General features: G+C 68.9%; 186 protein-coding genes, 4 pseudogenes and 1 riboswitch (2 of these 191 cut by a window edge). Of the genes and pseudogenes, 108 read left to right on the forward strand and 82 right to left on the reverse strand.

All coding sequences use genetic code 11. The features are described 5' to 3' along the window. Positions 1 to 545 carry the 5' end (the start) of a DNA gyrase/topoisomerase IV subunit A gene (locus tag ACZ5U5_RS29115; protein WP_469027337.1) on the reverse strand. It extends 1,909 nt beyond the left edge of the window, so only the first 545 of its 2,454 coding nucleotides appear in the window; the start codon lies at positions 543 to 545; the stop codon falls past the left edge of the window. Positions 546 to 764: 219 nt separating this feature from the next. Here ACZ5U5_RS29115 and ACZ5U5_RS29120 point away from each other — a divergent pair, with 219 nt between their 5' ends. The 4 genes from ACZ5U5_RS29120 to ACZ5U5_RS29135 all read left to right on the forward strand — a co-directional run bounded on the left by ACZ5U5_RS29120 (position 765) and on the right by ACZ5U5_RS29135 (position 5,576). Beyond that, positions 765 to 2,105 carry a M16 family metallopeptidase gene (locus ACZ5U5_RS29120; protein ID WP_469028030.1) on the forward strand — a complete coding sequence of 447 codons (1,341 nt, stop codon included), beginning with the start codon at positions 765 to 767 and terminating at the stop codon, positions 2,103 to 2,105. Next, the gene (locus tag ACZ5U5_RS29125; protein ID WP_469027339.1) at positions 2,102 to 3,487 is read left to right on the forward strand and encodes a M16 family metallopeptidase; all 1,386 of its coding nucleotides are present in this window, start codon (positions 2,102 to 2,104) and stop codon (positions 3,485 to 3,487) included. The genes ACZ5U5_RS29120 and ACZ5U5_RS29125 overlap by 4 nt, the downstream gene beginning before the upstream one ends. 196 nt (positions 3,488 to 3,683) lie before the next feature. Further along, a riboswitch (cyclic di-AMP (ydaO/yuaA leader) is annotated at positions 3,684 to 3,847 on the forward strand. A 12-nt stretch (positions 3,848 to 3,859) separates the two neighbouring features. Beyond that, a complete protein-coding gene (locus ACZ5U5_RS29130) occupies positions 3,860 to 4,663 on the forward strand; it encodes a M23 family metallopeptidase (RefSeq protein ID WP_469027341.1) in 804 nt (267 codons plus the stop codon). A 226-nt stretch (positions 4,664 to 4,889) separates the two neighbouring features. After that, positions 4,890 to 5,576, forward strand: a complete 687-nt coding sequence (locus ACZ5U5_RS29135; RefSeq protein WP_469027344.1) for a GntR family transcriptional regulator — start codon at positions 4,890 to 4,892, stop codon at positions 5,574 to 5,576. A 144-nt stretch (positions 5,577 to 5,720) separates the two neighbouring features. On the opposite strand, the gene ACZ5U5_RS29140 is transcribed toward ACZ5U5_RS29135, so the two are convergent. Further along, the gene (locus tag ACZ5U5_RS29140; RefSeq protein ID WP_160507645.1) at positions 5,721 to 6,002 is read right to left on the reverse strand and encodes an HPr family phosphocarrier protein; all 282 of its coding nucleotides are present in this window, start codon (positions 6,000 to 6,002) and stop codon (positions 5,721 to 5,723) included. A gap of 133 nt (positions 6,003 to 6,135) precedes the next feature. Here ACZ5U5_RS29140 and ACZ5U5_RS29145 point away from each other — a divergent pair, with 133 nt between their 5' ends. Genes ACZ5U5_RS29145 through ACZ5U5_RS29160 form a run of 4 tightly spaced genes read left to right on the forward strand, consistent with a single transcriptional unit; the run spans position 6,136 to position 11,565 of the window. Then, positions 6,136 to 9,021 (forward strand): bifunctional acetate--CoA ligase family protein/GNAT family N-acetyltransferase, encoded by a 2,886-nt coding sequence (locus tag ACZ5U5_RS29145; RefSeq protein ID WP_469027347.1) that lies wholly within the window; start codon positions 6,136 to 6,138, stop codon positions 9,019 to 9,021. 51 nt (positions 9,022 to 9,072) lie between these two features. Then, positions 9,073 to 9,660 (forward strand): DUF5998 family protein, encoded by a 588-nt coding sequence (locus ACZ5U5_RS29150; protein WP_469027350.1) that lies wholly within the window; start codon positions 9,073 to 9,075, stop codon positions 9,658 to 9,660. Next, the gene (locus ACZ5U5_RS29155) at positions 9,660 to 10,853 is read left to right on the forward strand and encodes an alkaline phosphatase family protein (protein WP_469027352.1); all 1,194 of its coding nucleotides are present in this window, start codon (positions 9,660 to 9,662) and stop codon (positions 10,851 to 10,853) included. The genes ACZ5U5_RS29150 and ACZ5U5_RS29155 overlap by 1 nt, the downstream gene beginning before the upstream one ends. Before the next feature lie 52 nt (positions 10,854 to 10,905). Next, positions 10,906 to 11,565: a thymidine kinase gene (locus ACZ5U5_RS29160; protein ID WP_469027354.1), complete on the forward strand. Its 660-nt coding sequence runs from the start codon at positions 10,906 to 10,908 to the stop codon at positions 11,563 to 11,565. Between the two features lies 1 nt (position 11,566). Here the strand turns inward: ACZ5U5_RS29160 and ACZ5U5_RS29165 are convergent, their stop codons facing one another. Then, entirely contained in the window at positions 11,567 to 12,373 is an 807-nt protein-coding gene (locus ACZ5U5_RS29165) for a VOC family protein (RefSeq protein WP_469027357.1), read from the reverse strand. 321 nt (positions 12,374 to 12,694) lie between these two features. Between ACZ5U5_RS29165 and ACZ5U5_RS29170 the strand changes: the two genes are divergently transcribed. After that, on the forward strand, positions 12,695 to 13,549 hold the full coding sequence (locus tag ACZ5U5_RS29170; protein WP_469027359.1) for a sulfurtransferase: 855 nt from the start codon (positions 12,695 to 12,697) through the stop codon (positions 13,547 to 13,549). 75 nt (positions 13,550 to 13,624) lie between these two features. Here the strand turns inward: ACZ5U5_RS29170 and sepH are convergent, their stop codons facing one another. After that, positions 13,625 to 14,722, reverse strand: coding sequence for a septation protein SepH (gene sepH, locus ACZ5U5_RS29175; RefSeq protein WP_469027361.1), 1,098 nt, complete (start codon positions 14,720 to 14,722; stop codon positions 13,625 to 13,627). Between the two features lie 462 nt (positions 14,723 to 15,184). On the opposite strand from sepH, the gene ACZ5U5_RS29180 reads away from it, so the two are divergent. Beyond that, positions 15,185 to 16,435 (forward strand): hypothetical protein, encoded by a 1,251-nt coding sequence (locus ACZ5U5_RS29180; RefSeq protein ID WP_469027364.1) that lies wholly within the window; start codon positions 15,185 to 15,187, stop codon positions 16,433 to 16,435. Between the two features lie 8 nt (positions 16,436 to 16,443). Here ACZ5U5_RS29180 and ACZ5U5_RS29185 read toward each other — a convergent pair whose 3' ends face one another. Both ACZ5U5_RS29185 and ACZ5U5_RS29190 read right to left on the reverse strand, forming a co-directional pair. Further along, positions 16,444 to 17,784 (reverse strand): D-arabinono-1,4-lactone oxidase, encoded by a 1,341-nt coding sequence (locus tag ACZ5U5_RS29185; RefSeq protein ID WP_469027366.1) that lies wholly within the window; start codon positions 17,782 to 17,784, stop codon positions 16,444 to 16,446. Further along, on the reverse strand, positions 17,732 to 18,982 hold the full coding sequence (locus ACZ5U5_RS29190) for an MFS transporter (RefSeq protein WP_469027369.1): 1,251 nt from the start codon (positions 18,980 to 18,982) through the stop codon (positions 17,732 to 17,734). The genes ACZ5U5_RS29185 and ACZ5U5_RS29190 overlap by 53 nt, the downstream gene beginning before the upstream one ends. A gap of 155 nt (positions 18,983 to 19,137) precedes the next feature. Here ACZ5U5_RS29190 and ACZ5U5_RS29195 point away from each other — a divergent pair, with 155 nt between their 5' ends. After that, positions 19,138 to 20,265 carry a ferrochelatase gene (locus tag ACZ5U5_RS29195; protein ID WP_469027372.1) on the forward strand — a complete coding sequence of 376 codons (1,128 nt, stop codon included), beginning with the start codon at positions 19,138 to 19,140 and terminating at the stop codon, positions 20,263 to 20,265. Positions 20,266 to 20,275: 10 nt separating this feature from the next. After that, positions 20,276 to 21,073 (forward strand): inositol monophosphatase family protein, encoded by a 798-nt coding sequence (locus tag ACZ5U5_RS29200; RefSeq protein WP_469027374.1) that lies wholly within the window; start codon positions 20,276 to 20,278, stop codon positions 21,071 to 21,073. 111 nt (positions 21,074 to 21,184) lie between these two features. On the opposite strand, the gene ACZ5U5_RS29205 is transcribed toward ACZ5U5_RS29200, so the two are convergent. After that, on the reverse strand, positions 21,185 to 21,358 hold the full coding sequence (locus ACZ5U5_RS29205) for a hypothetical protein (protein ID WP_351173867.1): 174 nt from the start codon (positions 21,356 to 21,358) through the stop codon (positions 21,185 to 21,187). A 303-nt stretch (positions 21,359 to 21,661) separates the two neighbouring features. Here ACZ5U5_RS29205 and ACZ5U5_RS29210 point away from each other — a divergent pair, with 303 nt between their 5' ends. From ACZ5U5_RS29210 to ACZ5U5_RS29225, 4 genes are all read left to right on the forward strand, one after another. Then, on the forward strand, positions 21,662 to 22,315 hold the full coding sequence (locus ACZ5U5_RS29210; RefSeq protein WP_135331070.1) for a response regulator transcription factor: 654 nt from the start codon (positions 21,662 to 21,664) through the stop codon (positions 22,313 to 22,315). A gap of 6 nt (positions 22,316 to 22,321) precedes the next feature. After that, positions 22,322 to 23,608 (forward strand): sensor histidine kinase, encoded by a 1,287-nt coding sequence (locus ACZ5U5_RS29215; protein WP_469027378.1) that lies wholly within the window; start codon positions 22,322 to 22,324, stop codon positions 23,606 to 23,608. Between the two features lie 393 nt (positions 23,609 to 24,001). Continuing rightward, positions 24,002 to 24,298, forward strand: a complete 297-nt coding sequence (locus ACZ5U5_RS29220; protein WP_055563079.1) for a DUF4193 domain-containing protein — start codon at positions 24,002 to 24,004, stop codon at positions 24,296 to 24,298. Between the two features lie 13 nt (positions 24,299 to 24,311). After that, on the forward strand, positions 24,312 to 25,250 hold the full coding sequence (locus tag ACZ5U5_RS29225) for a hypothetical protein (RefSeq protein ID WP_469027380.1): 939 nt from the start codon (positions 24,312 to 24,314) through the stop codon (positions 25,248 to 25,250). Positions 25,251 to 25,321: 71 nt separating this feature from the next. Here ACZ5U5_RS29225 and ACZ5U5_RS29230 read toward each other — a convergent pair whose 3' ends face one another. Further along, positions 25,322 to 25,771, reverse strand: coding sequence for a DUF3093 domain-containing protein (locus ACZ5U5_RS29230; protein WP_469027383.1), 450 nt, complete (start codon positions 25,769 to 25,771; stop codon positions 25,322 to 25,324). A gap of 58 nt (positions 25,772 to 25,829) precedes the next feature. Here ACZ5U5_RS29230 and ACZ5U5_RS29235 point away from each other — a divergent pair, with 58 nt between their 5' ends. The 12 genes from ACZ5U5_RS29235 (at position 25,830) to ACZ5U5_RS29290 (ending at position 38,959) form a co-directional block, all read left to right on the forward strand. Continuing rightward, on the forward strand, positions 25,830 to 26,414 hold the full coding sequence (locus ACZ5U5_RS29235; RefSeq protein WP_363209930.1) for a PaaI family thioesterase: 585 nt from the start codon (positions 25,830 to 25,832) through the stop codon (positions 26,412 to 26,414). 26 nt (positions 26,415 to 26,440) lie between these two features. Beyond that, positions 26,441 to 26,947 carry a dUTP diphosphatase gene (dut, locus tag ACZ5U5_RS29240; protein WP_469028032.1) on the forward strand — a complete coding sequence of 169 codons (507 nt, stop codon included), beginning with the start codon at positions 26,441 to 26,443 and terminating at the stop codon, positions 26,945 to 26,947. Between the two features lies 1 nt (position 26,948). Next, positions 26,949 to 27,722, forward strand: coding sequence for a DUF3710 domain-containing protein (locus ACZ5U5_RS29245; RefSeq protein WP_469027386.1), 774 nt, complete (start codon positions 26,949 to 26,951; stop codon positions 27,720 to 27,722). A 311-nt stretch (positions 27,723 to 28,033) separates the two neighbouring features. After that, positions 28,034 to 28,123, forward strand: coding sequence for a K(+)-transporting ATPase subunit F (kdpF, locus tag ACZ5U5_RS29250; RefSeq protein ID WP_033264828.1), 90 nt, complete (start codon positions 28,034 to 28,036; stop codon positions 28,121 to 28,123). An 8-nt stretch (positions 28,124 to 28,131) separates the two neighbouring features. Continuing rightward, positions 28,132 to 29,796, forward strand: a complete 1,665-nt coding sequence (gene kdpA / locus ACZ5U5_RS29255) for a potassium-transporting ATPase subunit KdpA (protein WP_469027388.1) — start codon at positions 28,132 to 28,134, stop codon at positions 29,794 to 29,796. Further along, positions 29,793 to 31,982, forward strand: coding sequence for a potassium-transporting ATPase subunit KdpB (gene kdpB / locus ACZ5U5_RS29260; protein ID WP_469027390.1), 2,190 nt, complete (start codon positions 29,793 to 29,795; stop codon positions 31,980 to 31,982). Before kdpA ends, kdpB begins: the two co-directional genes overlap by 4 nt. A gap of 23 nt (positions 31,983 to 32,005) precedes the next feature. Further along, a complete protein-coding gene (locus ACZ5U5_RS29265) occupies positions 32,006 to 32,686 on the forward strand; it encodes a potassium-transporting ATPase subunit C (protein WP_469027393.1) in 681 nt (226 codons plus the stop codon). A gap of 302 nt (positions 32,687 to 32,988) precedes the next feature. Beyond that, on the forward strand, positions 32,989 to 34,215 hold the full coding sequence (locus ACZ5U5_RS29270) for an alginate lyase family protein (protein ID WP_469027395.1): 1,227 nt from the start codon (positions 32,989 to 32,991) through the stop codon (positions 34,213 to 34,215). 243 nt (positions 34,216 to 34,458) lie between these two features. Further along, on the forward strand, positions 34,459 to 37,005 hold the full coding sequence (locus ACZ5U5_RS29275; RefSeq protein ID WP_469027397.1) for an ATP-binding protein: 2,547 nt from the start codon (positions 34,459 to 34,461) through the stop codon (positions 37,003 to 37,005). A 44-nt stretch (positions 37,006 to 37,049) separates the two neighbouring features. Then, positions 37,050 to 37,733, forward strand: a complete 684-nt coding sequence (locus ACZ5U5_RS29280; RefSeq protein WP_469027400.1) for a response regulator — start codon at positions 37,050 to 37,052, stop codon at positions 37,731 to 37,733. An 89-nt stretch (positions 37,734 to 37,822) separates the two neighbouring features. Then, a complete protein-coding gene (locus ACZ5U5_RS29285; protein WP_160507673.1) occupies positions 37,823 to 38,221 on the forward strand; it encodes an OB-fold nucleic acid binding domain-containing protein in 399 nt (132 codons plus the stop codon). A gap of 3 nt (positions 38,222 to 38,224) precedes the next feature. Then, a complete protein-coding gene (locus ACZ5U5_RS29290) occupies positions 38,225 to 38,959 on the forward strand; it encodes a DUF3159 domain-containing protein (RefSeq protein WP_469027403.1) in 735 nt (244 codons plus the stop codon). Between the two features lie 124 nt (positions 38,960 to 39,083). Here the strand turns inward: ACZ5U5_RS29290 and ACZ5U5_RS29295 are convergent, their stop codons facing one another. The 4 genes from ACZ5U5_RS29295 to ACZ5U5_RS29310 form a co-directional block, all read right to left on the reverse strand. Further along, entirely contained in the window at positions 39,084 to 39,761 is a 678-nt protein-coding gene (locus ACZ5U5_RS29295) for a potassium channel family protein (RefSeq protein WP_469027405.1), read from the reverse strand. Then, complete coding sequence (locus tag ACZ5U5_RS29300) at positions 39,761 to 40,429, reverse strand: potassium channel family protein (protein ID WP_367045579.1); 669 nt, start codon at positions 40,427 to 40,429, stop codon at positions 39,761 to 39,763. The genes ACZ5U5_RS29295 and ACZ5U5_RS29300 overlap by 1 nt, the downstream gene beginning before the upstream one ends. A 120-nt stretch (positions 40,430 to 40,549) precedes the next feature. Then, entirely contained in the window at positions 40,550 to 40,789 is a 240-nt protein-coding gene (locus tag ACZ5U5_RS29305; protein WP_397715665.1) for a hypothetical protein, read from the reverse strand. Next, entirely contained in the window at positions 40,789 to 41,118 is a 330-nt protein-coding gene (locus ACZ5U5_RS29310) for an ArsR/SmtB family transcription factor (protein ID WP_469027409.1), read from the reverse strand. The genes ACZ5U5_RS29305 and ACZ5U5_RS29310 overlap by 1 nt, the downstream gene beginning before the upstream one ends. 203 nt (positions 41,119 to 41,321) lie before the next feature. Here ACZ5U5_RS29310 and ACZ5U5_RS29315 point away from each other — a divergent pair, with 203 nt between their 5' ends. The 9 genes from ACZ5U5_RS29315 to ACZ5U5_RS29355 all read left to right on the forward strand — a co-directional run bounded on the left by ACZ5U5_RS29315 (position 41,322) and on the right by ACZ5U5_RS29355 (position 55,409). Beyond that, positions 41,322 to 43,601: an MMPL family transporter gene (locus tag ACZ5U5_RS29315; protein WP_469027411.1), complete on the forward strand. Its 2,280-nt coding sequence runs from the start codon at positions 41,322 to 41,324 to the stop codon at positions 43,599 to 43,601. 61 nt (positions 43,602 to 43,662) lie between these two features. Further along, the gene (locus ACZ5U5_RS29320) at positions 43,663 to 45,711 is read left to right on the forward strand and encodes an APC family permease (RefSeq protein ID WP_469027414.1); all 2,049 of its coding nucleotides are present in this window, start codon (positions 43,663 to 43,665) and stop codon (positions 45,709 to 45,711) included. 107 nt (positions 45,712 to 45,818) lie between these two features. Next, complete coding sequence (locus ACZ5U5_RS29325) at positions 45,819 to 47,186, forward strand: class I SAM-dependent RNA methyltransferase (protein WP_469027416.1); 1,368 nt, start codon at positions 45,819 to 45,821, stop codon at positions 47,184 to 47,186. Between the two features lie 336 nt (positions 47,187 to 47,522). Further along, positions 47,523 to 48,743: a GntR family transcriptional regulator gene (locus ACZ5U5_RS29330; RefSeq protein ID WP_469027418.1), complete on the forward strand. Its 1,221-nt coding sequence runs from the start codon at positions 47,523 to 47,525 to the stop codon at positions 48,741 to 48,743. A gap of 51 nt (positions 48,744 to 48,794) precedes the next feature. Then, positions 48,795 to 50,753 (forward strand): ABC transporter ATP-binding protein, encoded by a 1,959-nt coding sequence (locus tag ACZ5U5_RS29335; protein WP_469027421.1) that lies wholly within the window; start codon positions 48,795 to 48,797, stop codon positions 50,751 to 50,753. A gap of 2 nt (positions 50,754 to 50,755) precedes the next feature. Then, positions 50,756 to 52,513: an ABC transporter ATP-binding protein gene (locus ACZ5U5_RS29340; protein WP_469028035.1), complete on the forward strand. Its 1,758-nt coding sequence runs from the start codon at positions 50,756 to 50,758 to the stop codon at positions 52,511 to 52,513. A gap of 119 nt (positions 52,514 to 52,632) precedes the next feature. Then, positions 52,633 to 53,079: a hypothetical protein gene (locus ACZ5U5_RS29345; protein ID WP_469027424.1), complete on the forward strand. Its 447-nt coding sequence runs from the start codon at positions 52,633 to 52,635 to the stop codon at positions 53,077 to 53,079. 73 nt (positions 53,080 to 53,152) lie between these two features. Then, positions 53,153 to 53,746 (forward strand): SMI1/KNR4 family protein, encoded by a 594-nt coding sequence (locus ACZ5U5_RS29350; protein ID WP_469027426.1) that lies wholly within the window; start codon positions 53,153 to 53,155, stop codon positions 53,744 to 53,746. Positions 53,747 to 55,007: 1,261 nt separating this feature from the next. Further along, positions 55,008 to 55,409, forward strand: coding sequence for a hypothetical protein (locus ACZ5U5_RS29355; RefSeq protein ID WP_469027429.1), 402 nt, complete (start codon positions 55,008 to 55,010; stop codon positions 55,407 to 55,409). A 30-nt stretch (positions 55,410 to 55,439) separates the two neighbouring features. Here ACZ5U5_RS29355 and murJ read toward each other — a convergent pair whose 3' ends face one another. Beyond that, positions 55,440 to 57,125, reverse strand: a complete 1,686-nt coding sequence (gene murJ / locus ACZ5U5_RS29360) for a murein biosynthesis integral membrane protein MurJ (RefSeq protein WP_469027432.1) — start codon at positions 57,123 to 57,125, stop codon at positions 55,440 to 55,442. Between the two features lie 549 nt (positions 57,126 to 57,674). On the opposite strand from murJ, the gene ACZ5U5_RS29365 reads away from it, so the two are divergent. Beyond that, positions 57,675 to 58,808 carry an IS630 family transposase gene (locus ACZ5U5_RS29365; RefSeq protein WP_469027435.1) on the forward strand — a complete coding sequence of 378 codons (1,134 nt, stop codon included), beginning with the start codon at positions 57,675 to 57,677 and terminating at the stop codon, positions 58,806 to 58,808. On the opposite strand, the gene ACZ5U5_RS29370 is transcribed toward ACZ5U5_RS29365, so the two are convergent. The 7 genes from ACZ5U5_RS29370 to ACZ5U5_RS29400 all read right to left on the reverse strand — a co-directional run bounded on the left by ACZ5U5_RS29370 (position 58,773) and on the right by ACZ5U5_RS29400 (position 65,975). Continuing rightward, positions 58,773 to 59,306, reverse strand: coding sequence for a GNAT family N-acetyltransferase (locus tag ACZ5U5_RS29370; RefSeq protein ID WP_469027437.1), 534 nt, complete (start codon positions 59,304 to 59,306; stop codon positions 58,773 to 58,775). The genes ACZ5U5_RS29365 and ACZ5U5_RS29370 overlap by 36 nt on opposite strands. Positions 59,307 to 59,919: 613 nt before the next feature. Next, positions 59,920 to 60,111, reverse strand: coding sequence for a hypothetical protein (locus tag ACZ5U5_RS29375; RefSeq protein WP_469027440.1), 192 nt, complete (start codon positions 60,109 to 60,111; stop codon positions 59,920 to 59,922). A 230-nt stretch (positions 60,112 to 60,341) separates the two neighbouring features. Continuing rightward, positions 60,342 to 61,109, reverse strand: a complete 768-nt coding sequence (locus tag ACZ5U5_RS29380; RefSeq protein ID WP_469027443.1) for a hypothetical protein — start codon at positions 61,107 to 61,109, stop codon at positions 60,342 to 60,344. A 363-nt stretch (positions 61,110 to 61,472) separates the two neighbouring features. Beyond that, positions 61,473 to 61,976 (reverse strand): Haze protective factor 1, encoded by a 504-nt coding sequence (locus ACZ5U5_RS29385; protein WP_469027445.1) that lies wholly within the window; start codon positions 61,974 to 61,976, stop codon positions 61,473 to 61,475. A gap of 109 nt (positions 61,977 to 62,085) precedes the next feature. Then, the gene (locus ACZ5U5_RS29390; RefSeq protein ID WP_469027448.1) at positions 62,086 to 63,438 is read right to left on the reverse strand and encodes a NucA/NucB deoxyribonuclease domain-containing protein; all 1,353 of its coding nucleotides are present in this window, start codon (positions 63,436 to 63,438) and stop codon (positions 62,086 to 62,088) included. 639 nt (positions 63,439 to 64,077) lie between these two features. Then, positions 64,078 to 65,175 (reverse strand): tyrosine-type recombinase/integrase, encoded by a 1,098-nt coding sequence (locus tag ACZ5U5_RS29395; RefSeq protein ID WP_469027450.1) that lies wholly within the window; start codon positions 65,173 to 65,175, stop codon positions 64,078 to 64,080. A 482-nt stretch (positions 65,176 to 65,657) separates the two neighbouring features. Next, positions 65,658 to 65,975: a nucleoside triphosphate pyrophosphohydrolase gene (locus ACZ5U5_RS29400; protein ID WP_469027452.1), complete on the reverse strand. Its 318-nt coding sequence runs from the start codon at positions 65,973 to 65,975 to the stop codon at positions 65,658 to 65,660. A gap of 239 nt (positions 65,976 to 66,214) precedes the next feature. On the opposite strand from ACZ5U5_RS29400, the gene ACZ5U5_RS29405 reads away from it, so the two are divergent. Further along, on the forward strand, positions 66,215 to 67,657 hold the full coding sequence (locus tag ACZ5U5_RS29405) for a DNA phosphorothioation-associated putative methyltransferase (protein ID WP_469027455.1): 1,443 nt from the start codon (positions 66,215 to 66,217) through the stop codon (positions 67,655 to 67,657). Positions 67,658 to 67,716: 59 nt separating this feature from the next. Then, positions 67,717 to 68,568 carry a hypothetical protein gene (locus ACZ5U5_RS29410; protein WP_469027457.1) on the forward strand — a complete coding sequence of 284 codons (852 nt, stop codon included), beginning with the start codon at positions 67,717 to 67,719 and terminating at the stop codon, positions 68,566 to 68,568. A 165-nt stretch (positions 68,569 to 68,733) separates the two neighbouring features. Here ACZ5U5_RS29410 and ACZ5U5_RS29415 read toward each other — a convergent pair whose 3' ends face one another. From ACZ5U5_RS29415 to ACZ5U5_RS29435, 5 genes are all read right to left on the reverse strand, one after another. Continuing rightward, positions 68,734 to 69,531: an adenine nucleotide alpha hydrolase family protein gene (locus ACZ5U5_RS29415; RefSeq protein ID WP_469028037.1), complete on the reverse strand. Its 798-nt coding sequence runs from the start codon at positions 69,529 to 69,531 to the stop codon at positions 68,734 to 68,736. A gap of 221 nt (positions 69,532 to 69,752) precedes the next feature. After that, entirely contained in the window at positions 69,753 to 70,400 is a 648-nt protein-coding gene (locus ACZ5U5_RS29420) for a hypothetical protein (protein ID WP_469027460.1), read from the reverse strand. A gap of 209 nt (positions 70,401 to 70,609) precedes the next feature. Then, positions 70,610 to 71,512: a phospholipase D family protein gene (locus ACZ5U5_RS29425; RefSeq protein WP_469027462.1), complete on the reverse strand. Its 903-nt coding sequence runs from the start codon at positions 71,510 to 71,512 to the stop codon at positions 70,610 to 70,612. Beyond that, on the reverse strand, positions 71,509 to 73,395 hold the full coding sequence (locus ACZ5U5_RS29430) for an ATP-binding protein (RefSeq protein WP_469027464.1): 1,887 nt from the start codon (positions 73,393 to 73,395) through the stop codon (positions 71,509 to 71,511). The genes ACZ5U5_RS29425 and ACZ5U5_RS29430 overlap by 4 nt, the downstream gene beginning before the upstream one ends. Next, positions 73,380 to 75,008, reverse strand: a complete 1,629-nt coding sequence (locus tag ACZ5U5_RS29435) for a DEAD/DEAH box helicase (protein WP_469027467.1) — start codon at positions 75,006 to 75,008, stop codon at positions 73,380 to 73,382. The genes ACZ5U5_RS29430 and ACZ5U5_RS29435 overlap by 16 nt, the downstream gene beginning before the upstream one ends. Before the next feature lie 449 nt (positions 75,009 to 75,457). Between ACZ5U5_RS29435 and ACZ5U5_RS29440 the strand changes: the two genes are divergently transcribed. The 5 genes from ACZ5U5_RS29440 to ACZ5U5_RS29460 all read left to right on the forward strand — a co-directional run bounded on the left by ACZ5U5_RS29440 (position 75,458) and on the right by ACZ5U5_RS29460 (position 85,236). Beyond that, a complete protein-coding gene (locus tag ACZ5U5_RS29440) occupies positions 75,458 to 76,636 on the forward strand; it encodes a cysteine desulfurase family protein (RefSeq protein WP_469027469.1) in 1,179 nt (392 codons plus the stop codon). A gap of 58 nt (positions 76,637 to 76,694) precedes the next feature. Beyond that, positions 76,695 to 77,807: a DUF4007 family protein gene (locus ACZ5U5_RS29445; protein ID WP_469027471.1), complete on the forward strand. Its 1,113-nt coding sequence runs from the start codon at positions 76,695 to 76,697 to the stop codon at positions 77,805 to 77,807. Beyond that, on the forward strand, positions 77,804 to 81,379 hold the full coding sequence (locus ACZ5U5_RS29450) for an ATP-binding protein (protein WP_469027474.1): 3,576 nt from the start codon (positions 77,804 to 77,806) through the stop codon (positions 81,377 to 81,379). Before ACZ5U5_RS29445 ends, ACZ5U5_RS29450 begins: the two co-directional genes overlap by 4 nt. Continuing rightward, positions 81,376 to 82,209, forward strand: coding sequence for a phosphoadenosine phosphosulfate reductase domain-containing protein (locus ACZ5U5_RS29455; RefSeq protein ID WP_469027477.1), 834 nt, complete (start codon positions 81,376 to 81,378; stop codon positions 82,207 to 82,209). The genes ACZ5U5_RS29450 and ACZ5U5_RS29455 overlap by 4 nt, the downstream gene beginning before the upstream one ends. A gap of 612 nt (positions 82,210 to 82,821) precedes the next feature. Continuing rightward, positions 82,822 to 85,236: a DUF262 domain-containing protein gene (locus ACZ5U5_RS29460; RefSeq protein WP_469027479.1), complete on the forward strand. Its 2,415-nt coding sequence runs from the start codon at positions 82,822 to 82,824 to the stop codon at positions 85,234 to 85,236. Between the two features lie 74 nt (positions 85,237 to 85,310). On the opposite strand, the pseudogene ACZ5U5_RS29465 reads toward ACZ5U5_RS29460, so the two are convergent. Continuing rightward, a pseudogene (locus ACZ5U5_RS29465) lies at positions 85,311 to 85,496 on the reverse strand (IS5/IS1182 family transposase); the annotation flags it as partial. Positions 85,497 to 86,471: 975 nt separating this feature from the next. Here ACZ5U5_RS29465 and ACZ5U5_RS29470 point away from each other — a divergent pair. From ACZ5U5_RS29470 to ACZ5U5_RS29495, 6 genes are all read left to right on the forward strand, one after another. After that, positions 86,472 to 86,975, forward strand: a complete 504-nt coding sequence (locus tag ACZ5U5_RS29470) for a tyrosine-type recombinase/integrase (RefSeq protein ID WP_469027482.1) — start codon at positions 86,472 to 86,474, stop codon at positions 86,973 to 86,975. Between the two features lie 229 nt (positions 86,976 to 87,204). Continuing rightward, positions 87,205 to 87,411: a helix-turn-helix domain-containing protein gene (locus ACZ5U5_RS29475; protein ID WP_043434922.1), complete on the forward strand. Its 207-nt coding sequence runs from the start codon at positions 87,205 to 87,207 to the stop codon at positions 87,409 to 87,411. Positions 87,412 to 87,605: 194 nt separating this feature from the next. Then, positions 87,606 to 88,190, forward strand: coding sequence for a tyrosine-type recombinase/integrase (locus ACZ5U5_RS29480; RefSeq protein ID WP_469027486.1), 585 nt, complete (start codon positions 87,606 to 87,608; stop codon positions 88,188 to 88,190). A gap of 113 nt (positions 88,191 to 88,303) precedes the next feature. Further along, positions 88,304 to 88,564 (forward strand): tyrosine-type recombinase/integrase, encoded by a 261-nt coding sequence (locus ACZ5U5_RS29485; RefSeq protein ID WP_469027489.1) that lies wholly within the window; start codon positions 88,304 to 88,306, stop codon positions 88,562 to 88,564. A 146-nt stretch (positions 88,565 to 88,710) separates the two neighbouring features. Further along, a complete protein-coding gene (locus ACZ5U5_RS29490; protein ID WP_469027492.1) occupies positions 88,711 to 89,313 on the forward strand; it encodes a hypothetical protein in 603 nt (200 codons plus the stop codon). Next, the gene (locus ACZ5U5_RS29495; RefSeq protein WP_469027494.1) at positions 89,310 to 90,761 is read left to right on the forward strand and encodes a hypothetical protein; all 1,452 of its coding nucleotides are present in this window, start codon (positions 89,310 to 89,312) and stop codon (positions 90,759 to 90,761) included. The genes ACZ5U5_RS29490 and ACZ5U5_RS29495 overlap by 4 nt, the downstream gene beginning before the upstream one ends. 25 nt (positions 90,762 to 90,786) lie before the next feature. Here ACZ5U5_RS29495 and ACZ5U5_RS29500 read toward each other — a convergent pair. Continuing rightward, positions 90,787 to 92,416: pseudogene (locus ACZ5U5_RS29500) on the reverse strand (ISAzo13 family transposase). Positions 92,417 to 92,809: 393 nt separating this feature from the next. Here ACZ5U5_RS29500 and ACZ5U5_RS29505 point away from each other — a divergent pair. Beyond that, positions 92,810 to 93,946, forward strand: coding sequence for a hypothetical protein (locus tag ACZ5U5_RS29505; protein ID WP_469027497.1), 1,137 nt, complete (start codon positions 92,810 to 92,812; stop codon positions 93,944 to 93,946). Positions 93,947 to 94,614: 668 nt separating this feature from the next. Here the strand turns inward: ACZ5U5_RS29505 and ACZ5U5_RS29510 are convergent. The 5 genes from ACZ5U5_RS29510 to ACZ5U5_RS29530 form a co-directional block, all read right to left on the reverse strand. Continuing rightward, a complete protein-coding gene (locus tag ACZ5U5_RS29510) occupies positions 94,615 to 95,232 on the reverse strand; it encodes an SMI1/KNR4 family protein (protein ID WP_469027499.1) in 618 nt (205 codons plus the stop codon). Between the two features lie 236 nt (positions 95,233 to 95,468). Then, positions 95,469 to 96,752, reverse strand: a complete 1,284-nt coding sequence (locus tag ACZ5U5_RS29515; RefSeq protein WP_469027501.1) for an MFS transporter — start codon at positions 96,750 to 96,752, stop codon at positions 95,469 to 95,471. Next, positions 96,749 to 97,873, reverse strand: coding sequence for a winged helix-turn-helix domain-containing protein (locus ACZ5U5_RS29520; RefSeq protein ID WP_469027504.1), 1,125 nt, complete (start codon positions 97,871 to 97,873; stop codon positions 96,749 to 96,751). Before ACZ5U5_RS29520 ends, ACZ5U5_RS29515 begins: the two co-directional genes overlap by 4 nt. Next, positions 97,866 to 98,495, reverse strand: a complete 630-nt coding sequence (locus ACZ5U5_RS29525; RefSeq protein ID WP_469027507.1) for a hypothetical protein — start codon at positions 98,493 to 98,495, stop codon at positions 97,866 to 97,868. Before ACZ5U5_RS29525 ends, ACZ5U5_RS29520 begins: the two co-directional genes overlap by 8 nt. A gap of 152 nt (positions 98,496 to 98,647) precedes the next feature. Further along, positions 98,648 to 99,727: a YncE family protein gene (locus ACZ5U5_RS29530; protein WP_469027509.1), complete on the reverse strand. Its 1,080-nt coding sequence runs from the start codon at positions 99,725 to 99,727 to the stop codon at positions 98,648 to 98,650. 552 nt (positions 99,728 to 100,279) lie between these two features. Here ACZ5U5_RS29530 and ACZ5U5_RS29535 point away from each other — a divergent pair. Next, positions 100,280 to 101,342 (forward strand): annotated as a pseudogene (locus ACZ5U5_RS29535) (IS630 family transposase). A 6-nt stretch (positions 101,343 to 101,348) separates the two neighbouring features. Here ACZ5U5_RS29535 and ACZ5U5_RS29540 read toward each other — a convergent pair. The 4 genes and pseudogenes from ACZ5U5_RS29540 to ACZ5U5_RS29555 form a co-directional block, all read right to left on the reverse strand. Further along, the gene (locus tag ACZ5U5_RS29540) at positions 101,349 to 101,858 is read right to left on the reverse strand and encodes an SUKH-4 family immunity protein (RefSeq protein ID WP_469027511.1); all 510 of its coding nucleotides are present in this window, start codon (positions 101,856 to 101,858) and stop codon (positions 101,349 to 101,351) included. Between the two features lie 208 nt (positions 101,859 to 102,066). After that, positions 102,067 to 102,645, reverse strand: a pseudogene (locus tag ACZ5U5_RS29545) (IS5 family transposase); the annotation flags it as partial. Between the two features lie 115 nt (positions 102,646 to 102,760). Then, entirely contained in the window at positions 102,761 to 103,315 is a 555-nt protein-coding gene (locus ACZ5U5_RS29550; protein WP_469027514.1) for an SMI1/KNR4 family protein, read from the reverse strand. A 259-nt stretch (positions 103,316 to 103,574) separates the two neighbouring features. Beyond that, entirely contained in the window at positions 103,575 to 106,103 is a 2,529-nt protein-coding gene (locus ACZ5U5_RS29555) for a NucA/NucB deoxyribonuclease domain-containing protein (RefSeq protein ID WP_469027516.1), read from the reverse strand. 657 nt (positions 106,104 to 106,760) lie between these two features. Between ACZ5U5_RS29555 and ACZ5U5_RS29560 the strand changes: the two genes are divergently transcribed. The 3 genes from ACZ5U5_RS29560 (at position 106,761) to ACZ5U5_RS29570 (ending at position 110,865) form a co-directional block, all read left to right on the forward strand. Further along, the gene (locus tag ACZ5U5_RS29560; protein WP_469027518.1) at positions 106,761 to 107,132 is read left to right on the forward strand and encodes a hypothetical protein; all 372 of its coding nucleotides are present in this window, start codon (positions 106,761 to 106,763) and stop codon (positions 107,130 to 107,132) included. Between the two features lie 1,150 nt (positions 107,133 to 108,282). Beyond that, a complete protein-coding gene (locus ACZ5U5_RS29565; RefSeq protein ID WP_469027521.1) occupies positions 108,283 to 109,269 on the forward strand; it encodes a tyrosine-type recombinase/integrase in 987 nt (328 codons plus the stop codon). A 408-nt stretch (positions 109,270 to 109,677) separates the two neighbouring features. Next, positions 109,678 to 110,865 (forward strand): spore photoproduct lyase family protein, encoded by a 1,188-nt coding sequence (locus tag ACZ5U5_RS29570; protein ID WP_469027523.1) that lies wholly within the window; start codon positions 109,678 to 109,680, stop codon positions 110,863 to 110,865. A 272-nt stretch (positions 110,866 to 111,137) separates the two neighbouring features. Here ACZ5U5_RS29570 and ACZ5U5_RS29575 read toward each other — a convergent pair whose 3' ends face one another. Together ACZ5U5_RS29575 and ACZ5U5_RS29580 are read right to left on the reverse strand one after the other, a co-directional pair. Beyond that, positions 111,138 to 113,054 carry a discoidin domain-containing protein gene (locus tag ACZ5U5_RS29575; RefSeq protein WP_469027524.1) on the reverse strand — a complete coding sequence of 639 codons (1,917 nt, stop codon included), beginning with the start codon at positions 113,052 to 113,054 and terminating at the stop codon, positions 111,138 to 111,140. A gap of 50 nt (positions 113,055 to 113,104) precedes the next feature. Then, positions 113,105 to 114,919, reverse strand: a complete 1,815-nt coding sequence (locus ACZ5U5_RS29580; RefSeq protein WP_469027526.1) for a coagulation factor 5/8 type domain-containing protein — start codon at positions 114,917 to 114,919, stop codon at positions 113,105 to 113,107. Between the two features lie 429 nt (positions 114,920 to 115,348). Here ACZ5U5_RS29580 and ACZ5U5_RS29585 point away from each other — a divergent pair, with 429 nt between their 5' ends. After that, complete coding sequence (locus ACZ5U5_RS29585; RefSeq protein ID WP_469027528.1) at positions 115,349 to 116,401, forward strand: LacI family DNA-binding transcriptional regulator; 1,053 nt, start codon at positions 115,349 to 115,351, stop codon at positions 116,399 to 116,401. Between the two features lie 38 nt (positions 116,402 to 116,439). Here ACZ5U5_RS29585 and ACZ5U5_RS29590 read toward each other — a convergent pair whose 3' ends face one another. Then, the gene (locus ACZ5U5_RS29590; protein ID WP_469027530.1) at positions 116,440 to 116,928 is read right to left on the reverse strand and encodes an ATP-binding protein; all 489 of its coding nucleotides are present in this window, start codon (positions 116,926 to 116,928) and stop codon (positions 116,440 to 116,442) included. Positions 116,929 to 116,936: 8 nt separating this feature from the next. Next, entirely contained in the window at positions 116,937 to 117,800 is an 864-nt protein-coding gene (locus tag ACZ5U5_RS29595; protein WP_469027532.1) for an MEDS domain-containing protein, read from the reverse strand. 129 nt (positions 117,801 to 117,929) lie between these two features. On the opposite strand from ACZ5U5_RS29595, the gene ACZ5U5_RS29600 reads away from it, so the two are divergent. Further along, a complete protein-coding gene (locus ACZ5U5_RS29600) occupies positions 117,930 to 118,838 on the forward strand; it encodes an aminoglycoside phosphotransferase family protein (RefSeq protein ID WP_469027535.1) in 909 nt (302 codons plus the stop codon). 19 nt (positions 118,839 to 118,857) lie between these two features. Here ACZ5U5_RS29600 and ACZ5U5_RS29605 read toward each other — a convergent pair whose 3' ends face one another. From ACZ5U5_RS29605 to ACZ5U5_RS29620, 4 genes are all read right to left on the reverse strand, one after another. Beyond that, complete coding sequence (locus tag ACZ5U5_RS29605; RefSeq protein WP_469027537.1) at positions 118,858 to 120,849, reverse strand: ABC transporter permease; 1,992 nt, start codon at positions 120,847 to 120,849, stop codon at positions 118,858 to 118,860. 187 nt (positions 120,850 to 121,036) lie between these two features. Beyond that, complete coding sequence (gene modA, locus ACZ5U5_RS29610; RefSeq protein WP_469027540.1) at positions 121,037 to 121,843, reverse strand: molybdate ABC transporter substrate-binding protein; 807 nt, start codon at positions 121,841 to 121,843, stop codon at positions 121,037 to 121,039. A 77-nt stretch (positions 121,844 to 121,920) separates the two neighbouring features. Further along, positions 121,921 to 122,328, reverse strand: a complete 408-nt coding sequence (locus ACZ5U5_RS29615) for a TOBE domain-containing protein (RefSeq protein WP_469027542.1) — start codon at positions 122,326 to 122,328, stop codon at positions 121,921 to 121,923. Between the two features lie 86 nt (positions 122,329 to 122,414). Then, positions 122,415 to 123,197 (reverse strand): arylamine N-acetyltransferase family protein, encoded by a 783-nt coding sequence (locus ACZ5U5_RS29620; RefSeq protein ID WP_469027545.1) that lies wholly within the window; start codon positions 123,195 to 123,197, stop codon positions 122,415 to 122,417. A 129-nt stretch (positions 123,198 to 123,326) separates the two neighbouring features. On the opposite strand from ACZ5U5_RS29620, the gene ACZ5U5_RS29625 reads away from it, so the two are divergent. The 6 genes from ACZ5U5_RS29625 to ACZ5U5_RS29650 all read left to right on the forward strand — a co-directional run bounded on the left by ACZ5U5_RS29625 (position 123,327) and on the right by ACZ5U5_RS29650 (position 128,708). Then, a complete protein-coding gene (locus ACZ5U5_RS29625) occupies positions 123,327 to 124,478 on the forward strand; it encodes an epoxide hydrolase family protein (protein ID WP_469027547.1) in 1,152 nt (383 codons plus the stop codon). Between the two features lie 111 nt (positions 124,479 to 124,589). Then, positions 124,590 to 125,822, forward strand: coding sequence for an enterochelin esterase (fes, locus tag ACZ5U5_RS29630; RefSeq protein ID WP_469027550.1), 1,233 nt, complete (start codon positions 124,590 to 124,592; stop codon positions 125,820 to 125,822). A gap of 118 nt (positions 125,823 to 125,940) precedes the next feature. After that, the gene (locus ACZ5U5_RS29635; protein ID WP_160507707.1) at positions 125,941 to 126,321 is read left to right on the forward strand and encodes a cell division protein SepF; all 381 of its coding nucleotides are present in this window, start codon (positions 125,941 to 125,943) and stop codon (positions 126,319 to 126,321) included. Between the two features lie 141 nt (positions 126,322 to 126,462). Further along, a complete protein-coding gene (locus ACZ5U5_RS29640) occupies positions 126,463 to 127,638 on the forward strand; it encodes an AAA family ATPase (RefSeq protein WP_469027554.1) in 1,176 nt (391 codons plus the stop codon). Next, positions 127,625 to 127,948 (forward strand): nucleotide pyrophosphohydrolase, encoded by a 324-nt coding sequence (locus ACZ5U5_RS29645; RefSeq protein ID WP_469027556.1) that lies wholly within the window; start codon positions 127,625 to 127,627, stop codon positions 127,946 to 127,948. The genes ACZ5U5_RS29640 and ACZ5U5_RS29645 overlap by 14 nt, the downstream gene beginning before the upstream one ends. Before the next feature lie 277 nt (positions 127,949 to 128,225). Continuing rightward, the gene (locus tag ACZ5U5_RS29650) at positions 128,226 to 128,708 is read left to right on the forward strand and encodes a DUF6099 family protein (protein WP_469027559.1); all 483 of its coding nucleotides are present in this window, start codon (positions 128,226 to 128,228) and stop codon (positions 128,706 to 128,708) included. Positions 128,709 to 128,773: 65 nt separating this feature from the next. Here ACZ5U5_RS29650 and ACZ5U5_RS29655 read toward each other — a convergent pair whose 3' ends face one another. Beyond that, positions 128,774 to 128,998 carry a hypothetical protein gene (locus ACZ5U5_RS29655; protein WP_469027561.1) on the reverse strand — a complete coding sequence of 75 codons (225 nt, stop codon included), beginning with the start codon at positions 128,996 to 128,998 and terminating at the stop codon, positions 128,774 to 128,776. Positions 128,999 to 129,280: 282 nt separating this feature from the next. After that, positions 129,281 to 130,204: an LLM class F420-dependent oxidoreductase gene (locus ACZ5U5_RS29660; RefSeq protein ID WP_469027564.1), complete on the reverse strand. Its 924-nt coding sequence runs from the start codon at positions 130,202 to 130,204 to the stop codon at positions 129,281 to 129,283. 178 nt (positions 130,205 to 130,382) lie between these two features. Between ACZ5U5_RS29660 and ACZ5U5_RS29665 the strand changes: the two genes are divergently transcribed. The 6 genes from ACZ5U5_RS29665 to ACZ5U5_RS29690 all read left to right on the forward strand — a co-directional run bounded on the left by ACZ5U5_RS29665 (position 130,383) and on the right by ACZ5U5_RS29690 (position 139,054). After that, positions 130,383 to 130,835, forward strand: a complete 453-nt coding sequence (locus ACZ5U5_RS29665; RefSeq protein WP_469027566.1) for a cold-shock protein — start codon at positions 130,383 to 130,385, stop codon at positions 130,833 to 130,835. Between the two features lie 122 nt (positions 130,836 to 130,957). Beyond that, positions 130,958 to 132,460: a 3' terminal RNA ribose 2'-O-methyltransferase Hen1 gene (locus tag ACZ5U5_RS29670; protein WP_469027569.1), complete on the forward strand. Its 1,503-nt coding sequence runs from the start codon at positions 130,958 to 130,960 to the stop codon at positions 132,458 to 132,460. After that, the gene (locus ACZ5U5_RS29675) at positions 132,457 to 135,078 is read left to right on the forward strand and encodes a polynucleotide kinase-phosphatase (RefSeq protein ID WP_469027572.1); all 2,622 of its coding nucleotides are present in this window, start codon (positions 132,457 to 132,459) and stop codon (positions 135,076 to 135,078) included. Before ACZ5U5_RS29670 ends, ACZ5U5_RS29675 begins: the two co-directional genes overlap by 4 nt. An 87-nt stretch (positions 135,079 to 135,165) precedes the next feature. Further along, on the forward strand, positions 135,166 to 136,392 hold the full coding sequence (locus ACZ5U5_RS29680) for an arginine deiminase (RefSeq protein WP_453685424.1): 1,227 nt from the start codon (positions 135,166 to 135,168) through the stop codon (positions 136,390 to 136,392). An 87-nt stretch (positions 136,393 to 136,479) separates the two neighbouring features. Continuing rightward, entirely contained in the window at positions 136,480 to 137,478 is a 999-nt protein-coding gene (argF, locus tag ACZ5U5_RS29685; protein WP_469028039.1) for an ornithine carbamoyltransferase, read from the forward strand. Positions 137,479 to 137,608: 130 nt separating this feature from the next. Next, positions 137,609 to 139,054: an amino acid permease gene (locus ACZ5U5_RS29690; protein ID WP_469027575.1), complete on the forward strand. Its 1,446-nt coding sequence runs from the start codon at positions 137,609 to 137,611 to the stop codon at positions 139,052 to 139,054. On the opposite strand, the gene ACZ5U5_RS29695 is transcribed toward ACZ5U5_RS29690, so the two are convergent. Next, the gene (locus ACZ5U5_RS29695; protein WP_469028042.1) at positions 139,035 to 139,466 is read right to left on the reverse strand and encodes an ATP-binding protein; all 432 of its coding nucleotides are present in this window, start codon (positions 139,464 to 139,466) and stop codon (positions 139,035 to 139,037) included. The two genes, ACZ5U5_RS29690 and ACZ5U5_RS29695, sit on opposite strands and share 20 nt — an antisense overlap. 269 nt (positions 139,467 to 139,735) lie before the next feature. Here ACZ5U5_RS29695 and ACZ5U5_RS29700 point away from each other — a divergent pair, with 269 nt between their 5' ends. Further along, positions 139,736 to 140,563, forward strand: coding sequence for an enoyl-CoA hydratase family protein (locus ACZ5U5_RS29700; protein ID WP_469027578.1), 828 nt, complete (start codon positions 139,736 to 139,738; stop codon positions 140,561 to 140,563). 350 nt (positions 140,564 to 140,913) lie between these two features. After that, a complete protein-coding gene (locus tag ACZ5U5_RS29705) occupies positions 140,914 to 143,232 on the forward strand; it encodes a bifunctional salicylyl-CoA 5-hydroxylase/oxidoreductase (RefSeq protein WP_469028044.1) in 2,319 nt (772 codons plus the stop codon). Between the two features lie 4 nt (positions 143,233 to 143,236). Here ACZ5U5_RS29705 and ACZ5U5_RS29710 read toward each other — a convergent pair whose 3' ends face one another. Both ACZ5U5_RS29710 and ACZ5U5_RS29715 read right to left on the reverse strand, forming a co-directional pair. Continuing rightward, positions 143,237 to 144,055, reverse strand: a complete 819-nt coding sequence (locus tag ACZ5U5_RS29710; RefSeq protein ID WP_469027580.1) for a PaaX family transcriptional regulator — start codon at positions 144,053 to 144,055, stop codon at positions 143,237 to 143,239. A gap of 4 nt (positions 144,056 to 144,059) precedes the next feature. After that, positions 144,060 to 145,700, reverse strand: a complete 1,641-nt coding sequence (locus ACZ5U5_RS29715; RefSeq protein WP_469027583.1) for an AMP-binding protein — start codon at positions 145,698 to 145,700, stop codon at positions 144,060 to 144,062. 103 nt (positions 145,701 to 145,803) lie between these two features. Here ACZ5U5_RS29715 and ACZ5U5_RS29720 point away from each other — a divergent pair, with 103 nt between their 5' ends. Genes ACZ5U5_RS29720 through ACZ5U5_RS29730 form a run of 3 tightly spaced genes read left to right on the forward strand, consistent with a single transcriptional unit; the run spans position 145,804 to position 148,312 of the window. Next, entirely contained in the window at positions 145,804 to 147,024 is a 1,221-nt protein-coding gene (locus ACZ5U5_RS29720) for an acyl-CoA dehydrogenase family protein (protein WP_469027585.1), read from the forward strand. After that, on the forward strand, positions 147,021 to 147,419 hold the full coding sequence (locus tag ACZ5U5_RS29725; RefSeq protein ID WP_469027588.1) for a RidA family protein: 399 nt from the start codon (positions 147,021 to 147,023) through the stop codon (positions 147,417 to 147,419). The genes ACZ5U5_RS29720 and ACZ5U5_RS29725 overlap by 4 nt, the downstream gene beginning before the upstream one ends. Positions 147,420 to 147,466: 47 nt before the next feature. Beyond that, complete coding sequence (locus ACZ5U5_RS29730; RefSeq protein ID WP_469027590.1) at positions 147,467 to 148,312, forward strand: alpha/beta fold hydrolase; 846 nt, start codon at positions 147,467 to 147,469, stop codon at positions 148,310 to 148,312. Positions 148,313 to 148,384: 72 nt separating this feature from the next. Here the strand turns inward: ACZ5U5_RS29730 and ACZ5U5_RS29735 are convergent, their stop codons facing one another. The 3 genes from ACZ5U5_RS29735 to ACZ5U5_RS29745 all read right to left on the reverse strand — a co-directional run bounded on the left by ACZ5U5_RS29735 (position 148,385) and on the right by ACZ5U5_RS29745 (position 153,407). Continuing rightward, positions 148,385 to 149,767 (reverse strand): FG-GAP repeat domain-containing protein, encoded by a 1,383-nt coding sequence (locus tag ACZ5U5_RS29735; protein ID WP_469027593.1) that lies wholly within the window; start codon positions 149,765 to 149,767, stop codon positions 148,385 to 148,387. A 93-nt stretch (positions 149,768 to 149,860) separates the two neighbouring features. Then, positions 149,861 to 151,390 (reverse strand): helix-turn-helix domain-containing protein, encoded by a 1,530-nt coding sequence (locus ACZ5U5_RS29740; RefSeq protein WP_469027596.1) that lies wholly within the window; start codon positions 151,388 to 151,390, stop codon positions 149,861 to 149,863. A gap of 142 nt (positions 151,391 to 151,532) precedes the next feature. Next, the gene (locus ACZ5U5_RS29745; RefSeq protein ID WP_469027598.1) at positions 151,533 to 153,407 is read right to left on the reverse strand and encodes an amidohydrolase; all 1,875 of its coding nucleotides are present in this window, start codon (positions 153,405 to 153,407) and stop codon (positions 151,533 to 151,535) included. Between the two features lie 174 nt (positions 153,408 to 153,581). On the opposite strand from ACZ5U5_RS29745, the gene ACZ5U5_RS29750 reads away from it, so the two are divergent. Further along, positions 153,582 to 154,589, forward strand: coding sequence for a LacI family DNA-binding transcriptional regulator (locus tag ACZ5U5_RS29750; protein WP_469027601.1), 1,008 nt, complete (start codon positions 153,582 to 153,584; stop codon positions 154,587 to 154,589). On the opposite strand, the gene ACZ5U5_RS29755 is transcribed toward ACZ5U5_RS29750, so the two are convergent. Next, entirely contained in the window at positions 154,571 to 155,680 is a 1,110-nt protein-coding gene (locus ACZ5U5_RS29755) for an alkene reductase (protein WP_469027603.1), read from the reverse strand. The genes ACZ5U5_RS29750 and ACZ5U5_RS29755 overlap by 19 nt on opposite strands. Positions 155,681 to 155,767: 87 nt before the next feature. On the opposite strand from ACZ5U5_RS29755, the gene ACZ5U5_RS29760 reads away from it, so the two are divergent. From ACZ5U5_RS29760 to ACZ5U5_RS29780, 5 genes are all read left to right on the forward strand, one after another. Beyond that, positions 155,768 to 156,685: a sigma-70 family RNA polymerase sigma factor gene (locus ACZ5U5_RS29760; RefSeq protein WP_469027606.1), complete on the forward strand. Its 918-nt coding sequence runs from the start codon at positions 155,768 to 155,770 to the stop codon at positions 156,683 to 156,685. 157 nt (positions 156,686 to 156,842) lie between these two features. Further along, positions 156,843 to 159,557, forward strand: coding sequence for an aconitate hydratase AcnA (acnA, locus tag ACZ5U5_RS29765; protein WP_469027609.1), 2,715 nt, complete (start codon positions 156,843 to 156,845; stop codon positions 159,555 to 159,557). Positions 159,558 to 159,687: 130 nt separating this feature from the next. Then, complete coding sequence (locus ACZ5U5_RS29770; RefSeq protein ID WP_469027612.1) at positions 159,688 to 162,900, forward strand: NACHT domain-containing protein; 3,213 nt, start codon at positions 159,688 to 159,690, stop codon at positions 162,898 to 162,900. Positions 162,901 to 163,030: 130 nt separating this feature from the next. Next, positions 163,031 to 165,229: an ATP-binding protein gene (locus ACZ5U5_RS29775; protein ID WP_469027615.1), complete on the forward strand. Its 2,199-nt coding sequence runs from the start codon at positions 163,031 to 163,033 to the stop codon at positions 165,227 to 165,229. Continuing rightward, a complete protein-coding gene (locus ACZ5U5_RS29780; RefSeq protein WP_469027618.1) occupies positions 165,226 to 166,797 on the forward strand; it encodes an ABC transporter substrate-binding protein in 1,572 nt (523 codons plus the stop codon). Before ACZ5U5_RS29775 ends, ACZ5U5_RS29780 begins: the two co-directional genes overlap by 4 nt. A gap of 14 nt (positions 166,798 to 166,811) precedes the next feature. Here ACZ5U5_RS29780 and ACZ5U5_RS29785 read toward each other — a convergent pair whose 3' ends face one another. Then, positions 166,812 to 167,201, reverse strand: a complete 390-nt coding sequence (locus tag ACZ5U5_RS29785; protein WP_469027621.1) for a VOC family protein — start codon at positions 167,199 to 167,201, stop codon at positions 166,812 to 166,814. A 141-nt stretch (positions 167,202 to 167,342) separates the two neighbouring features. After that, positions 167,343 to 171,215 carry a GH92 family glycosyl hydrolase gene (locus tag ACZ5U5_RS29790; protein ID WP_469027624.1) on the reverse strand — a complete coding sequence of 1,291 codons (3,873 nt, stop codon included), beginning with the start codon at positions 171,213 to 171,215 and terminating at the stop codon, positions 167,343 to 167,345. Between the two features lie 523 nt (positions 171,216 to 171,738). Here ACZ5U5_RS29790 and ngcE point away from each other — a divergent pair. The 13 genes from ngcE to ACZ5U5_RS29855 all read left to right on the forward strand — a co-directional run bounded on the left by ngcE (position 171,739) and on the right by ACZ5U5_RS29855 (position 188,753). Next, entirely contained in the window at positions 171,739 to 173,172 is a 1,434-nt protein-coding gene (gene ngcE, locus ACZ5U5_RS29795) for an N-acetylglucosamine/diacetylchitobiose ABC transporter substrate-binding protein (RefSeq protein WP_469027627.1), read from the forward strand. A gap of 184 nt (positions 173,173 to 173,356) precedes the next feature. Further along, positions 173,357 to 174,271 carry a carbohydrate ABC transporter permease gene (locus tag ACZ5U5_RS29800; protein ID WP_469028046.1) on the forward strand — a complete coding sequence of 305 codons (915 nt, stop codon included), beginning with the start codon at positions 173,357 to 173,359 and terminating at the stop codon, positions 174,269 to 174,271. A gap of 21 nt (positions 174,272 to 174,292) precedes the next feature. Further along, on the forward strand, positions 174,293 to 175,186 hold the full coding sequence (locus ACZ5U5_RS29805) for a carbohydrate ABC transporter permease (RefSeq protein ID WP_469027630.1): 894 nt from the start codon (positions 174,293 to 174,295) through the stop codon (positions 175,184 to 175,186). Between the two features lie 150 nt (positions 175,187 to 175,336). Next, the gene (locus tag ACZ5U5_RS29810; protein WP_469027633.1) at positions 175,337 to 176,599 is read left to right on the forward strand and encodes an ABC transporter substrate-binding protein; all 1,263 of its coding nucleotides are present in this window, start codon (positions 175,337 to 175,339) and stop codon (positions 176,597 to 176,599) included. Between the two features lie 111 nt (positions 176,600 to 176,710). After that, positions 176,711 to 177,589, forward strand: coding sequence for a carbohydrate ABC transporter permease (locus tag ACZ5U5_RS29815; protein ID WP_451211288.1), 879 nt, complete (start codon positions 176,711 to 176,713; stop codon positions 177,587 to 177,589). Further along, complete coding sequence (locus ACZ5U5_RS29820) at positions 177,589 to 178,473, forward strand: carbohydrate ABC transporter permease (protein WP_363209860.1); 885 nt, start codon at positions 177,589 to 177,591, stop codon at positions 178,471 to 178,473. Before ACZ5U5_RS29815 ends, ACZ5U5_RS29820 begins: the two co-directional genes overlap by 1 nt. A gap of 208 nt (positions 178,474 to 178,681) precedes the next feature. Then, entirely contained in the window at positions 178,682 to 179,881 is a 1,200-nt protein-coding gene (locus ACZ5U5_RS29825; protein ID WP_469027636.1) for an ROK family transcriptional regulator, read from the forward strand. Between the two features lie 120 nt (positions 179,882 to 180,001). Next, entirely contained in the window at positions 180,002 to 181,087 is a 1,086-nt protein-coding gene (locus ACZ5U5_RS29830; protein ID WP_469027639.1) for a substrate-binding domain-containing protein, read from the forward strand. 183 nt (positions 181,088 to 181,270) lie between these two features. Further along, positions 181,271 to 182,059 carry an ATP-binding cassette domain-containing protein gene (locus tag ACZ5U5_RS29835; protein WP_365858470.1) on the forward strand — a complete coding sequence of 263 codons (789 nt, stop codon included), beginning with the start codon at positions 181,271 to 181,273 and terminating at the stop codon, positions 182,057 to 182,059. Continuing rightward, positions 182,056 to 183,339, forward strand: a complete 1,284-nt coding sequence (locus ACZ5U5_RS29840; RefSeq protein WP_469027643.1) for a sugar ABC transporter permease — start codon at positions 182,056 to 182,058, stop codon at positions 183,337 to 183,339. Before ACZ5U5_RS29835 ends, ACZ5U5_RS29840 begins: the two co-directional genes overlap by 4 nt. A 271-nt stretch (positions 183,340 to 183,610) precedes the next feature. Next, positions 183,611 to 185,545, forward strand: a complete 1,935-nt coding sequence (dxs, locus tag ACZ5U5_RS29845) for a 1-deoxy-D-xylulose-5-phosphate synthase (RefSeq protein ID WP_469027646.1) — start codon at positions 183,611 to 183,613, stop codon at positions 185,543 to 185,545. Positions 185,546 to 185,691: 146 nt separating this feature from the next. Continuing rightward, the gene (locus ACZ5U5_RS29850) at positions 185,692 to 187,191 is read left to right on the forward strand and encodes an amino acid permease (RefSeq protein ID WP_469027649.1); all 1,500 of its coding nucleotides are present in this window, start codon (positions 185,692 to 185,694) and stop codon (positions 187,189 to 187,191) included. A gap of 83 nt (positions 187,192 to 187,274) precedes the next feature. After that, entirely contained in the window at positions 187,275 to 188,753 is a 1,479-nt protein-coding gene (locus ACZ5U5_RS29855; RefSeq protein ID WP_469027652.1) for an ArnT family glycosyltransferase, read from the forward strand. Between the two features lie 623 nt (positions 188,754 to 189,376). Here ACZ5U5_RS29855 and ACZ5U5_RS29860 read toward each other — a convergent pair. Continuing rightward, positions 189,377 to 189,748, reverse strand: a complete 372-nt coding sequence (locus ACZ5U5_RS29860) for a PIN domain-containing protein (RefSeq protein WP_469027655.1) — start codon at positions 189,746 to 189,748, stop codon at positions 189,377 to 189,379. Between the two features lie 80 nt (positions 189,749 to 189,828). On the opposite strand from ACZ5U5_RS29860, the gene ACZ5U5_RS29865 reads away from it, so the two are divergent. Next, complete coding sequence (locus tag ACZ5U5_RS29865) at positions 189,829 to 190,950, forward strand: PLL family lectin (RefSeq protein WP_469027658.1); 1,122 nt, start codon at positions 189,829 to 189,831, stop codon at positions 190,948 to 190,950. 67 nt (positions 190,951 to 191,017) lie between these two features. On the opposite strand, the gene ACZ5U5_RS29870 is transcribed toward ACZ5U5_RS29865, so the two are convergent. The 5 genes from ACZ5U5_RS29870 to ACZ5U5_RS29890 form a co-directional block, all read right to left on the reverse strand. Next, positions 191,018 to 193,159: a 3-hydroxyacyl-CoA dehydrogenase NAD-binding domain-containing protein gene (locus ACZ5U5_RS29870; protein ID WP_469027660.1), complete on the reverse strand. Its 2,142-nt coding sequence runs from the start codon at positions 193,157 to 193,159 to the stop codon at positions 191,018 to 191,020. Further along, positions 193,156 to 194,382 (reverse strand): thiolase family protein, encoded by a 1,227-nt coding sequence (locus ACZ5U5_RS29875; protein WP_469027662.1) that lies wholly within the window; start codon positions 194,380 to 194,382, stop codon positions 193,156 to 193,158. The genes ACZ5U5_RS29870 and ACZ5U5_RS29875 overlap by 4 nt, the downstream gene beginning before the upstream one ends. Before the next feature lie 1,251 nt (positions 194,383 to 195,633). Beyond that, positions 195,634 to 196,905, reverse strand: coding sequence for an HRDC domain-containing protein (locus ACZ5U5_RS29880; protein WP_469027665.1), 1,272 nt, complete (start codon positions 196,903 to 196,905; stop codon positions 195,634 to 195,636). 90 nt (positions 196,906 to 196,995) lie between these two features. Beyond that, positions 196,996 to 197,658 carry a response regulator transcription factor gene (locus tag ACZ5U5_RS29885; RefSeq protein ID WP_160507754.1) on the reverse strand — a complete coding sequence of 221 codons (663 nt, stop codon included), beginning with the start codon at positions 197,656 to 197,658 and terminating at the stop codon, positions 196,996 to 196,998. Positions 197,659 to 197,916: 258 nt separating this feature from the next. Beyond that, a complete protein-coding gene (locus ACZ5U5_RS29890) occupies positions 197,917 to 198,585 on the reverse strand; it encodes a DUF3000 domain-containing protein (protein ID WP_469027668.1) in 669 nt (222 codons plus the stop codon). 121 nt (positions 198,586 to 198,706) lie between these two features. Between ACZ5U5_RS29890 and hemE the strand changes: the two genes are divergently transcribed. Further along, positions 198,707 to 199,777: a uroporphyrinogen decarboxylase gene (gene hemE / locus ACZ5U5_RS29895; RefSeq protein ID WP_469027670.1), complete on the forward strand. Its 1,071-nt coding sequence runs from the start codon at positions 198,707 to 198,709 to the stop codon at positions 199,775 to 199,777. Between the two features lie 97 nt (positions 199,778 to 199,874). Here the strand turns inward: hemE and ACZ5U5_RS29900 are convergent, their stop codons facing one another. Both ACZ5U5_RS29900 and ACZ5U5_RS29905 read right to left on the reverse strand, forming a co-directional pair. Beyond that, positions 199,875 to 201,257: an FAD-dependent oxidoreductase gene (locus tag ACZ5U5_RS29900; protein ID WP_469027673.1), complete on the reverse strand. Its 1,383-nt coding sequence runs from the start codon at positions 201,255 to 201,257 to the stop codon at positions 199,875 to 199,877. A gap of 37 nt (positions 201,258 to 201,294) precedes the next feature. Continuing rightward, the gene (locus ACZ5U5_RS29905; protein ID WP_469027675.1) at positions 201,295 to 202,254 is read right to left on the reverse strand and encodes a DUF4349 domain-containing protein; all 960 of its coding nucleotides are present in this window, start codon (positions 202,252 to 202,254) and stop codon (positions 201,295 to 201,297) included. A gap of 140 nt (positions 202,255 to 202,394) precedes the next feature. Between ACZ5U5_RS29905 and hemG the strand changes: the two genes are divergently transcribed. The 3 genes from hemG (at position 202,395) to ACZ5U5_RS29920 (ending at position 205,106) form a co-directional block, all read left to right on the forward strand. Continuing rightward, entirely contained in the window at positions 202,395 to 203,846 is a 1,452-nt protein-coding gene (gene hemG / locus ACZ5U5_RS29910) for a protoporphyrinogen oxidase (RefSeq protein WP_469027678.1), read from the forward strand. Positions 203,847 to 203,850: 4 nt separating this feature from the next. Further along, complete coding sequence (gene hemQ / locus ACZ5U5_RS29915) at positions 203,851 to 204,570, forward strand: hydrogen peroxide-dependent heme synthase (RefSeq protein ID WP_363209842.1); 720 nt, start codon at positions 203,851 to 203,853, stop codon at positions 204,568 to 204,570. A 161-nt stretch (positions 204,571 to 204,731) separates the two neighbouring features. Beyond that, positions 204,732 to 205,106, forward strand: coding sequence for an RNHCP domain-containing protein (locus ACZ5U5_RS29920; protein ID WP_249587133.1), 375 nt, complete (start codon positions 204,732 to 204,734; stop codon positions 205,104 to 205,106). A 7-nt stretch (positions 205,107 to 205,113) separates the two neighbouring features. Here ACZ5U5_RS29920 and ACZ5U5_RS29925 read toward each other — a convergent pair whose 3' ends face one another. The 9 genes from ACZ5U5_RS29925 to ACZ5U5_RS29965 form a co-directional block, all read right to left on the reverse strand. Next, positions 205,114 to 206,733: an alpha/beta hydrolase gene (locus ACZ5U5_RS29925; protein ID WP_469027682.1), complete on the reverse strand. Its 1,620-nt coding sequence runs from the start codon at positions 206,731 to 206,733 to the stop codon at positions 205,114 to 205,116. A 129-nt stretch (positions 206,734 to 206,862) separates the two neighbouring features. After that, entirely contained in the window at positions 206,863 to 207,609 is a 747-nt protein-coding gene (locus ACZ5U5_RS29930; RefSeq protein WP_469027685.1) for a DUF4142 domain-containing protein, read from the reverse strand. 134 nt (positions 207,610 to 207,743) lie between these two features. Beyond that, positions 207,744 to 208,712 (reverse strand): TIGR04222 domain-containing membrane protein, encoded by a 969-nt coding sequence (locus tag ACZ5U5_RS29935; RefSeq protein WP_469027688.1) that lies wholly within the window; start codon positions 208,710 to 208,712, stop codon positions 207,744 to 207,746. 12 nt (positions 208,713 to 208,724) lie between these two features. Further along, on the reverse strand, positions 208,725 to 210,047 hold the full coding sequence (locus tag ACZ5U5_RS29940) for an MbnB/TglH/ChrH family RiPP precursor modification enzyme (protein WP_469027690.1): 1,323 nt from the start codon (positions 210,045 to 210,047) through the stop codon (positions 208,725 to 208,727). Between the two features lie 109 nt (positions 210,048 to 210,156). Beyond that, complete coding sequence (locus tag ACZ5U5_RS29945) at positions 210,157 to 210,921, reverse strand: DUF4142 domain-containing protein (RefSeq protein ID WP_469027693.1); 765 nt, start codon at positions 210,919 to 210,921, stop codon at positions 210,157 to 210,159. 97 nt (positions 210,922 to 211,018) lie between these two features. Further along, entirely contained in the window at positions 211,019 to 211,636 is a 618-nt protein-coding gene (locus ACZ5U5_RS29950; protein WP_469027696.1) for a TIGR03086 family metal-binding protein, read from the reverse strand. Next, entirely contained in the window at positions 211,629 to 212,093 is a 465-nt protein-coding gene (locus ACZ5U5_RS29955; RefSeq protein ID WP_469027698.1) for a hypothetical protein, read from the reverse strand. Before ACZ5U5_RS29955 ends, ACZ5U5_RS29950 begins: the two co-directional genes overlap by 8 nt. Positions 212,094 to 212,191: 98 nt before the next feature. After that, on the reverse strand, positions 212,192 to 212,908 hold the full coding sequence (locus ACZ5U5_RS29960) for a TetR/AcrR family transcriptional regulator (protein WP_469027700.1): 717 nt from the start codon (positions 212,906 to 212,908) through the stop codon (positions 212,192 to 212,194). A 31-nt stretch (positions 212,909 to 212,939) separates the two neighbouring features. Beyond that, the gene (locus ACZ5U5_RS29965) at positions 212,940 to 213,686 is read right to left on the reverse strand and encodes a peptidyl-tRNA hydrolase (RefSeq protein ID WP_469027703.1); all 747 of its coding nucleotides are present in this window, start codon (positions 213,684 to 213,686) and stop codon (positions 212,940 to 212,942) included. A 99-nt stretch (positions 213,687 to 213,785) separates the two neighbouring features. Between ACZ5U5_RS29965 and ACZ5U5_RS29970 the strand changes: the two genes are divergently transcribed. Both ACZ5U5_RS29970 and ACZ5U5_RS29975 read left to right on the forward strand, forming a co-directional pair. After that, positions 213,786 to 214,757, forward strand: coding sequence for an ABC transporter ATP-binding protein (locus ACZ5U5_RS29970; protein WP_469027706.1), 972 nt, complete (start codon positions 213,786 to 213,788; stop codon positions 214,755 to 214,757). Continuing rightward, positions 214,754 to 215,422 (forward strand): ABC transporter, encoded by a 669-nt coding sequence (locus ACZ5U5_RS29975; protein WP_469027709.1) that lies wholly within the window; start codon positions 214,754 to 214,756, stop codon positions 215,420 to 215,422. Before ACZ5U5_RS29970 ends, ACZ5U5_RS29975 begins: the two co-directional genes overlap by 4 nt. Positions 215,423 to 215,453: 31 nt before the next feature. On the opposite strand, the gene ACZ5U5_RS29980 is transcribed toward ACZ5U5_RS29975, so the two are convergent. Then, positions 215,454 to 215,651 (reverse strand): hypothetical protein, encoded by a 198-nt coding sequence (locus tag ACZ5U5_RS29980; protein ID WP_469027711.1) that lies wholly within the window; start codon positions 215,649 to 215,651, stop codon positions 215,454 to 215,456. Positions 215,652 to 215,661: 10 nt separating this feature from the next. Continuing rightward, positions 215,662 to 216,609 (reverse strand): polysaccharide deacetylase family protein, encoded by a 948-nt coding sequence (locus tag ACZ5U5_RS29985; RefSeq protein ID WP_469027713.1) that lies wholly within the window; start codon positions 216,607 to 216,609, stop codon positions 215,662 to 215,664. Between the two features lie 240 nt (positions 216,610 to 216,849). Between ACZ5U5_RS29985 and ACZ5U5_RS29990 the strand changes: the two genes are divergently transcribed. Beyond that, on the forward strand, positions 216,850 to 217,668 hold the full coding sequence (locus ACZ5U5_RS29990) for a VOC family protein (RefSeq protein ID WP_469027716.1): 819 nt from the start codon (positions 216,850 to 216,852) through the stop codon (positions 217,666 to 217,668). Positions 217,669 to 217,842: 174 nt separating this feature from the next. Then, complete coding sequence (gene sph / locus ACZ5U5_RS29995) at positions 217,843 to 218,838, forward strand: sphingomyelin phosphodiesterase (RefSeq protein WP_469027718.1); 996 nt, start codon at positions 217,843 to 217,845, stop codon at positions 218,836 to 218,838. A 53-nt stretch (positions 218,839 to 218,891) separates the two neighbouring features. Here sph and ACZ5U5_RS30000 read toward each other — a convergent pair whose 3' ends face one another. Then, on the reverse strand, positions 218,892 to 220,256 hold the full coding sequence (locus tag ACZ5U5_RS30000) for an alkaline phosphatase PhoX (RefSeq protein WP_469027720.1): 1,365 nt from the start codon (positions 220,254 to 220,256) through the stop codon (positions 218,892 to 218,894). A 94-nt stretch (positions 220,257 to 220,350) separates the two neighbouring features. Further along, a complete protein-coding gene (gene zapE, locus ACZ5U5_RS30005; RefSeq protein WP_469027723.1) occupies positions 220,351 to 221,445 on the reverse strand; it encodes a cell division protein ZapE in 1,095 nt (364 codons plus the stop codon). Between the two features lie 37 nt (positions 221,446 to 221,482). Here zapE and ACZ5U5_RS30010 point away from each other — a divergent pair, with 37 nt between their 5' ends. The 4 genes from ACZ5U5_RS30010 (at position 221,483) to msrB (ending at position 224,826) form a co-directional block, all read left to right on the forward strand. Then, positions 221,483 to 222,247, forward strand: a complete 765-nt coding sequence (locus ACZ5U5_RS30010) for a pyrimidine reductase family protein (RefSeq protein WP_469027725.1) — start codon at positions 221,483 to 221,485, stop codon at positions 222,245 to 222,247. A gap of 145 nt (positions 222,248 to 222,392) precedes the next feature. Further along, positions 222,393 to 222,866, forward strand: a complete 474-nt coding sequence (locus ACZ5U5_RS30015; protein ID WP_469027727.1) for an indole-3-glycerol phosphate synthase — start codon at positions 222,393 to 222,395, stop codon at positions 222,864 to 222,866. 144 nt (positions 222,867 to 223,010) lie between these two features. Then, positions 223,011 to 224,405 (forward strand): UDP-N-acetylmuramate--L-alanine ligase, encoded by a 1,395-nt coding sequence (murC, locus tag ACZ5U5_RS30020; protein WP_469027730.1) that lies wholly within the window; start codon positions 223,011 to 223,013, stop codon positions 224,403 to 224,405. A 13-nt stretch (positions 224,406 to 224,418) separates the two neighbouring features. Further along, a complete protein-coding gene (gene msrB / locus ACZ5U5_RS30025; RefSeq protein WP_469027732.1) occupies positions 224,419 to 224,826 on the forward strand; it encodes a peptide-methionine (R)-S-oxide reductase MsrB in 408 nt (135 codons plus the stop codon). A 76-nt stretch (positions 224,827 to 224,902) separates the two neighbouring features. On the opposite strand, the gene ACZ5U5_RS30030 is transcribed toward msrB, so the two are convergent. From ACZ5U5_RS30030 to ACZ5U5_RS30040, 3 genes are all read right to left on the reverse strand, one after another. Further along, a complete protein-coding gene (locus tag ACZ5U5_RS30030; protein WP_469027734.1) occupies positions 224,903 to 226,231 on the reverse strand; it encodes a M28 family metallopeptidase in 1,329 nt (442 codons plus the stop codon). A gap of 226 nt (positions 226,232 to 226,457) precedes the next feature. Then, positions 226,458 to 226,919: a hypothetical protein gene (locus tag ACZ5U5_RS30035; protein WP_469027736.1), complete on the reverse strand. Its 462-nt coding sequence runs from the start codon at positions 226,917 to 226,919 to the stop codon at positions 226,458 to 226,460. Positions 226,920 to 227,011: 92 nt separating this feature from the next. Beyond that, positions 227,012 to 227,422, reverse strand: a complete 411-nt coding sequence (locus ACZ5U5_RS30040; protein WP_469027739.1) for an organic hydroperoxide resistance protein — start codon at positions 227,420 to 227,422, stop codon at positions 227,012 to 227,014. A gap of 102 nt (positions 227,423 to 227,524) precedes the next feature. Here ACZ5U5_RS30040 and ACZ5U5_RS30045 point away from each other — a divergent pair, with 102 nt between their 5' ends. Next, positions 227,525 to 228,025, forward strand: a complete 501-nt coding sequence (locus ACZ5U5_RS30045) for a MarR family winged helix-turn-helix transcriptional regulator (RefSeq protein ID WP_469027741.1) — start codon at positions 227,525 to 227,527, stop codon at positions 228,023 to 228,025. A gap of 13 nt (positions 228,026 to 228,038) precedes the next feature. Here the strand turns inward: ACZ5U5_RS30045 and ACZ5U5_RS30050 are convergent, their stop codons facing one another. The 3 genes in view from ACZ5U5_RS30050 to ACZ5U5_RS30060 are tightly spaced (at most 16 nt apart) and all read right to left on the reverse strand, a layout consistent with a single transcriptional unit that may run on beyond the window. Beyond that, positions 228,039 to 229,043 carry an ABC transporter substrate-binding protein gene (locus tag ACZ5U5_RS30050; protein ID WP_469027744.1) on the reverse strand — a complete coding sequence of 335 codons (1,005 nt, stop codon included), beginning with the start codon at positions 229,041 to 229,043 and terminating at the stop codon, positions 228,039 to 228,041. A 16-nt stretch (positions 229,044 to 229,059) separates the two neighbouring features. Continuing rightward, positions 229,060 to 229,839, reverse strand: coding sequence for an ABC transporter ATP-binding protein (locus ACZ5U5_RS30055; RefSeq protein WP_469027747.1), 780 nt, complete (start codon positions 229,837 to 229,839; stop codon positions 229,060 to 229,062). Between the two features lies 1 nt (position 229,840). Next, positions 229,841 to 230,686: the 3' portion of a FecCD family ABC transporter permease gene (locus ACZ5U5_RS30060; RefSeq protein ID WP_469027750.1), read on the reverse strand. Its footprint extends 252 nt past the window's final position; the window shows 846 of its 1,098 coding nt (coding positions 253–1,098); its start codon lies off the right edge, out of view; the stop codon is at positions 229,841 to 229,843.

Genomic DNA, 230,686 nt, shown 5'->3' on the forward strand with positions numbered 1-230,686 from the left:
CCGTTCACCAGAAGGTTCGGATACGCCGCCGGGAGGGTCACCGGCTCCTGCTCCTGGCCGTCGTAGTTCGACTCGAAGTCGACCGTGTTCTCGTCGATCGACTCCGTCATCAGGGACGTCGCGTCGGCCATCTTGCACTCGGTGTACCGCATGGCGGCCGGCGGGTCGTCGTTGCCGAGGGAGCCGAAGTTGCCGTGGCCGTCCACCAGCGGCAGGCGCATGGAGAAGGGCTGGGCCATGCGCACCAGGGCGTCGTAGATCGACGCGTCGCCGTGCGGGTGCAGCTTACCCATGACCTCGCCGACGACGCGGGCGCACTTCACGTAGCCGCGTTCGGGGCGCAGGCCCATCTCGCTCATCTGATAGACGATGCGCCGGTGCACCGGCTTCATGCCGTCGCGGGCGTCCGGCAGGGCGCGCGAGTAGATGACCGAATACGCGTACTCGAGGAAGGAGCCCTGCATCTCGTCGACGACGTCGATGTCGAGGATCTTCTCCTCGAACGAGTCATCGGGCGGCGGGGTCTTCGTGCTGCGGCGGGCCATCGCTGCTGCGGCTCCTTCAGGGTGTCTGCCAGGGCATCAAAGGGATCTGACGCCGACCATTGTGGACCGTCCCACTGACAACGCCGACCACGACCCGGACTTCGGGGCCGACTACGCCGAGCGCGGAGCGGGAACTTCACAGGTTGTCGGCACGCTTGCATACAGTGTCAGGACTGGCAGAATTTCCAGCTTTTCGCGATCGAAGGGACGTACATGCCCATGGGTCACACGGCCACAGCCGAGGCCGGCTCCGGCGGCCTGACAGCGACCGAGCACCGGCTGGCCAACGGCCTGCGCGTGGTGCTCTCCGAGGACCACCTGACCCCGGTCGCCGCGGTCTGCCTCTGGTACGACGTCGGTTCACGCCACGAGGTCAAGGGGCGTACGGGCCTCGCGCACCTCTTCGAGCACCTCATGTTCCAGGGTTCGAAGCAGGTGCAGGGCAACGGCCACTTCGAGCTGGTGCAGGGTGCGGGCGGTTCGCTGAACGGCACCACGAGCTTCGAGCGCACGAACTATTTCGAGACCATGCCCACACACCAGCTCGAGCTGGCGCTGTGGCTGGAAGCCGACCGCATGGGCTCCCTGCTCTCCGCGCTCGACGAAGAATCCATGGAGAACCAGCGCGACGTCGTCAAGAACGAGCGCCGCCAGCGTTACGACAACGTTCCGTACGGCACGGCGTTCGAGAAGCTGACCGCCCTCTCGTACCCCGAGGGCCACCCCTACCACCACACCCCGATCGGCTCCATGGCCGACCTGGACGCGGCGACGCTTGAGGACGCGCGGGCGTTCTTCCGTACCTACTACGCGCCCAACAACGCGGTCCTTTCGATCGTCGGCGACATCGACCCGGAGCAGACCCTCGCCTGGGTCGAGAAGTACTTCGGGTCCATCCCCTCGCACGACGGCAAGCAGCCGCCGCGCGACGGCTCGCTGCCCGACACGATCGGCAAGGAGCTGCGCGAGGTCGTCGAGGAAGAGGTCCCGGCCCGCGCCCTGATGGCCGCCTACCGCCTCCCGGAGGACGGCACGCGCGCGTGCGACGCGGCCGACCTGGCGCTGACGGTCCTCGGCAGCGGCGAGTCGTCGCGGCTCTACAACCGCCTCGTGCGCCGCGATCGCACCGCCGTGGCGGCCGGGTTCGGCCTGCTGCGGCTCGCCGGTGCCCCCTCGCTCGGCTGGCTCGACGTGAAGACGTCCGGTGACGTCGAGGTACCCGTCATCGAGGCCGCGGTCGACGAGGAGCTCGCCCGCTTCGCGGAAGAGGGCCCCACCGAGGAGGAGATGGAGCGCGCCCAGGCACAGCTGGAGCGCGAGTGGCTCGACCGGCTCTCCACGGTCTCAGGACGCGCGGACGAACTCTGCCGGTACGCCGTCCTGTTCGGTGACCCGCAGCTCGCCCTCACCGCCGTCGGGCGCGTCCTGGACGTCACCGCGGAAGAGGTCAAGGCGGCCGCGGCGGCCCGCCTGCGCCCCGACAACCGCGCCGTGCTCGTGTACGAGCCCGTAGCGGGCGCCGAAGCCACCGACGAGGACGAAGAGGAGGCGGCGAAGTGACCGAGGCCGCAACGATGCAGTTCCACCCGCAGCCCCAGGCGGGCGACGCACGGCCGTGGGCCTTCCCCGCGCCCGAGCGCGCCACCCTGGACAACGGCCTCACGGTGCTGCGCTGCCACCGCCCCGGCCAGCAGGTCGTCGCGGTGGAGGTCCACCTGGAGGCGCCGCTCGACGCCGAGCCCGCGGGCCTCGACGGCGTGGCCACGATCATGGCGAGGGCCTTCAACGAAGGTACGGACAAGCACTCCGCCGAGGACTTCGCCGCCGAACTCGACCGCTGCGGCGCCACCATGGACGCGCACGCCGACCACCCCGGCGTACGCGTCTCGCTCGAAGTCCCGGTGTCCCGCCTCCCGAAGGCGCTCGGTCTGCTCTCCGACGCCCTGCGCGCTCCCGCCTTCGCGGACAGCGAGATCGAGCGCCTCGTGCGCAACCGCCTGGACGAGATCCCGCACGAGGCCGCCAACCCGGGGCGCCGCGCCGCCAAGGAGCTCTCCCGGCAGCTCTTCCCGGCGACCTCGCGCATGTCGCGCCCCCGTCAGGGCACCGAGGAGACGGTCACGGCCATCGACTCGGCGGCCGTGCGCACCTTCTACGAGAAGCACGTGCGTCCCGCCACGGCGACCGCCGTCGTCGTGGGCGACCTGACCGGCGTCGACCTGGACGCCGTCCTCGCCGACACCGTCGGCGCCTGGACGGGCGGCACCGCCGAGCCGCGCCCGGTGCCCCCGGTGACCGCGGACGACACCGGGCGTGTCGTCATCGTGGACCGCCCCGGAGCCGTCCAGACGCAGCTGCTCATCGGCCGCGTGGGACCGGACCGCCACGACCGCGTCTGGCCCGCGCAGGTGCTCGGCACGTACTGCCTCGGCGGCACCCTCACCTCGCGCCTGGACCGCGTCCTGCGCGAGGAGAAGGGATACACCTACGGCGTACGGTCGTTCGCCCAGGTCCTGCGTTCCACACCGGACGGCACCGGCGCCGCGATGCTCGCCATCAGCGGCTCCGTGGACACCGAGTCCACGGGCCCGGCGCTCGACGACCTGTGGAAGGTCCTGCGCACCCTCGCGGCCGACGGCCTCACGGACGCCGAGCGCGATGTCGCCGTGCAGAACCTGGTGGGCGTCGCCCCGCTCAAGTACGAGATGGCGGCGTCCGTCGCGGCCACCCTGGCCGACCAGGTCGAGCAGCACCTGCCGGACGACTTCCAGGCCCAGCTGTACCGACAGTTGGCCGCGACCGGCACCGTGGAGGCCACTGCCGCCGTCGTGAGCGCCTTCCCGGTGGACCGCCTTGTGACGGTGCTCGTCGGTGACGCCTCGCAGATCGAGGAGCCCGTCAGGGCCCTTGGCATCGGTGAAGTGAGTGTGGCCACGGGCTGAGTGACAGTCAGGACATATCGGGACCCCAGTGGCTGAGATTAATCACTGGGGTTCTCATATGTCCGAATTAGTATGGAGGTTACGTGTCTGACCTGTGGCGTGCGCTACAAAAGCTCTGATCCGTTTGTCGTTTGAAAGACGCCCCGCTTAGCGTCATCCCGGCTGTTCGTCATGCAGTAGTCGCACCCGCGGCACCGGACAGTCATCGCCGAGTCCCCGTACGGCGCGAGCCAGGGGAGCCGGGGACCCACATGTCCCCTTGGGGTGAATCGGGAACCTTGCCGTCAGGTGAGGGACTCGTAGGAGACCTTCCTGCTCCGAACCCGTCAGCTAACCCGGTAGGCGAGAAGGAAGGAAAGGATCAGCCGCTTCATGGCGTTCACCCGTGCCACCGGGAAGCACCGTCGCCCGAGCCGCCTCACGCGTACCACCGCGAACGTGGCGGGCGTCGCCGCCCTCACCACCACCGGTGTCATCGGAGGCCTGGCCGCTCCGGCGCTCGCCGCCGACGACGCGGCGGCTCTTGAGCACACCGGCCTGACCCAGGCCATCTCCGTCGGCGACTCGCTCGCCGAGAGCATCGACGCGCAGGCCGCCGCCCAGCAGCAGGCCGCCGACGCCGCTGCCGCCGCCAAGAAGGCCGAAGAGGCCGCCAAGAAGAAGGCCGAAGAGGCGAAGCGCAAGGCCGAGGCCGAGGCGAAGGCCAAGGCCAAGAAGGAGCGCGAGGCCAAGGAGCGTGCCGCTCGCGAGGCCGAGCGCAAGCGCCTCAACAGCTACGTCTCCCCGATCTCCGGCTCGTACGTCTCCACGGGCTACCAGACCGGCGGCGCCATGTGGTCCTCCGGCAGCCACACCGGCGTCGACTTCCACGCCGCCTCCGGCACCTCGGTCCACGCGGTCGGCTCCGGCACCGTCGTCGAGGCCGGCTGGGGCGGTGCCTACGGCAACAACGTGGTCATCAAGATGAACGACGGCACGTACACCCAGTACGGCCACATGTCGTCCCTCGGTGTCACGGTCGGCCAGGCGGTCACCCCGGGCCAGCAGATAGGCCTCTCCGGCTCCACCGGCAACTCCAGCGGCCCGCACCTGCACTTCGAGGCCCGCACCGGCGCGGACTACGGCACGGACATCGACCCCGTCTCGTACCTCCGCTCGCACGGCGTCAACGTCTGATCCCAGCGGTCTGATCCAGCGGTCGACGGCGGACGCACGCAGCGCCACTGATTCACCGAAAGCCCCGGCTCGTCGAGAGCCGGGGCTTTCGCCGTTCCCGTATCTCCTTTGGCCAAAAGTATCCCTGGATTTCAGCCTGCCGTCGGAAATTCGGCCGCCCTGCAATAGAGTCGCGGAACAGGCGTCGATCGACCGCGTTTCGCGGGGATTAGTGCGGAGGTCAGTCATGCGCATTCCCGCGCACTCGGTATGCACGGCCATCCGGGACGACATCGTCTCCGGTGTCTACGAACGGGGTGGCCGCCTCACCGAGGAACTGCTCGCGCGCCGCTACGGAGTCTCCCGCGTCCCGGTGCGCGAAGCCCTGCGCACCCTTGAGGCGGAGGGCTTCGTCGTCACGCGCCGGCACGCGGGCGCGTGCGTCGCGGAGCCCACCGAGGAGGAGGCCGCCGACCTCCTGGAGATCCGCGCGCTCCTGGAGCCGCTGGGCGCGGCCCGCGCCGCCCAGCGCCGCACGGAGGCGCACCTGAAGGTCTTGCGCGGTCTCGTCAGGCTCGGCCAGGAGCGGTCGAGGCGCGGCCACAGCGAGGATCTGCGCTCCCTGGGCGGCTGGTTCCACGAGACGCTCGCCCAGGCGTCCGGCAGCCCGGGTCTCACGGCGCTGCTCACTCAGCTCCGGCACAAGATCGCCTGGATGTACGTGGTCGAGACGTCCGCCGCGCCCGCCGAGGCGTGGGCCGAGCACGCCGCGATCGTCGACGCGGTCGCCCGCGGGGACGCGGAACGGGCCCGCGCGCTCACCGCTCAGCACACGGAGCGGACGACCTCCGCGCACCGGCCGCGCTTCGTGCGCCGGCTCTCCGGTGTGAGGGGTTCGCAACATTCCGTAAACACAGCGGGTCTGCGGCTTTAACAGAGGCGCCGTATACAAAGAAGTGCAAAGAAGCGCTATTGGGCGGGGCGTTATTTCTTGCTGCCCGAATAGCAGCAAGAAAACACCGAAGGGCCCACCCCTATTTCGGGGGCAGGCCCTTCAGTGTTTGATTTCCAGTCTTTACTAGACGGTCTCGGGGAGTTCCTCGAGGCCGTCCGCGACCAGCTTCGCCAGACGGTCGAGAGCGGCATCCGCACCCTCGGCGTCGGAGGCGAGGGTGATCTCCTCGCCGCCCTGCGCGCCCAGACCGAGCACCGCGAGCATGGAGGCGGCGTTCACGGGGTTGCCGTCAGCCTTGGCGATCGTCACGGGGACGCCGGCGGCGGTGGCCGCGCGGACGAAGATGGAGGCGGGTCGGGCGTGAAGGCCCTCGGCCCAGCCGACGTTGACGCGGCGCTCAGCCATGTGTTGCTGCCCTTCCAGGTGTCTCACACTTGTCTAGACCAGTGTCTCATGCCGTCACGAGTGCTCCGCCGGCCGTTCGACGTCTCCTAGCCTGCCCCGGCCAAGGCGCCCCCGCGACCCGTACCCTGGGCCCATGCAGACCCCGTCGGACCGGCACGCATACCCCTCCCACTGGGAAGCCGATGTCGTCCTGCGTGACGGAGGCACCGCCCGGATCAGGCCGATCACGGCCGAGGACGCGGACCGCCTGGTCAGCTTCTACGAACAGGTCTCGGACGAGTCGAAGTACTACCGCTTCTTCGCGCCCTACCCCCGCCTGTCCGCCAAGGACGTGCACCGCTTCACCCATCACGACCAGGTGGACCGGGTGGGTCTCGCGGCCACCGTCGGCGGCGAGTTCATCGCCACCGTCCGCTTCGACCGCATCGACGAGCGCGGCATGTCCGCGAGCGCGCCCGCCGACGAGGCCGAGGTCGCCTTCCTCGTGCAGGACGCCCACCAGGGCAGGGGAGTGGCCTCCACCCTCCTCGAACACATCGCCGCCGTCGCCAGGGAGCGCGGCATCCGCCGCTTCGTGGCCGAGGTGCTGCCCGCGAACACCAAGATGATCAAGGTGTTCACGGATGCGGGCTACCAGCAGAAGCGCAGCTTCGAGGACGGTGTCGTACGGCTCGAATTCGATCTGGAACCGACCGACCGCTCGCTCGCCGTGCAGCGCGCCCGTGAGCAGCGGGCCGAGGCGCGGTCGGTGCAGCGGCTGCTCACGCCGAAGTCGGTCGCGGTGATCGGCGTCGGGCGCACACCGGGCGGCGTCGGCCGCAGCGTCCTGCGGAACCTGCGCGAGGCGGGCTTCACGGGGCGGCTGTACGCGGTGAACAGCGCGTTCGACTTCGAGGCAGGGGAGGCCGCCGAGGTCGACGGCGTGCCCGCGTACCGCTCCGTGCGGGACATCGACGAGACCGTCGAGCTCGCCGTCGTCACCGTGCCCGCCGAGCGGGTGCCGCAGGCCGTCGACGAGTGCGGCGAGCGGGGGGTCCTCGGCCTCGTCGTGATCTCCGCCGGGTACGCGGAGAGCGGTCCCGAGGGGCGGGAGCGGCAGCGCGAACTGGTGCGCCAGGCGCGGTCGTACGGCACGCGCATCCTCGGCCCGAACGCCTTCGGGGTCATCAGTACCTCGCCGGACGTGCGCCTCAACGCCTCGCTGGCCCCGCGTCCTCCCGAGCGCGGCAGGATCGGACTCTTCACGCAGTCCGGCGCCATCGGCATCGCGCTCCTCTCCGGCCTGCATCGGCGGGGTGCGGGCCTTTCGACCTTCGTGAGCGCGGGCAACCGCGCGGATGTGTCGGGCAACGACGTCCTCCAGTACTGGTACGAGGACCCGGACACCGATGTCGCCCTCATGTACCTCGAATCCATCGGCAACCCGCGCAAGTTCACGCGGCTCGCCCGGCGGGCGGCGACGGCGAAGCCGCTGGTCGTGGTGCAGGGGGCCAAGCACAGCGGGATCGCGCCCACGGGGCACGCGGTGCAGGCCACGCGCCTGCCGTACGCCACGGTGTCGGCACTGCTCCGCCAGGCGGGGGTCATCCGCGTCGACACGGTGACGGAGATGGTGGACGCGGGGCTGCTGCTCGCGGGGCAGCCGTTGCCTTCCGGGCCGCGGGTCGCGATCCTCGGGAACTCCGAGTCGCTCGGGCTGCTCACGTACGACGCGTGTGTCGCCGACGGGCTTCGGCCGTTGCCGCCGGTGGATCTGACCACGGGTGCCACTCCCGCGGACTTCCGCGCGGCGCTCGCCGGCGCCCTGTCGGACGACGCCTGCGACGCTGTGATCGTCACCGCCATTCCCTGGGTGGGGGAGGACGGGGCCACGGGGTCGCCCGAGGGGGAGGAGCTTGCGGCTGCGCTGCGGGCTGCGGCCGCGGGATGCCCGGCCAAGCCGGTGGCTGTGGTGCACGTCGAGCTCGGCGGGCTCGCCGAAGCGTTGGCCGCCGCGACCCGGACTCGCCCTGACGCCCCTGTACCTGCACCCGGCAGCGGGGGCTGTGCCCACCCGTCCCGCCCTGCGGGACGCCTGCCCACAGCGACGACGGCGGCTGGCGACAGCGCGCCCGCAGCGGAGGCGCCCACAGCAACGGCAGCGACGGGGTACCGCATCCCCGCCTACCCCGCCGCTGAGCGCGCCGTCCGTGCCCTCGCCGAAGCCGTGAAGTACGCGCAGTGGCGGCGTGAGGCCAAGGAGCCCGGCAAGGTTCATGAGTACGAGGACATCGACGAGAGCGGCACCGCCCGGCGGATCGACGAGCTGCTCGCCGCGCAGGACGACCCGCGCGGCGCCACCCTCACCCAGGACGAGGCCCGCGAACTGCTCGGGCGGTACGGCATCGACGTACGGGACGCCCGGCCCGCGCCCGACCCGGACGCGGCCGTGGCCGCCGCCCGCGCGCTCGGCTACCCCGTGGCCCTCAAGACCACGGCCCCGCACCTGCGCCACCGCGCCGACCTCGGGGGCGTGCGGCTCGACCTGGCGGACGAGGAACAACTGCGCCGGGCCTACGCCGAATTGACCCGCGCCTTCGGCAAGCCCGCCGAGCTGCGGCCCGTCGTGCAGGCGATGGCGCCCCGCGGTGTCGACACCGTCGTCCGCGCGGTCATCGACCCGGCGGCCGGAGCAGTGCTCTCGTTCGGGCTCGCCGGCGCCCCGTCCGAGCTGCTCGGCGACACCGGGCACCGCCTCGTCCCGGTCACCGAGCGCGACGCGGGTTCCCTGGTCAGATCCATCCGGACCGCCCCGCTCCTCTTCGGCTGGCGCGGATCGGCGCCGGTCGACACCCCGGCACTCGAAGAACTGCTCCAGCGGGTCTCGCGCCTCGTGGACGATCACCCCGAGGTGGTCGCCGTGTCCCTGGAGCCCGTGGTCGTCGCCCAGCGCGGCCTCTCCGTGCTCGGCGCCTCCGTGCGGCTCGCGCCCCCGCCGGCCCGCGGCGACCTCGGCCCGCGGGCCCTGCCCGGGTACTGAGGCGGCCAGTGGGGCACCGTGCGCCCTCCGTCGGGTCGTAGGATGGACGGCATGGCAAAGACCGGTACGACGACCCAGGGGCTGCGCGCGGCGATCGAGCGCAGCGGCTACTACCCGGCCCTCGTGGCCGAGGCGGTGGAGGCCGCGATCGGCGGCGACCCCATCGGGTCGTACCTGGTCCACCAGGAGACCACGTTCGACGCGAACGAAGTGCGCCGGCACGTGACGGTCCTCGTCCTGACGGGCACGCGCTTCATCGTCAGCCACACCGACGAGCAGGCCGCGGACAGCACATCCCCGACGCCGTACGCGACGACCTCCACGGAGTCCGTGAAAATCGGCCGGATCTCGTCCGTGGTCGTCAGCCGCGTCGTCGCCAACCCCGAGAAGTACGTCCCGGGCTCGCTGCCCCGCGAGGTCGTCCTGACCATCGGCTGGGGCGCCGTGTCGCGCATCGACCTGGAGCCCGCCGCCTGCGGCGACCCCAACTGCGAGGCGGACCACGGCTACACCGGCAGCTCCACCGCCGACGACCTCAGCCTCCGCGTCAGCGAGGCGGGCGACGGCCCGGACGCCGTGCGCCAGACCCTGGCCTTCGCCCAGGCGCTGTCCGAGGCGACCGCGGACACCGCCCGCTGATGTCCCTGCCCGCCTGGGACGACGTGCAGCCGCTCGCCCTCGACTCCGCGCCCCTGCCCGAGTACGGCGTGGGCTCGCTCGCCGACCTGCTGCCCACACTCGTCTCCCACCAGGGTGTCGAAGGCTTCGCGCCCGTCATCCCGGAACTCGCCCCGGCCGACCGGAACTGCGTCTTCCTGATCGATGGCCTCGGCTGGGAGCAGCTGCGCGCCCACCCGGACGAGGCGCCCTTCCTGACCTCGCTCATCAGTTCGTCGCGCGGCGGGACGGGCCGCCCGATCACCTCGGGTTTCCCCGCCACCACCGCGACCTCCCTGGCCTCGGTCGGCACGGGTCTGCCGCCCTCGTCGCACGGCCTGCCGGGCTACACCGTGCGCAACCCCGCCACCGGCGAGCTGATGAACCAGCTGCGCTGGAACCCGTGGACGGACCCGCGCAAGTGGCAGCCCTACCCCACCGTCTTCCAGCAGGCCCACGCGGCGGGCGTGCACACCGCCCAGGTGTCGTCCCCGACGTTCCAGAACACCCCGCTCACCAAGATCGCGCTGAGCGGCGGCAGCTTCCGCGGCAAGCTCTCCGGCGAGGACCGCATGGACCTCGCGGCCGAGCAGCTGGGCGCGGGCGACCGCTCGCTGGTCTACACGTACTACGCGGAGGTCGACGGCAAGGGGCACCGCTTCGGCGTCGACTCCGACGCCTGGCGCGGCCAGCTGATGTACGTCGACCGCCTGGTGCAGCGCCTGGCCGAGCAGCTCCCGCCGCGCAGCGCCCTGTACGTCACCGCCGACCACGGCATGCTCGACATCCCCTTCGACGAGCAGTCCCGCATCGACTTCGACGAGGACTGGGAGCTGCGCGCCGGAGTCGCCCTCCTCGGCGGCGAGGGCCGTGCGCGCCATGTGTACGCGGTCCCGGGCGCCGAGAACGACGTCCTGACCGTCTGGCGCGAGGTGCTCGGCGAGCAGTTCTGGGTGGCGAGCCGGGACGAGGCGCTCGCCGCGGGCTGGTTCGGCCCGCCCGGCGCCGTGGACGAGCGGGTGTACGGACGCATCGGCGATGTCATCGCGGCGGCCCACGACGACGTGGCGATCATCGCCTCCGAGAAGGAGCCGAAGGAGTCGGCCCTGGTCGGCATGCACGGCTCCATGACCCCCGTCGAGCAGCTCGTGCCGCTCATCGAAGTACGCTCCTGATCACACCCGGCACCCGCCGACCGCTCGTACGTCCCGAAAGGCTCAACTCCCCATGCCCGAGCTGGTGTTCTTCTCCGGAACGATGGACTGCGGAAAGAGCACCCTGGCTCTGCAGATCGAGCACAACCGGTCGGCCCGGGGCCTGCAGGGGCTCATCTTCACGCGTGACGACCGCGCGGGCGAGGGCAAGCTCTCCTCGCGGCTCGGTCTCGTCACGGACGCAATCGAGGCGGCCGACGACTTCGACTTCTACGCCCATCTCGTCGACCACCTCTCGCAGGGCGGCCGCGCGGACTACGTGATCGCGGACGAGGCGCAGTTCCTCGCCCCGGACCAGATCGACCAGCTGGCGCGCGTCGTCGACGACCTGGGCCTGGACGTCTTCGCCTTCGGCATCACCACGGACTTCCGCTCCAAGCTCTTCCCCGGATCGCAGCGCCTGGTCGAACTCGCCGACCGCGTCGAGGTGTTGCAGGTGGAGGCGCTGTGCTGGTGCGGCGCCCGCGCCACCCACAACGCCCGCACCATAGGCGGTGCGATGGTCGTCGAAGGCGCGCAGGTCGTCGTCGGCGACGTCAACCACGCGGCGGACGAGGTGGGTTACGAGGTGCTGTGCCGCCGTCACCACAGGCGCCGGATGACGGCGGCGACCTCACGCGCGGGCGCCCTGTCGCCGGACGTGCTGCCGGTCGACACGCCCGCCCGCGTCTGAGTCAGCTCTCCGAGCGCACGAGCGTGAAGACCGCTCCCTCCGGGTCGGCGACGGTGGCCTCCTGTCCGTGGGCGCCCGCGTGCGGGGGCCTGATGACGTGGCCGCCGAGTTCCACGACCCGCTCCACCGACTCGTCCACGTCGGCGACCTCGAAGTACGTCATCCAGTGCGCGCCCCGGTCCCGCGGCAGCGCCTGGCCGACGCCGTGCACCGAGGCGACCGGCCGGCCGTCGACCTGGAGCGTGACGAAGTCGAAGTCGGCCGAAACGACCGCCTCTTCGGTGTATCCGAAGACCGCTTGATAGAACTTGACGACACCCGCCGTCTCCTGCGTGACCAGTTCGTTCCAGGCCGGGGCCCCGGGCTCCCCGCCGAGAGCGGCGCCCACATGCTCCGCCGCCTGCCAGATCCCGAACACCGCGCCCGCGGGGTCCACCGCGATGGCCATCCGCCCGGCCGGGCCCGCGTCCAGCGGGCCGACGCCGATCGTGCCGCAGCAGTGCCGCACGGCCTCGGCCGTCGCGTCCACGTCGTCCGACGCCAGGTACGGCGTCCAGGCGATCGGCAGATGGTGGTCGGGCGGCAGCTGACCGATCCCGGCGACCTCGTGGCCGTCGAGCAGCGCCCGTACGTAGGGCCCGAGCTGATCCGGCCCGGGCCGGAACTCCCAGCCGAACAAGGCTCCGTAGAACTCCTGGGTCGTGGCCAGGCCATGCGCCATCAGACTCACCCAGGTGGGTGTGCCGGGCGCGCGGCGGACGGCCCCCGAGCCGTCACGCCGGCCCGTCGACCCCCGTGCCTCCGTCATCGTCACTCTCTCCTCGGCCCTTCAGGTGGCCGCTCGGCTTCCGCATTCGAATGCACGTACCTATGTCGCGCCCTGGCCCGCCCGTGCAGATGCTCGCACCACCTGTGGCGCCCCGCGCCCCGGCCGCGCCGCTTGTCCCGGCTCCGCCCAGAGGATGCCCGGTTTGCCGTTTCTCATCCGTAAACGCGCGGTTGCTCTGTGGTGTCGTTCGGCAGTACACGGTGTGCCCGCTTCCATACGCCGCGTGTTCGGCGGTCGTACGGCGGAGCAGGGTAGCCGGACCTGGCCGATGCGGCCACCCCGTGCGCAAGGATGGGGCCCATGAATGCCATCATCTCCGCATCCGAACTCGAGAGCGACCTGGCGGGCGAGAACCCGCCAGTGCTCCTGGACATCCGCTGGCAGCTCAGCACCGCCAAGGCGGCGGGCGCCCCCGTCTTCGACGGCCGGGCCGAGTACGAGAAGGGGCACATCCCGGGCGCCGTCTTCGTCGATCTGGACGCCGATCTCGCGGGTCCGGCCGGCTCGGGCGGACGGCATCCCCTGCCGGACGTGCAGCACTTCGGGGCGGTGATGCGGGCGGCCGGGGTCTCGGCCGACCGGGACGTGATCGTGTACGACGGCGGGCAGGGCTGGGCCGCCGCACGCGCCTGGTGGCTGTTGCGCTGGACGGGTCATCCCGCCGTGCGGGTGCTCGACGGCGGGCTCGCCGCGTGGGGCGGCCGACTGGAGACCGGGGACGAGCGCCCGGAGGCGCCGGGGTCGTTCGCCCCCGAGACGAACACCACCGACCTCCTCGACGCCGACGCCGCGGCGGCCCTCGCCCGCTCCGGGCTGCTCCTGGACGCCCGCGCGGCCGAGCGCTACCGCGGAGACGTGGAGCCGATCGACCGCGTCGGCGGTCACATCCCGGGTGCGGTGTCCGCGCCGACCACGGAGAACGTCACGGCGGACGGCACTTTCAGGCCGGCCGCCGACCTCGCGGACCGCTTCAACTCCCTGGGCGTCTCCGACACTTCCGAGGTCGGGGTCTACTGCGGCTCAGGTGTGTCCGGCGCCCACGAGGTGCTCGCCCTCGCGGTGGCGGGCATTCCGGCGTCGCTGTACGTCGGCTCGTGGTCGGAGTGGTCGTCGGACGAGTCCCGTCCGGTGGCCAAGGGCCCGGACCCGCAGTAGCCGAAGGACATGGCCGGGGCCCCGCACTTGCGCGGTGCGGGGCCCCGGCCGACGTATGACGTCCTGCTGGTCCTGCTACTCCTGCTTCTTGCGGCGCGTGCCGAAGACGATCTCGTCCCAGCTGGGCACCGCCGCGCGCCGCCCGGGACGGACGCCGTCGGCCTCCGCCTGGCGGTCGGTGGTGCCGGTCAGGCGGTCGCGGTGGCTGGCCACCGAGCGCGGCATCAGGACGTCCGCGTACGCGGCTCCCGCGCCGGCCGATGCCGCGGGGGGCTCCTCGGCGTCCGGGTCCTGCTCGGTCTCCTCCGCGGGCGGGAGATCCGTCGCCGGGAGCGCGGGGCGCTCCGGCACGATCATGTCGCCGCGGAAGCTCGGCACCGCCTCCAGGAGGCTGGTGAGCGAGTCCCGCTCCGACTCCGACACGGCGGCGGTCGCGGTGGCCGCCGTGCCCTCCTCCGAAGGCTCCGGGGGCAGCGGCACGCCGGGACGCTCCAACTGCCGGTCCAGAGCGCGGTCAAGGGGCCGGTCGAGCGAGGGCCTGTCACGGGGCAGCCGTGCGATGCGCGGCACGAACGGGAAGCTGGGCTCGGGCGCGGCGATGTCGTCCGTCTCGCCGATCAGCGAGCGCGCCTCGTCGTCCACCGCCTGTACGAGCCGCCGGGGCGGGTCGTACGTCCAGCTCGCGGAGTGCGGCTCGGTCGCGACGCGGTAGACGAGCAGGACCTCCCAGGTGCCGTCGTCGCGGCGCCAGGAGTCCCACTGGACGGTTTCCTTGTCGGCGCCGCGCAGGAGCAGACGCTCCGAGACGGCCTCGCCGAGCTGGGGTCCGGTGTTCTCGCCGGGACGGCGCACGGGGGTCTTGCGGGCCCGCTCGGCCATGAAGGCGCGCTCGGCGAGCACGGGTCCCTCGAAGCGGCGGACGCGGTCGACGGGGATTCCGGCGAGCGAGGCGACTTCCTCCGCGCTGGCACCGGCACGTATACGCGCCTGGATGTCGCGGGGGCGGAGGTGGCTCTCCACCTCGATCTCGATCTGGCCGAGACGCGGACGGTCACCGCGCACCGCGGCGCGCAGTCGCTCGTCGATCGGAAGCGTGTACTCCGTGCTGTCCGCAGCCTTCAGCACCAGCCGTGTGCCGTCGTTGCTGACGGCCACGACACGCAGTTCGGGCATGGGGACCTCCCGGGTGGTGCCTGCCGACGTCACGTGCGTCGCTGCTTCCGCTAGTCGAGTGTGGCCTGCCCGGGTGCAGCCTGCCACAACCTTGCCGAGTTGCCCGGCGTGTCGGGCATGGGCCCAAGGTCGCCGTTATGGCACGGTTACCTCTTCGCAACTCTCAGTGACCACTTTGGTCACCCTGTGCAGCGAGCCCCCTCCCGGCGGTCCTGGAAGGCCCCGGGCACCCAGGTGGGAGACCGGACCCAGGGCTCGCAACAGTACTCCATTCGGGCCACGCGGGTGGTCCGCCGCGCCGCCGAAGTTCTCACGGGGGACGGGAGTTGGCGCCTCGGGATACCCGGGCAGGGTGGTGTACGAGTGGCACACTTCACGGAATCTCCAAAAACGGAACTATCTACTTCACCCATACGTCCCTTTCTCGTGCAGTCAGTCGAGAAAGGGAGGCAAGGGTCGGAGATGCGTGAAAAGCCGGAATCCGTCATGGAGCCGAAGGACCGGACGGAACCGACGGACTCGGTGGAGAAGAAGCGGCGTCTCGACCTGAGCGTGCCGCAGGTGGCGGGAAGCGCCGTGGCGGCGGTCGTGGCGGCGAAGCTCGCGTCGAGCTTCGGCGTCTACGGCACGATCCTCGGTGCCGGAGTGGTGAGTGCCGTCGCGACCTGCGGCGGCACGATTTTCCAGCACTTCTTCAGCCGCACGGGTGAGCAGATACGTGACGTCACGGTGCAGGCAAAGCCGAGGGCGCGGCAGGTCCCGCTGGCCGACGGCTCGGGAGCGCCGGTGGCGCAGACGTTCAGAGCGGCGGCCTACCCAGCCGCGGCCGCGCACACCGGGGCGGGGCCCGTGACGACGACATGGGGGCGGACGGTCGAGCCGGACGCCACATCGGTGCTGCCTTCCGCCGGCGAGGTGGCAGCGGACCGCACGACCGTGCTTCCCGCCACCTCCGCTGCTGACGCGGATCGCACGAACGTGCTGCCGGTCGTGGACGCCGACACGGACCGCACGACCCTGCTGCCCATGGCGGACCCCGGAGCTGACGCCGACGCCGAGAAGACGCAGATGCTCGGTTCGGTCGACGCCACGCAGCTCGTGCCCCGGGACGACGCGACGCGCGTCCTGCGGCAGTCGACTCCGCCCGCGCCGCAGGAGCCGACGGCGCCACCGCTTCCTTCGGACGAGTTCACCCACGGCACCACGCACCGCACACAGGTCCGAAGCTGGAAGCGGCCGTTGATCGCGGCCGCGGTGGTCTTCGGTGTCGCCATGGCCGGCATCACGACGTACGAGATCGTCTCCGGCGAGGACTTCAGCGGGGGCCACGGCACCACGATCGGCAACGGCTTCTCGGGCAGGAACAGCTCGCCGCACCAGCAGCCCACTCCCTCGACCGATCCCTCGGGGCAGCCGTCCGACGGTGCTTCCACGGGCACGGACGACGGTTCACAGCAGGACAGCGGCGCGTCGCAGGACCCGGACGGGACGAACTCGCAGGCGCCGGACAATGGCAACGACTCGGGCTCCGGTTCGAAGGACGACCCCGACAAGGGATCGGACTCCGGCACGGACACCGGGGACGACGACGGCTCGAAGACGGACCCGACCCCGACGCCGACCCCCACCCCGACTCCGACGCCGACCCCGTCGAGCGGCGACGGCACCGACGGCGGAAGCGACGTCCAACGGGGAGAGACCGCCACCCCGTAGCGGCCTTCTCAGTCGCCCAGGACGCGCCGCAAGTAGTCGTTGCCGAACATGCGCCCCGGGTCCAGGCGGTCGCGCAGGGCCGTGAACTCGGCAAAGCGCGGGTAGGCCTGCGCGAAGTAGTCGGCGCCGCGGGTGTGGATCTTGCCCCAGTGGGGCCGGCCCTCGTGCGCGGTGAAGATCCGCTCCGCGGCGGTGAAGTACGCCTGGTAGGGCGTGCCACGGAACATGTGGACGGCGATGTACGCGCTCTCCCGGCCCGAGGCCGTGGACAGCGTGATGTCGTCCGCGGGAGCCGTACGGACCTCCACGGGGAAGCTGATCCGCAGGTTCGAGCGCTCCACCATCGTCTTCAGCTCTCGCAGCGTCTCGACGAGGGCCGCCCGCGGAACGGCGTACTCCATCTCCACGAAACGCACGCGGCGCGGGCTTGTGAAGACCTTGTAGGGGATGTCCGTGTAGCTGCGGGCGGAGAGCGCCTTGCTGGAGATCTTGGCGATGCCCGGGACGGTCGCGGGGATGGCCCTGCCGATCGTGTTGACCACCTGGAAGAGGCCGTTGGAGAGAATCTCGTCCTCTACGAAGGCGCTCACTCTGCCGGGCGGGGCGGCGGGACCCAGGCTGCGGTTGTTGCGCTTGGTGGTGCAGTTGCCGGTGTGCGGGAACCAGTAGAACTCGAAGTGCTCGTTCTCCGCGTGCAGTGCGTCGAACTCGGCGGTGACCTTGTCGAAGGTCATCGGCTCCTCACGGGCGGTGAGGAAGAAGACGGGCTCCACGGCGAAGGTGATCGCGCTGATCACGCCGAGAGCGCCGAGGCCGATCCTGGCCGCCGCGAAGACCGCGCGTTCTTCTTCGGTCCCGTTCTCGGAACAGGTGAGGACCGTCCCGTCCGCGGTGACCAGCTCAAGTGCCTTGATCTGGGCGGAGATGGAGGCCGAATCACGTCCCGTGCCGTGCGTGCCGGTGCTCGTCGCGCCGGAGACCGTCTGCTCCATGATGTCGCCCATGTTCGTGAGCGACAGGCCCTCGCGGGCGAGCGCCGCGTTCAGACGCTTGAGCGGAGTGCCCGCTTCCACCGTGACGGTGCCGGCCTCGCGGTCGATCTTCCGGATGCCGGTGAGGAGTTCGGGGCGTATCAGGAGGCCGTCGGTCGCCGCGGTCGCCGTGAAGGAGTGGCCGGTGCCGACCGGTTTGGCCCTGAGGCCGTCCTCCCTGGCCGCACGGAGCGCGGCGGAGAGCTCGTCGACCGACGCGGGGGTGACCTCCCTGGCCGGGCGCGCGGTGACGTTGCCCGCCCAGTTACGCCACGGTGCTGTGCTCTTCCCGCTGCCCGTGCCCGTTGCCGTGCTCATGGGTCCCCTCCCGTTGCGGAGCCGGTGTTTTTAGCCGGCGATACCTAAGGAACCCCACCGCCACCGCGACGGCCCCGGACAGACCGGGGACCGCGTACCCGGCGTCCGATCCGGCCGCGTCGATGACCCAGCCGGCCGCGGAGGAGCCGAGCGCGACGCCGACCGCGAGTCCGGTGCTCACCCAGGTCATGCCCTCGGTCAGCTTCGCGCGTGGTACGTGCTGTTCGACGAGGGCCATCGTCGTGATCATGGTCGGCGCTATGGAGAGGCCCGCGATGAACAACGCCACGGCCAGAAACGGAAGGTTCCCGACCAATTGAAGCGGGATCATACTCACGGCCGTCGTACAGACACCCAGCAGCCACCGCGGCGCGGGGGCGCCCTTGAAGTGCATGAGCCCGAAGGCCGCTCCGGCCAGACAGGAGCCCAACGCGTACACCGCCAGTGCCAGGCTCGCCATCGCCTTGTGGCCGAGGTCCTCGGCGTACGCGACGGTCACCACGTCGATGGACCCGAAGATCGCGCCGGTCGCCACGAAGGTCGCGACCAGGACCTGCAGCCCGCCGGAGCGCAGCGCCGAACCCTTCGTGTGGTGTTCGCGGCCGTGCGGCACGGGCTCGGTGGCGCGCTGGGCGGTCAGCCAGAAGACGCCCACGGCGAGGAAGACCCCGGCGAGGAGCGGCCCGGCCTCCGGGAACCACACCGTGGAGAGGCCGATCGAGATGATCGGCCCGAAGATGAAGCAGATCTCGTCCACCACGGACTCGAAGGAGTACGCGGTGTGCAGCTGCGGGGTGTCGCGGTAGAGCACCGCCCAGCGCGCCCTGATCATCGATCCCACGCTCGGCACGCAGCCGACCAGCGCGGCGAAGGCGAAGAGCGTCCAGTCCGGGAGCTCGTACTTCGCGCAGAGCAGCAGCCCGGTGACCGCCACCAGGGAGGCGAGGGTCGCGGGCCGCAGCACCCGGCGCTGGCCGTACCGGTCGACCAGACGGGAGATCTGCGGGCCGATCGCGGCGGCGGAGAGCGCCACGGTCGCGGAGAGCGCGCCCGCGAGTCCGTACCGCCCGGTGAGCTGGGAAACCATCGTCACGATGCCGATGCCCATCATCGAGAGCGGCATCCGTCCGAGGAAGCCCGCCGTCGAGAACCCCTTGGTGCCGGGGGCGGCGAAGATGGCGCGGTAGGGGCTGGGCACGTGGGACTCCGCTGAGGCGCCGGGGCGGCCTCGCGTGGATGTGCGCGCGGGGGCCCCGGTAAGGCGTAAAGATGGCCGATACAGCTTACGGTTCCGACAGGGCCGGGCGCACCATGATTTTCCGGCTGTCAGTGGCGGGTGGCAGGATCGGATGCATGTCCGATGCGCTCGATGCCTCTCCCTATGACGCCCTGCTGCTGCTCTCGTTCGGCGGCCCCGAAGGGCCAGACGACGTGGTCCCGTTCCTGGAGAACGTGACGCGGGGCCGCGGCATCCCCAAGGAGCGGCTCAAGGAAGTGGGGCAGCACTACTTCCTGTTCGGCGGGGTCAGCCCGATCAACGACCAGAACCGCGCCCTACTCGACGCGCTGCGCAAGGACTTCGCCGACCACGGCCTCGACCTGCCGGTCTACTGGGGCAACCGCAACTGGGCGCCCTACCTGACCGACACCCTGCGTGAACTCGTGCAGGACGGCCACCGCCGCGTGCTCGTCCTCGCCACCAGCGCCTACGCCTCGTACTCGGGCTGCCGCCAGTATCGGGAGAACCTGGCCGAGTCGCTCGCCGTGCTCGCCTCCGAGGGCCTTGACGTGCCGCGCGTCGACAAGCTGCGGCACTACTTCAACCACCCCGGCTTCGTCCGTCCCATGATCGACGGGGTCCTGAAGTCCCTGGCCGACCTCCCCGAAGACGTGCGGGAAGGGGCGCACCTCGCCTTCACCACGCACTCCATCCCGACCGCGGCCGCCGACACCTCCGGCCGCGTCGAGGACCACGGGGACGGCGGCGCGTACGTCAAGGAGCACCTGGACGTGGCCCGCCTCATCGCCGACGCGGTGCGCGAGGAGACCGGCGTTGAACACCCCTGGGAGCTCGTCTACCAGTCGCGCAGCGGCGCCCCCCACATCCCGTGGCTCGAACCCGACATCTGCGACCACCTCGAGGAGCGCCGGGACGCGGGCGCGCCCGCCGTGGTCATGGTCCCGATCGGTTTCGTGTCGGACCACATGGAGGTGCTCTACGACCTCGACACCGAGGCCGAGGCGAAGGCCGCGGAGCTGGGTCTGCCGGTCCGCCGCTCGGCCACGGTGGGCGCCGACCCGCGGTTCGCCGCCGCGGTCCGTGAACTGGTCCTCGAGCGCTCCGCCACGGAGAGCGGCCGCGAGGTCGCGCCCTGCGCCCTGGGTGCGCTCGGCGCCAGCCACGACCTGTGCCCGGTGGGCTGCTGCCCGGCGCGCGCCCCGAAGCCGGCGGCTGCCGGCGCCGACAGCCCGTACGCGTAAGGACGCCGACGTGACCGACCTCAAGGCAGAACTCCTCGGCATCGCCCTGGAGGCCGCGCACCGCGCGGGAGCCTTCCTGCGCGACGGACGCCCGGACGACCTGGGCGTGGCCGCGACAAAGACCAGTGCGGTCGATGTCGTCACCGAGATGGACATCGCCTCCGAGAAGCTGATCACCGACTTCCTCGCCGAGCGCAGGCCCGCCGACGGCGTGCTGGGCGAGGAGGGCGCGAGCTCCGAGGGCAGCAGCGGCGTCCAGTGGGTGATCGACCCGATCGACGGCACCGTCAACTACCTGTACGGGCGCCCCGACTGGTCGGTGTCCATCGCCGCCCGCAAGGACGGCCAGACGCTGGTCGGCGTAGTGCACGCCCCGATGCGCGGGGAGACCTACCGGGCCGTCCTCGGAGAGGGCGCCTTCGTCAACGACAAGTCCGCGCGCACCCGCCCCGCGCCCCCGTTCGAGCAGGCCCTCGTCGGCACCGGGTTCGGTTACGTCGCCGAGCGCCGCGTCCGGCAGGCCGAGGTGGCCCGGCAGCTGATCCCGCTGGTCCGTGACATCCGGCGGGGCGGCTCGGCGGCCATCGACCTGTGCGACGTCGCGCTCGGCCGCCTGGACGCGTACTACGAGCGTGGCCTCAACCCCTGGGACTTCGCGGCCGGTGACCTCGTCGCGCGGGAAGCGGGCGCCCTGACCGGTGGACGCCCCGGAGAGCCCCCCACAGGTGAGCTGACCATCGCGGCCCCGCCCGGCCTCTTCGAGGACCTCCAGGGCCGCCTGGAGGAGCTCGGAGCCTGGCACGACTGACCCGCCGCACGGATCTGCACGCGAAACGGATCGGCACGCGGAACGGCTCGGCACGCGGAAGGGCCCCGGCATCTCGTCCACAGATGCCGGGGCCCTCCTGCTCGCGATGGATCAGGCGTGCAGCACGCCGACCTCCACGCCGTGCTCGGCGGCCAGACGGTGGAGATCTTCGAGCTCGGCCTGCTCGACCTCGGCAAGGAAGTCGTCGCCCGTCTCACGGGCCTTCGTGAGGTCGGATTCCGTGGCCTTTATGCGCTGCAGCAGTCCTGCGGTAAAAGCGTCCATGGTTGCGCCCCCTCGGCTGGGTCGTGGGTCGATGGCACGGGGGTGTGCCCTCAAGAAGGGGCGATCACGTCTCAAGCCGCCCTGGAGGAAGCGGTTCGTGGCGCGCCACATACAAAGCGTGATCGCGGGTGTGAGGTCGTCCTCCCCTCGCTCCCTCTCACGGAAACCTCAACCCCCGGAGAAAATCCCGCATTCCCCGGCCAGGACACCGCCTTACAGCCGGTTTATGGCCGAAAGGGGCAGGATGGAGGCCACACCCCACGAACAGACCTGCCCGCAGGGGCACAGAGGAAGGACAGCGCCGTGCGCGTACTCGTCGTCGAGGACGAGCAACTGCTCGCCGATGCGGTGGCCACCGGACTGCGCCGGGAGGCCATGGCCGTCGACGTCGTGTACGACGGAGCGGCCGCCCTGGAACGCATCGGGGTCAATGACTACGACGTCGTGGTGCTCGACCGGGACCTCCCGCTCGTGCACGGTGACGACGTCTGCCGCAAGATCGTCGAGCTCGGCATGCCGACCCGCGTCCTGATGCTCACCGCGTCGGGCGACGTCAGCGACCGCGTCGAGGGCCTGGAGATCGGCGCCGACGACTATCTCCCCAAGCCCTTCGCGTTCAGCGAGCTCACGGCACGCGTGCGGGCCCTCGGCCGGCGTACGAGCGTGCCGCTGCCGCCCGTCCTGGAGCGCGCCGGGATCAAGCTCGACCCGAACCGCCGCGAGATCTTCCGCGACGGCAAGGAGATCCAGCTCGCGCCCAAGGAGTTCGCCGTCCTCGAAGTGCTGCTGCGCAGCGAGGGAGCAGTCGTCTCCGCCGAGCAGCTCCTCGAGAAGGCGTGGGACGAGAACACCGACCCGTTCACGAACGTGGTGCGGGTGACCGTCATGACCCTGCGGCGAAAGCTCGGCGAGCCCGCCGTCATCGTGACGGTGCCCGGCTCCGGCTACCGGATCTGATCCCCGGTGGCCGCGACCCCGGCGCCGCCGGCTGCGCCCCCGAAACCCACCTGGGACCCCAGGAAGGCCGAACCACCCTTTCCGTGGCTGCGCCCCACGATCCGCATACGCCTCACGTTGCTGTACGGCGGCATGTTCCTGATCGCGGGCATCCTGCTGCTCTCGATCATCTACCTGCTGGCCGCGCAGGCACTGAACGTGGGCGCCGACCTGCCGTTCAAGATCGTCTCCGGGCAGGTGGCCAGCGACACCTGCAACTTCCCGAGCTCGCCGTCGGCCGGTGAGCTCAACAACGCCATGAACGCGTGCGTCAACGAACAGCGCCAGCACGCCCTGGACAACCTCCTGAGCCGCTCGCTGCTCGCCCTGCTCGGGCTCGCGGTGATCGCCTTCGCCTTCGGTTACGCGATGGCGGGCCGCGTCCTGTCGCCGCTGGGCCGCATCACGCGCACCGCGCGCAGGGTGGCCGGCACGGACCTGTCACGGCGCATCGAACTGGACGGCCCGGACGACGAGTTGAAGGAGCTCTCGGACACCTTCGACGAGATGCTGGACCGCCTGGAGCGTGCCTTCACCGCCCAGCAGCGGTTCGTCGGCAACGCGTCGCACGAGCTGCGCACCCCGCTGGCGATCAACCGCACGCTGCTCGAGGTGCACCTCTCCGACCCGGGGGCGCCCGCCGAGCTCCAGCAGCTCGGCAAGACGCTCCTCGCGACCAACGAACGCAGCGAGCAGCTCGTGGAGGGCCTGCTGCTGCTCGCCCGCAGCGACAACCAGATCGTGGAGCGCAAACCGGTCGACCTCGCCGAGGTCGCCGACCGTGCCGTCGACCAGGTGCGGGTCGAGGCGGACGCGAAGGGCGTGGAGATCCGCGGGGAGCGCGGCCCGGCCGTCGTGCAGGGCAACGGCGTCCTCCTGGAGCGGATCGCCCTGAACCTCGTCCAGAACGCCGTCAGGTACAACGTGCCGAATGGGGAAGTGCAGGGCGAAGCCCTTCAGGAGAAGGGTGGTGGCGGGCGACGGGAGGGCGGCTGGGTCGAGGTCACCACAGAGGCCCAGCACGGCCAGGCGGTCCTCGTGGTGTCGAACACGGGTCCCGTGGTGCCCGCGTACGAGATCGACAACCTCTTCGAGCCGTTCCGGCGGCTCAGGACCGAGCGCACGGGCAGCGACAAGGGCGTGGGACTCGGCCTGTCGATCGCCCGGTCGGTGGCACGGGCCCACGGGGGCCGTATCATCGCGGAGCCGCGCGAGGGGGGAGGGCTCGTGATGCGAGTCACCCTTCCTCTCTGAGATGCTGCCGCAGACGCGCCGCCATGTTCGCTTTGCGCGGAATTTTCGGGACCTGTTCCCAGAGATTTCCTGTGCGATCGATCACAGGGGCGAATTTTCGGTCATCTACTCTCCGTGATCGTGAAAGTCGTTGGAAAGCCGGGAAAATCCGGGTTTTCAGGGGTCTTGATCACGGGAAGTACACGGGGTGGCGCCTGTGAAGTGCGACATTCGGACCGTGTACGGTCCCGATCGCCATCCAAACCGATCACCTCGTCAGGGGTGCGGTTGGGTGTCGATTGAGTAACAGACCTTGATGTGAGGCAAAATCTCCGCCTCAGGTCGGGCACAAGTCCGGCCTCTCACGCGTTACGTGCGCTGAGACACCGCAGACACCCAGAGGGGGAGAGCGACATGGCAACGGACTACGACACCCCACGCAAGACCGACGATGACGTCAACGAGGACAGCATCGAGGAACTCAAGGCGCGGCGGAACGACAAGTCGACCTCGGCAGTGGACGTCGACGAGTTCGAGGCCGCAGAGGGCCTCGAGCTGCCCGGCGCGGACCTGTCGAACGAGGAGCTCGCCGTACGGGTGCTCCCGAAGCAGCAGGACGAGTTCACCTGCATGAGCTGCTTCCTGGTGCACCACCGCAGCCAGCTGGCCAAGGAGAAGAACGGCCAGCCGATCTGCCGCGACTGCGACTAGGGCAGGGTCGGCCGTGACAGGCTCGACCCCGCCGAGGAAGCGCCGCTTCCGTAAGCGCGGAGCGGACCAAGGAAGCGCCGTCCCCGACGGCGTGCGTGACGACGAGCGGGGCTCTTCCCCCACAGGAACAGCCTCGCTCGGACCAGCGGACGCACTAGAGGTGGCGCACGACGAGACGGCGGCCGACAAGGCGTCCAGGACCCATGGGTCCAAGGGCCGCGTTGCCGCCGTCACGGACGGAGTCATGGCGGGCGTACGCATGAGCGGACGCGGCGCCAAGGCCGCCATCGGCTATCTCGCCGACCGGATCATCGAGACCGCCCCGCGGGTCCCGATCCGCGATCTGAGCACCCTTCGCAAACAGTTCCCGGGCCTGGACGCAGAGCGGCTCGCGGACAAACTCATCTCCGGCGCGGCCAACGCGACCTCGACGGTCGGTGCCGGGGTCGGCGCCGCGGCGATGATGCCCGTGCCGCCCGCGATGCCCGCGGAGATGGCCGCCGAGATCACCGGGGTCGCGGCGATCGAGCTGAAGCTGATCGCCGAACTCCACGAGGTCTACGGCATGCGCCCGCCGGGCAACCTCAAGGAGCGCAGCTCCGCCTACCTCACCGCGTGGACCGAGGAGCGCGGCATCGACGTGGTCAAGCCCGCGTCGATCAACGCGGCGCTCGGCGGCCACATGAAGCGCGAGCTGCGCCAGCAGATCATGAAGCGCATGGTGCGGAACCTCCCGAACCTGATGCCCTTCATGGTGGGCGCCGCGGTCGGGGCGGTGATGAACCGCCGGGACACCAGGAAGCTCGCTGAGCGGGTCCGTGCGGACCTGCGGAGGTCACAGGTGCCCTGGAACGCCCTGCCCGAGCTGCCGCCCCTTGAGCAGCCCGTGAAGCCGTTCGACCCCCTGCACCCGTTGCGCGACGGCAAGCCGCCCAAGGAGCTGGGGCGCTGACGCGGCAGGACCCCGAAGAAGGTCCCCGGCAGCAGCCCCCGAGGCAGCCGCCCCCCCGAGGCAGCAGATCCCTAAGAAGAAGTCCGTACCGCCGTGAGCGCCGCCGCCAGCGCCTCGGGGTGCCGCGTCGACACGTACACGTACGGAGTCGGGTCCTGCGGGTCCGTGATCTCGACGCGCAGTGCCGTGGGGATGTAGGCGCGCAGCAGCATGAAGGCGCGCGGGTCGGCCTTCGGGCCGCGCCAGGCGCGCGCCTCCTCGGCGTCGAGTACCACCGGCTCGCCAAGGGCGGAGACCGGGATCTTCGCGTCGCCCGCGACGAGCGAACCCGCCACCACGCGGATCCGCGGGGAGCCGTACGAACTGGTGACGACCGCGGCGACCGCCGTCCCGGCGACCAGGCCGCCGAGCAGCGGCAGGGTGCCGAAGGGGAGCATGATCAGCGCCGTCGCGACGCCGACCAGGAGCGAGACAAGCCACCAGGAACGGGGCGCCGTCAGGCGTTCTTCGTAAGGCTGCATGTATGCAAGCTTGGCACGATGAGCTGAGTGAGCGGACTCGCGGGTAAGGTCTGCGCCTGTGAGTGGTACTTCAGCAGCTCTGACGCCCCCGGCCGACGCAATAGCGCCCGTCCGCCACCCCGACGCGCCCGCCCCCGGCGAGCTCATCGGAGCCCACTACGAGCACTGTTTCGGCTGCGGCGAAGGACAGGCCCACGGGCTGCACCTCGCGACGCGTGCCGGTGAAGGCGTGGGCGTCACCGCCGAGTTCACCGTCCGGGAGGCCCACCAGGGTGCTCCGGGCCTCGCCCACGGCGGCGTGCTCGCCACGGCGCTCGACGAGACGCTCGGCTCGCTGAACTGGCTGCTGCGCGTGATCGCCGTGACCGGCCGCCTCGAGACCGACTTCGTGCGCCCCGTGCCGCTGGGCACCGTGCTCTTCCTCGAGGCCGAGGTGACCGCCGTCTCCGGACGGAAGATCTACTCCCGGGCCACCGGGCGAATCGGCGGCCCCGAGGGGCCCGTGGCCGTCCGTGCCGAAGCCCTCTTCATCGAGGTCAAGGTCGACCACTTCATCGACAACGGCCGCCCGGAGGAGATCCGGGCCGCCATGGACGACCCGGACCAGATCCGCCGCGCACGTGCCTTCGAGGTGAACCCGTGACCCCCGCACCCCGTCCGGAGCTCGACGTGCTGATCCGTCGTGTCGACTCCGATGTACCGCTGCCGTCGTACGCGCAGCCCGGCGACGCCGGAGCGGATCTGCGGACCACCGAAGCGTGCGAACTCGCCCCGGGCGAGCGGGCGGTACTGCCCACCGGGGTGTCTGTCGCGCTGCCTGAGGGGTACGCGGCCTTCGTGCACCCGCGTTCCGGGCTCGCGGCCCGCTGCGGTGTCGCCCTGGTGAATGCCCCGGGGACGGTGGATGCCGGGTACCGTGGAGAGATCAAGGTGATCGTGGTGAATCTCGACCCGCGCGAGCGCGTGCGGTTCGAGCGCTTCGACCGGATTGCCCAACTGGTCGTCCAGCAGGTCGAGAAGGTGCGCTTCCGCGAGGTGGCGGAGCTTCCCGGCTCGGCGCGGGCCGAGGGGGGCTTCGGGTCCACCGGCGGCCATGCCGCCGTGGGCGCCGGCTCGGGTGACACAACGGGTGGGAATCGATACGCATCGGTCGTATCTGACCGGGAAGGACAGTGACGTGTTCGGACGTCGCAAGAAGGACAGTGCCGCCGAGGACGCGGCGGGCGAGGCCGAGCAGGTCGTCGAGGGCCCTGACGGTTCTGACAGCGACGACACGGCCGCGGCGCCGTCGCGCGTGAGGCTCGAGCCCGAGCCCCGCCCCGACGGGCCCTGGGACGTCTCCGAGGTCCGGGAGCCCGGCGAGGGCCGGGTCGACCTCGGTGGCCTCTTCGTACCTGGTGTCGAAGGCATGGAGCTGCGGGTGGAGGTCGCGGGAGACGCGATCGTCGCCGCGACCGTCGTGCTCCAGGACAGCGCCATCCAGCTGCAGGGCTTCGCCGCCCCCAAGAAGCAGGGCATCTGGGGCGAGGTCCGCGAGGAGATCGCCTCGGGCATCACGCAGCAGGGCGGTGTCATCGACGAGGTCGAGGGCCCCCTCGGCTGGGAGCTCCGTGCGCAGGTGCCGGTGCAGCTGCCGGACGGCACGGGTGGCGTGCAGGTCGTGCGCTTCATCGGTGTCGACGGTCCGCGGTGGTTCCTGCGCGGGGTCATCTCCGGCCAGGGCGCGGTGCAGCCGCAGGCCGCGGGTCTCCTGGAGCAGATCTTCCGGGACACCGTCATCGTGCGCGGTGACGGCCCGATGGCGCCTCGTGACCCGATCGTCCTGAAGCTGCCGGACGACGCCCAGATGGTCGCCGAGGGCGGTGTCCAGCAGGAGCAGCAGGAGGGCTCGCGCTTCTCCGGTGGCATGGGCCAGCTCCAGCGGGGCCCTGAGATCACCGAGGTCCGCTAGGCGCCCCATCTGAACAAGCAGTACAGGCCGATGGGCCGCATTCCCTTACGGGAGTGCGGCCCATCGGCGTTTTCGCAGGTGGGGGCGCGGAGGCGCACGTACGTAAGAGAGTCGTCAACGGAGTGCCGACGGACGTAAGGGAGCCGTCAACGGCGGTCGTTTCCGGCCAGGGAGGGGGTTTGCTCAAGGCGCCGGATCAATCGCATCTCATCTCTCATCTAGGAGCACACGATGGCCGACGTGGCCTTCGTCGTCACCACGCTCGCGGTCTTCGCGCTGGTGGCGCTCATCGCCAAGGGGGTGGCGAAGCTGTGACTGCCGAGAACATCGTCGGTCTCGTCGTGGCCGTCGCCCTGCTGGGCTATCTCGTACTCGCTCTTGTGTTCCCGGAGAGGTTCTGAGTACGGCCATGAGCCCTGTTCCAGCTGGTGTGCTCCAGTTCCTGGCGCTGATCGTGGCGCTCGCCCTGGCATACCGTCCGCTCGGCGACCACATGGCCCGGGTCTACTCCTCCGACAAGCACCTGCGCGTGGAGAAGTGGATCTACAAGGGCATCGGCGCCAACCCGAACGCCGAGATGCGCTGGCCCGCCTACCTGCGCGGAGTCCTTGCCTTCTCCGCCGTGAGCGTGCTGTTCCTGTATCTCCTGCAGCGGCTCCAGGGCTCACTGCCCGGTTCGCTCGGCTTCAAGGCGATCGACCCCGACCAGGCCTTCAACACCGCCGCGTCCTTCGTGGCGAACACCAACTGGCAGTCGTACTACGGCGAACAGGCCATGGGCCACGTCGTGCAGACCGGCGGCCTCGCGGTGCAGAACTTCGTGTCCGCCGCCGTCGGCATCGCCGTCGCCGTGGCCCTCGTACGCGGCTTCGCCCGCTCCCGCACGGGTGAGCTGGGAAACTTCTGGGCCGACCTGGTGCGCGGTGTCGTACGGGTCCTGATCCCGATATCGGTGATCGGCGCGGTCGTCCTCGTCGCCTGTGGCGCGATACAGAACTTCTCCGGCATCCACGGGGTCGGCCAGTTCATGGGCGGCAGCCAGGAGTGGAACGGCGGGGCGGTGGCCTCGCAGGAGGTCATCAAGGAACTGGGCACCAACGGAGGCGGTTACTTCAACGCCAACTCCGCCCACCCCTTCGAGAATCCGAACGGATTCTCCAACCTCTTCGAGGTCTTCCTGATCCTGGTGATCCCCTTCGCGATCACGAGGACCTTCGGACGGATGGTCGGTTCCCTCAGGCAGGGGTACGCGATCCTCGCCACGATGGTGACCATCTGGGTCGGGTTCACCGCGCTGATGATGTGGACGGAGTTCCACCACGGGGCTCCCGCCCTCGACATCGCGGGCGGGGCGATGGAGGGCAAGGAGACGCGGTTCGGGATCGCCGGCTCGGCGATCTTCTCCGTCGCCACGACGCTGACCTCGACGGGCGCGGTCAACTCCTTCCACTCCTCCAACACCGGGTTCGGCGGCGGACTTGATCTCCTTGGCATGCAGCTGGGGGAGATCGCACCGGGCGGCACGGGTTCGGGTCTGTACGGCATGCTGATCATGGCGATCATCGCGGTGTTCATCGCCGGGCTCATGGTCGGCCGTACGCCGGAGTACCTGGGCAAGAAGATCGGCACCCGCGAGATCAAGCTGGCGGCCTGCTACATCCTCGTCACCCCGGCCCTGGTGCTCGGCTTCACCGCGGTGTCGATGGCGCTGCCCACGCCCAAGGACTCGATGCTCAACTCCGGGGCGCACGGCTTCTCGGAGATCCTCTACGCCTACACCTCGGGCGCCAACAACAACGGCTCGGCGTTCGCCGGACTCAGCGCCGACACCAACTGGTTCAACACCACGATCGGTCTCGCGATGCTGCTCGGCCGCTTCCTGCCGATGGTGTTCGTCCTCGCGCTCGCGGGTTCGCTGGCCGAGCAGAAGCCCGTCCCGGCGACGGCGGGCACTCTGCGTACGGAGAAACCGCTGTTCACCGGCCTGTTGATCGGCTCCATCATGATCATCACCGGTCTGACGTACTTTCCCGCGCTTGCGCTGGGGCCGCTTGCCGAGGGGCTGGCGTCATGACCACCGACACAGAGAAGCCGATCGACACACAGAAGCCGATCAACACAGAGAAGGCAGAGGAGCCCGGCTCCATGTCCACCGTTACTCCCACCCGCGCGCCGCACCAGGACGTGCCCGGCGGCCATGAGGGCCATCAGGGCGGCGGCCGGGTCGGCGGGGGTCTGTTCGACCCCAAGCAGCTCCTGAAGTCCTTCCCGGACGCCGTGCGGAAACTCGATCCGCGGGTGATGGTCAAGTCGCCCGTCATGTTCGTGGTGCTCGTCGGTTCGGTGATCACCACCGTCCTCGCGGTCAAGGACCCGGGGGACTGGTTCGGCTGGGCGATCGCGGTCTGGCTCTGGCTGACCACGATCTTCGCGAACCTGGCGGAGGCGGTGGCCGAGGGTCGCGGCAAGGCGCAGGCGGACACGCTGCGCAAGGCCAAGACCGACACGGTCGCGCGCCGCCTGGACGGCACGGCCGAGGAGCAGGTGCCCGGCACCGCGCTGCGCATCGGCGATCTGGTCGTCTGTGAGGCGGGCGACGTGATCCCCGGCGACGGTGACGTCGTCGACGGTGTCGCGAGCGTCGACGAGTCGGCGATCACCGGCGAATCGGCCCCGGTCATCCGGGAGTCGGGCGGCGACAGGTCCGCCGTCACCGGCGGCACGAAGGTCCTCTCCGACCGCATCGTCATCAAGATCACGACGAAGCCCGGCGAGACCTTCATCGACCGCATGATCAACCTGGTCGAGGGCGCGGCCCGGCAGAAGACGCCCAACGAGATCGCCCTCAACATCCTGCTCGCGTCCCTCACCATCGTCTTCTTGCTCGCGGTCGTCACGCTCCAGCCGTTCGCCGTGTACGCCGGTGCCGAGCAGTCCATGATCGTGCTTGCCGCGCTCCTGGTCTGCCTGATCCCGACGACCATCGGCGCGCTGCTCTCCGCGATCGGCATCGCGGGCATGGACCGCCTGGTCCAGCGCAACGTGCTCGCCATGTCAGGGCGGGCGGTCGAGGCCGCCGGTGATGTGTCCACGTTGCTTCTGGACAAGACCGGCACCATCACCCTCGGCAACCGTCAGGCCGCCGAGTTCGTGCCCGTACGCGGGACGGCCGAGGCCGAGCTCGCGGATGCCGCCCAGCTCTCGTCGCTGGCCGACGAGACGCCCGAGGGGCGCTCCGTCGTCGTACTGGCGAAGGAGAGGTACGGGCTCCGCGAGCGTCACCAGGGGGAGTTGGAGGGGGCCGAATGGGTCGCCTTCACCGCGCAGACGCGGATGTCGGGCGTCGACCTCGTCGAGGGCGGCGCCGGGCGCAAGGTCCGTAAGGGCGCGGCCGGTTCGGTCGTCGCCTGGGTCACGCGGAACGGCGGCACGGTCTCCGAGGACGCCCAAGCTCTGACCGACACGATCTCGCAGGCCGGCGGCACACCACTCCTGGTCGCCGCCGACGACGAGAAGGGGGCCCGTGTCCTCGGTGTCATCCACCTGAAGGACGTCGTCAAGGAAGGCATGCGGGAGCGGTTCGACGAGCTGCGGCGCATGGGCATCAAGACGGTCATGATCACCGGTGACAACCCGCTGACCGCCAAGGCCATCGCGGACGAGGCGGGCGTGGACGACTTCCTCGCCGAGGCCACGCCCGAGGACAAGATGGCGCTGATCAAGCGGGAACAGGCGGGCGGCAAGCTCGTCGCGATGACCGGTGACGGCACGAACGACGCGCCCGCGCTCGCCCAGGCTGACGTGGGCGTGGCCATGAACACCGGGACCTCGGCCGCCAAGGAGGCCGGGAACATGGTGGACCTGGACTCCAACCCGACCAAGCTCATCGAGATCGTCGAGATCGGCAAGCAACTTCTGATCACCCGGGGTGCGTTGACGACCTTCTCGATCGCCAACGACGTCGCGAAGTACTTCGCGATCATCCCCGCCATGTTCGCCGTGGTCCATCCCGGTCTCGACAAGCTCAACATCATGAACCTGTCCTCTCCGGAGACGGCCATTCTGTCGGCCGTCGTCTTCAACGCGCTGATCATCGTCGCCCTGGTGCCGCTGGCCCTGAAGGGCGTGCGATACCGGCCGATGAGCGCGGACAGGATGCTGCGGCGCAATCTCGGCGTCTACGGAGTCGGCGGTCTCGTCGCCCCGTTCATCGGCATCAAGATCATCGACATGGTCATCTCCCTCATCCCCGGGCTGTAGTTCCTGAAAGCGTGCTGATCGTCATGAACAACTCCGTCGGAAGTACGGCACGGCTGCTGGGCGCGGGTCTGCGTGCCCTGCTCGTGCTGACCGTGATCTGCGGTGTCATCTATCCGCTCGCCGTCACCGGAATCGCCCAGGGCCTGTTCCGCGACGAGGCCAACGGCTCCGAGATCAGGAGCGGGGGCGAGGTCGTCGGCTCCGAACTCATCGGGCAGCGGTACGACTTGCCGCTGAAGGAGGGCGAGGAGACCGCCGCGCCCGACCTGAGGTGGTTCCAGCCCCGGCCGTCCAACGGCCTCGGCTCCAACCAGGATTCGGGGGTGAACACCCAGTACGACCTGATCCTGTCGGGCGCGACGAACCTGTCCGGTGACAACAAGGACCTGATCGCGGACGTCAGGGCCGCCAAGGCGGCCGTGGTCAAGGACAACTCCACGGCCGGCTTCAGGGTGCGCCCGTCGGACGTGCCGGCCGAGGCCGTCACGTCGTCCGGCTCGGGTCTGGACCCTCACATCTCCCCGGAGTACGCGGAACTTCAGGCCCACCGAGTGGCCGAGAAGAACGGTCTGGCCGTGCGCGCGGTCGAGAAGCTGGTCGACGAGCACACCGACGGGCGGATCCTCGGCTTCATGGGCGAGCCCCGCGTCAATGTCCTCCAGCTCAATGTGGGGCTGAAGGGGCTTGTCGCCGACAAGGGCTGATCTCGGGCCGCCATCGCGTACGTCCGTACTGTGCCGGTCACGCGGGGCAGGCCGGTGCGGTGAGCGGACAGCGCGTGCCCGACCTTGCGCGAACAGGGCGGCTCGGGCGCGGAGTTCACGGTTCTGGACCGGGCCGGACCGGTGCAGCTGCCGCACGACTGCGTAGAGCACCCGCCGTTACGTGCATGGCACCGCTGACGTCACACCTTGACGGACGTCAGGTCCGTACCTATGGTCACGGCCCAACACGCGTGTTCAGACAGGCACTTGAAGTTCACATACAAGAATGGATGGCCCTTCGCATGGCTGACACCCCCACACCCGTGCGCCACCACCGCAGACCCCGCACGGCAGTCCTCGCGACCCTCGCCACCGTGGTGACCGCTCTGGTCGCCGCCCTCCTGGCCTGGCCCGGCGCCGAACGCGCCGACGCCGCGCCGAGCACCTTCGCGCACCCCGGAGTCACCGTCTCCCGTGGACAGCTGGACTTCACCAGGGAGAAGGTCAACGCCGGCGCCCAGCCCTGGAAGGGCGCCTACGACCAGATGATGGGCAGCAAGTACGCCTCCCTCTCGCGCACACCGAAGCCCCGCGCGGTCGTCGAGTGCGGCTCCTACTCCAACCCCAACTACGGCTGCACGGACGAGCGCGAGGACGCGATAGCCGCGTACACCACAGCCCTGGCCTGGTACATCACCCGTGACGACCGCTACGCCAAGAAGTCCATCGAGCTGATGGACGCCTGGTCCGGCACGATCAAGGACCACACCAACAGCAACGCTCCGCTGCAGACCGGCTGGGCGGGATCTTCCTGGCCCAGGGCAGCCGAGATCATCAAGCACACGTACACCGGCGGCTGGGCCAACTCGGGCCGCTTCGCGACGATGCTGCGCACCGTCTACCTGCCCGAGATCATCAACGGCTCCAACTCCAACGGCAACTGGGAGCTGTCGATGATGGAGGCCGCCATCGGCATCTCCGTCTTCATCGAGGACAAGGGGTCCTACGACAAGGCGATGGCGAAGTTCCGCACGCGCACCGCCGCCTACGTCTACCTCGCCTCCGACGGAGACCTGCCCAAGACCGTGCCCAGCCAGAACCTGGACACCCGCGCCAAGATCGTCAAGTACTGGCAGGGGCAGGGCACCTTCACCACCGGACTCACCCAGGAGACGTGCCGCGACTTCACCCACACCGGATACGGACTCTCCGCGATCTCCCATGTCGCCGAGACCAGCCGTATCCAGGGCGACGACCTCTACAAGACGGACGTCGGTGAGCGGCTGCGCCAAGGCCTCGGCTTCCAGGCCAAGTACGAGCTGGGCGAGGCCCCGCCGAGCTCGCTCTGCGGCGGCTCGGTCCACCGGGGCCTCGGACCCGTCACCGAGGTCGGCTACAACGCGCTCCACAACCGCCTCGGCCACGCCATGACCAACACCCAGAAGCTCACCGAGCAGAACCGCCCGGCAGGTTCCAACAACCTGTTCGTCGCCTGGGAGACCCTGACCCACGCGGGCAACCCCAGCTGAACCGGACCCTGTGGGGCCGGGCGCACCGTGACCGTACGGGCGCCCGGCCCCACAGGGCTGTGCGGGGAGCGGGCATGTCCGAGACCGCGGTCCACGTGGAGGGACGGCACCGGGCACCCGTGACCTGACACATCAGGGTTGCGTCAAAGAGCACGTGTGGGCACCCCTTCGTCCCCTATGCGCGAATTGGTGGCCGTAAGGTCGACTCTGCGTACACCGCAGTTTCGGGAAGACAATGGGGCCATGGCACGCGGCAAGCTTCGGATATACCTCGGTTCGGCACCGGGCGTCGGCAAGACGTACGCGATGCTGTCCGAGGCGCACCGCCGCATCGAGCGCGGCACCGACTGCGTGGTGGCCTTCGTGGAGCACCATGACCGGCCGCGCACCGAGGTGATGCTGCACGGCCTGGAGCAGGTGCCCCGCAGGGAGCTCGACCACCGCGGCACCCTCTTCACCGAGATGGACGTCGACGCCGTCCTTGGGCGCGCGCCCGCCGTCGCCCTCGTGGACGAACTGGCGCACACGAACGTCCCCGGCTCGCGCAACGCCAAGCGCTGGCAGGACGTCGAGGAACTCCTCAGCGCGGGCATCGACGTCGTCTCGACCGTGAACATCCAGCACCTGGAGTCCCTCGGTGACGTCGTCGAGTCGATCACCGGCGTACGCCAGCGCGAGACCGTGCCGGACGAAGTGGTGCGGCGCGCGGACCAGATCGAACTCGTCGACATGTCGCCACAGGCGCTGCGCCGCCGCATGGCCCACGGAAACATCTACAAGCCCGACCGGGTCGACGCGGCCCTGTCCAACTACTTCCGGCCCGGCAACCTCACCGCCCTGCGCGAACTCGCGCTCCTCTGGGTCGCCGACCGGGTCGACGAATACCTCCAGCAGTACCGCGGCGAGCACGGCATCCGCTCCACCTGGCAGGCCCGCGAGCGCATAGCCGTCGGGCTCACCGGCGGCCCCGAGGGCCGCACCCTGATCCGCCGCGCGTCCCGGATGGCCGCCAAGGGCTCCGGCAGCGAGATCCTCGCCGTCTACATCGCCCGCAGCGACGGCCTGACCGCGGCCTCGCCCAAGGAGCTGGCGGTCCAGCGCACCCTGGTGGAGGACCTGGGCGGCACCTTCCACCACGTCATCGGCGACGACATACCGGCCGCGCTGCTCGACTTCGCCCGCGGCGTCAACGCCACGCAGATCGTCCTCGGCTCCTCGCGCCGCAAGACCTGGCAGTACATCTTCGGGCCTGGCGTCGGCGCGACGGTGGCCCGCGAATCGGGCCCCGACCTGGACGTCCACATCGTCACGCACGACGAGGTCGCCAAGGGCCGCGGCCTCCCCGTGGCACGCGGGGCACGGCTCGGGCGGTCCCGGAGCATCTGGGGCTGGCTGGTGGGCGTGGGCGGCCCGGCGCTCCTGACGCTGCTCCTCACCCATGTCGACGCGGACCTGGGTCTCGCCAACGACATGCTGCTGTTCCTGACGCTGACCGTCGCCGCCGCGCTGCTCGGCGGCCTCCTGCCGGCCCTGGCTTCGGCGGCGTTCGGCTCGCTGCTCCTGAACTACTACTTCGCGCCGCCGACGCACCTGTGGACGATCTCCGACTCCAAGAACATCGTCGCGATCATCGTCTTCGTGGGCGTCGCCATTTCCGTCGCCTCCGTCGTGGACCTCGCCGCCCGCCGCACCCACCAGGCCGCGAGGCTGCGCGCCGAGTCGGAGATACTCTCCTTCCTCGCGGGCAGCGTGCTGCGCGGCGAGACCAGCCTGGACGCCCTCCTGGAGCGCGTACGCGAGACCTTCAGCATGGACTCGGTGGCCCTCCTGGAGCGCGCGAGCGACGTCGCCCCCTGGACCTGCGCGGGCCGGGTCGGCGAGGGGCGCACGCTGGAGCGCCCCGAGGACGCGGACGTGGACATGCCCGTCGGCGACCACATGGCGCTCGCCCTGTCCGGCCGGGTACTGCCCGCCGAGGACCGCAGGGTGCTCGCCGCGTTCGCCGCGCAGGCCGTCGTGGTCCTCGACCGCCGGCGCCTCCAGGACGAGGCACAGCAGGCCCGCACCCTCGCCGAGGGCAACCGCATCCGCACCGCGCTGCTCGCCGCCGTCAGCCACGACCTGCGTACCCCCCTCGCAGGCATCAAGGCCGCCGTCACCTCCCTGCGCTCCGACGACGTGGCCTGGTCCGAGGAGGACCAGGCCGAGCTCCTCGAAGGCATCGAGGACGGCGCCGACCGCCTGGACCACCTGGTCGGCAACCTCCTGGACATGTCCCGCCTGCAGACCGGCACCGTCACGCCGCTGATCCGCGCGATCGACCTCGACGAGGTCGTCCCGATGGCGCTCGGCGGCGTCCCCGACGGCAGTGCGGACCTCGACATCCCCGAGACGCTGCCGATGGTCTCCGTGGACAAGGGCCTCCTGGAGCGCGCGGTCGCCAACATCGTCGAGAACGCGGTCAAGTACAGCCGCGCCGCCGAACCGGTCCTGGTCTCCGCGAGCACGCTCGGCGACCGCGTCGAACTGCGCGTCGTGGACCGCGGCCCCGGCGTCCCCGATGCCGCCAAGGACCGCATCTTCGAGCCCTTCCAGCGCTACGGTGACGCTCCGCGCGGCGCGGGCGTGGGCCTGGGCCTCGCGGTCGCCCGCGGCTTCGTGGAGTCCATGGGCGGCACGCTGGAGGCCGAGGACACCCCCGGCGGCGGCCTCACCATGGTCCTCACCCTGCGGGCCGCGGCGGGCGGACCGCAGGCGCTGCCGGACCTCTCCACGCAGGCCGCCTCATGACCACCCCAACGGCCACAACCGACAAGCTCGAAAGGCAGGTACCGATGACCCGGGTGCTCGTGGTCGACGACGAGCCGCAGATCGTACGCGCCCTCGTGATCAACCTGAAGGCGCGCAAGTACGACGTGGACGCGGCCCCGGACGGGGCCACCGCGCTCCAGCTCGCCGCCGCTCGCCACCCCGACGTGATCGTGCTCGACCTCGGTCTGCCCGACATGGACGGAGTCGAGGTCATCAGGGGCCTGCGCGGCTGGACGCGCGTCCCGATCCTGGTGCTCTCCGCGCGGCACAGCTCGGACGAGAAGGTCGAGGCGCTCGACGCGGGCGCCGACGACTACGTCACCAAGCCCTTCGGCATGGACGAGCTCCTTGCCCGCCTGAGGGCCTCCATCCGCAGGGCCGAGCCCATCGGAGCGGGCGAGGACGACGTGATGGTGGACACGGAGGACTTCACGGTCGACCTGGCCGCCAAGAAGGTCAACCGCGACGGGCGCGACGTGCGCCTGACGCCCACCGAGTGGCACCTCCTGGAAGTCCTGGTCCGCAACACCGGCCGCCTGGTCAGCCAGAAGCAGCTGCTCCAGGAGGTGTGGGGCCCTTCGTACGGTACGGAGACGAACTACCTGCGCGTCTACATGGCGCAGCTGCGCCGCAAGCTGGAGGCGGACCCCGCGCATCCGCGGCACTTCATCACCGAGCCGGGAATGGGTTACAGGTTCGAGCGATGAGTCAAGGGTCAAGGCGGGGCTGAGCGGGCATAAGCACAGATGAGCGCACCCATTGCGGCGCTGTCGGCGACCCCCGGTACGCTTCCTGTATGAGTGCTGTTCCTGGTTCCGAGAAGCCGGCAGGCCGTTTCCGGCGCATGCTCGACCGGCTGTCCTCCTCCCAGGAGGATCTGGAGTCGGAGGAGCTGCGCGAGGATGCCGAGACGGCTGGATGCACCCGTATCGGAGACTGCCACGACCGCCAGATAGTCACGGTTACTGGTACCTTGCGCACGGTCACCCTGCGACCACGCGCCGGCGTACCCGCCCTGGAGGCGGAGCTGTTCGACGGCTCCGCGGCTCTGGACGTGGTGTGGCTCGGCAGGCGCTCCATCGTGGGGATAGAGCCGGGGCGCAGGCTGATCGCGTCCGGCCGGATCTCGATGAGCCGGGGCCGCCGGGTGCTCTTCAACCCGAAATACGAACTCAGACCCCTCGGACGGGAGTAGCCGGTGACGTCCCTCGACAAGCCGACGGACCAAGGAAGCACGGATCAGGACGCAGATTCCCGGGCCGTGACCGAGGCCGCGCTCTTCGAGGCCTTCGGCGGCGTCCGGGGCATGGTGGAGACCGTCGTCCCGGGCCTCCTCTTCGTGACGATCTTCACGATCAACAAGGACCTGCACATGGCGGCCATCGCGGCCCTCGCGGTGTCCCTGGTGCTCGTGGCGGTCCGCCTGGTCATGAAGGACACCGTCAAGCACGCCTTCAGCGGCGTCTTCGGGGTCGCCTTCGGTGTCGTCTTCGCGATGATGACCGGCAACGCCAAGGACTTCTACCTGCCGGGCATGCTCTACACGCTGGGCCTGGCCCTCGCCTACATCATCACGGCCATCGCGGGCGTCCCGTTGATCGGCCTGATCCTCGGCCCGGTCTTCAAGGAGAACCTCTCCTGGCGGACCCGCAACCCGGGCCGCAAGAAGGCGTACACCAAGGCAAGTTGGGCCTGGGGCCTGATCCTGCTCGCCAAGTGCGCGATCCTCTTCCCGCTCTACTGGTGGGCGGACACCACCCAGTTCGGCTGGGTCCTGATCGCCCTGAAGATCCCGCCCTTCCTGCTCGCCGTCTGGCTGACCTGGGTCTTCCTGGCGAAGGCTCCGCCGCCGATCGACGTTTTCGCCGAGATGGAAGCCGCCGAGAAGGAGGAGGAGGAGCGCAAGGCCGCGGCGCGCAGCCGCGAGGCCTGAGCAGCGTTTTCTGTATGCAGATGGGGCGCCCGGAAGTTTCCGGGCGCCCCATCTACGTAGAACGCTGCGGGTTCGTCGTGGCTGGTCGCGCAGTTCCCCGCGCCCCTTCAGGGCGCGCCACTGGCTAGCCTGCCGTCTCTTCCTTCCGCACCGACAGCAGATCCTCCAGCTGCTCCTCGCGGGCCTGCGCCGCCACGAAGAGAAGCTCGTCGCCCGCCTCCAGGGAGTCGTCCGGGGTCGGCGCGAGGACGCGCGTGCCGCGGATGATCGTCACCAGCGAGGTGTCCTGGGGCCACTGGACGTCGGCGACCGTCGTGCCCGCGAGCGCCGACTCGGGAGGCAGGGTCAGCTCGACGAGGTTCGCGTCGCCGTGGCTGAAGCGCAGCAGGCGTACGAGATCACCGACGCTGACGGCCTCCTCGACGAGCGCGGACATCAAGCGCGGGGTCGAGACCGCGACGTCGACGCCCCAGGACTCGTTGAAGAGCCATTCGTTCTTGGGGTTGTTCACGCGGGCCACGACCCGCGGGACGCCGTACTCGGTCTTCGCGAGCAGCGAGACGACGAGGTTGACCTTGTCGTCGCCCGTCGCGGCGATCACCACGTTGCAGCGCTGGAGCGCCGCCTCGTCGAGCGAGGTGATCTCGCAGGCGTCGGCGAGCAGCCACTCGGCCTGCGGGACGCGCTCGACCGAGATGGCGGTCGGCGCCTTGTCGATGAGCAGAATCTCGTGCCCGTTCTCCAGGAGCTCACCGGCGATGGAACGTCCCACCGCGCCTGCTCCGGCAATGGCGACCCTCATCAGTGACCGCCTTCCTCGGGGCCTTCGGCGAACGCCGCTTCGACCTTCTCGACCTCGTCGGTGCGCATCATCACGTGCACCAGGTCGCCCTCCTGGAGCACCGTCTGCGAGGTCGGCAGGACCGCCTCGCCCAGCCGGGTGAGGAAGGCCACGCGGACGCCGGTCTCCTCCTGCAGCTCACTGATCTTGTGGCCGATCCAGGACGCGGACGCGTGCACCTCGGCGAGCTGCACGCCGCCGGTGGGGTCGCGCCACAGCGGCTCGGCCCCGGAGGGCAGCAGCCTGCGCAGCATCTGGTCGGCGGTCCAGCGGACCGTGGCGACGGTGGGGATGCCGAGGCGCTGGTAGACCTCGGCGCGGCGCGGGTCGTAGATGCGGGCGGCGACGTTCTCGATGCCGAACATCTCGCGGGCCACGCGGGCGGCGATGATGTTCGAGTTGTCGCCGCTGCTGACCGCGGCGAAGGCGCCCGCCTCTTCGACGCCGGCCTCGCGCAGGGTGTCCTGGTCGAAGCCGATGCCGGTGACGCGACGGCCGCCGAAGCCAGAGCCCAGACGGCGGAAGGCGGTGGGGTCCTGGTCGATCACGGCGACCGTGTGCCCCTGTTGTTCCAGGGTCTGCGCGAGAGCGGATCCGACTCTCCCGCAGCCCATGATGACGATGTGCACGCCCGTCCTTCCGGCTGTGTCAATACTTTTGCTCAGGCTGAACGGTAAAAGCGTCTCAGACCGACGCCCAAGCTACACACGCACGGTCCGCGGTGGGCACCCCCGTGCACCTGCCGGTGCTCAGTCCACGCTGCGCAGCAGGCCCTCGACGTTCTTGAGCCGGTAGCTGAGCTCGACGATCTGCAGCCGCGCCGCTTCCTGCTCGGACCTGGCGCGTTCGACGACCTCGCGGTACTGCTCCATCGCCTCGGCCCACTGGCGGTCACGCTCGCGGTTGCGCTGCGACTGGAAGTAGGCGACCGCCACGACCGCGCCGGCGAGTATCAGGAAAAAGGCGACCGGGATGATCACGTCGTCCATTAAGACCCCTCAGGTGAGTGCTTGCCGGCCTCGTCGGACGCGTCCTCCCGGACGGCCGCGAGGATCGTGTCCACGTTCAGGCGCACGTCGAACGGCGCCAGTTCGAAGTACTTGAGCGCCTTGCCGTCGTCGGAGAGCTCCAGGCGGCCGACGACGAGACCGGCCTTCTCCAGACGTTCGAGGTGCATGTAGAGCAGGGGCCGGGAGACGCCGAGCCGCCGCGCCAGTTCGCTGACGTACAGCTGCCCCGGGGCGAGCTCGGTGATGATCCGGATCCGCTGGGCGTGGCCGACGGCGGAGAGAAAGGCGAGCAGCTCTTCGCTGTCCATGGCCCGCCCTATCGCTGGTCTGCCAGCCGTCTTCGCGCTGGTCCCGAAACCTGTCAGCCAAGACTTACGCATGACGGGAACCACTGTCAATCCGCTCATGCCCAGCCGTGAATGACAGTTGACGGCTCGTTCCTTCACCTGTCAGTCTCCACTTACACATGAAGGACTGAACGCCAGGAGATGGCGAAGGGGTGGGGATGGTCATGGGGAAGCGATCGGCCACGGTGAGCGTGGCCAGATGGAGCGCGCTGCATCCGGGGCGCGCGATCATCGGCTGGCTGGTGTTCGTGGTGCTCTGCCTGGGGGGCGGGATAGCCGCGGGCATGAACAGCGCGAGCAGCGCGGACTACCGCGTGGGGGAGGCGGGGCGCGCCGAGGCCCTGGCGACCGAGGGCGGCGTCCAGCTGCGGCCCACGGAGCAGGTGCTGATCCGCGCCGAGTCGGGGCCGCTCGACAAGGTGGCCGCCGACGCCGCCGTGAAGGACGTCACCGCCCGGATGAAGTCGCTGCCGGAGGTCGCCTCGGTGGCGGCGCCGGTGAAGTCGGCCGATGGGCGGGTCCTGCGGGTCCAGGTGGAGCTGAACGGCTCCGAACAGGAAGACCAGGAGAGCGTCCCTCCGCTCCAGGCCCAGACCGAGGAGGCCGCGAAGGTCCACCCGGGACTGGTGATCGAGGAGACCGGCGACGCCTCCGTGAGCAAGGGCGTCGACGACCAGCGCGACAAGGACCTGCAGTTCTCCGAGGCGATCACGCTGCCCATCACGCTGATCACGCTCGCCGTGGTCTTCGGCTCGGTCGTCATGGTCGGCGTACCGCTGCTGCTCGCGGTCACCTCGATCATGGCGACTATGGGCCTGGCGATGCTGGCCTCGCACCTGCTGCCGGACACCGGCGTCGGGATGAGCATGATCCTGCTCATCGGCATGGCCGTCGGCGTCGACTACACGCTCTTCTACCTCAAGCGCGAACGCGAGGAGCGGGCCCGCGCGGGCGGCCGCCTCACCTCCGAGGCGCTGGTCGAGGCGGCCGCGGCCACCGCGGGCCGCGCGATCGTGGTCTCCGGGCTCGCGGTGATCGTCTCCACCGCCGCCCTCTACCTCGCGGGCGACGTCATCTTCGACTCCCTCGCCACCGGCACCATCCTGGTCGTCGCCGTCGCCGTGGTCAGCTCGGTGACGGTGCTGCCCGCCCTCCTGGTAAAGCTCGGCCGCCGTACCGAGCGCCGCGCCGCCAAGCGGCTCGCGCGGGGCAAGCCGGTCCGCACGACGTACGGCGAGAAGAAGCCGGGCCGCGCCTGGAACGCGCTGCTCGCGCCCGCCCGCAAGCGCCCCGCGCTCACCCTGTGCCTGTCGGTCCTCATCATGCTGGGGCTCGCGCTGCCCGCACTGAACATGAACCTCAAGAACCCGGCGCGGGACAGCTTCTCGCGCGACATCGAGGCGATGAAGGGGTACGACAGGCTGCTCGACGCCTTCCCGGAGCAGCGCGTCAGGCACCTGGTCGTGGTGCGGGCCGAGGCATCGCGGGCCGCCGACGTGCGGCAGGCCCTGACGGATCTCGACCGCGAGGCGAAGGCCGACCCGCTCTTCTCGCACCCCTCCGGTGCTCCGCTCCTGCGCTCCTCGGAGGACCGCAGGACCACCACCCTGGAGCTCAACGCCACACACCCGACGTACTCGAAGAAGGCCGAGGACTCGCTCGACCACCTCCGCCACGACCATCTCCCCGCCACCGTCGGCAAGCTGCCCGGCGTCGAGACGGCCGTCACCGGCGAGGTGCCGCACGGCACGGACTATGTGGAGCACCAGAACGAGAAGCTGCCGCTCGTCCTCGGGTTCCTGCTCCTGATGACCTTCGCCATGACGGTCATCGCGTTCCGCTCGGTCGTCCTCGGACTGCTCGGCATCGTGCTCAACCTGCTCTCCGCCGCCTCCGCGCTCGGACTGCTCGTCCTGGTTTTCCAGGGGCAGTGGGCCGAGGAACTGCTCTCGTTCGTCTCGCTCGGCGGGATCTCCTCGCGGGTGCCGCTCTTCCTCATCGTGATCCTCTTCGGGCTCTCGATGGACTACCAGGTGTTCGTCGTCAGCCGGATCAGGGAGGCCGCCCTGAACGGCGTCCCCACCCGGCAGGCCGTCATCGAGGGCATCGGCTCGTCGGCCAAGGTCGTCACCAGTGCCGCGATCGTCATGGTCACCGTCTTCGCGAGCTTCGTGATGCTGCACATCCTGGAGATGAAGCAGATGGGCTTCGTCCTCGCGGCGGCCGTCCTGCTCGACGCGTTCGTGATCCGCATCATGATCCTGCCGGCGGCGCTGCTGCTCCTGGGGCGTGCCACCTGGTGGCCGTCCCGCGCGATCCACCGCGCCGAGCAGCGGGCGGCCGAGCGGTACGGGGCGCGGGAGGTGCCGGAGGCACCGCAGACCGCCGACGGCCGTCCGCTTTCCGGGCATTGGGCGGAGCCCCCGGCGGCGCGTCGTGGCTAACCGGCGCGGTTAGGGGGTGGTGGGTGGGCGGGCACCCATTCGAACGCTTACGATCCTCTGCGTGTCCAAACTGACCGACGTGCCCAAACGGATCCTCATCGGGCGCGCACTGCGCAGCGACCGGCTCGGAGAAACCCTCCTGCCGAAGCGCATCGCTCTACCCGTGTTCGCGTCCGACCCGCTCTCCTCCGTCGCCTATGCGCCGGGGGAAGTGCTCCTAGTCCTCTCGATCGCGGGTGTGTCGGCGTACCACTTCAGCCCCTGGATCGCTGTCGCGGTCGTCGTGCTGATGTTCACCGTCGTCGCGTCGTACCGGCAGAACGTGCACGCCTACCCGAGTGGTGGTGGCGACTACGAGGTCGCCAACACCAACCTCGGCCCCAAGGCCGGACTCACCGTCGCGAGCGCGCTGCTCGTCGACTACGTCCTGACCGTGGCCGTATCGATCTCCTCGGGCATCGAGAACCTCGGCTCGGCGGTCCCGTTCGTCGTCGAGCACAAGGTCCTCTGCGCCGTCGCCGTCATCGTGCTCCTCACGGTGATGAACCTGCGCGGCGTGAAGGAGTCCGGGAAACTCTTCGCCATCCCGACGTACGTCTTCGTGGCCGGCGTCTTCATCATGATCGCCTGGGGTGCCTTCCGGGGCATCGTCCTGGACGAGACGATGAAGGCGCCCACTGCGGACTACGAGATCAAGCCCGAGCACGGCGGCCTCGCGGGCTTCGCGCTCGTCTTCCTGCTCCTGCGGGCCTTCTCCTCCGGCTGCGCGGCGCTCACCGGCGTCGAGGCGATCAGCAACGGAGTCCCGGCCTTCCGCAAGCCCAAGAGCAAGAACGCCGCGAGCACCCTGGCCCTGATGGGCGCCCTGGCCGTCACCATGTTCTGCGGCATCATCGCGCTCGCCATGACGACCAAGGTCCGCATGGCCGAGTACCCGGGCAAGGACCTGTTCCACAACGGCGTCCCGGTCGGCGCCGACTACGTGCAGAACCCGGTGATCTCCCAGGTCGCCGAGGCGGTCTTCGGCCACGGCAGCTTCCTCTTCATGATCCTGGCCGCCGCCACCGCCCTTGTCCTCTTCCTCGCGGCCAACACGGCGTACAACGGCTTCCCGCTGCTCGGCTCGATCCTCGCGCAGGACCGCTACCTGCCGCGTCAGCTGCACACCCGCGGCGACCGGCTCGCCTTCTCCAACGGCATCGTGCTGCTCGCGGGCGCCGCTGCCCTGCTCGTCGTCATCTACGGCGCGGACTCGACCCGCCTGATCCAGCTCTACATCGTCGGCGTCTTCGTCTCCTTCACGCTCAGCCAGATCGGCATGGTCCGGCACTGGAACCGCCATCTGCGCAAGGAGAAGGACCAGGCCAAGCGGCGCCACATGATCCGCTCGCGGGCGATCAACACCTTCGGCGCCTTCTTCACGGGCATGGTCCTGGTCGTCGTACTCGTCACGAAGTTCACGCACGGCGCGTGGGTCGCCCTGCTCGGCATGGTGATCTTCTACGCGACGATGTCCGCGATCCGCCGCCACTACGACCGCGTGGCCGAGGAGATCGCCGCCCCGGACACCCCCTCCGACGACAGCGTGCGGCCATCGCGCGTGCACTCCATCGTCCTGGTCTCCAAGATCCACCGCCCGACGCTGCGCGCCCTGGCCTACGCCAAGCTGATGCGCTCGGACACCCTCGAAGCGCTGAGCATCAACGTCGACCCGGCGGAGACCAAGGCCCTGCGGGCCGAGTGGGACCGGCGCGGCATCACCGTCCCGCTGAAGATCCTCGACTCGCCCTACCGCGAGATCACCCGGCCGATCATCGAGTACGTCAAGGGCCTCCGGAAGGAGAGCCCGCGCGACGTGGTCAGCGTGATCATCCCGGAGTACGTGGTGGGCCACTGGTACGAGCACCTGCTGCACAACCAGAGCGCGCTCAGGCTCAAGGGCCGCCTGCTCTTCACTCCCGGCGTGATGGTCACCTCCGTCCCCTACCAGCTCGACTCCTCCGAGGCCGCGAAGAAGCGGGCCCGGAAGCGGTCGGAGTGGAACGCGCCGGGTGCGGTGCGCCGGGGACCGGTGGAGAAGCGCCCCAAGGAGCCCAGCAACAAGGCCTGACCCCCGCGGTTGGTGAGCGGCCGGACCACACCCACGTAGACTGGTGGGCTGTTGTCCGGCCGTTTCCTTTCGGCCGATGCCCCCTTACGTAGTGGAGTCACCCCGCCATGCAGGCAGAACCGAAGAAATCGCAGGCGGGGAACTCGAAGGAGGGTTCGCAGGCGGCCTCCCTCATCGGGCAGGAGTACGAGGTCGAGGTGGGCCCGGTCGCCCATGGCGGCCACTGCGTCGCCCGCACGGCGGAGGGCCGCGTCCTCTTCGTCCGGCACACGCTCCCCGGCGAGAAGGTCATCGCGCGCGTCACCGACGGTGACGAGGAGTCCCGCTTCCTGCGCGCGGACGCGGTGACGGTCCTCGATCCCTCCAAGGACCGCGTCGAGGCGCCCTGCCCGTACGCCGGCCCCGGCCGCTGCGGCGGCTGCGACTGGCAGCACGCCAAGCCGGGCGCACAGCGCCGCCTCAAGGGCGAGGTCATCACCGAGCAGCTCCAGCGCCTCGCGGGGCTCACCCCCGAGGAGGCGGGCTGGGACGGCACGGTCGTCCCGGCCGAGGGCGACAAGCTGCCCCCGGGCGAGGTCCCGGCCTGGCGCACCCGCGTCCAGTACGCGGTGGACCCCGACGGCAACGCTGGCCTGCGCCGCCACCGCTCGCACGAGGTCGAGCCCATCGAGCACTGCATGATCGCCGCTCCCGGGGTCTCCGAGCTCGGCATCGAGAAGCACGACTGGGCCGGCATGGAGTCGGTAGAGGCGATCGCAGCGACAGGCTCCCAGGACCGCCAGGTCATCCTGGAACCGAAGCCGGGCGCGCGCCTGCCGCTGGTGGAGCTGGACAAGCCGGTCTCGGTCCTCCGGGTCGCCGAACAGGACGGCGGCATCCATCGCGTCCACGGCCGTCCCTTCGTGCGCGAGCGCGCCGACGGCCGCACCTACCGCGTCGGCAACGGCGGCTTCTGGCAGGTCCACCCGAAGGCCGCCGAGACCCTGATGCTCGCCGTCATGCAGGGCCTCACGCCCCGCAAGGGCGACACGGCCCTCGACCTCTACTGCGGCGTGGGCCTGTTCGCGGGCGCGATCGCCGACCGGGTCGGCGACAAGGGCGCGGTCCTCGGCATCGAGTCCGGCAAGCGAGCCGTCGAGGACGCCCGCCACAACCTCGCCGCCTTCGACCGCGTCCGCATCGAACAGGGCAAGGTCGAGGCCACCCTGCCGCGCACCGGCATCACGGAGGTCGACCTGATCGTCCTCGACCCGCCGCGCGCGGGCGCGGGCAAGCAGACGGTGAAACACTTGACGGGTCTGGGAGCACGCAGGATCGCCTACGTGGCCTGCGACCCGGCAGCGCTGGCACGGGACCTGGGGTACTTCCGCGAGGGCGGGTACCGGGTGCGGTCGCTGCGGGCGTTCGATCTGTTTCCGATGACCTCGCACGTTGAGTGTGTAGCTGTTTTGGAGCCAGCAGAAAAGGCCACCTGACCTGGACTTTTCTGGTTCGGGTGAGTTTCCTCGACCTGTTTGGGGACCTGGGGCGGGTACACCATGTGGAACTCATTTCACTGATTGCCGTGCTTCACGGGGTGGTCTTGGCGCGACCTCAACGAGCGCTGTCGCACGAGGTCCATCGCCCGTGTCGCGTGACGCGGCAGCAACCCCCCTGAAGCCGTAGACCGGCGGAAGACGAAGACGGAACGTCGACTTGTGGGGTGGTGGCACGATCACGCTGCCTTCGTCGGCATAGCCACACCGGCGGCGCCTCGCGGTCCTTCGTGGAGGCCAGTCGGCCCGGGCGGGGGAGCGTGGCAGACTGCCGGGATGCGAGCGGTGCATGAGGTGGCTGAGCCTGAGACGGCAGTTCGTGATTTGGCGGTACGGGATGTCGCGGTAAAGGAGTTGAAGTTCCGTAAGCTGGCAGAGCAGCTGCGGAAGGGCATCCGAGACGGGACATGGGCGCTTGGAGCGAAGCTGCCGACGGAGATCGAACTCGCCTCGGGCACGGGGCTGTCCGTCACTACCGTGCGCAGGGCGTTTGAGGAACTCGTCTCCGAAGGACTGGTCGATCGCCGCCAGGGTGCCGGATCCTTCGTCATCGCGCTGCCGCGTATCAGGGCACACCCCCGGTCCTCGGAGCGTCGGCGTATCGGGGTGCTCGTGCCGGAGGCCGAGTACTACTTCGCCCCAGTGCTGAAGGGTGTCGAGGCCGCTTTGTCCGCCGCCCGCTGCTCCATGGTGCTGCGAACCACGGGCTACGGCGTCGGCGCCGTAACCGGCGCCGTGACCGCTGTGGAGGAGCTGTTGGCTGCCGGAGTGGCAGGGCTGTTGCTGACGCCTTCGGCTCCCGAGGTGCCCATCACCGGCCAGCTGGCACGGCGCCTCCAGGAGTTGCCAGTGCCGGCCGTGTACCTGGAGCGTCGGTGGGCGCGGGCTGGGGCGGCGGACCGGACTGAGCACGTGTACACCGACCACGCGGGCGGCGCTTACGACGCGCTCGCGCACCTGGCCAGGCTCGGTCACCGTGACGTGGGGCTGGTTCGCCGACTGGGTGCTGCGCCCACGCAGGTCGTCGCGGAGGGTTTCGATCAAGCGGTCGAGGCGCTCGATCTGCGCGCCAGGTCACGTATCGACTGGGAGCCAATCGATACGCACCTTGAGATGCGGTGCTCGGCGGAGGCTCCCTTGGCCCTAGAAGTGCTGCACACCTTGCGGAACTCCGGCGCGACGGCGGTGCTGTGCTTCGGTGACTTCGAATCGGGGCTGCTGCTGCGGGCCGCGCGAACTGAGGGGGTGCAGGTGCCGCAGGACCTTGCGATCGTCTCGTATGACGACAGCCTTGCCGCCGACGCTGACGTGCCGCTGACGGCGGTGGCTCCGGAGAAGTTCAGGATGGGCGCCCTGGCTGTCGAGACCCTGCTGCACCGCTTGGACGATCCAGAGGCTGAGCTGCGGCAGGTACGGCTGCGGCCCCGCTTGACCCTACGAACCTCCTGTGGCTGGGACGCCGCCGACCTGGCTTACGGCAGCGCATCAATGCCTTGATTCCCGAATACGTCTTGATTCCTCTCCTGCGTGGCCCGGAGCTTCTCTGCCATGAAGGAACAGCAAATAGCGACAGGTGAGGATCGGGTCCTGCGGCGCGGCATGCACCTGGTGGTACGGGCGGCGCGGGAGCAGCCACGGGCGTTCGCCGCCGGAGGGCTGGGCAGTCTGGCGTTTGCGGCGGCCACCGTCGGGGCGGCGTACGTGCTCAGCGCCGTAGTGGCCCGTCTGGCAGGTCCGGCTTTTTCCGGGGGAGGGTTCGAGCCGGGAGCTGCGGTCCTTGCCGCGGCCGTGACGGTCGGCGTGGCCGCAGTGAAACTCGGCGGGATCCTCGTGAGGCGTCTGGCTGTCGGCCGTATGCAGTACGGCCTGACATCGGACTACAGGCGCCGGGTGCTGCGCAGGTACCTGGACTTGTCGTTCGAGTGGCACCTACGCCAGTCGCCGGGCGTGCTGCTGTCCCGGGCCGGCAGCGACGTTGATGTCGCTTGGGCGATGGTCGCCGACCTGCCGCTGGCCGTGGGCGCGTCGGGTATCTGTGTGCTCGCGGCGGCGGCGTTGTTGCTGACTGACCCTGTACTGGCTGCCGTTGGGATCACCATCTTCCCCGTAATCATCGCGATGAACGTGGTGTACTCGCGGGCCGTCGCAGCGCCATCCGCGCGTCTGCAGGAGCGTCGGGCAGAGCTCGCGGAGATCGCACACGAGAGTGTGGAGGGGGCCCAAGTTGTACGCATCCTGCATCGGAGAGACAGTGAGGTGGCACGCTTCGCGCGGGCAGCCGTCCGATTGCGGGATGCCGTGGTCCGGGTCGAACGCACGCGCGCAATCTTCGAGCAGATCGTGGGGCTGTTGCCGCAGGCCGGCACACTAGCGCTGCTGCTCGTGGGAGCGGTACGGCTACGAGACGGGGCGATCGGGGTCGAGCAGTTGCTCTCCGCGACGCTGCTGTTCTCCGCCATCGCATTCCCTCTGAGTGGCCTGGCGTGGCTGCTGGCTGCCCTGCCCGCCAGCGCGATCGGCTATGCACGCGTACGGGAGACGCTCGACCTGCCCGGCGAGTCGGCTGACGGACCATCGCCGGACTGCGAGGCGGTGCGCGGATCGGTGGCGCCTGAAAGATCTACGGCACGCGTAACGGACGACTCACCTGTGCCTCGGCTCGGCGGGTATCCGGGCGAACCGACCCGAACCGCCCTCGCGCTACGAACGGTCACGGCCCGAAGGGGTGCACGCACGATCGATGCAGCCGCACCAACGTCTGGTCCTGGCCCGGCCCTGGCGCGGCTTGAGCTGTGCGGCGCGGCGTTCGCCTATAGCGCCGGGCGCTTTGCGGTGCAGGGCGTCAGCGTCACGGTTCGGCCCGGTCACGTGCTTGCCATCACGGGGCCCACAGGCTCTGGCAAGACGACCCTCGTACGACTGATCGCTGGTCTCCTCGTGCCTGGCGAGGGGAGCGTTCACGTTGATGGACTGCCACCTCGGCTGCTTTGCGATACCGGGGAGCTGCCTGACTACATCGGATACGTGCCGCAGGACGTGTTCCTCTTCGGCGACACGGTCCGTGGAAACGTTGCCCTGGATCGTGAAGCGGACCTTCCTGACGAGAGGCTCTGGGAGGTATTGCGTACCGTCCGGGCTGACGACTTCGTGGCAGCGTTGCCAGACGGGCTGGACTCCTCGCTCGCCGAGCGGGGCGACAGCCTCTCCGGTGGACAGCGACAGCGGCTTGCCCTGGCCAGGGCTGCCGTCCGCAGGCCACGGTTGCTGGTCCTGGACGACGCCACCTCTGGTCTGGACGCGAGCGTCGAAGCATCCGTTCTCGGCTCCCTGCGGAAGGCCCTACCGGTTACCACGGTCGTTGTCACCAGCCGGCCGCAGAGTTTGGCTCTCGCAAACGAGGTGCTCTTCCTGGACAACGGAGGCGTCGCTGCGTGCGGTGCACATTCCGAGCTGCTGCGGACCGTCCCCGAGTACCGACGGCTCGTGCGTCAGGAGGCGGGCGCGTGAGTATGCACCGAGGCGAGCCTTCCCCTGCCCGACCGCTATGGAGGGTGCTGCCTGCCGCTGGCGTACTGGCGTGCCTTGCTGCGGCCGGGCGCGTCGGTGTTCCTTTCACAGTGCAGCGGGTGACTGACGCCGTGACCTCGAAGCCAGGGCCAGGCACGGGCCCGGAAGCGATGGTCGCACAGGCGCTAGTACTCCTTGTCCTCGCCGCAGTGGGGGCAGCGGGCATGGCGTACCTGCTGGCCCGTGGAGTGGAGGTCGTGTTGGCCGACATACGATCCCGCATGATGCGCCACCTGCATGCGCTGACGCCTCTGGACCGGCAGTGTTACAGCAGAGGGGGACTGGTCTCCCGGCTGACCTACGACGTCGACCAGATCACCAACTTCGTTCAGCGCGGCGGCACACACATGTTGCTCAATGGGGCGCAACTCGTCCTTGCCACTGGCCTGATGCTCCACTACTCATGGGTTCTGGGGCTGTTGGTGCTCATGACGCTGGCCCCGCTGGCCTGGGTTTTGCCGGCCCTCCAGAAGCGACTGGCGGTGCGGTTCGCGCGAGTACAGGAGCGCAACGGTGCCGTGGTAGCGCTTGCCGGTGAGGCCGTCGCCGGAGCAGCCGTCATCCGCGCGTTCAGTGTGCAACAGCGGTTTGATGCCCGGCTGGGTGAGGCCATCGACTCTCACTACGTTGCCCAGAACCGCGCGCAGAAGGCTGCTGCGTACGCGTACGTGATCGGAGAGGCAGCTGTCGCAGTTACCACGGCAGTCCTTCTGGTCGTGGGCATGGTGCTCGGTGCGGCGCATCGGCTTACCCTCGGTGAGCTGACAGCATTTCTCTTCCTCATCACCATGTTCGTCCAGCCGCTTCAGGCGGTTGCTGAGAACCTGAACGGGATACAGAACGCGGTGGCGTCGGTGCGCCGTATCCGGTCCCTGATGCTGCATCGTCCTACAGTCACCCCCGCCCAAATCGATGCTGTCCCGCTGCCCCCGGGTCCACTGGACGTGGAGGTTCGGGCGGTCACCTTCGCCTACGCTGGTGCCCAGCGGGCCGCGCTGAATGACCTGACGCTACGCGTGCGGCGCGGCAGCACAGTCGCCGTGGTCGGGCACACGGGATCCGGGAAGTCGACGCTCGTCACGCTGCTCACACGGGTTGCGGACCCGGACCGCGGGGATGTCTGCATCGGCGGAGTTCCACTGCCGCGCCTTAGTGAGGGCGAACTGCGTGGCGCCCTCCACCTGGTGCCCCAAGAGGGCTTCCTCTTCCGCGGCACGATCGCCGACAACGTACGGCAGGCGTCTTCCGATCTGTCCGATGAGGACGTCATGGAGGTCTTCGCGGAGCTTGGTCTCGGTGAGTGGCTCACGACCTTGCCAGACGGAGTGCGCACTAACGTCGGAGAGTCGGGAACCGCCCTGTCGGCCGGGGAGCGGCAACTCGTCGCGATCGCCCGTGCCTACGCGGCCGACCCACGGGTGTTGCTGCTGGACGAGGCCACCTCGCAGCTCGATCCGCTAACCGAGGCCCGGGTTGCCAAGGCCGTCAGTCTGTTGGCGAGAGGCCGTACGACCATTGCCGTGGCACACCGGCTATCAACGGCCGAACAGGCCGACGATGTGGTCGTCATGGAGGACGGGCAGATCATCCAGCGCGGCCCACACTCTGCGCTCTCCGTGTGCTCCGGGCCGTACGCACGTCTCTACGCGGATTGGCAGCGCCGCACCAGCACGGCCGCCGCCGGGGAACCAGCGCCCTGACGCTGACCCCGATCGAGGCACGCGGTATGTCCACGGCCGCAACACCGTGGACATACCGCCAATCGCGGGGGGACGATTGGCAGTTCTTCAATTCGAGCGCAACTGGGGACAATAATTGGATGCAAGGAGAGAAGGAGGGGAACGAGTACCTCGAGGGGATTGCGAACGAGTACAGCGTCACACCATGGAACGGGCAGTTCGTCGTGATCAGTCAGGACAGCACACAGGCGTTCAGCAACAAGGTCCGCATCTGGTCGGGATGTGATCCATACGGTGTCTTCGGCTCCTGGGTAGGTCACGACGAGGTCTACCGAATGCCCGAAACTGGCCCCTATGGGAGTTATAGAGACCCAAACATCTTCGCTTACAACGCTCACGCCCACCCCACTTTGCAATCTGGGGACCGCTGGACGATGTCCTACAACGTGAACAGCTTCGACAACCGCTGGACCTCGGAAGGCGCACTATTCCGCGATACGAGCATCTACAAGCCACGGTTCGTGTCATTCCGGCTGGTGCCAGCATCCGGTGCCTCGCGCATGAGTAGGCAGTTCAAGCTCCAGTAGCCATGACACTCGGTGGTGCCTCAGTCATCATGTGAGGCACCACCGTCGATTCGCGAGTTTCAACGGAGACCGCATGGCACCCGAACCCGTTAGCCACTCCTGGCAGCGCATCGACTCCTGGCTCCGCGACTGCGTGCCAGGCACGTACGACGCCCTGCCGCCACCCGCCACCCACGCGGAAATCCTTGCAGCAGAGAAGCACCTTGGGCTCAGCTTTCCTGAGCAGTTGACCGAGTCCCTGCTCTGTCACGATGGCAGCGCCCAGTTGCGCCTTCCCCCGGTGTACACGCTGCTGAGCACAGAGGCGATCGTCGAACATCAGCGGTTGCAGGCCGAAATCGAGGACGAGACAAGGGCGGAGTACCTCGCACATGACATCCCGCTCGAAATCGATGGCCAGTACGCACGCTGGCACCCGGGATGGGTACCCTGTGCCAGCGACGACGGGGGCGGCTATCTCGTCCTTGATACCCAACCCGGTGTGCATCAAGGCCGAGTGGGCAAACGGGATGAAATTGGCCAGAGCGAGTTCCCGCCGGGACGCATCTGGACATCGCTCGCAGAACTACTGGAAGCCGTCGCGGACGCTCTGGAAGACAACGTCACCCTCAATGGATACGAGCGGATCGTTGAAGACGACGATCTGCGGTGGGACACCGAGGGGTGACACACCACGCACCAGGTGACGCGCTTGGCACCTGACCCGCACAGCCAACGGCACCCTCACCTTCGACGCAACCTGGGGGGCGAGCCCGCATCGGCCTCCACCCCGATGAGGCGCCCTACGGCTCGAGGAGTGGGTGGCGCTCGACGCGGCCGGACGGTGCGCATCCCGACGGGGCGAAACCTGTCTGTGATGGTCGCGGCCGCGGTGACCCCCGTGGTCGCGACCGATCTACGGGCACCGATCAGCCAGATGCCCGTACGGGGCGATGTGGGTGTCGGCATCACAGCCCAGGGTCGTCGGCGCTGAGGAAGTCGGCGTTGAGCCTTGCGGTGGCGGCACGCCACCGACGTGGAAGTTTCGACTCCGCAGTCGCTGCGTGCCCCCCTGCGCTGCTGTGACCGGTGCCCACTACGTTCTGCCTTCCTGTGTGTCTCGCTGTCCCGCGTCAGGAAATCCACCAGACGTAGCACCAAGGCAGTGGTCGTCCGCACCAAGGTGAGAGTGCGAACCGCGAGCGGCACCACGCTTGTCGTCGCGGACAAAGGACTGATCAGGTTGGGATGCTCATACATGACGTGCCGTGCCCAAGGGGCGAGGGCTGCCGCCAGCCCTGCGAGGAGCGTTTGGAAGGGTCGCAGAGTCGAACAGCGAGTTGGCGCAGACGACCTGGGCCCCACCGTGCTGATCCGGGTGGTTTTTGATGGCATCTGAGGGACCTGGCGCCTGAGACGGCCGGCTCCGGCGTATCGGTCTTGGCGAAGGTTCATGGTGGGGCTGACCTGCTGACGCTGGGCGGCCACTAGGTGAGGAGCTCATCTGTATCTGCGGAGGCTGAGGTCGGGGAATTGGCAGGCTACGGTCCGGGATGGTGGGGGCAGGCGCTTGTCCGCGACGTTCCCGTTGAAGGTGCAGGCCCGTGCCTGGGGTATCGAGCGAGAGGCGATCCTGTGCACTCGTGGTCGTCGGGATTTGAGGGGAAGCGCGGTCGGCTTTCGGGACTGGCACACACGTTGGTGGAACGCGAGAGTGGTGGGCCCGCGGACGCTGCGGGGTGACGAGTCCGTCCTGAGGAACCACGTCCTGCCCGCTCGTAGTCCCTAGGGCCCCCGTCGCCGCACTCAGCGTTTTCAGCACGGATGAGGACCAGGCCGAGCAACTGCACCGCTGTCTCGGCGACGACGCGCTGCCTCTCGATGTCCGTACGGCCGGCGCCCTGGCACTCCTGTTCGGGCTGCAGCACGCCCGACTGCTCGAACTCACCGTGCACGACGTCATCGTCGACGACACGGTGGTGGCGCTCAACCTCCACGGTCATCGTCTTCCGCTGCCGCCCGAAGTCGCCCAGCTGGTCCGCGCCCTGCGCGACCAGCGCCAGAAACGCTGGCACCTTGACCAGACGGTCAGCACAACACCGTGGTTGTTCCCCGGGCAGGAGCCTGCCCGTGCTCTTGGAGCCGCCTACCTCTACTTGAAGCTCCGTCGACACGGCATCGCACCCCTCGCCAGCCGGAACAGTGCTCGTCTCGCGATTGCCACCGACTTGTCGGCATCTGTTCTCGCCGACTTCACCGGCACCAGCATCAGTAACTCCACCCGCTGGACCGGATACGCCAAGCGGGACTGGCTCGACTACATCGCCAGCCGCGCGCAGGACCGTCCATGAAGCGCGCCTCCTCGCATCGTCTGCCTGGACTCAGCGCATCCCGGGCAGGCGACGCAACTCGTTGACCTTCATCAGCCGGGCGAGAAGGAGGTACCCCATGGCTGTCGCCAGCGCCCCGGTAGCCAGCGCGACGGCCGTAGGCCACGTTCCACTTCCCAGGCCCGCACACGCACGCGCTGCAGCCCAGCCCAGCCCAGCAGCCGGGCCCGCAGCGCAGAACAGTTTCCCGTAGGTGCGGCGCAGGCCGCCGTCGTCGATGCGACCCCCAAGCCTCCTGCGCAGCAAACACGCGGTGAGTGCGAGACCGGCCACGTAGGAGAGGGTGTAGGCGCCAGCCATGCCGACGACCGCCCAGCGGGCGGGCAGGAGCAAATGACACGCGGTGGCCAGGGCGATGTTCACGCCCGCGATCCAAGCCGCCATGAAGAACGGAGTGCGCGTGTCCTCAAACGCGTAGAAGCCGCGCAGCAGCAGGTACTGGGCGGAGAACGGGATGAGCCCGAGTCCGAACGCCTGCAGCATGTACCCCAGTGGTCGAACCGACTCGGCGTCCGCCGCCCCGTGGGCGAACAGCAGCGAGGCGATCTGCGGCCCCAGAGCGAGGAAGAGGAACGCGGCGGGCACAATGACCACGCCACTGATCCGCAGCACCCGGGACAGGTCCGCGCGCAGATCCGGGATGCGCCCCTCAGCGACGGCCCGGCTCATCCGCGGCAGCAGCGCCGTCACCAGGGACACCGTCACGATCGACTGCGGCAGCATCCAGATGGTCTGCGCGTAGGTGTACGCCGAGTAACCCGCGCCGGCCTGCGGCAGTTCCTGGTCGGCGGCGTTGGCGTAGTTCGTGACCACCGTCAGGGCGACCTGGTTGGCCAAGACGAACAGCAGCGTCCACTTCGCCGCGTGGGCACTCTTGCCCAAGCCGGAGCCCCGCCAGTCGAACCGCGGGCGGAACCGGAACCCGGCCGCCCGCGCGAACGGGATCAGTGCCAGGGCCTGCACGGCGATACCTGCCGTCGTCCCGATCCCCAGCAACTGCACTTGGTCGGCGGTGATGTCCTCCACCCGGTCGGGAACCGTCATCAGCCCCAGATAGGCGGCGAACATGCCGACCAGCACCACATTGTTCAGCACCGGGGTCCACATCATCGCCCCGAACTTCTCGCGCGCGTTCAACACCTGCCCGTAGATGCCGAAGAGCCCATAGAAGAAGATCTGCGGCAACAGGAACCGCGCGAACGTCACCGTGAGCTCGAACGCCTCGTGACTGTCCGGAGTGTCCCGCATGTACAAGCCCACGATCTGCGGCGCCGCCCACACCGCCAGCGCCGTCCCCACACCCAGTACACAGACCACGAGCGTGACCAGACGCTGCTCGTAAGCGCGTCCGCCATCGGGCTGCGTTGCCCTGGCTCGGACCAGCTGCGGCACCAGCACAGCGTTGAGCGCGCCACCGATCAGCAGCGTGTACAGGCTCGTCGGCACGGTATTCGCCGTGTTGTAGGTACTGGCCAGCAAGCCCGTTCCTAGCGCTGCGGCCTGCAGCACTTGGCGGATCAGTCCCGTCGCCCGTGACACCACCGTGCCAACAGCCATCAACAAGGACGAACGAGCCAGCCCGCCCTTGTCCTTCTTCGCCCGGGCGGCATGCCGCCGCCCTCTCTTCTGCTGCTCCTGCGGCATGGTCTGCGCCGCGGAGTTCGCCCCCTCCACCATGCCGTCAACCTATGCCCCAAGGTCTCAGGGCCCCAATTCGCACCCTTACACAAAAGTTCAGCGAACCATCGCCGGGACCGGGGCCACAGGAATACGACAGCAACGGAACAAGTGCTCTGCGCCAGTACCTCAGGACCACACAGAACCCGTGCGCTACCTCGCCTGCCGCCAGGAGCCGGCGCACGGCTTCCGTACCGGACGTATTCAGATCTCGCAAAGGCATGCTTCTGGCGACCGGCATGCCCAGCGACAGGCAGCTGCTCACAGCAGCCGGCGTCGGTGCTGCGCGATGGTGCAGCATTCGTACCGGGGTGTGGCGCTGCCGGCCCACCGGTCTACTCCGACGGCTCTCCTCAATGAGCGGCCTGGAGACCCGTGGCGATCAGCGCCAGAACGGCAGCGAGGGTGGCGACGGCCGCTATGAGGCTTGCGACTATCGCCGAAGCCCAGTCAGGCACTAGTGCCGCATCAGGCAACGTTCGCCCTGTCGTGATGTGACGCGCCGGTCGGGTCCTGTTCCGTGCGGCGCGTTGCCGTCAGGCTGTGTGGGTGGCAGAACGAGTACGGGTCCGTGAGATCGACGACGACGAAGGCAGGCGGCTTCTGCGGATCATTCGCAGAGGTACCGGATCGGTGGTGACCTGGCGGCGGGCCCAGATGGTGCTGCTGTCCGCGCAGGGCATGCCCGCGGCGAAGATCGCCGATGTGTCGTTCACCAGCGACGACCGGGTCCGCGATGTGATCCACAACTTCAACACCGACGGCTTCGACTCCTTCTATCCCAAGTACAAGGGCGGCCGACCGATGATCTTCACGCTGCCCGAGCGCCGCGAGATCAAGAAGATCGCCAAGTCCACGACCACCGAGCACGACCTGCCGTTTTCCACCTGGAGTCTGACTAAGCTGGCGGACTTCCTGGTCGCCGAGGGGGTGGTCGACGACATCAGCCACGAGGGCCTGCGCATCCTGCTCCGAGAGGAAGGCGTCTCCTTTCAACGCCTGAAGACCTGGAAAACCTCCCGCGACCCCGACTACGCGGCCAAGAAGGCCCGGGTCGAGCACCTCTACGCGATCGCCGACGGCGAGGTCGTACCCGAGGACGGGGAGCCCGAAGTCATCTTCTGCATGGACGAGTTCGGGCCCCTCAATCTGATGCCTCACCCGGGCCGGCAGTGGGCCGAACGCAGCGGCAAGCACAAGGATTCCGACCGTGAGCCCCGCCGGCGGCGACGGGCGACCTACAACCGCTACGGCGGAGTGCGGCACCTGTTCGCCGCCCTGGACCTGACCCGGGACAGGCTCTACGGCCACATCAAGCCGGTCAAGAGGCGGACGCAGTTCTTGGAATTCTGCCGCTACCTGCGCACCCTCTACCCGCCCGAGATCCGCATCGCGATCGTCTGCGACAACTTCTCCCCGCACCTGACCACGAAGAAATGCCAGCGTGTCGGCATCTGGGCCGCCGCGAACAACGTCGAGATCGCCTACACCCCGACGAACTCGTCGTGGCTGAACCGAATCGAGGCCCAGTTTACCGCCCTGCGTTACTTCGCCCTCGACGGCACCGACCACGCCTCCCGTAAAGAGCAGGGCAGCATGATCCGCCGCTACATCATCTGGCGAAACCGCCATGCCGACGACCAACACCTACGCGCCGTCGTCACCAGGGCGAACGTTGCCTGATTCGGCCGTGGTACTGAACGAGATCCAGACGTCAGGTGCCAGGTCCGGCCGGTTCGGCACCGGTCTGCGCTCCTCGGTCCAGGCGTCGCCGGAGATCTCTGTGGCGACGCGACGCCAGAACTTCACCGCGCCCGGGTTGGCATCCTGGAACGCGATCTCCCACGGCCCCGGGTGCCGGGCCACGACGCTTTGAGCAGCGCGCATTCCGGTCCCCGCCCGTCGTGCCCCGCGCACCACGAAGAAGCTGTTCATCACGCGCGTCGGACCAATCAGACCGCGGACGAACGCGAATCCGATGGGCCGGTCACCGCTCGTCAGGAGGTACGGCGCCCGGTCGGGTTCGGAGAAGGCCATGTGAAGCCATTCGTCTTGGAAGGATCCGTCGGGGTTGGGCAGGTCACCCTCCAGCTCCGACATGTCGTGTCGGAACATCAGCCACAGGCGTTCGGCTGTGGGCTTGTCGGCAAGGTCTGCGAGGCGCAGGGAGATGTCTGACACGAGACTCCGAGGTGAGGGTGGTCGACTTCAGCCCGAGACAATCTGTTTCCGGGCATGAAAAAGCCTCCCCGGCGGATACGAACTCCGGACCGGGAAGGTTAGTTACTCAAGGAAAATCTAACAGGCAAGTGCGCGGGCCTGTACTTGTATCGCTGCACGACGAAGGTGGCCGCCCCATGCCGCCCGGCCAAGCATCTGGGCGGCGCGTCACACCACAACAGGGCGAACGTTGCCTGATGCGGCACTAGCAGCCTCAAGAAGGGACGCTGAGGCAGACGCGGGTGCTGGACGTCAACCTCCGTTCGGCATTCGCGGCGCGTGACGGTGCGCAGCCGACGATAGAAGGCGTACCCGCCAAAGATGAATGAGACGAGCAGCATGGAGAGACCCATGTCTACTGGCCGGTTCCGTCCGCTCTCTCGTATCACCGACCACAGCCCCAGCTCCGCCCAGAGGAACACGCAAAGCATGACCAGCGCGAGAGGGACTACCCAGCGCAGGGTTGCGAGACTGAGTGGTTGGTCTCGCGCGCCTGCCTCGTGGCGCAGGTAGTACGACACGTCGCGCTCGCGCTCGGCTGCCCAAGCTGCGTCAGTAGATCGGAACTCCACGGTCAGGCAGTCATCTTGAAACCGCAAACTTGCTGCGCGTTCGAGCCCCGAAGCGTGCCAAGGCGTTCGGTCTCCAACTGCACGTGTGGGTAGGGGATGCCTTCTGCCGCGAGGTCAGTGAGGTGGTCCAATTCAGCGCGCCCGGGCTGGACTTGGTAGGCGACGAAGCGTCTGGCAGGGATCGTTGCGGGCATGTAGATCAACGTAGCCTGGGCATAGTCTCCCGTCCGTGTGCATGCGCCGTCTCGTACGCGCAAGGCGTGCCAGCTGCGTCTTCCTGCCATCGCTGGACGTTAAGCCTGGCCCGCCGTGCCCGGTCGCTGGCGAGGGAGGTCTCGTTCATCACGAGCCATAGCGGTGTCAGACCGGGGGCGCGTCGCCGTCGGCTGAGGTTTTAGGCGGGCCATGTGCCTGGCTATAGGAACTACTGAGCGGCGAGCTTCTTCCACTGGGCGCGTGCCACATCGAGGGGGAAGGGCATCGTCGTCTGCGACGCGTCCGTGGCGTAGCCCGGATACGTACGGCTGAAGAAGCCGAGTGTGTGGCCCGTGCGCACGACCAGCACCTTGCGGGTGAGGGAGTCTATGCCGGGTGGGCCGGTGAGCGTGAACCACGTGTATTCGTCGGCGAAATCGAGATCCCGTGGATCGGGCTCATGCGCGGGGGACTGCATCACGGTCTTCTCGCCGCGGACCGTCATGGTGAAGCCCTGCCGGCACACCGTACTGGCCGTCCCCAGTTCGTACAGGGCCTTCTCCTCGCCCTTCGCCTTGCCCTCGCCCTCGTATGACGCCAGGGTCACCGTCGTCTTGACGAGGTCCGTCCCCGCGCTCTCCGCGCCGGACGGCCTACCCATCGCGGCGCGGTCCGCAACGGAGACGGGGTCGCCCACGGTCATGCCGAGGGCGACCTGGGCCTGCACCGCGCACTCGGGCTGGTCCGCGCCCACCTCGGATTTCTCATAGCGATCGGCCGCCGACCGGCTGCCCACCTGATGATCCGGTACGTCGCTGCCGTCGACCGCGGCAGTGGCGATCTGTCCGGCGGTGAGTGTCCGGGCCGGGACCTCGGGGCTCGCTTCCGGCTTGTCCCCGTCCGAAACCGAGCCGCCGCATCCGGCCAGTAGCGAGAAGGCCGCGGCGACGGCCATTATCCGCGCCGGCCGGCGCACGACGGTCGTAATCCTGCTCATGTGCGTTTCACTCCCCCGTAGTTCTTACGTGCACGGCACGTTAGACGATCAGGGTTGGAGCGGCCGCTCCGCAGGTCGGGAGCAGGCGGGCAGAACGTCCACGATATGCGCAGCCGGGTAGCGGCTCTTCGTCGTCGCCTGCCGATTCTTAGGTCGGAGCGGTATGCCGGGAGCCTTCGGGGGCAAGGCTGCCGCAACGCCATCGGAGCTGTCGCGCCGGTACGTTCCTGCCATGCCAGCCGAATGCATCCCCGCCTCTCTTCCGGTCGCCCCGCGCGGCGGCGGCTGCGTGCGGACCAGGCCCGGCAGCCCAAAACCCCAGTCCACCGCGTCATCAAGGTGTCAGAACGACACACCTAGCGCTCAGTGTTCGATGCCCAGTCCCGGGGATGGCTGCTGTGGTGTGAACACGAGGCGATATTCCTCAAGGCCGGTGATGGGGTATTGGTTTCCCATCAGTTCACGGAATCGGGCCGATGCAGTTTCTCCCCCCTTTCGCCAGACCTGAAGGGCGTAACTCGAATCGGGCTCTAGATCGAGAGTCATCTCAGGGCCATCGATGTTCAGAAGAGTAATGTCACCACTCCGGCTGAGGAAAGGACAAGTGCCCAGAAGTTCAAACTCGGAATGAATGTCATCGACGGCCGGCGAGCGCCGAACGGTCATGGTTACCACCGCCTCATGTGATGGGGCATTGCTGATGATGAGGGCAGTGCCTTTATCAACCTGCACCGGTTCACCTGCCATCGGAAGGTCGACCCAGTAAAGATCACCATCCTCTCCTGGCCTTCGTGATTGGTCCAGGCCGAAGATCGATCGGTCGATCGTTACGGTGCCGGAGACTTTCTGTTCCTCGTTTTCAAGCACGCGAACCTCACATGTCGGCCCAAGGGTATTGAAGTCTTCTACTCGAGACGCAGCTGGGCGAGGGCCTGGTTTGGCCCTCGCCCAGAAGTCAACCATCGTCGATTGCCGACTAGTTAACGTAGATCCCGTAGGCATCTCCGTCAAGGATGCGATCCTGGCCGTACCACTTGGAGAGTGCACCCCCGGCCTTGGAATTATCCGACTGGGGTACGTACTTCACCGAGAAGTTGCCGTCACCCTTCCCTGCGCCTTCCTTGGTCGAGGCGAAGGGGAATTCGTCGCACTCCTCGCCCGGGTTGGGTGACAGTCCGGCGCAGGCCCTGTCCTTGGCTGCCTTGTTCTTCGCAGTCACCGCGGCGGAGGCAGTGTCGAACTTCGGGTAGTTCCGGTGGAGGGGATCGTCTCCCCTCCAGATGTACCCGGGGATGTCTTTGTCGGTCTTCTTCGGGTACGTCAGCTGCGGGGCGTGGAGGGCGTCGAAGACGTGCTCCGCGACGGCCTTGACGTCGGTATTCGTCCGGTCGTAGTGGAACGACGGGATGACGCGGCTGAAGATGGCGCCCTTGGTTCCGTACGGGGCCAGATACTCGCCAGAGTCGAACCTGGTCGCGTTGTCCGGCGCACCCCACCAGCCTGTGGTGTGTGTGCCGCTGGTCGCGAGGAACTGCGACCGGTATACGCACAGGGTGGCGTCATCGATGCGCTTACCGGCGCCCTTGGCTGACGTGAGGTCGTAGGTGACTGCGACCCCTGTGCCGTGGAAGGCGGCCGGAGGCTTCGGCGTGCCGGCCTGCCCGGGAGGCACGTTGGCAACCGCGCATCCGCCCGGAGCTGTCGGACTTGCTGCGGTCGGCTCCCAGGTGACGCGAGCCGCTGGTGTTGCGAATACGCCAGTCTCTTTCGCGTCGTCGAGCTTCACGGAGATGGAGGCGTTGCGATTGGCCTTTGATCCCTCGCTGATTTCTGTCTCGCGAACACGGAAGGTCCCTACGGGCCTTCCGTTTCCGTCGAGGGCAGTTGCGGTGTTGTAGCCCCAGCGGCAGAAGTTGAAGTGGTTGATGACATGCCCCTTAGCGTCCCCGGCCTCGGGGTCCGCCTGGCACTTCGCCCAGTCCAGAACGTCGCGCACGCCAGTGGGGCTCTTGAAGAGATGCTCCCGGGTTGCCTTCTCGGGCGCGGCAGCATCCACCGAGTAGGTCTCCCCGCGGGCGAGCTCCTTCTCGCGCTCCGGAGTGGTGGTCGGCGCTTTCGGAGATGGCGTCGTCTCTTCAAAGTCAGATGCGGTACCGGGAGCCTTGGCTGACGAATCGAAGCCGGAGTCGTAAGTGCGCTCCCAGACAACGCGGTATGCGGTATCGGCGCTGGTGTCGGTCGTCGAGGCGCTTGCGGAGCCGCTGGCCAGCGAGCCTCCTGCGGCAACTGCAATCATGACTAAGGATGTTGCCGATCTCTTGAGCTTCATGAATCCCCTCCCGAGGTGATTGAGCGTCGCGCCAGGGAGGAGGCTAGGGGGTCGTCAACCGCAGGTTAGTGATCGACGTCACATCGGGCTAGGCAACTTTATGAGGCGTCAAGTGTCCTCGCGAAAAACAGAACTGACGCCACGCCAAGTTTTTATTGCCCGACATAATTCAAGACATTCGATCAAGAGAATTTCTCAATATTCTGGCGTGAACTGGCCTAGTCCGAAATCCTGCGGCCAGTCGACCAGTGCGGACTGGCAGGGCTGGCGAGACAGTCGTCTGTCGCGCCCCCAGGGACCACCGTGGTCGCGAACGATCTACGGGCACCGATCAGCCAGATGCCCGCACGGGGCGATGTGGGTGTCGTCATCACAGCCCAGGGCCGACGGCGCTGAGGAAGTCGACGTTGAGTCCTACTGGGACTGAACATCGGGCTACGCCGAGTGGGTCCTGTGGCGGCACGCCGCCGACGCGGAAGCCTTATCCCCGCAGTCGCTGCGTGCCTCCCTGCGCAACTGCGCTGTGACTCGGCGTGGCTCCGGCGATATCCAAGTGGGGGGCCAAAAAATCGGTCTGCAGATTCACCTGTTCGAGCGAACGAAGACAGTTGGCCCTCGGGTAGGACCCGGTGCCGACCGTCAGGCGGGTGGGGGCCGCAGCACTGCCTGCATGATCGTCCGGCAGCGGTCCCAGGAGGCGGGGATGAGGTGTCCGTAGATGTCGACCGTGGTCTTGATCGACCGGTGCCCGAGCCAGCGGGAGACTTCGTGTACCGGGATGCCGTGTCCCAGGGCACTGGAGGCGAAGAAGTGGCGCAGGCAGTGAGGGGTGTACAACGGAGCGCCGTCGGGGTGGATGAGTTCCGCGTCCCTAAGTGCTTTACGGAAGTGATACGCATACGTGGTGGCCGTGGGCATGGTCCCCTTGCCGCGGAGGCGTGGCGCGAACAGCACATGGTGTCCGGACACGGTCGATGTCCCCCACTCGCTTAGGTGCGTTTCGATCTCGTGGGCGAGAAAGGGCGCCAGTGGAACGTCACGGTACTCCTTGGCGGTGCGGTGCTTGAGCGGTACGAACCGCGTTGCGCAGTCCAAGCGGTGGCCCTTGGAGCTGACCTGTCGGCGCACCCGCAGGAACTCGGAGCGGCGGCAATCGGTAGTGAAGGCGAGGGCTTCGCTGATCCGTAGACCCGCTCCAGCTTGTAGGTACACGCTCAGCCGGTAGTGCGGTGAGATGTGCTCGGCGATCAGATCGACTTCCGCCAGAGTGGGCAGCAGGTCCTCATCGAGCGCGGGGGATGCACTACGGGGGAGTTTGACGCCGTCGGTGGGGTCATCGGGCCGTCGCTTGTCTTTGATAGCGGTTCGAAAGAGGTTCGAGACTGCCTTCATACGGTCGCGCACCGTACTCGCGGCGAGATCCTGGCCCAGGGCAGCGACGAGAACTTCGATGTCGTATCGCTCGATCCCGGCCAAAGGCCGATCTCCGAGGCGCGGGAGCAGATGGATGCGTAGAAAGCTCTCATAATTGCGGTAAGTGGCTTCACTGACGGCCTGGCGCTCCAACCACTGCTTGGCGTAGGCGCCCAAGGGGATCTGACCGCGTCTAGGATCGAGGAAGAGACCCTCGTATTTGTCTCGTTGCAGTCGTGCGGCATAGGCATCTGCCTGCCACTTCAGGTCAAAACTGCGCTCGCGTTGGTGGCCTCCGGCGCTGCGTGGCTCGCGGTAGCGCACGGTCCAGGAGTGCCCGCATCGGGTGCGCTGGCAGGAGTAGTGGGGGCTGCGTTTGTCGCTTCTGCATCGTTGGTAGATGAGCATCGAACCTCACTTCGGTGCCGGTGGGTATTCGAACTCGCCTGGGGCCCTCGGTCTGGCTTTCAGGTATGTCGCGGCGTCGCGACCCTGACGAGGCGTCCGGTGGAGCTACTGCGGCGGGTTCCAAGTGCAGGCTCGCTGCGCCACTGTCTTGCGGCACGACCGGCTGTGCCGGATGGAGCAGCCGGGGAGGTGCCCCGATCTCCGGGCAGTGGTGATACGGCTCGGCCTCCCGCCATGGGCTTCCTGTTTGACGATCCGGCCACCCGTCTGCGCAAGCTCTTCCAGGAGCTGCCGACTGCCGCTCGGGGATATATGTGCCCGCCGGGTGCCGGTGACGCCGCAGGCCGTGGTTGATCGTCGTGACCATCCACGGGCCTACCAGTACTGGCCCGAACGGATCAGCAGTTGCCCTTCCAGATGATCCGGTCGGCGAAAACGCCCCGCTCTCGCGCCTTGGCCTGGCGGATACTTTCCAGTCCTGCCGAGTCCGTGCCTAGGTCTGCAGCGAGCGCGTGCACGACTTCCAGTACGTCCGCGAGCTCCCCTAGAGCCACCGCCTCGTCTGCCGACAAGAACTCGGCGACTTCCTCGCCCAGTTTGTCCCGAAGCCTGCTGCGGTATTCCTCGGAACCGGCGACGTAGGTGATCGGCTTTGCCCCCTCGGCCCGAATGATTTCAGGGACCCGGTCCCTCACCAACTTGCCGTAGCTGTCCATCTGCTCCCTTGCCCGCCTCGTCCCCGCGTGCGTACCGGCGTGACCCCTCGTGTCCTCGTGGCCTACGTCTGGTTGCAGGCTAAGTCATATAGAGCCGGCATCAGTTGGGCGCCGTGTAGTTGAAGCGATCGTGCGATGAGTCCAGCGGCTCAGCGTAGATGAACGGATATAGGAGCAAGTGCCAGCGTAGGGTGCGGGAACGTCGTGTGCTGGCCGGTCCGTTGCAATAGGGGACACCGATGACGAAGCAGCTCTGGAGAAGTCAGAGGCATAAGACCGCCATCGGCCGTGTCGGGCTATCGCTACCGGCTCGTCGCGCCCTTGGCGACCTGAAAATGGAACCTGGGACGGAAGTACTCGACTACGGGTGCGGGCGCGGCGGTGATGTGCGCGCACTTCAACACCTCGGTCTCGACGTCACGGGTTGGGACCCAGTGCATTTCCCCGACGGTCTCCGCAGGCTAGCCGACGTCGTCCTTCTCACCTACGTCCTGAACGTCATTGAAGACCCAGCCGAACGGCGCGAGACGCTCTTGCGAGCGTGGGGACTCACTAGCTCTGTGCTCGTGGTGTCTGCGCGACTGCGTTGGGAGCGCAACCAGATCAGAGGGACAGCGCACGGTGACGGCATCCTGACTCAGCGCCGCACCTTCCAGCACCTCTACGCGGCTGGGGAACTCCGCGACTACGTCGAGGACGCAACGGGAGTGCGCTGCGTGTCGGCGGCGCCGGGCATCGTCTACGCCTTCAAAGACGACGAGGCCCGCCTCAGCTACCTGGCACGCCAGATTGCGCCCGAAGGCGTGTGGCTGGAGTCTGAGGACACCGCCTCGGCGATCACTTCTGTCGTCGATCACCTCGAACAGCGCGGCCGGATGCCTCAGCTGGAGGAAATGCCGCAGCCGATCATCGGCCTCCTTGGCCACCTACGCTCCGTTGAGCTGAAGCGCCTTGCCGAGCAGGCGGCAGACCCGGTGAAGGTGGAGCGCAGCGCGGAGCGCGGTGCTCGCGACGTACTAGAGTTCCTTGCCCTAGAGCTCTTTCATGGCCGAGGTCCTGCAACCAGTCTGCCGCTCCCCATTCAGCTGGACGTTCGCGCCTTCTTCCCCTCGTACGCCGAAGCGTGTCAGCGAGCCGATCGCCTGCTGTTCAAGCTGCGCGACGACACACACATCCGCCGGGCGATGAACGGATCGATCGCCGGGAAGTTCACCGCGACCGCTCTGTACGTTCATCGCCGGGCGCTTCACCGGGTCCCGACCGTTCTGCGCTTGTATGAGCAGTGCGCGAGTATCGCTGCCGGTCGGCCTGGCGAGTGGTCCGTCGTCAAGCTCCGCCACCAGGGACGTGGCGTCAGCTGGCTCGACTACCCAGAGTTCGATACGGACCCCCACCCCCGCCTCGCGGCGTCGTACGCCGTCGACCTGAAGACCCTCAAGTCTTCCTTCACCTCGTACGCAGACTCGACCAACCGCCCGCTCCTGCACCGCAAACACGAATTCCTCGCAGAGGACGATCCCGATGCGCCCAAGTACCGGCGGCTCACCGAAGCCGAAGTACGCGCTGGCCTCTACGAGAGCCCGCACTTGATCGGCACTGAAGAGGGATGGGAGCGCGAACTCATGCGCTGCGAACGGGAATTGCGCGGTCACCGGCTCGTGCGACGAACCACTAGCACATGAGCCTCGCACCAGCCTTCGATCCCGGCGTGATTGTCAGTGGTGCGTGAGACGCTCCGTCCATGACCACCACTCGATCGGGCGGCTCCTGCCTGCCCTCCTACCGAACACAGTCAACCCTTGCGCTGTCCGAGCCCGAGGACCACGTCCGTGAACTCACCGACTGGGTCGAGCATGCCTCCGCGGTCGCCGGAGTGTCGGGAGCACAGGAGGTCTGGGACAGCGCCTACAAGTGGCTGCGCCTCGCCCAAGGGCTGCGCACGATGACCTTCGACATGTCCTACGACGACGGCGGCATGTGCTCGGTGGGCAGCGACTTCGATGCCGTTTGGACTGAGATGATGGAGGAATGGCAGCTGCACCAGGTCCGGCTCGGCTACCTGCGCGCAGCACTCGAAGGGTTCGTCCGGCTGCTGCACCCCGACGCTGCGCATCCCGGGCTCGCCATCGAGGCGGCTGAGCAGCAGCTGCAGCACCACGCCGAAGCACTGCCCGTGCACGCACGCGCGGTCGCCGAGCATCTGGGGACACACTCCCCGGACCATGCGGGTGGCAGCGACGCGCCGGTCGCGACGGGAGTGGCGCAGGCGATTGTCCTGCACGAGGAGGCGGTACACGGACGTGCGGGCATTCCAGAGCCGACCGACGACGCGGATATGAAGATCTTCGCCGCCGGGCACGCTGAGGTCTGCGCCGCCAGGGAAGCCTCCACGGTGCTTCTGCTGGGGATCCAGGTGCTGATGGCGGCAGCAGTGAAGAATGACCGTGTCGCGGCCTTCGACGACAAGTACCTGCTCGACGGAATGTGGATTGCTGACGCCTCCGGTGACAGCCGGTGGGTGGACGAAGAGATGCCCTACGGCGAGTATCTGGCCGTTCTCCACCTTGCCCCCGGCGAGCCGCCAGAGCTCTGAGCCCACCACAACGTCTGCTCTCCGGCGGTGGGCTGTGGACCGGCTCGCCGGCGAACATCGCTAGCTCCACCCTGTCTTCGGTCCAGTGCAGGCTTCACTCCTGCACCCTCAGGGGAAACGAGAGCGGGGCCGGAAGCCATGGCTTCCGGCCCCGCTCAGGGCATTTCACGTCATGCACCAACCCGAGTCGCAAGAACCCTCATCGTCGACGTCGTCATCACTCGGGGACACATCAGGGATGGCCTGGGTGAGCGGGACGCCGTACCTCGTGAGATACACGGCGTCCCGCCCGAGCGCGGTCCGCCGCCGATTGATCGTCTCCTCCAGCCGGACCGACAAGGCAAACAGCTCTGGCTCGTGTCTACGCTGGTGACGCCATGCGCCGACCGTACGGAAGGGGCAGAAGAAGCACGAGCTCTTGGGCGGCACCGGCAGACCGGCCTCGGCGATGATGCGCTCGCAGTCGTCCCTGCGGAGCCCGAGGTCGAGCAGCGGGTACTCGACGACCTCGTGGGACTGACTTCGTCGGCGATTGGCTCGGTGGATTTCGTCGACCGATATGCCGATGCCAACCGCCGCTGGATGCTCTGCGGTGGCACCGTGCTCCCGGAGCCACCGCCCGACCACCTTGATCTTGAAGTCTGCCGTGCAGTTGCGTCGGCCCGGAGCGCCGTTGGCCATGCGTACCGGGATGGGGATCGACCGCGTGTCCGGCCGGTTCAGCCGCTGCATGAGCGTTTCGGTGGTTCCGTCCCGACGGCGGCGATCGAGCTCATGAACCTCAAGCCCGGCGCGGGCGGCGTAGGGGACGGCGATCTCGCGGACGTAGGCCAGCGTCGCTGGGTGCTCGCTGTCGTCGCCGACGTTGGCGAAGAGGAAGGTGCGGAAGTCGATCTCTTTGCGAGCGGCTAGTACGAGCAGGGCCGTGCTCTGGACGCCGCCGCCGTAGGAAATGACCTTCATGGGGTGCCGGTTCGGCTCGCTGGAAGCGGCTTGAGGGGTGGGGTCGGTTGGGTCGGCGTGATGGGCTCCCGAGGTCTGCTGCAAGATCGACATATGGGAGACAGTATGGATGTAATCCGATTAAATCAAGTGTTCCTCTCACAGCTGTCGGCGAACATCGGAACCAGCTATGTGCTGGCGTGGAGCACTTGCGCGCCGGACGTTGTGCGCGGAGGGGCGAACTAGCGCTGAGGTGTGATGGTGACGGAGTAGCCGTCGGACAGAACCGATGTGAGGTACTTGGCTGCGGTGACCCGGTCGGCAGCAGTGAATGTCCGTGCGGCGGGCAGAGGCTTCTGCGGCGGGGATACGGTAGGGGGGCTGGTTCTGCGCCCGCGAGGCTTCTGGGAGCCGCGCTGCCCTGCACGGAGCTTGGTGACCTCGGCTTGGTCGATGGTCCGCTGCCGTTGTGGTGCGTCGGCAAGGATGGTCTCCAGGAGCCAGAGCGGGGACCCGGAGAGGATCAGGTCGGCCTCGGCGATCCTCCGCCGGTTACGCCAACGGGAGACTGCCTGTGGGTCCTGACCGAGGACGCTGCCTGCTTCCTGGATGCCGAGGATGACGGGCAGTTGCTCCTTGGCCTGCACTTCATAGCCGTGGGGGATGCTGGCCCTGTAGTCCGTCAATTGTTGCTGATCGACCTGACGGTCGCTGTCGCCGCTGATGTGAAGCACCGTCGTCAGCAGCCAGTACGGGTTGCCGGACGCGAGCAGGTCGGGCTCCGGAAGCGTGCCTTCCGTGCGCCATTTCTGTGACGTCTGGCGCTCGATGGCAAAGAGGGAGGCGATTTCGGCGTGCCCGAGCAGGTACGGAACCCGCGCTTGAGACATGCGTACCTTCCTCACGCCGATTTTCCTGCCGAGTGACCGCAAGGTGGGTGCTGTTGCCTCACCAGGCTGTCTCTACAGATTCTAGGCGTGCGGCAGCCATGCCAGTGCGCCAGGTCCGGCCGGAGGTCTGGACGGTGCCGCCCCGGCAAGCACCTCGTGCGGACGGGAGGCCGACCTCGGTTCCAAGGCCGGCGCGATCGCCCACGAGGTTAGGCCAACTCCTGTCCGTGCCGGATCTCCCACGTCTCGACATCGGTGTAGAAACGGCCGAAGTACCGAAGCCACGCTGCGACGGTCTCGGTGGTCCTTCTGGCCTGTTGGTCCGTCATGCCAGTCTGCTCCTGTAGCGCGTGCTGCAACTCCACGTTACTCAGGCGCTCTCCAGCCACCAGCGCTCGAAGAGCAGGGATTTCCCGCAGGCGGTTCTCGACCACCTCCGAGAGCTCCGTCTCGGACAAGCCTGCGGGCATGCCAAGGAGTGCGAGGTCCCGGAGGATGGCCGCTTCGAGAGATCGCCCGAACTGCCCTCTCCCGGAGTAGTACGGGTAGATGGCCTCCGGGCGTCGTGTCACCGGGTACCAGCCCTGCTGGGCTTCATCTCGGGGCTGGTCGGAGGCAGCCGGACGCTGTTCCTTCAGTAGGTCGGCCTGCTTTCTCACGAGGTCGGCCATGTGGGGTGTCGCCTCGACTGTGTGGGCCTCGATTTCGGCGAGCACCCGGACGACTTCCGGATGGGCTGCGGACGCCTCCATCAGAATTTCGATGTTGGCTTTGGGGACGCGCCCGGTGGCCTTCCCTGTCAGGTTCGCGGACCCGATCAGGCACCGCTCGCCGGTGAGGTAGAGCTTGGCGTGTAGGCGCGGGCACAGCGCGATGCGCAGCCGGTTGTCCTCCTCGGCGAGCTCGATGATCTCAGGGTCGGATACCCCTGCCGCCACCTCCTCAGGGACCCAGCGCGTGATGCACTCGATGCCCTCGACGGCGGTGGGCAGGGCGGACAACGTGGCCGCCAGGACCTCTCGCTTGATGAAGGGCGCCACGAGGGTTACCTGTCCGTGGGCGCCCTTCATCAGCTCTTCGATCTGCCGCCAGATATGGCCGGGCTCGGTCACGTGCCGTTGGCCTTTCCGTCCACGAAGTCGCGGGCGTACCGGCCCCATTCGCGGCGTGCATCCGCGATGCGCTCCCGATCACGATCGGGGTAGGTCTCGTCCTCCATGCGCGCCCAGGAGAACAGCAGCAGCTTGAAGGTCTCGGCGGCCTGGTTCAGCCGATAGCGCAGGTCGTTCACGTCGGCGTCCTCGGGGATGTCTTCGAGGACGCCGATGAGCTGGGCGTGCAGGGGGTGCTTCTCATTGAAGATCACCTGCAGCATGCCGGCCATGAGGTCGATACTGAAGAAGGCAGAGGTGTCCTGGAAACTGGAGATCCACCGCGCGCGCAGATCCTTCTCCAGGGCCTCGTCGACCATGGTCTGGGCGGTGTCCTCGTCAAGATGATGCCTCTGCGTGAGTGCTGCGACCTGTTCCTGCCGCTTGGCCTCGGTGGTTGTGCCCTCTTCCAGCTCGTCGGTCTTGCCGGTGTGGCCTTCCTCGCTGCGACGCTTGACGGCGTCCGTGGCCCTGGACGCAGCATCCTCGTCGTGCCGCTTCTTGCTCTTGCGGGTTCCGATCGTTTGCTGCTTCAGCTGGCGCCGGATGGCCGGCAGCAGCTTCTCTTCCAGATAGAGCACGAGATCGATGAGCGGAAGGCGCGGGTCGCCGAGCTCAGAAAGGCGTTCCTTGAACCCCTTGAAGGACTCGCCAGCTTCAGCGTGGGCCTTCCAGTCGAAGTGGGCCAGAGATGAGAAGACGGTGGCGCTCTGCTTGTTGTTCGTCACGCCGAAGATGGGGTCGAGGTCCGGCGGGAACTCGACCTCGATGCCCCACCACCGCTCCGTCGGGTCGTATCCGATGGCCCAGGACGCGTCGAGGTCCAGCTCCCTGCCCTGGCGCACGAGCGAGATGCCGACGTTACGCCTGGCGTGCTTGCCCCACGGAAGGATGCCGGAGTCCGTCGTACGGCTGATTCCATCCGGCCACGGATGGCCTTCGACGTCGGCGCGGCGGGCCTCCGGGCGTGCGATGGAGGCCCGGACGGTGATGTTGTGCCTCTTGCCTTCATGGACCACGGGGAATTGCGTCATGCCAGGCTCGGATTCACTGCCCATGGAGAAGGGCATGAACATCGGCTTGTCCGAGAACGGTTTGTCGGTGGAGGTCGGCGCCATCAGGTACAGAGGGTCGTTGGGCACGGCGTGGTACTCGCCGTCAACGACCTTGCCCTCCCGGACGGGAGCCATCCGAATATCGACGTGTCCGTCCTGGAGGTAGTGCCGGTAAACCCTGCCGATCAGGTCGGCGGTGTTCTTCAGGGTGGCTGCGGCTCCGTACCAGTTGACCTTGTCCAGGTTGGTCCAGACGACGAGCGTTCCGCTGTCCCCGAGGCCCTCGCTCAGGTCTCGCCAGTAGTCCGGCAGCGGGGCGTGTGTGGGGGCGGGGACGTCGTCGATCTCTCCCTTCTCGATCTCTTCGAGGCTGAGGAAGGTGTGCATGGCGTTGCCCGCGCCGGTGGTCCAGGACCAGACGTCGAGCCGGGTGCACTGGGACATGCTGGAGTTGGGCAGGCCCATGCCGAAACGGCCGATGCGGCCCGGGTCCGCCCCCTCCCCGTCGCCGTACTTGAGAGCGCGCCGCAGCTGCGGTCCCTCCATGCCATGGCCGTTGTCGAGGACCGCAATGGTCTCCACGCGGTGGCTGGTACGGGAACCGACCTGCACGGGATTCTCGCAGGCGAAGACCTCCACGAGAGTGGCCTTGGCATCGATGCTGTTGTCGATCAGTTCGGCGAGGGCATAGGCGGTGTTCTTGTATCCGCTGTCCCGCATTGCCTTGACGGTCAGCTTAGGACTGACGATCCGGTAATTGCTGCCGTCGTTGGTCACGCTGTCTCCCATACGTCTTCCCAATTGGTGAATGCGTCTGCCACGTCGCCGAACCCAGGTAGTTCCGGGTTCACGACGGTGACGATTTCGCAGGTGTCAGTGCCGCCGGCCTTCGGGCCGCGGATGACGCGACCGACCATCTGGCTGTACAGCACAAGGGACTTGGTCGGACGGGCGATCACTGCCGCGCTGGCCGCCGGCGCGTCGAAGCCAGTCGTCAGGACACCAAAGTTGCACAGCACCATGGGGCGCCGGCTCGACCCTTTGAACCGCGAGATGACCTGGCTGCGATGCCGAGGGGAGGACTCGCCAGTCACGAACTCGGCATCGAAGCCGGCAGCGGACAGCACGGCCGCGACGAGTCGGCAGTGGTCCACGGAAGCTGCGAACACCAGAATGCGCCGGTGCTGCTGCTGGAGCAGCTCCGTGATCGTCTGGACGATCTTGAGATTCCACTGCTCGTCGCCCGCGAGCTCGGCCATCAAGCTGGCCGGGATGTCGAACGACCGCGCAAGGAGCTGCTGGTCCCGGGCGGACAGGTGCATGCCCGCCTCGGAGGCCACCGTCCGCATCAGCGGCTTGGCAAGGTATCCCTGATCGATCAGGGCCGTCACTGGGTTGGTGTAGCCCTCGATCTCCAGCATGACCTTCTGCCGGGAGAAGTAGTCGGAGAGTTCCTCATCCTTGGAGATGTCGGCCCACGTGCGCCCTGGGGTGGCGGTCAGCCCGAGCAGGCTCGCGTCGTGACGGATCGTCAGTTCGTCGACGACCCTTTGGAACGTGGGGGCGATGATCTGATGGGCCTCGTCGAATACGGTCAAGGTGCTGCGTGCCGCGAGGGTGGCCAGGAACTGAGGGTCCGACTTGGCTGCAGCAACGGCCTTTTCCAGCCCGAGAACGACTAGCCCGTCGGTCATCTCCGCAAGGTTTGCAGGGGTGTTGCTCCAGACCCGCAGCACGGGGAGCGGGCGGTCGCCGACCTTCGTCCAGGCGCGCTCGAACTCGGCGGCGGCCTGCTCCAACAGCTCCTGCCCGTGGGCCAGCCACACCACCACGGTCGGCTCGTGCTGCCGCAGGTGATCGCAGATCAGGCTCATGCCCGTTCGGGTCTTGCCCACGCCCGTCGGGAGATGCAGCACTGTCCGCCGCGGCCCGTCGTACAGCAGCTCCTTTACCCGGGCTGCCGCGTGACGCTGATGCGGGAACAACCCGTACTCGGGAGCCGACTCCTGTTTGAACGCGGGGGGAAGGGATGGCGCCCGGTCGATCGTGAAACCGAAGAACTCCAGCAGTTCGCGCCGCTCGTCTGCCGTCCACTTCAGGCTCTGCAAGTAGTCCAGCGGTGGCTGCTCGTCGCCCACGGAGCCCAGGCGCTGTGCTAGCTCTGCTCGTTTGGGGTTCGGGAGCAGGGCGATCAGGGTGGAGCGCTCGGCATCGTCGGCGACCAGACGCTCGGCGTCGATGGCGATCGGGGCAACGGCCCGAAGGCGGTCGTCTCCCGCCGCACCTCCTTCGATCAGATCGAGCAGAGCGCTCAGCCGCTCGCCGACATGCGCCCGGATATACACCATCGGTGCAACCGCGAGGAGTGCCTTGAAGGACATCCCCGGCGACCACGTCGTCACTGCCTCACCTGCCCGGCAGGCTCCAGCGCGCCGGCATCCGCGGCCGGAACAGCTGTCGTCATGAATTCCACCCCTAGTCCGAGCACGCCAAGCACCGCCCCAACGTGCGTAGTTGCTGCAACGCTGCAGCGTGCGGACCACCCTAGACGGGGCCACTGACAACAGGTGCATCATCAGACGAAAAGCCCAGCAAGGACGGGGATTTGGTCTTCGCTGACCGACTCGTCGGCCATGAGTGGGCGCCTTGATGCGTGTGACTTGCGCAGGCAGCACTCGATATAGAACATTCGTTCGGTAAGCGGTACGCGACACCCCGCGTTTGAGGATTCAAAGAGTGGATCTCGGGTCGCGACTAGGATCACGGCGAGCTCCTGGTGGAACCCCGGGTGGGGAGGAAGGTTTCCACCAGCAGTACATTGGTGTGCGACACGAGCGAGGAGGGGTGGCAGATGACGAACGGGCCGAATGGGGCGGATACGTCCTATCTTGACTACAATGCCACCGCCCCAATGCGACCCGAAGCCCTCGCTGCCGTCCTTGCGGCCATGCAGTCGGTCGGGAACGCCTCAAGCCTGCATCAACCGGGAAGGCAGGCGGCTCGCCGGGTCGACATCGCCCGTCGGCAGCTAGCTGATCTCCTCGGCTGCTCACCCGGCGAGATCATCTTCACGTCCGGCGCGACTGAGGCCAACAACCTGGCCCTCCGTGCCGCGTACATTGCCGGAAACCCCTTGGTTACGAGCCCTGTTGAGCATCCGGCCGTCCTGGAAACGGCCCGAACGGTCACCATCGAAAACCCCGACGATCTTGTACTGCTACCTGTCAGCGCCGACGGCCTGGTGGATCTCGACGCCCTGCAGCAGGTCTTTGCGGAACGCCGTGGGGGCGTCGTCTCTCTGATGGCAGGCAACAACGAAACCGGCGTCCTCGCCGACCTCCGCGTCGCCGCCAAGGCGGCCCGTGAAGCCGGCGCCCTCGTCCACACAGACGCCACACAGGTCATCGGTCGCCTCCCCGTTGACGTTACTGAACTCGACGTCGACCTCCTGTCGCTGTCGGCCCACAAGTTCGGCGGCCCGCAGGGGGCCGGCGCCCTGTATGTGAGGCGTGGCTCCCCACTTCCGCACCGGCCACTGCTCGTGGGCGGGGGGCAAGAGCGAGGCTGGCGCGCAGGAACGCTGAACGTGGCCGGGATCATCGGCATGGGGGCAGCGGCTGAAGCCGCGCGCCGTGGTCTCAGCGAGGAGGTCGAGCGGATCGCGGCCCTGCGCGACCGCCTCGAGAACCTCGTGACCGGTGGTTTGCCAGGCTGCCGTATTAATGGCCGACGCGATCAGCGCCTGCCGGGCGTGACGAGCATCACTTTCCTGGGTGTGCCGGCGGATGCGGTCCTGGCGGCTATGCCTGACGTCGCAGCCTCCGAGGGCAGTGCTTGCGCGTCCGGAGCTCCAACGCCGAGCCATGTGCTCCTGGCAATGGGGCTGTCCCGGCAAGACGCCGACAGCACGATCCGCTTCTCGCTGGGCTACGCCACCACGCCTGCCGAGATTGAGCATGCCGCGCACGCCGTCAAACGCGCCGTGACGCAGGTTCGTGCGGCGCTGGCCGAAGCCCACGGTCGCCGCTGACCGTTATCCCGTTTACCACCTCGTTAGAGCAATCGCGTTGGACACAGAGAGGTCTTGAATGTCAGACAGCCGGCTCGGGGAAGCCGCCCATTTTGCCTTCGCGCGACACGAAACGTTTGCGCCCCGCTTCGGCTGGCTGCACAAGGCGTACATGCAGGTCAAACGCGACCAGGGTGCGTTCCTTGCGGACGATGCGCCGGTGTTGTTCGGTGTGGGCAAGAACATGGTCAACGCCATGCGCTACTGGTCGCGTGCGTTCAAGCTGACCCGAGAGCACTCGCCCGCGCAGCGCACCCAGGCCAAATTCTCCTATCCCACCTGGGAGGCCCGATGGCTTCTTGACGAGGACGGAGCGGACCCGTATCTGGAGGAGAACGGCAGCCTGTGGTTGCTGCACTGGTGGCTGGTCTCTTCCCGCTCCGGGGCCAAGAGCCACGCTCCAGCCTGGTACACGGCCTTCCACCTGGCGCCCTTCTCCCGGTTTACGACCGCGGACATGACGCAGGTGGTCACCCGGCATGTGAACTTCTCCTACGACAAGAGCCCGGAAGAGGCGTCAATCGTCCGGGACATCGACTGCATCACCAAGATGTATGCACGCAGCGCCCCGGAGAAGGCCGGCTCGCCGGGCAGCTACGAGGACCTGCTCGCCTGCCCCTTCCGTGACCTTGACCTGCTCACCTTTGTCGGGACGCGTGGCAAGCCCGAGTGGCAGTTCACCAGCGGGCACCGCACCTCGCTGCCCGCCCGGGTTCTGGCCTACGCCTGCCTCGACTACGCCGCCAAGTTCTCGCGTCAGGCCAACTCGATCTCTGTGGCCCGCCTTGCCAACGAGCCGGGCTCCCCGGGGCGCGCCTTCCGCGTTCGGGAGAATGAGATCGTCATGGCGCTGCAGAAGATCGCCGCGGACCATCCGCAGCTCAACTTGACCGAGGCCGTGGGACAGCGCAGCCTCGCCTTCACGGCCGACCCCTTGGAGCTGGCCTGGGAAGTGCTAGACGAGCAGTACGACTTCGTCACCCGCCGCCCCGGCTTTCCCACCCGCGAGGAGTGGGCTGCCAAGTTTCCCAAGCTCGCTGAGGCCGAGCAGAAGGAACTTGCCACGAAGGCCACGGACGCACCAGACACGGTCGACACCAACGAGATGCTTTTTGCTGAGGAGACCGCGTGACCACCGCAACCCCCACGCGGACCCCGAACAGCCCGGCAAGCTCCGCCCCGCAGTTCCCCGCTGGCATCGAACTTGTCGGCTCCCAGATGCGCTCGACCAATCTCGAGCGCGATGTTGAAGACGCCCTGCACGACCCCTACATCGGCGCTCGGGCCGTCGATGTTCTGGAGCGCATCGCGAGCGCCGTGGCAGACCAACGCCGCACCCGCGCCTGGTCGTTCACCGGCCCATACGGCTCCGGCAAGTCCACCCTGTCCAACATCGTCGACGCTCTGCTAGGGCGGGATGCCAGTCGGCGTAGCGAGGCCGAGCGCATCCTCGAAGAGGCCAGCCCCGCTCTCGCGCAGCGCCTTGCCGCAGCACGCGACGCCATCGCTCCCGAGGGATTCCTCGGCGGCGTGGCCACCGCGCGCCGCGAATCCGTCGTCGCCACGCTCTCCCGCGCCCTGCACACCGCAGCGGCGCGGCGCTGGGGCAAGCGCGTCCCGAAAGCCATCGCTTCCGCCCTGGCGGCGTGCGCCGATTTGGACCGCGCCGGGGCCAAGGAGATTCTCGCCGCCGTCACGGCTCTGACCGCTGACGGTCAACCTCTGCTCCTCGTCATCGACGAGTTCGGCAAGACGCTGGAACACCTCGCCGGTCACAACGAGTTCGCCGACGCCCAACACGACCTGTTTCTGCTGCAGGAACTCGCCGAGAAGGCGGCTGGCCCCAACGGGCTGCCCGTCTACCTGATGACTCTGCAGCACCTGTCGTTCATGGACTACGCCTCACGGTCCAGCGAACTCAAGACCCGAGAATGGGCCAAGATCCAGGGACGTTTCGAAGACATCACCTTCGTCCCCCACCACGGCGACTCCCTGCACCTGCTGCGCCGCCGCCTCGCCCGCTCAGCCGTCAACTCGGCGGGGCAGGACCTGATCGCCGCGTCGGCCGAGGCGTCCGCAGACATCTGGACGCAGCACGGGCTCGGCGTGCTGGCCGAACTCGGCCCCGACCACTTCGCGGACCTCTACCCGCTGCACCCGATCACCGCCCTGGCCGCCCCGACCCTTGCCGCTCAGATCGGCCAGCACGACCGCAGCCTGTCGGGCTTCCTCAACAGTGGCGAGCCCAACACCGTCCGACACTCACTGTCCCGGCACAGCACCCAGAAGGCCGACCGTGCCAGCACGGTGCGACTGCCACAGCTGTACGACTACTTCCTCAACTCCGGGCGCACCACCCTCCTCGCCTCCGCCAATGCGAGCCGGTGGATCGAGGTCGACTCGCGTATCCGGGACGCCAACGGCCTCCCGGATGCCGACCAGGACGTGCTGAAGACCATCGGCGTCCTCAACCTGATCGACTCCGACGGGGCGCTCAGCGCCACCGCACCGATGATTCACTTCGCGCTGCACGACCCCACCGACGTAGCTGATCCCGACGCCTTCACGGCGCTCGAAGAGCGGCTCGCCGACCTCGTCCGCCGGGGCTTTGTGGTCCACCGTGAGTTCAGCGGTGAATACCGGGTCTGGCAGGGCACCGATGTCGACATCGACGGCCGGCTCAAGGAAATCGTCAGCCGCTTCGATGACGCCTCCGTCATCAACCGGCTCGGCAGCCTCGTCCCGCAGGCATTCGTGGCCGGCCGCCACAGCCAGGTCACCGGCATGATGCGCGTGTTCTACACCGCGGTCAGCGGCCCGGAGACCCAGTCCGTCGCCGCCCCGGACGAGCTGAAGGAGCCTGCCGACGGCCTCGTCGTCTTCCACCTCGGCACAGACGCTGACCGGCCCAATGTCCACTCGCCCCTGCCGGTACTCGTCGGCACTACCCCCAGCCCCGACGAGGTACTCACTACGGCCACCTACCTCGTCGCGCTGAAGGAACTCAGCACCCAGCAGGACATCGACCACGTCGCCCGGCGGGAAGTCATCGAGCGGCTCGTGCAGGCGGAAGCCGAGCTGCTCGAGCTCCTGCAGCACGCCTTCTACCCGCCGTCCTCCGAAGCGTCCTGGAGCCTGTGGCACACCGGGATCGCCCCCGGTGAAGAATCCGCTGCCTCCGGCCTGACGGCTCGCAGCTTGAGCGGCCTGGTCTCGCTCGCCTGCGAGTCGGTGTACCCGCACACTCCACACATCCGCAACGAGATGCTTGGCCGCCACGTCCTGACCAGCCAGGCAGCCCAGGCCCGCGGCGTACTGCTGACGGCCATGCTTTCTGCCTCGGGCGAGGAGAACCTCGGTCTCATTGGGTACAAGGCCGAACGAGCCATCTACAGCGGCGTCCTGGCCTACCTCGGCCTGCACCGCGAAAACGGGGTAGCCCAGGCCGAGAGCCAGCAAGAGAGCCTGCTTCCGTATGGCTTCTCCCCGCCCGGCGACGGCCACGAGCACGCCCAGCCCGCCTGGAACGCCCTCAACGAGGTGCTGACCGGTGCCACCGAGCGAGTCAGCATCGAGGAGGTCATCCGTGTCCTGATGAGCCCGCCGTTCGGGCTCAAGGCCGGCGTGGTTCCGGTCTTCCTGGTCCCCGCCCTGGTCATCCGGCGCCACGACATTGCCTTGTTCGAGGAAGGCACCTACCTGCCCCGGCTGACCATCGATGTGGTCGAGCGGCTCGTCAAGGGCCCGGGACGCTTCTCGGTGAAGTACACGCCGGCCGGAGACGGCCAGCGCGGCAGCATCATCAAGAAGTTGATGGTTTCGCTCGGAGTGGAGGCACCGCGCTCCAGGGCCCTGCGTAACCCCGACCTCCTCTCCGTAGCCAGCGCTCTGATTGTGCGTGTGGCCGACCTGCACAAGTACGCCCGCACCACTAAGAGCATCTCCACTGACGCCCGCACCGTGCGCACGGCGATTGCCGGAGCGCTGGATCCCGACGATCTGATCTTCCATGCGCTGCCGAAGGCGCTCGGCTTGCCCGAAATCCCGGCCCGCACACGCGTCAACGCGGAAGCGGCGAACACCTACGTCGAGCGTCTCACCGTGGCAGCTGACGAACTCGTGGCCATCGACAGCCAGCTGCGGGCCAGCGTCGTGAGCGTCCTTGCGCAGGAGTTCCGCCTGCCGGCCGAACTTACGGAGCTGCGCGCACAACTCGCTGCCCGGCTGCGAGGCTTCTCCGGTGCAGTGCTGACTCCAGAACTGCGCGGCTTCGTCGACTTTGTCCTCAGCGATAGCATCGAGGACGAAGACTGGCTCGAGCCCATCGTCGTACGCCTGACCAACTCCGCCCTGGGCGACTGGGACGACCGCGAAGCCAAGGTCTTCCCGCAGAAGGCCCGGTCCATGGCTGCGGCCCTTGACCGAGTCGGGCACCTGCACCACGCCGGGAACGAGGCACGCGGCCAGGAAGAGAAACTCGACGCTCAGTTGTTGACCTTGACTGACAGCGCTGGCGTGGAACAACGCACCCTGATCTACGTGCCGGAACAGGCTCGCAGTGAGGCCAGCAGCCTTGCCACCGACGTCCTGAAGCAGGCCGAGAAGGCCCTCGGGCCCGACGGCGCGAGGATCCTGCTCGCGGCCCTCGCCCAGCGCGTGACCGATGCCGCGACAGCGGCGAGTGAAAGGAAGGCACACGGATGACCGACGAAGCCGACAATCAGAAGGTCCGGCACGTTCTCGGTATCTCCGGCGGCAAGGACTCCTCAGCGCTCGCCGTCTATATGCGCAACCGAGTCCCGGAGATGGAGTACTTCTTCTGCGACACCGGTGCCGAACTCCCGGAAACGTACGAGTACCTCAACCGTCTTGAGGCTGCCCTCGGCAAGTCCATCGTGCGACTGAACGCCGACCGCGACTTCGACCATTGGATGGAGGTCTACCAGGGCACCCTGCCCAGCCCTCAGATGCGCTGGTGCACCAAGAACCTCAAGATCAAGCCCCTGGAAGACTGGGTCGGCGACGACAAGGTCATCTCCTATGTCGCCATCCGGGCCGACGAGAACCGCATCGGCTACGTCAGCACCAAGCCGAACATCGATGCCGTCTTTCCTTTCCGCGAGGAAGGCGTCGATAAGGAAGGCGTCATGCGCATCCTCGACGAGGCAGGCATCGGCCTGCCCGGCTACTACGAGTGGCGCACTCGTTCGGGATGCTACTTCTGCTTCTTCCAGCGCAAGCACGAGTGGGTCGGACTTAAGGAACGTCACCCCGACCTGTATGCGAAGGCCGTGGAGTACGAGGACAAGGTCCGGTACCGGCATACCGCCATGAAGGGTCGCAACTACACCTGGTCACAGGGCGAGTCCCTTCCGGAGCTCATAGAGCGCAAGGACGAGATCGAGGCCAAGCACGAGGCGGCCCTTGAGCGCGCAGCCAAGCGCATCAAGCCCAACCGCCCCCTGCTGGAGGTTCTTTCCGACGCTCTCGACTCCGACGACGACGAGGCCGGCTGCTCCGTCTGCCACCTCTGACGCGCAACCACACACAGCGGCCCCAGCAGCTCGAGCTGGGGCCGCTTTTGCTTTCCCGACTTCCAATCAAGCTTCTCCCGCTCGCAGTTGTAACCTCGCCCAGACTCCGTCCCTGGCCTCTCGAAGGGGCGCGGCGCACTCGCCCACGGCAAGTTCGAGTTCCTCTGCGATGGAGTGACGCAACGTCACATGTGGGGCATGATGGGCGCATGGGGCTCCTGCTTCCTGTGCCGCCCACTCATGTGCCACTATGAGTGACGACTCGCTCACAGGTGTAGAACGGTGACGGAGAGAAACCGGGAATATGGAAACTCGCGGCTTTACGTGCGGCGCGGATGTCAGCTTCTCAGTTCCTCAGCGAGCCCGGTCAGGCGCTCTGGATTCCCTTGTATCAGTGCGCATGCGGCTGGAGCTGCGCGATATCAGACGCCCCATCGGTGGCGTCGCGCACGGCCTTGAATAGCATGCCGAGTTTGAGGGCTCGGTCTATTTCCTCGGTACTGTCATTGCGCTTCGCGACATCAAATTGGAGCCGAAATTCAGGTTGCAGGTCCTTCCAAGGTGATGCCGCATCTGATCTGAATCAACCTGTTGAACGGAAAGGGGTCATGTATGCCTACGCAGGCCAAGGAAATATTCGAGGCGCAGAGCAAGAGTCTCCGCGAGCTGCTGTCTGATAACGGCTTGGGCCTCTACCTACCTCCCTACCAGCGTCCGTACGGCTGGGGCAAAGACAAGGTCGAGAAATTGCTCGACGACACGCTGCATGGTCTCAAGAATCTGGGTGAGGCGCCGGACAGTTTCACCTTCTTGGGGACCGTCATCACTATCCATGACGTCAACCACGTCACAGTGAACCCAATCGTCAAGCCGGAGGTCCCATCCAAGGTTCTTACCGTGATCGATGGGCAGCAGCGTTTGTCGAGCCTTCTTATCCTGCTTGTCGGCCTGCACAACCTAATTCGTCAGCGTGCGTGGAAGGTCTTCAAGGGTAAGGAGCCGGATCCGGCCGATACTGCTCGGATTCAACTCTATTCAGAAACCATCAACATCCTGCAGATGCTGGGAGCGGCGTTCTACGAGCGAAAGAACTTCGGAACTACGCCGATCTATCCGCGCCTCATTCGAGCCTTCCTGGATCAGTGGGCCAGGGACGAGAAGCATAAGAAGTATGAGTCGCCGATCGCCAACCTTATTTACACGTACTCGGTGCAAGCCGAAGGCGAGTCGGCAGATGCTAAGCCGACGGACTTCAGGCCGAAGGCGCGAGAGAAAGCGGGCGAAGGCGAAGGCGATCTCATCAAGAGGTTCAACGAGATTCGTACGGCGTTGACCAAGCTGTCGGAGCGGAAGTCTATCGAGGAGCTGGAGGATTTGCCGCCGCTAGCTACCCTTGCTACTGGCATCGAGTTCCAGCGCGCGCTCTTCAACCATGAACTCGACCCCGAGCTCTGTACTTGGCTGGGGCAGTTGCAGGAAGAGCCCGAGGCTGAGCTGATGCGACTCGTCATGTTCGCTGCCTATGGTTTGAACCGCATCGCTCTGACGGTCGTGCAAGGCAAGGACGAGGACTATGCCTTCACGATCTTCGAGTCGTTGAACACCACGGGCGAGCCTCTGACCGCCTTCGAGACCTTCCTTCCTCGGGTGGTTATGGCAGAGAAACTTGAGGGCTACCAGGAATCGGGCGCATACGCGCATATGAAAGCGGTTCAGGGCTATCTCGACCATTTCGGTGTCGGAGACAAACTTCAGAACGCGACTCGGGACCTGCTGGTCACTTTCGCGTTGGGAGAGACTGGGAAGAAGCTCTCCAAGCGCCTTCCGGATCAGCGGGTCTACATGCGCGATACCTTTGAGCGCTACAAGGACTCGGCAGGTGATCGGAGCGCGTACTTGCGCCACCTGCGTGACACGGCGGCCTTTGTCGGGAATGCATGGGAGCCCGTGGCCGACTCTCCTCGCATGCTACCTGGGCTAGAAGCGACCGCTATGACGGACACCGTGAAGTTGTGTCTGACTTTCCTCAATTCGCTCAATCACACCATTGTCATCGCGCCGCTCGTGCGCTTCTACTCCGAGGCTGTCCACGCGGACGAAGGGGAGGCGAGGACCAAGCGCATCGCCGAGTTCGAGACGGCGATCAAGGCAATCACTGCCTTCACGGTCTTCTGGCGAGCAACTCGTCGCAGCACGGGCAACATCGACAGCGAGTACAGGGCTGTCATGGCCGGGGACTCCCTCACGTGCATTGGGCCGCTCGCTCGGCAGTGGGCGGTGCCCGGAGAATCGAAGCTTGATCCGATCGTCGACGCTGAGGCGCTGAAGAAGGAACTTGCGGCGCGTTTGTCGGGCCATAAGGGCGGCGTCCCAAACTTGGCGTCGTTCGTGGCAGCTGCTTCCGCACTGCCACTGTACAAAATTAGCCGCCCGCTGGCTCGTTTCCTTCTTCTGGCTGCATATCACGACACAATCGAAGATCCGGAGAATCCAGGACTGATCATCCAAGGCAAGACAGGGGTCGCCTCCTGCTTCACCTCGGACGGTTGGGAGGACGAGACACACCTCACGATCGAACACATCGCACCACAGCAGGCCACGGGTGGGTGGGATGAGGAGTTCTACAGCGAGAAGGAGACCGTGCACAAGCTGGGCAATCTGGTCCTGGCGCCAGGAGCTGCCAACACGTCCCTCAGCTCGCGGCCTTGGACCGAGAAGAAGGTCCTGTATGCGGCGCTCGGTGCCCCGACGGCCGACGACGCCAGGTCGATTCTTACCAGTTCTGGCTTGACTTTCGCGCAGTCGACTGAAGATCTAGCGTCCCTGTCGCGCTACCTCCCGCACCTGCGAGCACTGGGCCGGCGTGAGGACGAGCTCAATCCGACGTTCATGGATCAGCGTGCTGAGGTTCTTCTAAGTCTGGCCTACACACGACTCAAAGGGTGGCTCGGCCTGGAGCTGTCCGACGCCAGCAGTGATCCGGTGGTCAAGGCCGACGATGTGGAGATGGAGAACGACGAGCTCTAGGAGAGTGAGGATGCCGGGGGAGTGATTGGAAGGGCGTAACACCACGGCCACTTGGGCGGCGTGGTGGCCCGGATGCGCTCGACCATCCACCGGTAGATGCCCAGGCCGGTGCCGTGCAGGGTTCCGCGGCGGGCGATGGCGGGAACGATGTCTCGGGCGCGGACCTGGTCGCGATAGACGTCGTGGTCGTAGCCGCTGTCGGCGAACAGCGACTCGAATCTGCGGCGGGGGCGTCCAACCTGACAGCGGGCCGGCGGGACGCCGTAGCCCGGGTTCGAGCAGTAGAGCTATCCGCCGCGTATATGGCTGCGGCGTAAGCCATGGTCCGCAGTTCAGCGTGTGTTTGAGCTGCGGACCAGAGTCGTCATGCCGTCTACCAAGTTGCTTGCTGGCGTCAGCTTGGCTCGGCCTTCCACCTCCGGGGCGTGCTATCCGCTGTTGACGTACCACTGTCGGCGGCAAGGCCCCGATACAGCGCGTTTCCCGTGGTGTTAGGGCTGCCCTGGTATTGACAGCTGCCTTTCTGTAGAGCAAGTGGGATACGTCCCGCCGCGATGTGTGTTGCGACCAACTAGCGGTAGCCGTAGTCGAGATCGAAAACCTTCCCATGGATGCACAGCCGTCCGGTGAGAGTCGCGCTCCAGCCGGGGTGAGGGTTCTCCGTCCTCTGGCGCGCAGCCAAGGCAAGGGAGCTGTTGGAGACCCGCTGGACCTCAGCTCGGAGCTTGGCATGCCGATATTCCCTCGACGGCCAGGCGTTGACTGCTGAGACAGGGCGAGGTCCCGCTTAGTGGAGATAGAGCAGGCGCTTAGAAGGCGCCTGCTCTATCCTCGCGTTTCCTGGCCGCCGAGAGGCAGGTATGGGTAGGTTCGGGCAGATTCGCGGACAGCAGACATATTGAGTCCCATACGGACTGGATTAACTCGGTGAAGGAAGCAAACCTAGAGCGGTCTTGAGAAGGCAGAACCTGCTCTCTGCGCCTCAGTCGGGACCGCCGAGGTGGGTCGCGGGCGCAACATAGCCGACGATCGCCGGTTGGCCAAACCGGCGCTTCTCCAGACCATTGAATGACCAGGGGATGCCGACGCGTCCCGATGTCTCGTGTGAGGAGTCTTGTAGCTTGTCGAAGCTGGCAATAGGTCAATCGTCCTTGCTCTCTGCAGACCAGGTTCGCGCCCTTCTAGAGTGGATCCAGAAGGAGTCTTAGGGGGCCGTTTACCCTTTCCTCGCTTCTATGGCGGGCACCGCGCTTTCGCCGGGTGAAGCAGCCTCAGTTCGGGTGCAGGATGTGGCGCTCCCGGACGGGGAGTTCGGGGAGGTGCTGGTCCGTGCCGGCGAACGCCGGAGGGTTCCTGTCTCCCCAGACATCGTGGGTGTGCTGAGGTGCTGGATCGGCGAGGCAAATTTGGAAGCTGAAGATCTGCTGTTTCCGGCCGAGCTGGGTGGCCCGTTGGCGTCCTCCGAGTACAAGAGGGCCTGGAGTCAAGCTCGCCAAGCGGTGTTGGACCCGAACGAGGTGCAGGCGGGCTTGGGGGAGCAGGTCTCCAGCCTGCGCGACTCCTGTCTGGACCGATGGCTCGAGGCGGGCGTTCCTGCATGGGGCGTCGCCGAGTGGGCTGGCGTGAGTGCGAGCTGGATTGCGCTGCGGTACCCGCACCGCTTCCGGCTGGAAGACATGGAGATCGACTGGGACCACCTGGAAGAGATCCTGCGCATTCCGGACACGCCCGGGCGGTAGTTTCCCGTCCCGCGCTCCGACTCACGATCTGAGCGCGAGAGCACCGCCGCATGCACCCCGAATGCCGGCGGTCCACGTTTCACGCGGTCGTGTCACATGGCTCGGCCCCTCAGCGGTCTGGTCCCACTGCCCTGACAGGGCTGGTTGACCTGCGCCGTGGACCGCCGACAGTCCGGCTGAATCAGTTCGCCTGCTTGACCTTACCTCTCTGTTTTCCGAGGACTCGCGCATGCCTGCCCATTTGTTGTCTATCCCTGCTGTCGCCGCCGCCCTGGACGTCGACCGCCGCACCGTCTACCGCTTCATCGCCGCCGGAGACCTCCCCGTCGTCGACCTGCGCACCGGGACGGAACGGTCCCGCGTCCGTGTCCCTGCTGCCGGGCTAGAGGAGTTCATCGCCAGGAGGCTGGTTGGTTCCCCGCGCCCCCGTCGGTAGTCACTCGCCCCCAGCCCGGCCCTCACCACTTCCGAACAAAGGAGTAGTACCGCGTACCTGCGCAAATTGAAGTCCGGCAAGTGGCAGGCGACCGTTCGTAACCGGGCCGGAGACCGGTTCAGCGAGTCTTTCCCCTCAAAGCCCAGGCGCGGGCCTGGGGTATCGAGCTGGAGACCCAGTTCGCCCGCGGAGGCATGCGCGACCCGCGGGCCGGCGAGATCGCGTTCCGGGAGTGGCACGACCGGTGGTGGAACGCCCGCATCGTCGAACCCCACACCCTCCGGGGTGATGCGTCCAGCATCAAGAACCACGTCATGCCCTACTGGGCGGACTGGGAGATGCGGGCCATCACCCGCATGGACGTCCAGAGCTGGATCCGCTCCCTGGTCGAGAAGGGCGCAGGCCCCGCCGCGATCAAGCGGGCCTACAACCTGACGTCGTCCATCATGCGCGCGGCGGTCGACGACGATGTGATCGCGGTGAGCCCGTGCCGCAGCATCGATCTGCCACCCATCGCGGTCAAACCGCCGCAGTGGTTCACGCCCGACCAGGCGCAGAGCATCCTCGACGGACTCGCCCCCACCTGGCGGACGATGTGCCTGCTCGGCTTCTACACCGGACTGCGCTGGGGCGAGCTCTCCGGCCTGCACCGCCACCGCATCGACACGCGCCGCTCGCGCCTGTTCGTGGTGGAGGTCAATACCAAGAGCGGCATCAAGGAGTACCCCAAGAGTTCCAAGAGCCGCCGGGAGGTCCCGCTCGCGCCCCACGTCCTGTAGGCCCTCGAACGTCAAGTCCACCGGCTCGACCGCGACGCAGTGGTCTTCACGACCATCACCAAGGGCCGCTGCGGGCGCCTCCTTGCCGATAGCAACTGGCGCCGGCAGATCTGGTGGCCCGCGGTCGAGGCCGCCTACCACTTCGGCGACGACGGCGATCTGCAGCTCGTCCCGCACTACCCGCCGCACCCCATGCGCCACACCTGCGCTCGTGGCTGGTCCAGAGGGGAGTCTCGCTCTACGAGGTCCAGCACCTCCTCGGCCACGAGAGCTTCCAGACCACCCAGCGCTACGCCCACCTCCAGCCTGACGCGCACAAGGCCGTCCTTGGAGCATGGGAGCGGATGGAAGCCCCGCTCACCGTTGCTCCTTAAACAGCCTTCACCCCCCCGTCCGCGCCGGACGGGGGGTGAAGGCGTTCACGAGCGAGCTGAGCTTGCGCTGGTTTCCGGGCGACTGGCCGGTCTTGAGGTACCCATGAACTGCCCGCCGGACCTTCTACGGGGCTTAGACTCTCTCCGTGGTAGGAGAGGACGCCCACTTCAAGGGGATTTCAGGAGCGAAGAGAGCCAAGCTCTATCTTGAGGGCACGATGCGGATCTCGGGGGCCTTCGCGAACACGGACTCGGACGCCTGGGCGAGGAAACTGACGCTCGCCTGGCCGGAGGGCGGCCAGACCTTCTCCTTTGACCTGGGCGGGTCAATGCGGGGCGCTGCGTACCATGGGGACCAGTTCTGCGCGGAGGTCAAGAACTATCAGAGCCCGGCGGACCAGGGCACTCACTTCATCGAATTCCTCGCCAAGTGCTACGTCGCGCACCAGGGCAAATATCTCTTCGGCGATCACTACATGTGGATCACCTGGGCCCCGTTCAACGTGCAGAATTGGTCGTGCCTGCACGAGCCAGCGAGGATCGAGTCCGCTGTCGTGCAGCATCGGCAACGCATCTTCGGTGACGTCTCCGAGGACGAGGCCAGGGACAAGATCGACGCGACCGCGGTACAGAGCGTGTCCGAGCGCATGTGGCGCATCGTCCTGTCGGAGAAGCAGGAGGGCCTGCTGCCGCTCACTGAATGGCGGGCCATTCTGGCGCATCAGCTGACGCTGAAGGGGGAGTGGTGAACGCCGTCGCATCGTCGATCGCAGAGGCACTTGAGGCGGACGACCCGTACAGCTCGTTCGCCGAGATCAAACGACTCCTCGAACAGCAGTTCCGGCAGATGAATCCGCAGATCCGGACCAGGCGCACCGGGTTCTACAACCACACCCACATGCCGGACCTGGTCGTCCGGTGGCCGCACGACGACCTCAGCGACCGATACGTCTACTTGCGTAGCACGGCGGACGCGGATGAGCTCGGATTCGACGTCCGGCTTTTGGCGCCCCAGGACCGGCCCATTGTTCTGGCACTCGGGGCTCTGCGCTCGGCCTCTGACGCCCGAGCCCTGGACTCGCTCGCTATCGAGCACAACACCCTGGTGTTGGATCTGGCGGCTTTCGCGGAGCTGACCTCCGGCGAGCTGCCCGATGTCGCGCTGAGGCGCCTGATCGCGAATACCGTCATCGAAGGCGGTCAGGGTCTCCTTGACGAGCGCTCTGTGTCCCGATTGGGCCGTGCCATGATGACCGGAGTGCAGGCGGCCCGCCTCGGCGAGCCTGAGGCGACCGAGGATGCACTCACCTTCGCCAGGGACACGCTGTCCCCTCCGATCGCGCGCCGTCTGACGGCCTTCTTGGGGACGATGTGGCGTACCAGCGGAGCACCGATGGCCGCAATGGAACGCGTTCCCAGGTATCCCCAGCCATTGGACGAGTTGTCGCTCGAGTATCTCCTCGAAGGCCAAGAGATCCAGGATGATGACTTCTGGAGCCGCTTCGCTCGTGAGATCACCTTGACCGATCTGCTGGGGCACCCCAGAGCCGTCGCCACCGACAACCTCCAGCACCTTATGCGCGGGGCGCTGAGCACTTGGAACGCTCGAGTCTGCGCTGTAGCCCCCGCCTCCCCTATCACCGCTCGCCGTGGCTCCGCCCCGCAACGCTGGACAAAGAGCGAGGATACGCTCAGCTTCGACGCTCCCAGCTTCGTTCTCAGGCTCGCCCGAAAGGTCGATCACCTGACTTCGTCAGCGGCACGGGCTGCTTACGAACTGCCAACCCTCGACGAGGTAGGGGAGCGTCTGCCGCTCCTAGGACTAAGCCTCAAGGCCGTCACACTGGTCAACGGTGGCGGCAAGGTGACGTACGAAGGGGAGGTAGGCGCTCTGCATCGGGACCGGCTCCGCCACCTCAGTGAATCTCTCGGGCCGGGAACCCTAGTCAGAAACCTTGAGGCCCTGCCGCCCAGTGGCGTCCCGGTCAGGTACAACTTCTCCACACGGGTCGCCTCGGTGAGACCACCTCGTGGCAGTGTCCCGCTCCTGGAACTTGTGAACACGTCCATTCGGCTCTTCGCGGATCTGTCCCGTGAGGAGGAGGAACGCCTCGTCGAGGTGATCCCACCGGGCGGCCGCACCCTGCATGCCGGAATCGATCTCGACGTAACGGGAACAGAGCCCCTCACCGACTGACGCGCGGCTAAGGGCGTGCAGATCATTAACACGTTGTCTTGATCATGCTGCTGGAGTCGCTGCTTAGGGCCTCGAACCCGATCCTGGAGGGCTGTGAGGGCAGAGGGCAGAGTGGCCGTCGGCGGGATGACGATGCTGTGCGCCTTCAGCAGCGTCCTGATCTTCAGCAGGGTGCGGTGCATGGCGGTCCGACTGCTGTCGAACAGCACGGCGAGAGGTTCCGCGGCCAGGGCGAGCCGTAGGTGAAGGACGGTTGCCAGGACCTGGTCGGGGAAGGCGAGCCGGGGCGGACGGCCGCGCTTGGCGTCGCCGTGGAGGGCCAAAGTGGCGGTGAGATCGCTCAGTTGCTGCCGGGAGATGCCAGTCAGGGCGGGATCAGACAGGAGAGCGTGGTCCCACTCCGGGGCCGGCTTCTGCGGAGCCCGGGGCGCTGGGATGGCTGAGCAGGGCTGGGGGTGCAGGGCATAGTTCCAGTCGCCGTGGAAGGCGTGTCGGGTCAGTGGCAGGGACGCCATCTCCGCGTGGCCGATCTGGACTCCTGTGGGGTAGACGTTGGTGTCCAGCTCGGCCATGACACGCAGTCCGGTCCGGGTGGTGGTCGCGGCGATTGACTGGACAATGACTTCATGGCTGGTCAGCGGGCGGCCGCGCCAGTTTATGGTGATGTGCGAGAAGAGCCGGTGCTCGATCTTGTTCCACTTGGATGTGCCCGGAGGGAGGTGGCACACAGTGATCGTCAGTCCTGTTTCGGCCGCGAGCCGGGCGAGTTCGAGCTTCCAGGCCCGGGTGCGGTAGCCGTTCGTACCGCCCGCGTCGGCGGTGATGAGCAGTCGCGTCGCCTGCGGGTAGGCGACCCGACCCTGGCCGCACCACCAGCGGCGGATCGATTCCACCGCGAACGCGGCCGTGTCGTGATCGGTGCCCACGTTGATCCAGCCCGTGTTCGCCGCGACATCGTAGATCCCGTACGGGACGGCCTTGCCCAGCTGGGGGTCGGCGAAGTCATGGACGTTCACCGGTACCGGATCAGCCGCAGGCCGCCACTGGCGGCCGCTGTTCTTGAACTCGCCGACGACCTCCTTCTTCTTGGTGTCCACACTGATCACCGGCTGGCCGGCATCCCGGTGATCACGGGCCTGCTCGTTGAGATAGCGGAACTGGGCATCTCGGTCGGGATGTTGGCTTCCCTCGATGGTCTTGGCGTTGGCCTGCAGACTGAAGCCTTCCTCCCGCAGCGGGTCCGCGACGGTGTCCGCACTGACTTTGTGTCCGGTCCGGGCGAGCTCCCGCGCGAGCGTGCGAGTCGACTTCACCGTCCACCGCAGCGGCGACATCGGATCGCCTCGCTCGTCCGGCTCGACAAGCGCCAGGAGAGCCGGCCGCAGCCCCGGATCGAGATCTGCGACCCTCTTACGGCCTCCGCCCGGCCGCCGCACCCGCCCCAGAGGCTCCTCGCCGGCCTCCAACTCGGACACGCCCTTGCTGACCGTGGTCTCACTCACCGAGGCTGCCCGTGCGACGGCCCGAACACCACCGTGTCCCAGAACACGGGCCTCTGCGGCCATCAGCAGCCGTCGTTGCCGCTCATCCAGATGCGGGAACAACACCCCGAACTTCATGGTGAGTTGGGAACAGATCTCGTCCGGGATGCGCATACCACATCAACGAGCCTGGGACGGGAAGCAACACCTTGATGATCTGCACGCCCTTAGTGGACCGATCGGGTGTCGGCCAGGTCCGGCGCTAGATCCGTTCTTCGCAGGCCACCCATTCGGGGGATCAACTGATTGCAGCGGGTCAGCCAACGATCAGCGCCGCGGTCCGAGCTGCAGAACCTGCTGAAGCACGATCACCTGAGGGCCGTGATCAAGCTCGGAGGCTGTGCAAAAGAGTGACTCGCGAAGTACGGAGCTAGAGCCTGTGCACCGCGGCAGCCGGCCCGGGATCGAACCGCAGCGCGAGATGCCCCGAAAGTCGACGAGGCCATTCGAACCTTGGCGGCGATTAGCTGGCATCCGGCGGCTGTGATGAGGGAATGTTGCCTCCTGATGATCGACGACGAATCTGCGGTTGGCGATGGCGGTGAGCCGACGGAGCTTGCCAAGTCTCGGTCGCCCTATGAGGAGCGACCTGTCGCGCGTGCCCGGCGGGTGAAGGCACAGGAATTGATCGAGCGGCTCGTTGCCGAGGGGCGCGTCCGGATCGCTGATCCCGATGCCGACGAGGTCGCGGAGTGGCGGCGCGTCGTCAGTTACGCGAAGCGCCATGGTCTGGAGCCGGTGGGTAAACGCATTGAGAAGGTCCCTTATGGCGGGCCGGGACTGGAGCTGTTGCTTGCGGAGGGCCCGCACCCCAACGCGCGGAATCAGCGGCCGAAGGCGGCCGGAGGAGTGATTCCAGTTCCTGCACGGCTGGGACACCTGCATCCTGTGGTGGCTGCGCTTAAAGACGACGAAAGCCGGCTGATAGTGCCGTCTGCTCTGCGTCGCAGGTCGCTTCTGCTGCTACAAGGGCTGGCGGCAGAGGCAGTGCGGCGGGGGTATGAGGTGCGGAAGGCGCGGTCGTCCTACTCCAGGCGTGAGGGCGGAGTAGATATCACGGTCGACGGATTCGCCTACACCGTCTCCGTCTGGCAGGAGTTCCCGGAGTCTACGAATCCCGAGCGCTCCGCTCGTCTCGTCGTGGAGCTTGCTCACGGTCTGACCGACAGGCCCGGTCGTTGGCGGGATCGGAAGAGCCGGACACTTGAAGAAGCTCTGGGTGTGATCCTTGGAGAGATCGAGACGCGAGCTGCCGAGGATACTCAGCGCCGACAGGATCAAAGGCGCGTCGGGGCGGAACGCGAGGTTCGTTGGCAGGCGGCTTTGGATGTGGCGAAGCAGCAAGCTGTTCGCGAGCAACTTGCCCAGGTGCTGCGTGAAGAGGCCAGGGGGTGGCAAGAAGCTGCTGCTCTCAGCGCGTACTGCTTGGCGCTGGAACGTCGGCTCCAAGAACTGGATGGCACGGCGGATGTCTCGACACTGGACTCGGCCCGACGCTGGTTGGAATGGGCAAGAGTGTATGCGAGGTCGATAGATCCCTTGACCGGCCTTCCGGGCATGCCCCACACACATGAACCCACGGCGGAGGAGCTTGAACCACATCTCAAGGCATGGAGTCCCCACAGACCGGAACGGCGTGGCTGAACCGCCGCGCTCAACACGAGCGGCTGGCCACTTTGGCGGGCGATCGGCTCGATACGTTCCTCGACGGCCGCCTGCTCACAGCCGTACGTTCAGTCGACGCCCCTCGACCGAGCTGGGGCCGGATCAGCACAGAGCTGCTGGAGCCCTCCTGATACCTGTATTTCGCACTCGACCGGCAGGCCAGCCACAGGAGTTTGATCCCGGCGACTGACCTGCTGCCCGTGGCACGTCGCTGCGCTGCAGCGATGAATGCACCATCCCTGTCGGCTAAACATCCCTACCAGCTGCGTCCCGGCCAGATGCGCGTTGCGACCAACTTGCGCCACGGCGGGGCCCGCCATCGGCCCCGTGCGCTGCATCGATTCGGCTGGCACTGCCCTTTTCGGCGCCCCATCGGCACGTAGAGCGTCTGATTTCTCACCCTTTCGCAATGAGGTATCCGCTACCGGCCGGGCTGGGCCCTGTGGGTGCGGAGAACGCTTGCAGCGTAGGCGGCAAGGGCGACCCGGTCGTAGCGGCGCTGCAACGAGAGGGCCTCCTCGGTGCTTTTGTGCTTCGCAACTCCGCACTGCCGAGGGGCCCTTTTTTCGGGCCGACACCACACCCGTCATCTGAGCCAGCATTCAGTTCGACTGAACACGCCCATCGACCGGTATGCGGAAGGATTTTTAGGTCTCGTCTGCTTCCCGCCACTCCAGGAAGCCGTCATCGTCTGTGTGGGGGTACCGCTGGCCCCACATATCAAAGCGGGCGGCATGCAGAGCGTTGTCGGCTGCTTGCACGAGATGGGTCAGCGTCAGGAATACCGGGTTGTCATCGAAGGATCCGCCGGAGTCGACGTCGAACATGCCGATCCTGCCAAGGGTCTCATCCTCGACCTGGCTGAGGAACAAGAGGTTGCCGCTCTCGTCATAACAGACAGGAATCCACTTCGGGTTCCAGACCAGATGTTCACCCGGCAAGGAGTCGGGGAATTGATGTGGGCGTTCCAGGTGCTGTTCTCTCTGCTGCCGTGTGCGGCGTTCATCGGCTGCCATCATCTGTCGGTGTTCGTACTCGATCTGCCGAGCGGTGGCGAATCGGTAGAAAATGGGGAGGACAAGCTCTCCTGACCCATCGTGCCGCAGAAGCGACTCGCGAAGCCCGTCCGGGCAAGGCATGCCCAACTGCCCGCCGAGGACGGCCAGATCATCGCAACTGGCTGGCTCGGGAAGTGACGCGTATGTCGCGGGAGCCTGGATCCGCAGCCACTCCTCGATGCCGTACCAGGCGTCATTGATCGTCATGTCAGCATCGTCGCGCGGCTCGCTCTCATGCGCTCGGGTTCGGTCAACTCAGAGCAAGTGGGCGGCCGTGTCGCAGAGGGGATCCGACGCCCTCGACCGGCTGCAGGCCGGCCGCGGAGGCGCGCTGTTGGTAGGTGATCAGCACGCCCCACTCGGCGAAGTGGCGATGCATCCCGGCCAGGGGTGCATGGTGATGTTCCCCAAGCGCCATCAACGTACGACGGGATGGCGCCCCTTCATCCTTGGTGTGTCATATCGTCGTACGTCTCCGTGGGTTTCGGCTGTTCTTGTGCAGAGTCATCACCGTGGCTTTCGGAGGAACGGGCTGATGCGCGGGGCAGCCGTTGGGCGATGGCGGTGGCAATGGCTGCGACGGCGGCGAGGCATAGGGCGACGACGCGGGGACCGGTGAGGCTGAGGAGCTGGCCGCTGAGGGCGGCGCCGACGGCTGAGCCGAGGTTGTATCCGGAGCCGAGCCAGGCGTTGGCTTCGGCGTGACGTTGGGTGTCGATGCGTTCGTCGACGAGGAGGTAGGCGATGACGAAGATGGGGGTCATCGGCAGGCCGACGCAGAAGACGGCCAGGATGGTCAGGGGCGAGGCGGATAGGGCTGCCAGCACCAGTGCTCCTGCCACGAGGGCGCCGGTGGCTGCCGCGTAGCGGGCCCTCAGGGAGGCGACCCACGTCTTGCGCCCGTAGAGAAGACCGCCGATGGCGCCGCCGAGGGAGAAGGCTGCGAAGGAGTAGCCGGAGGAGATGACGTCGGAGAAGTTCTCGGTGGCGGCTGGGATGATGACGGTAAGGCCGCCGCCGCACAGGCCCAGGACGATGACGGGCACGATGATGCCCTGACCATCACGGCTACGCATGAGGGAGCGGCTGCGGGTCTTTGGCCCGCTGCTCGATGGGTCTTCTTCATCTTCGGGGGTCGGGAGCGTGCTTAGGACGGCGGAAACGCCCAGGACCGCGGGCAGAAGCAGGAGTGCACCGGCAGCTGTCACCCACCGCGCGTCGATGAGAGCCATCGCGGCGGTGCCCAGCAGGGGGGTGGCTACGAAGGTGAGTTCCTCGACGATGGAGTCGAGGGTGTGGATGCGCTGCAGATGGTCTTTGTCCGGCATCAGGCGGGACCAGATGGCGCGGAGATTCGGGGTGAGCGGGGGGAAGAGCGCGCCCGCTGCCGCAGTGACAGCCAGGGGGATCTGCCAGATCCCGGTGCCGGTGAGGGCTGCGGCTGCCAGGAACAGCAGCACACTGGCCAGCGTCATGGCGATTAGTCCGGCGGCGCCGTGTTTGGTGCACCAGCGGGCCCGGGCGGGTCCGGGGACGGCGATGGCCAGCAGCAGGGCGCCGGTGGCCAGGCCGGCGATGCCGATGCCGTGGTGCTTGGTGAAGGAGATCAACACGGCGAAGGGGATCAGGCCGGAGGGCAGCCGGCTCAAGATGCCCAGGGCCAGGGCCCACTTGGCTTTGGGGACAGCGAGGGTGGCGCGGTAGCTGGGGGTGGTGGTGTCGCTCACAGGGCGGCTCCGACATGCCATGGGGACAGGGTGGGGGAAGCGGTGCTGGTCGCCTGCGCCCACCGGCAAAGGGTGGCGAGTGCGTCGTCGAGATGGGCGAGGTCGTGGCCGTCGAGGAGCTGGTGGCCTTCTACGGTGGCGGCGCCCTTGCTCGCACGGATTGCGATGCGGCCGACCAGAGCGGTGCCCACGAGGATGGGCATGCCGAAGTAGCCGCATTCCCGCTTGGCCGCGGGTTTGTACGCCTCCAGCAGATACTCCACGCCGAACAGGCGCTGCATGCGGGGCCGGTGCCAGATCAGGGAGTCGAAGGGTGAGAGCGGGGTGCACGCCTCCTCATCCACCGGGGGAAGACTCAGGGCGGTTCGTGCTACCCAGGTGGGCTCCGTCCACCCCTGGACCCGGGCTGGCTCGGCCTCCTCGAGGTCGGCCAGGCAGGCGGCCACCTTGCGGGGCGAGAGGCGGAAGTAGTCGGCGACATCTCCGGCGGTGGCCACCCCCAGTGCTCGCAGGGCGATGAGCACCAGGGCGTGCAGGCACTCCGTCTCGTCAGGCTCCGCATGCAGCAACTCATCAGGGATGATGGCGGCGGCGTGCTGGTAGACGCGCTGCCACCCGCGGCGGTGAACGCAGGCGAGTTCGCCTGTAGCCAGCAGCCATTCCAGGGCCCACTTGGCGGTGGAGGAACGCTCCCAGCCGCTTCCCTTCGCCCCGCCCAGGTCGCTGATGGTGAGCGGCCCACGGTCGGCGATCTGGGCGCGGACGTGCTTGACCGCCTCTGGGTCGACCGGGGGGCCATTCCAGCCCTTGGCGGCGTAGTGGCGGCGTCGGAAGGCGAACAGCGGCCACGAGCTGAGGGGGAGCAGGCTGGCGGCGTGGCCCCAGTACTCGAACAGGACAGGCGGGTCGGTGTGCCCGATCAGGTGCTGGGCTTCTTCTACCGGGATGCTGCGGGCCAGCTGTACCAGCTCGTGGGATCGCCGTACGACACTGATCGTGTCGAGCTGGATGCAGCCCAGTTCACGCAGAACATCCCTGTCGCTCGGCCGAGTTGTTGCAGTGTGCAGGCCCTGGGCGGCAACGGCGATGGTGCGGGCTTGGTGCAGGGAGAGCTCAAGCACGGGCCGTGTCCGTCTCCGCCAGATCCGGCATGCGGCCTTGGGCCTGGAGAGAGTCGGCGTGCAGCAGCACGATGCGAGCGATCGGCTGCCCTCGGCGGATGGTCACGTTCGCGGTGGGTTTCACGGCGATACTCAGCCCGTGCTCCTTGGCCATGCGGGCAGTGATCGAGCTGCTGAGGATGCCAACGGGAATATCCAGCCCTGCGGGGCCGTCCTCGGGCAGGATGAGCAGGAAGTAGCCACGCGGCACATCAGCAGTCCAGCCCAGGCGCCACTCGACGGTGCCCGCACCGTTGACCAGGAACATGTTCTCCCAGCCGCGCGGGGTCTGGAACTGGTGAAGGTGGAGCCAGCTGGTCTTGTCGACGGCCAGGTGGGTCTTCTCCCGTTGCCACAGCTCGGTGCGGTTGGCGGCCCGCCCGGCCGCTTCCGGCTCGCTCAGCCCGTCCAGCTCGATCTGGTCCAGCGGTGTGAACGTGATGTCGACGGGGCTGTGCACCTGCCAGCCCAGTTCCCGGCCCATCACCCACGGCGCGCAGTGTTCGGGACGCCGCTCGGCGCGCACGAAGCGGAAGTTGTCGCGATAGACCGCGGCATCACCGCGGCTGCGCTGCCTGTCCACGGTGTATTTGCTCGGCATTACTGCCCAGGGCTGGATCTGACGGAAGGGGACTTCTACGGGCAAAGGACCGGAACCTTTCTGAGCGGGCCGGCCCCCGCACACCGATGTGTGCGGGGGCCGGGTGTCACATGGGCGAACTGTGCGGGGCCCGCTCAGCGGGTGGCAGCGCCCTGGCCGAGCTGGGCGGCGGCCTCGTTGAGCTTGCCTTCGTCGTAGGAGACCTGGGAGGCGTCGAACACCGAGACGCTGCACGGCCCGTAGCCGACCTTGATCTCGTCGTACTGGACCTGGCCGCCTTCCTCGGCGGGCAGGGACAAGTCGACGCCGTCGAGGTGGACCACGGTCAGGCTGTGCGGGCTGAACTTGAACTCGAGCTGGTCGTCATCAGGCATGGTGCGGGCGAAGATGCCGCAGTAGACGGTGCCGTCGTTGGCGTCGACGGCGATGCCGCGCGGACCCGGCCCGACCGGAATGTTGCGGGTCACCTTCAGCTCGTCTGTGTCGACCACGGCGATCACAGAGGTGCGCTCCAGGGTGAGCAGCGCGAACTGGTCGTCGGCGGTGAAGGCCACCGCGCGACCGCCGTCGCTCACGACCGGCACCTTGGCGATGACGCTGTCCGTCTCCAGGTCGATCACGGGCATGGCCGCGATGGCGTTGCAGGCAACATAGGCCCGCTTGCCGGCGCGGTCGATGTTCAGGCTGTAAGGGAAGGAGTCCTCCCCGATGTGGATGCGGGCGATTTCCCGGATCGTCTCCGGCCGGCCCTCGTCCACCAGGCCGCTCAGGTCGAGCTTGGCGATGTAACCGGAGCCCCAGATGCACACGTACGCGTACCGGCCGTCCTTGCTGATGGCCATGTGCCTCGGGTCGCGGGCCACCGCGACCTGCGTGAGTTCGGTACGCGACTCCAGGTCCACGACGGACACCGTGTTCGAGCCGGAGTTGGACACCAGCAGGTACCGCTCGCCCGGCACGATGCCCAGGCCGCGCGGGCCGGAGCCGACGGTTATGCGTGCAACCTCGCGGCGGGTCAGTGCGTCCAGCTCCGACACGGTGTTGGTGCTGGTGTTGGACACGAACCCACGGCCGTCACGGGTGAACTTCACGCTACCGCGCGGGGCGTTACCAACGGAGATCTCCTTGCGGACCTCATGCGCGGAGGGCCCGTCCTTGCGGATAACGGTGATCTGCCCAGAGTCGGTGTCGGTCGAGTAGATCTCAACGGTCACGTCGTTGTCTCCAACTGTTGACGTCCGCCACTAGCCGCGGCGGCTGAGATTGCCCGAGCGACGCTACGTGCCGCACTCGATACTGGTCCATGCCATTCGGAAGCCTGGCCTAAAAGCGTGTACTTGACAGCCATGAGGCGTAGGCCGAGGCGATCTGCCGACCATCACGCCGACGGCACTGCACGGCAAGGTCGGCTGTCAACATCGCCGTCTGACCGTCTACTTGACTACCGGGAGCAGCGGATGGGCACCCCTCGTCGTCGTCACTCCATGAGGGGCGAGCCGTCTATCTCATGATGCCTCCGGCTGAGAGGCTCAGAACCGAGGGGCCGAAAACGGCCGTGTTCGGCGCTAGCTCCTCGGGGCGAGGTAAATCGACAGGCCCGGCCTGCCCCCCAAGCGGGAGACGACTGAACCTGGGCGTACTGGAGCCCCTGCCGGTTGGTGGAGGCTCTGCGCTGTCTACCGCTTGAGCTGTGCTACTGAACTTGATCGGGTGATGTCGGGCTGCTCGTCGGACAGCGCGCGGGTGGCTTCGGTAGTCCTGGCGGGGTGAGATATCCGCAGGGCGGTGGCTTGACCGACGCCGAAAGGGCCGGACGAGAGCTGGTCCGGCTCCAGGCCGTGACTGGCTTCGAGGCCGGCGGGAAGAACCGGGAGATCGCTGCCTCGATGCGTGTCTCGGAGCGGTCGGTGGAACGCTGGCGGCGCCAGTGGCGCGAGGAGGGCCGGGCCGGGGTGACGTCGAAGGGATCGCCTGGCCAGCCTCGGCTGTCGGAGACGCAGATAGCCAGGCTGGAGCGGGAGTTGGAGCGCGGCCCGCTGGACCATGGATGGGCCGACCAGCGGTGGACGCTGGCCCGGGTCAAGACGATGATCGGCCGCCTGTTCCACGTCTCGTACACCGTGGAGGGCACATGGCGGCTGCTGCGGCGGCACGGCTGGTCCTGGCAGCAGCCCGCCCGGCGCGCGATCGAGCGCGACGACAACGCGGTCGAATTGTGGAAGCGGGAGGTGTGGCCGCGGGTAAGAGCACCGCGGCGGTGAACGGCGCCTGGGTGGTCTTCGAGGACGAGGCCGGCCAGTCGATGACGCCGCCGCGTGCCAGAACCTGGGGCCGCCAGGGCATCACCCCGGTCGTCCGCGTGCGCGGACGCGGCTCAGGCCGCGTCTCGATCGCGGGGATGACCTGCTACAAGCCCGGTGAGCGGTCCCGTCTGATCTACGCGGTCCGCGAGTACCGGGGCCGCAAGGACGAACCGAAGGGCTTCGGCTGGAAGGACTACCGCGACCTGATCATCCGCGCCCATGTCCAGCTCGGCGGCCCGATCGTCCTGGTGTGGGACAACCTGCGCATGCACCTGGTCGCGCCGCTACGGGAGTTCTTCGAGACCAACACCCCTGGCTCACTGTCTTCCAGCTACCGACCTACGCCCCGGACCTGAACCCGCAGGAGGGCGTCTGGTCGCTGGTCAAACGCGACATCGACAACCTCGCGGCCGCAGACCTGAGCCAGATCACCCGAGCCATGAAGCGTCGCCTCAAAAGGATCCAGTACCGACCGGAGTTGGTAGACGACTGCCTGACGGCCACGAGCCTGATGCTGGAGGGCTGACGTGCTTCAGTCCTCCCAGTTCGCGTAGCCGCCCATCGCGACGTCGTCACACAGGGTCTCCCATAGCCCGTTGTGTGCGAGCGCGGTGTCATCGAGGGTGGCAAGTAGCTCGCGCAGGTCGTCCGTCGCCTTGTCAAATCTGTCCTCCTCGCCTTCTTCGTAGAACGGGAAGCGGGCGATGGCGGCCGCGACGCACCGGTGGAAGGCTTCGAAGTCTCTGTTCACGTGATTGGTGGTCGAAGACTCGGCTATGGGGATGTGCACGATACGACGCGAAGCCACATCGATGGCGATGGGCCCAAACAGGCCGCTGGTCCCGAAGGCGACCAACCCGCCCTCGTGGATCCCGCCAAGGACTGCCGCCTCGGTCAACGGTTGGTACTCGTAGCCGATCAACCCCGCCGGGACGCCGATCTGCCGCAGGTCGGCGGCGATCTCACTGGGCACCTCTGGTGAGCAACCGATACGGACCACGACGTACTGGGGCAAGGGCAACGGCGGCAGGTCTCGAATCACGCGGACATCATCCTCGTACTCCCGCGTCCTGGGAAAGCCGCCAGCCGGGCCCCACCGCCTCGCGGCAGGCCCGACATCACGAGTTCAAGTTCAGTAAGAAGTCCTCCACGAACTTCTCCACCTCGGCCCGGCTCTTCACTCCAGTCTCTGAGGGTTATGTCGTGACCGGTGCAGTGGGAGTCGTCGCAGTGGAAGCGGTAGACGATCTGCGGCGGCGCAGCCAGTTGCGCAGATGGTCGAAGTCGTAACCCTTGTCTGCGTGCAGTTTGGCCGGGCGGCGGCGTCGGGGGCCGTAGCGGGAGCGGATCGGAGGGAAGCCCTGCATCAACGGCACCAAGGCTTGGCTGTCGTGGAGATTGGCGCCGCAGACGCCGACCGAGATCGGCAGCCCGTTGTGGTCAGAGATGATGTGAATATTCGACCCCATCTTGCCGCGATCGGTCGGATTCGGTCCGGTCAGGGCCCTCTTTGACCGCGCGGACGCTGACCGAGTCGAGCGCGCATCGCGACCAGTCCAACTCGCCACGGAAGCCGAGCTCATCGAGCACGCCGCGGTGCAGTTTGGCCCATACCCGGGCCCTGGACCAGCCCGTGAATCGTCGATGGGCTGTCTGCTAGGAAGCCCCGAACACTGGCGGCAACTGCCGCCAGGCACAGCCCGACGTGGCAACGAAGATGATCGCCGCCAGTACCGCACGGTGATCGCACCGCCGTCGCCCGATACCGGAGCCACGTTCAGAAAGATCTCCCACAATCCATCAGGCACCAACCGCCCGACTATCCCCATGGCAAGACAACGAGTCAGCGCCAATCAGCACATCTTCTAAGGCGACGAGCTTTGGCCAACCGCTAGCTCTGCTGCTTCCGAGCGCGTGGCGATGGAGTGCCCCGTCCGCAGCGCATCACTCCATCTCCCATTCCAGCTCCCTATCGACAACGACTGGCCGGAAGTCATCAAGGAATTCCATCGCTGCTAGTGCGCCTGCTGCTTTCTCAAGCAGATCTGAAATGCAAGAGCCCATAACGCCTTCAGTGAAGTCAAGGTCTCCGAGCTCGTTGCGAAACCCAACCCGAGGCTGATCCCCCCCTAGTTGACCGAGGACGTAGTGGGAGCCACCGCCATCTCCAGATATAGGAACCCATTCTGGTGATTGCATATTCACATATGTATCTGTATATGGGTCACGAGAAATCTGGGCCGCCAACAAGAAATCGTTTGCAATGAGTTCGGCGCTCAACAGCGTATGACCTGGCAAGATTTCAACGTCCCCACTTCCGTTATGGCATCGCAAAGAGGTGTAGAGATCCGAAGGGAACGCCACCCCTATCTGCTGCTCAGCAGAGGCGATTTGCTCGTGAGTTGCTGGCTGCGGAAGGGCAGCAAAGGTAACGGGAGCCTGCTCGACCAGCCATGCGTCGATGCGACTCCATGCCTGAATAATCCGCGGCGAAGACATGGACCTCATGATTCCACTCCGTGAGCAGCTGTGTACACCGTTCTGCTGGGCGAGCAGCAGCGCGCTTGCTTGCCAGCCTGCCGTGCCAGTCGTTGACGATGGGGCGCACCGCAGTCGCAGCGGCCTGTTAGCGATGACGTTTAAGTATGCGGCCTATCACGCTTTATGAGGTTTAAACAAACGAATGTGTGTGGTGTCTGACCTGAGAGGCGGGAGTCAGACACCACACACCACACACAGACGGCTTGGGCCGGGCCCCTTAGGGGCAGGGGTGTCCGGGTGGCATCGCCAGCACCCCGGCCCGCGGCTGGCGTTCTGGCCTGCATTGCGCCATAGAAGGAGTCGTTGCCGAGAAGTTGAGCCTTGCGTCTTTCCTCAAGACGTTAGAGGAGACCAGCTTGAAGGATACGAATCGAGGTCTGTAGATGGTCGGATCTCGATAGTGTGCACCATCGGGCGTGACGCGGTTGTCGAAATTATTCACGTTATACGACAGAGTCCAGCGGTCTCCTGAGGCCAAGGATGGGTGGACGTGTGCGTTATACGAGAAGCAACGACCGTCCTCCTGTCCGGCGACACAGTCCCCGAATGGTATCGGTCCTGGTTCAGGCATCCGGTAAACCTCGTCATGGCCGTCCCAAGAGCCGAATGGGCCGAACGGGTCGCAGCCGGTCCACATCCGAATTTTTCCACTGAACGCCTGAGTGGTGTCCTGGCTGACAAGGACGTAACTTCCCTTATGAGGCGTCACACTATACTCATTGGCAATCCCTCGCGTGACGTTGTCGCCCTCGGTCTCTCCATACATCCATTGGCTTCTTCCAGTGTTCAGATACTGCCACTTGCTGGCATCAGCGAGATTCGTTCCCTTGACACGGGCGACTCGCATCCCCTTGTTGATCTTAGCGTCCTCTACGCCATAGATGTATGAGTAGCCATCGCCGCTTTGCTCGGCGGACATAACCGCAGCTCCCCATTGGACGCCTGCATCTGCGGGAAGCGGTTCGATCCACTCGGGTTCTGAAAGGCTATTAGGATCGAACGTGGCTACCATCGCCTTTTCGAACCTGAAGTCCCAGTTGCCAGGGCCAAACTTATGCCACTCGTGGAAAATGACTTGTAGGTACTTCTTCCCATCTATTGTCGTAATCAGCCCGTCCCCGAGCCAATACCAATGGTTCTCTGCGGGAGGCGGCATAATAGCTTTGGGGCTACTACTGCTCCCGCCCGTAATGGTGGTCAAATTATCGCCAACCTGAGACACGAAGGAGCTATTGATCAATGGTGCGCTCGTTGGGCGTTTTCCATCGGAATCTAGTGGCCCAAGAAAGGTGTCCGAGAATAGCCATAGCCGGCGGCCGTCAGGGAGGGTGACTGAGTACGTAGAGTCACCACCGGTCCACCCATCACGCGTCGTGGACGCGTACTTGTTGAACAGGTCCTCAGGGTAAGCATTCCTCTCAGTCTGCTGAGCCTCCAGCATGCTGGAGGACTGGCACTGGCTGTATTGAACGGGAGCGGCAGCACCGCTCGGTTTGTCCGGGCCGTTATAGTCACCGCCCGAAGCAGTAACTACATGGACAAAGAACTTATCCTCGTAGAGAATTCGCTGCGTTTTGTAGAAGGCGCCGAGTCTTGCGCCTGCGGTCCGGTTAGGCCCGCTCGGCATGGCCTCTACAGCAAAATGAGATGTAGCCTCCCTCGCGGCGTCCCCCCAGTAGGAACCTTCCCGTGTCGATTGAAACGGATACTCGTCACAATCCCACGTGCCTCCGCGCGTATATCCTTTGCCGCGGTAGAGCTTGCACGCCGCTACCGACTTAGCATGATTTTTACTCTTCAGAGACTCAGGTAAGCGAGTCAGAGGATTATTGCTTTTGATGGAGCCGGGGATTTTCTTGACCTTGGGCGACCGGGGAATCGTATCGATAGGCCGATTCTGAGCTGTCCAGATCAGATCGGCTGACTCTTTTACCGCCGTATCTGCAGTGAGCCTCCAAATGGGTACCGCGTCCAGAAAAACGCAGCCGTGGCCACTCACATCTGCCTCTGAGTCACAGCGGAACTTCACTCCTGAGATGGTGTCATGAGTGTCATCTCGCACCGGCTGATCTGGCAAGCTAAGCATTATGTCGAAGTTATACTTGACCAGATCCGTACTGTTCGACTGAAAGTCAAACAACGCACTTCCGTGCAATTTCCAGGCATCCAATGAGTCGATTCGCCCATTCATTGAGCTTTGCCCACAGCCAACTGTGGAATTTATGGGTGAACACAACGCCTCGGCCTTAAGTCGCGCATTTCCGCGCGGGTTTCCGCTCACGACTACGGGGTTATCCAACAGTAGGAATATCTGCATCTTCCGTTCCGCCGTAGAGCTTCCCTGGTTCCCGAGTCCCAACAGGGAAACCCGCCACTGCATCACCCCCACTACCTCACATCTTCCGTTGGTGCATTCAATATCCGCTAACTCCATGGTTCTCACCTTGCACCAGGTGAAATGGTCAAAAAGGATATCGGACAGACCGGTTTCCTTGACCTTGTCCCAGCAAAATTGCATGCTTCCAGGGGCGGAAGCATCCAATTCACGCGGGGCTTCAGATGCGTATGCGGATATTTTCCTCCTTTCCTCTTCTGTAAGTCGCGAGTTGGTTGAAAGACCATGCGGTACGGAAATATCAATCGTTTGTTTGCGTGTTGCGTCAGAGTCCGCCAAGGCGTTTGGCGAGTAAGTGCACAGCAATAAGACTGATGCCAGTAACAGCAAGAGCGCCTGCTTGAGCGACATGTCTCTCCCTTGAGGGGGCTAATAAATCTGCTGTCAGAAATTGAAGAAAGGAAAGCCCAGGGCTGATTGCGCCCTGGTTCGCAAGTTGTTGGTCTCTATCCAAGTTCCGTTAACACCCGATCGAGGCCCCAGAGCGAGCGCTGGCGGGAGCATGAGAAATACCCTCCGGTCACTTTCAGCGCACACTATGCCTGCGCTGCAGAGTTGTGCGAGCAATTTTTTGGCAGGTAGGCCAATGTCAGCCGCGGGTCGATGTACATCGCGACGGGAAATGCCTAACGGGGCTCGGGACTCCGTGATCCACATCTTCTTGACCTGGCATTTTGGCGCTGCTTCCATCTGGCCTGAAATAGGCAACGCCGCATTTGAGACCGCCGTCAGTCTGTTTGCCTTACAGGTGTTATGAACCCTGCGGCCCTTATATAGAGACACGCCGACGATCGACACCCGTTTGACAAAAACGTTCAAGGTTCCGCGAGATGCTGTCTTGACGGATTTGATGTGAGACATAAATTCCTGCACTGCCAGTCGCGGGGTTTCAGTAGCAGGTACAGAGGGTCGCAAGCGTGCCGATGTTGCTGCTGAGTCGTCGTTCTAGTGCTGCAACGGTGCTTGCCGTGACTGCTGGCAGGGCGCCGCTTGGTGATCATCGGACCTGTGGGCGCCGATCCGCTGCCGGTCACGTTTTTCTTCTGCGCGCATCCTTGCCGCGCGGGTTTGCTGCTCGACCGCGCGCCGCCCGTGGATCTGCTGCTGGACTTCCGTCAGATGTGCGGTTTCATCTCGCGCGTAGCGAGGTGCGGTCCATACGGTGTGCCATTGGCGCAGGGGAGCGATCACCGGGGCCTGCCGTTGATGGGCGATTACCTGCCCGTTGAAGATCCACCGGAGGACTGGGCGGTGAGCTCGCTCGACGTGCCTTCGAGGCTGGGACTGGTACACCGGGTTGAGTGCGTTGCGCTCCTTCATCTGCGCAATGCGGCGGCATTGGCGCGATTCCCCGGCTTCACCGATGTCCGTCGGCGATGAAGGCGGAGCTGACACGGTCGGGAGCCCGGGTGCCCGGGAGGGCGGACGGACCAAACTGTGCGGCGCCGCTATAGCGAGAACAGCTCTTCCTGGTAGTTCTCGACGATGTCGCGGCGCGGGTAGAACAGGCCGAGCAGCATGAACGTCTTGGGGTGCTTGCGAGGTTGCCGACGAAGCAGTGGGCAGCGCGATTTGGGGTGAATATTCGGGAGAACCAGCGTTCCCGCAGCTTCTCCTCGACGTCTCGCTGTCCGTACTGGCGAAGGTGCTTGCGGTATGACTCGCCGTCCTCCCCAGTCTCTGAGGGCCATGTCGTGACGGGTGCGGTCGCTGAGTCACAGCTCCCCGTCTGAGTGTCGGCGACACCGCCCTCGTCAGCGTCCAAGCTGCTGGTAGCGGGGCTGGCGCACTGCGCAGCTACTCGTCGGCAGCTTCGTCTCCCTGCTCCTCAGGCGGCGCTGATCGTCGGTACTGGGGATGGGCCGAGATCGAGCTGCTTCGCTGGACATCGGATTACGCCGAGTGGGTCCTGTGGCGGCACGCCGCCGACGCGGAAGCCTTATCCCCGCAGTCGCTGCGTGCCTCCCTGCGCAACTGCGCTGCTATGACCGCTGCCTGCTACGGTCTGCCTTCCTGTGTGTCTCGCTGTCCCACTTCAGGGAATCCACCAGTCGTAGCCCCAAGCCAGCGGTCGTCCGCACCGAGGTGAGAGTGAGAACCGCGAGCGTTACCACGCTTGTCGTCGCGCATAAAGGGCCGATCAGGTCGGGATGCTCATACATGACGCGCTCGAGGGGCGAGGGCTACGCCAGCTCTGTGAGGAGCGATCGAAAAGGTCGCAGAGTCGAACAGCGAGTTGGCGCAGACGACCTGTGCCCCGCCGTGTTGATCCGGGTGGTTTTTGACGGCATCTGAGGGATCTGGCGCCTGAGACGGCCGGCTCCGGCGTATCGGTCTTGGCGAAGGTTCATGGTGGGGCTGAGCTGCTGACGCTGGCGCGGCCACTAGGTGAGGAGCTCATCTGTATCTGCGGAAGCTGAGATCGGGCAATTGGCAGGCTACGGTCAGGGATGGTGCGGGTAGGCGCTTCTCCGCGACGTTCCCGTTTAGGACGCAGGCCCGGGCATGGGGTCTCGAGGGAGAGGCGAGTGTGTGCATTCGTGGCCGTCGGGATCCGAGGGGAAGCGCGGTCAGCTTTCGGGACTGGCACACACGTTGGTGGAACGCGAGGGTGGTCGCCCCGCGCACGCTGCGGGGCGACGAGTCCGTAATGAGGAACCACGTCTTGCCGTACTGGGCGGACTGGCAGCTGAGGGACATCCAGCGGATCGACGTGCAGACGTGGATTCGCCTGCTCACTGACAAGGGGGTGGGGCCGTCCGCTGTCAGACGGTCGTACCAGCTGACGTCGTCAGTGCTGCGCGCGGCCGTCGACGATGACCTACTTGTGATCAGCCCATGCCGACGCATCACGCTGCCACGCCTTCCGGACCACCCGCCGCAATGGTTCACGCCGAGTCAGGCGCAGAGTGTGCTGCGCTCACTACCGTCGGCCTGGCGCACCATGTGTTTGCTGGGCTTCTACACCGGACTGCGGTGGGGCGAGCTCACCGGGCTCCGCTGTCGCAGCGTCGACCGTCATCGATCCCGCTTGCTTGTCGCTGACGTCAACACGGGCAACGGCGTCCAGCCGTACCCGAAGACGGCGAAAAGCCGGCGTGAAGTCCCGCTCCCGCCCTACGTCCTTGACGCGCTCGAGTGCCACATGCGCGGACTCGCTTCCGATGACCTGGTCTTCACCACACTCACCAGAGGCCGTGCCGGACGTCCGTTGAACGACGGGAACTGGCGCCGGTACACCTGGTGGCCGGCCCTGGGCAACGCCTACTACCTCGACGTTGCCGGTGAGCATCGGCTCGTACCGCAATACTCGCCCCACACCATGCGCCATACGTGCGCCTCCTGGCTCGTCCAGACAGGGGTCTCGCTCTACGAGGTCCAGCACTTGCTCGGACACGCGAACTACCAGACAACCGAGCGCTATGCGCATCTCCAGCCGGGAGCCCATGAAGCGGTACTTGATGCGTGGGAAAGCATGGATGCCCGCCTGACCCTACGTCTCGTAGCCCGTGGGTAAAGGGCTCTGGGTGCCGGACTCCACGACGAGGGAGAGACTGCTGCCGTGCCCACCTTGGAGAGCGACTACCAGCTGGCCCTCCACAAGGTGCAGGGCGCAAGTGGCTGCCGGGCGCATCGGTGGTCCCCTCACGCTGGTCGCCCCCGTCTGCCGAGATCGACGGAGAGGTCCGTAGCCGGTCCGACCCCGAGAGGCTGGTTAGACGTAGTCGCCGACGCTCATTTGACGCTCCAAGGGGGTTTCGGGCAGGTGGATGGGGCCGAAAATGCGGTCTGACCTGGGGTTTTGTGACAGTATGAAATTACGACATCTTTTCGATGACGCATCACGTGGAGTGCGTGGCGATTCTGGAGCCCGCCACCAAGGGGTCCTGACGCCGGCGCTCCCCGGCGCGGAAAGGGGCGGCACGTGGAGCAGCCTGCGGCAGGAGCGGCGGGAGGCGGGCCGGGAGAGCCGGAGCAGCAGGCTCTCTTCGGGTGGGCGGACGCCTCCGTGGCTCCGGCCACCGCGCCCGGGGCCTTCCGGGACAGTCCGCAGGCCCGGCGGATGCTCGACGTGCGGGAGGTCTACGCGGAGCGGGCGGCGCTCGACTCGCCGCGCGGCCAGCAGATCATGGCCCGGTTGCCGGACGTGCGCGTGACGGAGGTGGCCGGGCACTGGCGCATTCCCGAGCTCCACGGCAACGACGGCAACATCGGCCGGTGGGTCCGCATCAAGACCGAGACGCTCGTCCTCGGGGTCAAGCAGACGCTCACCACGCGCTTCAACGGCAGGTCGGCCGACTGGATCGCACCTGGCCCCTCCAACGGCTGCGCGATGGCCTGCGCCTACTGTTACGTCCCCCGCCGCAAGGGCTTCGCCAACCCCATCACGCTGTTCACCAACATCGAGGCGATCGTCGCCCACGTCCGGCGCCACGTACGGGCCCAGGGACAGAAGACGGAACCCAACCAGTGCGATCCCGAGGCCTGGGTCTACGACATCGGCGAGAACGGTGACTGCTCCGTCGACGCCCTGGTCTGCGACAACACCGCGGATCTCGTCGCCGCGTTCCGAAGCCTGCCGACGGCGAAGGCGTCCTTCGCGACCAAGTTCGTCAACCCCGACCTGCTCGCGTACGACCCGCAAGGGCGCACCCGGGTGCGCTTCTCCCTCATGCCCGCCGACGATGCCCGTCTCCTGGACATCCGCACCAGCCCGATCGCCGAGCGGATCGCCGCGGCCGCCGACTTCCTCGACGCGGGCTACGAGGTGCACTTCAACCTCTCGCCGGTCGTGCTGCGCCCGGGGTGGCAGCGGGACTGGGCCGAGCTGCTCGACCACCTCGACGACGTCCTGCCCGCCCGCGTGAAGGAGCAGGCGGCGGCCGAGGTCATCATGCTGACGCACAATCAGGCGCTGCACGAGGTCAACCTGGGCTGGCACCCCCGCGCCGAGGACGTGCTGTGGCAGCCGGAGGCCCAGGAGACGAAACGCTCCCAGAACGGGGCCGTCAACGTCCGCTACAACCAGGAGATCAAGCGCAATTCCCTGGTGCGCATCCAGGAGATCCTGGCCGACCACGCGCCGTGGCTGCGGGTCAGGTACGCGTTCTGAGCCTCTGGTCCGCCAGCAGGAGCCGCATCACCGACGACGCGGCTCCTGCCAGAGCCCTTTGTGGTGGGAAATCCCGCATCTCACCCATGGAGGGCATCGCGCGAGGAAGCGACGAGGGGGAGCCTCGTTCCTCGCGCCCCGGGCGGCCGTCACCACCCAGTGCGCGGCGGCCGCCGTCAATCAGCCGCTCCTATCGCACGGCCACGACATTACTCCGGGATTCCTTCACCGTCCGTACACAAGCGCGGAGTTGATACGAACGGCGTCAGACGTCACCCCTTCTGTTCCACCCGCACCCAGTCGACCTCAGCTTTCACCCCGCCCGCCGCGATCCTGTCGACGCTGGACTGGGGCAGGCCCCAGTACGGCTGGGTGACCTTGTTCCAACCGGCCGGGTAGGCGCCGCCGAGGGCGAGGTTGAGGATGACGTACTGGTCGTGGTCGAAGACCCACTCGCCGCGGGTGGACTCCAGTTTGTTGCGCGTCGTCTCCTGGACCAGGCGGTCGTCGACGTAGAAACGCATGAGCGTCGGCGTCCACTCCACCGCGTACGTGTGCCACTGGTCGGCCCTGCCGCCGTTCGGATAGGTCTGACGGGCGCCGATGTTGCCGTCCGCCGAGTAACCGGGGCCGTGCAGAGCGGAGCTCGTCCAGTCCGCGTAGCCGATGTTCTCCATGATGTCGGTCTCGCCGGAGGCCGGCCACGAGACGTCAGGGTCGTCCACGTCGCTGCCCAGCATCCAGAACGCGGGCCAGAACCCGTCGCCGACCGGCAGCTTCATGCGCGCGCTGACCTTGCCGTACGTGAAGTCGAACTTGGTGTTGGTGTCGATGCGGCCCGAGGTGAAGTCGTACGTGCCGCCGCCTGCGGTGGTGCAGTTGTCGCAGTAGTCGGCCTCGAGGACCAGACTGCCGTTCTCCGTACGAATGTTGTTCGTGGAGTCGACGTACGCCTGCGACTCGCCGTTGACCGACCCCATCTCCTGACCGGTCCTGACGACACGCCACTTGGAGTGGTCCAGGCTCCCGGCCGTGAAGTCGTCGAAGAACGTCGTCCTGTACGCCCCCGACTGTTCGCCCGGCAGTGCCGGATACGCGGCGGACGCGCTGCCGCCGGTGCCCCACACCTCGAACTCGTAGAGGGAGTAGCCGAATTGAGCGGTGGACGGAGCCGGGTTGTAGAAGGACCGGCGTTCCTTGCCGAGCATCCGTACATAGCGGCCGGTCGCCGGCTGCGAGAGCCGCACGTTGTCGTGCAGCCCCATTGCCTCCCCGGGGGACTTGATGTTCGCCCGCCGCGACGCGACCTCCGCGGCGGAGGGCCTGTGGACCGTGCGCCAGGTCCGGTTGTCGTCGGACACCTGGAGCTCGTAGTCGACCGCGTAGGCCGCCTCCCAGTACAGGTCCACGGTGTCGATGGTGGAGCGCGCCCCCAGGTCGACCGAGATCCAGCGGTTGGCGTTCCAGTCGCTGGACCAGCGGCTCTGATCGGCCTTGAGGTCCCCGGGCCGGCCGCCGTCGGTCGCGAAGGACGGTGCGTTGCCCGCGTGCTGGTAGCGGTTGGTGTAGGCGGGGTGGTTCAGGGCCAGGTTGGAGCGCGTCGTCGATGCCGGGGCGGGCTCACCGCCGTAGACCTTGAAGGCGTGCAGCGAGTAGCCCCAGGGCGTGGCGCGTTCGATGCCGCGCATCCGCACGTAGCGGCCCGTCACCTCCTGGGGGTAGGTGTGGGCGGTGACGGAGCCGCCCGTGCCCGCTGTCTCGGTGTAGAAGGGGGTCCAGTCGGAGCCGTTCCCGGACACCTCCAGGACGTACTTCTTGCCGTACGCGGCTTCCCAGTCCAGGACGACGCGATCGACGCGGAGGGTGGTGCCGAGGTCGAGGCGTATCCACGCGTCGTCGGCGAACTGGCTCGACCAGCGGGTCGAGGCGTCGCCGTCGAAGGCGGCGCCGGGTCCCGCGGAGCCCGCCTCGTTGCCGGAGGCGGTCGCGGAGGACGGGTTCGCGGTGTACGCCTGGGCGGCGCGGTCGGTGTCCCAGGCCGCTGCGGCGACCGCGCCGGGAGGGTCGGCCGGCGCGGCGGAGGCGAGGCCGGCCATCAGGGTCAGGACGCAGGCCGTCGCCAGCGTGACGACGGGGGTGAGTCTCTTTCTGCGGGAGGTGCGGGTTCTTCGTGAGGTGCCGGAGCGCATGCTGCTCTCCTTGCGGGGGAGGGAGTAACTGGCCTGGAGGGTCAGGCGGTTCAGGGGAAGGAGACCACCGTGGACGGCACGGTGTCGGATCCCGACGTGGGAGCACCGATCGCGTTGATGACGTGCGCGTACTGACCCTTGCCGCCGAGTGAGACGACGAGCAGGTGGTGGAACTTCACGCCCGGCTTGTTCGGCGCCGCGAAGCCGTGTTCCTGCACGATGGTCGGGTCGACGTTGTAGAAGCAGTAGCTGCCGAGGCCCCAGCCCTCATGGGTGTTGACGGAGTCGGCGACCTTGTACGCGGCGAAGCCCCGCAGGCTGCCGTTCTGGATGGCGGCCTGGTTGGGGGCGTCGTACGCCTTCTCGTTCTGGTAGAAGATCGTGCGCCCGCGCTCGCCGTTCCACTGCACGTCGTACTTGTTGAAGTGCTCCACGAACAGCCCGGTCGCAAGGACGTCCGCACCGTTGACGACCACGCCGTAGTCGGCCCGGTTGGTCTCCCAGCCGACGCCGTCACCGTGGTCGGCGCGCCAGACCCAGGTGTGGTCGACGATGGTGTGGCGGCTGTTGACCACCATGCTGGTGGTGGCCTTGCCCGCGCCCGCGCCGCCGATGCGGATGAACACGTCCTGGACGGTGGTCGGGTTGCCGACGTGCGAGCCGCTCGCGCCCGAGGGGCCGATCTCGACGAGCGTCCGGGAGTTCTGCGGACCCGCGTCGACCAGGAACCCGGCGAGCCGCACCCCGTCGACGTCGGCGGTCTTCACCGCGGTGACCCCGTTGTCCGGGATGAGGGTGGCGTAACCGATGCCGAGGACGACGGCGTTCGCCCGCTTGACCTCGATCGGCCGGTCGAGGTGGTAAATGCCGGGCGTGAGCAGGAGGTTGAGCCCCTGGTCGAGGGCGGCGTTGAGGGTGGCCGCGCTGTCGCCCGGCTTGGCGACGTAGAAGGCGGAGAGGGAGAGGGACTGGCCCTGCGGGGTGCCGTGGCCCCAGCTGGTGCCGCGGGCGTTGGTGCGCAGGGCGGGCAGGAAGACCTTGTACTCGGCCCCGTCGAGGTAGATGAAGGGCTTCTCGCGGGAGTACGGGGTGTTGTTCAGGGTGGTGTAAGGCGGGTTGGGGAAGGAGTCGCCGGGCGCGCCCTCCACCCCGGAGAACACCATGTTCCACACCGCGTTCAGCCAGCCGCCGATCGAGCTGTCGCGGGTGTACCACTGCTGTTGGGAGTACGGCTGGACGGTGCCGTCGATGCGGCTGTCGGCGATGTAGCCGCCGCTGGCCCAGCCGTAGCCGTTGGGGGCGAGGTTCAGGTCGCCGCGGATGTGCATGCGGCGGAACGGGGCGGCCTGGGAGACCGCCCAGCGGTTGGCGCCGCTGACCGGGGAGAGGGAGAGGTTCTCCGCCGAGCGCCAGAAGTTCTGGGTGGCGTTCCCGTTGAACCAGCCCGCGTCGACCGTGACGTCACCGTTGAAGTGGGTGTCGTCGGGGGAGAGCCCCAGGCCCATGATCGAGGTGTAGAAGCCGATCTGGGCGTTGAGGCCGCTGTAGTTGCCGGGCTTGAACAGCAGGGCGTAGCGGTCGGTGCCGAACTGCGCCGACTCCTGCTTCCTGAATATCTCGTCCAGCTTCCCCTGGATGCCGCCGGTGGACGGGTCGAAGACGATGACGTTCGGGCCGAAGTCGGGAGCGAAGGCGTTCGCGGGCCGTGGGCGGCGGGCGGCGGGGGCCTGTGCCGGGGGTGCGTCGGGAGCGGCGACCGCGTGCGAGGCGAGCATCCCGGTGGCCGGGACCGCCAGGGCGGCGGCCAGGGCGGAGCGGCGGGAGAGGGTGGATCTGGCGGCGGGCGCGGGCTGGTGCTCAGACATGGCAAGTCCTTCTGTCGGCTGCGCGGTTGACGCGCTGAAGTGGTGACGTGCTGACGTGCTGACGTGCTGGCGGTGGGGGGCGGCGCCGCTCCGGGGAGGTTGGGGCAGAGCGGTGCCGCATGCGGTCCGTTCAGATTCCGGACGTCGTTCAGGATCTGAACGGTGATCGCTGAGAGAGCGCTCTCTCGCGTTGGATAGTTGTGTCTGGGACAAGGCGCGTCAAGGGGTTGCGCACGATGTCGCGTCGACTGGGCGGGAAGAAGTCAACTAGGTGCCGCTGTGGGAAAGTTGACAACAATCGGTCGTACGTGGGTGATATGTCCGGTGGTCGTTGCGATGCCGTCAACGGCCGCTGACTCAAGCCGACTTGGCCCCGCATCAGGTATGGAGAGCCGAACGCCCGCCCACCCCGGTTGCTATAAAGACCCCGTGACTGCCGACGCCCCGCGCCCCGCCCGCCCCGTGACCCTGGAGGACGTGGCCCGGACGGCCGGGGTCTCGCGTGCCACCGTCTCCCGGGTCGTGAACGGAGCGCCCACCGTCGACCCGGTGCTGCGCCGCACGGTTGAGGAGGCGGTCGAGGCCACCGGTTACGTCCCCAACCAGGCCGCGCGTTCCCTGGTGACCCAGCGGACCGACTCGATCGCCCTGGTCGTGTCGGAGCGGGAGCGCCGGCCGGTCGAGGCTCCCTTCGTCGGCCGGATGTTCACCGACCCCCACTTCGGCCGGGTGGTCGGCGGTCTCCTGGACGTGCTGCGCCCGGCCGGGGTCCAGATGGTCCTGATGCTGGTGGACGACGACACCTCGCGCCGGCAGTTCCTCTCGTATCTGCGCCAGGGGCACGTGGACGGGACGGTGCTCGTCTCCTCGCACGCCTCCGATCCGCTGCCCCGGCTGCTCGCGGAGACCGGGCTGCCCGCCGTGCTGGCGGGGCGCCCGGCGCAGGCGGTCCCGCTGCCGTACGTGGAGGTGGATCAGCGGGCGGGCGCGCGGATGGCCGTCGACCGTCTGGTGGCCGGGGGCCGCCGCACGATCGGCAGCGTCGCGGGACCACAGGACATGCCGGCCGCCCAGGAGCGCCTCCAGGGCTTCCGCGACGCTCTGGCCGCGCACGGCATCACCGAAGCACCCTGGGCGGAGGGCGACTTCACCCGGGTGGGCGGCGCCGAGGCGACGCGGCGACTCCTTGCCGAACGCCCGGACCTGGACGGCGTGTTCGTCGCGTCGGACCTCATGGCGCAGGGCGCGCTGCAGACCCTCCTGCGGGCAGGCAGACGGCTGCCGCAGGACGTGGCGGTGGTCGGCTTCGACGACAGCGAGGCCGCCGGTGCCTGCGAACCCGCCCTGACCACGGTCCGGCAGCCCGTGGAGGAGATGGCCGCGGAGATGGCCCGGCTGCTCCTGGCGCGGATCAAGCGGCCGGGGCGCGCGCCGCTGTCGATGGTGTTCCGGCCGGTACTGGTGGAGCGGGCTTCGGCGTGAGGGGTGAGGCATGAGCGGCGAGGGGCGTGTGGGCCGGGTCAGGGCAGCAGAGCCACCAGTGTGACCGTGGTTCCGGCCGGGCAGACCGTGATGTCGAAATGGTCCGCGAGGGCCTGCGCCAGCCACAGGCCCCTGCCGCTCTCGGCCTCGTCGCCGTCGGGCAGGGTCGCCGCCGCGCACGGCTCCGCCCGGGGCAGCCCCGGGCCGCTGTCCCCGATGACGCAGCTCAGCCCCTCGGCCGTGTGCGCGAGATGGATGCGGCCCTTGCCGCCGCCGTGTACGACGGCGTTGCTGGCGACCTCGTGCACGGCGAGCACGAAGTCGCTGAGGCGGGGGTCGCAGAGGCCCGCGTCCTCGGCGCGACGGTTGACCAAGAAGCGCAGACGCGCCAAGTCGGCGATGGTGAAGGGGAGTTCCAGGAGAGTGATCCTGCCTTGTGTCGGGGCGAGGGTGGCGTCGATGTGATTCCGGTGCGGGGCCGGGTCACCGCCGTTGTCGTCGTTGCCGATGCCGCGGTTGAGGATCACTTCGCGGATCACCCTTCGCCCAGGACCAGTTGAGGCACGTCGACGGCTCCGCAGAGCCGTATCACTCTGTCCTGCTCGGGCCGTGAGCGCACCGCCAGAAGGTGGTCGCGGGGCAGCCCGCTCGCGAGCCGCACCAGCGTCGACGCGGCGTGTACGTCCATGAAGCACAGCTCGGAGAGGTCGAGCAGGCGCGGACGGTCCGGGCCGGTCAGGGCGCGCGCGAGCGCCGAGTCGAACTCCTCGCGCGTGGCGAGGTCGACATCTCCGGCGACCCGCAGTTCGGTGCCTGTCCGGGCTATGTCCAGGGCGCCGAGGCGGCGCAGGATCTGTTTGGGGTGGGCGCGGTGGACCCGGTCCAGGAGATCCTCGCCGAACTTGCGCCGGTCGTACTCGCAGATGGCGGTGAACCCGATGTCGGCGAAGAGCGGCGAGAGCCCGGACTCGTACTCGACCAGGAGATCCTCGTCGACGCCCGGTTCGGTGGCCCAGTCCATGTCACCGACCGCCCGGATCCCGGAGAAGCCGTCGTGGCGCGCCTTGTCGGTCAACTCCACCCAGGTGGCCACGCGTTCGACGGGGTCGAAGCCGGTGACCGGGTCGTACCCGGGGACTTCGTTGACCACGACGAGGCGGCCGTCCATGAGCGCGGACCCCAGCGGAAAGCCGCCGGCGCTCAGCTGCTCGGCCGCGACGGCGGGAGTGGTGGCCCGGTCGGTGAAGAACACCACTTGCTCGCCGCGCGACAGGCCTATGTCGGCGTACGCGGCACGGAGTTCCCAGCGGGTTTCGTCGTCGTCGAATCCGAGGCACGCGTGGTCCCCGGAATTCATACGGGTGACGGAGACCGTCCTGGTCACAGAACTGGCATCCATGGGGGCAGAGCCTAGGGTCCGCGCGAGGCGACGCGGCCGTGGTGATCACTGTTGACTGAAGTCGTTCCAAACGCTCGACAACTCGATAATTCGTTGCGCGGCGCGCTTGCGGGAGACGATGATCCCCGCATGGTTTCGACTCCTCCCGACGGCCGCGCCGGCATCGACGCCGCCCTGGTGCAGCGTCTGGTCGCCGCCCAGTTCCCGCAGTGGCGCGACCTGCCCGTGAGGCCCGTGGAGGTCGACGGCTGGGACAACCGGACCTACCGCCTCGGTGACACCCTCACGGCCCGGTTGCCCACGGCCCCCGGCTATGTCCCCGCGGTAGCCAAGGAGAACGAGTGGCTGCCGCGGCTCGCGCCGTCCCTGCCGTTCACCGTCCCGCCGATCCTGGGCGCGGGCGCCCCGGGTGAGGGCTACCCCTTCCCGTGGTCGGTCCGCGGCTGGCTCGACGGGGAGACGGCCGCTCGCGGACGCATCGACGACATGCCTCAATTCGCTCTCGCCGTCGCGGAGTTCATCCTCGCCCTGCAGCGCTGCGACACCACCGGAGGCCCGCTCGCGGGCGAGCACAGCTGGTACCGAGGGGCGTCCCCTGCGTACTACGACGAAGAGACCCGGCGGTGCCTGGCCGCCCTCGAAGGCCGCGTCGACACGGAGCGCGCGGCGGCCGTCTGGGACGCTGCCCTTGCCGCCGAGTGGCACGGGACGCCCGTGTGGTTCCACGGCGACATCGCCCCGGGCAATCTGCTGGTCGCCGACGGCAAGCTGACCGCCGTCATCGACTTCGGCACCTCGGGCGTCGGGGACCCGGCCTGCGATCTGGTGATCGCCTGGGGGATGCTCGCGGGCGAGAGCCGGGAGACGTTCCGGCGCGCGGTCGGGCAGGACGCGGGCACCTGGGCGCGGGCGCGCGGCTGGCTGCTCTGGAAGTGCCTGCTGACCCTGACCGAGCACATCGACACGGACCCGGAACGGGCAGCCGTGGAACGGCGGTTGATCGCCGAAGTCATCGCCGACCACGAGCTGTTGGCCTGACCTTCCGGGCGGTGGCGCCTCACGTGGGCACGACGGTGACCTCCGTCGCCTTCACGCTGGTCCACACCGGCGTCCCGTCGGTGAGGCCGAGTTCGGCGGCGGCCTGCGGGGTGATCTCGGCGACGAGGTCGGGGGCCTGGGGTGAGGTGATCAGGAGCCGGAGCCTGCTGCCGCTGGTGGTGATTTCGCGGATGGTGCCCGGCCAGACGTTGCGGGGGCTGCCGGTGGGCCTGTCGCGGTGCACGGAGACCGCTTCCGGGGCGATGATCGCCAGGGCCTCGGTGCCCGGCGGCAGCGGGTCGGCGATCACGAGGGAGCCCCCGCCGGGCAGCGCGAGCCCCTCGGCTCCCGCGGTGCCGGGCCAGGCGTTGCGGCCCAGCATCCTGGCGACCCAGGGGGAGCGCGGATGCCGGGTCACTTCGGCGGGCGCCTCGTCCTGGAGGGCGAGCCCCTGGTCCAGTACGAGAACCCGGTCGGCGAGGGACACCGCCTCGACGGGATCATGCGTGACGATCAGGCAGACGCCGCCGAAGGTGTCGAGGTGCGTGCGCAGGGTGTGGCGCACGTGGGCCCGGGTGGTCTGGTCGAGGGCGGCGAGCGGTTCGTCCAGCAGGAGCAGCCGGGGCCGCGCGGCCAATGCCCTTGCCAGCGCCACCCGTTGGGCCTGACCGCCGGAGACCTGGGCCGGCCTGCGGTGCGCGAGGTGCCCGACGCCGAGCCGGTCGAGCCACTCCTGGGCGCGCCGCCTGGCCTCGGCCCGCGGGACACCCAGCGCGCGCGGTCCGTACGCCGTGTTGGCGAGGGCGCTCATGTGCGGGAAGAGGGCGCCGTCCTGCGGGACCCAGGCGACGTGGCGGCGGTGCGGCGGCAGCCCGGTGACGTCGGTGCCGCCGAGCCGGAGCTCGGCGTGGGCCCGGGGGGTGAGGCCGAGGAGCGCGCGCAGCAGCGTGGTCTTTCCCGCGCCGTTGGGCCCGACGACAGCGATCGTGGTGCCCGGCTCGGCGTCCAGGGTGAGCTGGTTGAAGCCGCTGACCTCGGCGTGCAGGGACCACTGCTCCGGGGACGGGGACGGGGACGGGGACGGGGACGGGGACGGGGACAGGGACGGCGACTCGACCGCGGGGGTCTCCGCCGCGGCGACCTGGGGAAGCGCCGGCGAAGCCGCCTCATCCGGCAGCCGCTCGTACCGCCCCTTGCGCCGGTCGCCCGGAGTGCCCATCCAGCGGCCGCGCAGCGCGACGAGCACCGCCATGGCGATGGCGAGCAGCAGCAGCGACACGGAGGTCGCGGCCTCGGGGGAGTCCTGGAGCAGCAGGTACACCTGGAGGGGCAAGGTCTGGGTGGTGCCGGGGAGGTTGCCCGCGAAGGTGATGGTCGCGCCGAACTCGCCGAGGGCCCGCGCCCAGGTCAGGGCGGCTCCGGCGATGAGCCCGGGAGTGACCATGGGCAGCGTGACGGTGCAGAACACCCGTAGGGGCGAGGCGCCCAGGGACGCCGCGGTCTCCTCGTAACGGGGGCGGAGTCCACCGAGGGCGCCTTCGAGGCTGATGACGAGGAACGGCATCGCGACGAACGTCGCGGCGATCACCGCGCCGGACGTGTGGAACGGCAGGGTGATCCCGAACGTGTCCTCCAGCCATGGCCCGAGCAGCCCGCGTCGCCCGAAGGCGAGCAGCAGGGCCACACCGCCCACGGTGGGCGGAAGCACCATCGGGAGCAGCACGAGGGAACGGATGACCGCCTTGCCGGGAAAGTCGACGCGGGCGAGCAGCCAGGCAAGCGGCACCCCGAGCAGCAGCGAGAGCGCCAGCGCCCAGAAGGAGACGACGAGGGACAGTCGCAGTGCCTGCGTGGTCCCCTCACTGGTCAGATGGGCCCCGAGCTCGCCCCACTCCGTACGGGCGAGGATCCCGAGCAGCGGCAGCATCAGGAACGCGACGGCGAGCAGCGCGGGGATCGCGAGGGCGATCGGGGTGCGGGGGCCGGCGGTGCGGCCGCGCAGGCGTTTCATCGTGGTCCCTGGGGTGCGCGCTGGGCGGTTCGCGAGGTGAGGGGGCGTCAGGGGCGGTCCGGGAGACGGCCGGACCGCCCCGACCGGGGAGGCGGCCGGCCCCCTCACCTCGGCGGGTGCGGCTCCATCCTGCCGGGCGATGTCGTCATCTCCCGACAAGGTGGCGCCACGGCTTTCCGGGCGGTGCTTACGGCTTCTCGAAGCCCGCGCCTCGCAGGATCTTCTGCGCGGCGGGCGTGGAGAGCCACTTCACGAACGCGGTCGCGGCCTCCGCGTGCTCCGACGTCTTCAGGGTGGCCGCGGGGTACTCGGCGATCGCGTTCTCGCCGTCGGGGATCTTGACCGCGTCGACCTTGTCGGCGGCGGTGGCCGCGTCGGTCTTGTAGACGAGCCCGGCATCGGCCTCGCCCAACTCGACCTTGCTCAGGACCGCGCGGACGTTGGGCTCCTGCGAGACCGGCTTCACGCGGATGTCCTGGTCGTCCAGGATCTGCTTGCCGTAACGGCCGACGGGCACCTCGGGCGCGGCGAGGACGACCTTCAGCTTGCTGTCGGAGAGGTCCTTCAGCTCGGTGACCTTCTTCGGGTTGCCCGCGCCGACCGCGATGACCAGGCGGTTCTTGGCGATGACGGACGGTTTGCCGGTATCGGCCTTCAGGCCGTCCATGGTCTTGGTGTCGGCGGTGACCAGAGCGTCGGCCGGGGCGCCCTGCTTGACCTGGGCGGCCAGTTCCTGTGAACCGGCGAAGGAGAAGTTGACCTTCGTGCCCGGGTGCTCCTTCTCGTACGCGGCACCCGCGGTCTTGAAGACGTCGGTGAGCGAGGAGGCGGCGAGCACGGTGAGGTCGGCCTTCGGGGCGGCGGCGCCCGCGGGCTTCTTGCCGCTGTCGCCCTTGCCGTCGTCGTTGCCGCAGGCGGCGAGCGGGACGAGCAGGGCGGCCGTCATCGCGGCGGCCGCGGCGCGGCGCCGGGCGGGGGTGAGAGCGAGGGACATGAGCGTGGGACTCCTAGAAGCCGGGCCGACGGCGCGGTCCGGCCCATCGTGGCGGGCCCTGGGGTGCGGACCAGGGATCAGGTGCGGTCGATGTGCACGCTGGTGGACTTCACGCGGGCGGTCGCCTGCATGCCGACCTCCAGACCGAGCTCTTCCACGGCCTCCCGGGTCAGGAGCGAGACGAGCCGATGCGGGCCTGCCTGGATCTCCACCTGGGCCGCGACGTCGCCGAGCTTCACGGCGGTGACGATGCCGGGAAAGGCGTTGCGGGCGGAGGTGTAGGGGACCTCGTCCTCGCTGTTGCCTCCCTGCGTCTGGCCCTGCGCGACCTCGACGGAGAACGCGGCGAGATCACGGCCGTCGATGAGCCGCCGACCGCCTTCGTCGCGGTGGGTGGCGACCCGTCCGGCGTCCGCCCAGCGACGGGCGGTGTCGGGGCTGACGCCGAGCAGGCGTGCCGCCTGTCCGATGGTGTAGGACTGCATGCGCGACACGATAGGCCGCATCACCTGGCATCTACAACACTTCTATGCGTTCCTCCATCGCAGATGCGGCCGCGTTGGAGGAACGCTCAAGAGGTCTCCCGCACCCGCGGCACCTGCTGGAGGGCGATGCCGAAATGCGTGGCGTACGCGTCGAGCACGTCGGCGTCCGTGGCCAGTTCGGCGGTGTGGCGCTCCCCGGCCTCCGTGGTGGTGAGGGTGTGGCCGCTGAGGGTGATCCGTCCGGTTTCGGTGAGCATCGAGCAGACCAGCGACTGCGTGAAGTGGGACCGGGGCGACGTGCGGTGCCACCAGGCGCCGGAGGTGAAGTCACCGAGGGCGCGCGGGCGCAGGTCGACCACGTACTGCGCCTTGCCGTCCCTGCTGACGTCCAGGTCGCCCTCGGGGGTCTCGGCGATGCGGAAGACGCCGCCGGGGTCCTGCTGGTCGCCGCGCTCGCCGAAGACAAGCGGGAAGTGGCTGTGGGTGCCGAAGCCGACGTCCGCGAGCAACTCGTCGCCGTCGGAGGTGCGTACGTGCAATGCCAGGTGGTCGTAGGGGATCCCGGGGTGCCCCTCGGCGTCGTACACCCGGGCCTGCAGCAGGGTCACCTCGAAGCCGAGTGCGGTGAGCAGCGCGGCGAAGGCGCCGTTGAGTTCGTAGCAGAAGCCGCCACGGCGGGCGCCGACGACCTTGGCGACCAAGGAGTCCTCGGTGAGGTCGATGTCCTCGCCGAGGTGGATGGAGAGGTTCTCGAAGGGGACGGCGCGCAGGTGCGCGAGGTGCAGGTCGTGCAGGGCCCGCGTGGTGGGAGCGGCGGGGCGCTCGGCGCCGATGCGGCGCAGGTAGGCATCCGTCGTAGCAAAATCCATGGGCAGATTCTTGCGTGTCGACGCATCATGGGCCTGCCCCCGCCGCCCAGCCGTCGCTTCGGCGCCGCGGCGCTCCGGGCACCCCCTGCTTCCGCACCGAAGGAACCAATGCTCGTACCGAAGGAACCAATGCCGGCCGAACCCGTTCCCTTCCGGACCTCCGTCTCCGACGACGTACTGAACGACTTGCGTACGCGCCTCGGGCGCACCCTCTTCACGCAGCCCTCCGACTCCACGTACTGGGCGGCGGGCGTCGACCCCGGTTACCTGCGCGCACTCGTCGGCTACTGGGCGGACGGCTTCGACTGGCGCGCCGCCGAGGCCCGGCTCAACGCCTTCCCCCAGTACGTCGCCGAAGTCGCCGGACGGCGCGTGCACTTCGTCCATCTGCGGGGCCGCCGCCCCGAGGGTGCCCCCGCGCCGCTGCCGCTGGTCCTGAGCCATGGCTGGCCGAGCAGCTTCGTGGAAATGCTGCGGGTCGCCGAGCGGCTTGCCGACCCGGGGGCGCACGGCAGTGACCCCGCCGACGCCTTCGACGTGGTGATCCCCTCGCTGCCCGGCTTCATCCACTCCGAGCTGCCGCGCGAACCGTTCACCCGCAGGGGCGTCGCCGAGATCTGGCACGAGCTGATGACCGGGACGCTGGGCTACGAACGCTTCGGGGCCTTCGGCGGAGACATCGGCGGCGGGGTCACGCAGTGGCTCGGCGCCCTGTATCCACAGACCGTGGCCGGGGTGCACATCACCTCGGCCGTGATCACGGAACAGTTCGACGCGGAGCCGCCGACTCCCGAGGAGCGGTCGTACCTCGACGCGCTGGCCGCGTACGACGTGGGCGATCAGGGCTACAGCGAGATCATGTGCACCCGGCCGGACACGATCGCCGCGGCCCTGATGGACTCGCCGGCGGGGCTCGTCGCCTGGATCGCCGACAAGTACCGCGACTGGAGCGACTGCGGCGGCGATCTGGAGGCCCGCTGGGACAAGGACACGCTGCTCACCGTCGCGACCCTGTACTGGGCCACCGGCAGCATCGGCTCGTCCTTCCGCCAGTACTACGACTACCCCCGGAACAAGCCGGTGCCGCCCATCACCGTCCCCGGAGCCATCACCCTCAGCCATGAACCCGCCTTCGCGGACTACCCCAGGAGCCTGGCCGAGCGCGCCTTCACCGACCTGCGCCACTGGAGCACCCCGAAGCGGGGCGGGCACTTCATGGCGCATGAGGAGCCCGAGCAGGTGGCCCGGGAGCTGCGGACCTTCTTCCGGGCACTCAGGTGAGTTAGGTTAGGCTTAGCTAACTTGATGTTGTCGTGTGCTGGACGTCGTGATCTCGGCGTCCAGTGCTGGACCAGGAAGGCGGGGAACGATGCGGGTCCTCTTCGTGTGCGGATGAGCGTGACCACGGGGGTGCCCGCGGCCGACGCGGCGCCCCGCCGATTCGCGGGCGCCGCGCCCCGCCTCGAACGCGTCGCCGCCCGTGCCGCCGACGCCACCGCAGCCGAACGTGCCGTCATCCTGGAGGAGTTCTGGGCGGACGTCGCACACCGTGGCACCCCCCTGATCGAGCCTCTGGAGGGCGACCCTGACCACCGCGCCGTGACGTTCCTGTGGCGGGGCCACCGTGCCACCCGGCAGGTCCTGCTCGTCGCCGAGGGCATCGCGGACCGTACGGACCTCGCCGCGTCCCGGCTGAGCCCGCTGCCCGGCACGGACATCTGGCACCTCACCTACCGGCTGCGCGCCGACCACCGCGGCTCGTACCGCATGGCGGCCGACATCTCGCCCGGCGAGCCGCCCGCATCCGCCGACCTCCTCCAGCGGCGGCTGCTCTCCCTGTCCGCACACGCCGCGCCCGACCCCCTCAACCTGCGCTCGCTGCCGGGGCGTTGGCCGGATCGCGACTTCTCCGTGTTCGAACTCCCGCGGGCGCCCGCCCCGCCCCGGGCCGGGCGGCGCGCCGATGTGCCTCGCGGGAGGGTCGAGCGGCACCGGCTGCCCGCCGGGGTGCTCGGCGCCGAGCGGGACGTGTGGGCGTACCTACCGCCGGGCGGCCCGGTGGCCGAGCTGCCGGTGCTCGTGCTGAACGACGGCGACATGTGGTTCGGGCGGCTCGACTTCCAGGACACGCTGGACGCCCTCGTCGCCGACGGCGCCGTGCCGCCGCTCGCGGTCCTCGCGCCGGATGCCGTCGACAGGGCCACGCGCACCCGGGAGCTGGGCGCGCACGACAGCCATGTGCGTTTCCTCGCCGACGAACTGCTGCCGTGGGCGGCCGGCCGCCTGCCCCTCACCACCGACCCCGCGCGCACGCTCGTCGCGGGCCAGGGCCTCGGCGGACTGACCTCCCTGTACGCGGGGCTCCTGCGGCCGGAACGGTTCGGCAACGTCCTCGCCCAGTCCGCGCCCGTCTCGGCCCTCGACGTCAGCGCCTCACGGCCCGTCGCCGTACGTCTGGACGTCGGACTGCACGAGAAGGAAATTCTTGATCAACATCACGATCTGTACGAGTCCCTGCGCTCGCGCGACTGCCGGGTGACCCTGAACGCGTACAACGGCGGTCATGACTGGGCCTGTTGGCGCGCCGGCCTCACCGAAGGGCTTGTGGGACTCCTGGGACACTGACCCGTCGGCACTGGCACACTGGTCCGCCCGCTCCGTGTCGCTGTTGGGCTGAACGGGTGAGGTCGCGTAAGAATGAACCAGTGCAGATATCGAGTGCGAGCCAGGACGGGGTGGAGCGTTGAACAGCCACGACGTCACCGATGAACAGTGGGAAGGGCTCGCCCAGGTCGTACCGCTGCGCAGCCGCAACGAATGGCCGTCCTGGCCCGGCCACCGCGCGATGCCCGACGCGGAGACCGAGGCGCGGCGCCGTTTTGTGGTGATGCGGGTGAACATCTTCGCGGACGCCCGCGAGGTCGCCGAGACCGTGATGGCGCAGATCCCGGTCCTCCTCGACCTGACCGGGGCGGAGACGGAAGTAGCCAAGCGCGTACTGGACTTCAGCAGCGGCGTGGTCCTCGGCCTCGGCTGCGGGATGCACCGGGTCGACAAGAACGTCTTCCTCCTGGCGCCGCCCGGCACCGAGGTGCAGGGGCTCGTCGCGGCGGCACAGTCGTAGCGGAGTCCTGGCGGACGCCGCCGTTGCGGGGGCCTTCCACGGAGGACACAGGAGTTCGGTAATCCTGCGGAATCCCTCATTCGTAGGAAGGTCACTTGGGCGGAACGGTTCACCAGAGCCGTGTCCGCCTACCGTCCGGACATGACTGTGCACCTTCCGGAGGCGGGCGCCGAACCACCGACGGGTCCGGACCGGAGCCGCGTCACCGAACTGCGTCTCTCGGCTTTCGCCTCGCACCGGAGCGCCGTGTTCCCGCTCGGACCGCTGACCCTCGTCGCAGGGCCGAGCGGGAGCGGCAAGACCACCGCACTCGCCGCGTACGAGGCACTCGCGAGGCTCGGCGCGGGCGAGGAACTCGTCGACGTCTTCGCCGATCCCGTGGCCTGCGTGCCCGACCGCGCACGGGGTGACGGACAGCACCGGCGCGGGTTCCGCATCGGCTGCACGGTCGACGGTCCCGTCGGGGCGGTGCGGCTCGACGTCGCCGTACAGGCCGAGCCCGAACTGCGCGTCGTGGGCGAGCGGCTGACCCGGGGTGGCCTCACCCTCCTGGAGACGGCGCTGCGTGATCCGGGGCGGCGGGCGGTGCAGGCCGCCTGGCACACGGCGGGCATGACACCGGTGACGCGCGGTCCGCTGCCGGACGACCGGCTCGGCACGGCGCTGCTCCCGCTGCGGGTCGCGGGCAAGACCGAGGGGCAGCGCCTGGTGCTCGCCGCGGCCGAGCAGGTGGTGGTCGCGCTGCGCTCGGTGTTCCCGTGCACGCCTCGGCCCGGTCTCATGCGGCTGCCGGTGCCTCCCGGACTGATCGGCGCGGGGCGCCTGTTGAGCGGCTGCGACAACATCGCCGAGGTTCTTCTCCGTACGCGCCAGGAGTGCGGCCACCGTCACGCGCGGCTGGTGAGCGCGGTGCGGGCGGGGTGTGCGGGGCCGGTCGTGGACGTGCTCGCGGAGGTGGCCGATGACGGGTCGGTCCATGCGCTCGTCGACCGGGGTGGCGGCATCAGGTCGCCCGTCGGGCGGCTCGGGGACGGCGAGTTGCGGTATCTGGCGCTGGCCCTGGTGCTGCTCACCGGGCCCGGGGTGCTTGAGGTGGACCCGGTGGCCGAGGTGCCGTCGGCCTATCAGAGCCTCACCGTGCTCGCCGACGGACTCGACCACTTCCTCGACCAGCGGCAGAAGCGCGCACTCGCCGAACTGGCGGCGGACACCTGCGAGCGCGGCCACATCCGGCTCGTCGGGACGGTGAGCGACGCGTCATGGGGCGCGCTGGCGGGCGGGGCCGCGATGGTAGACCTGGGGCGTGACGGAACTTGATGTAGCGGGACTGCAGCGCAGGCTGGCCGACTTCGCGGCGAAGCGGGACTGGGAGCAGTACCACACGCCGAAGAACCTGGCCGCCGCGCTCAGCGTGGAGGCGTCCGAACTGGTCGAGATCTTCCAGTGGTTGACCCCGGAAGAGTCGGCACGGGTGATGGAGGACCCGGAATCGGCGCACCGGGTGACGGACGAGGTCGCCGACGTGCTGGCCTACCTGCTGCAGTTCTGCGAGGTGCTCGGCGTCGACGCGCTGGCGGCGCTCGACGCGAAGATCGACCGGAACGAGCGGCGTTTTCCCGCGGGGTGAGGTGAGTGCGCGGTCCGGTCTGGTCCGGCCCCCGGGCGGGCGGTCTGGTCTGGTCCGGCCCCCGGGCGTCTGTGGGTCCTACGTGCTCGCAACGCAGATCTATGGTGCGTAGATTTGTCACTCTCTGGAGTGGACGCGTTGTCCACAGTCGATAACTTGTCCACAGATTTCCTGGTTGCTCTGGCTTTTCGTCCCGTTGGCACTCACTCTGGGTAGTGGGCAAGGGAGTTCGGGCGAACGTGCGGTGGGTGTGCGCGCGGGATGGGTGGGGGTGCGCATGGAGGCGATGCGGCTCATCGAGGCGAGCAGACACGCACTGGCGCGGAGCCAGGACCCCGCGGACATCGTTGCCGAGGTGTGGCAGTCCCAGGCCCTCGCGCAGGCGATCGGCAGCCGGCTCGCGATCGCAGGGCCTCCGGAGTTACGGGGGGAGGCGCTCGGCCTGAGCGAGGTCGGCGGCAGAGGCTGCGGGGCCCTCGTCGCCCCGGGCCTCGGGACGGAGGAGATCCGGGCGGCGCGGCTCACGGGCATCGGCCGGGCGCACGAGGTGCTGCGGGGGCTGGACGAACTGCTCGGCGATGTAGGGATCGCGCTGGTCGGCGTGGCCATGGGCGCGGACGACGAGGGGGTGTATTGGCAGTGCATGGAAGCGATCGACGCCGCCGACGAGTCGAGGGACCGGGTGCTCGAGATGCTGCGCAGGCTCGCGGTGCGCGAACAGAGCCTGCCCGAGACCGACTCGGCGGCGGGGTCGCCATGATCCGGGGTCGTGCCGGGGGCCGGGTGCGGCCGGCCGGCACGGGCGCCGGGGGAGTGCCGGTGCCGTCAGAAGCGGTTGGGCTCGCCGCCCGCGGAGGGGCGAGAGGCGGGGGGCGTGGTGCCGTCGGCCGTCGTGGACTGCTGCAGATCCGCGTCGAGCTGGGTCAGGTCCGCGTTGAGCGCGGCCATCAGCTCCTCCATCTGCTGGAGCAGGCCCTTGGGTGGGCCATGCTGCTCGGGCACGGACGGTTCGCGCGCGGCCTCCTGCTCGGGTACGGCTTCCTGCGACATGGCGGCCTCCTCGGCCCTCGCCCTCCAGGTGGCGGAGGGCTGCTGGTGCAAGCGACGCACCAGCAGCTGCTGCCGGCACGGGCGCCGGGCGGTCCGGCTCCGCCCGAGCCAACGATCATCTGCTGCGGCGGGTCACTGGGGCGGGGCCGCACCGGATGCGGGGTTGACGGAATTTCACCCGGCCGGGGCGGCGCGCTACGGCGGGGGCCGGTGGAGTTGACGGGAGCGCGGCAGGGGCCGACTCCACCGGCACGGCACGGCCGCGGGGCGGCCGTGGCGCGGTCAGGTCAGCTGCGACATGACCTGCGAGGAGATCAGCTCCAGGTGGTCGAGGTCGTCCAGGTCGAGGATCTGGAGGTACATGCGCTGCGAGCCGGCGGCCTGGTAAGCGGCGATCCTCTCCACGACCTCATCCGGGGAGCCCGCGAGCCCGTTCGCCCTCAGGTCCTCCACCTCGCGTCCGATCGCGTCGGCCCGGCGCTTCACCTCCGCGTCCGTCTTGCCGACGCAGGCCACCAGGGCGTTGGAGTAGGTGAGGTCGTCGGCCGAGCGGCCGATGTCCTCCGCGGCGGCGCGCACGCGCTTGAACTGCTGCTCGGTATCGGTGAGAGAGGCAAAGGGAATGTTGAACTCGCTTGCGTAGCGGGCCGCGAGGGCGGGCGTCCGCTTGGCGCCGTGGCCGCCGATGAGGACGGGCACCTTGGGCTGCGCGGGCTTGGGAAGGGCGGGAGAATCGGAGAGTTGGTAGTAGGTGCCGTCAAAGGTGAAGCGCTCGCCGACCGGCGTCTCCCACAGGCCGGTGACAATGGCGAGTTGTTCCTCCAGGCGCCCGAACTTCTCCTTCGGGAAGGGAATTCCGTACGCGGAGTGCTCTGCCTCGTACCACCCCGAGCCGAGGCCGAGCTCGATGCGGCCGCCCGACATCTGGTCGACCTGCGCGACCTGGATCGCGAGGACGCCGGGCAGCCGGAAGGTGCCCGCGGTCATCAGTGTGCCCAGCCGGATGCGCCGGGTCTCGCGGGCCAGACCGGCGAGGGTGATCCAGGCGTCCGTGGGGCCGGGAAGACCGTCGGAGGAGCCCATCACGAGGTAGTGGTCGGAGCGGAAGAAGGCGCTGTAGCCGAGGTCCTCGGTGGCTTTGGCGACGCGGAGGAGCGTCTCGTAGGTCGCACCCTGCTGCGGTTCGGTGAAGATTCGAAGGTCCATGCAGCTATCTTGCCCGGACGCCCGAGTCAGTTTCAGTCGCCCGCAGGCCGTGTTGCGCCTGGTCGCCCCAGGAGCCCGAGGGGCCGCGCGGCCGTGTGGCGCAGGGGCCCGGAGGCTACGCTTTGGCACTGGTTGTCCGGGCGAGGGGCCCGGAGACGGTGTCGCGGTTGGGGTCGAGATGGTTGCTGGCAGAGTTGTCCGGTTCGACGGCGCGCGGGGGTATGGGTTCATCGCCCCGGAGCACGGTGGGGAAGACGTGTTCCTGCACGCCAACGACCTGCTGATCCCGGAGCCCTTGGTGCACACGGGGGCGCGGGTCGAGTTCGAGATCGAGGAGGGGGAGCGCGGGCCCAAGGCGTCGTCCGTCCGGCTCCCCGCGGGGGCGCAGGTGCAGACGGCAGCGACGTTCGCGGGCGGCAGGGCCCAGGTGCCGCCGTCCGTCCAGGCGTCGGCCGCCGGGTTCGACGACGGCGAGGAGCCGACCTGCGACGTGCTCAGCGTCGCGGAGTACTCGTTCGAGATGACCGAGCTGCTCCTGGAGGCCGCTCCGTGGATGACCGGGGAGCAGATCAAGCAGCTCCGCGAGCAACTGGTGCAGCACGGCAGGAGCCACGGCTGGGCGGAGGGCTGACGGGTCACGAGGGGGTCAAAAACCCCTGAGTGAGTCAGTGATGTTCGCTGTACGGTCTAGAGGCGCGCTGGAGCCGCAACCCGTAAGTTTCCGCAGTTCAGATTGCGTTTCGAGGCATACCCGTGTTCCTGACGATCAGTACCTCCGGTACCCCTGAGAGCCCCGCGACCGACCTCGGATTCCTGCTGCACAAGCATCCCGACAAAGCGCAGCGGTTCTCCACGTCGTACGGCACCGCGCACGTCCTGTACCCCGAGGCTTCCGTGGAGCGTTGCACCGCCGCGCTGCTGCTCGAGGTGGACCCCGTGGCGCTGGTGCGGCGGGGCAAGGGGAAGGGGCGGGGCGGGGCACCCGACGCGGCGCTCGCGCAGTACGTGAACGACCGGCCCTACGCCGCTTCGTCGCTGCTCGCCGTGGCGCTCAGCGCGGTGTTCTCCAGCGCCATGCGCGGGGTGTGCAACGCGCGGCCCGAGCGGGCGAGGCAGCCGCTGCCGCTGCACGTCGAGGTGCCCGCGCTGCCGGCGCGTGGCGGCGCGGACCTGGTGCGCAAGCTGTTCGAGCCGCTGGGCTGGACGGTCACGGTGACGCGCGTGCCGCTGGACGAGCAGTTCCCCGAGTGGGGCGACTCGCGGTACGTCCACCTCGTACTCGACGTGCCCGACGGGAAGTTGACCCTCGGTGAGGCGCTTCGGCACCTCTATGTCCTTCTCCCGGTGCTCGACGACGCCAAGCACTACTGGGTCTCGTCGGACGAGGTCGACAAACTGCTGCGGGCCGGTGAGGGTTGGCTCGCGGACCACCCCGAGCAGAAGGTCATCACCAGCCGCTATCTGGCGCGGCGCTGGTCGCTGACCCAGGAGGCCACGCAGCGGCTCGAACTGGTGCGGCTCGCCGACGCGGACGACACGGACGTCAGCGACCTGGACAACGCGGTCGACGAGGAAAGCGACACAGAGGAAAAGCCCGTGCCGCTCGCCGTGCTGCGGCGGGAGGTGATCCTCGCGGCGCTGACCGACGCCGGTGCCGGGCGTGTGCTCGATCTCGGCTGCGGGCAGGGGCAGTTGGTGCAGGCGCTGCTCAAGGACACGCGGTTCACCGAGATAGCCGGGGTCGATGTGTCGATGCGCGCACTGACCATCGCGTCGCGGCGGCTGAAGCTCGACCGCATGGGCGAGCGGCAGGCCGAGCGCGTCAAGCTGTTCCAGGGCTCGCTCGCGTACACCGACAAGCGGCTCAAGGGGTACGACGCCGCTGTGCTCAGCGAGGTCATCGAGCACCTCGACGAGGAGCGGCTGCCCGCCCTGGAGTACGCGGTGTTCGGCTCCGCGCGGCCGCGCACCGTGCTCGTGACGACGCCGAACGTCGAGTACAACGTCCGCTGGGAGACGCTCCCCGCCGGGCACGTACGGCACGGCGACCACCGGTTCGAGTGGACGCGCGAGGAGTTCCGGGGGTGGGCCCGGCAGGTCGCCGAACGGCACGCGTACGGCGTGGAGTTCGTGCCCGTCGGGGACGACGACCCCGAGGTGGGCCCACCGACCCAGATGGCCGTGTTCACGCAGACCGACAAGACCGACAAGAACAGCAAGACCGACCAGAACGTGAAGGAGGTGCGGGCGGCATGACGAACGAAACCAGCGACAGCACCAGCGCAAGCACCAGTTCAGATGCCGCTCGCGCGGGACGCGTGCTGCCCGTCACCGACCTCTCCCTCGTCGTCCTCGTCGGTGCCACCGGCTCCGGCAAGTCCACCTTCGGCCGCAAGCACTTCAAGCCCACCGAAGTGCTCTCCAGCGACTTCTGCCGCGGCCTCGTCGCCGACGACGAGAACGACCAGGGCGCGAGCGGCGACGCTTTCGACGTGCTGCACTACATCGCGGGCAAGCGCCTCGCCGCGGGCCGGCGCACCGTCGTCGACGCGACCAACGTGCAGAGCGAGAGCCGCAAGCAGCTGATCGAGCTCGCAAGGCAGCACGACGTCCTGCCCATCGCCATCGTCCTGGACGTGCCCGAGGAGGTCTGCGCCGCGCGCAACGCACAGCGCGCCGACCGGGCCGGACTGCCCCGCCGCGTCATCCAGCGCCACCAGCGCGAACTGCGGCGCTCGCTCAAGCACCTGGAGCGCGAGGGGTTCAGGAAGGTCCACGTCCTCAGAGGAGTGGAGGAGGTCGACCACGCCACCATCGTCACCGAGAAGCGCTACAACGACCTCTCGCACCTCACCGGCCCCTTCGACATCATCGGCGACATCCACGGCTGCTCCGCCGAGCTGGAGACACTGCTCGGCAAGCTCGGTTACGTCGACGGCACGCACCCCGAAGGGCGTACGGCCGTGTTCGTCGGCGACCTCGTCGACCGCGGCCCCGACTCCCCGGGTGTGCTGCGCCGCGTGATGTCGATGGTCGGCGACGGCACCGCCCTGTGCGTACCGGGCAACCACGAGAACAAGCTCAGCCGTTATCTCAAGGGCCGCAAGGTCCAGCTCACCCACGGACTCGCCGAGACCGTCGAGCAGTTGGCGGCCGAGAGCGAGGAGTTTCGCGCGAGCGTCAGACAGTTCGTGGACGGCCTCGTCTCGCACTACGTCCTGGACGGGGGCAAGCTCGTCGTCTGCCACGCGGGCCTGCCCGAGAAGTACCACGGGCGTACGTCGGGCCGGGTGCGCTCGCACGCGCTGTACGGCGACACGACCGGCGAGACCGACGAGTTCGGCCTGCCCGTGCGCTATCCGTGGGCGGAGGACTACCGCGGCAGCGGCGCCGTGGTCTACGGCCACACCCCCGTGCCGACCGCGACCTGGCTGAACAACACGATCTGCCTGGACACCGGCGCCGTCTTCGGCGGCAGCCTCACCGCGCTGCGCTGGCCGGAGCGCGAACTGGTCGACGTACCGGCGGAGCGCGTCTGGTACGAACCGGCCAGGCCGCTGCGCACCGACGCCCCCGGCGGTCACGACGGGCGGCCGCTCGACCTGAACGACGTGCACGGCCGCCGCGCCGTGGAGACACTTCCCCTGGCTCTCAACTCCGTTCGAGCAGGGGAGACCCCAACCGCGGGACGTGTCGCGGTGCGCGAGGAGAACGCGGCGGCGGCCCTGGAGGTCATGAGCCGGTTCGCCGTCGACCCGCGGCTCCTTCCGTACCTCCCGCCGACGATGGCGCCCACCGCGACCTCGCAGCGCGAGGGCTACCTGGAACACCCGGCCGAGGCCTTCGCGTCGTACGCCGGTGACGGGGTCGGCCGGGTCGTGTGCGAGGAGAAGCACATGGGCTCGCGCGCCGTGGCCCTGGTCTGCCGCGACGCGGACGTGGCCCGCGAGCGCTTCGGCGTGGACGGGCCGACGGGTTCGCTCTGCACCCGCACGGGCCGTCCCTTCTTCGACGACGCGAAGGTCACCGAGGAGATACTCGGCCGCCTGCGCACCGCCGTCACCGAGGCGGGTCTGTGGCAGGAACTGGACACTGACTGGCTGCTGCTCGACGCGGAGTTGATGCCCTGGTCGCTGAAGGCCTCCGGCCTCCTGCGCACGCAGTACGCCGCCGTGGGCGCCGCGTCCGGAGCCGTGTTCCCCGGCGCGATCGCCGCCCTGGAAGCGGCGGCGGCACGCGGAGTGGACACCGGGGATCTCCTGGCCAAGCAGCGGGAACGAGCCGTGGACGCAGCCGCGTTCACGGATGCCTACCGCCGCTACTGCTGGCCGACCGAGGGCCTGGAGGGCGTGCGTCTCGCCCCGTTCCAGATCCTGGCCGTCCAGGGCCGCAGCCTCGCCGCCCTCCCGCACGACGAACAGCTCGGCCTGATCGACCGCATGGTGGAGCACGACGGCACCGGACTGCTGCAGACCACCCGGCGGCTCTATGTCGACACGGGCGACGAGGCATCGGTCCAGGCAGGCATCGACTGGTGGCTGGAGATGACCAGCCGCGGCGGCGAGGGCATGGTCGTCAAGCCGGTCGAGGCGCTGGTCAGGGACGCGAAGGGCAGGATCGTGCAGCCCGGCATCAAGTGCCGCGGACGCGAGTACCTCCGGATCATCTACGGCCCGGAGTACACCCGCCCCGACCACCTCGACAAGCTGCGGGGCCGTTTCCTGGGCCACAAGCGCTCGCTGGCGATCCGTGAGTACGCCCTCGGGCTCGAGGCCCTGGACCGCCTCGCGGCCGGCGAACCGCTGTGGCGCGTGCACGAGGCGGTGTTCGCGGTCCTGGCCCTGGAGTCGGAGCCGGTGGACCCGCGGCTTTAGCCGACCAGACCCGGGATCCCGGCCGACCAGACCCGGGGTTTGGTCAACGGCGGGCGTCGGCCGTCCGGCAGGGGAAAGATGGGCTCCATGGGATTCCATGTCGACTCCGAGGCCGGGCGGCTGCGCCGCGTGATCCTGCACCGTCCTGATCTGGAGCTCAAGCGGCTCACGCCGACCAACAAGGACGCGTTGCTCTTCGACGACGTCCTGTGGGTCCGCAGGGCCCGCCAGGAACATGACGGATTCGCCGACGTGCTGCGCGACCGCGGGGTGGCCGTCCACCTCTTCGGCGACCTGCTGACCGAGGCGATGGACGTCCCCGGGGCGCGCCTGCTCGTGCTCGACCGGGTCTTCGACGAGAAGGAGTACGGTCCGCTGGCGACGGACCATCTGCGGGCCGCGTTCGAGACGTTGCCGTCGGCCGAGCTCGCCGAAGCGCTGATCGGCGGGATGACGAAGCGGGAGTTCCTCGAGCGCCATCCCGAGCCGACCTCCGTGCGCTTCCACTGCATGGACCTGGACGACTTTCTGCTCGGCCCGCTGCCCAACCACCTCTTCACGCGTGACACCTCGGCGTGGATATACGACGGCGTCTCCATCAACGCGATGCGCTGGCCCGCGCGGCAGCGCGAGACCGTGCACTTCGAGGCGATCTACCAGCACCACCCGCTCTTCCGGGCCGAGGAATTCCACATGTGGTCGCAGGGGCAGTCGGACTACCCCTCCACCATCGAGGGCGGCGACGTCCTGGTGATCGGCCGGGGCGCGGTCCTCATCGGCATGAGCGAACGCACCACGCCGCAGGCCGTCGAGATGCTCGCGCACAAGCTCTTCGCGGCGGGCTCGGCCCAGACGATCGTGGCCCTGGACATGCCGAAGAGACGCGCGTTCATGCATCTCGACACGGTGATGACGATGGTCGACAGCGACACCTTCACGCAGTACGCGGGCCTGGGCATGCTGCGTTCGTACACCATCGAGCCGGGCGTCGACGGGCGGGAGCTGAAGGTCACCGACCATCCGCCCGAGCACATGCACCGGGCGATCGCGGCGGCCCTCGGGCTGCCCGGCATCCGGGTCCTCACCGCCACGCAGGACGTGCACGCGGCCGAGCGGGAGCAGTGGGACGACGGCTGCAACGTACTGGCGGTCGAGCCGGGCGTCGTCGTGGCGTACGAGAGGAACTCCACGACGAACACGCATCTGCGCAAGGAGGGCATCGAGGTCATCGAGATCCGGGGCAGTGAGCTGGGGCGCGGCCGGGGCGGTCCGCGGTGCATGAGCTGTCCGGTGCAGCGGGATGCCGTCGACTGAGCCGGTGCGAGAATGGGGACTGTATATAAATGTGGAGCATCGTATAGACTTCCAATGTCCCCTTACGCGTACCCCTGGAGCGCCATCATGGCCATCGACCTCACCGGCCGCCACTTCCTCAAGGAGCTGGACTTCACCGCCGAGGAGTTCCGCGGCCTGATCGATCTTGCCGCCGAGCTGAAGGCGGCCAAGAAGGCGGGGACCGAGACGCAGAGCCTGCGCGGCAGGAACATCGCGCTGATCTTCGAGAAGTCCTCCACGCGGACGCGCTGCTCCTTCGAGGTCGCCGCCGCCGACCAGGGCGCGTCGACGACGTACCTCGACCCGGCCGGATCCCACATCGGCAGCAAGGAGTCCGTGAAGGACACCGCCCGGGTGCTCGGCCGGATGTTCGACGCCATCGAGTTCCGCGGCGACGCCCAGTCGACGGTCGAGGAGCTCGGCGCCCACGCGGGCGTCCCCGTCTACAACGGCCTGACCGACGACTGGCACCCCACCCAGATGCTCGCCGACATGCTCACGATGACCGAGCACAGCGCGAAGCCCCTCACCGAGATCACCTTCGCCTACCTCGGCGACGCCCGTCTCAACATGGGCAACTCGTACCTGGTCACCGCGGCGCTCCTCGGCATGGACGTACGCATCGTCGCCCCGAAGGCCTACTGGCCCGCGGCCGATGTCGTCGCCCAGGCCCGCAAGCTGGCCGAGGGCAGCGGCGCGCGGATCGCGCTCACCGAGGACGTCACCGAGGGCGTCGCCGGCGCCGACTTCGTCGTGACCGACGTCTGGGTCTCCATGGGCGAGCCCAAGGAGGTCTGGGACGAGCGCATAGCGGCGCTCTCGCCGTACGCCGTGACCATGGACGTCCTGCGCGCCACGGGCAACGCCGACGTGAAGTTCATGCACTGCCTCCCGGCCTTCCACGACCTGGGCACGCAGGTCGGCCGCGAGATCCACGCCCGGCACGGTCTAAGCTCTCTCGAGGTCACCGACGAGGTCTTCGAGTCGGCGCACTCCGTCGTCTTCGACGAGGCCGAGAACCGCCTGCACACGATCAAGGCGGTCCTCGTCGCCACGCTCGCCTGACGGCCGTCCGACCTGCCACACACGCGTTACCAGCTCACACTGGTGGGGCCGGGGAACACCTTCCCCCGGCCCCGCTTCTTTGCGGCCCACCCCCGCCGCGCCCAAGCACCACCGAAATGAGAACCACCGCATGCGCTCGACCGGTCCGGCAGGACTCCGCATCAAGTCCCCCGAACTCCTCGTCGCCGAATCGGGCGCCGACCTGGAAGGCCACGGCCTCAAGCGCACGATGGGCCTGTTCCAGCTCGTGTGCTTCGGCGTCGGCGCGATCGTCGGCACCGGCATCTTCGTCGGCCTCTCCGACAGCGTCGCCGAGGCGGGCCCCGCGGTCGCCGTCTCGTACTTCCTGGCCGCCGTCACCTGCATCTTCACCGCCTTCTCGTTCGCCGAGCTGGGTGGCGCGATCCCGGTCTCCGGCAGCTCGTACTCCTTCGCGTACGCCTCGCTCGGCGAGCGCACCGCGTTCCTCGTCGGGTGGTGCCTGCTCCTGGAGTACGGCGTCTCCGTGTCCGCCGTGGCGGTGGGCTGGAGCCAGTACCTGAACGAGCTGCTCGAAAGCCTCACCGGCTGGCACCTGCCCGACGCGCTCTCCGCCGGTCCGGGCGAGGGCGGCGTCGTGAACCTGCCCGCCGTGGTCGTGATCCTCCTTGCCGCGGTCCTCCTCGTACGCGGCATCCGCGAGAGCGCGCGGGCGACGGCCGCCATGGCCATGCTCAAGATCGGGATCCTGCTGCTGTTCCTCGCGATCGCGTTCACCGCGTTCAAGGCCGGCAATCTCACCCCGTTCGCGGGCGCCGGAGCCTCCGGCATCACCGCGGGCGCCTCGCTCGCCTTCTTCTCGTTCATCGGCTTCGACGCGATCACCACGGCGGGCGAAGAGGTCAAGAACCCCCGCCGGAACATCCCGATCGCCATCCTGATCTGCATCGGAGTCGCCACGCTGCTGTACGTCGCCGTCGCCCTCGGGGCCATCGGCGCACTGGGAGCGGACGCGGTCGCCGACAAGCCCGCCGCGCTCTCGCTGGTCGTGAACCAGGTGACCGACTCGGCGGTCGGCGGCGGGATCATCGCCTTCGGCGCCGTCGTGGCCATCGCGTCCGTCGTCCTCGCCGTGATGTACGGGCAGACCCGCATCCTGATGTCGATGTCCCGCGACGGGCTCATCCCGCGCGTGTTCGAGCGGGTGTCGCCGAAGACGTCGACGCCGGTCGCCAACACCTGGATCGTCGCCGCGGTCTTCGCCGTACCGGCCGCCTTCTCGTCGCTCGACGTGGTGGTCAACCTGACGACGATCGGCACGCTGGCGATCATGGTCGTGGTGAATGTCGCGGTGCTCGCGCTGCGCCGCTCGGCGCCGGAGCTGAAGCGGACCTTCCGGGTGCCGCTCTACCCGGTGAGCCCGGTCCTGGGCGTGGGCTTCTGCCTCTACCTGATCTGGGGCACGGGCTGGACGACGTGGGTGCAGTTCGCCGTGTTCCTGGTCGTGGGCTCCGTGGTGTACGCGCTGTACGGACGCCGTCACTCCCGCCTGGGCAAGGCCGCCGAGGCCGAGCCGGTTACGCCGCGGGGAGTGTGAACCAGACCGCCTTGCCGGAGTCGGTCGGGCGGTGACCGCAGGACGAGCTGAGGGTGCGGATCAGGAGCAGGCCGCGCCCGTGCTCCTGCCAGGGGTCCGGCTCGCTCATCGGCGCGGGATCGCTGAGATCGCCGGGCGGCAGCGGGTTCGAGTCGTGGACCTCGACCTGGCAGCCGGTCGGCAGGAGCTCGATGACGAGCTCTATCGGGTCGTGCCCCGAGGTGTGCTCCACCGCGTTGGCCACCAGCTCGGCCGTGAGCAGCTCAGCGGTGTCGCTGTCGGCGGCCGACTCGATCTCCGTGAGTGCGGTACGCACCAGCGCACGAGCGATCGGTACTGCCGCGGCGGTATGCGGCAGCGCGATGCGCCACGAGGTGGGAGCGGGGGGTTCTGGCAAGGCGTGTCCGTTCAGGGCAGCAGGCGATCCTGCTTTCAACCGTACGAATCTTAAGCGCTATGTCGACAGGGTCGACGGTCGGGCATTTCCGGGACGTCCGGCCTTGGGGGGCTCCCTGTGAAAAGACGTGCATATCGAGACTTAAGTTCCCGTCGGGGTCTGTGACGCGCGTCGGTTATCGCGTGCTCGTGACGACAGTCACGGATGAGTGATAACTTCGAGAGGCAGCGAGAACGTACAGAGCTGGACCGCCGCCGCCCCTACCGAGGAGGCCGCACGTCGCCATGAGTCCCTTCACCGGCTCCGCCCCCCGCACCCCCGACTGGCAGCACCTGCGCTTCGAGGTGGACGACGGGGTCGCCACGGTCACCCTCGCCCGCCCCGACAAGCTGAACGCGCTCACCTTCGGTGCCTACGCCGACCTGCGCGATCTCCTGGTCGAGCTGTCCCGCGACAAGTCCGTACGCGCCCTGGTGCTCGGCGGGGAGGGGCGCGGCTTCTGCTCGGGCGGTGACGTCGACGAGATCATCGGCGCGACCCTCGGCATGGACACCGCGCAGCTGCTCGACTTCAACCGCATGACGGGGCAGGTCGTCCGCGCCATCCGCGAGTGCCCCTTCCCGGTGGTCACCGCCGTGCACGGGGTGGCCGCGGGCGCGGGCGCCGTGCTCGCCCTCGCCTCGGACTTCCGGGTGGCGGACCCCTCGGCGCGGTTCTCCTTCCTCTTCACGCGGGTCGGCCTGTCGGGCGGCGACATGGGGGCTGCGTACCTCCTGCCCCGCGTCGTCGGACTCGGCCACGCCACCCGCATCCTGATGCTGGGCGACCCGGTGCGCGCCCCCGAGGCCGAACGGATCGGCCTGATCAGCGAGTTGACGGACGAGGGCAAGGCTCATGAGGCCGCACAGGCCCTGGCCCGCCGCCTCGCCGACGGCCCCGCACTTGCCTACGCGCAGACCAAGGCGCTGCTCACCTCCGAACTGGACATGCCCCTCGCCGCCGCCGTGGAGCTGGACGCGGCGACCCAGGCCCTCCTGATGACCGGCGAGGACTACAAGGAATTCCACGCGGCGTTCACAGAGAAGCGCCCGCCCAAGTGGCAGGGGCGCTGACGATGGGCGAGACGCGAGGGAGCGGGCTGCCCATACGGAGCGAGGAGCCGCCGCCCGGCGAGCGGCCCGCGTCCGACGGGCGGCCTGCGTCCGACGGGCGGCCTGCGTCCGACGGGCGGCCTGCGTCCGACGGGCGGCCTGCATCCGACGGGCGGTCCGCGTGCGACGGGCGGTCCGCGTCCGGGGAGCGGCCTGCATCCGACGGGCGGCCTGCGTCCGGGGAGCGGCCCGTGCCCGGCGAGCGGCCCCCGTCCGACGGGCGGCCCGCGTCCGGGGAGCGGCCCGTGCCCGGTGAGGCACCCGCGCCCGGCGCGCGGTCCGCGCACGGCGGGCCGGGCGGCTCCGCCGAGGTGGCCGGGGCCGTCCGGGTGTCCACCACGCCGCCCGAGGCGCACCGCATCGCCGTCATCGGTGGCGGTCCCGGTGGGCTCTACGCAGCGGCGCTGCTCAAGCGCCTCGACCCCGAGCGCGAGATCACCGTCTGGGAGCGCAACGCCCCGGACGACACCTTCGGCTTCGGGGTAGTCCTCTCGGATGAGACGCTCGGCGGCATCGAGCACGCCGACCCCGTCGTCTACGCCGCGCTCCAGGCCGAGTTCGTGCGCTGGGACGACATCGACATCGTGCACCGGGGGAGCCGGCACACCTCGGGCGGACACGGCTTCGCGGCGCTCGGGCGGCGCAGGCTGCTCGGCATCCTGCACGAGCGGTGCCGGGAGCTAGGCGTCGACCTGCGCTTCCGTGCCGAGGCGCCGCCCGCCGCCGAGCTGGCCACCGCGTACGACCTGGTGATCGCGGCGGACGGCGTGCACAGCCTCACACGCGAGGCGCACACCGAAGCCTTCGGGCCGAGCATCGAGACGCACCGCTGCCGCTACATCTGGCTCGCCGCCGACTTCGCCTTCGAGGCCTTCCGCTTCGAGATCGCCGAGACCGAGCACGGCGTGATGCAGCTGCACGGCTACCCGTTCTCGACCGCTGGGACGGGCGAATCCACCGTCATCGTCGAGATGCGCGAAGAGGTGTGGGAGGCGGCCGGATTCGCGGAGCTCGACGAGCACGAGTCGACCGAACGCTGCGCCAAGATCTTCGCCGACGCGCTCGACGGCCGGGCCCTCCGCGGCAACAAATCCGCCTGGATCAACTTCAAGACCGTCGTCAACAAGCGCTGGTCGCACGGCAATACGGTGCTCCTCGGCGACGCCGCCCACACCGCCCACTTCTCCATCGGCTCCGGCACCAAGCTCGCCGTCGAGGACGCCCTCGCGCTGGCCGCCTGCCTCCAGGAGCAGCCCGGCATCCCCGAGGCCCTCGCCGCGTACGAGACGGAGCGCCGTCCCGTCGTCGAGTCCACGCAGCGCGCGGCCCGCGCGAGCCTGGAGTGGTTCGAGCGGCTCCCGGACCACCTCGGCCAGCCGCCGCGCCAGTTCGCGTTCAACCTGCTCACCCGCAGCCGCCGCGTCACCCACGACAACCTCCGCCTTCGCGACGCCCACTTCACCGAGTCCGTCGAGCGCGAGTTCGGCTGCCCGGACGGTACGCCGCCGATGTTCACACCCTTCCGCCTCCGCGACCTCACCCTGCGCAACCGCGTGGTCGTGTCCCCCATGGACATGTACTCGGCCGTGGACGGCGTCCCCGGCGACTTCCACCTCGTCCACCTGGGCGCGCGGGCGCTCGGCGGCGCGGGCCTGGTCATGACCGAGATGGTGTGCGTCAGCGAGCGTGGCCGCATCACGCCGGGCTGCGCAGGGCTCTACACCGACCAACAGGCCGACGCCTGGCGCCGGATCACCGACTTCGCGCACGCCCAGGCGCCCGGCACCGCGATCGGCGTCCAGCTCGGCCACTCAGGACGCAAGGGCTCGACGAGGCTGATGTGGGAGGGCATCGACGAACCCCTCGACGAGGGAAACTGGCCGCTGGTGGCCCCCTCACCGCTCCCGTACAAGGCGAACAGCCAACGCCCGCACGAGCTGGACCGGGCCGGGCTCACCGTGATCCGCGAGCAGTTCACCGACGCGGCCCGACGGGCCGAGCGCGGCGGCTTCGACCTCCTCGAACTGCACTGCGCACACGGCTACCTGCTCTCCGGCTTCCTCTCGCCCCTGACCAACCTCAGGACGGACGAGTACGGCGGCCCACTGGCCAACCGGCTGCGCTTCCCCCTCGAAGTCTTCGACGCCATCAGGGAGTTGTGGCCCGACGGCAAACCCATGACGGTCCGCATCTCGGCCACCGACTGGGCCGACGGCGGCACCACTGCCGACGACGCCGTCGAGATCGCCCGCGCCTTCGCCGCGCACGGCGCCGACGCGATCGACGTCTCCACCGGGCAGGTCGTCTCCGACGAGCGCCCCGCGTACGGCCGCTCCTACCAGACCCCGTTCGCCGACCGCATCCGCAACGAAACCGGCGTCCCCGTCCTCACCGTCGGCGCCATCTCCTCCTGGGACGACGTCAACTCGCTGATCCTGGCCGGACGTACGGACCTGTGCGCGCTCGCACGCCCGCATCTGTACGACCCGCACTGGACCCTGCACGCGGCGGCCGAGCAGGGGTATGCGGGGCCGGGCGTCAGCTGGCCCGTGCAGTACGGCGCGGGCAGCCGCCGACCGCAGACGGGACGTACGGACGCGCCCAAACCCCGCCTCACGCTGGGGAGTTGACGACTCAGGAGCTGTCCGGCCTCGCGAACCCGGCCCCCGCGTCCCGCAGCCGTCCGTCGAGCGCCGTGAACACCTCGGCGGAACGGTCGCCGGGCCACCCCTCCGGGAGGAGTTCCCCGGGCAGCCCCGGATCCGCGTACGGCAGCCTGCGCCAGGAGTCCAGGGCGAGGAGATAGTCGCGGTACGCCTCCTCCGGCGGGGTGTCAGCACGCCCCTGCCAGGCCCTGAGTACGGGCTCGTGCCGGTCGAGGAACGCCTCGTGCTCCTTGGCGATGGAGGACAGGTCCCACCAGCGGGCCACCGCCTCCGCCGTCCCCGCGAAGCCCAGGTGCTCGCCCCGGAACAGGTCGACGTACGAGGCGAGTTGGAGGCGCTCCAGGGTGTGCCGGGTCTCTTCGTAGAGGTGCGCAGGGGCGATCCACACCCCCGGAGCTGCCGTTCCGAAGCCGAGTCCGGCGAGGCGCGAGCGCAGCACGTGCCGCTTCTGGCGTTCGGACTCCGGCACGGAGAAGACGGCGAGCACCCAGCCGGCGTCCTGCCGCGCGGCCGGGGGAGAGGCGTAGATGCGGCGGTCGCCGTCCTCCAGGAGCTGCCGCGCGTCCGGCGACAGGGCGTACCCCGCCGCGCCCGCCGCCGTCCGCGCCGGGAGCAGGAGCCCGCGCCGCTTGAGCCGGGACACGGACGAGCGCACGGACGGGGCGTCCACGCCGACCGGGGCGAGGAGCCTGACAAGATCGGCGACGGGCACCGGGCCGGGGGCCGCTCGCCCGTAGGCGCCGTAGAAGGTGACGATCAGGGACCGTGGAGTGTGCTGCTCGGACACGTGATCACTCTACGGTCCCGGGCTCCCGCAGCCGGAACCGTTGCAGCTTGCCTGTCGCGGTGCGTGGCAGCGCGTCCAGGTAGACGATCTCGCGCGGGCATTTGTACGGCACGAGCTCGCCCTTCACGAACTCGCGCAGCCGGTCGGGGTCCCGTTCGGTGCCCGCGCGCGGGACGACGTAGGCGACGACCTTTTGGCCGCGCAGCTCGTCGGGGAGCCCCACGACGGCGGTCTCCAGGACGTCGGGGTGGCGCATGAGCGCCTCCTCGACCTCCGGGCCCGCAATGTTGTACCCGGCCGAGATGATCATGTCGTCCGCGCGGGCCACGTAGGTGAAATAGCCGTCGGTGTCGCGGACGTAGGTGTCCCCGGTGACGTTCCAGCCGTGGCGCACGTACTGAAGCTGCCGCTCGTCGCCCAGATACCGGCAGCCGACAGGACCGCGCACGGCGAGCAGACCGGGCTCGCCGTCCGGCACCGGAGCACCCGAGTCGTCGACCACGCGCGCGTGCCAGCCCGGCACGGGGCGGCCCGTGGTCCCGGGGCGGATCGCCTCGTCCGCGGCGGAGATGAAGATGTGCAGGAGCTCCGTGGCACCGATGCCGTTGATGATGCGGTGTCCGGTGCGCTCGTGCCAGGCCTGCCAGGTGGCGGCGGGCAGGTTCTCGCCCGCGGAGACGCAGCGCCGCAGGGTGGAGACGTCCGGGGCGTCCGGCTTGCCCAGCTCGTCGAGCATCGCGCGGTACGCGGTAGGCGCCGTGAAGAGCACCGTCACGCCGTGCTCGGCCATCGCGGGCAGCAGCTGCTTGGGCCCCGACTGTTCGAGCAGGAGCGAGGAGGCGCCGGCCCGCAGCGGGAAGATGACGAGGCCGCCGAGCCCGAAGGTGAAACCCAGCGGCGGGCTGCCCGCGAACACGTCGTCGGGGCCCGGCTTCAGGACGTGGCGCGCGAAGGTGTCGGCGATGGCGAGCACGTCACGGTGGAAGTGCATGCAGCCCTTGGGGCGGCCCGTCGTGCCGGACGTGAAGGCGATGAGGGCGACGTCGTCGGCGGAGGTGGCGACGGGTTCGTAGACCTCCGGCTGCCGGGCGGCGCGCGCGAGCAGGTCGTCCTCCGCGTCCCCGCCGAAGGTGGTGACGTCGAGCCCGGGGATCCCGGCCTTGATCAGGTCATCCACGGCACGGGCGTCGCACAGGGCGTGGCGGACCTCGGCGATCTCGCAGATCGTGGCCAGCTCGTGCGGGCGCTGCTGCGCCAGGACGGTGACCGCGACCGCGCCCGCCTTCATCACCGCGAGCCAGCAGGCCGCGAGCCAGGGGGTCGTCGGGCCGCGCAGCAGGACGCGCCGGCCGGGCAGGACGCCGAGCTCGCCGGTCAGGACGTGCGCGATCCGGTCGACGTGGCGCCGCAGCTCGTCGTACGTCCACACGTCGCCGGAGCCCGAGCGGAACGCGGGCCGGTCGCCGCCGAACCGCTCCACCGTGCGGTCCAGGAGCTCGACGCCGCAGTTGAGGCGATCGGGGTAGTGCAGCTCGGGCCGGTCGTGGACGAACGCGGGCCACTGCTCCGGCGGCGGGAGATGATCCCGGGCGAAGGTGTCCACGTGAGCCGATGGGTGGAGTCGGAGTGCACTCTTGGCGTCCACAGCGGGTCGCCCCCTTGCCGTTCGGGCTTGTGGTGAGCTCGCGCAACGAGCGTATCGTGTTGGTGACGACAGTCAACGGTGCGCGATAGAGGAGGGGCCCGGCATGACGGCATTCTCGCTCAATCCGGAACAAACGGCCTGGTGTGCGGAGCTGCGCACCCTCGCGGACGAGCGGTTGCGCCCGCTGGCGGAGAAGGGCGAGCCGGGCCGCGTGAACCGACCGCTGGTGGAGGCGCTGGGGGAACTGGGGCTCCTTGAGCGGCTGTTCGCGGGGGAGGGGGCCGGCGCCGGCCCCGCATCCCGCGCCCCGCACGCCACATCGGGCGCCCTGGGCCTCTGCCTCCTGCGCGAGTCCCTCGCTTACGCCTGTACGGAGGCCGAGACCGCGCTTGCCCTGCAGGGCCTCGGGGCGCATCCCGTGGCCGCGTTCGGCTCCGTTCGGCAGCGCGAACAGTGGCTCGCGCCCGCCCGTGCGGGGCGTGCCGTCGCCGCCTTCGCGCTCTCCGAACCCGGGGCGGGCTCGGACGCCGCCGCGCTCGCGCTGAGCGCCGCACCGGACGGCTCGTCCGCCTGGCGGCTCACCGGCGAGAAGTGCTGGATCTCGAACGCCCCCGAAGCCGACTTCTACACCGTCTTCGCCCGCACGACCCCCGGCGCGGGCGCCCGTGGCGTCACCGCCTTCCTCGTGCCCGCCGATCGCGCGGGCCTCACCGGCACGCCCCTGGACATGCTCTCCCCGCACCCGATCGGCGCCCTCGCCTTCGACGGCGTGACCGTCACCGGCGAGGACGTGCTCGGCGAACCCGACCGCGGCTTCCGCGTCGCCATGACCACCCTCAACCGCTTCCGCCCCAGCGTCGGCGCCTTCGCGGTCGGCATGGCGGCCGCAGCCCTGGACGCGACGCTGGCGCACACCGCCGAACGTGACGCTTTCGGCGGCAAGTTGAAGGATCTCCAGGCCGTGGCCCATCAGGTCGCCGAGATGGCCACCCGGACCGAGGCGGCCCGCCTCATGGTGCACGCGGCAGCCGCGGCGTACGACCGCGGCGAACCGGACATCGCCCGACGCGCCGCGATGGCGAAGCTCCTTGCCACGGAGACGGCGCAGTACGTCGTGGACGCGGCGGTCCAGCTGCACGGCGCACGCGCCCTGCAGCGGGGGCACTTGCTGGAACACCTCTACCGGGAGGTGCGAGCGCCGCGCATCTACGAGGGGGCGAGCGAGGTCCAACGGACCATCATCGCCAAGGAGTTGTACGCCGCTCAGCCGTCCGCGGCTCACCCCGACGCCCGGCCCGCCACCCCTGAGGAGCCCACCGCATGAGCCTCGAACGCGTCAACCCCGCCGAACTCTCCCCGCCCACCGGCTTCTCGCACGCCGTCACGGCCACCGGTGGCCGTCTCGTCTTCCTCGCGGGCCAGACCGCGCTCGACGCCGAGGGCAAGGTCACCGGCACGGCCCTGCCCGAGCAGTTCGAGCAGGCGCTGACCAACCTCCTCACCGCCCTGCGCCACGCGGGCGGCACCCCGGCCGACCTCGCCCGCGTCACCGTCTACGCCACGGACGTCGCGGCCTACCGTGAGCAGGCCCCTCAACTCGGCCGTATCTGGCGGCGTTTGGCGGGCCGCGACTACCCCGCCATGGCGGTGATCGGCGCGGTCCGGCTCTGGGACGAGCAGTGCCTCGTGGAGCTGGACGGGGTGGCGGTCGTCGACTGATCCGCATAGCGTCGGGCCGACGATCACGTGAGGGAAACGGGGCGGCCATGGCACGAATCGAGCTCACCGCGGGACCGGTCGAGTACGAGGACACGGGCGGGGCCGGTACGCCGATCGTGCTCCTGCACGGCCTCGTCCAGGACGGCAGCGTATGGCGCCATGTCGTCGACGAGCTGGGTGCGGAGTTCCGCTGCCTGGTGCCGACGCTCCCGTACGGCAGCCATCGGCTGGCGCTGAAGCCGGGCGCCGAACTGACTCCGGTGACCATGGCCCGGCTGATCGGCGAGTTCGCCGACGCGCTGGAACTCGGCGACGACGCCGTGTTCGTCGAGAACGACGCGGGGCGGCTCCAGCAGCTGGCGGCCGAACGGCCCGAGCGTGTCGGGCGGTTGGTCATCGCGGGCTGCGAGGCCTTCGACAACTACCCGCCGCGTGCCGGCGGCAAGATGATGGACGCCGCCGCGCGCGTTCCCGGCGGCATCGCGCTCCTGATCCGCGTGCTGTCCGTACGCGCGCTGCGCCGCGTGCCCGGCACGGGGTACGCGGTCATGGCGCACCGCCCCGTCCCGCACGACCTGACGGACCGCTGGCTGAAGCCGCTGCGCACCGACCCCGCGGCTCGCCGGATCCTGGTCCGCTACCTGCGCTCGGCGCGCAGGGCGGAGATGCGGGAGGCGGCGGAGGCTCTGCGCTCGTACGACCGACCGGCTCTGATCGTCTGGGGCAGGCAGGACAAGATGATGCCCCCGGAACACGGCCGCAGGTTCGCCGAACTGCTGCCCAGAAGTCGGCTGGTGGAGCTGGACGACTGCCGCACCCTGATTCCCCTCGACCGCCCTGAGGGCCTGGCGACAGCGATCCGGGACTTCGTGAGGGTCCCGCAGGGGGCGTGATGATGCGTCTGCAGACTGGTGGGGGCTGGTCGCGCAGTTCCTCGCGCCCCTGAGGGGCCCCGGCGGGGTGCCTCAGTTGCGGCCCTCGAAGGATGTTGTGGTGAAGGCTGTCTTGTCGCGGGGTGTTGTGCCGTTGGTGAGCCACCAGTGCGTGGGTTGTTCGCCGTAGAGGCCGAAGAGCGTGCCCGTGCCCCAGTTCAGGATCAGTTCCTCCTTGCCGTCGCCGTCGCCGTCGTAATCGGCGGCGGCGTACGGGCGGGCGTGCCGCCACTGCGGCGGGGTCTTCTTGCCGTTGACGCGGGCCGGGCCCTCCCGGAGCACCTTGGTGCGGCCCTTCTCGCCGTCCAGCAGCAGCGCGCCCTTGTCCGTGGCGACGAGGATGCCGTCCTTGCCGTCGCCGTCCGGGTCCGCGGACGTGTAATCGCCGGGACCGTAGTAGGAGTTGCGGCTCAGCGGGATCTTGTGCGTGATGGGGGCGCCGCCCTTGCCGGGGTAGACCGCGAGCGAGCCGATCGTCTCCGGGGCCTCTCCCGTGTCCGGCTCGTTGTTGCGGCTTCCGTTGTCGCCGATGGCCAGATCCCGGGCGCCGTCACCGTCGTAGTCGCCGAAGGCCACCGCGTTGCCCTCGCGCAGCTCGACCGCGGTGCGGGAGAGGCCGCTCCCGACGCGCGCCGGGTAGAGGACGCCACTCGTCTGCCCGCCGTCGTCGCCCACGTGGATGAGGAGGCCGGTCGCGCGCGGCTTCCCCGAGGGGACGATGTCGTCCGCGGCCAGCCAGCCGCCCCTGCCCGCCCGGGTGTCGGTGCGGGCCGGGGCGCCGGAGCGGGCGAAGGGGCCGTACAGCAGGGTCACGGACCCGTCCTGCCGGAGCGCCGCGATGTCGTGCCGGCCGTCCCCGTCGAAATCGCCCCGCACCGGCTTGGTCAGGGTGCCGCCCGGATTGCCGCCGGGTGTCCTGAGGCGCGTCGCCGACTCATCGGCCTTGGGGCCGCCCGGGCTGCCCCAGTCCACGTTCAGCACCTCCCGCTCCTCCTCGATCCAGTCGCTGTGGACGAAGTCGGGATAGCCGTCACCGTCCAGATCAGCGGTGGTGACGGTGCCCGGGACGTAGTCGTACACGGCGTGGGTCGAGGGGTCGAGCCCTTTCGCGGAGCCGAAGACGACCCCGGTCCGCCCGTCCTTGTTCTCGTTGCAGGACGGCACGGCGACGAGCAGATCGCGGTGCCCGTCGCCGTTGATGTCGTCCGGGTCCTTGGAGCCCTTGCCGTCGGCGGGCACCGGACGGCTAGCGGTCGGGGTCGACACGGGGTTACCGCCCTCCTTGGGGCCCCGCGAGCCCTTGCCGCCGCCGTCGGATGCCTGCTCGCCGCACCCCGCCGCGAGAAGGGTCAGCGAGGCACAGAGCGCGAACGCGACGAGGGCGCGTGTGCCGGGGACGAGGGTGCGATCTTCCATGCACCCACCCCAACACCGCGCCCTCACACGTCTCCAGTGACGACCGGCGATCGTTGCCCAGTCGTAGCGGGAGAGGCAGTCACCCGGACCGCGCTAGATGTCCCGGAACGTCTCGATCTGCGCGCCCACGGAGTTGAGCCGCTCGGCCAGTTCCTCGTAGCCACGGTTGATCACGTACACGTTGCGCAGGACGGACGTGCCCTCGGCGGCCATCATCGCGAGCAGCACGACCACGGCGGGCCGCAGCGCGGGCGGGCACATCATCTCGGCGGCGCGCCAGCGGGTCGGGCCCTCCACCAACACCCGGTGCGGGTCCAGGAGTTGGAGGCGACCGCCGAGCCGGTTCAGGTCCGTGAGATAGATCGCGCGGTTGTCGTAGACCCAGTCGTGGATCAGCGTCTTGCCCTGCGCCGCAGCCGCGATGGCCGCGAAGAAGGGGACGTTGTCGATGTTCAGGCCGGGGAACGGCATCGGGTGGATCTTGTCGATCGGCGCCTCCAGCTTGGAGGGCCGGACGGTGAGGTCGATCAGGCGCGTACGGCCGTTGTCGGCGAAGTACTCCGCCGTGCGGTCGTGGTCGAGCCCCATCTCCTCCAGGACCGCGAGCTCGATCTCCAGGAACTCGATCGGGACGCGCTTCACGGTCAGTTCGGACTCCGTGACGACCGCCGCGGCGAGCAGGCTCATCGCCTCGACCGGGTCCTCGGACGGCGAGTAGTCCACGTCGACGTCGATGTTCTTCACGCCGTGCACCGTGAGGGTCGTCGTGCCGATGCCCTCGACCTTGACGCCGAGCGCCTCCAGGAAGAAGCACAGGTCCTGGACCATGTAGTTCGACGAGGCGTTGCGGATGACCGTCGTGCAGTCGCTGCGCGCCGCGGCGAGCAGGGCGTTCTCGGTCACGGTGTCGCCGCGCTCGGTCAGCACGATCGGCCGGTCGGGGACGACGTCACGCGCGACCTCCGCGTGGTAGAGCCCCTCGGTCGCCGCGATGTCGAGCCCGAAGCGGCGCAGCGCGATCATGTGCGGCTCGATCGTGCGGGTGCCGAGGTCGCAACCGCCCGCGTACGGCAGCTTGAAGCGGTCCATGCGGTGCAGCAGCGGGCCCAGGAACATGATGATCGAGCGGGTCCGGATCGCGGCTTCCGCGTCGATCGCCTCCATGTCGAGCTTGGCCGGCGGCACGATCTCCAGGTCGACTCCGTCGTTGATCCAACGGGTGCGGACGCCGATCGAGCCGAGCACTTCGAGGAGGCGGTAGACCTCCTCGATGCGCGCCACACGGCGCAGCACCGTGCGTCCCTTGTTGAGCAGGGAGGCACAGAGCAGCGCGACGCAGGCGTTCTTGCTCGTCTTGACGTCGATGGAGCCGGAGAGCCGCCGGTTGCCGACCACTCGCAGGTGCATGGGGCCCGCGTACCCGAGCGAGACGATTTCACTGTCGAGAGCCTCGCCGATACGGGCGATCATCTCAAGACTGATGTTCTGGTTGCCGCGCTCGATGCGGTTCACGGCGCTCTGACTTGTGCTGAGCGCCTCGGCGAGCTGCGACTGCGTCCAGCCCCTGTGCTGACGGGCGTCGCGGATGAGCTTGCCGATACGTACGAGGTAATCGTCTGCCATGTTCCGCAGGTTATCTCAGATATGAGATGACGCACGCGCTGGGGTAGGCCATCCGGGAAACAACCGATTCGATGCGGGAAACAACCGATTCGGTACGGAAGTTCCCGTACGTCGTTCGCGTACCCCACTTGCCCGTGCCCGGTCAGCCGCATCCGCACGACGCGTGCCGCCCGCCGTGCACCGCGGCCTGCGCCGTGAGCCGCGGCCCGGCCGCCGCGCGCGTCACCCGGGCGGCGGCAGCGCGCCCGGCCGACGAGTCGGCGTCATGCACCACTGTGCCTCCGGTCAACGTCAGACGCACCTCGGAGGAGCTGATATCGGCCACCGGACACCGCGTCACATCGCGGTCGAGCAACACGAGATCGGCCGACTTCCCCGTTTCCACCGACCCCGTCAGGTGGTCCATGCGGAGCTGTCGCGCTGAGCCGAGGGTGTGCATGAGCAGGGCGGACGAGCGGCTGAGACCCTCCTCCTCGCGGTACAGGGCCCCCTCGCCCTCGGCCCCGAAACGGTCGACGGCCGTACGCACCTGGTTCCACACCTGAAGCGGATCGACGGGCCAGTCCGAGCCACCGGCGAGCCGCGCCCCGTGCCGCTCCAGGCTGCGCGCCGGGTACTGCCAACGGTGCCGCCCGGCACCGATGTAGGGCAGCAGGGCGTCCATGGTCCAGGTGTTGCGGGTGGCCCACTGGAGCTGCATGCAGGGGATGACGCCGAGGCGGGCGAAGCGGGGCAGGTCGGCGGGGTCGACGAGTTGGAGGTGGGCGGTGGTGTTGCGCAGGCCGCGCGCCCCGGTCGCGCGCAGGGCGTACGCGTACCCGTCGAGGGAGGTACGGACGGCGCGGTCGCCGATGGCGTGCGCGTGCATCTGCCAGCCGTCCTCGTTGAAGGCGGCGGTGAGCCGGCCGTAGTCCGCGGCCGACACGTACAGGTCGCCGCGGTTGTCGGTGGGCCTGCCGTCCTTGTCCAGGTAGGGCTTGAGCAGCGCGGCGGTCTGCGCCGGGTACTCGATGACCCCGTCGAGGAACACCTTCACGGTGCCGAAGCGAAGTCCTCGTACGCCACCGAAGTCGCCGCGCAACCCGCGCGCGAACGCCAGGGCAGCCGCCGGGTCCTTGGCCAGGTCCGAGTCGATCCGCAGCGCGGGCACGACGCGCTGCGGCAGGGCGCCCCGTTCGGCGAGCGCCTGATAGAGGCTCAGCTCGCCCTTGCCGACGACCGCTTCCATGAAGGTGGTGATCCCCGATGCGGCGGCCTCGGCGAAGATCCTCGCGGCGGCGGCCACGAGCTGCTCGCGATCCGGCTCGGGGATGTGCCGGGTCACCAGGGGCTGCGCGTCGTCCTTGAGCACACCGCTGGGCTTGCCGTCCGCGCCCTTGACGATCTTGCCGCCAGCCGGGTCCGGCGTGGTGGCGGTGATCCCCGCGATGTCCAGGCCACGCCGGTTGACCCACAGGTTGTGCCCGTCGCCGCCGATCAGGGCCACGGGCCGCCGGGTCGGCAGGGCGTCGAGCATCGAGTGGTGCGGCGCGGTGCCGTGCGGCAGCAGGCCCACCGGATTCCAGTCCTCCACCACGAGCCACCCGTCGGGTTCCTGGTCGTTGGAGTCCTTCAGGAACCCGGTGAGCGTCTCGCGCAGCTCCTCGACGGTCTGCTCGGCCCCCGCAAGCGACGGCTTCAGCGAACGGTCGCCGGCGCTCATCGGGTGGGCGTGCCCGTCGTGGATGCCGCTCATCAGGGTGCCGCCACGCCCGTCGACGACCTCGGTGTCCCGCCCGATGAACCGCTTGAGGGCGGCGTCGCGCCCGACGGCGAGGATCTTCCCGTCCCGGCCGACGGCGACGGCCTGGCAGGGTGCGTGCCCCCGGGTGCCGCTGAACACCCGGGAGTTGTGCACGACAAGCGCGGCGGACCGGCGGGGCGAGGCGGCGGCCTCGGGCGCACCGGCAAGGGCGACGATGCCGGTGGCGCCGGCGGCGGCGAGGAGAGTGCGGCGTGGGAGGTTCGCGGACGGCATGAGGGCTCCTCGGGGTATCCAGGTGGGCGGGCGGGAAAATCCGCCGCGACGCGGCGGCACGGACGAACCGTCGACCCGCACCCGGCACACTCCGCGAGTAACGCGTTAACCAAAAGCCGCCCCCCACAACGGATTCCGTGGAGACACTGCCCCCCGGCACAGGGAATCCGTAGGATGACCGCCGTGCCAGGGCCCACCCTCACCGACATAGCCCGCGCTGCGGAGGTATCGACCGCGACGGTCTCGCACGCCCTGAACGGCACGGGCCGCCTCGGCGCCGCCACCCGCCGCAGGGTGCGGGAGACCGCCACCGCCCTCGGCTACGGCACCCGCGGCACCGCCCCGCGCACACGGACGCTCGGCATCGCCGTGACCACGTTCGCCACCGCCTGGAACTACACGGAAGTCGCCTACTTCTCGCGCGCCGTCACCGCGGCCACCTCCGCTGCCCACGCACGCGGCTACGCCCTCACCACGCTGCCCGCCGACCGAGCCGCCGACGACACCTGGCACAGCCTCGCCGTCGACGGCATGCTGATCATGGACAGCCCGCGCGGCGACCCGATGGTGCACGCGCTGCGCGCCCGCGGCGTCCCGCTCGTCTTCGACGGCGCCCCCGGCGACCCGCGCCCCGGCGACCACTGGGTCGACAACGACCACATGGCCACCACCCGCGAGGTCCTCGACCACCTCGCCGCGTCCGGCGCCCGCCGCGTCGCCCTGCAGTCCGGCCACGGCGACGAGCACTACGCGCGCGCGGTGACCGCGGCCTACGCCGGATGGTGCGCGGAGCGAGGCACCGATCCGCTGATCGTGCCCTTCGACGTGACGGACGGCCAGGGGCGCGCGTTCGACGCGCTGTTGCGGGGCCCGGACCGCGCCGACGCCGTGTACGCGGCGTACGACCCGGGCGGCCGTCAGCTCCTGGCCGCCGCGGACCGCCTCGGCCTGCGGGTCCCGGACGAGCTGCGGGTGGTGTGCGCGAGCGAGGACCCCGGGTACGCGGCGACGCTCCCGCCCGTGACCACGGTGACCCTCGACCCGGAGCGGACGGCGCGCGCCGCGGTCGGCCTCCTCGTCGACCTGATCGAGGGCGCCGGCGACATGACGCCCGGCCCCGTCGTCGTACCGGCGGCCCTCCTGGTGCGTGACTCCTCGCGCGCTCAGCCCGCGGCCGGATAGTCGACGTACCCCTGCGCGCCGCCCTGGTAGTACGTGGCGGGGTCACCGGCGGCCAGTTCGCGGCCCAGGGCGAACCGGCTCACCAGGTCGGGGTTGGCGACGAAGTGCGTGGCGAAGGACACGGCGTCCGCGCATCCCGCGCCGACGAGGGCGTTCGCGGAGTCCCTGCCGAAGCCGTTGTTCGCGATCAGCGGTCCGTCGAACCGTTTGCGGTAGCGCGCGAACGCCTCGGGGGCGGGGCTCTCCCCGGGGCCCGTGAGGTCGGGACCGCGCAGGTGGAGATAAGCCAGCGGGCGGTCGTTCAGCGCCGTCACAAGATCGTCGAAGTCACCGAGCAGCTCCTCGTCCACGACGAAGCGCTCGGTCGCCGCCATGTACGGCGAAAGGCGCACGCCCACCCGCCGCCCCTCCCACTCGGCGCTGACCGCGTCCACGACGTCGAGCAGCAGCCGCCGCCGTCCCGCGCGGTCGCCGCCGTAGGCGTCGCTGCGGTGGTTGAGCCGCGGGTTGAGGAACTGGGCGAAGAGGAACGCGCCGAGGGCGTTGATCTCGACGCCGTCGAAGCCTGCACGGCGCGCGTTGGCCGCGGCCAGGCGGAATTCGTCCACGGTCGCCTCGATGTCGGCCGCGGTCATCGTGCGCGGCGTGAGCGTCTCCTTGAACCCGCCGGCGGTGAATGTCTTGGCGCGAGGGTCGATCGCCGAAGGCCCCGCGGGCAGTTCACCGCCGAGGTGGTCGGGGTGCGAGGCGGCCCCGGTGTGCCAGAGCTGCTGCACGATTCGGCCGCCGAGGGCGTGGACGACATCGGTGACCCGGCGCCACCCCGCGACCTGGGCCGCGCTGTGGACGCCCGGGACGTTGACGAACCCGACGGCCCGTTCGCTGACCCAGGTCCCCTCGGTGACGATGAGCCCGGCGCCGGCCCGCTGCCCGTAGTAGGCGGCGTGCAGTTCGGTGGGGACGAGGCCGGGGTTGTCGGCGCGGGCGCGGGTGAGCGGGGCCATCACCACGCGGTTGGGCAGCCGGAGCTCGCCCAGGTCCATGCCGTGCAGGAGCGGCTGGTCGAGGGTGGTGGGCAGGGTGGCGGTCATGGCGGTTCTCCTTCGTGGCGTTACTGTCACGGCGGCTCTGGCGCCGGGGACACGAAGGTGACGGCGTACGACGGGGAAAGGTGACCGATGGACCGGCAGGAGATCCTCGCGGACCGCTTCGAGGCGCACCGCGGCCATCTGCGCGGGCTCGCCTACCGCATGCTCGGCTCGCTCAGCGACGCCGACGACGCCGTGCAGGAGGCCTGGCTGCGACTCAGCCGCACCGAGGCCGACGTCGACGCGGCCGAGATCGAGAACCTCACCGGCTGGCTCCGTACGGTCGTCTCCCGCCTCTGTCTGGACATGCTCCGGTCGGCTGCCGCACGCCACGAGCAACCGGCGGGCGAGCACCTGCCCGACCGGATCCCGGAGCCGGGCGACGGCGGGGACCCGGAGGAGGAGGTGCTCCTCGCCGACTCGGTGGGCCGCGCGCTGCTCGTGGTCCTCGACACACTGGGGCCCGCCGAACGGGTCGCCTTCGTGCTGCACGACCTGTTCGCCGTGCCGTTCACGCAGATCGCACCGATCGTGGAGCGCACCCCGGTCGCCACCAAGAAGCTCGCGAGCCGCGCACGCCACAAGGTGCAGGCCCCGCCCGAGGCCCTCGCCGCACCCGGGCTCGCGGGGGACCGGCGTGTCGTCGAGGCCTTCCTCGCGGCAGCCCGCAGCGGTGACCTGGAGGAGCTGCTCACGGTCCTGGCCCCGGACGTGGTGCGCACCGCCGACCTCACCGCGGTGCTCCGCGGCGCGCGAGCCGTGGCCAAGGAGACGGTGCTCCTGCGGCGCAACGCCCGCTTCGCGGAGCCCGCGCTCGTCGACGGCTCGGTGGGCGTGGTCGTGGCCCCGTACGGACGACTGGTCCTCGCCCTGCTGATCAGGGTCGACGACGAGCGGATCGCCGCGTACGAGGTGGTCGCGGATCCGGTGCGGCTGCGTGCTCTGGAGTTCTCCGTGCTCCCTTCGGCATACGGGCAGGCGGGCGCGCCTCGTCGTCCGCGCGGGTGATGTACTAGAGTTATCTCGACATCGAGATATCTGCCGAGGCGCACCAGAAGCCGCCACTCGGTAAGGGTTACCTAACTAAGCCTTACCTTAGCGGATCGACGAGGAGTCGTGGCGGCAGGATGTGACGGAAACGCGCACATATATGAAGGAGACTGTCGTGTCGGCGAACAGCTTCGACGCCCGCAGCACGCTGCGCGTGGGCGACGAGTCGTACGAGATCTTCAAGCTGGACAAGGTCGAGGGCGCCGAGCGGCTGCCCTACAGCCTGAAGGTCCTCCTTGAGAACCTGCTCCGCACCGAGGACGGCGCGAACATCACCGCCGACCACATCCGTGCGATCGGCTCGTGGGACTCCCAGGCCCAGCCCTCGCAGGAGATCCAGTTCACGCCGGCCCGCGTGATCATGCAGGACTTCACCGGCGTGCCCTGCGTCGTCGACCTCGCCACCATGCGTGAGGCCGTCAAGGAGCTCGGCGGCGACGCGGACAAGGTCAACCCGCTCTCCCCGGCCGAGCTGGTCATCGACCACTCCGTCATCGCCGACAAGTTCGGCACGGCGGAGGCCTTCGGCCAGAACGTCGAGCTGGAGTACGGCCGCAACAAGGAGCGCTACCAGTTCCTGCGCTGGGGTCAGACCGCCTTCGACGACTTCAAGGTCGTCCCCCCGGGCACCGGCATCGTCCACCAGGTCAACATCGAGAAGCTGGCGCGTACGGTCATGGTCCGTAACGGCCAGGCCTACCCCGACACCCTGGTCGGCACCGACTCGCACACCACCATGGTCAACGGCCTCGGCGTCCTCGGCTGGGGCGTCGGCGGCATCGAGGCCGAGGCCGCGATGCTGGGCCAGCCGGTCTCGATGCTCATCCCGCGCGTCGTCGGCTTCAAGCTGACCGGTGAGCTGCCCGCCGGCACCACCGCCACCGACCTGGTCCTCACGATCACCGAGATGCTGCGCAAGCACGGCGTCGTCGGCAAGTTCGTCGAGTTCTACGGCGAGGGCGTCGCCGCCACCTCGCTCGCCAACCGCGCCACCATCGGCAACATGTCGCCGGAGTTCGGCTCCACCGCCGCGATCTTCCCGATCGACGACGAGACGCTGAAGTACCTGCGCCTGACCGGCCGTGACGAGCAGCAGGTCGCGCTCGTCGAGGCGTACGCCAAGGAGCAGGGCCTCTGGCTCGACCCGGCCGCCGAGCCCGACTTCTCCGAGAAGCTGGAGCTCGACCTCTCCACGGTCGTCCCCTCCATCGCAGGTCCGAAGCGCCCGCAGGACCGCATCGTCCTCGCCAACGCCTCGCAGCAGTTCGCGCAGGACGTGCGCAACTACGTCAACGACGACGAGGAGGCCGGCAAGGAGTCCTTCCCGGCGTCCGACGCCCCGGCCTTCTCCAACGGCATCCCGACGAAGCCGACCACGGTCACCGCCCCCGACGGCTCGACGTACGAGATCGACCACGGCGCCGTCACCGTCGCCGCGATCACCTCCTGCACCAACACCTCGAACCCGTACGTGATGGTCGCCGCCGCGCTCGTCGCGAAGAAGGCCGTCGAGAAGGGCCTGACCCGCAAGCCGTGGGTCAAGACCACCCTTGCCCCGGGCTCCAAGGTCGTCACCGACTACTTCGACAAGGCGGGGCTCACCCCCTACCTCGACAAGGTCGGCTTCAACCTCGTCGGCTACGGCTGCACCACCTGCATCGGCAACTCGGGCCCGCTGCCCGAGGAGGTCTCCAAGGCGGTCAACGACGCCGACCTGGCCGTGACGTCCGTCCTCTCCGGCAACCGGAACTTCGAGGGCCGCATCAACCCCGACGTCAAGATGAACTACCTGGCGTCCCCGCCGCTGGTCGTCGCGTACGCCATCGCGGGTTCGATGAAGGTCGACATCACCAAGGACGCGCTCGGCGCCGACCAGGACGGCAACCCCGTCTACCTGAAGGACATCTGGCCCTCCGAGGCCGAGGTGAACGACGTCGTCGCCAACTCCATCGGCGAGGACATGTTCAACAAGTCCTACCAGGACGTCTTCGCGGGCGACGCCCAGTGGCAGGCCCTCTCGATCCCGACCGGCAACACCTTCGAGTGGGACCCGCAGTCGACCTACGTCCGCAAGCCCCCTTACTTCGAGGGCATGACGATGGAGACCACCCCGGTCTCCGACATCGAGGGCGCCCGCGTCCTGGCCAAGCTGGGCGACTCGGTCACCACCGACCACATCTCCCCGGCCGGTGCGATCAAGGCCGACACCCCGGCCGGCAAGTACCTCACGGAGCACGGCGTCGAGCGTCGCGACTTCAACTCCTACGGCTCGCGCCGTGGCAACCACGAGGTCATGATCCGCGGCACGTTCGCCAACATCCGCCTGCGCAACCAGATCGCGCCGGGCACCGAGGGCGGCTTCACGCGTGACTTCACGAAGGAGGACGGCCCCGTCTCCTTCATCTACGACGCCTCGCAGAACTACCAGGCGGCCGGCACCCCGCTCGCGATCCTCGCGGGCAAGGAGTACGGCTCCGGTTCGTCCCGCGACTGGGCCGCCAAGGGCACCGCGCTCCTCGGTGTGAAGGCCGTCATCGCCGAGTCGTACGAGCGCATCCACCGCTCGAACCTCATCGGCATGGGCGTCCTGCCGCTCCAGTTCCCCGAGGGCCAGACCGCCGAGACCCTCGGCCTCACCGGCGAGGAGTCCTTCTCCTTCACCGGCGTGACCGAGCTGAACGAGGGCCGCACGCCGCGCACCGTCAAGGTCACCACCGACACGGGTGTGGAGTTCGACGCGGTCGTCCGCATCGACACCCCCGGCGAGGCGGACTACTACCGCAACGGCGGCATCATGCAGTACGTGCTGCGTTCGCTCATCCGGAAGTAAACACAGCCGCAAGTAAGCGTTGCCGCAAGTAGGCATTGCCGTAGGTCAGTTGGGCCCGCATCCCCCTCGCCGGGGGGTGCGGGCCCTACCCTTTGTAGGGCAAGAGCGCGCGGCGGCGACGGGGGATTCTGTGGACGCTGGAGCAGTGGGCATCAAGGTGGCGTCCTCGGTCGTGGTGCCGTTACTGAAGCGGCTGTTGCTGCCGCCGCCCAAGGCGCCGGGAGCCGAGTACTCCGAACGGCCCGTACGCATCAAGGGGTTGCTGTCCTTCGCCGGGGACCACCCCTCGCTCAGCAAGGACGACATGCACCGGCTCGCCCAGGAGCTGGTGCGCCGCGCGGTGCGGTCGGCGGGGCCGCACGAGCGGCCGATCGCGGACGACGAGCACGACGCCGTCGGACAGGCCCTGACGCGTACGCTCTTCGCCCTCGGCGAGCTCGACATGGACGACGTGGGGGTCTTCAAGCTCGGGCCCGAAGGTCTCGCCACCGCGCTGTCCCGCGAGGCCGGGCCCGAGACGCGCAGGCTGCTCACCCGCGACGCGGCGCTCTTCCACGACGTACTCCTGCGCACGGCCTGCGTGCACCTCGTGCGGTTCTTCACCCAGCGGCCCGGATTCGCGGCCCGCGCCCAGCTCGAGGAGTTCCAGGAACTGCAGCGGCAGAGCGAGCAGTTGGAGGTCATCCTGCGCCGGGTCTCGGGCGACGACTGGACGACCGCGGACGCGCGCTTCGAGGAGAAATACTCCGACTACGTCATCAAGGAGCACGGCAGCCTCACCCTCTACGGAGTCGATCTGCGCAAGACCGACCGCAAGGTGTGGCCTCTGGAGAGCGCCTACCTGAGCCTGCGGGCGGTTGCGACGGCCGCCGCGGACGACGAACCCGACCTGGACACCGAGGGAAGGGCGGCGGTGCTTGAGGAAAGCGTCGAGTCCGTCCTCGTCGGTCATAGGCGCGTACTCCTCCAAGGGGTCGCCGGCACGGGCAAGACGACGCTCGTCCAGTGGCTGGCCCTGACCACCGCGCGGCAGGACACGGTACCGGGGCATCTGCCGCAGCTCCTCGGCCGCGTCCCGTTCGTCCTCCCGCTGCGCACCCTGGTCCGCGAAGGCACCGAACTGCCCCTGCCCGAGGACTTCCTGCGCCGGACGGGCTGCCCGCACTCGGGGAGCGAACCCGACGGCTGGACGGCGCGCGTGCTCCAGAACGGCCGCGGGCTCCTGCTCATCGACGGCCTCGACGAGATCCCCAAGGCCGACCGCGCGCGCACCCGGGAGTGGCTGCGCCGGCTCCTCGCCGCCTTCTCCGGCAACCTGTGGCTCGCCACCACCCGCCCCTCCGCGCTCGCCCCCGGCTGGCTGGAGCGCGAGGGCTTCCACGAGTTCACCCTGAACGCGCTGCGCCCCGACGACCTGCGTCGCTTCATCCAGCGGTGGCACACGGCGACCAAGGCCCGCAAAGGCAAGGACGACGAACTGATCGAGTCCTTGCGCACCCGGCCGGAACTGAGCAGGCTCGCCACCAACCCGCTCATGTGCAGCCTGATGTGCGCCCTGCACGAGGAGCGCCACGGCTTCCTGCCCGAGGGGCGGGCCGCTCTCTACAAAGCCGCCCTTTCCATGCTGCTCGAACGGCGCGACAAGGAGCGCGGCCTGCGGCCCAAGATCAGCGAGACGGACGCCACCCTCAGCGAGGAGGCCGCCGCCGAACCCCTCAAACGCTTCGCGTACTGGCTGATCCGCAACGAACGCACCCAGATCGAGCGCCCGGACGCCGTGGACCTGGTCCGCAGGCTCCAGCCCCAGGTGCCGAGCCTGGCGAAGATGGGAGCGCCCGAGGACGCCCTGCAGTACCTCATCGAGCGCACCGGCGTACTCCGTGAACCCGCCTCGGGAGCCGTCGACTTCATCCACCGCACCTTTCAGGATTATCTCGGGGCCAAAGCGGTGCTCGAAGAGCGGGACTTCGGCATCCTGGTGAAGAACGCCCATGCGGACGAGTGGGAGGACGTGGTGCAGATGGCCGTCGCGCACAGCGATCACAAGGGACGCGCCGATCTGCTCATCCGGCTCAGCGATCGCGCCCACCGCGAGAAGGACTCGACGGTCCAGGCCAGGCTGCGGCTGCTCGCCCTCGCGTCGCTCGAACAAGCCACCCGACTCGACCCCGATGTGCGACGGACCATCGAGACCGAGGCGGCGCGCATGGTCCCGCCGCGCAGCCTGCGCCAGGCCAGGCTCCTCGCGCGCACGGGGCCGCTGCTGCTCGGCCTGCTGCCCAGGGCGCGGGACCTGGACGGTGACGAGGAGCTCGCGACCGTCCACGCGATCTGCCAGATCGGCGGGGACGCCGCCATCCCGCGCCTGCGGGAGTTCCTTGACACCCGCCAGGCCGTGGTGCGGGCCCAACTCCTGGGCCACTGGGACCGGTTCGAGACGGGTGTGTACGCCGACGAGATCCTCCGGCCGCTCCTCACCGCGGACCCCTCGCAGCCCGTCACCGTCCGCTCGGACGCCGAGCTCGACGCCCTCGCGACGCTGCCCGGCTGCGAACGCGTCGGCATCCACGGCGACTTCGCCCCCGAGGCCGTACGCGCGGCACTGGATCCGCGGCGTCTTCGCGAGCTCCGGCTGCGGGGCGCGCTCCAACTGGCGGACCTCGGACTGCTCGCGGACTTCCCCGCCCTGGAGAGCCTCACCCTGCAGGGCTGCCGAAACATCAGGGAGCCCGCGCCGCTCACCCGGCTGCCCCAGCTGCACACCCTCGTCCTGGAGGATCTCCCGCAGTTCGAGCCCCTGGCCAAGCTCGCGGAATGCCCGCGCCTGACCGCCCTGCACCTCGGGCTGCAAGTGCCCTGGCGCGGCCTCGACGACCTGGCCCGCCTCGATGACCTGCGCGTTCTCGCGCTGCCGATGGGCACGGTCGAGCTGACGGGAATCGGGAACTTCCAGGCACTCGAGGAACTGCGCCTGCACGAGGCGGGCGAGCGCCTGCTGCCGGACGGGTGGGGCGCCCTGCTCGGCCGCCTGCCCGAGCTGCGCACGCTGACCCTCTCCCCGGAGCAGCTGAGCACGCTGCTCTTCGATCCCAAGGCGCAGGTCTCACAGGTCACGCATCTCTACGTGTACGCCAAACCGGGTGCGCCCGTGACGTTGCGGCGCATCGCCCGGAGGCTGCCGGGACTTGTGGAAATACACCTCACCCAGGGCTCCGACATCGATCTCTCGCACCTGGCAGGGCTGTCAGGGCTGCGGCGGGTCAGGCTCGCGTACCCGGGTGAGGTACGGGCGGCGGTAAATCTGCCGGACCGGGTCGATCTGGAGATTTACCCGCAACCCTGAAGCGAAGGGGGGTAAGTTCCACTGTTCCGAGGGGAGTTGGAGCAACAGTCAGCGGCTGGTCACCGGGGGAGCGCTGCGCCTCGCCCCGGTGGTGGCCGAAGGCTCCCAGGGGGAAGCAGGAACTCGTCGGATGGGCAAGCCGCAAACGCCACTGCTGTACGGTCGCGATCCACTGGTGGGCTCACTCATCCCGTCACTCACGGGACTGGCGTACGGAGAACGGGCGCGCAGGAAACGGGAGTTCGGGGACGATGTGCCCGTCGTGCTGCTCACCGGGCAGCACGGACTCGGCCGCAGTGCCGTCCTCGACGGTCTCGCGCGGCACTACCACAAGCGGCTCCCGCTGGCCCATGTGCGGGCCGTGGTGCCGGGGGCGCCCGCCGCTGTACCTCTCGCCCCCGCGCAGGACGGGGACGTGCCCGCCGCGCCCGCCGCCGACTTCGTCCAGGTGCTTGAGCGGATCGTGTGCGCGCTCGCACCCGGGGTCGGCCTGTTCCCCGTACTGCTGCCCGGCTTGTTCGCGGTCTCCGGCTGGTCCCTGGACGACGCGGACGTGCGGGACGCCGTGTGCGCCCGGCACGCCCGGCTTCTGATCGCCTGCGGCCTCATCACCGGGGGTGAGCGGGACGTGGCGCGGCAGTGGTCGGAGCGGGTCGGTGCCGCCGTCGCCGAGGCGCAGAGCGCGGCCGACGCCGGCGGGGACGTGGAGGACGACGACGGTTCGCTGCCGGTCACCACGGCGATCCTGCGTGCGCTCCAGTCCCTGCGGGGACTCGGCCCGGCCCGGAACTGGTACGGGCGGCGGCACACCACACCGGACGGCGTCACCGGCACGCCCGATGCCCTGCTCGAACTCGGCCGGCGCTTCCACCGGGGCGGCGACTACCGGCATGCCGTCGAGAACACCCTCATGGCTGCCTTCCTCAAGGAACTGTCCGACGCCTACGGCATCGTGCGGCACCTGAACCGCGAACGCTGGCCGCTGATCCTCATCGACGAGGCGCACGCCCCCGCCGGGCAGCGCTTCCTGAACCTGCTCCTCGAACACCGCGCCGGCGCGCAGCGGCCCCACCGCGACCGGATCACCGTCGTCGCCACCCGCCTCGGGGACGTACCGCAGGATGAGGCCCCGCACGCGGTCCGCCGCGCACTGGCCGATCTGCTGCCCGCCGCGGGCGGTGCGCGGCGCAAACAGGCCGCCGCCATCTGGCGGCGCACCGGACACGATCCGTCCGCCGGGCTCCTCGTCGTGCCGCTCACACCGCTGAGCAGGGACGACGTCCTGTCGATGCTCGACCGGGCGTCCGTGCGGCTGCTCCACCCCCACCTCGCGTCGGCGCTGCACTCGCTGACCGGAGGGCACCCGGCGGCCAGCACCCTGCTGTGTGAAGCCGTGGTGCACGCGGCCCGGCAGAACCGCGCGGTGACCCCCAAAGATTTGCTCGACCTGCCCACCCCGCAGGGGCGCCCCGTCACCCAGGTGCTCCTGGAGGACCTGCTGCCCGACCGGCGCCAGCGCGACCGGCTCCTCGTGCTGTGCCTGGCGCGGGACAACGCCACCGCGGAGGCACTCGCCGAGGACCTGCGACTCGACGGGCCCGAGCAACTGCCCGCCAACGCGGCGGCGCAGTATCTGGTGGAGCGGCAGTGGCAGCAGTCCGTCCCCGTCGACGCGCCGCTGGTCGAGAGCCGCCTCCTGCAGTCGCTCCTCGTCCACGAGGCGCGCCGCACCTCGCCTCCGTCCGACGATCCGCACAGCTGGTACGAGATCCACCGCTTCCTGCATGCGCACCACGTGCAGCGCTCCGACACCGAGGACTCCGGGGAAGCGGACGCGCTGCGGCACAGCCTGGCCACCGGGAACGCGGCACAGGTGGTGGACATGCTGGCGGACGAGTTCGGCGCGGAGGAGGCGGAGCAGAGCGTCCAGCACTGGCTGTTCTGCCTGCGGCACTGCGCCACCGCCCCGACACCGCCGGCCAGAAGGGCCGGCCCGGACCCGAACTCCCCTGAGGAGCCCGGCGGTTGGAGCGACCACCGGGTGGAGATCGCCCTCGGGGAGCACGCGGCCCGCTACACCCACCTCGACGAGGCGGGCCGCAGCATCAACCGGCTCCTGCACGCCCTGTGGTACCTGTCCGAGCCGTACGCCGACGCGGCGATCGACCCGGACGCCGAAACCCTGTGCCAGGCGGTGGGCGACGAACTCGGTTTCCTCTGCCGTCGCCACCCCACCTGGTACGCAGCCCTTGGCAGGGCAGCCCGCGACTGGCCGGTGGCCGCCCGCAAGCGGCAGGTCCTGCCCGTCCCCGCCAGTGAGGGGTCATGATGTTCAACCACCCGCCCAAGGAGTGGGGCCCCCTCGAATGGCTGGTGGCCGCGGTGGTGGCCGCCGCCCTCGTCGCCGGTGTGATCACCTGGAGCGGCTCGCGCCCCGGCCCGTGCGAGGACGGCCTGCGGGAGATCGCCGGGGAGTGCATAGGGGTCACCGACCAGGCTTTCGACGCGGACAAGAGGACCGAGAGCCTCATCAAGGCCGTGGCCGAGGAGAACGCCCGCGTCGAGGAGGACTGGGAGAACCCGCCGGGCGACGGCGCCCGCATTCCCTACGTACGCATCGCCCTGATGATGCCCTTCACGTCGGACGCCTCCAGCGCGATGACCGGCGACATGATCCGGCGTGCCCTCGCGGGCGCCCACGCGGCACAGCTGCAGGCGAACAGCGCCAGCGGGCCGCACTATCAGCTGCTCTTCGCCCCCGACGGCAGACACCTCAGTGAATGGGAGCCCGTCGTCGACCGTCTTGCCGAGATGACGCAGGACACCGACGCCCCCCTCGTCGGCGTCACCGGCATCCCGAGCAGTACGACGGAGACCCGCGAGGCGGTCGCCGAGCTCACGAAACGCCGGATCCCCACGGTCGGCCCGGTCATCACCGCCGCCTCCATGAACTTCAGGTACTTCTTCAAGACGTCGCCCAACAACCAGGAGTTCGTCAAGGCCCTGTCCCACTACGTCGACCGCTACCCACAGAAGAAGAAGGGCCTCCTGCTCTGGGACAGCCGCGAGGGCGACGTGTACTCCAAGGACCTGCGCAAGACCTTCGAGAAGGCCTTCGGCAAGACCTACGACCTGAAGAACCACAACTCCCACTACATCGGTTCGTCCGGCAAGGACCAGGGGGTCCCGCAGCGCTTCGCCGACGCCGTGGCGAGGATCTGCCGCGACAAGTCGGACACCGTGTTCTTCGCGGGACGCGACCAGGACCTGCCCGCGTTCATCAACCGCCTTGCCAATGAAGGCGGTTGCACCCGCAGCGGCAAGCTGCGGATCCTCAAGGTCGGCATCGGTCTCGAACCGACGCTCACCTCCGCCGACATCGAACGCAGCCTGCGCAGGGCCAACGCCACGATCGTCGACGCCTCGGCCTTCGATCCCGCATGGGCGAACGACCCCGGCGGCGCGCCCTCGGGTTTCTCCCCGTTCCAGGCGCGCTTCAACACGATCGACAACGAACACAAGCTGGGGCCCAAGGCCCTGGCGGACGGGTACGCGGCCATGTACTACGACGGCTTCGCTCTCCTCGTCTCCGCCGTCGACCGTACGTACAGCGAGATCAGCGAGGACCACAAGAAGACGCCCGCGCACCGGCTGCCCTCCACCAAGGACGTGTACAGCACGCTCACCCACCCGACCCTCAGCGACGACACCTGCACCGGCTGTCTCGTCGGGGCAGGCGGCACCTACGGGTTCACCGGGCCGGGCGAGAACAACCAATGGTCCGTCTGCAAACCCGTACCGATCATCGAGTTCCCCCCGGTGGCCCGCTCCGACAAGGAGAAGCTGCCGCTGTACCGGACGTACCGGGGGGACAAGGAGAAGAGCTGCCCGACGTAGCGCCGGATCGGCTACTACTCCGGGAAGCCGCCGTACGGCACCGTGATGAGCTCCATGGCGTGCTGCGACGGATCCAGGAAGTACACGCCACGGCCGCCGTCATTGGTGTTGATCTCACCCGGCAGCTTCTGCTGCGGATCGGCCCAGTGCTCGACGCCCCGGGCCCTGATCTTCTCGTACGCGGCGTCGAACTCAGCCTCGGAGACCAGGAAGGCGTAGTGCTGCGGGGTGATCTTGTCCGCGGGGATGGACGCGAAGTCCAGGGTGACGGAGTTGCTCAGCTCCACCGCGATGAACGGGCCCCACTCCGAGGTGATCTCAAGGCCCAGCAGATCCGCGAAGAACTCGGCGGACTCCCGGTTGTCCCGGGCATGGATGATCGTGTGATTCAGTTCGACCGACAAGGAATGCCTCCAGAAGGCATCTCCCGACACCTCCATGCCTCACCCAGCCGGTGACCGACACGCGATGTCGCCGTGGATCTTATGCACGACGACACCGCGCTGTCGAGATGTTTCCCGGGGACGGTCCGTCCCCGGGACGGATCAGCTCAGGAGCTCGACCTCCGCGAGTGTCGCGGAGCCGTCCGGTACGAGCCGGTAGTGCGCGTACGTTCCCGGGGCGACCGTGAACACCCGGGTCTGCTTGTCCCAGGCGAAGGACTCGCCGGAGCGCTTGTCGAGCTCCTTCCACTTCTCGCCGTCGGTGGAGCCCTGAAGGACCCAGCCGTCCGGTGCCTTGGATTTGTCGGTGGACGACGTGAGCGTGTACTGCACGGCCTTCGTCTCCTTGGTGACCGGCAGGTCGACGGCCGCGTCGGATGTCGCGTCCGTGTCCGAGGAGTTGTCGAAGAGCGGGCCGTCACCCTTGATGGCGTCACCGCGCGGCGAAGGCACCTTGTCGTCCTGCGTGACCGACGTCGGCTGGGCGTTCTTGCCCGTGCCCCACGAGGAGGGCTTCGGACCCATGTCGAACTCCAGGACACCGCCGCGTGCGATCTCCTTGTGGGGGAGGGCGGTTGACGTCCACTTCTTGCCGTTGACCTTGAGGCCCTGGACGTACACGTTCTTCGCGCTGTTCTTCGGCGCCTTGACGACCAGGTCGCGGCCGTTGTCCAGGTGCACGGTCATCTTCGTGAACTGCGGCGAACCGATCGCGTATTCGCCGCTGCCCATCACCAGCGGATAGAAGCCGAGCGAGGAGAAGAGGAACCAGGCCGACTGCTCGCCGTTGTCCTCGTCGCCGTGGTAGCCCTGCCCGATCTCGCTGCCGGTGTAGAGGCGGGAGAGGACCTCACGGACCTTCTCCTGCGTCTTGGACGGCTCACCGGCCGCGTCATACATGTAGGCGGCGTGGTGGGCGACCTGGTTGGAGTGCCCGTACATGCCCATGCGTACGTCGCGCGCCTCGGTCATCTCGTGGATGACGCCACCGTAGGAGCCCGCGAACTCCGCGGAGCCCGTCTCCGGAGTGGCGAAGTACGTGTCCAGCTTGTCGCCGAGGCCCTTGCGGCCGCCGTACAGGTTGGCGAGGCCGCGCGAGTCCTGCGGGGCGGTGAAGGCGTAGCCCCAGGCGTTGGTCTCCGTGTAGTCGTGACCCCACACGCGCGGGTCGAACTTGTCGGAGGGGACGCGCCAGTCGCCCTTCTTGTCCTTGCCCTGGAAGAAGCCCGGTGCGGTGCCTCCTCCGGCGGCCTTGTCGTCGAAGAGATGCACGTAGTCGCGGGCGCGGTTGAGGAAGTACTCGGACTCCTCCTTGTAGCGCTTCTCGCCCGTCTTCTTGTAGAGGGCCTCGCCCATGCGGGAGATGCCGTAGTCGTTGACGTAGCCCTCGAGCGCCCAGGACAGGCCCTCGTGGGTCTCGCTGGGGGTGTAGCCGAGGAAGGGGGAGGTCTCCATGCCCTTGCGGCCGACGCCCTTGCTCGGCGGCACGACCGTCGCGTTCTTCAGGGCCGCGTCGTACGCGTCCTTGGCGTCGAAGTCCACGCCCTTGACGTACGCGTCGGCGAACGCCACGTCCGACGAGGTGCCCGTCATCAGGTCCGCGTAGCCGGGAGACGACCAACGGGACGTCCAGCCGCCGTCCTTGTACTGCTGCACGAAGCCGTCGACGAGTTCACCCGCCTTCTTCGGCGTGAGGAGCGAGTAGGCGGGCCAGGTCGTGCGATACGTGTCCCAGAAGCCGTTGTTGACGTACGGCTTGCCGTCGACGATCTTCGCGCCGGTGTGCGTCGGGGTGTCGGGACCCGTCTGTGGCGAGAAGGGCGACGCGTACTGGTACTTCGACTTGCCGTCCGCCGAAGTGACCTTCTCGAAGCCCGAGTTGGGGTAGAGGTAGAGGCGGTAGAGGGAGGAGTACAGCGACGTCCGCTGACCTTCGCTCGCGCCCTGCACCTCGACCTTGCCGAGGATGTCGTCCCAGCTCTTCTGCGCGCGGTTCTTCACGCGCTCGAAGGACGTGCCGGAGGGAATCTCGCTGTTCAGGTTCGCCTTGGCCTGGTCGAGGCTGATGAGCGAGGTCGCGAGGCGCAGGTTGACCGTGCGGTCCTTGCCGGCCTTGAAGCGCAGGTAGCCGGTGACGTCGCCGCCGCCCCCGCCGTCGAGCTTGCCGCCCGCGGTGACCGGGGAGTCGAAGGTGCCGTACACGAAGAGACGCGTGGCGCCGGTGGAGAGCCCGGACTTCACGTCCGAGAAGCCGCTGACGATCCCTTTCTCCTCGTCGAGGGTGAGGCCGCCCTTCTCCGAGACGTTGTCGAAGATGACGCTCGCGTCGTCACCGGGATAGGTGAACTTCATCATCGCCGCGTGATCGGTCGGGGCCATCTCGGCCTTCAGACCGTTCTCGAAGGTCACGCCGTAGTAGTGCGGGCGTGCCGTCTCCTTCTCGTGCTTGAAGGGCAGCGCGCGCTTGGTCCGGGACGCGGAAGGGGTGTCCTTGTCGACCGACGGCATCATCTGGAAGGTCTGCCGGTCACCCATCCAGGGGCTCGGCTCGTGGCTCGCGCTGAACGCCTGGATCGTCGGCAGGTTGTCCGCGTTGTTGCCGCGCGCGTAGTCGTAGAGCCAGCTCAGGGAGCCCGCGTTGGTCACGGGCGTCCAGAAGTTGAAGCCGTGCGGCACGGCGGTCGCGGGGAAGGTGTTGCCGCGCGAGAAGGCGCCGCTGGAGTTCGTGCCGCGGGTGGTGTCCGCGTAGTCCGAGGGGTGGGCCTTCGGCTTGGCCGGGGCCTTCTCCTTCAGGGAGACGTCGTCCACCCAGCCACGGAATTTCGCCGGGCCCTTGGGGGAGTCGTACGCCACGAGCACCCGGTCGACGGTCTTGCCGCGCGCGACCTGCCCGATCCGCGAGGCCACGTTGTTCCACTGATTGACGTAGAGGCCCTTCGCGGCGCCCTGGCCCTGCGGGGAGAGCGCGAAACCGTTCTGGTCCACGGCCTTGAGGTCACTCAGATAGGTGCCGTCGGTGAAGGCCAGGTCCACCGACACGTTCGTGGCGTCGTAGTCGAGGTCGCCCTCCGCCATGGACGGGAAGATCCGGTAGGAGAGCTCCGTGTCCCGGCGCACCGAGACGTTCACGTCGAAGACCTTGTTGTACGAGTAGCCGCGGCCGTCCACCTTGTGGGTGCCCGCGTAGCGCAGCGCGCGCTTGCCGGTGAACCCGGCGCCCGACTTCGCGGTGGGGGAACCGCTGGGGCCGCGGTCCACGAGGGAGAGCATGTCCTCGGGGACGGGCGACTCGGTGCCGCCGACCGAGAGCTGGACGTCGGAGAGCTGGAGGGCGTCGGACGCGCCGTTGTTGGCGGTGACCTCCAGGCGGTAGTGGGCGTACGCGGTGCCGTTCTCGAAGTCGTACTTCTTGGTCTGGTGACGCTTGTCGAACGTTTCACCCTTGCGGGTGTCGAGGACCTTCCAGTCCTTGCCGTCCGTGGAGCCCTGCAGGGACCAGTCCTTGGGGTCGCGCTCGTCGTGGTCGTTCGCCGACGTCAGCGCGTACGTCACGGCCTTGGCGGGCTCGTCGAGGTCGAACTCGGCCCAGCCGGTGGCCGCGAAGGTGAGCCACTTGCTGGTGGGCTCACCGTCGATCAGGTTCTCCTTGACCTCGCCGCTGCCAGAGTTCTCGCCGCTGGCGCGGACCTCCGTGACGTGGTCGTTCACACTTCCGGGTATACCCGCACTGAACGCGCCGTTGACGCCGGCGGTGCGCTTCTTGCCGTCGGCGCCGGTGTCCACGGTGTTCAGCCAGTCGGGCTGGGCGTCGCCCTCCTCGAACGAGGAGACGAACTCCCGCGCGGCTTTGGGCGGCGCGTCCGGTTTGGCCACCGCCGCGCCCTGCGAGGTCGCGACGAGCGTGAACGCGGCGGCTCCGAGGACCGCGGCCGAACGGTGGTGTCTGAAGCGAGGTCTGCGTGATCTGTGCGGCATCCCCGAACCCCTCCCTGCGAGTTGGACAACGTTGTCAAGTCGCTGCTCAGGGTCCAGTAGGGCGGCAAGTGGTGGGTGGTGTCAAGGCTGTTGGAAGCGTCGGGGGAGCCGAAAGGGGAGACGGGGCGCAGGGGAAAGTCCAAGGGGACTCGGGAGAAAGTCCAATGAGGTGCAAGTGGGCGCCAGGGAAGATCAGTGGAGGAGAGCGACGGCGCGTCCAAGATGCGGCTGATTCGTTCGGCTGAATTTGCTCACGCCGTGAACGAACCAGGCCGTGTCTCCGCGAGGTCTCAACTCGGGAAAGACTGCTGGCCCAAGCTGCGTTCGATCTTGCTCTGCTGCCGAGAAGTGGACTATACCTATCGGCACCCTGAGTGGCGGGTGCGAGCCCTTGCCATGTAGTTGTCGCACGCAACGCACCACGAAAGCTTCAACTGACCCGCGGTGTCGGGCCCTTCGCCACTGGCGAGCTGTCGGGAGCCCCGTACGCCGCCTGAGTCCTGGAGAAGGCGAGGACTTGAGCATGGGATCCACCAGCATCAACCGTCGTGACGTGATGAAGAGGGCGGCGGCCACCAGCCTTCTCGCAGTGCCGGCCGTGGGCGCCCTGAGCTCCTGCGCGAGCGGTGGCGGGGACGAGAACAAGGCGGAGAAGGGCGAGAAGTCCAAGAAGAACCCGCTGGGCGTGAAGGCGGACGCCGGGCTCGCCGTGGTCGTCTTCAACGGCGGTTACGGCGACAAGTACGCCCAGTTCGTGACCGACATGTACAAGAAGCGGTACCCGGACTCGGACGCCGGCCAGAAGTCGACGACGAAGATCGCCACTCAGGTGCAGCCGAAGATCGTCCGCGGCAACCCGACGGCCGACGTCATCAACAACTCCGGCGCCGACCAGATGAACCCCGGCAAGCTGGTCTCCAACAAGCAGGTGGCGGACCTCACCGAGCTGCTCGACGCGCCGTCGTGGGACGACCCGAGCGTCAAGGTGCGCGACATCCTCGCCCCGGCCGTCGAGGCGAGCGGCAACTTCGGTGGCTCGGGCACCTGGCAGGCCGGCATCTCGCTGACGGTCTACGGCACCTTCTACTCCAAGAAGCTCCTTGAGGAGGGCCTGGACTCCGAGTACCCCAAGACCTGGGACGAGATGCTCGCGGTCTGCAAGAAGGCCAAGGCCAAGGGCATCCACGGCTGGAGCTACCCGGGCGGCCACCCCCGGTACATGTTCTTCAGCATCTACACGATGTTCGCGCAGCGCGGCGGGCGCGAGATCGCCACGGCCATGGACCACCTCGAGCCGGGCGCCTGGAAGAACGACGCGGTCAAGGACGTCTTCGAGGCCTGGGAGGAACTGGTCGCCAAGAAGTACGTCCTGACCGGCTTCGACGGCACCGAGGCGCACACGGAGATGCAGACCGCCTGGACCAAGGGCGGCAAGTGCGTCTTCGTGCCCAACGGCTCCTGGGTGGAGAACGAGGCCAAGGACACCACCCCGAAGGACTTCGGGATGTCGTTCGGCCCCAGCCCGTCACTGGACTCCGGCGACAAGATGCCGTTCGGCACGATCAACGCGCCGGCCGGTGAGTTCTACGTCGTCCCCGAGAAGGCGAAGAACCGGCAGGGCGGCCTGGAGTGGCTGCGGGCGATGTACAGCAAGGAGGCCGCCCTCAACAACTTCAGGGAGCTCTCCGCCCTCCCGGTGGTCAAGGGAGCCATCGACGGCCAGAAGCTGCCCTCGGGTGTGGCCAGTGTGCAGAAGGCGATCGAGGCCGCCGGCGACAACGTCGTCATCGCGAAGCACATGGACTGGTACAACGAGCTGTTCCGCGAGGACTTCAACAACATGATCGCCAAGTTCATGCTGGGCCAGATCGGCACCAAGCAGGCCATGGACATCATGGAGAAGGCCGGGGCCCGGATCCTCAAGGACCCTGACGTCGTCAAGGTCAAGAAGTCCTGACCAGCGGCTGATCGACCGAGTACGCGGGCACGTGAGCGAGGCGGGGCGGAGTGGCGTGAAGACTGACACCCGGGTGGACGAATCCCCACCTTCGAAGAAGGCACCGGACCGGAAGCCCAAGGCGCCGAACCGGCTGTTGTTCCTCCTGGCAGTGCTGCTGCCGCCCAGCTTCACTCCGGAGAGCGTGCGTTACGACCGGCGCTACCGGACGCTCGACAAGTACCGCTTCATCGTGGGCTTCCTGTCGCTGCCGCTCGCGTTCTACGCCCTGTTCGTCATCTCGCCCTTCGTCCAGGCGATCTACTACTCGTTCACCGACTGGTCCGGCGGGCCGGTGGCGAACTTCATCGGCTTCGACAACTTCACGAAGATGTGGAACGACGAGCGCTTCTGGGAGTCCCTGGAGGTGAGCGTCACCCTGGCGGTCGTCGCCCCGGTGCTCACGCTCGTGCTCGGCATGTTCTTCGCGTACATGATCACGTCGGGTGGCCGGCATCGTAAGGGCCAGGCCATCGCGGGTGTCGCGGGCTCGTCGTTCTACAAGGTCGTCTACTTCTTCCCCCAGGTCCTGTCCGTCGCGATCATCGCCGTCGTGTGGGGCCGCGTCTTCAACACCAACAGCGGCCTGATCAACGGCGGGCTCGACAAGGTGGGCTTCGACGGCCCCGCCTGGCTGGGCGGCGACCGCTCACTCGCCCTCATCGCGGTGATGATCGTGCTCTCCTGGAGCTTCGTCGGCTTCTACGTGGTGCTGTTCTCCGCCGCGATGGGCGCGATCCCCAGGGACATCTACGAGGCGGCGCTGCTCGACGGCGCGGGCCGGGGACGGACCTTCTTCAGCGTGACGCTCCCGCTGATCTGGGACACCGTACGGACCGGCTGGATCTACATGGGCATCCAGGCGCTCGACTCGTTCGCGATCGTCCTGGTCATGGTGCCCGAGCACGTCCTGAAGGTGACCCCGGTCTTCCTCTACGAACGGTTCCGTGACGGCCAGTACGGCTATGCCACCTCCATCGGCGTCGTCCTCCTCGTCCTCAGCATGGCGTTCTCGCTGATCGTCATGAGGATCGGGAATCGCGACCGGATCGAATACTGAGACCGCGGGAGCCACTGCATCATGACCACGACCACCGCGCCCCGCACCGACGCCGCCGACGTACCCCGCCGGGAGGGCGAGTCGGCCGGCGGTGCGACCCTCAACGTCTTCTCGCACGCCTTCCTCGTCCTGTGGGTGGTGCTCGCGGCGGGCCCGCTCGTCTGGGTCGCCCTTACCGCGTTCCGCCCCTCGGTCGAGATCCTCAGCGACCCGATGGGCTGGCCGACGTCCTTCCACTGGGAGAACTTCACCAACGCGTGGACCGAGGCCAGTATCGGGCAGTACGCCCTCAACTCACTGATCATCCTGGCGGGTTCACTGACCGGCACGATGCTGCTCGGTTCGATGGCGGCGTACGTGATCGCCCGCTTCACCTTCCCGGGCAACCGGTTCATCTTCATGCTCTTCGCGGGCGGCATGATGTTCCCCGTCATCCTCGCCCTGGTCCCGCTCTTCGCGGTCATGGAGAACTTCGGTCTCCTGGACACCAGGCCCGGTCTGATGATCGCGTACATCGCGTACTCGCTGCCCTTCACCGTCTTCTTCCTGACGTCCTTCTTCCGTACGCTGCCGACCGGCGTCCAGGAGGCGGCGATGGTCGACGGGGCCTCGCACACGCGCACGTTCTTCCAGATCATGCTGCCGATGGCCAAGCCCGGCCTGGTGAGCATCGGCATCTTCAACTTCCTCGGCCAGTGGAACCAGTACCTGCTTCCGCTGCTGCTCAACAACGAGGAAGAGGGCCGGTACGTGCTGCCGCAGGGGCTCGCCTCGCTGGCGGTCTCGCAGGGCTACCGGGGCGACTGGGGAGCACTCTTCGCGGGCCTGACGATCGCCATGCTGCCGGTGCTCGTCGTGTACGCGGTCTTCCAGCGCCAGGTGCAGGCCGGGCTCACCGCGGGCGCTCTCAAGTGACCCTGATCGCCGGTGATTTCAGCTTGGCCACGAAAGTGGTCTAGGCCTGTTGTGCCAATTCCGGCCGTGAGTAATGTCGGCCCCACGGCGCCGCGGGGGGAACCTTTTGCCCGCGTTCAAGTCGACACCGATGTCGAAGGGTTGAACAGCATGAGGAATCGATTGATCGCCACCGGTGCGGCAACGCTCGCGATGGCCATGGGAGTTACCGCCTGCGGCGGTGACAGCGACAGCGGCGACGGCAAGACCATCAAGATCGTCGCCGCCGACTACGGCGACAAGGCCTCCAACGCCTCCAAGAAGTACTGGAACGGCGTGAAGAAGGACTTCGAGGCGGAGAACAAGGGCTACAAGGTCGACGTCCAGGTCATCAACTGGAACGAGATCGACAAGCAGGTCAAGAACATGATCCAGGCGGGCAACCAGCCCGACCTCCTGCAGACCGGCGGCTACGCCGACAAGGTCGCGGACGACCTGCTCTACAAGGCGGACGAGGTCCTCTCCCCCAAGACGCAGGAGAACCTCATCCCCACCTTCGCCAAGGCAGGCGAGGTCAAGGGCACGCAGTACGGCATCCCGTGGGTCTCCTCCAGCCGCGTCATGTTCTACAACAAGGCCGTCCTGAAGAAGGCGGGCGTCAAGACGCCGCCCAAGACCTGGGACGAGGTCGCCGCCGCCGCCAAGAAGATCAAGTCCTCCAAGGCCGCCGACACCCCGTACGCCCTCCCGCTCGGCCCCGAGGAGACCCAGGGCGAGACGATGATGTGGGAGCTCGGCAACGGCGGTGGCTACACCGACGAGAGCGGCAAGTACACGCTCGACAGCGCGCAGAACGTCGAGACCTTCGACTGGCTGCAGAAGAACCTCGTCAAGCCCGGCCTCACGTACTCCAACCCGGCATCCACCGACCGCAAGACGGCCTTCGCGGACTTCGCGGCGGGCAAGGTCGGCATGCTCAACGGCCACCCGAGCCTGATCCAGATGGCCAAGGACGGCAAGGTTGACTACGGCGTCGCGCCGATCCCCGGCAAGGACGCCCCGCTGGAGTCCACCCTCGGCGTGGCCGACTGGATGATGGCGTTCAAGGACGGCGGCGCCGAGAAGGAAGGCGTCAAGAAGTTCCTGGACTTCACGTACTCCAAGAAGATGCTGGAGTTCGACGAGATGTACAACCTGATGCCCGTCACCCAGGACGCGCTCAAGACGATGCAGACCAACGGCAAGCACAAGGACCTGGAGCCGTTCTTCGAGGTCCTGCCGAACGCCAAGTTCTACCCGCTCGGCGACACCTCCTGGGACGTCATCTCCGCCGAGATGAAGAAGACCGGCGGCAAGGCCGTGAGCGACGACCCGAAGACGGTCCTCGGTGACCTGCAGCAGAAGGCGGAAGCGGCGGCTGCCGAGGCCAAGTAGCAGGCAGACAGCTCCCGTTCGCTCCGTACGCAAGGAGACCTTGTGTCACTGAAGGCCCCTCCGCCCCCGGCCGACACCGGCCGGGGACGGAGCGGGCGCGCACCCAGGCCGGTGAGCCGTCGCAGCGGCATCGCCCGGCTCGGCCCACTGCCCTGGATAGCGCCCGTCATCCTGCTGATCCTCGCCGTGGTCATCTGGCCGGTCGTCGAGCTGATCCGCACCTCGTTCCTCAACATCTCCATCGCCGGCATCGTGCGCGGCAGCGCGGGGACCGACAAGTACAAGAAGCTTTTCGAGGAGACCGACTTCGGGGCGGTCCTGCTCTGGACGGTCATCTGGACCGTCGTCGTCGTGAGCGTGACGATGCTCCTCTCGCTGGCCCTCGCCCAGCTCTTCAACCAGAAGTTCCCCGGCCGCACCGTCACCCGCTGGGCGCTCATCGCGCCCTGGGCGGCATCCGTCCTGATGACCGCCATCGGCTTCAAGTGGATGCTCAACCAGACGGCGGGCGTGCTCAACACGCTGATGCTGGACCTCGGCCTCATCGACAAGTCGAAGGACTGGCTGGGCACACCGGAGACGGCCTGGCCCTGGATGATGGCCGTGGCGATCTTCGTGTCGCTGCCCTTCACCACGTACACGCTGCTCGCCGGTCTGCAGACCATCCCGCACGAGGTCTACGAGGCGTCGCGGATCGACGGGGCGAGCCCCTGGCAGACCTACCGGCACATCACGGTGCCGATGCTGCGGCCCGCGTTCCTGGTCGGCGTGGTCATCAACCTCATCAACGTCTTCAACTCCTTCCCCATCATCTGGGCCATGACGCAGGGCGGCCCCGGCTATGACACCTCCACGACCATGGTGTTCATGTACAAGTTGAAGGAGACCGACATCGGTGAATCCGCCGCCATGTCCGTGGTCAACTTCGCGATGGTCGTCGTGCTCGTGCTGATCTTCCTGAAGGTCAGCCGATGGAACGAGGAGGACTGATGGCCACCGCGACCCAGACCCGCGCGGGGTCCCCGAAGAGTCCCGCGCCCCGGCCCAAGGCCAAGCGCACGTTCCGGCCGCGCACCCTGGTCATCACCGTGGTCGCCTGGGCACTCGCGGCGATCTTCTTGGCCCCGTACCTGGAGATGGTGATCACCGCGCTCCGGCCCAAGAGCGAGCTGCGGGACCGGACCTATCTGCCGAGCAACCTGGAGTGGTCGAACTTCATCGAGGTCTGGAAGGAGTCGGAGCTCGGCCAGAACCTGCAGGTGACCCTGTTGGTCGCGGGCGGCGCGACGCTCCTGGTGCTCCTGGTCTCGCTGCCCGCCGCGTACTACACGGCGCGCATGCGCTACCGCGGACGCAAGGCCTTCCTGCTCCTCGTCCTGATCACCCAGATGTTCCAGCCCACCGCCCTCCTGGTCGGTCTCTACCGCGAGTTCCACCAGCTGGACATGCTCAACTCGGTCTGGACGCTGATCATCACGAACGCGGCGTTCAACCTCGCGTTCGCGGTGTGGATCCTGACGGCCTACATCGGCTCCATCCCGAAGGAGCTGGAGGAGGCGGCGATGGTGGACGGCACCAGCCGCTTCGGGGCGATGGTGAAGGTGACGCTGCCGCTCGCGCTGCCGGGCGTGGTGACCGCGGTGATCTTCACTTTCATCACCTCGTGGAACGAGTTCGTGATGGGCCTCACGCTCACCACCGAGCCCGACAAGCAGCCGCTGACCGTCGGCATCAACAACTTCATCGGCGCCTACACCGTGGAGTGGAACTACCTCTTCGCGGCCTCCGTGGTGGCGATCGTGCCGGTCATCGTGCTGTTCGCCTTCATCGAACGGCACGTGGTCTCGGGTCTCACCGCGGGTTCGGTCAAGTAACGGATCGGCCCGCACAGGCCGGGTCTGGGTGGTTTGGGGTGCATCCTCGCCACTTGGACCCGGCCTGTCCCGCTGTTCAAGAGCGCCGATTTGGGTCAAGGACTTGACTGCGCCAACCCGTTCAGCAGAGCTTGGAGTTCACAACTTGTACGGGCGGCGAAGGTGCTGCTTCTACATTTACGTCATACGGAAAAGGGTGGCTGAGTCAATGGAGACTCCGGGGTCGCAGTCGTCGCTGCACCGGGCCAATCTCGAGCGGGTCGTACGTGCCGTACGGCTCGCCGGATCGCTCACTCAGGCGGAGATCGCCAGGACGACGGGACTGTCCGCGGCCACGGTCTCCAACATCGTCCGGGAGCTCAAGGACGGCGGAACGGTCGAGGTCACGCCCACCTCGGCAGGCGGCCGCAGGGCCCGCAGCGTCTCGCTCAGCGGCGACGCGGGCATCGTCATCGGCGTGGACTTCGGCCATACGCACCTGCGCGTGGCGGTGGGGAACCTCGCCCACCAGGTGCTCGCCGAGGAGTCCGAGCCGCTGGACGTGGACGCGTCGGCCGCGCAGGGCTTCGACCGCGCCGAACAGCTGGTCAGCAGGCTGATCGGGGTGACCGGCGTGGACCGCGCGAAGATCGCGGGCATCGGCCTCGGCGTGCCGGGGCCCATCGACGTGGAGTCCGGGACGCTCGGCTCGACGTCGATCCTGCCCGGCTGGGCCGGCACCAAGCCCGCCGAGGAGCTCAAGGACCGCCTCGGCGTCCCCGTGCACGTCGACAACGACGCCAACCTCGGCGCGCTCGGCGAGCTGGTCTGGGGCAGCGGCCGCGGAGTCAAGGACCTGGCGTACATCAAGGTCGCGAGCGGTGTAGGCGCCGGTCTGGTGATCAGCGGACGGATCTACCGCGGCCCCGGCGGCACCGCCGGCGAGATCGGGCACATCACCCTGGACGAGTCGGGTCCGGTCTGCCGCTGCGGCAACCGCGGCTGCCTGGAGACCTTCGCGGCGGCCCGCTATGTGCTGCCCCTGCTCCAGTCCAGCCACGGCACCGAGCTGACCATGGAGCGCGTGGTCGCCCTGGCGCGCGAGGGCGACCCCGGCTGCCGTCGCGTGATCGCCGACGTCGGCCGCCACATCGGCAGCGGTGTGGCCAACCTCTGCAACCTCCTGAACCCCAGCAGGGTCGTCCTCGGCGGTGACCTCGCGGAGGCCGGTGAGCTGGTCCTGGGGCCCATCAGGGAGTCCGTGGGGCGCTACGCCATCCCCAGCGCGGCCCGGCAGCTGTCCGTCCTTCCCGGGGCGCTGGGCGGCCGCGCGGAGGTGCTCGGGGCGCTGGCTCTCGCACTCAGTGAAATGGGCGATTCGACCCTTTTGGACGGCTCTCTGCCTGCCACTGCACCTGCCTTCACTTAGATAACGCATGGCACCGTTGTCATCTCGTTAAGGATTTACTCCTTGACGCTGGTGTGGCGGCCGAGTTGACTTCGAGCCACCTCGGCCGCAACGACGCGGCCACGTCAGGGAGGTTGGACAGTGAACACCCATCTGCGTCGTGCCGCGATAGCCATGACCGCTACCGCGATGGCCGTTTCCCTTGCCGCTTGCGGTGAGGCCGGTGGCGGTGACAAGGGAGACGGGGACAACAAGACCATCGGTCTGTTGCTGCCCGAGAGCAAGACCACGCGTTACGAGTCCTTCGACTACCCGCTGATCAAGGCGAAGGTCCAGGATCTCTGCTCCGACTGCAAGATCAATTACAAGAACGCCTCCGAGAACGTCTCGACCCAGAAGCAGCAGTTCGACGACCTCGTCGACTCCGGCGTCAAGGTCATCATTCTGGACGCGGTCGACTCCGGTGCCACCAAGGCGTGGGTGCAGGAGGCGAAGAAGAAGGACATCAAGGTCGTGGCGTACGACCGGCTCGCCGAGGGCCCCGTCTCCGCGTATGTCTCCTTCGACAACGAGAAGATCGGCAAGCTCCAGGGCGAGGGCATCATCAAGGCCCTGGGGGACAAGGCCAAGGACTCCAACGTCGTCATGATCAACGGCAAGGAGTCCGACCCGAACGCCGCTCTCTTCAAGAAGGGCGCGCACTCGGTCCTCGACGGCAAGGTCAAGAAGGTCGTCTACGAGCAGACGGGTGAGTGGGACCCGAAGATCGCCGGCGAGAAGATGGGCACCGCCATCACCTCCCTCGGCAAGGACGGCTTCGACGCCGTCTACTCGGCCAACGACGGCATGGCGGGCGGCATCGTCGCGGCGCTCCAGTCGGCGAAGGTCAAGGGGATCCCGGTCGGCGGTCAGGACGCCGAACTCGCGGGCATCCAGCGCATCCTGAAGGGCACGCAGGCCTTCACCATCTACAAGCCGTACAAGCCCGAGGCGGAGAAGACCGCCGAGGTCGCGGTGAAGCTCCTCAAGGGCGAGAAGATCGACTCCCTGGTCACGGACAAGCTCGACAGCCCCAGCGACAAGGGCATCCCGTCGGCCCTCGTCCAGGCGTTCGTCGTCACCAAGGACGACATCAAGGACACCGTCGTCAAGGACAAGCTCTACAAGACGAGCGAGATCTGCACCCCTGACTTCGCCAAGGCCTGCGCGGACGCCGGCATCAAGTAGCGGCGAGTTGCAGGCAACGGACTCGTACGGCGTCTCGGTCTCCATCACGCTTGCCCCGCTGTCGGGGGCCGAGACGCCGTACGTCTGCTCGCATGCCCGCCTGATCCCCCCTTAGCCCACACATCACATCCCGCCGTACGCCATGCCCGTACGGCCTCCGCCACCCCCTGGCGGACGAAGGAGATGGTTCACATGTCCGCTCCGCCCGTGCTGGCGTTGCGCGGCGTCTCCAAGCGCTTCGGTGCCGTTCAAGCGCTCACCGATGTCGAACTGGAAGTACACGCAGGTCAAGTGGTCGCCCTGGTCGGCGACAACGGAGCCGGTAAGTCGACCCTCGTCAAGACGATCGCGGGGGTCCACCCCATCGACGAGGGCACCATCGAGTGGGACGGCAACCCCGTCTCCATCTCGCGGCCGCACGACGCCCAGGGCCTGGGCGTCGCCACCGTCTACCAGGACCTCGCGCTCTGCGACAACCTGGACGTCGTCGCCAACCTGTTCCTCGGCCGTGAGCTCGGCCGGGCCAAGGTCCTCGACGAGGTGGCGATGGAGAAGCGCGCCAAGGAACTCCTGGACACCCTCTCCATCCGCATCCCCAGCGTGCGTATCCCGATCGCCTCGCTCTCCGGCGGTCAGCGCCAGGTCGTCGCGATCGCCCGAGCCCTGGTCGGCGACCCCAAGCTGGTGATCCTCGACGAGCCCACCGCGGCGCTCGGCGTCGAGCAGACCGCACAGGTCCTCGACCTGGTCGAGCGGCTGCGGGAGCGCGGTCTCGCCGTGCTCCTCATCAGCCACAACATGGCCGACGTCAAGGCTGTCGCCGACGAGGTGGCCGTCCTGCGCCTCGGTCGCAACAACGGTGTCTTCAGCGTCAAGGACACCAGCAACGAAGAGATCATCGCCGCGATCACCGGAGCCACGGAGAATGCCGTGACCCGGCGCAAGGCGCGCAACGCGGAGGCCGCGAAGTGAGTGACACCGTGAACACCTCGAAGAAGGTGGACGCCGAGGCCCCGGCCGCCGACGCCATCCCGGCCGTCGACCCGCGCCTGCTCGTCCGCGAGCAGGGCTTCGCCGGTTACCTCACCGAGTTCAAGCGCAAGATCAAGGGCGGTGAGCTCGGCTCCATACCGGTCGTCACCGGCCTCATCGTGATCTGGGCGATCTTCGAGATCACCACCGGGCGGTTCCTCGACCCGTCCAACCTCAGCAACATCGCGCAGTACATCGTCGGACCCGGCCTCATCGCGACCGGCATCGTCTTCGTCCTGCTGCTCGGCGAGATCGACCTGTCGGTCGGCTCCGTCGCCGGTCTCACCGCCGCGGTCAGCTCGGTGCTCGCGATCAAGCAGGACGTGAACGAGGGCCTCGCCGTCATCATCGGCCTGGTCGCCGCTGCCGCGATCGGCGCTCTGCACGGATTCTTCTTCGCCAAGATCGGCGTACCGGCCTTCGTCGTGACGCTCGCGGGCTTCCTCGGGTGGAGCGGCCTGCAGCTGTACGTCCTCGGAAACACCCTGAGCCTGAACAACATCTCCGACGGCATCATCTACAACCTGAACAACTACTACTTCAGTGATGTCGCCGCCGCCTACGGCCTCGCGACCGTCGCGGTCGCCGCGTACGGCTACTCGCAGTGGAGCCAGCGGCTGCGCCGCAAGGCCGCGGACCTGCCGCACCGTCCGGTCAGCGAGCTGGCCCTGCGCACCGCGGTCGTCGCGGTCCTCGCCTATGTCGTGGCCTTCGTCCTGAACCAGGAGGACGGCCTTCCGCTCGGCCTGACCGTCTTCGTCGGCGTGGTGGTCCTGGCCAGCTTCGTGCTGCGCCGCACCAACTACGGGCGCCAGGTCTTCGCGGTCGGCGGTGGCGTCGAGGCCGCCCGCAGGGCCGGCATCAACGTCGTGTGGATCCGGATCTCCGTGTTCACGATCTCCGGCCTCCTCGGCGGTCTCGGCGGTCTCTTCATCGCCTCCCAGTCGGGCGTCGCCGACTCGAACCTCGGCGGCGGCGACACCCTGATGCTGGCCATCGCCGCGGCGGTCATCGGCGGCACCAGCCTCTTCGGTGGCCGGGGCACCCCCTGGTCGGCACTGCTCGGCATCCTGGTCATCCAGTCGATCATGACCGGCCTGTACATGTCGGGCAGCTCCAGCAAGGCGGTGCAGTCGATGATCACCGGCGCCGTGCTCCTCGCCGCGGTCGTCCTCGACTCCGTCTCACGCCGGAGCCAGAAGGCGGCGGGCCGCGCCTGACCCCCGGCGAGGTGTGCCGTCGTCATCCGATCGGCAGCACTCGCCCGTGAACCCTGTGCCCGGCGTCAAGGAAGACGCCGGGCACAGTCATGCCACGGCAGGGGGCGCGAGCGCCCGTGGGACAACAGGCGCATGCGCCCGTGGGACACAGCCGATCACGTGACACGGAACTCACGGCCCGGACGCCGTCCGCGACCGCGGAACATTAGACTCAACAGGCCCGGCAACATTCCGGTCACCGCTCGAACAGCTCTACTGCAAGGAGGCACGGGTGCCGCTGCTGACCCGCATCAGGGGACCGCGCGATCTGGACCGGCTCAGCCTGGAGGAGCTGAACCAGCTGGCCGGAGAGATCCGCGCCTTCCTCGTCGACGCAGTGTCCAAGACAGGCGGCCACCTCGGCCCCAACCTCGGCGTGGTCGAGCTCACGATCGCCATGCACCGTGTCTTCGAGTCGCCGCAGGACAAGGTGCTCTTCGACACCGGTCACCAGAGCTACGTGCACAAGCTGCTCACCGGCCGCCAGGACTTCGGCAAGCTGCGCACCAAGGGCGGCATCTCCGGCTACCCCGCGCGCGCCGAGTCCGACCACGACGTGATCGAGAACTCGCACGCCTCGACGGTCCTCGGCTGGGCCGACGGCCTCGCCAAGGCCAACGAGGTGCGGGGCAAGGACGACCACGTCGTCGCCGTCATCGGAGACGGCGCGCTCACCGGCGGCATGGCCTGGGAGGCGCTGAACAACATCGCCGCCGCCAAGGACCGCCCCCTGGTGATCGTCGTCAACGACAACGAACGTTCGTACGCCCCCACCATCGGCGGCCTCGCGAACCACCTGGCGACCCTGCGCACCACCGACGGCTACGAGCGCTTCCTGGCCCGCGGCAAGGACCTCCTGGAGCGCACACCGGTCGTCGGCAGGCCCCTGTACGAGACGCTGCACGGCGCGAAGAAGGGCCTCAAGGACTTCATCGCCCCGCAGGGCATGTTCGAGGACCTCGGCCTGAAGTACGTCGGCCCGATCGACGGCCACGACATCGAGGCCCTGGAGTCCGCCCTGGTGCGCGCCAAGCGCTTCGGCGGCCCGGTCATCGTGCACTGCATCACCGAGAAGGGCCGCGGCTACAAGCCCGCCGAGGAGGACGAGGCCGACCACTTCCACGGTATCGGCCCCATCCACCCCGACACGGGCCTGCCCATCGCCGCGGGCGGCATGGACTGGACGTCCGTCTTCGGCGAGGAGATGGTCAAGCTCGGCCACGAGCGCGAGGACATCGTCGCGATCACGGCCGCCATGCTCCAGCCGGTCGGCCTGCAGAAGTTCGCCAAGGCGTTCCCCGACCGGGTGTACGACGTCGGCATCGCCGAGCAGCACGCGGCCGTCTCCGCCGCGGGCCTGGCCACCGGCGGCCTGCACCCCGTCTTCGCGGTGTACGCGACGTTCCTCAACCGCGCCTTCGACCAGCTCCTGATGGACGTGGCCCTGCACAAGTGCGGCGTCACCTTCGTCCTGGACCGGGCGGGCGTCACCGGCACGGACGGCGCCTCGCACAACGGCATGTGGGACATGTCGATCCTGCAGTGCGTGCCGACCCTGCGCATCGCCGCCCCGCGCGACGCCGACCAGGTCCGCCTCCAGCTGCGCGAGGCCGTCGAGGTCGACGACGCGCCGACCGTCGTGCGCTACTCCAAGGGCGCGGTCGGCCCGGCGGTCAAGGCCGTCGGCAAGGTCGGCGGCATGGACGTCCTGCGCAAGGCGGGCACCAACCGTCCCGACGTGCTGCTCGTCTCCGTGGGCGCGCTCGCGCCGATGTGCCTGGAGATCGCCGACCTCCTGAACAAGCAGGGCATCACGACGACGGTCGTCGACCCCCGCTGGGTCAAGCCCGTCGACGAGGCGCTCGCCCCGCTCGCCGAGCAGCACCGCGTGGTCGTCACCGTCGAGGACAACTCCCGCGCGGGCGGCGTCGGTTCGGCCGTCTCCCAGGCCCTGCGCGACGCGGGCGTCGACGTACCGCTGCGTGACTTCGGCATCCCGCCGCGCTTCCTGGACCACGCCTCGCGCAAGGAGATCCTGGCCGAGATCGGCCTGACCGCCCCGGACATCTCCCGCCAGGTGACCGGTCTCGTGGCCAAGCTGGACGGCCGGTACGAGCGCACGGCGGCCGTGGACTCCGTCGAGGCCGGGGAGCCCGCGCGCGACTGACGTCAACGAGCACCGCCGATGGGCCGGTTCCGACACCCTGTACGGGTGGTGGAACCGGCCCATTCGCGTGAATAGGCTCGCGCCGACGCCTACGGGGTACTCGCCCTCTCGATCATGTCGAGGACGACAAGCGTGGAGGTACGTCCGTGGCAAGCAGCCTATTCAGAACGAAGAGCATCGAGCAGTCCATCCAGGACACCGAGGAGCCGGAGCACGCGCTCAAGAAGTCGCTGTCCGCCCTCGACCTCACGGTCTTCGGTGTCGGCGTCGTCATCGGCACCGGCATCTTCGTCCTGACCGGGGCGGTGGCCAAGGAGACCGCGGGTCCCGCCACAGCGATCGCCTTCGCCGTCGCCGGTGTCGTCTGCGCCCTCGCGGCGCTCTGCTACGCGGAGTTCGCCTCCACCGTGCCGGTGGCGGGATCGGCGTACACCTTCTCGTACGCCTCGCTCGGCGAGCTGCCCGCCTGGACCATCGGCTGGGACCTGGTGCTCGAATTCGCGCTCGGCACGGCGGTGGTCGCCGTCGGCTGGTCCGGCTATGTGCGCTCGCTGATGGACAACGCGGGCTGGGAGCTGCCCGCGGCGCTCTCCGGGCCCGATGCCGCCGACGGCTTCAGCTTCGACATCCTCGCCACCGCGCTGGTGCTCGTCCTGACGGTCGTCCTGGTCCTCGGGATGAAGCTCTCCGCGCGCGTCACCACGGTCATCGTCGCCATCAAGGTGGCCGTCGTCCTGATCGTCATCATCGCGGGCGCCTTCTTCATCGACACGGACAACTACAAGCCGTTCATCCCCAAGGCGCAGGAAGTGCCCGCGGGCAACAGCATCGATTCCCCGCTCATCCAGCTGATGTTCGGGTACGCGCCCACCAACTTCGGTGTCCTCGGCATCTTCACGGCCGCCTCGATCGTCTTCTTCGCCTTCATCGGCTTCGACATCGTGGCCACCGCCGCCGAGGAGACCAAGCTGCCCCAGCGGGACATGCCGCGCGGCATCCTCGGGTCGCTCCTCATCTGCACGGTCCTGTACGTCGCCGTGTCGATCGTCGTCACGGGCATGCAGCACTACAGCGAACTGTCCGTGGACGCCCCGCTCGCCGACGCCTTCAAGGCCACCGGGCATCCCTTCTACGGGGGCGTGATCAGCTTCGGTGCCGCCGTCGGCCTCACCACCGTCTGCATGATCCTGCTGCTCGGCCAGACCCGCGTCTTCTTCGCGATGAGCCGCGACGGACTGCTGCCCCGGTTCTTCTCCCACGTCCACCCGAAGTACCGCACGCCGCACCGCCCGACCATCCTGCTCGGTGTCCTCATCGCGATCCTGGCGGGCTTCACCAGCCTCGACGAACTCGCCGAGCTGGTGAACATCGGAACGCTCTTCGCCTTCGTCGTGGTCGCCCTGAGCGTCATCATCCTGCGCCGCACCCGGCCCGACCTGCCCCGCGCCTTCCGCACCCCGCTGGTGCCGCTGGTACCCATCCTGTCGGTGGCGGCCTCGGTGTGGCTGATGCTGAACCTGCCCGCCGAGACCTGGCTGCGGTTCGGCATCTGGATGGCGCTCGGTTTCGTCGTGTACTTCGTGTACGGGCGCACGCACAGCCGGCTCGGCCGGGCGGGCAAGCAGCAGACCGGTGACGTCCGGTAATCGCATCGGTCACTTCCGGTCAATCGTCCGGCCCCGTATGTCCCGATCCGATGGGAACTGCGGGGCCGGATAGCGTGCACCTCATGCTCGCCGAGCCCTCCGCATCACCACGCTCCGTACACGGGCCGCGGCTGCCACGCCCGCTTACGGAGCGAACCCCCGCGTCGTACTGGCCGCGGCTGCTGGCGCTCCTCGCCGCGCTGGCCTGCGTCACCCGTGCCCCGTCCTTCCGGTGGCCGCTGTGGAGCCCGGACGAGGGCTATCTCGCCGTCCAGGCAAGGATGTTGGCCGATGGGGGAGAGCTCTATGAAACGGTCGTCGACCGTAAGCCGCCGCTCGTCCCCTGGCTGTACGAGGCGGCGTTCGCGCTCTTCGGCGACGCGACGCTGCTCCCGCTGAAGGTGCTCGCGGTCGCGGCCCAGCTCCTGACCGCCGTCCTCCTCGTCTGCGTCGCGAGGCGCCGCTGGGGCGACGGCGCGGGGCGCACGGCAGGCGTGCTCTACCTTCTCGTCTCGGTCGGCCTGAACCCCGAGGACGTCCAGGCGGCCACCTTCGAGGTCTTCATGCTGCCGTGCACCGCGGCCGCCCTCTGGTGCGCGGACCGGCGCCGGTGGGGCGCGGCGGGCGCCGCGGTGGCCTGCGCGTTCCTGGTCAAGCAGACCGGGGGAGCGGTCCTGGTGCCGGTGGCGTGGCTGCTGTGGCAAGCGGGCGGCGCCCGAAGGGACGTGCTGCGCCTCGGGGCCGGGCTGTGCGGGCCGGTCCTCGCGGTGGCCGCGGTCACGAGTCCCGCGGGGTTCCTGTTCTGGACGGTGACGGGCTCGGGGGCGTACGCCTCCTTCACCGGCTCCGAACTCCACGTGCTCTTCAGGGGGTTGACCAACGCGGCGATCCTCGCGGCGGCCTGCGTCGGGATCATCCCGCCCGTCGTACGGGTCCTGCGCATCGCCCGCACCGGCTCGACGGAACTGTGGCTCTGGCTCGCCTCATCGGCGGGAGCCGTCCTCGTCGGGTTCCACTTCTTCGGCCACTACTACCTGCAACTGACGCCGCCGCTGGCCCTGTTGGGTACGGCGGCGCTCCAGATCCTGCCCCGTGAGCGCACGTGGACGGCGCTCTCGGTCTCGGCGGGGGCGTGCGCGCTCTTCCTGACCTGGGGGATGCTGGCGCCGCGCCCCGAACTGGCGCACGCCACGCGCCTTGCGGAGAGCGTCCGGGCGTTGACATCACCGCAGGACAAGGTGCTGTTCTGGGGGATACACCCGGAGGCGTACTGGCTCGCCGACCGCCCTCCCGCGAGCCGCTACCTCACGGCGGGGCTGCTCACCAACTACAGCGGGGGCAGGAACGGTCCGCAGGTGGGCGAGAGATACGCGGTCGACGGCACCTGGAAGATCTTCCGCCGGGAACTGACCGAGCACCCACCGGCGATCATCGTCGACGACTCCCGAGGCAAGCCGTTCACCCCGTCGCGGGTGCCGTCACTGCAACGAATCCTCGCCGTCGGGTACGAGCCGGTGGCGCGGGTGGGGGGAGCGGTGGTGTACGCACGCGTCGAGCGGTGAGGGGAACGCGGGACCGCCGGACGGGAACCCCCCGATAGGCCGCCACCCTGCGCCTGCCGACGCCGCGGACCGCTCCCGCCCCCGTGCGGCGCACCCCGGACCAGCCGCACGAGAGCCAAGTACCCCACCAGAACCTGAGCGCGCGGCCCCGCGCCTGGCGGCTGGGCCGAGCCGCGGAGGGGTCAGCTGCCGCGTACCGTCCGGGGGGCGGCGGACTTCGCGCCCGACTGGCCGACCCCCTGCGGGGCAGCCGTACGAGAACCACCGGACCCCACCAGAACCTGAGCGCGTGGCCCCACGCCTGGCGGCCTGCCCGAGCCGCGGAGGGGTTAGCTGCCGTGTACCGTCCGGGGGGCCCACAGACTTCGCACCCGACGCGCCGACCCCCGGCGGGTCTGCCGTACGAGAACCACGTACTCCACCAGGACCTGAGCGCGCCGCCCCGCGCCTGGCGGCCTGCCCGAGCCGGGAAGGGGGCAGCTGCCGCGTACCGTCCGGGGGCCCACGGACTTCGCGCCCGACTGGCCGACCCCCTGCGGGGCAGCCGTACGAGAACCACCGGACCCCACCAGAACCTGAGCGCGCCGCCCCGCGCCTCGCGGCCTGCCCGAGCCGCGGAGGGGTCAGCTGTCGCGTACCGTCCGGGGGCCCACGGACTCCGCGCCCGACTCGCCGACCCTGCGGCGCAGCTCGCGGTCGGCCGTGACCACCACGCACGGGCGGTCCGCGGCCTCGGCGGCCAGTTCCACGAGGCGGTCGTCGCCGCTGCCGGGTGCGGAGACCACCCGTACGCCCTCGACCGACTCGACACCCCGGGCGGCGCCCTCGACGACGAGCACGACGTCCAGCGGGCCCGGATGCCCCGCGATGCCCTCGTCGGCGTACGCCACGAGCCTGTCCCGGAGCCGCTCGGCGGCCCCGCGCCGGTCGTGCCACCAGCCGTCGGGGACCGAACCGACGACGTTGGCGGCGTCGACGAGGAGCAGAGTTCTCATGGGGCCACCCTGGCACACCGCAAACGTAGACTGATCGAGCCGGAGAAAACGCCCGCCCACAGGAAGGTCCGCGCCGAGTCATGCCGCAGAGGTCCGCCCCCAGGCCCGAGCGGGAATCCTCCCGCCCGACGGCCGCCGTCGCCGGCCACGTGGCGAGCGGCACCCTCGCCACCGCCCGCTGGCTGCTGCGCGGCAAGGACGGCAGGCTCACCGCCTACGCCCGCTCGGCGGACGGCCTGCTGCGCTGGACGGAGACCCGCCCCGGCGGCCCCGACTGGACGGGCCCCGACCTCTTCGAGACGCCGCACCTGACCCACCTGACCCTGTCACAAGGCGCCGACGGGTACGTCCACTTCGTCGCCCTGCGCAAGCTGCCCAAGGACGGCGGCGGCACGGAGGTGGACGTCGTGCACGCCGTCCAGTACCAGTCGGGCCGCCCGCTCATGGACTGGCGCTCCCTCGGCAACCCGCACACCAAGATGGTCGAGCGCGCCCCGCACCTTGGCGCCCCGACCGCCGCGGTGGACGCCTCCGGCACGGTCCACGTCTTCGTGCGCGACGCGGTGAACAGCGTCCGGCTGCGGCGCGAGGGCAAGGGCGGCAAGTGGGAGGGCTGGAAGGACTTCAAGGTCCGCGAGGTCCTTGACGGCATCACCGCGCTCGCCACCTCCACCGGCCGGGTGGAGGTCTTCGGCCCGGCCGAGAACAAGACGCTGCACTGGACCCAGGAGAAGCAGGGCGCCGAGTTCCAGCGCACCGACGACATCCCGCTGCCCCCGGCCCCCGGCTCGGGCACGGCCCTGGAGACGGCCCCGGATCGCCTCACGTACTACGCCACCGACGTCCGCGGCAGAGGAGTCCTCGCCCACCGCTCGGACAACGAGGACGCGCGACCGCTCGGCGGAGCTCCGGAGACAGGCCCCACGGCCGCCCTGCGCGCGACGATAGAGGGCCACGACTGCACGGTCCTCGCCCACCGGGGCGCCGACGGCCGCCCGGTCATCGCGGCCTACCCCACCCAGGACGAGCAGGCGGGCGCCTGGTGGGCCGCCACCGGTGAACCCTGCCTGGGCTCCCCGGCGTTGGCGCTTGACGCGCAGGGCCGCGTGGTCATGGCGACCATCGGCCTCGACGGCACGCTTCGCCTCGCGCGGCAGAAAGCGGAGTCGGGGCTCGCGCTGGAAGCGTGGACGCGGGTCTGAGGGACGGAGAACGGGCGATGCCCGGCCGTCCTTTCGGGCGGCCGGGCATCGCCCGTATGCGGAGGTACTACGCGGGAACGCTGGCCACGCCCTGCGCCAGGAACCGCTTGCCGGTGACACGCTCGCTGACACCCTCACGGTCCAGGTACGGCGTGATGCCGCCCAGGTGGAAGGGCCAGCCGGCGCCGGTGATCAGGCACAGGTCGATGTCCTGCGCCTCGGCGACGACACCCTCGTCGAGCATCAGGCCGATCTCCTGCGCCACGGCGTCGAGCACGCGGTCGCGGGTCTGCTCCTCGGTCAGGACGGTGTCGCCCTGCTTGAGGAGCGCGGCGACCTCGGGGTCAAGCTCCGGCTTGCCGGAGTCGTAGACGTAGAAGCCGCGCTTGCCGGCCTTGACGACCGCCGCGAGGTTCGGCGAGACCGTGAAGCGCTCCGGGAAGGCGCGGTTCAGGGTCTCCGACACGTGCAGACCAATGGCCGGACCGACCAGCTCAAGGAGCACCAGCGGCGACATCGGCAGACCGAGCGGCTCGACGGCCTTCTCGGCGACGGCGACCGGGGTGCCCTCGTCGATGACGTTTTGGATCTCGCCCATGAAGCGGGTGAGGATGCGGTTCACGACGAACGCCGGGGCGTCCTTCACCAGGACCGCGGTCTTCTTCAGCTTCTTGGCGACACCGAAGGCCGTGGCCAGCGAGGCGTCGTCCGTCTGCTCGCCGCGCACGATCTCCAGGAGCGGAAGGATCGCGACGGGGTTGAAGAAGTGGAAGCCGACGACCCGCTCGGGGTGCTTCAGCTTCGACGCCATCTCGGAGACCGAGAGCGAGGAGGTGTTGGTGGCGAGGATGGCGTGCGCCGGAGCGACGGCTTCCACCTCCGCGAACACCTGCTGCTTGACGCCGATCTCCTCGAAGACGGCCTCGATGATGAAGTCGGCGTCGGAGAAGCCCTCGGCCTTGTCGAGCACGCCGGAGACGAGCCCCTTCAGACGGTTGGCCTTGTCCTGGTTGACGCGGCCCTTGAGGAGAAGCTTGTCGATCTCCTCATGGACGTAACCGACACCCTTGTCGACGCGCGCCTGGTCGATGTCGGTCAGCACGACCGGCACCTCAAGACGGCGCAGGAAGAGCAGCGCCAGCTGCGAGGCCATCAGACCGGCGCCGACGACGCCGACCTTGGTGACCGGACGCGCCAGGTTCTTGTCCGGGGCACCCGCCGGGCGCTTGGCGCGCTTCTGGACGAGGTTGAACGCGTAGATGCCGCTGCGCAGTTCGCCACCCATGATGAGGTCGGCGAGCGCGACGTCCTCCGCGTCGAAGCCCTTCTGCAGATCGCCGTCCTTGGCGGCCGCGATGATCTCCAGGGCGCGGTAGGCGGCCGGGGCGGCGCCGTGCACCTTGGAGTCCGCGATGCCACGGCCACGCGCCACAGCGGCGTCCCAGGCCTCGCCGCGGTCGATCTCGGGACGGACGACCTCGACCGAGCCGTTGAGGACGGAGGCCGTCCAGATCAGCGACTGCTCCAGGAAGTCAGCGCCCTCGAAGAGCGCGTCGGCGATGCCGAGCTCGAAGACCTGCTTGCCCTTGAGCTGACGGTTCTGGTTGAGCGAGTTCTCGATGATGACCGAGACCGCGCGGTCCGCACCGATGAGGTTCGGAAGCAGCGCGCAGCCGCCCCAGCCCGGTACGAGACCGAGGAAGACCTCGGGCAGCGAGAAGGCGGGCAGCGCCTTGGAGACGGTGCGGTACGAGCAGTGCAGACCGACCTCGACACCGCCGCCCATCGCGGCACCGTTGTAGTACGCGAAGGAGGGAACAGCGAGCCCGGAGAGCCGCTTGAAGACCTCGTGCCCACCCTTGCCGATGGCGAGCGCGTCCTCGTGCCGCTTGAGGATCTCGACGCCCTTGAGGTCGGCGCCGACGGCGAAGATGAACGGCTTGCCGGTGACACCGACACCGACGATCGTGCCCTCGGCCGCCTCCTTCTCGACCTGGTCGATCGCGGCGTTCAGGTTCGCGAGCGAGCCGGGGCCGAAGGTGGTCGGCTTCGTGTGGTCGAAGCCGTTGTCGAGCGTGATGAGCGCGAAGCGCCCGGCGCCCGCGGGCAGGTCGAGGTGGCGCACGTGCGCCTGCGTGACGACCTCGTCCGGGAACAGCTCGGCCGCGCCCTTCAGAAGCTCCGTGGTGGAGCTGGTGGAGCTGCTCACTTGTCGCCTCCGGCGTCCTTGTGGTTCGGGTTCTCCCAGATGACGGTGGCGCCCATGCCGAAGCCGACGCACATCGTCGTCAGGCCGTAGCGGACGTCCGGCTGCTCCTCGAACTGCCGCGCCAGCTGCGTCATCAGACGCACGCCGGAGGAGGCGAGGGGGTGGCCGTACGCGATGGCACCGCCGTACTGGTTCACGCGCGTGTCGTCGTCCGCGATGCCGTAGTGCTCCAGGAAGGCGAGCACCTGCACGGCGAAGGCTTCATTGATCTCGAAGAGACCGATGTCGGAGATGGAGAGACCGGCCTGACCGAGCGCCTTCTCGGTGGCAGGGATGGGTCCATAACCCATCACCTCGGGCTCGACACCAGCGAAGGAGTACGAGACAAGCCGCATCTTGACCGGGAGGTTGTTCTCCCGGGCGAAGTCCTCGGAGGCGATGATCGACGCGGTGGCGCCGTCGTTGAGGCCCGCGGCGTTACCGGCGGTGACGCGACCGTGCGTACGGAACGGCGTCTTGAGGCCGGCAAGGCTCTCGAGCGTCGTCCCCGGCCGCATCGGCTCATCGGCGGTGGCGAGCCCCCACCCGGTCTCACCGGCTTCCTCGTTGGTCCGCCGTACGGAGACGGGCACGAGGTCCTGCTGGATCTTGCCGTTGGCGTACGCCTTGGCGGCCTTCTCCTGCGAGCGCACGGCGTACTCGTCAGCACGCTGCTTGGTGATCGTGGGATACCGGTCGTGCAGGTTCTCGGCGGTCATGCCCATGAAGAGGGCGGACTCGTCGACGAGCTTCTCGCTCACGAACCGGGGGTTCGGGTCGACGCCCTCGCCCATGGGGTGGCGGCCCATGTGCTCGACGCCACCGGCGATGACGGCGTCGTACGCGCCGAACGCGATGGAGCCGGCGGTGGCCGTGACGGCGGTGAGCGCGCCCGCACACATGCGGTCGATGGAGTATCCGGGCACGGACTGCGGAAGCCCGGCCAAGATCCCCGCCGTGCGGCCCAGCGTCAGACCCTGGTCGCCGATCTGTGTGGTCGCGGCGATGGCGACCTCGTCGATCTTGGCGGGGTCGAGGGCCGGGTTGCGGCGAAGGAGCTCCCGGATGGCCTTCACGATGAGGTCATCCGCACGGGTCTCGTGGTAGATGCCCTTCGGGCCCGCCTTGCCGAACGGGGTGCGGACGCCATCAACGAAGACGACGTCCCTGACGGTACGAGGCACGATGGCTCTCCTCCAGGGTGCGGGTGCGCCAGCCGGCGCGCTTCCGGTTCCATGCTACTTGCCGGTAACTATGCGGCCAAGAGCTGCCGCGCGCTGCTACGGGGTTGCGAAGGTCACACTTGGGGTGGCCTTGCTGGGTCGGGGGCTTTGCTGCGTACCGGGGCCATCCGGTTGTCGCGAGGTTGGTGGTTCCGGTCCGGGAGTCAAGGGCGCTCCGCTGCGCTACGCGTCGGCTACGCCGATTCCGCTGCGCTCCACCCTTGACACCCGCCCCTCCACCACGCGAGGGAAGACGCCCGGACGGCCCAGGGGCGGGACTCTCGACCACTGCCGTCACCTTCTTGGGGTTTCCGTGCCGGGTGCGGACTGGTTCGTCGAGGGCACCCGGCAGCGGGTGGGGTGCGCGGCACGTGTGGGAAGGGAGCCCGGTCTCGTCAAGCGTCTACCGGCCGGATCTTCCGGGGTGACCGGGAGGGGGAGATGTGCGTGGGGTGTCAGGGAGGGGGAGACGTGCGCGGGGGGTCAGGGAGGGGGAGACGTGCGCGGGGGCCTTCGGGAAGCGCTGGGAGGTGTGCTTGGGCTCGGTGGAGTGCCCGGTGCAAGAAAATCCCGCTTCATCACAAGCAGGGGCGGGATCTGCGGGACTTTTCTGCACCCCTGCACTCCCGCACTCCCGCACTCCGCGTGATGGTGGCGCTGTGCTGCGCGCACCTACTTGGCAAAGTTGTGTTCTGGGGGTTGGGGGGGCGTGCGCGTTGCCCGATGCGCCTTGTCGGAAATAGGTGCCGGACCCCCCACCGGCCGGCCCCCCCACCGGCCGGAGCGCGCCCGGCTGCTCACCTCACCCCTCCCCCTACCTCGCCCCTCCCGTCCACCCCGGAGATCCGGTCGGCAGACGCTTGACGAGACCGGGCCCACTTCCCGAACGAGCCGCGCACCCCACCCGCTGCCGGCCGCCCCCGACGAACTAGTCCGCACCCGGCAGGAAACCTGCACGGCCCCCAGGAGTCCCCGAGAGTCCCGCCCCTGGGCCGTCCGGTCGTCTTCCCTCGCGTGGTGGAGGGACGGGTGTCAAGGGTGGAGCGCAGCGGAATCGGCGCAGCCGACGCGTAGCGCAGCGGAGCGCCCTTGACTCCCGGCCCGGAACCACCAACCTCGCGACAACCGGATGGCCCCGGTACGCAGCAAAGCCCCCGACCCACCAAGGCCACCCTGCCCCGCCCCAGCAAGGCCACCCCTCTCGCGCCCCGGCTACTCCGCGGTAAGCGCAGTCACCAGCGCCGGAGTCACCTGCGTGATCTGCCAGCGCCGTGCCCCGTGCGAGGCCAGCGCGGCCGTCACCGACTCCGCGTCCACCTGAGCCGGCGGCTCCCAGCAGACCCTTCGTACCGTGTCCGGAGTGATCAGGTTCTCCTGAGGCATGTTCAGCTCCTCGGCCAGCGCCGAGACCGCCGCGCGCGCCGCGGAGAGGCGAGCCGCGGCGGCCGGGTCGCGGTCCGCCCAGGAGCGGGGCGGCGGTGGCCCGGAGACGGCCGCTCCGGGCTGCGGAAGCTCGGAGTCGGGCAGGGCTCTGGCCCGGTCCACGGCGGCCTGCCACTGCTCCAGCTGGCGTCGCCCCATGCGGTGCCCGAAGCCGGTGAGCCCGGAGAGCGCGTGCACGTTGGGCGGCAGACCAAGCGCCGCCTCCACGATCGCCCCGTCACTGAGCACCTTGCCCGGGGACACGTCACGCCGTTGCGCGACGCGATCACGCGCGGTCCAGAGTTCCCGTACGACCGCCATCTGGCGACGGCGCCGTACCTTGTGCATGCCCGACGTACGCCGCCAGGGATCGACCCGCGGCGGCGCCGGCGGCGCGGAGGAGATCGCGTCGAACTCCTCGCGGGCCCACTCCAGCTTGCCCTGCCGGTCGAGCTCCTTCTCCAGCGCGTCGCGCAGGTCCACGAGCAGCTCGACGTCCAGCGCCGCGTAGCGAAGCCAGGGGTCGGGCAGCGGGCGTGTCGACCAGTCGACCGCCGAGTGGCCCTTCTCCAGGACGAAGCCGAGTACGCCCTCGACCATCGCGCCGAGGCCGACCCGGGGGAATCCCGCGAGGCGCCCCGCAAGCTCCGTGTCGAAGATGCTGGTGGGGATCATGCCTATTTCGCGGAGGCAGGGAAGATCCTGCGTGGCCGCGTGGAGGACCCACTCGGCTCCGGAGATCGCCTCGCCGAGCCCGGAGAGGTCGGGGCAGGCGACGGGGTCGATGAGGGTGCTGCCCGCGCCTTCGCGGCGCAGCTGCACGAGGTAGGCACGCTGGCCGTACCGATAGCCGGACGCGCGTTCGGCGTCCACGGCCACGGGGCCACTGCCTGCCGCGAACGCGGCGATCACCTCGGCGAGGGCGGTCTCGTCGGCGACCACCGGGGGGATGCCATCACGCGGCTCGTCCAAAGGGATCGGCGCCGTTTCGACGTCGTCCGGAGGGCCGCCTCCGGTGGTTCGCAGTGAGCTGTCTGCTGCGGTCTCTTGGGCGTCGGTCACCTGTCAAGGGTATCTGTGTATGCACAGCACCCGTCGACGGAACGTTCCGTCGACGGGCGCGCGAGGGGTGTAAATGAGTCAGTGAGTGACTCAGTGGATGATTCCGGTGCGCAGGGCCACCGCCACCATCCCGGCGCGGTCACCCGTGCCGAGCTTGCGCGCGATGCGGGCGAGGTGGCTCTTCACGGTCAGGGCGGAGAGCCCCATCGAGACACCGATGGCCTTGTTCGACTGACCCTCCGCGACGAGGCGGAGAACCTCCACCTCACGGCCGGACAGCTCACGGTAGCCACCGGGGTGGCTGGGTGCGCCCGGCGGGCGGCGGTGCATTCGGGCGGCGGCCGAGCCGATGGGCGCGGCGCCGGGGCGGGTGGGGAGACCGACGTTGTTGCGGGTGCCGGTGACGACGTAGCCCTTGACGCCGCCCGCGAGGGCGTTGCGTACGGCACCGATGTCATCGGCGGCGGAGAGGGCGAGGCCGTTCGGCCAGCCCGCCGCGCGGGTTTCCGAGAGGAGCGTCAGGCCGGAGCCGTCGGGGAGGTGGACGTCTGCGACGCAGATGTCACGGGGGTTGCCGATGCGGGGACGAGCCTCCGCGATCGACGAGGCCTCGATCACGTCGCGTACACCGAGGGCCCACAGGTGGCGGGTGACGGTGGAGCGGACGCGCGGGTCGGCCACGACGACCATGGCGGTCGGCTTGTTCGGGCGGTAGGCGACCAGGCTTGCGGGCTGCTCGAGGAGAACGGACACCAGGCCTCCTGGGGTGCGGGACTGAACCGGCTCGGGGGTGAAGCCGGGACGAACCGTGCTTTCAAGGTCACCAACCTCTTCGGCATCAAACCCGCCCGCCTTTAGAGAATGATCACGATTTGGTGAGTAACAATTCGGGCGATTCGGACATGCGATCGATCATCCGAAGATCAACCCGAATCGCAGTCGTTCAAAATCGATCGCTCATCCGCATGCGTGATCGCCCCCGTGCATCCCCCGCGCCAGCCCCGCCACCCCTCACGGCGTCTGCGGCCCCCGTCGCTGGGGCAGCGACACCACCGAGCCGTCACCGCCCTGCCCCTGGTTCACCGGCGGCAGCCCCGCGATCTGGCAGAGCAGATCGCACCACGCCGCGAGATGCGCCGCCGTGTCCGGCACCCCGCCGTGCCCCTCGCGCGGCGTCCAGGACGCCCGGATCTCGATCTGCGACGCGGGCGGCCGCTCGGCGAGCCCGCCGAAGTAGTGCGAGCCCGCACGCGTGACGGTGCCGCTCGGCTCCCCGCAGGCCAGACCGCGCGCCTGCAGCGCACCCGTCAGCCAGGACCAGCAGACCTCGGGGAGCAGCGGGTCCGCCGCCATCTCCGGTTCCAGCTCCGCGCGGACGAGCGTGACGAGGCGGAAGGTGCCCTGCCATGCGTCGTGTCCCGCCGGATCGTGCAGCAGGACGAGCCGGCCGTCCGCCAGGTCCTCGTCGCCTTCGACCACCGCCGCCTCCAGGGCGTACGCATGCGGGGCGAGGCGCTGTGGCGGCCGCGTCGGGTCGATCTCGATCTCGGGCCGAAGCCGTGCCCCCCGCAGCGCGTCGACCGCCGCGCGAAAGGGCAACGGAGCCGAATCCGCCACCTTCCCCTCCGTACTTTCCATCTCGCCAGCGCCGTCCGACCGTTGTCCCTGAGCCGCAGCCATGCGGGGAAGATTAAGGGGAACGGCGGCTTCGCGCAGGGAGAGACACCCGTGAGGGGGGCCCCGGTCAAGCCAGGGTGTCCCTCCGGGCGGGGGGCGTGCGGGCCCGTGCGAGACTTTCCGCGTGAGTGCCAACAGCAGCAGCCCCGCGGGCCAGCAGAACGCAGCGACGTACGACTCAGCCTTCATGAAGGCCTGCAGGCGCGAGCCCGTGCCGCACACGCCGGTCTGGTTCATGCGGCAGGCGGGGCGCTCACTTCCCGAGTACCGCAAGGTGCGCGAGGGCACGGCCATGCTGGAGTCCTGCATGATGCCGGAGCTGGTCACGGAGATCACGTTGCAGCCGGTGCGCCGGCACAAGGTCGACGCCGCGATCTACTTCAGCGACATCGTGGTCCCCCTCAAGGCCATCGGCATCGACCTGGACATCAAGCCGGGCATCGGCCCGGTGGTCGCGAACCCCATCCGCTCGCGCGCCGACCTCGCCCAGCTGCGGGATCTGACGCCGGACGACGTGAGTTACGTGACCGAGGCGATGGGCATGCTGACGGCCGAGCTGGGGTCGACCCCGCTCATCGGATTCGCCGGGGCGCCTTTCACTCTCGCGAGTTACCTGGTCGAGGGCGGTCCGAGCCGTAACCACGAGAACACCAAGGCGCTCATGTACGGCGACCCGCAGCTGTGGGCCGACCTGCTCGACCGGCTCGCGGAGATCACCGGCGCCTTCCTCAAGGTGCAGATCGAGGCGGGCGCGAGCGCCGTGCAGCTCTTCGACTCGTGGGTGGGCGCGCTGGCCCCCGCCGACTACCGCCGCTCCGTGATGCCCGCGTCGCAGAAGGTCTTCGACGCCGTGGCCTCGTACGGCGTCCCGCGCATCCACTTCGGTGTCGGCACGGGCGAACTGCTCGGTCTGATGGGCGAGGCGGGCGCCGATGTGATGGGCGTCGACTGGCGCGTGCCGATGGACGAGGCCGTGCGGCGGGTCGGTCCCGGCAAGGCGCTGCAGGGCAACCTCGACCCGGCGGTCCTCTTCTCCACGCGGGAGGCGATCGAGACCAAGACGGACGAGGTCCTGGACGCTGCCGCGGGGCTCGAGGGGCACATCTTCAACCTCGGCCACGGTGTCCTGCCGACCACGGACCCCGACGCCCTGACGCGGCTCGTGGAGCATGTCCACACGCGGACCGCACGCTGACGAAGTCGTTTCGCGATTGGCTCGTAGTTGGCTGAAAATCTCGCCTGAATGTGAGGGGTGAGCCCGGCTCGGGACCAGCCCGGGCCCACCCGGCGGCCTACCCCGCCGCCCGCACCGCCGCGACCGCCTTGCGTGCCGCCACCAGAACCGGGTCCCACACCGGTGAGAACGGCGGCGCGTAGCCGAGGTCCAGCGCCGTCATCTGGTCGACCGTCATCCGGGCCGTCAGGGCCACGGCGGCGATGTCCACGCGCTTGCCCGCGCCCTCGCGGCCGACGATCTGGACGCCGAGCAGCCGTCCCGAGAGGCGCTCGGCGAGCATCTTCACGGTCATCACGGCCGCGCCGGGGTAATAGCCCGCGCGGCTCGTCGACTCGATGGTCACCGTCACAAACTGCAGTCCCGCCGCCCGCGCCTCCTTCTCGCGCAGACCGGTGCGGGCGATCTCCAGGTCGCAGACCTTGCTGACGGCCGTGCCGACGACACCGGGGAACGTCGCGTAACTGCCGCCCACGTTCGAGCCGATGACCTGGCCGTGCTTGTTGGCGTGGGTGCCGAGCGCGATGTGGCGCTCGCGGCCTGAGACCAGGTCGAGGACCTCGACGCAGTCGCCGCCCGCCCAGATGTTCTCGTGGCCCCGGACCCGCATCGCGAGATCCGTGAGCAGCCCGCCGTACGCACCGAGCGGAAGACCCGCCGCGCGGGCCAGCTCCGTCTCGGGGCGCACGCCGATGCCGAGCACCACCACGTCCGCCGGATACTCGGCGTCCTCCGTGGCCACTGCCCTGACCCGGCCGTCGTCACCGGTGAGGATCTTGGTGACCTCGGCGCCGTTCACCATCTCGATGCCCATGCCGGACATCGCGTCGTGGACGAGGCGGCCCATGTCCGGGTCGAGCGTCGACATCGGTTCCGCGCCGCGGTTGACGACCGTGACCTGGTACCGGCGCTGGATCAGGGCCTCGGCCATCTCGACGCCGATGTAACCGGCGCCGATGACGACCGCCCTGCGGCCCGGCGTGCTGGCCAGCGTGTCCAGGAGCGCCTGGCCGTCGTCCAGGGTCTGTACGCCGTGCACGCCGGGGGCGTCGATGCCGGGCAGGGAGGGGCGCACCGGCCGGGCGCCGGTGCCGATCACGAGCTTGTCGTACGCCGTCCAGGCCTCCACGCCGGACTCCAGGTCCCGCGTGCGGACCCGGGCGCCCTCGACGTCGATCTCCACGACCTCCGTACGCATCCGCAGGTCGATGTCGCGGGCCCGGTGCTCCTCGGGCGTACGCGCGATCAGCTCGTCCCGCGAGGGGACGTCACCGCCGACCCAGTAGGGGATGCCACACGCCGAGTACGACGTGAAGTGGCCGCGCTCGAACGCGACGATCTCCAGCTCCTCCGGGCCCTTGAGCCTGCGTGCCTGCGACGCGGCGGACATCCCCGCCGCGTCGCCCCCGATGATCACCAGTCGTTCTTTCGCGCTCCTCATACGGACACGCTACGACTCGGCGGCAGTTGACGGGCCGCTAGTCTTCGTCGCCCTTCCGCTCCGGGACCGCGGGAGCCGTCGCCGCAGCGGGCCGCCGCGAAAGCCGTGGCCGCACCAGGCGCTGCCACAGCAGGAACAGCAGGGCCGCCACCGCCACGAACGGCAGGATCGCGCCGAGGGCCACGGCCACCCAGCGCAGCATCGTCACGAAGGCACTCCAGCCGCCGGACAGCGCGTCCACGAACGTGGGGTCGTCGTCCGCGTCCGGCTTCTTCACCGCCGTCTCGCTGAGCGACAGCGTGATCGTGGACATGCTCGTACGGTCCTTGAGCGAGGACTGCCGGGCGAGCAGCGCCTCCAGCTCCGACTGACGGGAGCTCAACTCCCCTTCCAGGGTCACCACATCGCTCAGCTTCGTCGCCTTGTCCATCAGCTCCCGCACCCGCGCCACGCTCGCCCGCTGCGACTTGATCCGGCTCTCGACGTCGACGACCTGATCGGTGACGTCCTGCGCCTTGGCCTTGCGTTCGATCAGCTTGCCTGTCCCCTCCAGTGACGTCAGGACCTCGTCGTACCGGTCCTGCGGGACGCGCAGCACGACGCGGGAGCGCTCGTGGCCGCGGCCGTCGCGGTCCGTGGTCTCGTCGCCGAGGACGCCGCCCGCGTCGACGGCCACCGCGCGCGCCTCGTCCAGGGCCTTCGGCACGTCCTTGACGCGGACGGTCAGGGTGGCGGTGCGGATGATGTGGGTGCCGGTGAGCTCGGGGGGCTTCTTCTTGCCGGACTTGTCCTCCTGGCTGCCGCCGCCCACCCCCTTGTCGTCCTTGTTGCCGGACGCGTACGCGTCCTCGCGCGCGGCGCCCGCCGCCTTGTCGGTGTCGCCGCCGGAGTCGCCGCCCGCGGTGCACCCGGTGAGCGCGAGGGCGACGGCCAGCAGGAGGGCCGAGAGCGCCTGGGCCGTGCGGCGCCTTGACGTGCTTTCGCTGGACGCGTGCATCTCGACGTACCCCCGAGAGTCGTGGTGACTGATGCTCCTTTGACGCAGGGGAGGGGCAGAACGATGGTTGCCGACCGGTCCCGATGGGGTCACGGTCGGGACTCGCGCGACGCGTGGAGCACGACTCGTAGAGTGGAGGCATGCGCGAAACGGACACACGTACGGGTCATGTCGTAGTCATCGGCGGCGGGATCGCCGGACTGGCCGCCGCCCACCGATTGCTCGGCACCGGCGCCCGCGTGACCGTCCTGGAAGCCTCCGACCGGCTCGGCGGCAAGCTGCTCCCCGGCGAGATCGAGGGCGTACGCGTCGACCTCGGCGCCGAGTCGATGCTGGCCCGCCGCCCTGAGGCCGTCGCCCTCGCCCGCGAGGTGGGCCTCGCCGACCGGCTGCAGCCGCCCGCCACGGCGACCGCGGCGATCTGGACCCGCGGGGCCCTGCGGCCGATGCCCAAGGGTCACGTCATGGGCGTGCCCGGCGACGCGTCGGCGCTGGCCGGGGTGCTCTCCGACGAGGGTCTCCGGCGCATCGAGCAGGACCGTGACCTGCCGCCCACCGAGGTCGGGGACGACGTCGCGGTCGGTGAGTACGTGGCCGCGCGTCTCGGCCGCGAGGTCGTCGACCGCCTCGTGGAGCCGCTGCTCGGCGGCGTGTACGCGGGCGACGCCTACCGCATCTCGATGCGCTCGGCGGTCCCGCAGCTCTTCGAGGCCGCCCGCGCCCACGACTCCCTCACGGAGGGCGTCCGCGCCATCCAGGCCAGGGCCGCGCGGAACCAGCAGACCGGGCCCGTCTTCATGGGCATCGAGGGCGGCGTCGGCCAACTGCCGCTCGCCGTCGCGGAGTCGGTCCGCGCGCGGGGGGGTGAGATCCGCACCGGGGCGCCGGTCACCGAGCTGCGCCGCGCCGCTGAGGGCTGGCAGGTCGGCACGGGCGAGCAGACCATCGACGCCGACGCCGTGGTCGTCGCCGTGCCCGCGTACGCCGCCGCGGCGCTGCTCGGCGTCGAGGCACCCGCCGCCGCAGCCCAGCTCGCGGGCGTCGAGTACGCCTCCATGGCCCTGATGACCCTCGCCTACCGCCGCGGCGAGACCGACCTCCCCGAAGGCAGCGGTTTTCTCGTGCCGCCCGTCGACGGGCACACCATCAAGGCGTCCACCTTCGCGTCACGCAAGTGGGGCTGGATCGCCGAGGAAGACCCTGACCTCCTTGTGCTGCGTACGTCGGTGGGGCGCTACGGCGAGACGGAGATCCTCAAGCGCGAGGACGCCGAGCTCATCGAGCTGTCGCGGCACGACCTGCGCGCGGCCACCGGACTGGACGCCCAGCCCGTCGCCACTCGCGTCACCCGCTGGCACGACGGCCTGCCGCAGTACCCCGTCGGCCACCACGCACGCGTGGCCCGCATCCGCGAGCACGTGAGCAAGCTGCCCGGCCTCGCGGTGTGCGGAGCGGCGTACGACGGAGTGGGCATCCCCGCGTGCATCGCGAGCGCTTACGCGGCCGTCGACCAGCTGGGCGGTGACCTGGCCGGTGTGCAGGAGCTCACCGCCAACCCGGTGCAGAGTCTGCACGGCGGCGGAGGAGAATAGGGCCATGAGTGACGACGCCCCCGCCAAGAGCCCGAACGCGGGCAAGAAGGCCAAGGACCTCAACGAGGTCATCCGCTACACGCTGTGGTCCGTCTTCAAGCTGCGCGACCTGCTCCCCGAGGACCGGGCCGGCTACGCCGACGAGGTCCAGGAGCTGTTCGACCAGCTTGCCGCCAAGGACATCACCGTCCGCGGCACGTACGACGTGTCGGGCCTGCGCGCCGACGCCGACGTCATGATCTGGTGGCACGCCGAGACCTCCGACGAGCTGCAGGAGGCCTACAACCTCTTCCGGCGCACCAAGCTGGGCCGCGCCCTGGAGCCGGTCTGGTCGAACATGGCGCTGCACCGCCCCGCCGAGTTCAACAAGTCGCACATCCCGGCCTTCCTCGCCGACGAGACGCCGCGCAACTACATCAGCGTCTACCCCTTCGTGCGCTCCTACGACTGGTACCTGCTGCCCGACGAGGACCGTCGCCGCATGCTCAAGGACCACGGCATGATGGCCCGCGGCTACCCCGACGTGCGCGCCAACACCGTCGCCTCGTTCTCGCTCGGCGACTACGAGTGGATGCTCGCCTTCGAGGCGGACGAGCTGTACCGCATCGTCGACCTGATGCGGCACCTGCGTGCCTCCGAGGCCCGTATGCACGTCCGTGAAGAGGTGCCCTTCTACACCGGCCGCCGCAAGTCGGTGGCGGACCTCGTGGCGGGCCTCGCCTAGTTCATTCGGTGCGCTGTTAATTCGGTTGCCGCGCCCTGCCCGGTGCGGGTTTCATCGAGAGGTCGAAGCCAAGGACAGAGAGAACGGTGAATGTATGCCCAGGGCCCTGCGGAACAGCTCGGAGTCATCCCCTTCCGCAACGCTCAGGAGTCATCCTCACCATGTCCCGCAACACCTCCCGGCGGGCCCGCACTGAAGCGCGCGCCCAGTCCTTCCGCTGCCTGCAGTGCGGTCTCGACGTATCGATGACCGCCCCCGGCACCGACCACCGCAATCACTGTCCGAATTGTCTGTGGAGCCGTCACCTCGACGACACCCCGGGCGACCGGGACGCTGACTGCGGCGCCAGGATGGAGCCCCTCGCCATCTCCGTACGAGGAGACGGCGAGTGGGTCCTCGTCCACCGCTGCACGCACTGCGGTGTCCTGCACGCCAACCGCACGGCGGGCGACGACAACGCCCTGCCGCTGACCCGGCTCGCGGTGCGCCCGCTGGCCCAGCCGCCGTTCCCGCTGGAGCGGCTCAGCGCCCTGTAGCCGGCACCTAGTGCTTCTCGGGGAGAGCCGCCGCCCGCTCGCCGGACAGCGGCTCGGGCTCCTTGTGCGGTGCGCACGCCGCGCTCCGCACGGGGAGCCTGCCCTCGAGGAGGTAGGCCTCCATGTGGCCGTTGACGCACTTGTTGGGCCCGGCGCCGATGCCATGGGTGCCCGCGTCGCGCTCGGTCACCAGGACCGAACCGCCCAGCCTGCGGTTCAGCTCCCGCGCGCCCTCGTACGGTGTCGCCGCGTCCCGCTCGGCGGCCAGGATCAGCGTCGGGGGAAGCTCACCCGCCTCGGTGCGGACGTCCAGGGGCTGCCTGCGGGTCTCGGGCCAGTAGGCGCACGGCAGGTTCATCCAGGCGTTGTCCCAGGTCTCGAAGGGTGCCACGCGCGCGAGCATCGAGTTGTCGCGGTTCCAGGTCTTGAAGTCCGTCGGCCAGGGCGCGTCGTTGCACTCGACCGCGGTGTAGACCGCGTTGCCGTTCTCCTGCTCCTTGGCCGCCTTCGGTTCGGGCGCCGCCTGCTCGATCAGCGGCTTCGGGTTGCCCTTCACGTACGCCGAGAGCGCCGAGGCGCGCGCCGGCCAGTAGTCGTCGTAGTACCCGGCCTGGAGGTACGCCGACTGCAGCTGGCCGGGGCCGACCTTGCCGCCCGCGGGCTTGTCCGCCAGCTTGTCGCGCACTTTCTCGTAGCTGCGCAGGACCGCTTCGGGCGTCTTGCCCAGGTGGTACGTCTTGTCGTGCTTGGCCACCCAGGCGCGGAAGTCGGCCCAGCGCCGCTCGAAGGCCGCGGACTGGTCGAGGTTGTTGCGGTACCAGATCTGCGCGGGGTCGGGGTTGACCGCCGAGTCGAAGACCATGCGGCGCACGTGCGAGGGGAAGAGCGAGGCGTACACCGCGCCGAAGTAGGTGCCGTACGAGGCGCCCATGAAGGTCAGCTTCTGCTCGCCGAGCGCCGCCCGAAGGACGTCCAGGTCACGGGCGTTGTTCAGGCTCGTGTAGTGCCGCACCGCCGTGCCGGAACGCTTGACGCAGCCCTCCGCGTACGCCTTCGCCTGCTTGACGCGCTCCAGTTTGTACGCGGTGTCGGGGTGGGTCGGTGACTGTGTCGGGGCCTTGGCGAACTCCTTGGGGTCCTGGCAGGAGATCGGCGCCGAGCGGCCGACACCGCGCGGGGCGTAGCCCACGAGGTCGTACGCCGCCGCGATGCGCTTCCACTCGGGGAGCATGCCGACCATCGGGAAGTACATGCCGGAGCCGCCGGGGCCGCCGGGGTTGAACACGAGGGCGCCCTGCCGTTTGACGGACTTGCCGCGCCGCGGTTCGGCCCGCTCCGTGGCCTTGGTGCGGCTGACGGTCAGTCTGATCTGCTTGCCGCTCGGGTCCGCGTAGTCCAGCGGCACGGTCACCGTGGCGCACTTGACCGAGGGGGGCAGGCCCTCGGCCTTCGGGCAGGCGGCGAAGCGCAGGCCGGCCGCCTGCGCGCGCTGGGCCGCGATATGGGTGCCCTGCGTTTCCGGGTACGGGGTGGTGTCGGCCGCGGACGCGCTTCCCGTGGGAGCGGCGACGAGTGCGGTCAGGACCAAGGATCCGGCGGTTCCGTAGAGGGCGGCTGCTGCTCTCATCGCTCTTCATCCCTTCATTCGGCCGTGCGTTGCTCGAACAAAAGGGATGATTCGTTTGGTAATAGGCGAAGTAAAGCACCGCCCCGCCGGTGTCGGGCGTGTCGGGCTCAATGACTCCGATGCGCCGTGTCACGGCGCGACCGGCTTGGGGCGGGAGGCGGGCGGAGGCAGCGAGAAGGTGGGGGAGGGAGAGACCGGGGTCGCCGGAGCCGGGGACTCGGTCGGTCCCGGCGGGGCGGGGGAGCGGGTCGCCGGGACGGGGCCCGCCGACGCCGCGTCGCGCGCCAGGTCGTCGAAGTCGACCAGGCCCGTGCCTTCGAGGACCGTGATGTGGTCGAGGACCGTCGTGTTCGCGTCGTCCGCGAGCGTGCGCACCAGCGAGTTGCGGGTGGTCGCGCGGACCTCGGCGACCACCGAGAAGACCTTGCCGTGGGCGACGCGCAAGATGTTGGCGAACTTCTCGTCGTACGCGCCGCCGTGCGCGTCGCTCATCTCGTCGAGCCAGTCCCGCTGCTGCGCGGTCGGTTGGTTGGGCAGTTCCAGGTTGAGCTGCGTCGCCACCTCGCGTACGCGCGCGTCCAGGAACGTATGGCCCTCGACCAGGTGCTCGCCCGCCGTCTGCACGGCCTTGGTGGTGCCACGCGCCTCGGCCTGCTGTCCGGCCGGCAGCTCCCAGAGGCCCGCGAGCCGCACCTTGGTGATGAAGTCCCGGTCGAGCGCGGAGAGCGGGCCGAACTCCGTCGACACGGTCTCCGCGTCGAGGACGTCCTGACCGGTGCCCGACCTGTCCTCGTACGACCAGACGGGAAAGAGCAGCGCGGCCAGGGTCGCGACGAGCCCCGCGACGATGAGGCCGGTGCCGTTGATGGATCGCATGACGCCTCCTGTTGCGGCACCGCACGTTAGTGCGCCACAGGGAGGGACCTCCGCCATACGGCGAGGAGTACGTCAACTGCCGTACGGGTAAGGGGCATCGGATGCGGGGCGGGGGGCGCGGGGACCCCGACCCCCTAGGAGCTGCTCCCTCCGCCGCCTCCGCAGCCGCCGCCCCCTCCGCCGCCGCAGGACGAAGAGCCGCTCCCGCCTCCGCAGCCGCCGCCGGAGCTTCCGCAGCTCGCGCCGCCGCACGCCGAGCTGCCTCCCGTGCCCCCGCACCACGCGATGGTGCCCGATCCGGAGCTCGCGTACGACGAGGATGTCGCCGCCGTACGCCCCGGCCGGACGCGGTGCGCGGCCTGGAGCTGGGCGCGCAGGTCGGGGTCGAGGACGCCGACCAGCCCCTCGACGGCCACGCGGTAGGCCGCGCCCGGCGCGAGCGCGCCCGCGGCGCGGTACTCCGCCAGAGCGGTCCGGCCCGTGGCGGTCACCCGCGTGCGGGTGGCGCGGCCGCCGAGCAGACCGACCAGGGCGCCGAGTACCCAGGCCACGATCAGCACGATCGTCGCCGGGCTCACGGGATCCCACGAGGGGCCGTCACCGTCCTCGACGGCGATGAGGCCGATGACGAGGAAGACCCCGGCGAAGCTGAGGGCGTGGTGCCGGTTCTTGCGGCGCCGGAGACGGTCGACGGCCTCGGGCCGCACCATCAGCCCGCGCCGGGCCAGCGTGTCACCGATCGCCTGCACGGCCGGGCTGCGCATCACGCCGATGCGCAGCCAGTGCAGGGCGCCGCTCGGCGCGGCCTCGTGCGCCTGGAGCACCGCACCTTCCACCGGGTTGCGGACCTCGGTCGACTGGAACGCGACGATGCCGGGGAACGCGACCACCAGGCGTCCGTCCTCGTGCATGGCCGCGATCGCGGCGTCGGCGACCCGGCCGGGGCCACCGCCGAGGAAGGCGGCCTCCAAGGGGTCGAACACCGCGCCGTGCCGGGCGTCCGACTGCGGCGGCCCGGCCTGCCGGATACGGGAGACGCCGACGAGGAGAGCGCCCGACGAGACCGCGACCAGCAAGGCGAAACAGAGGGACAGGATCTCCACGGCTGCCGCCCCTTAGCCCCGGCGCAGCGCGAAGCGCGCCGCCCGCAGCCACCGGGTGACCGGCCGCCCGTCCAGCGGCGCGGGCCCGGAACGGTCGAGCCACCACCGGGTCAGTCTGCCCCGCGCCTCGGCGTCCTCGGGCAGCCCGGCAAGCAGCAGCCGCTCGGCGAAGTCCAGCGCGTCACGCCGGTAGCCGCCGGACATCGGCCGCGACTGCGCGTACGCGAAGAACTCCGGGCGATAGCGCGCGCCGAGGATCTCCGGCAGCTCGGGCGCCACCTTCGCCACGACGTCCGCCCGCTTGCCGGTCAACGCCCGGCTCTGCACGGTCAGCCGGGCCCGGTCGAAGCCCTCGGGTGCGGGCGTCTTGGCCACCAGGGCGGAAAGGAGCGCGGTCTGCGCGAGGGCGAGCCGCTGCCGGGTGGCGGCGGGGACGGCGGCGGGCGCCGTGGCCGTGTCGGGCTCTCCCGTGTCCTGCGCCGTGCCGACAGCGCACTCACCGGACGCGGGCGCCTTCGTCCGCACCCTCTCCCGTATCGCGTCCAGCTCCCACTCAAGATCCTTCGGTGCCGGGAAGTTCTCGTCCCGTTCCAGCAGGACACCCGGCGGGCTCACCCGGGCCGCCAGGTCCGACAGGATCGCCAGGACCGGCTCGGGCACCGGGTGGGCGTGACTGTCGTGCCAGACGCCGTCCCGCTCGAAGCCGCCCGCGACATGGACGTACGCGATGGCCTCGACCGGCAGCTCGTCCAGGGCCTTCGACGGGTCCTCGCCGCGGTTGACGTGGTTTGTGTGCAGGTTGGCGACGTCGATGAGGAGACGTACGCCGGTGCGCTCGACGAGCTCGTACAGGAACTGCCCCTCCGTCATCTCCTCGCCGGGCCAGGAGATCAGCGCCGCGATGTTCTCCACGGCGAGCGGCACCGGCAGCGCGTCCTGCGCGATGCGCACGTTCTCGCACAGCACGTCGAGGGCGTCGCGGGTGCGCGGCACCGGAAGCAGATGGCCGGCCTCCAGTGGCTGCGAGGCCGTCAGCGGGCCTCCGGCGCGTACGAACGCGATGTGTTCGGTGACCAGTGGCGAGCCGAGCACCTGCGCGCGCTCGGCGAGCGCGGCGAGGCGCGTCTCGTCGGGGCGGTCGGCGCCGCCGAGGCCGAGCGAGACGCCGTGCGGCACCACCGTGACCCCGCGTTCCCGCAGCCGCAGCAGGGAATCGGGGAGGTGCCCGGGGCACAGGTTCTCTGACACGGCCTCGACCCAGTCGATGCCGGGCATGCCTTCCACGGCGTCCGCTATCTCCGGACGCCACCCGATTCCGGTCCCCAGATGTTTCATGATCCCCCTCCTCCGCCAAGACCCCGCGTCGCGCCCGTGTCTTGTGAACGTGTGCAGGAGTCATGGCCCCGGCCGAAGCGGCCGAACCCCTGAGGAGGGACGTTCAGAGCTACATTTGAGGTTCCGGCCGGTCCGTGTTGACCTCGCCGGGCGGCGCGGGCGAGGGGCGTGACGTCGTGGACACATCGCCGGTCGGGCCGGCCGCCGGGGGTACCGGAGGGACGCCGGAGGGCGGCGGAGGACCGCTGGGGCTGGCCGTGGCGGTGGCGGCGCCGCCGTTGGCGATGTCGTCGAAGTCCACGAGTCCGGTGGCCTCCAGCATCGTGATGTGGTCGAGGACCGTCTGGTTGGAGTCGCTGGCCAGCTGCCGTATCAGCGTGTTGCGGGTGCTGTCCCGCACCTGCGCGATCACGCTGAACACCTTGCCGTGCGCGACCCGCAGCAGATTCGCGAACTTCCGCTGGTACTCCATTCCTTCGGCCTCGGTCAACTCCTGCAGCCAGCCCTGCTGTTGGGCGGTGGGTTGGTTCGGAAGCTCCACGCCGAGCTGCGCGGCGACCGCGCGCGCCCGCTTGTCGAGGTCCGTGTGGCCGACGATCAGATGGTCACCGGCCTCCTTGATCGCCTCGGTCGGCGCCCGCTCGACGGCCTGCTGGCCCGCGGGCAGCTCCCACAGTCCGGCGAGCCGCACCTTCACCAGCAGATCGCGGTCGGCTGCCGAGAGGGGACCCCACTGGGTGGCCACCGAACCGGCGGCCAGATTGGCGGGCCCCGTGCCCGAACGGTCCGCGTAGGACCACATGGGGAACGCGAGCGCGCCCAGTGTGACCACGAGTGCCGCGATGATCAGAGCCGTGCCGTTGATGCGCCGCAATGTGCCGTGCCTTCCTGCCCGTCGACCTGCCCGTCAACCTGCCGTGAGGCAAGCTACTTCCTGGTACCAGGGGATACGGAAGATGCGTGCGTGATGTTCAACGCTTTGCCCGGCCTTCGTGTGACGTGGGCGACCTCCCCAGGAGCGCCAGCATCTCCTCCAGCGGCGAGGCGTCCTCCGGCGTGGACAGGGCCGGAGCGAACGCCGAGCCCGGCCCCCGGAGTTCGGGATCCTTCGGCACCCGGCGGGCGATGTCGAGCGCGGCATCCACGACCGGCCCGGGGAGATCGAGGCCGACGCCGACGGTCGTCGCCACATCCCAGGTGTGCACCACGTAATCCAGGAGATGGAAGCCGACGGCGATCCGTCCCGTGAACGTCCCGCCGATCTCGGGAAGCGTGAACCCCCTTTCCATGACGCCCTCTTCGGCGAACGCGGCCAGCACGTGGCGCACCGACTCGTCGTAGACCTTGTACGGGTTGCGGCCGAGGTCCGGCGCGATCCAGTACGTACGGTCGGCGCCCGAGCCGCGAGCCGCTGCCGCGAACCCGTGGTGCTGAGCGGTCATGTGCGCCACCAGGTCGCGCAGCGTCCAGCCGGCGCAGGGGGAGGGGCGCTCCCAGTCGGTGTCGCTGGCCGCGCGCAGGACGCGGAGAGATTCCTGGAGGGCGGTGCGGTCGAGTGCGATGAGGTCCGTCATGCGGGTGTCACTCACTTTCCGTGGCGTGAACGGCGCCGACTGGCGTGGAAGTTGAGCCGATGGGGTCCGGGCCGGTCAGCAGGGAGTGAGCGGCGGCCCAGACGTCGTCGGGATCGAATCGGTCCACCGCCCAGGCGGTGGCGCGCATCTCGCCCCGGTCCTGGTGCGCGCGGACGATCCGTACGTGGTCGGGGCGCCCGACGAACGCGTACAGCGAGCGCTCGTCGGTCCAGACCGAGACGGAACCCGAGCGCTTGCGCCAAGGGTCGGTCCAGAGCCACATGCCGACGGCGCCGGGCGTGCGAGGCCAGCTCCGTCGCAACCGCAGCCCCGCCAGGGCGATCGGGAGGGTCTGGGAGTGACGGCGGGCGGTGAACTCCGTGAGGCTCACCAGGACTTGGCCCGGCGTGGTTGCCTCGGGGCCGGGCTGCCAGGGAGAGCGGGAGATCGATCGCGGGATCAGTGAAGGCATGCGCAGAGCATAAATCTAAACGAACGGTCGTGCTACTAGTTTTCCTGATCTGATGGCCGCGCTGCCGGATGGGCGGCAGGCGTCAACCAGTGGGCTGCTCAGGAGAGTTGGGGTACCCGTGACGGATCTGTCGCCGCCGCGCGCAGCCGTGCCGTGATGGCGACGCCCGCCCTGCGGTAGGCGTCCGGCTCGTCGTGCAGCACCGAGTGCGCGTTCGCCGTCTCCATCGGGGCGATGAGCTCGAAGGCGAGCTGGGGGACGTCGGTGTCCGGGAGCAGTTCGCCGGTGTCGCGCGCCTCGGCGACGCAGCGCTCCACCTGGCCGGTCCAGTCGCGGTTGGCGCGGACCAGCGCGTCGTGCACGGCGCCCTCGCGGGCGTCGAACTCGGCGATCACCCCGTAGAAGAAGCAGCCACCGGGAAAGACCCGCTGCTCCGAGTAGTCGAGCCAGCGCGCGCACAGCTGCCGTACGCGATCGAGGCCGGGCGGCGACTGCTTGGCGGGTTCCACCACGGCGTCCAGGAAGATGCGGCCCGCCGCGCGTACCGTCGCGAGCTGCAGTTCCTCCTTGGAGCCGAAGAGCGCGAAGACCCCGCTCTTGCTGAGCTTCAGCTCGGTGGCGAGGCGGCCGACGGAGAGCGCGTCCAGGCCCTCGACCGAGGCGACGTCGACCGTACGGCGCAGGACGAGACGCCGGGTCTGATTGCCGCGCTCGACGCGCCCGTCAAGCTTGGCACCCGCCGCACCCGCCGCACCCGCCGCACCCGCCGCACCCGCCGCACCGGCGCTCACACTCACACGGGGCTCGCTCGACATGTGGATCTCCTCGACGCCGTGTCCGGTCGGCTCAGTGCAGGGCGGGGTGGTCGGCGACCACGGTGCAGGAGCCGGGGGCGATCTCCGTGAAGCCCGCGTCCCGTACCACCGGCAGGCCGCTCGCCACGAGCTCGTTCCAACGTGCGGCGTCCGGGGTGCGGACGGACAGTGGGTAACCGGCGTCCCGCCAGGCCCCGCGCTCCTCGTCCGACAGCTCCCACCAGGCGAGTTGGGCGCCGTGCCCGGCCTGCGCCATCGCCTTGCCTGCCGACATGTCGACGTCGGGGCTCATCCACAGGACCGGCGCGGTCGCGTCGGCGGGCGGCACCGCCTCCGGGTCGTCCAGGTCCGTGCCCGAGACCTGGAGCCGGGCCAGATCCTTGGGCCAGCCGTCCAGCGGCACGGGGGGAAAGACGCGGACCTCCGCCGACTTGCCGGTGACCGTGATGCCGGGCAGCGCCTCGGCCCGCCGCCACTCGGCGCCGCGGGCCCGCCGGACCACCTTGCGGATCCTGGCGTCCTGCCAGTCACGCATGGCCTGCGCCCACTCGCCGTCGCCGGTGGACCGCTCGTCGCCGAGCATGACGAGCACCGCGCGGGCCGCGGTCTCCAGGGCGTCCGTACGGTGCGGAGGCTCGGCGCGCTCGATGCGGGCCACCAGCGGCAGTACGTACTGCGGTGCCTCGTCGCGTGTCGTCTTCTCCACGCGGAAGGGGCTGTCCTGGGGGTCTGGGGTGTCCTGCGGCTGGGAGTTCCCGGCGGTCTGGTCGCTGCTCACGCGTCCAGTCTGCCAGGCGGAAGATCGGGCCCGTCAGGGGCTTTGCCCGATGACTCCGTTCCTTGCCACGGTGTCGGACGCCTGCGCGAGGATAGCGGCATGGACAGTGATCTTGTGGGGGCCGTGCTGCGGCTCGACGGGGCGGGGCGGCGCTACGCGTTGGGAGGGCCTTGGGTGCTGAGAAGCGTCACCTTCGGCATAGGCGCGGGCACGCTGGTGCGGATCGAGGGCGCGAACGGCACCGGCAAGTCGACCCTGCTGCGGCTGCTCGCCGGGATCGACGCCCCGACCGAGGGCCGCCTCGTCGGCCGTCCGCGCACGGCGTACGTCCCCGAACGCTTCCCTGCGGCGTTGCCGTTCACGGCCGTCGGCTACCTCACGCACATGGGTCGCATTCACGGCCTGGCGAAGGGTGCGGCCGCGCGGGGCGCTGAGGAGTGGCTTGAGCGCTTCGGGGCCGGGAGTTACGTCCGTACGCCCTTGTCAGAACTGTCCAAGGGCAGCAGTCAGAAGGTCGCCGTGGCCCAGGCGCTCCTCGCGGGGCCGGAGCTGCTCGTCCTCGATGAGGCCTGGACCGGCCTGGACGCTGCGGCCCGCGACGAACTCGACCGGGCCGTCGCCGAGCGGGTCGCGGAGGGTGGCGCCGTGGTCTTCGTGGACCACGACCCGCGGCGGCTCCCGGGGGCGGTCGACGTGACGTACGCGGTGGTCGGGTCGTCGGTGAACGCCCGTACCGCCGGGAGCACTTCACCGGAATCGGCCGCCGCGGGAACCCCCGTGACCGTGATCGAGGCGCAGGGCCCGCCGGGTGCCGCGCCGCCTTCCCTCCCCGGCACCGTCACCGGGCACACCCCGGAAGGGGCACTGCGGCTCACGGTGGCGTCGACCCACTCGGACATCGCACTGCGCGCGCTGCTGGCGGCGCGACCGCCGTGGCATGTGGTGTCGGTGCGGGAGCCCGCGTTGAGCCCCGCACCGGGCCCCTCGGCGAGTGATGTGCTCCCCGTGACGGATGACGTGCGTCCCGAGGCGAGCGAGGTGGGCGAGGTGGGCGAGGTGGGCGAGCGATGAACGCCCTGCTCAGCTATCAGTCCGCCCTGCTACTGCGTTCCCAGCGCTGGCTCGCGCCCGTCATCCTGTACGCCGCGTTCCTCGCCGTCGGTGTACAGAGCGGGCAGCCGATCCTCGACTCCCTCGCGTACGCGGCCGCCGCGCTGCTGCCCGTTGCCGCCTGGCTGGTACGGATATGCGTCACCAACGAGCCGCCCGCCGTCCGAAGTTGCTCGGCCGCGGCGGCCGGTCCCTGGCGAGCCCTGCTGGCCTGTCTGCTCTCCGCGTTCCTCGCCACGGCCGTGCTCGGCGCCGTCGCCACGCTCGTCGTGGCGGTGATCAGCGACCCGGCGAGCACCGATCACCGGACCGCCGTGAACCGGCTGGCGGCGAGCGGTGCGGGGCTGCTCGCGATGCTCGTGAGCGCGCTCGTGGGCACCGCCATCGGTGCCATCACCAGTTGGCCGCTGATGCGCTCGCCGGGCAGGGCGATCCCGGTGCTGCTGCTCGCCTCGCTGCTCTCCTTGGTGACCACCGGTTCCCCCGCGAAGGCGGTCATGACCGAACTCGTCTCCGGGGCGCGGGACGGCGTGGTGCCGGTGCCGGTGCTGCCGGTCGCGGGGGCGGCGGCGCTGGCTGTGGCGGCCGTGGGAGCGGCCTGCGGGCTGGCCTCGCGCAGGGGTTGAGTACGCCCGGATGCCGGAGAGGGGGCGGGGCTCAGCCCGAGCAGGCCGTGCGCTGTGCCTCGTGCCACTCACACACGGGGCACAGCGTCACGCCCTTGTGCGTCTCCGGGTACTCGGTGGGCTCGCGGCACAGCACACATTCGGCGAACGGGCCTGCGGCGGGCTCGGTGGAGTCACCGGTGGCGGCGGGTCCGGCGGGTCCGGCGGGTCCGGTGGTGGTGTCGTCCATGCCCGCCAGATTAGGACCCTTGGTCCCCAAGGCTATGGGCGCGCGTGCTCGCCGCCCTGATCTGCTCCGACACCCGCACGAACCGGAAACCGCGCTCGCGCAGCTTCGGGACGATCGTCCGCAGGGCGCGCTCCGTCGTGGGCGCCGCGCTGCGCGTGCAGTGCATGACGACCACCGAGCCGGGACGCACCCCGTCGAGCACCTGCCGGGCCACGGCGTCGGCGTCCGTCGCGAAGGCGTCGCCGCTGACCACGTCCCACTGCACGGCCGTGACACCGCCGGGGGCGATCGCGCGCAGCGCCCGCTTGTCGTAGCAGCCGCCGGGGAAGCGGAAGTACGGCACCTGATGCTCGACGCCCGCCTTGCGGAAGGCGGCGAAGGCGCGCTCCACGTCGGCACGCATACGGGAGGCGGGCACGGTCGGCAGCCCGTAGCAGCGGTCGGTGAAGGCGTAATGGCTGTACGAGTGGTTGGCGACCTCGAAGAGCGGATCCCGGCCGATGTCCTTGGCCTGCGCCGGGTACTCCTCGGCCCACCGCCCCGTCATGAAGAACGTCGAGGGCACCTTCAGCCGCCGCAGCGTCGACACCAGTGCCGGATTGTCGAACCGCTCGCCCGCTGCGGCACGTGGCCCTTGGTCGGCCGTCATGTCGGCGTCGAAGGTCAGCGCGACGGTGGGGGATGCGGACGCCGGGGTACGGGGGGCGTTCTTGAAGACGGGGGTGAGGCCGGCGGGGCCGGGGGCGAGAGTCGCGGGGCGGGGCGAGGCGTCCGCCTTGGGGAGCTCGGTCCGGTCGCGGCTGCCCGGCGCGGGGTCGGTGGCGCCGCAGGCGGCGAGCGTGGTGAGGGCGAGGGCGCTCAGGACGCAGCGGGCGGTGAGCCTGCGCGCCCTCCGTCCCTGCGTGGCCGGTCTCAGTGCGGTCAGTGTTCGAGCGGTCAGCGTTCGTGTCAGGGGCATCATCTGGCGAACGTATCGACATAAAAAGGATGAAATGGTGAGGTGCGGCCCGTACCGCTCCACGCCAACCCCGGACGGCCGAACCTCCGGACCCGCCTCCCGCCCGGACCCGCTTCTCGTGCACGGGCGCCCGCGCGCCTAATTCCCTTGGCGGCGGTGCCCGTGGCCGTAAGGGTGTGCGGGCAGGCAGCAGAGGCCACAACCCCGTGGCTCACCTCGCCAAGAACGAAGGGCCCACCCATGCGCTCGACTCTCTTCAACGTCGCCTTCGACTGCGCCGACGCGTACGAACTCGCCCAGTTCTGGAGCAAGGTGGTGGGCCACCCGCTCGACGCCGAGGACCAGCCCGATGAATCGACGGCGGCCATCGCCCTGCCTACTGGCCTTCACCTCTACTTCGCCCAGGTCGCCGAGCCCAAGACCCACAAGAACCGCGTCCACCTCTGTCTCCAGCCCGACAGCCCCCGCGACGCGGAAGTGGAACGGCTCCTGTCGGTGGGCGCCACGGTGGCGTCGGACCGCCGGAATCCCGACGGCACAGGCTGGGTGGTCTTCACCGACCCCGAGGGCAACGAGTTCTGCGTGCTGCGCAGTGCGGCGGAGCGCGAGGCGGGCGCGGCGGGCGAATCGGGCGGCTGCGACCGGGGGCGCCGCCTGCGGCGCTACCACGAGACGAGCACCGCCGAGCAGGTCGCGATCCTGCGGGGCGAAGGCACGGCCAAGGAGCGGCTGCGGGACATGATGGTCCATGCCCTGGACGCCGATCTCGACGAGGCGGACGGTCGCGGCTGCTTCGCGATCAACGCGGCCGTGGAGATCGGCGGGCTCGACCCGGAGGTCAAGGACGCGGTGCGGCGCAACTTCGACCTGGTGGAGGAGGAGCTGCGCGTGCTCGTGGCGACCGGCCGGCGGACGGGTGAGCTGCGGTCGACGGCCGAGGCGCGGACCGTCGCCCGCCGGCTGCAGAGCACGTACTACGGCTTGCGCGTCCTCGCCCGCGTCCAGGGTGACCGGCAGGCGCTGCTCGACACGGTGGAGAGCACGCTCGCCGACCTGTGAACACCAGGCCGGTTCCTGGTCGTTCGCGTCCTGGCGGGTCGCATCGCGTCCTGGTGGGACGCACAAAATCATCGCTCTCCGGGCGCGCGTTCTTTGTTCACGTGAAGTATCCCCAGAAGTAATCACGGCTGATTGGATGTGCGACGCCCAACCCCCCACCCTTCAGGAGATTCAGTGCCGCACCCAGCGCTGCGCAGGACCCACGCCGTCGCGATCACCACCGTGCTCGCCGCGGCCACGCTCACCACCGTCGCGCCGGCCGCGACCGCCGCCGACACGCCTGCCGCCGCCGTCGACACTCCCGCACTCAAGGTGCTCTCGTACAACGCGTTCCTGTTCAGCAAGACCCTCTACCCGAACTGGGGTCAGGACCACCGCGCCAAGGCCATACCGGCCGCGGACTTCTTCCAGGGCAAGGACGTCGTCGTCCTCCAGGAGGCGTTCGACAACTCCTCGTCCGACGCGCTGAAGGCCAACGCGGCGGGCCGTTACCCGCACCAGACCCCCGTCATGGGCCGCAGCAAGAGCGGCTGGGACGCCACCGGCGGCGCGTACTCGGCGGTGACCCCGGAGGACGGCGGCGTGACCGTCCTGAGCAAGTGGCCGATCCTGCGCAAGGAGCAGTACGTCTACAAGGACGCCTGCGGCTCCGACTCGTACTCCAACAAGGGCTTCGTCTATGCCCAGTTGAATGTCAACGGCACGAAGGTGCACGTCGTCGGCACCCACGCCCAGTCCACCGACCCGGGCTGCGGCTCCGGCGAGGCGGCCGCGACGCGCGCCCTGCAGTTCAAGGAGATGGACGCCTTCCTGGCCGCCAAGAACATCCCCGCGGGCGAACAGGTCATCGTGGCGGGGGACTTGAACGTCGACTCGCACAGCGGTGAGTACGCCTCGATGCTCGCCGACGGCAACTTCGCCCCTGCCGACGCCCGCAGTGGCCACCCGTACTCCTTCGACACCCAGGACAACTCCATCGCGGCCGAGCGCTACCCGGACGACCCCCGCGAGGACCTCGACTACGTCCTGCACCGCAAGGGCCACGCCCGCCCCGCCACCTGGCGCAACGAGGTGGTCAAGGAGCAGAGCGCGCCCTGGACGGTGTCCAGTTGGGGCAAGCAGTACACGTACACCAACCTGTCCGACCACTACCCGCTGATCGGCTCCTAGCAAGGGGGCGCGGGGTGCGCGGCCGGTCGCCGCGCACCCCGCAAGGTGTCTCGTCAGGTCCGGTGCCAGGGTCCCGTCACGGCGAACGTCGTGCCGGGGTTGTAGCAGTTGACGTACATCGTGTCGCGGTCCGGGGAGAACGAGACGCCCGCGAACTCGCCCCATTCGGGCTCCTCGGGGGTGCCGATGTTCTGCCGGCCGCGGGCCATCGCGTAGACCTCGCCCCGGCGCGTCACGCCGTACACGTGCTGTGCGCCACCGCCGTCCTCGGCCACCATCAGGCCGCCGCTGGGCGCGAGGCAGATGTTGTCGGGGGACTCGCCGGGCAGCTGGATGTCGGTGTTCGGGCCGAAGACGATCACCAGGGTGAGGCGGCGCTTCGACGGTTCGTAGCGCCAGATCTGCCCGAAGTGGTCGGCTGCCGAACCCTCCGCGCTGTGCGCGAAGGACGACACGAAGTAGACGGAGCTGCCGCCCCAGTAGCAGCCCTCCAGCTTCTGCGCGTGCGTGATGCCCTTCTTCCCGAAGTCCTGGTGGCGGATGGGGGTTTGGGCGGCGAGCGGGTCCGGTACGTCGACCCATTCGATGCCCGTGAAGCACGCGCCCGTCTCCTGGATCGCGGACAGGTCGGGCACGCCGGGTACGCGCATGGCCTGCAGCCTGCCGCCCGCGCGGAGCGAACCGCGGCCGCCCTCGGGCTTCTTGGGCAGGAAGCGGTAGAAAAGGCCGAAGGGCTTCTCGAAGGCGTCCTCGGTCTCGTAGACCACGCCCCGCCGGGGATCGACGGCGATCGCCTCGTGCTGGAAGCGGCCCATCGCGGTGAGCGGCACGGCTCCGGTGCGGTGCGGGTCGACGGGGTCGACCTCGAAGATGAAGCCGTGGTCCTTGGTGTAGCCGTTCGTGCCGGCCTTGTCCTCGGTCTCCTCGCAGGTGAGCCAGGTGCCCCAAGGGGTGGGCCCGCCCGCGCAGTTGACCGCGGTGCCGGCGATGGCGACGCGCTCACCCAGGACGTTGTTGTGGCGGTCGAGCGCGAGCGCCGTACAGCCGCCCTTGCCCATCGGGTCGTAGGTGAGGCCCTTGACCGTGGGCACGGGGGTTCTTCCGTTGTGGCGGTTCTCGTGGTTGCGGACGAGGTGCACGCCCCCGCGCTTGCCGCGGAACGCGTCCATGCCGTCGAAGTTGCTCGGTACCTTGCCCTCACCGGAGGACAGATCGCTGCCCTCCCGCGAGAGCACCTTGTAGCGGAAACCTTTCGGCAGATCGAGAAGACCGGCGGGATCGGGCACCAACGGCCCGTATCCGGCCTTGCCCTGCGCGGCGGCGCTGCCCGCGAAGAGTTCCGTGAGGGCGCCGGTGAAGGCGATTCCCGCACCCACCGCTCCCGTACGGGCTAGCACCTGACGTCGTGTCGTGGACATAAAAGGTCGACCTCCTGCTGGCGGACAGGAACATGACCGGATGTGTGTACCACGCGCCTAGGCGTGCGGGAACCACGCGCGTAGCGGTGAGTCGCTACGGCTTGACGAGGCTCTTCGCGTCCCGCGCCAATGCCGTGAGCCGGGAGATCGCCCGGAAGTACTTCTTCCGGTAGCCACCGTTCAGCATCTCCTCGCTGAACAGCTGGTCGAAGGGCATGCCCGAGGCGAGCACCGGGACCTCGCGGTCGTAGAGGCGGTCGGCGAGCACGACCAGGCGCAGGGCGGTCGACTGGTCGGGGACCGGCGTCACGTCGGTGAGGCAGACGGCCCGGAGGTCGTCGGTGAGCGCCCCGTACCGGCTGGGGTGGACGCGCGCGAGGTGGTCGAGCAGGTGCGGGAAGTCGTCGAGGCTCGCGCCCTCGGTCGCGTACGCGGCCTTCGTGACCTGCGCCTCCGAGTACGGAGCGGGAGCTTCCGGAAGGCCCCGGTGGCGGTAGTCCTCGCCGTCGATGCGCAGCGACTTGAAGTGGGTGGCCAGACCCTGGATCTCGCGCAGGAAATCGGCGGAGGCGAACCTTCCCTCGCCGAGCTTGCCCGGCAGCGTGTTCGAGGTGGCGGCGAGCGCCACGCCCTCGTCGACGAGCCGCGCGAGCAGCGAGGAGACGAGCACCGTGTCGCCCGGGTCGTCGAGCTCGAACTCGTCGATGCAGAGCAGCCGGTGGCCGCTGAGGGTACGCACGGTCTGCTGGAAGCCGAGGGCGCCGACCAGGTTCGTCAGCTCGACGAAGGTGCCGAACGCCTTCTGCTCGGGTGCCGCGGGCGTCGCGTGCCAGAGGGAGGCGAGGAGGTGGGTCTTGCCCACTCCATAGCCACCGTCGAGGTAGACGCCGCGGGGGCCGGTGGGAGCCGCGGGCTTGGCGCGGCCGAACCAGCGCTTCTTGCCCGTGCCGGAGGCGTGCGCCCCGCCGAGCCCGGCCGCGAAGCCGCTCAGGACCCGCACGGCCTCGGTCTGGCTCGGCTGGTTCGGGTCCGGGATGTACGTATCGAAGCGGACGGAGTCGAAGCGCGGCGGCGGCACCATCTCGGCGACCAGGCGGTCGGCGGGGACATGGGGCTCGCGGGCGCACAGCGACAGGGGAGCCGCTTCGGCTATGGGGCTCTGCCCGGGGGCGGCGGTGGAGGACGACACGGTTCCTAACTCTAAGCGCCGTGCAAGACTGCTGGACATGCGACGCCTGTTCCCTGTGACCGACCAGACAGACGAAACATCAGTACGAGAGTGGGGGCTGGGGGAGCTGGCCGACGCGTACGCCTACCCCCCGGACGCGACCTCCTGGCTGCGCGCCAACATGGTCTCCACGCTGGACGGGGCGGCCCAGCACGACGGCCGCTCCCACCCCATCTCGAACGACACGGACATGCGGATCTTCGGCACCCTGCGTGCGGTCGCCGATGTCGTGGTCGTGGGTGCCGAAACGGTCCGCCAGGAGGGTTACCGCCCGGCACGCGCGCGTGAGGCCTTCGCGGAGCGCAGGGCGGCGGCCGGACAGTCGGTGGCGCCCGCGATCGCCGTGGTCAGCGCGAGCCTCGACCTGGATTTCAGCCTTCCGCTCTTCACCTCGCCGCTGGTGCCCACGCTCGTGGTGACGGGTGCCGCGGCGCCCGTCGAACGGGTCGCGGCGGCCGAGAAGGCGGGCGCCGTGGTGGTGGTCGCGGGGGAGGGCACCGCGGTCGAGCCGGAGCGGGTCGCGCCCGCCCTGGCCGGGCGTGGCCTGACCCGGCTGCTCACGGAGGGCGGGCCCCGGCTGCTCGGCCAGTTCGTGGCGGCGGGAGCCCTGGACGAGCTCTGTCTGACGGTGTCCCCGATGCTCACCGCGGGGGACGCGCAGCGGATCGCCTGGGGGTCCGCTCTGGCGGTGCCGGAACGATTCGCCCTCGCTTCGGTACTGGAGGAGGCCGGGTTTCTCTTCACCCGATACCGTCGGACCTGACAATCAGCGGAATCAGCCGTTCCGTTTCGCTTCCGTTGGGCACACTAAAAGTCGCAGACCCCGTGCGGCCACGGGGCAGGATGGTTTCCGCAGGGGCCTGTCGAGACAGACACTCGGCAGCCCACGGATGAGAAGGGCGCCTGTCGTGTTCAGAAGCGTATTGATGATCGAGAAGGCCCTGACGTCCGCCGACGTGGAGTTCGTCACCACCTTGCACGGCGACGAGACGGTCAGCTTCCGGGTGCTGCTCCAGCCCCGCGGCGATCAGGCGGACCGCCTCCTTCGGGCCATCGACGACGTGGCTCTGGGGGAGCTCGACGACGCGGCGAAGGAAGGCGACGTACCCGAGGGGCAGGACGCCACGGCCCCCGCGCAGAAGGCCCTGGAGGTCTCGCTGACGGCGCTGCGGGCGGCGGGCTGCGAGGCATCGGGACAGCTGATCGAGGACCACCCGCTCGACGCGCTCAAGCAGCTGGTCGAGGAGTCGAACGCGGACGAGGTCATCGTGCTGACCGACCCGCACTACGTGGAGGAGTTCTTCCACCGCGACTGGGCCTCGCGGGCGCGGCACAAGGTGGGCGTACCGGTCCTGAAGTTGTTCTCGCACGCGAAGGACTAGGCGCGGCGGCGTCCGGCAGGGGGCAGGCGGGGCTCAGGTGTGCCGGGTGTCCGCCCGAGGCAATAGTCTGGGCCCTGCTCAGCTGTGCGTACCCTGCTCAGCCGCTCATCTGCCGTAACTCTTGGATCTTGGGGAGACACACGTATGGCACCCGGCCTGCCCACCGCCATGGACCGACCGCACTTCATCGGCATCGGCGGCGCCGGAATGTCGGGCATCGCCAAGATCCTGGCCCAGCGCGGGGCCAAGGTCGCCGGCAGCGACGCGCGGGAGTCGGCCACGGCCGAGGCCCTTCGGACCCTGGGCGCCACGGTCCACATCGGCCACGACGCCGCGCACCTCGCGTCCGACGCCACCTGCGTCGTCGTCTCCTCCGCGATCCGCGCCGACAACCCCGAGCTGGCCCGCGCCACGGAGCTCGGCATTCCGGTCGTCCACCGCTCGGACGCGCTCGCCTCCCTCATGGAGGGCCTGCGGCCGATCGCGGTGGCCGGCACGCACGGCAAGACCACGACGACCTCGATGCTCGCCGTCACCCTCTCCACCCTGGGCCTCGACCCGTCGTACGCGATCGGCGGCGACCTGGACGCCCCGGGCTCGAACGCGCTGCACGGCGACGGCGACATCTTCGTGGCCGAGGCGGACGAAAGCGACCGCAGCTTCCACAAGTACGCGCCCGAGGTCGCCATCGTCCTGAACGTGGAGCTCGACCACCACGCCAACTACGCGTCGATGGACGAGATCTACGAGTCCTTCGAGACCTTCGCGGGCAAGATCGTCCCCGGCGGCACGCTGGTGATCGCGGCGGACCAGGAGGGCGCGGCCGAGCTGACGAAGCGCGTCCGCGACCTGGGCGAGCTGAAGGTCGTCACGTACGGGGAGTCCGAGGGCTCCGACCTCCGCATCCACAAGATCACCCCGCGCGGCCTGACCAGCGAGGTCACGGTCGTCCTTAACGGCAAGTTCCTGACCTTCACGGTCTCGGTCCCCGGCCGCCACTACGCCCACAACGCGGTCGCCGCCCTGGCCGCGGGCATCGCCCTCGGCATCCCGGCGCACAACCTCGCGTCGGCCATCGGCTCGTACACCGGAGTCAAGCGCCGTCTCCAGCTCAAGGGCGAGGCGGCGGGCGTCCAGGTCATCGACTCGTACGCGCATCACCCCACGGAGATGACCGCGGACCTGGAGGCGATGCGCTCCGCCGCCGGTGACGCGCGCATCCTCGTCCTCTTCCAGCCCCACCTCTTCTCCCGCACGCAGGAGCTCGGCAAGGAGATGGGCCAGGCCCTGGGCCTCGCGGACGCCTCCGTGGTCCTCGACATCTACCCCGCGCGCGAGGACCCGATCCCCGGCATCACCAGCGCCCTGATCATCGACGCGGCGGTCGATGCGGGCGCCGACGTACGGCCCGTACACGACAAGGGCGAAGCCGCCGCGGTCATCGCGGGAATGACGAGGCCCGGTGATCTCGTTCTCACCATGGGAGCGGGCGACGTCACGGACCTCGGCCCGCAGATCTTGGCAGAGCTTTCGAAGTAAGGGGTTCAGTCTCATGTCGTACGACGTCGAGAAGCCGGACGAGCAGTGGCGCGCGGAGCTCAGCCCCTCGGAGTACGCGGTGCTGCGCCAGGCGGGCACCGAGCCCGCGTTCGTGGGTGAGTACACCGACACCAAGACCAAGGGCGTCTACTCCTGTCGCGCCTGCGGCGCGGAGCTGTTCACCTCGGAGGAGAAGTTCGAGTCGCACTGCGGCTGGCCGAGTTTCTTCGACCCCAAGGACACGGACGCGGTCGAACTCCTCCAGGACGCCTCGCACGGCATGGTCCGCACGGAGGTCCGCTGCGCCCGCTGCGGCTCGCACCTCGGCCACGTCTTCGAGGGCGAGGGCTACGCGACGCCGACGGACCAGCGGTACTGCATCAACTCGATCTCACTGACGCTGGCGCCTGCGGAGGGCTGAGCGGGAGTTCACGTCGTCGGGGCCCGGCAGCGGAGGAACGCTGCCGGGCCCCGACGCGTGTTCAATCCCCAACGCCTCAGAACGTCAGCTTCCAGCTGTTGATGTAGCCGGTGTCCTGCGCTGCCACGTCCTGTACGCGCAGCTTCCAGGCGCCGTTGGCCGGCTCGCTCGATGCGTTGACCGTGTACGTCGCGATGACGTTGTCCGCCGAGTCGTTGCCGCTGGAGTTCTTCAGGCGGTACGCCGTGCCGTCGGGGGCGAGCAGGTCGACGACCACGTCTCCGCGCCAGGTGTGCCGGATGTCGACGTCCGCCTTGAGGGTGGCGGGGGCGTTGCCGGTGCGGCCGGTGACGTTCACCGTCGAGGTCACTGCCGCGCCGTTGTCCGGGATGGCGACGTCAGCGGTGTTCTCGTACGTGTCGCCCGGCGGGACGGGCGTCTCCGTGCCGAGGGTCCAGACGGCGTGGGCGATGGCGTCGCTGTTGCGGTCCAGGGCCGTGTCATTGATGTTCGACGTGGTGTCGCACGACGAGTGGTAGCAGCGGTCGAAGGCCTGGCCCGCCGTGCCGCCCCACTTCTGGGCCTGGGCGCTGGACTTCGTACGGCTCGCGCCGGTGAAGAGTCCGCCGACCGGGATGCCCACGTTCTTGAAGCTCGCGTGGTCGGAGCGGCCGTCGCCCTCGGTCTCTATCTCCGTGGGGACGTTCAGACCCGCGTAGTAGTCCTTGAAGGTCTTCTCGATCGTGGGGTCGTCGTCGTAGACGAAGTAGCCGGGGTTCGGCGAACCGATCATGTCGAAGTTCAGGTAGCCGGAGACCTTCGAACGCTCGGTGCTGGGGAGGTTGTTGACGTAGTGCTTTGAGCCGACCAGGCCCAGCTCCTCCGCGCCCCACCAGGCGAACCGCAGGTGCTTCGTCGGCTGCAACTGCGCGCGTGACACCGCGAGTGCGGTCTCCAGGACTCCTGCCGAGCCCGAGCCGTTGTCATTGATTCCGGGGCCCGAGCTGACGCTGTCGAGGTGGGCGCCCGCCATCAGGACCTTGTTCGGGTCGCCGCCGGGCCAGTCCGCGATGAGGTTGTAGCCGGTCGCGCCGCTGGAGGTGAACTGCTGCACGGTGGTGGTGAACCCTGCCGCGTCCAGCTTGGCCTTCGCGTAGTCGATGGAGGCCTTGTAGCCGGGGCGTCCGTGGGCGCGGTTGCCGCCGTTGGCCGTGGCGATGGACTGGAACTGGGAGAGGTGCGCCTTGACGTTGGCGAGGGGGATGTCGGGGGCCGCGAGCGTCGGGGAGGGGGCTGCCATGGCCCCTGGCGCAGTGGCCGCGATCAGGCCGGCGGCGGCCAGCGTGGCGACGCCCGCGGTGGCCCGTCTCAGGGTGCGGGGCAGGGCGGGTATGGAGATTCTCATGTGGGGCTCCGAATTCCGAACAGCGAGGGGGACGGAACGTACTGACGCCCTGCGACGCGGATGCCGCAGGGCGCTGGAGCTGTACTGAGCAGAGGGGTGGGGCGTGTGCGTTGCCTGATATTGAAGCTGGGACGACCCACCGTCAAGAGAGGAAACCGGTCAGATGCCGGTCAGCCAGTTTCGGATATCGGACGCCCTGCCATGGTCGGCGTAGGGGGAGAGGGGGTCAGTCCTCTTCCGGCGTTTCCGGACGCAGCAGCGGGTGCTTCACGCCCGGGAACACGCGGGCCTTGATCACCGGCTCGGCGTCCGCGCCCTGGATCACCGTCTCGGCGATGCCCCAGGGGCGGCCCAGCAGGACGACGAGGATGGTGTACGAAGAGGCGCAGCCCATGCAGTCGTAGCGGTCCGCCCAGGTCTCGACCTCGGTGCGGCTGCCGGGGTATCGGGCCACGTGCCGGTGGCGGGCGTGGCAGCGGTCGCACTTCTCGCCCGGCTCGCAGGTGCCGCCGCAGGGGCACGGCACGTCAAGGGTCTCGGCGGGCTGCCAGCGCTGCGTGACGACGGCCTCACGGGTGGCGCCCATGTCCTTCATGGCCTTGAGGTTGCGGGCGGCGACGTTGTACGACTCGCCGGTCGACGTCATCCGGTTCCGGATCACGTCCTTGCGTCCGCGGTTCGTCGTCATGCTGGGGCCTCCTGGGGTTCACGCAGCCCACCAGGAGGCCCATGAGATCGGTCCTCCTACGGTACCTGCCGCCGGGCACCGCCCTGGAACGCCTACTCGATGACGAGGTCGACCTCGATGTTTCCGCGGGTGGCCTTGGAGTACGGGCAGTACGCGTGCGTGGCCTCGACCAGCTGCTGCCCGGTCTCGCCCGCCAGGGAGTCCGGCAGCTCGACGCGCATCACGACCGCGAGCCCGAAGCCCGCGTCGTCCTTGCCGATGGAGACCTCGGCGGTCACCGAGACGTCCTTCGTGTCGACCTTCATCTCACGGGCGACCGCCCCCATGGCGCTGGCGAAACAGGCCGCGTACCCGGCGGCGAAGAGCTGCTCGGGGTTGGTGCCCTGTCCGTTGCCGCCGAGGGCCGGGGGCATGGCGAGCGCGAGGTCGATCTGGCCGTCGGAGCTGACGGCGCGGCCCTCGCGGCCGTTCGCGGTGGCGACGGCGGTGTACAGCGCGTTCATGGGGTGCCTCTTCCGTTGGTGCGGCTTGTTGGCTCTGCCGTTATGGTTGCACACCATTTAGTTGTGCACAACTGAATGGTGTGTGCGGGGTATCCTGGAGCCATGACCTCATCGCCGACCGCCGCACCGACCCCGCCCGGACGCGAGCTGCCCGATGTACCCGACGGCACCGAGCTCCTCCGCCTCGATCACCAGGTCTGCTTCTCGCTGCACGCCGCCTCCCGCGCCTTCGGCGGCGTCTACCGCGACGCCCTCAGGGACCTGGGCCTCACGTATCCCCAGTACCTGGTCATGCTGGTGATCTGGGAACACGGCCCCCAGCCCGTCAAGGCCATCGGCGAGCGGCTGCGCCTCGACTCCGGCACGCTCTCGCCGCTCCTCAAGCGGCTGGAGACCGCGGGGCTCGTGCGGCGCGAGCGCAGCGCCGCCGATGAGCGCTCCGTGACCGTCCAGCTGACCGACGCGGGAGCGGAGCTGCGGGAGCAGGCCGTATGCGTCCCACGCCGGATCATGGAGGCAAGCGGCCTGACGGTCGATGAGGCCCGTGCCCTGCAAGGGCTCCTCGGCCGCCTGACCGGCGCGCTCGACCGGGCCGCACGCTAAGACCCCCGAGGGGTCATCGCTTCAGCTCCCGCACGTACTTCCCGAACTTCTCCAGGCCGTCGATGTTGCGCGGCCCGCTGATGCCCTCGTTGTAGTCAAGGACGAAGAAGTTGTTCTTCTTCACGGCGGGCAGTTCCTTGGTGTGCGGGGACTTCTTCAGGAAGTCGATCTTCTTCTTGGCGGGCATGTCGCCGTAGTCGAAGATGATGATGACCTCGGGCTCCGCCTTGGCGACGGCCTCCCAGTTCACCTGGGTCCAGCGCTCGTCGAGCCCGTCGAAGATGTTCTCGGCGCCGGCCGACTTGATGATGTCGTTGGGCGGGACCTGGCTGCCCGCCGTGAAGGGCTGGTCCGTGCCGGAGTCGTAGAGGAAGACGGGGAGCGGGTCGCTCTTGAGGGACTTGGGAGCCTTGGACTCGACGGCGGCCACGCGCTTCTTGAGGCCGCCCACGACCTCGTCCGCCTTCTTCTCGACCTTGAAGATCTTGCCCAGGCGGTCCAGGTCCGAGTAGAGGGCCTTGAACGGGGTCACTTTCTCCGGGTACTTGGGATAGTTGAAGCAGCTCTCCGTGTGCATGAAGCTCTGGATGCCGAGCTTGTCCAGGATCTTCGGCGTGATGCCGCGCTGGTCGCTGAAGCCCGAGTTCCAGCCCGCGACGACGAAGTCCGACTTGGCCTCCACGACGAGTTCCTTGTTGAGCAGGTCGTCGCTGAGCATCTTCACCTTGGCGTACTCCGACGCCCAAGGGGACTCGCTCACCGGCGGGTTGGCCGGCGGCATGACGTAGCCGTGGACGTGCTTCGTCAGGCCGAGGCTGAACATCTTGTCGGCGCTGCCGCCTTCGTAGACCACCACGCGCTGCGGAGTCCTGTACGTGACCGGCTCACCGCAACGCTTGACGGTGACCTTCTTCGACGCGCCGGCGGCCTTGGAGTCCGAGTCGACCTCCGCGCCGCAGCCGCCGAGCAGCAGGGCCGCCGCGAGCGCCGATCCGATGGTGGTACGTGTTCTGGGCATGGTCTGGCGGTGCCTTTCAAAGGGGAGGGGGAGGGCTGAGCGCGTAGAGGAGTTGGGGGTCACCGGTCAGGGGATGGGCGATGACGCTGGCCTTGACGCCGAACACCTCGTCCACGAGGCCCGTGGTGAGCACCTCTTCCGGCGTTCCGGCGGCCACCAGCGCGCCCTGCGACAGCACGCCGATGCGGTCGCACGCGGCCGCCGCGAGGTTGAGGTCGTGCAGGACCACGAGGACGGTCAGGCCCGAGCCCTTCAGGAGCGAGAGGAGCTCGATCTGGTGACGCACGTCGAGGTGGTTCGTCGGTTCGTCCAGGACCAGGATCTGCGGCTCCTGCACCAACGCCCGTGCCAGCAGCACACGTTGGCGTTCGCCGCCCGACAGGGTGAGTACGCCGCGGTGGGCGAGGCGGGTGAGGTCGAGTCGGGCCATGGTCCGCGCGCACAGGTCCCGTTCGCGCTCGCCGAGCGCCTGGTTGCCGCGCAGATGGGGCGCGCGGCCCAGCGCGACGACCTCCTCCACCGTCAAGTCGAGGTCCACCGCACCGTCCTGGGCCATCGCGGCGATGACCCGCGCACTGCGGCGCGGCGAGAGGCGTGAGAGGTCGTCGGCGCCCACCCGGACCACGCCGGAACTCGGGCGCAGCGCGCGGTAGACACACTTGAGCGCGGTGGACTTGCCGCTGCCGTTCGGGCCGACCAGGCCCACGATCTCGCCGCTGCCCACCTCCAGGGACAGGTCCCGGACGAGGAGCTTGCCGTCGATCGTCACGGACAGGCCGTCGAGTACGAGCTCCATCTCAACGGCCCCCGAACATATAGCCCTTGCGCCGCATCAGCGCGACGAACACCGGCACTCCGACCAGCGCCGTGATGACCCCGAGCGGCAGCTCGCGCGGCGCCACCAGGGTGCGTGAGACCAGGTCGACCCAGACCATGAACACCGCCCCGACCAGCGGCGCGACGGCCAGCACCCGGGCGTGCGCGGCGCCGACCACCATGCGTACGAGATGGGGCATCACCAGGCCGACGAAACTGATCGCGCCGCTGACGGCGACCATCACCCCGGTGATCAGCGAGGCGAGCAGCAGCAGGCCCTTGCGGTGCCGGTCGGGGCTGACGCCCAGGCTCGTCGCGGTCTCGTCGCCGAGCGCCAGGACGTCCAGCGCCCTGCTGTACCGGTGGAGCACAGCCGTGCCGAGCAGGACGCAGACGGCCACGACGGGCAGAGTCCCCCAGCTCGCGGCGCCGAAGCTGCCCATCGTCCAGTAGAGGACCATGCTGGTCGCCTCGCTGTCCGGCGCGAAGTAGATGATCACGCTCATCACGGCCTGGAAGCCGAGCGCCATGGCCACGCCGGTCAGGACGAGCCGCAGCGGGGAGAGCCCGCCGCCGCGGGTCGCCGAGGCGACGTATACGAGGAGGGAGGCGACCAGCGCCCCGATGAACGCGCCCGCCGACACCGCGTAGATGCCGAGGGCCGCGAGCCCGCCGGTCACCGTGACCGCGACCGCGCCGACCGAGGCGCCCGAGGAGACGCCCAGGACGAACGGATCGGCGAGCGCGTTGCGCACCAGCGCCTGGATGGCGACGCCGACCGCGCTGAGGCCGGCGCCCACAAGTGCCGCCAGGAGCACGCGAGGTGT

Source organism: Streptomyces sp. NPDC033177, assembly GCF_055577715.1.

Bases quoted from the DNA above. Each gene is read 5' to 3' on its own strand.
- ACZ5U5_RS29130 (WP_469027341.1), top strand. From the start codon at position 3,860: ATGGCGTTCACCCGTGCCACCGGGAAGCACCGTCGCCCGAGCCGCCTC.
- ACZ5U5_RS29405 (WP_469027455.1), top strand. From the start codon at position 66,215: ATGACGAAGCAGCTCTGGAGAAGTCAGAGGCATAAGACCGCCATCGGC.
- murJ (WP_469027432.1), bottom strand. From the start codon at position 57,125: ATGGTGGAGGGGGCGAACTCCGCGGCGCAGACCATGCCGCAGGAGCAG.
- ACZ5U5_RS29155 (WP_469027352.1), top strand. From the start codon at position 9,660: ATGTCCCTGCCCGCCTGGGACGACGTGCAGCCGCTCGCCCTCGACTCC.
- ACZ5U5_RS29195 (WP_469027372.1), top strand. From the start codon at position 19,138: ATGTCCGATGCGCTCGATGCCTCTCCCTATGACGCCCTGCTGCTGCTC.
- ACZ5U5_RS29680 (WP_453685424.1), top strand. From the start codon at position 135,166: ATGGGATTCCATGTCGACTCCGAGGCCGGGCGGCTGCGCCGCGTGATC.
- ACZ5U5_RS29170 (WP_469027359.1), top strand. From the start codon at position 12,695: ATGAATGCCATCATCTCCGCATCCGAACTCGAGAGCGACCTGGCGGGC.
- ACZ5U5_RS29640 (WP_469027554.1), top strand. From the start codon at position 126,463: ATGACTGTGCACCTTCCGGAGGCGGGCGCCGAACCACCGACGGGTCCG.
- ACZ5U5_RS29375 (WP_469027440.1), bottom strand. From the start codon at position 60,111: ATGCCCGCAACGATCCCTGCCAGACGCTTCGTCGCCTACCAAGTCCAG.
- ACZ5U5_RS30030 (WP_469027734.1), bottom strand. From the start codon at position 226,231: ATGAGAATCTCCATACCCGCCCTGCCCCGCACCCTGAGACGGGCCACC.
- ACZ5U5_RS29600 (WP_469027535.1), top strand. From the start codon at position 117,930: ATGGTTTCGACTCCTCCCGACGGCCGCGCCGGCATCGACGCCGCCCTG.
- murC (WP_469027730.1), top strand. From the start codon at position 223,011: ATGGCACCCGGCCTGCCCACCGCCATGGACCGACCGCACTTCATCGGC.
- ACZ5U5_RS30045 (WP_469027741.1), top strand. From the start codon at position 227,525: ATGACCTCATCGCCGACCGCCGCACCGACCCCGCCCGGACGCGAGCTG.
- ACZ5U5_RS29725 (WP_469027588.1), top strand. From the start codon at position 147,021: ATGAGCCTCGAACGCGTCAACCCCGCCGAACTCTCCCCGCCCACCGGC.
- ACZ5U5_RS29455 (WP_469027477.1), top strand. From the start codon at position 81,376: ATGACCGACGAAGCCGACAATCAGAAGGTCCGGCACGTTCTCGGTATC.
- ACZ5U5_RS29440 (WP_469027469.1), top strand. From the start codon at position 75,458: ATGACGAACGGGCCGAATGGGGCGGATACGTCCTATCTTGACTACAAT.
- ACZ5U5_RS29165 (WP_469027357.1), bottom strand. From the start codon at position 12,373: ATGACGGAGGCACGGGGGTCGACGGGCCGGCGTGACGGCTCGGGGGCC.
- ACZ5U5_RS29660 (WP_469027564.1), bottom strand. From the start codon at position 130,204: ATGGACCTTCGAATCTTCACCGAACCGCAGCAGGGTGCGACCTACGAG.
- ACZ5U5_RS29625 (WP_469027547.1), top strand. From the start codon at position 123,327: ATGCCGGCCGAACCCGTTCCCTTCCGGACCTCCGTCTCCGACGACGTA.
- ACZ5U5_RS29925 (WP_469027682.1), bottom strand. From the start codon at position 206,733: ATGAGAGCAGCAGCCGCCCTCTACGGAACCGCCGGATCCTTGGTCCTG.
- ACZ5U5_RS29665 (WP_469027566.1), top strand. From the start codon at position 130,383: ATGGTTGCTGGCAGAGTTGTCCGGTTCGACGGCGCGCGGGGGTATGGG.
- ACZ5U5_RS29445 (WP_469027471.1), top strand. From the start codon at position 76,695: ATGTCAGACAGCCGGCTCGGGGAAGCCGCCCATTTTGCCTTCGCGCGA.
- ACZ5U5_RS29280 (WP_469027400.1), top strand. From the start codon at position 37,050: ATGACCCGGGTGCTCGTGGTCGACGACGAGCCGCAGATCGTACGCGCC.
- ACZ5U5_RS29420 (WP_469027460.1), bottom strand. From the start codon at position 70,400: ATGTCTCAAGCGCGGGTTCCGTACCTGCTCGGGCACGCCGAAATCGCC.
- ACZ5U5_RS29580 (WP_469027526.1), bottom strand. From the start codon at position 114,919: ATGTCTGAGCACCAGCCCGCGCCCGCCGCCAGATCCACCCTCTCCCGC.
- ACZ5U5_RS29160 (WP_469027354.1), top strand. From the start codon at position 10,906: ATGCCCGAGCTGGTGTTCTTCTCCGGAACGATGGACTGCGGAAAGAGC.
- ACZ5U5_RS29920 (WP_249587133.1), top strand. From the start codon at position 204,732: ATGTCCCGCAACACCTCCCGGCGGGCCCGCACTGAAGCGCGCGCCCAG.
- ACZ5U5_RS29430 (WP_469027464.1), bottom strand. From the start codon at position 73,395: ATGGGAGACAGCGTGACCAACGACGGCAGCAATTACCGGATCGTCAGT.
- ACZ5U5_RS29135 (WP_469027344.1), top strand. From the start codon at position 4,890: ATGCGCATTCCCGCGCACTCGGTATGCACGGCCATCCGGGACGACATC.
- ACZ5U5_RS29140 (WP_160507645.1), bottom strand. From the start codon at position 6,002: ATGGCTGAGCGCCGCGTCAACGTCGGCTGGGCCGAGGGCCTTCACGCC.
- ACZ5U5_RS29295 (WP_469027405.1), bottom strand. From the start codon at position 39,761: ATGAGGGTCGCCATTGCCGGAGCAGGCGCGGTGGGACGTTCCATCGCC.
- ACZ5U5_RS29220 (WP_055563079.1), top strand. From the start codon at position 24,002: ATGGCAACGGACTACGACACCCCACGCAAGACCGACGATGACGTCAAC.
- ACZ5U5_RS30050 (WP_469027744.1), bottom strand. From the start codon at position 229,043: ATGCCCAGAACACGTACCACCATCGGATCGGCGCTCGCGGCGGCCCTG.
- ACZ5U5_RS29555 (WP_469027516.1), bottom strand. From the start codon at position 106,103: ATGTCGCTCAAGCAGGCGCTCTTGCTGTTACTGGCATCAGTCTTATTG.
- ACZ5U5_RS29730 (WP_469027590.1), top strand. From the start codon at position 147,467: ATGGCACGAATCGAGCTCACCGCGGGACCGGTCGAGTACGAGGACACG.
- ACZ5U5_RS29825 (WP_469027636.1), top strand. From the start codon at position 178,682: ATGGAGACTCCGGGGTCGCAGTCGTCGCTGCACCGGGCCAATCTCGAG.
- ACZ5U5_RS29930 (WP_469027685.1), bottom strand. From the start codon at position 207,609: ATGCGATCCATCAACGGCACCGGCCTCATCGTCGCGGGGCTCGTCGCG.
- ACZ5U5_RS30040 (WP_469027739.1), bottom strand. From the start codon at position 227,422: ATGAACGCGCTGTACACCGCCGTCGCCACCGCGAACGGCCGCGAGGGC.
- ACZ5U5_RS29760 (WP_469027606.1), top strand. From the start codon at position 155,768: ATGGACCGGCAGGAGATCCTCGCGGACCGCTTCGAGGCGCACCGCGGC.
- ACZ5U5_RS29475 (WP_043434922.1), top strand. From the start codon at position 87,205: ATGCCTGCCCATTTGTTGTCTATCCCTGCTGTCGCCGCCGCCCTGGAC.
- ACZ5U5_RS29185 (WP_469027366.1), bottom strand. From the start codon at position 17,784: ATGAGCACGGCAACGGGCACGGGCAGCGGGAAGAGCACAGCACCGTGG.
- ACZ5U5_RS30055 (WP_469027747.1), bottom strand. From the start codon at position 229,839: ATGGAGCTCGTACTCGACGGCCTGTCCGTGACGATCGACGGCAAGCTC.
- ACZ5U5_RS29905 (WP_469027675.1), bottom strand. From the start codon at position 202,254: ATGCACGCGTCCAGCGAAAGCACGTCAAGGCGCCGCACGGCCCAGGCG.
- ACZ5U5_RS29970 (WP_469027706.1), top strand. From the start codon at position 213,786: ATGGACAGTGATCTTGTGGGGGCCGTGCTGCGGCTCGACGGGGCGGGG.
- ACZ5U5_RS29305 (WP_397715665.1), bottom strand. From the start codon at position 40,789: ATGGACGACGTGATCATCCCGGTCGCCTTTTTCCTGATACTCGCCGGC.
- ACZ5U5_RS29180 (WP_469027364.1), top strand. From the start codon at position 15,185: ATGCGTGAAAAGCCGGAATCCGTCATGGAGCCGAAGGACCGGACGGAA.
- ACZ5U5_RS29890 (WP_469027668.1), bottom strand. From the start codon at position 198,585: ATGGCTGCGGCTCAGGGACAACGGTCGGACGGCGCTGGCGAGATGGAA.
- ACZ5U5_RS29470 (WP_469027482.1), top strand. From the start codon at position 86,472: ATGGCGGGCACCGCGCTTTCGCCGGGTGAAGCAGCCTCAGTTCGGGTG.
- ACZ5U5_RS29330 (WP_469027418.1), top strand. From the start codon at position 47,523: ATGCGAGCGGTGCATGAGGTGGCTGAGCCTGAGACGGCAGTTCGTGAT.
- ACZ5U5_RS29145 (WP_469027347.1), top strand. From the start codon at position 6,136: ATGCAGACCCCGTCGGACCGGCACGCATACCCCTCCCACTGGGAAGCC.
- ACZ5U5_RS29750 (WP_469027601.1), top strand. From the start codon at position 153,582: ATGACCGCCGTGCCAGGGCCCACCCTCACCGACATAGCCCGCGCTGCG.
- ACZ5U5_RS29410 (WP_469027457.1), top strand. From the start codon at position 67,717: ATGACCACCACTCGATCGGGCGGCTCCTGCCTGCCCTCCTACCGAACA.
- ACZ5U5_RS29780 (WP_469027618.1), top strand. From the start codon at position 165,226: ATGATGTTCAACCACCCGCCCAAGGAGTGGGGCCCCCTCGAATGGCTG.
- ACZ5U5_RS30010 (WP_469027725.1), top strand. From the start codon at position 221,483: ATGCGACGCCTGTTCCCTGTGACCGACCAGACAGACGAAACATCAGTA.
- ACZ5U5_RS29985 (WP_469027713.1), bottom strand. From the start codon at position 216,609: ATGCCCCTGACACGAACGCTGACCGCTCGAACACTGACCGCACTGAGA.
- ACZ5U5_RS29615 (WP_469027542.1), bottom strand. From the start codon at position 122,328: ATGCAGTCCTACACCATCGGACAGGCGGCACGCCTGCTCGGCGTCAGC.
- ACZ5U5_RS29745 (WP_469027598.1), bottom strand. From the start codon at position 153,407: ATGCCGTCCGCGAACCTCCCACGCCGCACTCTCCTCGCCGCCGCCGGC.
- ACZ5U5_RS29150 (WP_469027350.1), top strand. From the start codon at position 9,073: ATGGCAAAGACCGGTACGACGACCCAGGGGCTGCGCGCGGCGATCGAG.
- ACZ5U5_RS29595 (WP_469027532.1), bottom strand. From the start codon at position 117,800: ATGGATGCCAGTTCTGTGACCAGGACGGTCTCCGTCACCCGTATGAAT.
- ACZ5U5_RS29575 (WP_469027524.1), bottom strand. From the start codon at position 113,054: ATGCGCTCCGGCACCTCACGAAGAACCCGCACCTCCCGCAGAAAGAGA.
- ACZ5U5_RS29855 (WP_469027652.1), top strand. From the start codon at position 187,275: ATGCTCGCCGAGCCCTCCGCATCACCACGCTCCGTACACGGGCCGCGG.
- ACZ5U5_RS29720 (WP_469027585.1), top strand. From the start codon at position 145,804: ATGACGGCATTCTCGCTCAATCCGGAACAAACGGCCTGGTGTGCGGAG.
- ACZ5U5_RS29310 (WP_469027409.1), bottom strand. From the start codon at position 41,118: ATGGACAGCGAAGAGCTGCTCGCCTTTCTCTCCGCCGTCGGCCACGCC.
- ACZ5U5_RS29275 (WP_469027397.1), top strand. From the start codon at position 34,459: ATGGCACGCGGCAAGCTTCGGATATACCTCGGTTCGGCACCGGGCGTC.
- ACZ5U5_RS29865 (WP_469027658.1), top strand. From the start codon at position 189,829: ATGCCGCAGAGGTCCGCCCCCAGGCCCGAGCGGGAATCCTCCCGCCCG.
- sepH (WP_469027361.1), bottom strand. From the start codon at position 14,722: ATGCCCGAACTGCGTGTCGTGGCCGTCAGCAACGACGGCACACGGCTG.
- ACZ5U5_RS29990 (WP_469027716.1), top strand. From the start codon at position 216,850: ATGCGCTCGACTCTCTTCAACGTCGCCTTCGACTGCGCCGACGCGTAC.
- ACZ5U5_RS29350 (WP_469027426.1), top strand. From the start codon at position 53,153: ATGGCACCCGAACCCGTTAGCCACTCCTGGCAGCGCATCGACTCCTGG.
- ACZ5U5_RS29335 (WP_469027421.1), top strand. From the start codon at position 48,795: ATGAAGGAACAGCAAATAGCGACAGGTGAGGATCGGGTCCTGCGGCGC.
- ACZ5U5_RS29690 (WP_469027575.1), top strand. From the start codon at position 137,609: ATGCGCTCGACCGGTCCGGCAGGACTCCGCATCAAGTCCCCCGAACTC.
- ACZ5U5_RS29380 (WP_469027443.1), bottom strand. From the start codon at position 61,109: ATGAGCAGGATTACGACCGTCGTGCGCCGGCCGGCGCGGATAATGGCC.
- ACZ5U5_RS29900 (WP_469027673.1), bottom strand. From the start codon at position 201,257: ATGAGGAGCGCGAAAGAACGACTGGTGATCATCGGGGGCGACGCGGCG.
- ACZ5U5_RS29700 (WP_469027578.1), top strand. From the start codon at position 139,736: ATGAGTCCCTTCACCGGCTCCGCCCCCCGCACCCCCGACTGGCAGCAC.
- ACZ5U5_RS30035 (WP_469027736.1), bottom strand. From the start codon at position 226,919: ATGACGACGAACCGCGGACGCAAGGACGTGATCCGGAACCGGATGACG.
- ACZ5U5_RS29805 (WP_469027630.1), top strand. From the start codon at position 174,293: ATGACCACGACCACCGCGCCCCGCACCGACGCCGCCGACGTACCCCGC.
- ACZ5U5_RS29605 (WP_469027537.1), bottom strand. From the start codon at position 120,849: ATGAAACGCCTGCGCGGCCGCACCGCCGGCCCCCGCACCCCGATCGCC.
- ACZ5U5_RS29975 (WP_469027709.1), top strand. From the start codon at position 214,754: ATGAACGCCCTGCTCAGCTATCAGTCCGCCCTGCTACTGCGTTCCCAG.
- ACZ5U5_RS29820 (WP_363209860.1), top strand. From the start codon at position 177,589: ATGGCCACCGCGACCCAGACCCGCGCGGGGTCCCCGAAGAGTCCCGCG.
- ACZ5U5_RS29955 (WP_469027698.1), bottom strand. From the start codon at position 212,093: ATGCCTTCACTGATCCCGCGATCGATCTCCCGCTCTCCCTGGCAGCCC.
- ACZ5U5_RS29650 (WP_469027559.1), top strand. From the start codon at position 128,226: ATGGAGGCGATGCGGCTCATCGAGGCGAGCAGACACGCACTGGCGCGG.
- ACZ5U5_RS29325 (WP_469027416.1), top strand. From the start codon at position 45,819: ATGCAGGCAGAACCGAAGAAATCGCAGGCGGGGAACTCGAAGGAGGGT.
- ACZ5U5_RS29775 (WP_469027615.1), top strand. From the start codon at position 163,031: ATGGGCAAGCCGCAAACGCCACTGCTGTACGGTCGCGATCCACTGGTG.
- ACZ5U5_RS29550 (WP_469027514.1), bottom strand. From the start codon at position 103,315: ATGTCTTCGCCGCGGATTATTCAGGCATGGAGTCGCATCGACGCATGG.
- hemG (WP_469027678.1), top strand. From the start codon at position 202,395: ATGCGCGAAACGGACACACGTACGGGTCATGTCGTAGTCATCGGCGGC.
- ACZ5U5_RS29460 (WP_469027479.1), top strand. From the start codon at position 82,822: ATGCCTACGCAGGCCAAGGAAATATTCGAGGCGCAGAGCAAGAGTCTC.
- ACZ5U5_RS30000 (WP_469027720.1), bottom strand. From the start codon at position 220,256: ATGTCCACGACACGACGTCAGGTGCTAGCCCGTACGGGAGCGGTGGGT.
- ACZ5U5_RS29790 (WP_469027624.1), bottom strand. From the start codon at position 171,215: ATGCCGCACAGATCACGCAGACCTCGCTTCAGACACCACCGTTCGGCC.
- ACZ5U5_RS29860 (WP_469027655.1), bottom strand. From the start codon at position 189,748: ATGAGAACTCTGCTCCTCGTCGACGCCGCCAACGTCGTCGGTTCGGTC.
- ACZ5U5_RS29265 (WP_469027393.1), top strand. From the start codon at position 32,006: ATGAACAACTCCGTCGGAAGTACGGCACGGCTGCTGGGCGCGGGTCTG.
- hemQ (WP_363209842.1), top strand. From the start codon at position 203,851: ATGAGTGACGACGCCCCCGCCAAGAGCCCGAACGCGGGCAAGAAGGCC.
- ACZ5U5_RS29940 (WP_469027690.1), bottom strand. From the start codon at position 210,047: ATGAAACATCTGGGGACCGGAATCGGGTGGCGTCCGGAGATAGCGGAC.
- argF (WP_469028039.1), top strand. From the start codon at position 136,480: ATGGCCATCGACCTCACCGGCCGCCACTTCCTCAAGGAGCTGGACTTC.
- ACZ5U5_RS29345 (WP_469027424.1), top strand. From the start codon at position 52,633: ATGCAAGGAGAGAAGGAGGGGAACGAGTACCTCGAGGGGATTGCGAAC.
- ACZ5U5_RS29755 (WP_469027603.1), bottom strand. From the start codon at position 155,680: ATGACCGCCACCCTGCCCACCACCCTCGACCAGCCGCTCCTGCACGGC.
- ACZ5U5_RS29510 (WP_469027499.1), bottom strand. From the start codon at position 95,232: ATGACGATCAATGACGCCTGGTACGGCATCGAGGAGTGGCTGCGGATC.
- ACZ5U5_RS29340 (WP_469028035.1), top strand. From the start codon at position 50,756: ATGCACCGAGGCGAGCCTTCCCCTGCCCGACCGCTATGGAGGGTGCTG.
- ACZ5U5_RS29390 (WP_469027448.1), bottom strand. From the start codon at position 63,438: ATGAAGCTCAAGAGATCGGCAACATCCTTAGTCATGATTGCAGTTGCC.
- ACZ5U5_RS29285 (WP_160507673.1), top strand. From the start codon at position 37,823: ATGAGTGCTGTTCCTGGTTCCGAGAAGCCGGCAGGCCGTTTCCGGCGC.
- ACZ5U5_RS29740 (WP_469027596.1), bottom strand. From the start codon at position 151,390: ATGGCAGACGATTACCTCGTACGTATCGGCAAGCTCATCCGCGACGCC.
- ACZ5U5_RS29980 (WP_469027711.1), bottom strand. From the start codon at position 215,651: ATGGACGACACCACCACCGGACCCGCCGGACCCGCCGGACCCGCCGCC.
- ACZ5U5_RS29505 (WP_469027497.1), top strand. From the start codon at position 92,810: ATGATCGACGACGAATCTGCGGTTGGCGATGGCGGTGAGCCGACGGAG.
- ACZ5U5_RS29480 (WP_469027486.1), top strand. From the start codon at position 87,606: ATGCGCGACCCGCGGGCCGGCGAGATCGCGTTCCGGGAGTGGCACGAC.
- ACZ5U5_RS29315 (WP_469027411.1), top strand. From the start codon at position 41,322: ATGGGGAAGCGATCGGCCACGGTGAGCGTGGCCAGATGGAGCGCGCTG.
- ACZ5U5_RS29960 (WP_469027700.1), bottom strand. From the start codon at position 212,908: ATGTCGAGCGAGCCCCGTGTGAGTGTGAGCGCCGGTGCGGCGGGTGCG.
- ACZ5U5_RS29205 (WP_351173867.1), bottom strand. From the start codon at position 21,358: ATGGACGCTTTTACCGCAGGACTGCTGCAGCGCATAAAGGCCACGGAA.
- ACZ5U5_RS29735 (WP_469027593.1), bottom strand. From the start codon at position 149,767: ATGGAAGATCGCACCCTCGTCCCCGGCACACGCGCCCTCGTCGCGTTC.
- ACZ5U5_RS29810 (WP_469027633.1), top strand. From the start codon at position 175,337: ATGAGGAATCGATTGATCGCCACCGGTGCGGCAACGCTCGCGATGGCC.
- ACZ5U5_RS29835 (WP_365858470.1), top strand. From the start codon at position 181,271: ATGGTTCACATGTCCGCTCCGCCCGTGCTGGCGTTGCGCGGCGTCTCC.
- ACZ5U5_RS29400 (WP_469027452.1), bottom strand. From the start codon at position 65,975: ATGGACAGCTACGGCAAGTTGGTGAGGGACCGGGTCCCTGAAATCATT.
- fes (WP_469027550.1), top strand. From the start codon at position 124,590: ATGAGCGTGACCACGGGGGTGCCCGCGGCCGACGCGGCGCCCCGCCGA.
- ACZ5U5_RS29120 (WP_469028030.1), top strand. From the start codon at position 765: ATGGGTCACACGGCCACAGCCGAGGCCGGCTCCGGCGGCCTGACAGCG.
- ngcE (WP_469027627.1), top strand. From the start codon at position 171,739: ATGGGATCCACCAGCATCAACCGTCGTGACGTGATGAAGAGGGCGGCG.
- kdpB (WP_469027390.1), top strand. From the start codon at position 29,793: ATGACCACCGACACAGAGAAGCCGATCGACACACAGAAGCCGATCAAC.
- kdpA (WP_469027388.1), top strand. From the start codon at position 28,132: ATGAGCCCTGTTCCAGCTGGTGTGCTCCAGTTCCTGGCGCTGATCGTG.
- modA (WP_469027540.1), bottom strand. From the start codon at position 121,843: ATGTCCCTCGCTCTCACCCCCGCCCGGCGCCGCGCCGCGGCCGCCGCG.
- ACZ5U5_RS29675 (WP_469027572.1), top strand. From the start codon at position 132,457: ATGACGAACGAAACCAGCGACAGCACCAGCGCAAGCACCAGTTCAGAT.
- ACZ5U5_RS29415 (WP_469028037.1), bottom strand. From the start codon at position 69,531: ATGAAGGTCATTTCCTACGGCGGCGGCGTCCAGAGCACGGCCCTGCTC.
- ACZ5U5_RS29270 (WP_469027395.1), top strand. From the start codon at position 32,989: ATGGCTGACACCCCCACACCCGTGCGCCACCACCGCAGACCCCGCACG.
- ACZ5U5_RS29620 (WP_469027545.1), bottom strand. From the start codon at position 123,197: ATGGATTTTGCTACGACGGATGCCTACCTGCGCCGCATCGGCGCCGAG.
- ACZ5U5_RS29655 (WP_469027561.1), bottom strand. From the start codon at position 128,998: ATGTCGCAGGAAGCCGTACCCGAGCAGGAGGCCGCGCGCGAACCGTCC.
- ACZ5U5_RS29230 (WP_469027383.1), bottom strand. From the start codon at position 25,771: ATGCAGCCTTACGAAGAACGCCTGACGGCGCCCCGTTCCTGGTGGCTT.
- msrB (WP_469027732.1), top strand. From the start codon at position 224,419: ATGTCGTACGACGTCGAGAAGCCGGACGAGCAGTGGCGCGCGGAGCTC.